Origin of the sequence: Halodesulfovibrio marinisediminis DSM 17456 (assembly GCF_900129975.1) — a bacterium.
Taxonomy (GTDB): domain Bacteria; phylum Desulfobacterota; class Desulfovibrionia; order Desulfovibrionales; family Desulfovibrionaceae; genus Halodesulfovibrio; species Halodesulfovibrio marinisediminis.
On sequence record NZ_FSRG01000003.1, the window covers coordinates 1 to 230686 of the forward strand.

Below are 230686 nucleotides of genomic sequence, written 5' to 3' on the forward strand. Positions count from 1 at the left end.
ACCAGGTTGATAGGCTGGGTGTGTAAGGGCAGCGATGCCTTCAGCTAACCAGTACTAATAGTCCGTGAGCCTTATTTTTCTACATCAAATCATTCTTTTCCTCCCTTAAGATTATATTTCAGGGTTAGCCCTTTGATGTGGCAGCAAGGTAAATATTGCTCGCCTTTCCAAAGAACTGACTGACCCGACATATTTTTCTTGGTGGCCATGGAGGTTGGGGTACACCCGATCCCATTCCGAACTCGGAAGTTAAGCCGACCATCGCCGATGATACTGCAGGGGAGCCTGTGGGAAAGTAGGTCGCTGCCAAGATTTATTTCTAAGACCGCGTTTCAAACGAAACGCGGTCTTTTTTTTGGTTGGTCGATAGTACGCAGTAAAGTGTGAGCGCCCGTTAGCTTTGAAGCTAGTGGGCGTTTTTTGTTTCTTAGATCCTGTTGGATTTCTCCTACGCGATAAGGGTTGTGATAAAGTTTAAAAGCGTCTTATGGCGACGCTTTGATCCAAGGCTGTGCAAACCTTTTTTATGAAATGAACTAGTACTGTTACTGGTTGGGCTGGGGAATTGAATCAGAATAAGGATAACTCTCCTTCGACATAGATAGCTTTTCGTCTGGAAATTGTTCTCCTAAGAAATTCACGAAGATATTCGTTGGAACGGGATGCAGACAAGCCTTTGACGCTAGAATAATGTCGTACTCTACTCAGATATACAATTTGCAGATGTATCATTATACTCCTTTCGGTGGTATTGCAGTTTAGTCTTCAGGTCTTTACGCTCTTTTTAGTTTGAAATATATCGTAGTACCTTGCGGACAGTGTATTGATATGGTTAGGTGAGCAGAGGGAGTGTACCTTATATGAATACTAACGTTGTATTATCTCATGCTATTGAGGAAGCAAGTGAGTCTTTAACATTGCCGAACGGTGAAGCTATTTCTGTTTTAACTGTTAGAGCAATAGAGGCATTTTCAAAAGCTGAAGGGACTCCGCTTATTGAAATTGAAAAAGCGGCGTTAAAACAAAATATCCTGCCAGAAAGGTATGTTCGAAACTTTTCATTAATCTCTATGGAAGATCAATATAACCTACTCAGCTCCAAAGTTTTTGTAGTAGGGCTTGGTGGGCTGGGAGGTTATGTTGTTGAACAACTGGCTCGACTTGGCGTGGGAACGATTGTCGGAGCTGATGGCGATTTTTTTGAGCCAACAAATTTGAATCGACAGCTGAATGCTACTTTTGACTCTCTTGGTGAAAAGAAAGCTAAAACAGCCAGGCGTCGTTTGCAGCGTGTGAATCCCACAATTAATTTTATCGGAGTTGATCATTTTCTCCGTGGTGATGCATTAATAGACTATGCTAAGCATGTTGATGTGGTAGTGGATTGTCTTGGTGGACTTGATACCCGACTTGATTTGCAGCAGGCTGCCGCTGTTTGCAATGTACCGATGGTAACAGCTGCAGTTGCTGGTTTGAGTGGGTATGTAGGGACAATCTTGCCAGGCCAGACTGGTCCTGCTGAATTGTTTGGTTCTGGCGGCGCTGCGGAAGATGTTCTTGGGACTCCAGCATCAACAGTTGCAATGGCGGCGTCGTTGCAGGTGAATGAGGTGCTGAAAACGTTATGTTGGAATGAACCGTCTGATTCTCTTCTTTTTTATGATTTGATGGATATGAGTTTCCAAAATGTAACCCTATAATGGACCATGAGCTTACGGGATAATGTATGCCAGATGAGATTAGGCGGATACAACAGATTGCTGCTGTTTCAAAAGTTACGTGGGTTGGGCTTGTTATTAATGTCCTGCTTGCGTTGATAAAGATTGTTGCAGGTATTTTGGGTAACAGTCGTGCTGTTACCGCGGATGGTATTCACAGTCTTTCTGACTTGCTGACAGATGTTTCTTTGTTGATTGGTGTGCGGATATGGACAGCTCCTCCAGATGATGCACACCCATATGGACATCAGCGATATGAAACATTGCTTACTGCCGGAATTGGTATTTTGCTCGCCGTAGTTGCCATTGGTATTGTTGTCGATGCCTCTGTTGCGTATTCAGAGCAACGTTTACACCATGCTAAATATGTAGCTTTGTGGGCAGCATTATTATCAATTGTGGTAAAAGAAGTACTTTATAGATGGACTGCGTATTATGGACGCCTGCATAAAGCTCCCTCCGTTATTGCCAACGCATGGCATCATCGCAGTGATGCGTTGAGTTCTATCCCTGCGGCTGCCTCCGTACTTGTTGCACTTGCTTTTCCTAATCTTTATTGGGTTGACCTTGTCGGTTCGATTATTGTTGCTTTCTTTATTATTCATGCAGCTTGGGAAGTTGCTATGCCAGCTGTAAATGAGCTTGTAGATAAAGGTGTATCGACAGAGACCGTTGAGGACTTGAAAAAGCTGGCAGAATCAGTCGATGGTGTGCTGGATGTGCACAAAGTGCGAACCCGGTATCAGGGAGTGGCAGTATTTGTAGATTTGCATGTAGCTGTCGATGGTTCGATTTCTGTAGAGGAAGGTCATGCTATTGCAGATAGGGTAGAGACCTTGCTGATGAATAGTGAATATGATGTTGCCGATGCGTTAGTTCATGTTGATCCATATATACCGGAACGGCGAGTAAGACAGCAGCGAAGAATGCGTAAGCGTGGAACAGTTTGATATTATTTTGATAAAAAAAGCCGAGGTAATTACCTCGGCTTTTTTTAGTATTAATTGCCTGAGCCGCTTGGGCAGCTTCCGCATCCTCCGGATGGGCAGTTCGGCTTTGATTTTGGAATTGGTTTTTTAGGCATTGGTACTTTTTCAAATTTAGCTCCACCACCACGCACGAGTGTGCTTGGTAAGCGGTTTGTACCACTGCCCGGAATAGGACTTGGAGCACTAACCATACGGATGGTGTCTGTGCTTCCGCACGCAGGGCAGGTTTCACCTGAAGTACAGTCTGAAGAAGCAATTTCTTCGAACACTTCTTTGCACTTTTGACATTCAAAATCATAAAGAGGCATGTGCTCTCTCCTAACTGGATAAGTATTTATATCACTACAAGGTGTAGTGTGGATTTGAACAGTTTCGGTCTGCTTAAGTAGTATGAGTATAACCGGTGAGACGACCTGATAAAGAACTATCAAGGCATGCAGGCAAAATCAAGTGGCTAACGGTCAGCCTTTGCACGGATACCGAGTACATTGGGTAGAATCCATTGTTTGCCTTCGGTATTCCAAAAATCTCCGATGTAACGACCAGCCCAACTGCGTGAAAGAGCAGGAGTCTTTAAATACATACTCGCTTCAGGACCGCCCTCAACATACATGGCGGATTCTAGTTGTAGTTCAGACTCAAGTAGGCGTTTGGTAAATTTACGAACTGTCATAGGGGTGCGGCAATGAATGAATACTATGTTTCCTGCTGAGTCCTTTGCGACAGCTGCAATGGATGTCTCTCTTGCTTTTTTCGGCCAGAGGGGGGTGCGGGATTCTGAAAAAAGTCGGTAGTTCTGAATGACCGTTGAGTAGCAGGGAAGCAGTTTGCCATGTTCATGTTGGTGTCGGTCTATGATGTCTACGGTAGGTAGGCCTTTTTGAATAGGGTTTGCGACAAAGAACGAACCAAAGCTGTTATGGATGAAGCCATTATTGGTGTGTTTTTTGTCGCGCATGTATCCAGTACTCTTAGAGTTATCGGGAAGATACATGGAGGCATTTATGAGCGCTGTAAGATTGAAGCGTGCTGCCCATTGCTCAGGAGTAAAGGCATCGCCTTCTCTGGAACGCATGAGCAGCAAAAATTCATAGTCTCTAGGACAAATGCGAAGTGCTGTGATTGCGGCAGATCTTAGTCCACTGTTTTTCAGAGGAATTTCAGCCAAAGCCAGCCCTTTGGCAACTGGAGTCCAGTTGACATCTGCCTTAAGTGGAAGAATTGAGCTGCAGACTAAAATTAAACCAGCTACAGCTGAAAGGGCTAAGCGACGGCAATCAATCATCTAGGAATATGCTTTGCACGGCTTTATGATTTGGTCATCGATTCTTTTGCAGTTGCGTTTGTGCTTCGTTTTAAGAACGTAATAAAACAGAAAGCGGCAAGAGCAAAAAACGGCAGCGCAGGAAGAAAACCCTGCTGAAAAATTGCAACAAAAGCAATGGTGATGGAGGTGTATGGTGCAAGCCAGTTAAGCATAAATGTCATAATTTTTCCGGTCGCTCCTTCAGGAGAACGGAGAAGTACATAACCAGCAAGAGCTGCAACTGCTACCAAATAAAAAATTTGCCAAGGATACATAGGAAATTCAACTCCTTTATGTAAATTCTATTTGTTTCTTATCAGGTTAATACGCCTCGGTCACCTGTCTGTCCACTTCAAACTAAATGACTATATTTAAATATTGACATATCAAGTTCTATTGATATATAAGTAGGCATCACATGAACAAAAAGTGATACTGGGTTGTTTAAATAGAAATGTTGAGGGTAGTTTTGTGAAAATTATTGATGCCATTCAGAGTCAAAGTAAGCCTTTTTATTCACTGGAATTTTTTCCTCCAAGGGAAAGAAAACAGTGGGATTCCTTTTTTTCTACAGTGGATCGTCTAAAGGCGCTTAATCCATTATTTGCATCTGTTACCTATGGTGCAGGTGGTTCCACACAAGATAATACCCTCGAAATTACATCACGTATGAAGCATGATGCCGGTATTGAGCCCATGGCTCACCTTACCTGCGTAGGCGCTTCAAAAGAAAAAATTAACGGGTTTATTAATAAACTGCGTGAAGCAGATGTACATAACGTGCTGGCACTGCGCGGTGACTCTCCAGCGGATGAGAAATTTAGCTGGGATGATCAGGAGTTCAGATATGCTTCTGACCTTGTGAATCTTGTAAGTACTGAGCATCCAGACTTTGGTATCTCAGTGGCTGGGTATCCTGCAGCGCATCCTGAGTCTCCAACTTTTGCTGATGACCTGCACTACACTCGTGTTAAAATTGATGCAGGCAGTGACTTTGTTGTGTCACAGCTGTTTTTCGATGTGCGTGAATACTTTGATTTTGTATCTCGCCTGCGGAGTAATGGAATCAATAAGCCGGTTATTCCGGGGATCTTGCCGATTCAGTCTCTTGGCTCTATTCGTCGTATTTTAAGCCTGTGTGGCGCGAACATTCCTGGGCAGTTATACCTTTCTTTGGAAGAAGCGAACGAAAGAGGTGGCGATGAGGCTGTAAAAGAAGCTGGGTTAAAGTTTGCTGTTAACCAGATTCGTCAGCTTATTGATGGTGGTGCACCAGGTATCCATCTTTATACGCTCAATAAAGCAGATATGTGTCTGGAATTAGCAGACCGAGTAAAATTGTAAGATTGTTTCTGCGGTGGGCATGTATAATGCCCACCGCAGTGAATTTTTATGCAAATGACAGAACGATGTCGTCATAGGACTTACGTTGTTTTATCGGAAGGACTTCTGCGTTCTTAGCGTGGTAGCCCACAGACATGAGCAGTGGAACCCAATAATTTTCCGGAATATTAAATTCTTTCTTTACCCCGTCATGGTCAAAGCCATCCATGGGATGTGTCTGCAGGCCTCTTGCTGTTGCGGCATACATAAGAGACATTGCAAAGAAGGCAGTGTTTTTTACCGCAAACGCCAATTCTGAATCACGTGACTTTCCATATAGTTTTTCGCAGACACCGTGAAACCAGTCGCGTTGCTCTTCTTTCAGTTCCCCGTCTTGCAATTTATGATTAAGCACGAGTTGTAGCGAGTCGTTGTCTTTATGCCATGCTTTTGTATCTGCAAGCATAATGAGTGTGACAGGGGCTTCGCTTACCTTTGGCTGATTCATTGCCAGCTTTTGCAAGCGCATTTTTTCGTCCTTATCCCGAAGTACTATAATATTCCAAGGCTGCAAGTTGAAGCTTGAAGGAGTGTGGGCTGCATCAGCAACAAGCTCTCGGAGCAATCCTTCCGGAACCTTGCGTTCAGGGTCAAAAAAGTTGATTGCCCGTCTGTTTTGCAGAATCTGTTTGAATGTTTTCTCCATATAAATACTCCTGTGCTTGGCTGTAACTTTTATTATTAGTTGTACTATGGTTTGGTTAAGCTTACTGGAATAGTATAACACCATAGTTATCATGCAAAGAAGATTAGCGGGGAGATACACTTCCTTAAATAAGGGGTCGTTTCCGATGTATTGCTGAAGGAGATGTACAGTGAAAGAACTGCGAATTCTTGTGGCATATGATGCCAGTCAAAGTGCCCGTGAAGCTCTTACTTATTGCCGAGAACTGATGGAGCTGATTTCGGGCAGGTGTGAAGGCAAGTATACGATTATGGTGCTGACAGTAGAGCAGCTTCCCGCTTGTTCACTTTATGCAACTACCAGTCTATGGAAGGATGAATGCACGAAGGAGCATGAAAAGCAGTTGAAGTTGCACAATAAGATAGTGAAAGAGTTGGAGCAGTCTGAACTTGATCCTGCGTGTGTTAAGAATAAGTTTGTGACGCTTGATGAACGTGATGAGCCTTTGGAAGATACTGAGCGTAAGCGTCTGATAGCAAAAAATATTTTGAAGGAACAAAGACAGGGACATTACAATACACTTGTTATTGGCAGGCGAGGGATGACTCGTAGTGATGCTTATTTGTTTGGCAGTGTTTCGCAGTACATCCTTCAGGAGGCGCGAAATTGTGTTATCTGGCTGTTATGTCGATAAAAAAAGCCCACTTGTAAGTGGGCTTTTTTATCGCTCTATTTGGGCATGGCGATGACTCGCCATGGCAGGTGCTTCTGAGATTTTTCATTTTCTGCGTCTGTAATGTATCGAACATTGTCGATGGTTACGATTACAGGCTTAAACATCGGCTCCTTATCAGGAGTAAGGATCCGGTATGAAGGATTATCCGACGTAATAATCTGCACAATGGAATTGCCGACTTGGTATTTATTCCATTGCAGCCATGTAAGCATGGCAAGAAGAATCGCTGTTGTGATTACGCCGGTGAAACCCAGAAAACCGCCTACGCGCAGAGCGCGACGTATAAACATAAAGAGTAAGATGAAAGCAAGACCAAATAGCATCCAGTCTTGTCCCACCACGTGAAACAGTTCATTCCATAACATTGCGCTCATCCTTTTTGAAGAATCATGTAGTAAAAAACAGTACGTGCGAATGTCGTAGTTTGCAAGTCGGCGTTGTTAGATCCTGTAGAGAAGTTTGTCTGTGTCCAGGTAGGAAGAAACAGCTTTTTCAAACTTATCCAGCAGGCGTGTGCGGTACTTCACTTTGTGGGTAACAGAGTAGAAGTAACGGCTGATTGGCGGCCCCTTGATTTCAATTGGGAACACTTCACCGCTGTCCAGTTCACGTTGAATTGCAAACGGGGACATGCAAGAGATTGTGTGAGGATTGTGAAGGATTCGCTTGATGGACTCTGTATGGTCCAGCTCAAGAACTACATTCAGTTTGTTCATCAATGGTCCCATGTAGTCTTCAAGTGCGTCACGGACACCAGCCCCTGATTCACGAATAATCCATTTTTTATCGAGGAGGTCTTCGATGTCGTACGGGCCGTTTTGGGCTAGTTTTTCATCCGTGGAAACAATAATGAGATCGTCTTCACAAAGACGGGTATAGATAAGCATCTTGTTAGGAATTTCTTTTTCCACCAGTCCAAGATCAACGTCACCGTTTTCTACTTTTTCAATAATAGCCTGCGGGTTTGAGAATACGGTTTCAATAGTAACCTGTTTATACGAATCGGAAACTTCGAACAGAATCTGCGGTAGGATATAGTCGGCAATAGTTGATGAGGCTCCAACTTTCAATATGCCAGTGAGCAAGTCACCTTCAAATGAATGAAGTACATTATGGAAGTCCTGCATAACCGGTTCAAGATTCTGCAGCAGCATTCTTCCATTAGAGTTCAGACTAAGTCTGCGATTGAGGCGGTCAAAAAGCTGAACGCCAAGCTCCTGTTCCAGCCCTTTGATGGCAACTGAAACAGCAGATTGGGTGAGAAAATGCTCTTTAGCCACAACAGAAATATTAGGCGTCTTAGCAAGGGAAAGAAAAAGTTCTAGCTGTCGAAAGTTCATGAGTCCTCCATACCTAATCCAACAGTACGAGGATTTGGTATGATAGTCAAAATAGTCTGCAAATCATTCCATAACAATGAGTGTGTACTCACGGTAGAGTGCGTTACTGTATGGAAAAGGCAACTGTCCTAGTGGTGTACTGACAGTAACTTGCGAAAAAGAATTAATAATCCCTCTGCAGTAAGCAGTACTGCAGAGGGATTACACATAAATTTTACTACCTGCCGTGTTGTTTTTGCGTTCATAAAAAAGGTATGAGCAGAGGAGCGAGGCGAACGAGAGTCTCATTTTTGAGATAACACTGGCGGCAAAGCCATTCTACGCCGATTTTTTCATAGTGCAATCAAAAAAAAACTTATGAAGTTAATAAAGCTGACTGATATGGAATATAACAGTCGCGCGTTTAATATTTCTTATACTCAACCTACTCTTGTTTATGCTGTTGTTGTAATCGATACTGAATAGTAGAGTAGGAACGTATAGAAATAATTGTAAAAATAACTTATGCAAATATGAAGAAAAACCACAGCCTACGCGAGTATACGTCTTGACTGACCAGGCAGTTGGGATTAGCTATGCAGTACGAGTGTATGCTGAAATTACTAGCTCCGCGTTGCATGTGTGGCGTGCTGCGGAGAAATATCTTTTACTATATATTATAAGGTCATAGAAAAACATGCATGATGACGTGTTACAACTGCGTGATGAATTAGTAGAAACCGCATTAGAAGCATTGATGGACTCCGGATACAAAGATATTCGCACCTACGGGTTCGAGGGTTTTGATGAACCGGAAGAAGTGAATGGTTTTATGCCGGAGCTGCAGGCGACTAACAGAAAAAACGTTAAATTTATCTTTGACGTTGTTACAAAAGACTTTTTTGCTCTGCCGGAAACCTCTCAGCGTTTTAAAGCATTTGCAGATTATGCAGATGGTCACGATATTCAGTTTGTTGTCATCGTACCGGAAGGTGAAGAAGGCTTTGCAACTGCTTTCATTGAAGACTTAGAAATTTCAGATGAAAGTATTGAAATTTGGGAAGCCTAGACTTTTCGGTTGCCGGATGGCTCCCATTTGTCCGGCATGTTGTGTTTTTCAGCTGGGGGAGAGATGTCTGTAACTATTGGGATTAATGGATTCGGCCGTATTGGCCGGTACCTTACCCGCTTACTCTCCGGACATGAGAACTTGCGCCTTGTAACGGTTAATGATCTCATGTCCGCTGAAGATGCGACGCATCTATTACGATACGATTCAGCTCATGGTCGCTTTATGGACGCTAAAAGCGTTGAAGGCGGCTTTATGCTGAAGGACTCTTTTGTGTCCGTTACCCAGAAAGCTTGCCACAAGTGGGACTGGAGTGAGTGCGATATTGTCATAGAAGCGGCAGGCTGTTTTTCAGCCCGCGAACATTGTCAGCAACACATGGCTTGCGGCGCTAAAAAGGTGATTGTTGCCTGTCCTGCGCCAGAGGCGGATGTTACGATTGTTATGGGGGTGAACGAGCAGGATCTGCACGCTGATCATCATATTATTTCTAACGCATCCTGCACTACAAACTGTCTTGCACTTCCGTTGTATCATCTCCATAATCACTTTGGTGTAAAAAGGGGATATATGACAACTATCCATCCGGTTACGCAACGTCAGATGCTGCTGGATGATGATTATCCTGATCTTCGTCGCGCCCGTGCGTGTCATATGAATATACTTCCAACCCCCGTGGGAACTACTGAAACAGTGGCTGAAGTTATTCCTGACATGAAAGGAAGATTACAGGGCATTGCTTATCGTGTGCCGACAGTGAGCGTGGCAATGATTGACTGCGTTTTGGAACTTGAAACATCAACTACGGTAGAAGAGGTGAACAGGGTGCTGCGCGAAGCTGCAAACGATCACCTTGGATATACCGAAGCGCCTCTTGTCTCGTCTGATTTTAATGGTTCCACGTTCGGTTCTATTGTGGATGGACAGCTTACTGCAGTTCAGGATGGAACAATGCTTAAGCTGGTAGCGTGGTACGATAATGAAGCCAGTTTCTCTAATCAGCTTCTGCGGTTAACCGAAAAGGTTGCCAGAATGATTGAGGAGGAAAAACAGCTGAAAGGCGGGATGCCTTCCGCTGTCTAACTACGTGTGCAACAACATAGTTGAGAAAAAATCTGTCCGTAAGGGCAGATTTTTTTTTATGTTTAGTTTTCAGAAGCGTCTTGCTTCATGTTGTAGGAAGTGATTAGTATGGGGACTATGAATATAGTGTATCCTCCATCTCGATATGCCGGACTTGAGATATTATCTTGTGCCGGAGGTCATCAGTTTCGTGCGCACTTACATGATGCGTATGTGTTGTGGCTGAATTCGGAAACTGGCGAGCATTATACTGTAAACGGCGGAAGTGATGTGTTGCAGACAGGTGCCGTCAGCTTGATTGAACCTGAGGTTCCACATGCTAACCGTTCCTGTGATGAAATTAGCAGTCACCTGCGCAGTTTTTACTGTTCGGAGGAATTTTTCCAGCAGCAGTATGCACGTATATATGAAAAAGCATACATGGCTCCGTTAGGAAACAGGGTGATAGAACATGTAGGCTTGTGGCAAAATCTGACAGTCTTGCATGAGTATCTACTTGGGATGCGGGATACGCTACGGGCAGATGAACTGGTTTTGGAAACCTTCTCTAGGTTGTTCGAGGCGTGTGGTGGGCATAAGATTAAGCCTGCGCGTGACGTAGGTGATAAGCGTGTTGCTAAGGCCATCGAATATTTTCATGTGCATCTAGATGTTCCTATTTTGCTTGAAGAGCTGGCAGCTATGCTTGGTTGTACAAGCTATCATCTCATCCGCCTGTTTAGATTACAAAAGGGAATGACTCCTTATGCATATTTAACACAACTCCGTTTGGAAAAAGCCCGCAATCTTATAGACAGTGGTGTGTCCTTTTCTGATGTTGCAACGCAGGTCGGGCTTTCAGATCAAAGCCACCTTACTCGACAATTTAAGAAGCGATACGGATTGACTCCTGGACAATATAAGAAACAAAGGATGCCTGCATAACAGGGATAGCATGTCAGTTTTGTTCAAGACGCTTATAACGCTATCTGCTATTCTTCCAATAGGTTCCCAGACCAAGTTAAAATGTTCCTGTAACATCTAGAGGATGAAAAAAGAGTATGGAAACTATTGCATGGAATGATTTTGAAAAAGTGGAATTGCGCGTGGGAAAGATTCTTTCAGCAGAAGTTTTTAAAGAGGCACGCAAGCCTGCTTACATAATGCATATAGATTTTGGTGAAGAGATCGGACAGCGTAAGTCTAGTGCGCAGATAACAAAACATTATGTTCCGGAAGAGTTGGTGGGCCGACTGGTTGTGGCTGTTGTGAATTTTCCTAACAAGCAGATTGGTCCCATTATGTCGGAATGTCTTGTGACTGGTTTTGCCGATGGCAATGGCGACATTGTGTTATGCGGAGTTGATAAGGACGTGCCGCTTGGTGCTAAGCTTTGCTAACGACTGAATTGAATTGTCAGTAAGTGCTTAAGACGTTTTCCGGGGGAGTACTATGCGTGCATATTCTAGAGCAGAACGTAGGGAATAAAAAGTGAAAGAGGGGAATGCGGAATGCATTCCCCTCTTTTTGTGATTGAAAATTATAGCGGAGCTTCGGTTCCGTCCTTTTCCAAGTGCACAACCAATACCGGTTTTGTACTTTTAGAAATAACGCCTTGGGCTACACTGCCTGCGAAGATACTGCCGAGTTTGGAATGCCCATAGGTACCCATAACAATTAAATCAGCCTGATTGGCAAATTGCAGGATGGTTTTTACAGGGTGCCCAGTCTGTACATGGACACTCGTGGCAATACCTGCTGCTTCCAATTCTTGCTTGTAATTTTTGTAGGTAGATTCAATGCGTTCTTTTGCGTGTTTCATGCTAACTCGAAGAACGTCGTCTTTGATTTTGAGCCATGCGTCTTCGTTATAAATTGTTGCAAAGTCGAGGCCGGAGGAAAGTGATATATTGCGTGCCCAGTCCGGGATAACGTGTAACAGCATGAGGTCTGCCTGATATTGTTTGGCAATGGAAAGTGCATAACTAAGAGCGTGCTTAGCCGGATCGGAAAGATCAGTTGCATATAGAATTTTGTGAATTTGAGGCAGCATGACAATCTCCGATGACTGAATGTTATGAGCGGACAATGAGTACCGGTGTAGGACTCTTGGCAATAACACCTTGTGCAACACTACCTACAAGAATACCACCAATTTTACTGTGCCCTTTTGTTCCCATGACAATCAGATCGCATTCTTTTGCATGTTCTAGAATTTTTTTTACTGCGTTGCCGGTTGCGATGATTGGATTCATCGTGATGGCTGCACATTTTTCGCTGCCTTCTGCAATTTCTTCACATTGTTGGCGCATCATGTCTGCAACGGTTTCTTTGGCTTTTTCTGCACCGGCTTCAAGCAATACCTTCAATGTCTTGTCATCGTAAATTGCAGCAAAATCGAAACCAGAGCTTAAATAAAGCTGATCCCGCATCTCTGGGAGTACATGAAGAAGGATGAGCTCGGCATCATATTTTTCTGACAGACTAATGGCATAGCGCAGAGCGACTGCGGCATCTTCTGAAAGGTCAGTGGCAAGAAGAATTTTATTAATTTCTGGGAGCATAACGGTCTCCTTGTTAAGTTATTCTTGCAAAAATTGTATGACAAATATCCGCATACGGCCGTAATGCTGTTTTTTGGACGGATATGAAATAAGTGTACATCAATTGAAAAAAACTCCAATGATACGGTCGGACCTGTGTGGGAAAATGGGCAAAGCTTGCAAAAATACCGTTTTTACGGTTGAATCGCTCTCTTGAAATCATTCGGAGAGGAGAGCGTATGAAACTACATACACTGCTACTAAGCATGGCACTTGTGCTTGGTATGACTTCTGTTGCTGTCGCAGAAGAAATTGGTTCCGTGAGCACCGTGTTTAAGATTCTCGGAGCTAATGACAAAATTCTTATTGAAGCGTTTGACGATCCGGATATTGACGGTGTTACCTGCTATCTGAGTCGCGCTAAGAAAGGCGGCGTAAGCGGATCTTTGGGGCTGGCAGAAGATACTTCTGATGCTTCTGTTGATTGCGTACAGATTGGACCGATCAGTATTCCTAAACGTGTTCGTGATGGTAAAGAGGATGGCGAAGCTGTGTTTAAGAAGCGTACTTCTTTGCTTTTTAAAACAATGCAGGTTGTACGTTTTTACGATCCTAAGCGTAATGTGCTTGTGTACCTCTCCTATAGTGACCGTGTGGTAGAAGGTTCGCCTAAAAACTCAATCTCCACGGTTCCAGTACTTCCTTGGGGCAAATAATATGTCTGGATATAAAGGAACATTCGCCGCGATCGACTTTGAAACCGCCGATGCCAAACGGGATAGCGCTTGCGCTGTAGCGGTGGTGCGTGTTGAGAACGGAGAGATTGTTGATAGTCTGTACCGTCTGGTGCAGCCACCGCGAAGCAATTTTAGTCCGTTTTGTGTGCGGGTTCATAACATTCGTTGGAAAGATGTTGAAAACGAGCCTGTGTTCGCAGATGTATGGCCGCAGTTTTCCCCGTTGTTTGAAGGTGTAGATTTTGTTGCAGCGCACAACGCATCATTTGATCGTTCTGTCCTTTCTGCCTGTCTTGCATCTGCAGGAATGCCGTCAGTAACTGAGCGTTTTTTATGCACTGTTAAACTTGCACGGCAGGTATGGCCGGATTTAGAGAATCACAAACTAAATACGGTATCCGGTCATCTTGGTATTACTCTTCAGCATCACCATGCCGGTTCTGATGCGGAAGCCTGTGCCCGTATCGCCATTGAAGGGTTGCGATTACAGCCTCAGTTTGCTGCTCCGAACATGCTGTAGCGTTAAACTTGCAGAAATCTCACTTTACCTTTACATCCATTGCGGACTATCCGTCGCGTTGAAGAGTTTCTTCGATGTGATTACGCGTAACAACCCTGACGTGCTGTTTTGATGACCTCATGGTATCATGGCAGCACGGTACTATGCTGCGGCTTTTGCCTTTTAGTCGCTTGGCGTTGGTTGCGCTTTACTGTACAAATGCACAGGTTTTATTATGAAAAAATATCGTGATCATTACTTCCTGCGGGCGAAGAAAGATAACTATCCCGCACGATCAGTATATAAGCTTAAAGAAATTGATAAGCGTTTTGGTATCTTCTCCAAAGGGATGAAGGTTCTCGACCTTGGTGCTGCTCCTGGGTCATGGTCGCTTGGTGCTGCTGAAAAAGTGGGACCGGACGGACTTGTTATCGGTGCTGACATTCAGACCACTGAAACAGAATTCCCACCAAACGTACGCTTTATGCAGGAAGACGTTTTTGAGCGTTCTCAGGAGTTTGAAGACGTACTTGCCGAGATTATGCCGTTTGATGTGGTGATCAGCGATATGGCACCTAAAACAACAGGCCATAAATTTACAGATCAGGCTCGTTCTGCCGAGCTCTGTTATGAAGCGCTTAATGTGGCTTGCTACTGCTTGAAGCCTAATGGCAGCTTTATTGTAAAAATCTTTATGGGGCCTGATGTGCAGGCATACGCAACTTCTATGCGTAAGTATTTCAAAAGCGTGAAGTCTTTTAAACCAAAAAGCTCTCGTGATGAAAGTAAGGAAATTTTCTACATCGGTCTTGGATTTAACGGAAAGAAATTCGAATACGAATACTAACCGTTATCCTAAATCGATTTCCTTTTGATTTTTAGCACCCGAAATGGTTGCGGGTGTAATTATTTTTAGTGTCCTAGTTGTAGTGCGTTCGCTGCAACGGCGTAAGGAGGAATCATGGCTGGACATAGTAAATGGGCTAACATTAAGCACCGTAAGGGGCGTCAGGACGCAGTTCGTTCTAAGCAGTTCACCCGCGCAGCAAAAGAGATCATCATTGCTGCTAAAGTTAGTGGCGACGTTGCAAACAACCCGCGTCTTCGTTCTGCTATTGCTGCTGCTAAAGCAGTAAACCTGCCTAAAGATAAAATTGAAAACGCAATCAAAAAAGGTACCGGCGAACTTGCTGGTGGCGATATCCACGAGATTACCTATGAAGGTTACGGTCCAGGTGGTGTAGCTATCCTTATCGAGGTTGCTTCTGATAACAAGAACCGTATCGTTGCTGAAGTGCGCCACACCTTGAACAAAGGTAACGGTAACATGGGTGAAGCTGGTTCTGTTGCTTGGATGTTCGACAATAAAGGTCAGATCATCATCAAGAAGGATGCCGTTAGCGAAGAACAGGTAATGGATCTTGGTCTTGAAGCTGGTGCTGAAGACATCATCGAAGAAGCAGAAGAATGGGATATCCGTTGTGAACCAAGCGATTTGGAAGCAGTTCGTACTGCTTTTGAAGAAGCTGGCATCGCAATCGAATCCGCAGAGCGTGCTAAGGTCCCTCAGAACACCATTGAACTCGATGCTGAAGGCGCTAAAAAAATGCTCCGTCTGATCGATCTCCTTGAAGAAAATGATGACGTACAGAACGTGTTCACAAACATGGACGTTTCTGACGAAGTAATGGCTGAACTTAACGCTGAATAAGTTTTGATTGTTTAGGTGATTGTTTCCTTCGGCTGATGGGCTTTGTCCTGTAGCCGCGAGAAGGACATCTTCTCGGCCACGTTAACGTTTTGGCGAAGACAATTGCCGCAAACAAGATACAGCTGTTCTTAATTAGCTAGAAAAAGGAGGGAGTGTTAACTCTCTCCTTTTTTGTTGATGTGTTCTAATTTGTCGTTGTACTTTTCAGTTGTGGACGAAAGAGTACAGAGGCTTCATAGTGAGTATTTAGAGTATATCATTATATGAACGGTGGAGTAAGTTTTGACTGTTAATCGAGTGCTTGGCATTGACCCTGGTTCCCGTGTGATGGGGTGGGGCGTAATTGAAGAGATTTCCGGTGTGGCAAAATTAGTAGACTGTGGAGCAATTCGAGCTACAGATAAAGATTTTGCACGGCGTATGGGGGTGATCTTTAAAGAGCTCAATGCCATTGTGCAATTGCATAAACCAACCGTTGCGGCGGTGGAAAACGTCTTTACTGCGCAAAACCCGGCATCAGCGTTAAAGCTTGGTCAGGCTCGAGGGGTTGCTCTCGCAGCATGTGCTGCAAACGATATTGAAGTTTTCAGCTATGAGCCAACAAAAATTAAGCAGACCATCGTGGGTGGTGGACGCGCAGCTAAAGAGCAGGTTGCTTTTATGGTTGCGCAGATTCTGGGTGTGAAAAAGCCAAGCTGGGCATTAGATACATCCGATGCACTTGCCGCCGCTGTCTGTCATCTCAATACAAGTCGTTATTCAAGATATCTTTAAGATACGCTTTTTCAATTCTAATCACGTGCGTTCATTACCTATTTATGGTATTAGGGATTGAGGTATAATGCGACTAATATGGCGCATAATCCGCTGGAGGCATGCCTTAGGATAAGCCTCATCCAGCAATTCTGTTGATGCCAACGGTAAAACGCCCTTTATTTATTGAGGCGTCTTGGGTAAGAGACTCTTGATAGCCGGAGGCAGGTACGCATTTTGCGTGCGATGTTCTTCTTTCCGGTTCAATTCATTATAAAAACTCCTCAAAGCACATATTATGATCGCATATATCGAAGGTAAAATTGCAGAGACAACGGAGCAGAGTGTCATCATCGTTACAGAAGGCGGTGTTGGGTACGAAGTCCGTTTGCCAGCTCATACTATGAACCGAGTGCCTGCTAAGGGCGGTGACATCGCAGTCTTTGTCTACACCGTTGTACGTGAAGACGCATTGGAACTGTATGGCTTCGAATCATGGGATGAGCGCCAGATGTACACCACGCTGATTTCTATTTCCAAGGTTGGTGGTAAAACAGCGCTGGGAATTTTGTCTGTATTCCGTCCGGATGATTTGCGCCGTATTGTTTTTGAAGAAGATATTAATGCGCTAACACAAGTTTCCGGTATCGGGAAAAAGGGCGCACAGCATATTTTTCTTGAGTTAAAGTACAAGCTTAAAGTGGATGAAATGCCTGTTGTTTCCGGCAAGGACGATGCTCCAGTCACAAGCGTGTACCGTGATGCTTTGGATGGCCTTGCTAACCTTGGCTACGCCGAAGATGAGGCGGCTCCTTTACTCAAAACTATTTTGAAAAATGAGCCGGATCTTGATGTGGGCAGCGCTCTACGTAGTGCGCTTAAAGCTCTTGCAAAGGGATAAGAATGGAGACTGATCAGAATATCTGCATGGACGAATCCGTCCGTCCTTCGTCTCTTGATGACTTTATCGGTCAGGAAGAGCTGCGTCAGAATTTGAAAGTATACATTCAGGCTGCAAAGACGCGTGGTCAGGCGATGGACCATACCATGTTCTATGGTAACCCTGGGCTTGGTAAGACAACGTTGTCGCAGATTATGGCAGAAGAGCTTGGGGTTAATATTGTTTCAACTTCAGGGCCTGTGCTGGAACGCAGTGGTGACTTGGCTGCTATTTTAACGAACTTGGGACGTAACGACATTTTGTTCGTGGATGAAATCCACCGCATGCCAATAAGTGTTGAAGAAGTGCTGTACCCTGCGATGGAAGATTTTAAGCTCGATCTTGTTATCGGTCAGGGGCCGGGAGCTCGTACTGTAAAGATTGACTTGGAGCCCTTCACTCTGGTAGGAGCCACAACCCGCATCGGATTATTATCTTCACCGCTGCGCGATCGTTTCGGCGTAATTTGCCGACTGGAGTTTTACACTCCGCAAGAGCTTGCAACTATTGTAACCCGTACAGCACGCATTTTAGGCGTTGATATCGCACCGGACGGCGCTTTGGAAATAGGTCGTCGTTCTCGTGGTACGCCTCGTATTGCCAACAGACTGCTGCGCCGTGTTCGCGACTTTGCAACCGTTAAGGGTGGAGTGGTAGTTGATGCTGAACTGGCAAACAGCGCTTTGAAGATGATGGACGTTGACGAAAGCGGTCTTGATCAGATGGACAGAAAGTTACTGAGTGTTCTTATTGAGCATTACGGTGGCGGGCCTGTCGGTGCAAAAACACTGGCTGTTGCTTGTTCTGAAGACGTTAAGACGATTGAAGATATTTACGAGCCGTATCTTATTCAATGCGGTTTTATTAAGCGTACTCATCGTGGCCGAATTGCTACAGCCAAGGCGTATCGTCATCTAAATTTTTTGGCATAGGTCGTGCCGACAACTTATAACCAGGGAGGGAATATGCCTCAGAAAACATGCAGGGTAGAACTTGTTGCCTCAACTCCAGACCCAATGGCAGTTATTTATGCAGCGTTCAGGCAGTGCTACCATGCAGGCTTTGTGGGCGACATGCACACCAAGCTTGTAGATGGAGAGATTCCCGCAGAAAAACAGGCTGCTTTTATCCGTAAGGTTATGGAGTCCGGTCATGCCAGCCCAATAGAGCATGTTTCTTTTACCTTCGCTATAGAAGGTGTTTCCCGTGCCTTAACACATCAACTTGTCCGCCATCGCATCGCATCTTATTCCCAGCAGAGCCAGCGCTATGTTGACGGTAGTAATTTCGACTACATTCTGCCGCCTGCTTTTGCAAAGATTTCTGAAGCAAAAGCACGTTTTGAGAAATTTTTAGATGAAGTCGGTGATGCCTATCAGGAATTAAAAAAGATTCTTGAAGATAACGGACGAGGCGAAAAGGCAAAAGAAGATGCCCGCTTTGTGTTACCGCAAGCTACAGAATCCAAAATTGTAGTAACAATGAACTGTCGAAGCCTTATCAATTTCTTTGAGCACCGCTGTTGTACCCGTGCACAGTGGGAGATTAGAGAGATGGCGAATCAGATGCTGGAAATTTGTCGCAAAGAGTTGCCGTGTGTCTTCGAAGATGCGGGTGCCCGCTGTGAGAAGTTGAAGTATTGCCCTGAAGGGGAGAAGTTCACCTGCGGGCGTTATCCACTTCCATAACTAATCGGGTCTCACCACGTGTAACCGCCTTATATTGGTAGATTGTATATTTGGTATTTACAATGTGCGTATCCGAATAGATGACGTTAAATTAAGCGATATTTTTATAACATATTGTAAAGAAAAGTTGTTTCGATTTGCATAGAGAGTGAGAGCTACATAGATATGTGGCTCTCACATACTTTTTTACAAAAAAGCTTGAATAAAAAGTGCGTCAGATGATTGCCTTTTTCGAATATTAGCTTTAAAAGGCGAATTCTTCAGTTTTCGGCAATACTAATTGTGGAAAACTTTTCCACAGAATTGTGGAAACTATAAAGTCGACCGCGCCAACACTTGTTGTCCGTTAGTCGAATAATTCTCCCGAAAATGGCATTTTGCTAAAAAAGGTAGATAAATCGAGATATTGTTAAACTTAGCCGGATGATAGTACCTGTGTACAGACTAACAGGTATCACTGGTTTAACTCGAATTGCGGAATAGCATGAAAGAACGTAGGAACATCCCCATGATTGATATTTGGGGTCAAATCCGAGAAATTCTACAAGAAAGCCTTAACCCTGGCATTTTCAAAGTATGGATTTCACCGTTACAAGCAGAAGTCGATGGCAATGCCATCCGGCTGACAGCTTCTAATGATTTCGTAGCATCATGGGTGCGTGAGCGCCTGGTGAACGATATCGCTGAAGCTGCGACTACTGTTATGGGTGAACGTCCTACTATTACAGTTGTTGCGGGTGCGGCTAAAGCAGTTGTAACGCCGAAAGCGCAAGCCAAAAGTGCTGCGCCGAAATCTGCACCTGTACCTGAACCGCAGATAGCTTCTGCACCGGTACTTTTTGGTGCTGATAACAGACGTGCCGTACAGCAGCAGCTTCCTGTAGAACAGACGCTGGTTTCTAAAGCCCTCGACTGGAGATTTGATTTCGACAGCTTTGTAGTTGGTCCAAGCAACGACCTTGCATTCGCTGCATCACAGGGGATTACACGCGATTCTCTTTCTTGTAATACGCTTTTTTTGAGTTCAGCTCCGGGACTTGGTAAAACACACCTCATGCAGGCTGTGGGCGGCCAGCTTTGTAAACATAGTAACCGTGTTAACCCAAGAGTTGAATATCTCACTGCTGAAGAATTTGCGACCGGCCTCGTAACTTCTCTGAAGCATCGTGATACTGAACGGTTTAAAGCTCGTTACCGTGATATTGATCTTCTTTTGCTTGAAGATGTCCACTTCCTTCAGGGCAAAGAACGCATGCAGGATGAAGTTCTTGCAACAATTAAATCTCTCCAGTCCCGCGGTTCCCGCGTGGTGCTGTCCAGTTCTTTTGCTCCACGTGATCTGAAAGATGTTGATAATCAGCTTGTTTCCCGTTTCTGCTCAGGGTTCCTTGCTGTTATTGATAAGCCGGACTTTGAAACACGTCGCGATATTCTCTGCAAAAAAGCACGTCTGTATCAGGTAGATTTGCCAGAAAACGTGACTGATTTACTTGCAGAAAACATTCATTCAGATGTACGTCAGATTGAGAGCTGCTTGCACAACCTTATTCTGAAAGCTCGCATTCTGAACGAACGAATTTCTATGGACATGGCATGGGACGTTATTGGGCATTATGCATCCCGTGAAGTCGTAATGAACATGGATTCCATTATACGTTGTGTATGTAGCTGTTTTGATCTTTCATTTGATCAGCTTAACTCACGCAGCCGTAAGCGTGAGCTGGTAACAGCGCGCAACACCATCTTCTATCTTGCTCGTAAGCACACTGATCTTTCTTTGAAGCAGATCGGTTTGCAGTTCAACCGTCGCCATTCAACCGTGTTGAAAGGCATTACAAACCTTGAACGTGAAATGAGTCGTAGCACACCGACTGGTCGTCAGGTGTCTAATACTGTGAAGATGATTGAGAAGAATGGACGAATTTCCGCCCCCTGAGAATAATCGGGGGTCGTAAGTCTTGTTAGTGATGAGGCGCGTACCGCTCGATGCGGCACGCGCCTTTTTTGTTCTTCAGATGCATGTAAGTAAAAGCGCCTAGCTTTACATCCCCATTGGCAACTGCAGGCATTTGAGAGCAACATTAATGGGTTGGTAGAGGAAAAGAAAAGCTTTGCTTTTTTACAAAAATGTAATAACGCTGCTGTGAACAATGTTGTTACATTGTCAGTCAGGAGGAAATATGCACGAGAATAAAGCATATAGAGAAATTGCTCCCCGCTTGGTAGGGCTTCGTGAAGCTGTAGATATGACAGTCGAACAGCTCGCCGAGAAAATCGGAGTTAAGCCGGAAGTCGTAGCACTGTACGAAGAAGGTGAAACCGAGATTCCTGTTAGCTACTTAAAAGATATTGCAACTGTCTGTGGTGTTGACCTTACTTCTCTGATCACTGGTCAGGAAGGTCACCTGCATGATTATACTCTTGTGCGCAAAGGTGAAGGACTCAGCGTTGAGCGCCGTAAAGATTATGATTATTTCAACCTTGCTGCACGTTTTACTAATAAAAAGATGGAACCGTTTCTTGTAACTGTTCCTGCTAAAGATTTAAACGAGCTTACTTGGAACGAGCACAGCGGGCAGGAATTCATTTATCTGCTCGAAGGCAAGTTAGAAGTATGGCTTGATCAGACACGCCATAAACTCGAAGCCGGTGATTCCATTTACTTTGATTCACGTATTCCTCATGCATTACGTGGGCTTGATGGGGAATCAGCGACTTTTCTCGACGTGATTAGCTAGTCCCTTTCCGGTGCAGTGAGCGAGCTGCTGCGACCCCGCAAGTGCAAGTGCACGCCGGTGAGGGACATGACACAGGGGATGTTGTCAAAAAAGTTATTACGTTAAATACCACCTGAGGTGGTGAATGGTATCCCTTACATGGGATAAGGATAGAGTGATGAAAAAGTTTTCCAGTTCCAGCTATGAAGAGTTTGTACACGAGTTTAACCTAGATGTTCCTGAAAATTTCAACTTCGCATATGATGTGTTGGATTCCATAGCGGATGAAGATCCAGAGCGTCTTGCTATGGTGCATGTTGATGATTCAGGTACTCGCAATGACTACTCTTTTGCATGGTTTCAGGAACAATCTGCAAAACTTGCTGGCGCGTTAGAAGCTCAGGGTCTCAAAAAAGGCGACAGAGTTATGCTTATTCTGTACCGCCGAGTTGAGTTCTGGGTGTCCATGCTTGCTTGCCATAGGCTTGGACTTGTGCCGGTTCCGTCTCCCTCACAGTTGACTGTAAAAGATATTGATTTCCGCGTCCGTCGCGCTGCTATCCGCGGTATGATCGTTGAAGATTCTGTGGCGGAACGTGTTGAAGCTGCACGTGCAACCTGTCCTTCTCTTAGCTGCCTCGTTCAGGCTGGCGGCGATTCTGTCGCAGATGGATGGCATGCATATGATGAACTTGTGGCATCCGGACCGTCAGAGTTCCCTCGTCCACAGGAGCCGGAGCGTAATTCAGGTGGAAATGATCCACTGCTCATTTTCTTCTCATCCGGTACTACCGGTATGCCGAAGATGGTTGAACACATTCACACTTACCCGTTGGGACATTACGTTACCGGTGCTTACTGGCACGATCTGGAACCGGGTGATCTTCACCTGACACTGGCTGATACCGGTTGGGGTAAGGCCGTTTGGGGTAAATTCTATGGACAGTGGATGGCTGGTGCCGCCGTGTTCGTATGGGATTTCCGCGGTAAATTTGAGCCTGCTGAATTGCTTGAGCAGTTAGCAGAGCATAAAGTTACCACCTTCTGTGCGCCTCCAACTGTATATCGTTTCCTCATTCGACAGGATCTCGCTAAGTATGACTTATCAGCACTTCGCCATTGCACAACAGCAGGCGAATTGCTGAACGACAGTGTGTTCCACGAATGGAAGAAGATCACCGGATTGCCAATTTATGAAGGGTATGGACAAACAGAGACTACTCTCCAAATCCTTACTCTCCCTTGCATGGAAGCAAAACCAGGTTCTATCGGAAGACCTGCACCGTGTTGGGATGTTGTACTTATGGATTCTGAAGGCAACATCTGTGAACCGGGTCAGGAAGGTGAAATCTGTGTAAAAACTTCTGACGGCGCCCCCGTAGGGCTGTTTGCTGGTTACCTTGAAGATCCGGAAAAAACCGCTTCTGTAATGTTCGATGGCTATTACCACACTGGTGATAAGGCATGGATGGATGAAGATGGATACTTCTGGTTCTTAGGTCGTGTTGATGACCTTATTAAATCTTCAGGCTACCGTATCGGACCTTTCGAAGTAGAATCTGCGCTTGTTGCGCATCCAGCTGTTATTGAAGCAGCGGTAACTGGTGTACCGGATGAACTGCGCGGTCAGCTGGTTAAAGCAACTGTAGTGCTGGCTCCAAACTACACTGAGTCCGAAGAACTGACCAAAGAGCTGCAGAACCATGTTAAGAAGGTTACTGCGCCGTATAAATACCCGCGTATCATCAACTACGTGAAGGAACTGCCGAAGACTATCTCCGGTAAAATCCGTCGTGTTGAGATTCGCCAGCAGGATGCTAATGCTGATTAAGCAGTAGCTTACCGAGATGAAATAAAATGCTCCCTGATTCATGTCAGGGAGCATTTTTTTATGTTTTCAGAAGGCTGTCTTTTAAAAGTTTATTATGCGACCTAGGTTGTTTTTTAGCCTTTTCATAGCGCCAAGTTACTGACTTGAAAAATAAACAGGCTGTCCTATCAAGGAGAACAGCCTGTTGTGATTACAAGCAAGGTAGTGGTGCATAAGCCGCGAGGCTATTAATAAATCGTGCTGGTCTCGCGGCTAAAATTTTTTGGAGAGTCCAGAGGACCTTGTTTTAACAAGGTTCTTTGGCCACCGGAGGCAGTTGTAATAGATGGTTGTTAGACATCCTTCATGCTGAGCGAAATACGCTTTCTGGGCGCATCTACTTCAATCACTTTAACGGTAACTTTTTGCTGTACTCGAACAACTTCTGCAGGATCACTTACATAACGGTCTGCAAGTTGCGAGATGTGCACGAGACCATCCTGATGCACTCCTACGTCTACGAACGCACCGAATTTTGTTACGTTGGTTACGATTCCGGGTAGTACCATGCCTTCAAACAGGTCAGAAATTTTGTGAACGTCTGCAAATTTAAACTCAGTAAACTGCTCGCGCGGGTCGCGTCCAGGGCGTGCAAGTTCGTTCATAATGTCGTTCAGCGTCGGTAATCCTATGACGTCTGTGACATAGTCTTGTAGCTGAATTTTGGATTTAAGCTCTTTTTTTCCGATTAGATCGGGAAGCTTCATAGCTAAATCTTTCGCAATTTGCTCAACTACCTTGTATGATTCTGGATGCACTGCTGATGCATCTAGCGGGTTTTTTGCATTATGAATTCGCAAGAAACCGGCACATTGCTGGTACGCTTTTGGACCAAGTCGTGGAACTTTATGAAGCTCTTTTCGTGACTTGAACGCACCGTTTTCAGCACGAAAGTTTACAATATTTTGCGCCAAAACTGGACCGAGGCCGGACACATGTGTGAGCAATTCTTTGCTGGCAGTATTTAATTCTACACCAACACTGTTAACGCAAGAGGCGACAACATCGTCCAGTGCTTTTTTCAGTTCAGTCTGGTTTACATCATGCTGGTACTGCCCAACACCAATGGATTTTGGATCTATTTTTACCAGTTCTGCCAAAGGGTCCATGAGGCGCCGACCAATCGATACTGCACCACGTACTGTAATATCTTCATTCGGAAATTCTTCGCGGGCAACTGCGGAAGCAGAATATACGGATGCACCTGATTCATTAACCATATTAATGGTTATGTCCGGAATATTGAGGCTTCGGACAAAAGTTTCGGTCTCGCGTGAGGCAGTGCCGTTACCAATGGCAATTGTTTCAATATTGAATTTGGCAACGAGGTTTCGGATGCGTTCTGCCGCTTGTGCTTCTTTTGCTGCGCCGGACGTAGGGTAGATTGTTTCGTTGTGCAGTAGGTCCCCGTGTTCGGAAAGACAAACCAGCTTTGCGCCAGTACGGAATCCGGGGTCGAGAGCGAGAACGCGTTTTTGCCCCAATGGTGCTCCGAGAAGCAGTTCGCGAAGGTTGGATGCAAAAACAGAGATGGCTTCGATGTCTGCACGGTTTTTTAACTCTGCACGGATGTCGTTTTCAAGAGAAGGAGCAAGCAGGCGCTTGTAAGCATCCTCACAGGCTAATCTGACTTGTTTACCGCACTCATTGCGTGATGTGGCAAAGTGGTTGGTGAGTGCGTTCAGCGCTAGCCCTTCATCTGGGCGGATGGAGAGACTAAGCACTCCTTCCTGTTCCCCGCGAAACATAGCAAGCAAGCGGTGGCTTGGAGCTTTGGCGACAGGTTCTTCCCAGTTGAGGTAATCTTTATAGGTTGCTGCCTCTTCTTCTTTTTTACCACGTGCAAGTTTTGATGAGCACACACCTTTAACGGCAAATATTTTACGAAAGACCGTACGGGTTGGAGTGTCTTCACTGATGCGTTCAGCAATAATATCCCGTGCACCTTTAAGCGCTGCTTCTGCATCAGGAACGTCTTTCTCGTCTGAAATATAGGTGGCAACAAGTGATTCCAGCTTGCAATTATCTTGTTCGAAAATGAGGTTTGCAAGTGGTTCTAAGCCTCGCTCGCGAGCAGTTTGAGCACGAGTGCGACGTTTAGGCTTGTATGGAAGGTAGATATCTTCAAGCTCAGAAAGAGAAGTGGCATTATGCAGTGCCTTTGATAGATCTGCTGTAAGCTGGTCACGTTCTGTAAGAGCTGATATAATGGCGTCTCTACGCTTGTTGAGAGCTGTTAGCACCTCGTACCTGTCGCGAATGTCGGTAATGGCTACTTCGTCCAGAGAACCGGTTGCTTCTTTTCTGTAGCGGGCAATAAAAGGAACCGTAGCCCCCTCCGCTAGTAGGTTTAGTACTGAAGCTACTTTTTTTTCTGAAAGCCCAAGTTCGTGTGCTATAATTTTTTGTGAGTTTGTCATTATAAGTAATGCTCTCTTTCTTGCGTATGGTATGTTAGTAGTTACTTGCAAAGTATTCGAAACCGCATTGCCCATGTGGGAAAGGAGGAAGTTATGACGTTTACGTACAAAGATCTGCCAGTAGTTCTTCGTGAAACAGAGTTACTGACCCTTAAAGATGGTACGCAGTTGCGTTTTGAGTCAAATGGTGGTGCGCAGGAAGTCTTTGTAAATGATGAGTGGACTTCACGGGCATCCCTGTTTCAAGGTATGGATCATCTTCTTACAGTTAGTGACGAGCAAATCCATATTATCTCCGAAGCGGACGGTCTGCGAGTAGAACTGAAGTAGCTTGATAAGACAAGAACGAAATTATGTGTCGTTGTAGAGGTACACTGCATCAAAATAAAAGACCAAATCCCTTCGCAGAATTTGGTCTTTTTTGTTTGCCTGCTGACAAGATGCGTTATGCATTCTTGCCCAAAAAAAAGTATGTCGTGTTGTGCTGTGTGACTTTATTGCAGCTGTTCTTCTCCTCGCGCGCCCAACGCGTTTCGAAGATAATCTCCCAAAAAGTTTCCGACTTCATCGGTTGCACTTTCTTTAACGCCGAACTCTGCTAAATCTTCAGCAATTTGTTGTTCCATTCGCTCGGATTCCATGAACATAAGATATACAAGCGCGATTGTTGCATTGCTTTCATCTGTGTTGTCACACATGTCTGCAAGCTGGGTGGTTTTTACTGTCTGCAGCATGCGGTCTGCAAACATTTCAGCCCATTTTTTGTAAATTGTACCTGGTAAGGTAGGTACGTGCTGAGCAATTTCAGCGGAAGCATCTTTTTCAATGTTAGGAAGTGTTACGTCCATAAATTCCCTAAGCGCCTCTGATCGGCTGCCGATGGAATCGTCAATACGGGTCATAACGGTTGCAATGAGGTGTTCACGTATTGCAAGAATATCCATTTTAAATCCCTTTGTTTCTGGCGAAAATACATAAAGGCATTTTTCTAAAAATGCAGGTGCAGAGTACAGAATTGTGACTGTTGGGGCAATAGGAAGCCGAAAAAAAAGATGCAACCTTTCCATGTGATTAGAAAGAATATCGGTGGGGTGTGATCGGTGTAGTTAGCATAGGAAATAATATTTTGCTCAATTGAATGAAAGTAATGGCAGGGAATGAAAAAAGGGGCCCCTGTCCAGAGATTTTAAACAGGGGCCTTGGGTTCTAAAGAGGAGATATGTAACTATAACGCTGCTTGTGCAGCTTGAATTGCGGCTTCGTAATCTGGTTCGTCAGTTACTTCCGGTACAATCTGGGAGTAAACAATCTTCTGGTTACGATCGATGACGAATACGGAACGTGCCAGGAGCCGGAGTTCTTTAATTGCAACTCCGTATGCATGGCCAAGGGAGAGCTCTTTGTGGTCAGAAAGTACTTCAACAGCATTAATTCCTGCAGCACCGCACCAGCGCGCTTGTGCAAACGGAAGGTCAGTAGAAACTGTTAATACCTTAATATCGCCATGAAGGTTTGCTGCCTCCTGGTTGAAGCGACGTGCTTCAACGTCGCAGACCGGAGTATCAAGAGAAGGAACAGTTACTAGGAGAATAACTTTGCCTTTGTAATCTTCAAGGCTCTTGGGTGCTAATTCAGTAGTGAGAACGGAGAAGTCTGGAGCAGCATCACCAACTTCTAGTGGTGAACCTACGAGAGTCAGACCGTTGCCTTGAAAAGTGATGATGCCGGAACGTTCAATCATGAGAATTCTCCTGACAATAAAGTTCATATTGTAGCCCTGTTGGGCTGTGTTTTCGTTTGTTGAAATCCTTTTACACATAAAAGCACTTAATGGGAATAGTTATTATTACAAAAAGTATTTTTTCTAAACTCGGATACATAAATGCTATCCATCCATGTTTATACCGGAAAAGTCGCTGTTTTCATTTATTTTATTCTGTACGAAGGACTGGTTTTTAGAAGGTGGCTGTTTATAAGGACAAAGTTTATCTAGATCATTTATGAGTAATAGTAGGATGAGATGACTGCCATGGCTATGGTATAGACCAATGCTGTACCAAAGGAGAATTGGTCATGACTAAAGTGGAAAAGCCGGATGTTTTCATAATTGGCTCAGGCCCCGCAGGCGGGGCTGTTGCTCGAACTTGTGTAGCTGAGGGGAAGAAGGTTGTTGTGGCTGACTACCAGCCTTTTGGAGGCACATGTCCATTGCGAGGATGTGAACCGAAGAAGTTTCTTTTTGATGTTACGAATGTTGCATTACGTCGTAAGCACATGACGGAAAGGGGGTTGCGGGGCTGTCTTGCTATAAATTGGAAGATGATGATGACAGCAATGGCTGAAATGCGTGACCCTATTCCATCTTTAGTAGAAAATTTTTATGAGAAACACGGAATCATAGCAGTGCATGGCAAGGCTCAGTTTGCTTCTCCTGATACAATTCTGGTTAACAAGAAAAAATATCAACCTGATAGAATAGTCATTGCCGCTGGTGCAACACCGCGTCCTCTGGATTTTTCAGGCAATGAGTTGCTCATGAACACAGATCAATTTTTTGAAATAAGGGAGTTACCTTCACGGATTGTGTTCATAGGTGGTGGGTTTATCGCGTTCGAGTTGTCTCACATTGCAGCAATCGCAGGTGCTCAAGTGGATGTTATCTTACGAAGTGAACGTTTTTTACGTCGCTTTGATCCTTCTCTTGTAGAGTGCATGATTGAAGCAAGTCGTGACATGGGGGTTCGGTTTCATACTATGATGCCGCCAAGTTCGCTTAAAAAAGATCGGGATGAATTGGTGCTTTGTGCTGGAGAAGATAATATCGAGTTCAGAGCAGATTGTATTGTCCATGCGGCAGGACGTATTGCACATGTGGCTGCGTTAAATCCCCAAAAAGGGCAACTTGAATTGAATCAGAAGGGTGGCATAAATGTGAATGAATTTATGCAAAGCACTTCAAACCCCCGAGTCTATGCTGCCGGTGATGTCGTTGGAAATACCATGGAGTTGACTCCTGTCGCATCAATGGAAGGCATGGTTGTTTCGCATAATATTTTGCACGGCAATGGAGAAAGACCAGATTATTCAGTCGTTCCGTATACCCTTTTTACGCATCCACCGTTGAGTACTGTCGGGCTTCAAGAAGAAGAGGCACAGGCACAGAAAATACCGTATAAAGTTTACGAAGGGAGTGCTGCAGGATGGTCTGAATATCGAAGGATAGGCGAGCGGTACCCGTCCTATAAGGTTCTTGTTTCAAAGAAAGACGATACCATTCTTGGTGCAACAATGAATGGACATAATTCAGAAGAGATCATCAACATTTTCGCTTTTGCTATGCGGACCAAAACAACTGTGGCAGAGTTAAACAAGTGGCTTTGGGCGTATCCATCGTTCGGCTATACAATTAGGTATATGCTTAAGTAATCGAAAAACTTATTGCACGAGATTCTAAAGGGGTGGCAAGCTCCGTTGGAGAAATAAAAAAAGCCGGATGAACCGGCTTTTTTTATTTTAGAGGATCTGCTCAAGAAATTGCTTGAGTCGAGGATGCTTAGGATTTGTGAAGAATTCTTCAGGTGTCCCTTGTTCGATGATTTCACCGTGATCCATGAAGACGAGACGGTCAGCCACCTCACGGGCGAAGCCCATTTCGTGGGTTACGCAAACCATGGTCATGCCTTCTTTGGCGAGGCTAGTCATAACATCAAGTACTTCCCCGATCATTTCAGGGTCGAGTGCAGATGTAGGTTCATCGAAAAGCATGATTTTCGGGTTCATAGCGAGCGCACGTGCAATAGCTACACGCTGCTGCTGACCACCGGACAGCTTGGCTGGGTATACATGCGCTTTATCTGAAATGCCTACCTTTTTGAGAAGATCGAGTGCGATGGACTCTGCTTCATCTTTAGGCATCTTTTTAAGACGCATCGGAGCCATAGTCAGGTTGCCCAGCACAGTTTTATGTGGGAACAGGTTAAAGCTCTGGAACACCATGCCCAGCTCCTGGCGCACATTGTTAATGTTGCATTCCGGTGCAGTAATATCCTGACCGTCTACAATGATGTGCCCTTTGTCTATTTTTTCAAGACGGTTGATGGAGCGTAATAATGTTGACTTACCAGAACCAGATGGCCCGAGGATAACGACTTTTTCACCTGAGTTAATGTTCAGGCTTACATCATTAAGCGCTGTGAGCTGTCCAAAAAACTTGTAGACGTTTTCTACTTGGATGATTGGATTAGTCGTCATAGTAATTCAGTTTGTTTTCCATGATGCTTACCCCCTTAGAAAGAAGCAGGGTAATCACAAGGTAGATGAGAGCTACCAGAAGGTAACATTCAAAATAGTTAAATGTAACAGACGCGTATTCTCTGCCTCGACGCAGTAATTCGGATACTGCGAGAATGGAGACGAGAGAGGAGTCTTTCAGCAGCGCGATGAATTCGTTACCGACAGGTGGAAGAATAGTTCTCCAGGCCTGTGGAAGAATTACCATGAACATGGTTTCAGTTTTGTTAAAACCAAGGGAACGGGCTGCTTCGGTCTGACCGGAGTCAACTGCGTCAATGCCTGCGCGGAATACTTCGCCCATGTATGCGCCGTAACAGACTGACATGGCGATGATAGCCGCGGTAAGGTCAGGTAATTGAATGAATTCACCGATTGCATAGTAGATGAAAAATAGTTGAACCAGAAGTGGAATACCACGGATAATTTCTACATAGGTTGAAGCAATAAGGTTGATGATCTTATTTTCAGACAATCGTCCCATACCGGTGGCAAGTCCGATAGGAATCGTGAGTAGAATTGCGCTGATTGTAACTTCAAATGTAACCAGAATTCCGTCTGGCAAAAATTTCAGAATATCAAGGTACGGGTCCGGATTTTTAACGCAAAGGTAAATGATGGAGCAGATTGCAAAAGCAAGTGAGATGCTCCATGCAGTAACTACACTTTTGTCCTTTCCGGATGGGATAAGCATACCGTCAGTAACGGCAATGCGTACTTCTTTTTTTTCTACGCTCATAGTTAGTATCGCTGTTGTTTGCAGTAAAAAGAAAGGACTGGCGCTCTATAAGTACCAGTCCCTTATTGGATATATAGAGGCTTCTTATTGACCGATCCACTTCTTGCGAAGTTCGGCTTCAATACCTTTAGCTTTTACTGCCTTGATACCTTTGTTGAGGAGATCGAGAAGTTCTTTGTTACCTTTTTTTACTACGAAACCGTAGTATTCAGGCTTATCAGACTTAACGATGAATGCGAGCTTGAATTTGCCTGCGTATTTAGGGTTACGCAGAACGTAGTCAGCTGCGATTGCGTCGTCACAAATTACACCGTCGATACGGTTAGTGTTAAGAGCTTCAATAGCAAAGCCGATTTCGTCGTATTCTTTGGTGTTAATGCCTTCAGCACGTTTAGCCATAAATACGCCGGTAGTACCGATCTGGCCGCCAAGGGTTTTGCCCTTGAGGTCTGCAAGAGAAGCACTGGTTGCGTCTTTTGGAAGAATTACAGCCTGAGTTACTTCAAAGTATGGATCAGAGAAGTCAAACTTCTTCTGGCGCTCAGGTGTGATGGATACGGATGAAGAAATCATGTCGTATTTTCTGCCAACTAAGCCAGCGAAAATGCCATCCCATGCAACACTTTTATGCTCGACTGTAAGGCCGAGTTCTTTAGCAATAGCATCACAGTAGTCAACAGAGTAACCAACAATGTTTTTATTAGCGTCAACAAATTCCATTGGAGGCCAAGTTGCGTCGTGTGCAATCACGATTGTTTTCTGTGCGAATGCGAAGGAAGCGGTCATTGCAACAACTACCAGCGCAAGAACTAATTTTTTCAGCATTGGATTCTCCTGCTTTGCAAAAAATGTGTTTGATAAACGTCCCGCTTATAAACTGGCGTTGAGAGCCCCAAATGTCAACTGATAATCGCTTGAATTATGTGAAAAAATACAAAAAAGTAACTTTGTGTAGTACTTTCAAGTACTACGTCATGATAAACGTTACAATAAATGGAACAAGTACTGTTAAAACCATACCGCTAAAGACTGCTACGATGCCATAGCGTTCACTTGTAAACTTTACGATTATTGGAAGGGTGGTATCCATAGCGGTTGCACCACCGGATGCAACGGGGGCAAGTTTACCAAAAAAACGAACAAGAATAGGCGTACATAAAAGTGTGATGATTTCGCGTATAATGTTCGAGAGCAATGCAACGGAACCGAGAATAGGATCCCCTAAGTTGGTGATAATAACAGTGGAAAGTGAATAGTAGCCAAACCCTGCACCAACAGCGAGTACATCACGCATCGGCATATCTGTAATCAGGCACCAAGCGGCAATAGAGCCTACTGCTGTTCCAAGCATAACAGCAATAGGTACCAGCAGCACTTTAAGATGCATTTGACGCAGGATCTGCCAGCAATGGGAATCAAACCCAATGGACATCCCTACAAGGAAGAGTAAGGCATAAAGTGTGTAGGTTGAAAGGGAATCGTTAAGCAGCCATTCCGGAACAGAATCCCAGTGTCCTACAAAACAACCGGCAATAAAGAAGGACAGGATAATAAGACTACCTTTCATCGAATTGTCCTTTCAGGATAAATTTATCAAGCAGAAAAACTGCACTGGCACTGCCCAGAACGCAAAGGGTACTGATGCATGCAGCCTGAACACCGATGGTGCCTAACTGGGTGACGATCGTTTCATTTGAGCCTGTGGTGACGCCCAGCATGAAGAGAAGTGCGTAGATTGACCACATAGTGAGGCGGTTAACGTTATCCACAACATGTTTGTTGTTACGGAACAGGAATCCCAGCGGAATGCCGACGAGTATGCAAAGAACGGTGATAAGCACAACGCCTCCTAAAAATAGAAATGAAATGAGAATAGTTGTATCTAAAGAATTTGCGGGTATACTTCCTATGACTTCTTGTCAAATAGCAAAAATAGAATACTGCTGACAAAATATGAGCGCTGTATGTGTGATTGGGGTCACGCTTGTAGCGTGACTTTCATCACATACTTATACTGTCAATTCGTTAGGGTGGAGCCATACACTGAACAAAAGGAGCCTTCCCATGCGTAAAAATAGAATTCCTGAAAGTCGTAGTTTTACTCCAGATAGGATGCATGTGCAGTTAGTGCATGAATCTGAAAACGTAAAAGTGATGAACTTTAACCTTAAGGCCGGACAGGAAATGCCTGTGCATTCGCATAATATTGATGGGGAACTTGTCATGGTCGTGCTTAGCGGTGAGGGAGAGCTTTTAGGCGAGTCTGGCGTACTGGATTCGATTGCCGCGGGTGATGTTTTAATTTGTGAAATTAAAGTGCCTCACGGGGTTCGAGCCTCAAAAGACATGAGTCTTGTTGTAACTATTGCACCTCCAATTTAAACAAAAATACTACCTGAATAGGAGGGACAACTAGTACACTGTAAAGTGGAAAGGAGGCTCCTATGCATAAAAGTAGTATTTTGAAAAATGCGGTGTTTAATCCGGACAGGGTGCATGAACGACTTATACATGAATCGGAAAATGCCAAGATTAAGAGCCTGCACATAAAAGCAGGTCAGGAAATTCCAGTCCAAGAGCGAAAAGAACTGGGAGAAACTATGATAGTTGTCTTGAGTGGTGAAGGTCAGTTGCTGGGAAAACATGGCGTGCTCGATACACTTGTCCGTGGCGATGTGGTAGTTGCTGACTTACGTGTACCTCATGGGTTGCGGGCAAAGAGGGATATGACCATTCTGGCCAGCTATACTCCTGCACAAGAAAATCAAGAAGAGTTGTAAATCTGAAATATTGTGTAGCATTGAATAATGCTGTGTAATTATTACGGATGATATTTTTATTCAGTGTTATGCATTGGATCAAAGTATACTTGGTTAGTAATGAACAAAAAAAGGCACTGCTTGAAATACAAGCAGTGCCTTTTTATTAAGGACTATTTTTAGTTTTCAATTTGTGCTTTTCGTAATTGAGAATATGCATTGCGTAATCCGATGTACGGTTCGACGGCAGTTCCGACGATGTTTTCGTACACAACAATGCGCTTATCTAATACGTTAAACTGTGCGGCTGCAAGTACACCATAGTTTAAGTAAACTGGGTCTAGAGAAGGTGGCAGGAAAGCTTCACCGATTAGTCCTGCGGTATCTCGGAAGTTAGATGCACCAAAGAATGGCAGTACAAGGTATGGTCCTGCTGGAACGCCCCATACGCCAAGGGTTTGTCCAAAATCTTCCTTTTCACCTGTGTACGGAATAACTGGCTTAAGATTTTTCGCAATGTCGATCATACCGCCGAAGCCAAATGCAGTGTTCACAACGAAACGTGAGAACTCAATGCCTGCTAAAGCAAATTTAGCCTGTAGGAGTGCGTTGACAAATCGGCGCGGCATACCAAACCAGTTAACGATAGCGTTATCGAAAGTTTCTCGGACAGGTTCTGGAACAACTACACGGTATGCTCTATGGGCAGGCTTAGCTACGTCGATGTATATCCAGTCGTTGATATCGAACCAAACTCTGTTCCAGCCTTCAAAAGGATCACTTACCGCAGTGGCAGAGTCTTCGATTTCGTACTCTGAATCGTCAAAGTAGTCAGAAGCGTCGTCAAAAAACTCATCTTCGTCATTGGCTGGGACTTCATTTTCTGCAATTAACGTAGCAGAAGAGTAAAGTAACGGAGTGACGGGAGTAGTTACAGAGGTATCTTTAGTCATTGCTAAAGGAATTTCACCATCTGCGTATACTGGCTGTGAGCTTAGAATGAGGAGAGCAAGAATAAGCCAAAAACCGTTTCGCATTAATTACCTCAATTACTTTTTACCGGCTGTAGCCTGCTGCTTACGTACTTGTACGGCTTTTTCCTGAAGCTTAGCAATTAGCTCGTCAGGTGTGCCTTTACGTAAGATTTCTGAGAACTGTGTACGGTAGTTTTTTACAAGGCTGACGCCTTCAACCAGTACATCGTAAACCATCCATTTACCGTCTTCACGCAGCATACGGTAATTAACAGGTACGTCTTCGTTCTTGTATTTTACTGAAGTGCGAACTTCGACTTTGTTTCCGGATTTGTTTGTTCGGGACCCCAGGATGTCGAGGCGTTGTCCGTTATATTTACTTACGTGTTTAAAGTACGTCGCTTTAAGCAGTTCAATAAACGCATCTTTAAATTTCGTTTTTTGTTCCGGCGTGAATGTGTTCCATTTGCGACCGATTGTGCGCATGGAGAACTGTTCCATGCTGAAAATTTTCAGAATTTCCGCTTCAAGCTGAGATACAACTACACTATTTTCTGTGACATTGTCTAAGTTTGCATTGTTAAGAGTAGTTGTGATTTCATTTACAGCATTTTGCAACGCTTCTTCTGCGTCTTGCTTAGCATCAGCAAATGCTGTGCTGGCAAAAAGCAGGGTTACAATGAAAACGCTAATAATAGGCGACAAAAGTCTTTTGTAGGTTTTAGACATAAAACCTTCCCCCTATGTGAGATATATAAGGACGATGTTTAAAAAGTGTTTTATATTAGATAGATAGTTCGTAAGTGTATCAGGTATGGCGTAAAAGTACATACGAATTTTCTATTAAATTAAACTCCGCCAAATACGTACTTGCTAATGAGTTCTTCGATGTCAACAGCAGATTCAGTATCAGTGATTTCACTGCCGTTTTCTAACAGGTCAGGAGAACCTCCAGGCGTAAGCTTGATGTATTTATCACCAATAAGACCGCTTGTCTTGATAGATGCGATTACGTCGTCACCTAGCTGGACGTCGTTTTCAATCGCAAGGGCAACTTCTGCAAGATAGTTTTCCTGGTCAAGTGTTACCGCGGCAACTTTACCTACAGGTACACCGGCTATTTCCACCCCTGCTCCGGCGCGTAGCCCTGCTGCTGATTCAAATTTCGCGTAAACCGTATATGTGTTGGAAGCCCCAAGCTGCATTTTACCAAGCTTAATGGTCAAATATCCGACGCAAAGTAGGCAGATTAAAACAAAAATGCCCACAGCGGTTTCTTTTGAGTATGATTTCATAGCGCTTGCTCTTATATTAATTTTTGAGAGTATTCTACTACTTTTCAAGCCATTTAGATAGTTCTGCCTGAACATCCGCTCCAAGGTCGATTGTAGGCTGCTTTACGCTGTTCGGCTGGCGTCCGAGAAGCTGTTTTAAGTAGGTCTCTTCACTGCTCTTTAAGCCTTCAAGGTTACCGCAGTATGCAGCCTGTCCTTGATTAATGACGAGAACATTGTCGGCAATGTTGTACAGACTTTCTAAGTCGTGGCTTACTACTACAATAGACATGGCAGGGAAGTGTTCTTTCATGCTCAGCAGTAGTTGATCCATTTCAGCTGCGTTAATCGGGTCGAGACCGGAAGTTGGTTCGTCGCACAACAGAATTTGTGGATCCATTACAATTGCCCGTGCAAGTCCTGCACGTTTACGCATGCCTCCGGAAAGCTCATTAGGATAGTAGTCTATGTAATCCGCAAGACCGACAAGTCCGAGTTTGTGCAGTACAATTTTACGGATGGTCTCCTGCGGAAGTTTGGTGTGCTCTGCCAGTGGTAACCCTACATTTTCACCGAGAGTCAGGGAACCGAGTAGGGCACCGTCCTGAAAAAGTACTCCCATACGACGGCGGATTTTTCTGAATTGCTTTGAGTCCACTGCAAAAAAGTCGTGTCCACCAATGTGGATGCTTCCTTCCATTGGACGGTTCAACCCGAGAATATGCCGAAGCAGGGTGGACTTACCGCAACCGGAGCCGCCAAGAATGACGGAGATTTTTCCTGCCGGAAGCGACCCATTGATCCCTTTAAGGATTTTAGTATTGTTGTACCCGCCCCAAAGGTCTTTTAGCTCAATGTCCCAAGTAGTTGTTGGCATAAATTCATCCATCCCGTGTTATAACAAGAAGGAAGTGATTACATAGTCACTTACCAGAATGAGTACACAGGAAAGTACAACAGCAGCGGTTGTGGAGTTTGAAACACTCTCAGGACCGACGCTGTCTTTTCGTTTGTGGGTGTTATATCCTTGGTAGCAGCTAATTGTCGCAACAATAATTCCGAAGACTAACGCTTTTAAGAAGCCTTCATTAATATCGGACATTTCAACGCTGGTATTAATTCTGTGGAAATAGACTCCAGAGTTGATACCGAGCATGGCGACACCGGTCAAATAACCACCTATAATTCCAATTACATCGAAAAGTGCCGTGAGTAGCGGGAAGCAAAGAATACTGGCTGCAATGCGTGGTGAAACCAGATATGCTATTGGGTTGATGTCCATAACATCAAGTGCATCGATCTGGTCAGAGATACGCATCACCCCGATTTCAGCAGCCATGGAAGAGCCGGCGCGGCCGGTAATCATGATTGCTGTCAGTACAGGTCCTAGTTCTCGAATAAGGGTGAGAGAAACGGCTGCTCCGAGTAAACCTTCAGATCCAAACTTAACGAGTGTATAATATCCCTGAAGTCCTAACACCATACCGGTAAAGATTCCGATAAGAGAAATGACAAAAAGGGATTTTGACCCGATAAAGTACATCTGACGGATGATTTTTGTCAGCTGTTTCGGTGAGGAGAAGATGAGGCGTACACCTTCTAGCAGAAAAAGAAAGATTTCCCCCAGACTAGATATGAAGTCGATAGTTGAGCGTCCCAGCGTAGCTATCGGGTTAGCCTGGATGCCTGTTTGCTTTTGCATATGTGCAGGCTCCTTGTGGTCGAAAATTGAGTCGAACGATGATAGTGAAGTTCTTATCAGTCCGTCAAGAGAAGCCTGCAAAACTTACTGTAGTAAGTTGTTAACGTTGTTTTTTCTTTCTCAGCAAAGGCTTGTTGTACCCTGCGCCTGCAAGCCGACTTTTGAAGGTTGAAAGATCTTCAGGAGTCCCGATAAAATGGACGTTTACGCGATACCATTTAGTAGTTTTAATTACCGCAGTTGCCAGTGAAGTTGTGAACCCTTTGGCAGATATGGTGTTGCGTAATTTTGTAGCAGCCTCTTTGTTGGTGGAAGCGGCAACCTGATAGATGTACTCAAAAGTGGCAGTGTTTTTTTCAAGCGCTGCTTCTTTTTTTTGTGCAGGCTGGTTGGCTGTTGCTACCTTTTTAGGCATTGGTACAACCTGTTCGGCAACAACAGGAGTAGGCGCAGGACGCTTTGCAGCAACATGTGCTGTTTTAGGTTTTGGTGCAGTGGCAGGACTATTTGACGCTTCTTTGGCTTTTAACTGTTCAAAGAAGTTTAGCTGCTCAGGTTCAATTACGCTTCCTTTTTTTTCAGCAACTGAGGTTGGCTGTTGAGTGCTTTGAGGAAGCGCTGCGGATGTTTTTTTGCTGGACTGTGTAGAGTTTTTTGCACCTATGTTCTGTTCAACAGGCACAGGGGGAGCTTTTGCAACTTGTTGTGAAGGCATAATATGCTTCAGTTCAGGAACAGCTTCTTCCGGCTGGTACCCGCGACCTACAAGAAGGCCGAAGATAAAGACCCAGACAAAGCCGACAAGAATGATAACATTCAGGCCAATCAGTTCAGGAAGACGCAGGGAAAAAGTGAAAATCTTTTTCCCTGTGTCTTTATCTTTTGATGTAGTCGGTGCAAAGCCCATTCAGGCAAACATCCTAGTGTTAAATTACATAGATTCAGGTGCTTCAACACCCACGAGGTTAAGACCGTTGCGGATAACCTTGGAAACGCTCTGGAGCAGGCAAAGGCGTGCTGCAATCACGTTTTCATCCTTAGCGTTAAGGATTGGGTTGTTAGCGTAGAAGCTGTGCAATGCGCTAGCGAGTTCCTGCACGTAGAAACTAATCTGGTGAGGAGCAAGCTGGCGTGCTGCTGAATCAACAACATCTTCAAATTGATCGAGAAGTTTGATCAAGTCAAGTTCGCTGTCTTCTTTTATTGCAGAAAGAATTTCAGGAGTTGCTTTTTCAGGTACAGCAATGCCGCGTTCTGCGGCTTTTCGCAGGACAGAACAGATACGGGCATTTGCATACTGTACGTAGTACACAGGGTTGTCCATGGACTTCTGTTTCACCAGCTCAAGGTCAAAGTCGAGGTGACTGTCACTTTTACGGGAGAGGAACATGAAGCGTGCTGCATCGCAGCCAACGTCTTTAACAACTTCTTCAAGAGTGTCGAACTGGCCTGCGCGGGTGGACATAGCAATCTGTTCACCGTTGCGGAGCAGGTTAACAAGCTGGATAAGGATTACGTCAAAGCTGTCTTTCGGCTTACCAAGTGCTTCAACAGCTGCGCGCATACGAGGAACGTAACCGTGGTGGTCAGCACCCCAGATGTCTACGTTCAGTTCGAAACCACGGTCGTATTTGTTGTCGTGGTACGCAATATCAGAAGCAAAGTAAGTAAGGGAACCGTCGGACTTACGGAGTACGCGGTCTTTGTCGTCACCGAATTCAGTGGTGCGGAACCAGAGAGCACCGTCCTGCTCAAATGCAAGACCAGCTTCTTTAAGGCGGTTGAAGGTTTTTTCAACTGCACCAGCGGTAACGAGAGAGCGCTCGGAGAACCAGTTCTGGTGTTCTACACGGAATTCAGCAAGGTCTTTCTTGATTCCGTCGAGAATCTGGTTGAGAGCGTATTCGCGGCAGATTTCAAGAGCATCGTCTTTTTCAAGCAGGTCTGGATGCTGTTCCAGAACTTCTTTTGCGATGTCTTTAATGTAGTCGCCACGGTAAAAATCTTCTGGATCAGGAAGGTCTTCACCTGCAATTTGACGTGCACGGAAAAGAACAGACTGACCAAGGATAAGCATCTGACGGCCTGCGTCGTTGATGTAGTATTCAGTGTGTACATCGTATCCGGCAAAGCGCAGGAGGCGCGCAAGGCTGTCGCCAACTGCTGCACCACGACCGTGACCAATGTGCAGTGGACCAGTCGGGTTTGCAGAAACGTATTCAACCTGAACTTTTTTGCCTTTGCCCTGGTCTATAGAGCCGTAGCCTTCGCCACGTTCATCGATGATAGCAACGGTGCTTCTCCAGAAATCAATGGAGAAGGTGATGTTCAAGAAGCCCGGGCCTGCAATCTCAACGTTGTCGATCATTGGATCTTCAATGAGTTTTTCAGCGATGAGGGAAGCAAGTTCGCGCGGGTTACGTTTTGCAGGTTTAGCCAGAACCATGGCGATGTTAGCTGCCATGTCGCCGAACTTTTTCTCTTTTGGAGGTTCAATGGTTGTTCTGGCAGGCCATTCAAGATCAAGGTCAGCCACAATTGCTTGCAGGGCTGTGTATAAATGATTCTTAGCGCGCATGTCTTTCCATTCACGTATAAAGTTAAGTATATCAAGTAAGCTAAAGCAACGTGTGTACATGCTTTAGCGGGTCTAGCGTATGATCTTCGGATAGTTTCCGAAAGACGGGATATTGTCCCGAAAAAGTCCCTCAGGCCGACGTGCAGCCGTATCTGATAGCGCTAAATATTCTTGCAAGATGTGTAAAAATTAAAAAGCGACCAGAAAGGAACTAATCTTTTTAGCAAACTTTTCGACGACTGAAAAGACGTGCTTTAGGAGTAAATTCGGCCGCGGAGCAAATTTGCTCCGCGGCCGATTATAAGCTTATTTTGCTGCGTTGAAAGCTTCAACAGCTTCAAGGCTGCCCAGATTCAGGCTTTCCCATTCGGAAGAGTCTGCAACTGGTTTAAGGATCTGTCCGAGCATTTTGGAAAGAACACCTTTAGGACCAACTTCAACAAATTGACGAACGCCAGCGTTGAACTGGTTGGTGATGGTATCAATCCAGAATACGGAAGATGTCATCTGCTGCGGCATAATCTCTGCGAGATCAGCAGAAGTGGTGGCAGGTTTGCCAGTCACGTTGCAGTAGATAGGGTACTTAGGGTTATTCCAGGAAAGTTTTGCAAAGTAGCTGGAAAGTTCTTTTGCTGCGTCAGCCATAAGCGGGCTGTGGAATGCGCCGGATACTTTCAGCGGAATCGCACGGCCTTTCTGTTCTTTAATTTTAGCACCAGCTTCTGCAATCGCAGTTTTGGTGCCGGAGAGAACAAACTGGCCTGGAGTGTTGTAGTTAGCGATGCGAATCATTTCCCCTGTAGATTCTGCAACGTCTGTAACAACAGCTTCAACAGCTTCAAGCTTCATTTTCATTGCTGCTGCCATAGCACCAGTGCCACTTGGATCGGCGTCTGCCATAAGGCGGCCACGAAGAGATACTGCCTCAATAACTGCATCAACGGAAAGAGCTTCGGATGCTGCAAGTGCGCTGAATTCACCAAGAGAGTGACCAGCCATGCAGGATGGACGTAAAGAGCCGGAAGCTTCAATCCAGAGGCCAAGGTTTACCAGAGTAAGTGCAGGCTGCAAGTTGCGGGTGTCTGCCATTGCAGCTTCGTCACCGTCCCAGTAAATGCCACGAAGGTCAATGCCGCTGATTTTTTCAGCTTTTTTCCACAAAGACATGATGTCTGCATTTGCTTCTGCTACATCACGTCCCATATTTGGCTCTTGAGAGCCCTGTCCTGGAAAAAGAACAGCTATATCGGTGTTCATTGTCATGTTATGCTCACATTTTGGTTTGATTCAATTTTACGTAAGTCGCTTGGTACAGCCTAATAGGCTATCTCAGTTTCACTTGCAAGAGGCCACAAGGTACAGTACCAAGCCGATTAAGCTTTTACTGAAGAACTTCTAGTGTCAGTAACATAGTTACAAAGGCACTTTTATATAAGTAAGGATAGATACCGTGAAGAAAAATGATTCTCCAACCGTTGCAGATGTTGCCAGCCTTCTGAAGCGAGAAGGTTTTACCCCTTCAGAGACAGAACTCGAAGCGCTCACAGGGTACCTCACCCTTGTCATGAAGTGGAATAAGGTCATGAACCTCGTAGGTCCCTATTCATGGCAGGATGTCCTTACCATTCTCATTATCGACAGCTTACATCTTAACGAGTTTTTGCGTTCCTTACCACTTCCTGTAACACCGACGACGTGGGATTTTGGTGCTGGTGCCGGACTCCCCGGCATTCCACTTCGAGCACTCTGGCAGGAAGGACAATACTACCTTGTTGACGTGCGGGAAAAACGCGCCATGTTTATGGAGCAGACTGTTAAGCGTCTGCGCATACGTAACACCGATGTGTATAAGGGACGTGTAGAGGATTTCATGGATGAACATGAGCCAGCAGACCTAATGCTGAGTCGGGCATTCATGCCATGGAAAAAGCTTCTTGAGCTCGTCGGTCCAAATATTAAGCCGCAAGGTCGAATCGTCATTCTTGCGCTTGAGACTGTGCCAGCAGACCTTACAGAAGGTTGGAGTGTCGAAAAAGAAATTTTTTACAAAGTAGGTAAGGACACCAGATACTTCTGGTCGTTGGTGAAAGCATAAGCTGTTACGGCATGTGACGTTGGCGAATGACTCCGGCGTCGGTTACCAGCTTTTTTGCCTCCGGCGGCTTAAGAACTTCTTGCAAGAGGTTCTTAAGAATCTCCAGAAACTTTTAGGGGCGAAGAATGCCCGGTTCTTAAGTTGTTGGTAGCCGCAAGGGAATTAACTTTCTGTTGTTGGCCTTGTTGTAAAAAAGAAAAAGGGCTGCCCTGCATAGTCAGGACGGCCCTTTTGTTACGTGAAAGGTAATAGGTGCATAAGCCGCGAGGCTATGTGGAAAACGCGCTAAAAGTCTTTGGAGAGTCCAGAAGCCTTTCTACAGAAAGGTTCTCTGGCTGCTGGAGGCATAACGCGTATCACAGATGTTACTTAGTACCAGTCAGGGCACCAAGCTGAGAGTTTTTAAAGATAAGCTTGGTTGCTGTTTCATCTGCAACTTCGGCTACATCCATGAGAGTTTCGAGGAATTCGAGGATTTCGAGACGGCGTTCCTCTGGGGAACATTCAAAGTCTTCCTGCATACGGCCGGAGGTCATGTATTCTTCGAGTTCCTGAAGGTATTTCATTTGTAAGGCAGCCATGGTGTTCTCCTTGCTTTGGTCTGGCTTCCTGCATGAAGCAGGAGGGGCAGCGGTAAAAAAATATATGTTTTTTATTTATCTGATTTCAACGTGATGATACGGGCTACCGCGAAGGATAGCGTCGGCACGGTAGAGCTGTTCGTATAGAATTACGCGCGCCATTTCGTGTGTGAAGGTCATGGGTGACAGGCTGATTTTGTACTGGCATTTTTGCAGTACTTCTTGTGAAAGACCGAACGCGCCACCAATTATGAGGGTCGGAGTACGGTTGTTATCCATGCCGATTCTGTCGAGCATTTGAGAAAATTTTACTGAGGTGTATGTTTTTCCGTGCTCATCCATGCAGATAGGTATATCTGTTGGAGAAAGGGCAGCGAGAATTCGTTTTCCTTCATCGTTATTTCGTTCAAGCGGCTTCATCTTAGCATTGCCGTCTTTAACGATGACTTCTTGAAATTTATAACTACGCTTCAGGCGGGTAATGTAGTGATCGGCTGCATCTGTCCAGAAGCGTTCTTTAATTTTGCCAACGGCAATAATTTTGAGCTGAATCATGTAGAAACTCCATCATTGGAGATATAATCGGGTTATTGAATCCGTATTGGCTGCCTGTGTACCGTTTAATGGGCAGTTTCTCAATGAAAAGGATAGAGGTAGGTTTATGATTGTCTCAACACTTAGCATTTCCGAAGCTGTAACTGCCCTCAAACAGGGAGAAGTTATTTGTTATCCCACTGAAACTTTTTATGCAGTGGGCTGCAACGCGCTTGATCCGCTTGCAGTAGAGGCTGTTTACAAGGCAAAAAAACGTTCTGGCTCCATGCCTTTACCGGTACTTATCGGAAGCATTGATCAATTGCGACTTGTAACAGATGTTTCTTCAGATATCGTGCATGCGTTGGCTAATCGTTTCTGGCCAGGTTCCCTGTCTATTTTAGTGACTGCATCTGACCGTATTTCTCCAGTTCTTACAGGTGAAACCGGTAGGGTTGCCGTGCGTGTAACCCCGCATCCAGTTGCTCAAAAGTTGTGCATTGAAGCAGGCGTTCCATTGGTTTCAACCAGTGCTAATATGAGCGGACGTCCTGCAGTGACCGCAGCGTCTGCACTTGATCCGGAACTGACAGAAAATGTGGCAGGTGTGGTCGATCTTGAACCTGCACCGGCAGGTGGTTTGGCATCAACATTGGTTGAGATTGTTGGTCCCCGTGCAGTACGGATTGTGCGTAATGGTGCTGTTTCTGAGATTGAACTGCGCACCTCTGGATTAGCAGTTGTGCCGCGAGTCGCAGGCGCATAATTTTCTAGAGATATACTTGAAAATGGTAACAGTCGTAGAGCTGATTGAAAGTAAAAAGTTTTTTGTACAACTGTTGGCATTTTTTTAGGTTGGTTCAAATCTTTTTACAGAAGCTGGGATGTGATTTTTTTGCATGTTTTTCGGGATGCTATAGATACCGGAGCTTGCGAAGATTCTAATAAGCTTTGGAGCGTTATGGCACCCTTTGTGCAGATATCCCTTCATATCCTTCTTTTTTTAAAAAGCACCTCTCTAGTGGTCAGGGAGGTGCTTTTTTGTTGTACTATTTTTACGCGTTATACTTAAGCTACACCTACTCACGCTATGTAATAAAGGAGAGAGACTCATGAGTATAACTTATGATATACCGTGCCCTAATTGTTCTGCGCCTGTTACCATGTACCGAAATCCGGCGCCTACAGTTGATATCGTTATTTATGACCCCAATCAGGGCGTCGTGTTGATAGAGCGTGCTAATGAACCGCATGGGTGGGCATTGCCTGGGGGCTTTATTGACTATGGGGAAACCTGTGAGGCGGCTGCAATCCGTGAAGCAAAGGAAGAGACGAATCTTGATGTCACTCTAACCGAACTCATTGGTGTGTACTCTGACCCTACAAGAGATCCAAGACACCACACAATGAGCGTCGCATATAGCGCTGTGGCAAATGATGTTTCTATTTTAACGGCTGGTGATGATGCACAAAATGCTCGCTTTTTCCCGCTGGAGTCCTTGCCGCACATAGTGTTTGACCATAATTTAATAGTTGAGGATTTTGCAAAGCGTCTCAAACGATTGAATAAGTAACGCGTCAAAATCGATAAATCATGTCCTGAAAAATACTGCTACGCTATTGTTGTTGCAGGTCGACATTTTTATAAATGTCGACCTTTCAATACGCAAACTAACGAGGAGCATAGTGTGGGGGCAGACGTAGTATTTATCGCATCTGAGATTTTTCCGTTTTCAAAAACGGGTGGTCTTGGAGATGTTTTGGGTGCGTTACCTTTGGCTTTACACAATAAAGGGATTAAAACAGCGGTAATTACGCCTTTTTATGGAAGAATAGGTACTGCTGAATACGATATTCGTCTCGCATGGTCAGATGTTCCGGTGGGGTATCCTTGGGCCCCGATTACTGCGGACGTGTATCAAGCTGATTATAAAGGAATGCCTGTCTATTTTATTCATCGTAGTGAATATTTCGACAGGCGTTTTTATTATTGTAATCATCGCGGTGATTTTTTTGATAATGCTGAGCGTTTTATATTTTTTAACAGAGCAGCACAAAGCTTGATGGAGCGGTTTGAAACTGCCCCGCAGATTATCCATGCGCATGACTGGCAGGCTGCGCTTTCACCTGCGTATCTTTACTATAATCGTATGAAGAACCCGTTCTGGGAAGACACTCGTTCCGTATTTACTATCCATAATCTTGCATTTCAGGGACGTTTTGCATCGCGTCTTTTTGAAAATTGTGGCCTTCCACCTTCCGCATGGTCAATGCATGGCGTTGAGTTTTATGGTGATTTTAACTTCATGAAAGCTGGCATTTCGTACGCAGATAAAATCACCACCGTATCACCAAACTACTCCAAAGAAATTTTAACACAGCAATTCGGTTGTGATCTGCATAATGTTTTGATGGCACGTAAAGATCGCCTGCATGGAATTTTGAATGGTGCAGATTATGACGTTTGGAATCCTGAAAATAATAAGTACCTGGCTAAGGCATATACAAGAAATAATGTTCGGGGAAAACGAACCTGCAAATGTAGTTTAATTGAAGAGCTTGGGCTTGATCCGGAGCTTAAGAAACGTCCTCTGCTTGGCTTCATTGGACGCCTGCGAAAGCAGAAGGGCGTGAATATGCTGGTGGATGTTATTCCTGAGCTTATGGAGAAAAATGTAGGGCTTGTAGTGCTTGGTGAAGGTAATCTGGAACGTGAAGCTACTCTCCTCAATTACATGGAAACATATCCGAAAAAAATGTGCACAATTGTGGATTACACAGAAGAGCTTGCCCATAAGATTCAGGCAGCTTCGGATATATTCTTAATGCCTTCAACATATGAACCATGTGGCCTCACCCAGTTGTATGCATTGAAGTTTGGTACCATTCCGGTAGCCAGTGCTGTAGGCGGATTGCATGATACAATAATGTCTTGGCCGCACCCTCATGCCACTGGGTTTACATTCGAAAACATTAACAGTGGTGCTTTTATTGATTCGATTAGTGACGCTATAGATGTATGGGAAAATAACCCTCGCGAGTTCCGGAGGATAATCGGACGAGCCATGGCGAAGGATTTCTCTTGGGACAAGGCTGCTAACGAGTATGTGGCGTTATACAAAGAGCTTGGCCTGCGCACGTAACAGTATAGAATTTGGAGCATATAATGAGGGGTAAATTAAAGAGCGTTCCGGCTTTTTTTGAACCGTTTGATTTATATTTATTCGGCAAAGGAACGCACTGGGATTTATATCGTTTCCTTGGAGCGCATTCGGTTGAGGTAGATGGCGTGAAGGGATACCGCTTTGCAGTGTGGGCACCGAATGCTCAGGAGGTACACGTTGCTGGTGATTTTAACGAATGGCATTTCAGAGAACTTCCTTTGTACCCAGTGGGAGAATCTGGCATATGGGCAGCATTTGTTGCCGGAGTACAGAAAGGTCAGTTATATAAGTTCAGCGTCCTAGGAGAAGATGGGCGGGATGTATACAAAGTTGACCCCTTTGCTTTTTATTGTGAGCTTCGTCCCGGTGTTGCTTCTCGTACATGGGAGCTGGACAACTATACATGGGCAGATGATGAGTGGATGCAGGAGCGGCGTAAGCAAGGTCCTCCCTTGGATCAGCCAATATCTATTTATGAAGTTCATCTTGGATCATGGTGCCGTGATCATGATTCCGAAAGCGACGGGTTCTTGCCATACGGGCAAATTGCCGAATTGCTCATTAACTATGTGAAGGACATGGGCTTTACCCATGTAGAATTACTTCCGGTAGCAGAACATCCACTTGATGAATCATGGGGTTACCAAACCAGTAACTACTATGCGCCAACATCTCGATTTGGTACGCCGGAAGAATTTAAAGGTTTTGTCGATGCGTTGCATAACGCAGGTATTGGTATCTTTCTTGATTGGGTTCCAGCACATTTTCCTAAAGATGACTGGTGCCTTGGACGGTTCGACGGAAGTGCGCTTTACGAGCACCTTGATCCTCAACTTGGTGAGCACCCTGATTGGGGAACGTACATATTTAATTATGGGCGGCATGAAGTTCGTAACTTTTTGTTTTCAAATGCTCTGTACTGGTTGCGTGAGTTTCATATAGACGGGCTTCGCATAGATGCCGTCGCTTCCATGCTGTATCTCGATTATTCCCGATGTGAAGGGGAGTGGTGTCCGAATAAATACGGCGGACGTGAAAATCTTGAAGCAATAGATTTTTTACGGGAGCTTAACCGCGTGGCGCATGAGCAGTTTCCAGGTGTGGCCATGATCGCCGAAGAGTCCACCTCGTGGCCGGGAGTTTCTCGCCCTCTTTATACAGGGGGGCTCGGGTTTACGTTCAAGTGGAATATGGGCTGGATGCACGACAGTCTTACTTATTTCTCTACTGATCCAATCTATCGAAGTTACGCCCACAATAGTCTTACTTTCAGTATGCTCTATGCCTTTAGTGAGAACTTTATTCTTCCGCTATCCCATGATGAAGTTGTGCACGGAAAGGGAACAATTTTGAGCAAAATGAGTGGCGATGTTTGGCAACAACAAGCCAACCTTCGGCTCCTGTTCTCATACATGTGGGCGCACCCTGGTAAGAAGATGATCTTTATGGGGAGTGAGTTCGGGCAGTGGAATGAATGGAACCCAAGGGAGGAAATAGATTGGTGTCTTCTTCAATTTCCTGCACATGATGGTATTCGTACTCTCGTGCGGGACCTTAACCGCATGCTGGTAACTGAAGAAGCTATGCACAAAGACGATGTTAGCTGGGAGGGCTTCAGGTGGGTTGATTTTTCTGATTATGGGGCGTCTGTAATAAGCTTCGTCCGTATGGGGGGCGATGGTGCTCCTCTGTTCTGGATATTTAACTTCACTCCTGTGGTGCGACATCATTATCGTGTTGCTAGTCCCAAATGCGGTGTGTGGGAAGAAATTCTCAATAGCGACAGTATGTATTACGGGGGCTCCAATGTCGGAAACATTGGGGCAATAGAGACATGTTCGGACGACTTTGGTGGCGAAGGATTCATAGAACTTACACTTCCTCCACTGGGTGCCATATGTTTGAAGTATCAAGGTGGGCGATAGGGAGAAGAATGTGCCTGCAGTGCTTGAGTTGTGTTGTCTTCGATGTGCAAAGGTGCCAGTGCGTTGTATCTTCGCGAGAGGAGTGCCCGTTTGACTACGATTAGGCGAGTGAGGACGTTTTTGGGATATTGAGTTGTGGTTTTAAGGCGCTGTGAACAGAAGTTCTTGCGCCATTTTTTTTGTACGAGTACTGCTTGATAGTTATGTAAGGCGATAAATATTACTTGTTAGGGTCAAGGGGGGTGACTTTCCTTGCGGGTTATAGGGCAACGCCCTGCCCGCCGGAGGCATCGCCGATAAAAAAGGTGAGATATAATGGAACCGAAAATTATTGTTCACGGTGGTGCATGGACAATTCCTGACGATCGCAAGCAGGCTCACCTTGATGGGTGCCGTAACGCTGTTGAGGCAGCATACCCGTTGTTGTTGCAGGGTGCGAGTGCTCTTGATGCTGTTCAGGCTGCGATTAATGTTCTTGAAAAGGATGATACATTTGATGCAGGCCGTGGAGCAGTGTTGAATGCTGATGGTCAGATTGAGCTTGATGCATCCATTATGGACGGTAAAGATTTAAATTTTGGCGCGGTTGCTGGTGTTCGTCGATTTATGACTCCGGTAGACATTGCGCGCAAGGTTTTAGAAACAGAATTTTGTTTCCTTATAGGCGAAGGTGCTGAGCGATTTGCTCGTGAACAAGGACTCACAGAGTGTGATCCTCGTGATCTGTTTGTAGAGCGAGAGCTGCAGTTGTATGAAAAACTTCGCAGTAAGGACGGGTATTCAACCCATGATGCTTTTGCTCCAATGCCGAAAGGCACAGTAGGCGCAGTTGCCCTTGATAAAGATGGTAATATTGCAGCATCAACGTCTACAGGCGGTACCCCATACAAATTACCGGGTCGTGTGGGGGATTCCCCTATCTGTGGTGCTGGAGTGTATGCCGATAACGAACTGGGCGGAGCCTCTTGCACAGGATTCGGTGAAGGAGTTATCCGTACGCTTATGTGCGCCAAGGCGTGTGAGTACCTGAGTCAACATGATGCATCATTAGCAGCAAAAGAGGCTATTGAAATGCTGTATCGCCGAGTGCAAGGACATGCAGGGGTTATCTTGCTGGATAAGGACGGTAACTACGGAATTTATCATAATACAGATCACATGGCCCATGCGTATGTTTTGCCGGATGGTACGATACATACTACGGTTCATAAGGATTCGTAAAAAAGAAAAGCCGCTCAAATAGAGCGGCTTTTTTTATTGTAAATGTGGCTTGGGAGCTTATACGCCCATTGCTTCACGGATTGCTTCGATACCGTGTTCTTCTACGTAGCGAGCTACGCGCTGCTTTTTCTTAGCAGTTTCGTTGTAGTGGGTGAGGAAGCGGTTGAGAAGATCGAGAGCTTCTTCTTCGGTAAGATTGTCCGCGAGAGTATCTGCGATACGTGGACGGGAGCCGGAGTTACCACCGATAACCATAGTCCAACCTTTTTTACCGCCAATGAAGCCGATGTCACGGATGTGGCTTTCGGAACAGCCGATAGGACAGCCACAAACGCCAACTTTGATTTTAGCAGCAGTTTTGAGGGTGCCGATTTTTTCGGTAAGGGTTTTGCCGAGACCTAAGGAATCGCACTGACCCATTTTACACCAGTCGGTACCAGGGCAAGCCTGAATGTAGTGACCACCAATGCGGAATGGTACTTCTTCAGCTGCGTTTGCCATGTCTTCTTCATTAAGACCGATGAGCGCGATACGCTGACCGGAAGTAATTTTGAGAAGAGGTACATCGTACTTGTCTGCTACGTCTGCGAGCTGACGAAGTTCGTCTGCGGTTACAACACCGGAAGGTGGGGTGAGACGAATCTGATATGTTTCTTTGTCGCGCTGAATAAGTGCGCTTGCAGGTAATGTTGCCATGTGTGACTCCAATATATGATGGTACATACGAAAAATTACGTTTCGTTTGAAGCAAAGGATTCAGATAGCAAAACAGTTTTACCTTGTGCAAGGGAGAATTAGATAATGAATTTTGTCACGATCTAATGTTTGTAAAAACAGTGTGTTGTAAAATGTATGGTGGGTGGTCTTTTTGCGATAATGAATAAAATTGAATGAATGTTGCAATACAGAAACAAAAGTTACGCTTGGAATGGGATAACATTCAAGAGTGTGATCCTTGAATTGCTAGTTGAGATAACGTTTCATTTCGCTGGAGATCTGCCAGAAGCAAGAAAAACGGCGTAATATCAGAGGAAGAATACTACTTGGCGTTTGTTGAGAACAGGGGAAGACTTACCTCGTTAACCTCCTCACCTAACTTGTGTTCTAAATCGGGGCGGCATGTGGGTACCGCCCCTCATATGAGAATGTTTATTTAGATTTTTTGAAGATGATGAGCGGACAGTTTTTACATACATCCTGACCAGGGAAGCCGTCGCCAGGTTTAGTAATGGAAGAACTACCGAGATTTTCAATGCGTTCGAGCAGACGTTCGTAGGTCGCGATCATCTTTTCTCCAGGGATCATAACGTTGATTTCACCGCGTTCTGTTTTACCTGCGTTGTAGCTGCCGGAGCATGACGGAACCATGTTGAACTCGTTCGTAATATAAGAGAATACAGTGCCGCCACAGGCAGAGGAGTTCATGGTGATTGCAGGACGGAGAGGGTGGGTGTCCGTAGCCGCCATGTAGTCAACAGCAAGGTGATATGCCTGCATGTTATCTACATAGAAGTGAACAACGTCCGGAGTCTTAGTTGCGCTTGCGAGCGGCATAACAGCTATGCCGATCAACCCTTCAGGCATCTGGGATTTAGTTTCAATAAAACGCTTCGCTTGTTCAGGGTTGCGTGTGTATTTTGCGTGGCTTTTTACTTCTGCTTCATCAAGACCTTTCCAGCCGAAGCTGTAATGAGCGTTGGAGCAATAGAGCATTTCTTTTGTGCCGTATACGTTTTGACCTTTCATGCGTGCAGCAATTTCCCACTGGCAGTAAGTCATTGGCTTTACTGGTACGTGTACTTCGTTCTCTTCGAGGTACTTATCAGCTTCTGCCTGATCATAGAAAAATTTGATTGCAATCGGGTAGTGATAGAGGCGCATTTCGCGCATCAGGGTTGCTTGCATTTCTTTAAAGTCTACGGACATGATTCTTCTCCCGTTTGTTTCTTGTGAAGATTCAGTCATTCCACCAAGGTAGGTGGTTGATCTCGTTGTTTTGTGAAAGTGGAATTTCCAATGCGGCATGTAGCCAGCAAAGAAAGCTGAAAAAAGAAGTAAGTCACATTAATTCACAAGCAAAGTCTATTTTTTCTTAGTCTAGGTGTTGAATTTTGTGATTTTATTCACATGTCGTGGTTTAAGATTGTTGAATAACAGTTTGTTATTCTTTTTTTATAAATAGATAAGTGCTGTGCATAGAATAAAGAAAGGCGAATTCCAGCTCAACCCCTCTCCGTTTTTTGCTTGTAACCGGTAGAGTTGCTTTCAGACTCTGTACGAAATTTGCCGCTCTATAGTATGATGGAACATCGTATGTCGGTGTGACAGTGTGTGCAGGTAGATAAATGAGTATGGGGTAAGAGAAAAGGAATATTGAAATGCATGAAACAAGAGTCGGTAGCTATGAAACTCCATCACGTTTTCATAAAGTGTTTCGTCCTTGGGGAACGTATCAAGTCATGGGGGAAGGTCCTCGATATCAGGTAAGGCGGCTCACGGTATATCCCGGACAGGCTCTGTCCTTACGGAAACATTATCATCGGGCAGAACATTGGATTGTGGTGCGTGGTACAGCGTTGCTTACTTGTGGTGATGAAAAAAAGTTACTGACAGTAAGTGAGTCAAAGTACGTCCCTGTTGGTATGGTTTACCGCTTGGAAAATCCTGGTAAGTTGAATCTCGAAGTCATTGAGGTGCAAAGTGGTGAATATGTAGGTGAGGACGATATTGTGCGGTTATGATCGTGCGCATATGCGCATCTCGCAGTTGTAGAGTGCTTAGGTAAGGACACGAAAGGTTCTTGAAGAGGACAGGAGAGTATTTTCCCCTGTCCTTTGGTACAATGTTTTTTTTGATGCTTGGTCGTAGGTTATTTTTTCGGTTTATTCTTTAATGGGTTTGAAGGACCGGATAATGGTTTTTCGCTTTGTGATCCTTTTGGAGGGTATTCAAGTTTATCCAGCAACTCTTCTCGGCGTTCTTCAGAAAAATCAGGGAAGGGGAGCTGCCCTTTTGAGCGCCATTTTTGAACTTCAGATTCAATATGTTGGCATTGTTCCAGGTTCACTTCATTGTCTCGACTGGTATAGATTGTTTGTGAAGGGAAGGCTGTGCTGCTTCCTGATTCACTTATAATATCTTCGATTCGTAGAAAAATATCTTCCTGAATAGCAAGAAACGTATTTTGATCTTGGCAATTCAGGTATGCGAAGATTTCAATGTCCTTGGAAAAATCGCCGTATCCTATAAAACGGACTCGAGCAGGATTTGGTGTAACCTTTGGGTGACCTAGAAGTAGCTCGCGTAATTTTATCAGTATCCACCGCATTTGCTCAGGCGTTGTCTCGTCACGAAGTTGAATAACCGTATTGAAAAGTCGTTTGTCGCGTAATTGCAAGTTTTCCAGAGCCATCTGTGCCAAGTCAGCATTTGGTACGGTGATTATGGTCCTTTCACTTGATCGGATTCGTGTGGAAATTAATCCGATGTGTTCCACAGTGCATTGTTTGCCATTGTAACGACATAAATCTCCTACTTTAATTGGCTTGTTAAAAAGCAAGGTTAGGCAACCAATAATATTCGCAAAGGTATGTTTAGCTGCCAGTGCGACAGCTAAGCCACCAACACCGAAACCTGCCAATAACGGGAGCATATCGAGACCGAGTCTTTGGCCTCCTTTGACTATAATTACACCAGCAGCAACGGCTCCGAGGACACGTGAAGTTAATTTTAAGATAGTGGCATTGAAACCTTCTTTAGCCATGAGCGGAGAAGTTGTGATGGTTTCTGCTGCTGCGTTGCAAAACGAGAATGCAGCCCACGCAGAAACGAGAATTAAAAGGACCTTGCCTCCGGTTACAACAGTAACCAGAAGATCACCTGTAAGGTTGGCTTCTTTAGTTAGAAAATAAACACCTATGTATGTTGCTGAGATGATTACGAGAGGGAGTAATAATCTCAGCCAGTCTCGGAGTGGTCTTTTTTGTGATTTTGCTGGAACCCATATAAAACGGAAGGCCATGTAGGTTGTTAAGAGTATGAAAGCAATGCTGAACGCTAAGGCAAGCCATTGCCAAAGAGGATGTTTCCCGTATGCTTTTTTTAATGAGTCAGGAAAGTTGTTAATTAACGTGCTTAAGAGATGGGCCTGAGGAACGAGAACTCCAGGGGTTGAGATGTAATGGTTGTAAAACCCTTCCGTTTTTTCGGGAGGGATATATTCTTCTGGAGATGCTGCTGTTAGGTAGTCTGGGCGGTATGGATGGTCTTTGATCTGTTGATAGAAATGACGAAGGCGCCTCACAGTCTCTGCGCTAAAAAGAAATTGCCCTTGTCTTTCTCCTTCTTTTATCTCTACGATTTCAATTTCTGTGTTTGGAAAGCGCCAGTGGTATTGATATGATTTTCCATGAATCTCTTTTTGAGAGGCCAATTGTGCTGTCACCATGGCGGCATCTGGGACAAAGTCAATCTGAGGAAGAGGAAGGCGGTCTATAATTTCTTTTAGTAGCAGTACGGACTCAATGCCGACATCCTCACGATGAGCTACAGGAACGTCGTGTAGGTCTAGCGTATCAATAGCCCGTTCAAAAAGATCATCTGCAGCCTGTTGTGCTTCCAGGATTTTAGCTTTTGTCATTGTGGAGTGTGATTGATTGACTTTAGTGATGATCGCGAAGGCACGGTTAACACTGTCAAGAAACCCTTCCAACGTACTGCGGGGACTTGAGGTGTCAACTGGTCTTAGCCGAAAGCGAGCCTGCCTTTCAAAGCTGTAAGCAGTATGTTTACCATTTATGATTTCGTTATAAATACCCGCTGTGGAATTTGTTTTGTATGGTTCCTGTTTAATTCGTTTGTAATACTGCTTAAGGTTTTGAACAGTTTCAGGTGAAAAGAGGAATTCGCCACGTCGTGGTCCATTGGCAATTCGAACTATCTTGATTTTAGTGTCGGGGATTGTCCACGTTGTAAGGTAGGTTGCTCTGACTTCAGCGGCATCCGGTATTTTATCGTCAGGTGGTAGAGAGATGCGATCCAGAATTTCTTTGAGCATTATAATTCGCTCAATTTGAACCACCGTCGTGGAGTCTTTTGGGGTAGTCGAAAAATCCAGAGTATCTACGGCACGTCGGAAGGCTTGATATGTTCTTGGGCTGTTTGATTTTTTTCTCCAGCCGTCAATAGCGATAGTTACGTTGGCTAAGAAGCTGTTTAGAGTTGCTCTAGGGCTTGAAGTGTCGGGCGGGCATAGTGGGTTAGGAGCCGGACATGACTTGGTTTCCAGAGCCATACTTGGCGTCTGTTGTATAGCAATGAAACTGCTTATGAGAAAAATGAATAAAATTTTCTTTAGGGTGCTGAGGTTGGCTAAGCTTGTTATTGGCATCATTTCCTCCGCTTATATGTAGGAAGCAAATCTGCGTTGATGGTTACCTTGTAAGCATAGCACAATGTGTTGAGTAGTACATTGCTTTACGTGAGGATCTTGTAACCCTCATTGTTAATGGCGCCCTTTAATTAAGATTAAAAACAAATTGGTGGATTGGTAGGGAGGCTGAGGGAGTGTAAGTTACCAAACTGTAAGCCCCCTCTTTGTTTGTAGTTAGGCTTAAATTGAGAGAGCCTCTCTTAACTATTGAAGATGGCTACGCAGCATTGGGATGTTGAGCTGTCCAGTAATGGATCTTAGTTCCTGTTTCGTTTGGACCTGTTTTGATTGGTATATAATTTCTGAGGGGGGCTCGAAAATGTGGTTTGCTTTTAGGACTGCACCAATGATCTGTTCTGAGGTGGCTGATTGTTTTTCGGAAGCTGTTGCGATGATGCTAATCAGGCTTAATCCTATCATTGGATAAGTTGACGATGTTTGAGAGAGTTTGCCCTAAAGTGTCCGCTAGACCCTTGGCATTTTAAGTCTTTCACTGATTCGTTGACGTTTTCAATGTTAACATTGATAGTCGATTTTACTTCATTTGTTGCAGTTATGTTTTTTCGGCAAGATTACGGGCCTCGTAAGTAACAATGGCAAATCCATGTCCTGCATCTTCAGGATGAGCTGCCTTAATGGCGGCATTCAGGGTCAGAAGGGAGGGCGGTGTTATCGGAACCTGCTGTCATGACTTCGCCGATGTATCAGGCCCGTTTTGCCAGTTCTTTCATGTTGTTTTGTTGTGTATACAACACAAACTGCTTCACAAAAATGTGGCAGGATCATCCGCGCGCTGTTCAGGAAGATTAGCCCTGTTTGTTCTCTTCTCTAGGTGCTCTACCGGAAAGGAACGGTATCACTATCTCAAAAGTGCTCCCCTTATGTTCAGTACTACTTACAGATATTTCCCAGCCATGTTCGTCGACGATTTTTCTGACCGTACAAAGTCCCATGCCCACCCCATCAGGAAGAGAAGAAAAAAATGGATCAAAAATATAACTTACAGTCTCTGGACTCATTCCTACGCCATTGTCCTTGATTTTAAGTATACAACCCTCTCCAAGTGGCTCAGCAGTAATTGTTATGTGGCAATCTTCATTTCTGAACACTACAGCATTCATCAACAACTCTTGCAACATGCGGACAATGAGGTCCCTATCTGCCTCAATCCTCAGATCGTTAACATTAACACTCAGTGTTGCAACGTCTGCAAAACTGATTTCTTTGGACGCAAGCTTTTTTTCCGTTGCAGCATATGCTTCGTCTATAACCGGCTTCAGCAATAGATCCTCTTTCGCTCCACGCGAGAGTGAGGCAAAGTCGGAAACAGAAGCTACCATCGCTTCCAGTCGAGAGGCCTCTGTTCGAATGGTATCTAGATGCGAAACAACATCTTCTCCAGCCATAAGTTCCCTGACGGCAATATTGGCAAATCCTGCAATACTCATGGTCCTGTTACGAATCTGATGAGCAACAGACATTGCCAGCTGTAATAGACGGTTACGATTTGTCTCTATTGTCTTTAAATCTCGGAAGGAACGTAATGCAGTGGTCATAGTGACAAATAGCTTTTGCGCTGTCAGTTCTGTTTTTTGCTTATAGTCATTAATATCCAGTTCAGAAATAACTTTATTCTCAGGAGCCTGCCCAGGCTGTCCTGTGCGTAAGATAATTCGGGTAAATGGATTGTTTAAATCCTCACGGATGCGTCTTGCGACCTCCAAACCGGCATGATTATCTTCCATCACGACATCTAAAAGCACTACGGCTATATCTTCAGTATCCCGTAACAGCTCTAAAGACTCCTTGCCGCTATAGGCACTAATTAAATCAAGTTTGCGTCCCTCGAAGGTAAAATCATTAAGAACGAGGCGGGTAACGGTATGAACCTCTTCTTCATCATCCACAATAAGTATTCGCCACCGCTGCGGTTCTCGAACGGCTGGCTCAAACTCTTCCTCATCAGCAAACAATAGATCTTCATCAACTACCACAGGCCACACCCCCTTTTAGGCTTAACTCTCTGTTTCCGGCTTAGGCGATATTGGAAACGTAATAATAAATCTGGCACCTTGACCGGGTTCACTTTGACATTCAATAACTCCATTGAGCTTATGTTTTATAAGATTCCACACAATATGCATACCGAGCCCAGAACCGCCACTGCCCATTTTTGTCGTAAAGAATGGTTCAAAAACTCGCTGTCTTTGCTCCGGTGTCATGCCTTTTCCATTATCTCGGTAATCAATGCAGATGTTCCCATTAGTACGCTTCAAGACAATTTCCACAACACCATTTTCCATTTCTTCAAAACCATGCACCAACGAGTTGCTTATCAAATTCGACATGATTTGCATAATTACACCGGGATACGTCTTAACAATAGTTCTCTCGGTATCTCCTTCGGCACGCAACTCAACGGAATGCGATGAACGTTTCCAACGTGGACGTAAGCTTGTAAGCACTTCGCCTAGATAACTGTACAATTCGAACTCGCGTAGCACTTCAGAAGTCTGGTCTACTGCGACCTGCTTAAAGCTTTGCACCAAGCTGGCAGCCCGACGCAAATTAGTGACGGCAGCAACCAAGCCCTCATCGGCAACCTGAATAAACTGCTCAAGTGTTGAACGTTTGAAGCTTCCTGCCTTGTACTCCTCTTCAAGCTTTGCAAGGCGTTCTTGCAGGTAGGTAGTACTCGTCAAACCGATGCCTAACGGCGTGTTAATTTCATGAGCAACTCCGGCAACCAAGCCACCAAGTGATGCTAGTTTTTCAGCTTCAACCAACTGCTGTTGTGCGTTTCGCAAATTCGTTAAAGACATTTCCAGCTCGGCAGTGCGTTGTTGTACGCGCTCCTCCAGTTCCTGGTTTAGCGCGGCCAGCTCGGCCTGTGTGTTTTTGAGATCTGTAATATCGGTTATGAATCCCTCCAGCACTGCCTCTTCTTCTGCTTCCTCTTCTACTTCTTCCACATACCGTCCCCGTTCTAATACGTGGCGCACTTCGCCTGTTGAAGACCGCAGACGATATTCAACAGTAAAACTATCACTGTGCTCAAGTTGTTTATTAATAGTCTTTCTGGCTTTCTCTCTGTCGTCACTAACAATAAGTGACGAGAAAGAAACACCTCCATCCTCCAGCAACTCTTCAGGAGAATATTCTACAAGTTCCTTACTCCCATCACTTACGAAGCGCATAAGCCAATTGGAACCGAACACGCTTCTGTATGCCATCCCGGGCATATTTTTTAACAGAACAGAGAATTGCCTGCGACTTTTACGCAATGCCTTTTCAACAACTCTTCGCCGTGCAATATCTATCATCTGAAGAAGGACAATAATAAAAAGGACAAAAATTAAGACTCCAACTATAATAATATATTTTCGATACAGCTCAAAAAATGTAACGGGGCGGTCCAAGATGATACTTCCCTCAGGCAAAGAGTCTTCAGCAATATTCCAACGCTGCAGTTCAGGATAGCGGAACATGAACTTATTTGCGCCAGTACGAGCAATGGGGATACTGTTAACGTTTGTTCCCGCCAAAATACGCTTTGCCATTTTTGCAGCCGCCTCTCCCTGATAGTATCCGCTGATTACATCTCCTCCGATAACGCCTTTGCGTAAGTTGAACGCCAAAAGACAGTACACCGGAACCGGCGTATCTGCCGTAAGCAGTTCACCGACTTTTTCAAATGTAAAAAACTGCTGCTTTTCGCTATCCCTGAAGTAGACCCCGAGTAGAACAGCGGTGTCTTTCTCCAGCGAGAGCAGTTTCTGGCGCAAACGGCCAATAGGCTCTTCAACGTTATGTTCAATGTCCACCCGGCCTTCAAGCCCCATGAGCTCTTTTATAATATATCGTCTCCAGCTTTCACCTGTCTTCAAGTAATCATTAATCACGAATATTTTTTTGATATTAGGATGGTTGCGGAGCATTAGCTCTACGGTGGTACGGGGGGAAGGCCTTTCTTCAATTCCAGTAAAAAATGAAACATCCTCCAGCATGTACGGCTTGAAATCCGCTACACCACAAAAGACGACGGGAATATTTGGCCATAAATCGTCACGATGGAAGCGCAAGAAATCAAAAGCATAATTGTCTGAAGAAATAATGATGCTAAAAGAAATGCCCTTATAACGCTCCGCAAGCAGTTTTTTGTAAGTGAGAAAATATTCCCTTGAGAACACCATCTTGGTGTCCATATTTTCAATATGGATTACCAAATTGTTCTTTTCAGGCTCCAACACATCAATCACTGCGCGGGTGATATTTTCCACCCATTTCATACGTTGGTGATATGAGTTCAGCAGCAGAATATGTCGTGGTTCATTCTGGGCATATAACGATGAAGGCAGCATGACCGAAGCAGTCCAGATCACTCCCAACAAAAATAAATAAACAGAGAGTTGGCATCGTTTCATTCCATCACCCCTCACAGTCTATGATTCAGGCTCTAACCAGTGTACGTTATACACACAGTCATCCCATGATTATTGCATTCAAAGCATTTTCCATTCTTCGTAAAATTGAATCTAAAAAACGGTCCTACCAGATAGGTAGGACCGTTTTGTGATTAACTTTATATGGAGTGAGATTATTGGCGATGTCGTGAACTCGAATAGGGTGAAGTTGTACTTTTCCCAAGTGCTTTCATTGAACCGATCGTAATGACTTTTTTGGCAATAATTATCGAGACAGTCTTCTTGGTATTACCTTTTTAGGGAACAAGTGATGGCATGTGAGTTGGTGTGTTTTTAGGGAGGCAGGCATGGTTAGGCTATAGGTAGTTGTTCTGCCGCTGACCGATCACGATGAGTGTGTTTAGAACTCTCCTTAGACTGTCTTTAAAATCGCTGGAGAGATTTGTTTTGTTCTGCAAACATGCTAAGTTACTGTTACGAATTTCTGTGATAAAGATTCTAGCTTCCGCAGCTAGTTTTTTGGCGTAACGTTTTGCATGACGCTTGTTGTTCGTTCGGAGGTTAAGTTTGGCAGTTTTTGTCTGGAAGAGGTCGTGAAGATCTGAAGTGTAGTGTAGCGAGAAAAGTAGGTTGTTCTTTGTACGATAAGGTAATTGCTCATCACTTTTCCTTTTGGGATAAACTGGGTACAACAAACATCGAATGTGTACTCAGTTCGGTGATGAACGCAGGCGATTTGATCTATAGAAATAAAAAAAGCCCTGCAAAGCAGGGCGGTAAGTTCGATGGCGGAAGCGTATAGGAGTCGAACCTACCTAGGACATCACTGCCCTACACCGGTTTTGAAGACCGGACGCCACACCGGTGACGAAACGCTTCCTTTTGTAGATAGTCTTTAACCTTGGGCGTTCTAGCAGGAAACAGTCTTAGGCGCAAGATGAAGATGAAATTAGTACAATGTTCAATGTAAATTTTGAAAAAGAGCGTTTCTACCATTGTCAAATCGCGTTCGAGTAATTAGAAATATAAATTCGAGTAAGAAAATATATTTGAGCAAGTAAATTAAATCCGATTCTAACTTCGGAGGGTAAAATACCTTGAACCAGTTTTCCCGGAACTTGATTCTCTGGGCTGTCATCTCCCTACTCATGGTTGTATTGTTTAACATGTTCAGCCAGCCTCAAAACTCGCAGACGAAAGTCAGCTACACAAAGTTTTTGGAGCTGGTGGATAAGGGCGATATTGCTGAAGTTTCTATTCAAGGACAAAAGCTTGTTGCTAAAGAACATGGTGGTAGCGTTGTAAATACTTATGCTCCAGAAGATCCTAAACTTGTGGATCGACTTGTTGGTAAGGGTATTGTTGTTAACGCTGAACCTAGCGAAGATTCTCCGTGGTACATGACCTTGCTTGTATCATGGTTCCCAATGTTACTCCTTATTGGTGTGTGGATTTTCTTTATGCGCCAGATGCAAGGTGGCGGTGGAAAGGCCATGTCCTTTGGTCGTTCTCGTGCAAGGCTTATTACACAGGAACAGACAAAAGTTACTTTTGCTGATGTTGCCGGTGTAGATGAAGCTAAAGAAGAACTTAGTGAAGTTGTAGATTTTCTGTCTAACCCGAAACGTTTTACCCGCCTTGGCGGACGTATTCCTAAAGGTGTTCTGCTTGTAGGCCCTCCGGGTACCGGTAAAACATTGCTTGCGCGTGCTGTTGCAGGTGAGGCGGGAGTTCCGTTTTTCTCTATTTCCGGTTCTGACTTTGTTGAAATGTTTGTTGGTGTTGGTGCATCACGTGTTCGTGACCTTTTTGTACAGGGTAAAAAGAACGCACCATGCCTTATTTTTATCGATGAAATTGACGCAGTAGGTCGACAGCGTGGTGCTGGACTTGGTGGCGGTCATGATGAACGCGAACAGACTCTTAACCAGTTGCTCGTAGAGATGGATGGTTTTGAATCTAATGAAGGCGTAATTCTTATTGCAGCAACAAACCGTCCAGACGTTCTTGACCCTGCATTGCTTCGTCCGGGTCGTTTTGACCGTCAGGTAACTGTTCCTGTACCGGACGTAAAAGGTCGTAAGCGTATTCTGGAAGTGCATGCACGTCGTTCTCCGCTTGCTGCCGACGTCAATTTGGAAACCATTGCGAAAGGCACTCCAGGCTTCTCCGGTGCTGATCTGGAAAACCTTGTAAACGAAGCTGCTCTTCAGGCTGCTAAGGAAAACAAGGATCAGATTAATATGTTCGATTTCGAACAGGCCAAAGACAAGCTCATTATGGGTAAGGAACGTCGCAGCATGGTTATGAGTGAAGAAGAAAAGAAAATCACTGCGTACCACGAAGGTGGTCATGCTCTGTGTGCTAAGCTTCTTCCTAAAGCTGATCCGGTTCATAAAGTATCCATTATTCCACGTGGACGAGCACTTGGTGTTACCATGCAGCTGCCGGGTGAAGACCGCTACGGCTATTCTCGCTCCTTCCTTGAAACCAACCTTGTGGTACTCCTTGGTGGTCGAGTAGCTGAAGAGATTATCTTTGATGACATTACCACCGGTGCAGGTAACGACATTGAGCGTGCTACGAAAATGGCTCGTAAGATGGTTTGCGAATGGGGTATGTCCGAAGCTATTGGTCCTCTTAATATTGGTGAACAGGGTGAAGAAGTATTCATCGGTCGTGAGTGGACTCAGTCCCGTAACTTCAGTGATGAAACTGCACGCCTTGTAGATGCAGAGGTAAAACGTATTGTGGATACTGCACGTACCACTGCGCGTCAGCTTATTGAGGATAATATTGATATTCTCCATAAGATTGCAGAGTCTCTGCTTGAGAGAGAAACAATTAGTGGTGCTGATATTGAGCTGCTTATCGATGGCAAGGAACTTCCACCTCAGGAAGATACAAATGGTACTGTTGCTGCTGAAGTAGAGAAGCCGGAAGATACTCCGGACGCGTTTGCTAAAGCTGCAGCTGCATACAGAGACCAGCAGCCGGAGCAAGCTGAAGATTCCGGAGATTTTATTCTCGGAACTGAGGAGCAGGCAGAAACTGCGCCAACAGCTTCTGAACCGGAAGAAAAGAAAGCATCTGAAACTGAATCTCCAGAAGAGAAAAAGTAATAATGAAGACCCCGTTTTCTTGGGAAGTACGAGGGGGCAGGTCCTTAGGCCCTGCCCCTTTTTGTATTTTTGGAATTGTGAATGTGACTCCGGATTCATTTTATGACGGCGGTGAGTACAACTCTGTTGCGGCGGGTATTGCTCACGCTCGCAAGCAGGCGGCAGCCGGAGCACATGTTTTGGATATAGGCGGTGAATCTTCACGGCCGTTTGCTGACTACGTTTCTCTCGAGGAGGAGATTGATCGAGTTCTTCCTATTGTTGAGGGCGTAGTGGGTGATTGCTCTGACGATGAACTTCCGTGGGCTGTTTCTGTGGATACTTATAAAGCGGGTACGGCAGCAGCTGTTTTGGAAGCAGGCGCGCATATAATTAACGATATTTCTGCATTTGAATTTGAGCCGGAATTAAGGGACGTAGTTGCGCAGTTTAAGCCGGGGTATGTTCTCATGCACAGTCAGGGAAAACCTGATAAGATGCAGGTGGCACCAGCATATGATAACGTGGTTGACGATATTCTGGCTTTCTTTGAGCGTAAGTTGAAGGAGTTGACCGATGCAGGGATGCCGGAGACCCGTATTATGATCGATCCAGGTGTCGGTTTCGGGAAAACGGTAGAGCATAACGTAACAATATTGCAAAATATTGATCGCTTCCAAAGTCTAGGTTTTCCTGTCCTAGCTGGAATTTCAAACAAATCTATGTTCGAGAAGTTGTGCGGTGCGCCGAGTGGTAAGCGTGAAAACTGTACGCAGGCAGCAACAGCTATTCTCGCTTACAGGGGAGTTGAAGCACATCGGGTTCATGATGTGGCTAAGACTCGTGAAACTCTTTTGCTTGCAGAAGCACTACGAAGTTAGAGGTAGGACACAGCGTGTTTTCAATGGATACATTGGGATATATAAGTATAACATGGCGTGATGCTATTGATATAGCCCTTGTTACTCTGTTGATCTATCAGGTTATGATAGTGATCAGGGGGACACGGGCTGTTTCGGCTATCTATGGCCTGTTGTTGCTTATCGCTGTGTTTGCTTTTTCGGAGTACTTCGGCTTTTACACACTGCATTGGATCTTGCAGCAGTTTCTCAGTTCCTTCTTTCTTGTTGTTATCATTCTTTTTCAGGACGACATCAGGCGTGGCTTGTCCAATATGGGGGCGCGTAGTTTCTTCAAAAAAACAGAGATTGAAGACTCTTTTCTTGATGAAATAATTGGTGCTGCCATGAACATGGCGAAACGCCGTATCGGCGCACTTATTGTGTTGGAGCACCATGTGCCGTTGGGTGATCTAGCTCAGCGTGGTGTCTTGATTGATTCTGAAGTGTCAAAGGAACTATTAGTAACCATTTTTCAGGTCAAAGCACCACTTCACGATGGTGCAGTGATAGTTAGGAATGGTCGCGTGGCAGCTGCAGGATGTATTTTGCCTCTTGCTGTGGGAGAACAAGATAGACCTGAGTATGGTACACGTCATAGAGCAGGGCTTGGGGTCACAGAAGAAACCGACGCTATTGCCGTTGTTGTTTCAGAGGAGCGCGGGGATGTTACTGTGGCTGTTAACGGAAGATTAACCAGTAATCTTGATAAAACACGCTTGAAGCGCGTGTTGCGCAATCTTTTGGAGCGGTAATTCATGGGAGTGAGTTGGCGTCACTTACTTTTAGCTTTTATTATGGCATCCTGCTTATGGGTTGTCATCTCAGGCCGTGAGCAAGTTGAAATTTGGGAAAAGGCATCTGTTGAACTTAAGGGGATGCCGGAGAACCTGACGCTGTTGAGTGGATTACCTCCAGAAGTTGAAATCAGAGTGCGTGGTCCTAAGGGATTGATTCGAACGATTACTGATAGAAAGCTGACGTATGTTCTTGATCTTTCTAAGGTCAGCCCAGGGCTTAATGTTCTACCAATTCAAGCCAACGGTATCCGGTTAGGAAAAGCGTTTGATGTGGTAGAGCTTCGTCCGTCTCGACTAACTTTGGAAGTGGACAAGCTGGTTCAAAGAAAATTGCCAATTGTTCCGCGCTGGTCAGGAGAATTGCCGACAGATTTATTTGTGGAATCCGCGTCTGTTAAGCCACAATTTGTTATAGTGCGCGGTCCTGATTCAGAGCTTGCAGCGTTAAGCGAAGTGGAGGCTGTTACTCCTGCTCCAAACAAAAAAAATCCGGGAACTGTCACTCTTGATGGGACTGTTGCCTTGTCGCTTCGAGCCAAGGCCACTCCTGCTGTTGTAGAAGTAACGTATATTCTTGGATTGCGTTCAGAGGAAAAGACAATAACACGAAATGTTGTTGTTATCCCAAAGGCCGGATTTGATATTAAGTTGAGTCAATCTGCCGTTAAGTTAACGATTGAAGTGCCTGAGTCATTAAAAGCTAACAGTACGTTAATAGAGGCAGTCCGTGTTATTTTGGAGTTACCGGAAGGTATTGCCCCTGGAGAGTATCAACTCCCATACCGACTGGAGCTACCAGACAGGATTCAAGTTGTGGGCTCAGATCCTGAGACCTTAACCGTGACTGTCTCTGCAAAATAATGTAGGCAGGTAGCGCTCTTTCAAGATTCCCCTTTCGTTGATAATAATGCTGTTCTGCGTTACATAAATGTATTCAAGCTGTTGCAGGTTTAGTACGTTGTATTCATTAGATTCCCGTCATCATGGTTTTACGTACATATACTGCTCGTAGATATCTTCAATAAAATAAAAAAACAGGAGCTTCCATGGGAAGACGCTTGTTTGGAACGGATGGAATGCGCGGTACTGTGAATCAGTATCCGATGGTTCCCGAAGTCGCCATGCGTTTGGGACTTGCAGCAGGAACAACCTTCCGAACCGAAACTGGACGAAATAGAGTTGTAATCGGTAAAGATACCCGTCTTTCCGGATATGTTTTTGAAAATGCCCTGACCGCTGGTTTTTGTGCGGCAGGTATGGATGTATACCTTGTTGGACCGATGGCGACACCAGCTATTGCTTTTCTGACGAGGAACATGCGTGCATCTATGGGCGTGGTTATTTCTGCTTCACATAACCCGTACCATGATAACGGTATTAAGTTTTTTGATTCATGCGGTTACAAGCTTGCAGATTCTGTTGAGGAAACTATCACAGAAATGGTGCTTAATCCGGAACATGAGTGGGATTACCCAGCACCGGATAAAGTAGGCCGTGCGAAACGCATTGATGATGCGGTAGGTCGCTATATTGTTTATTTAAAAAATAGTTTTCCGACTAATCTGACCTTGGAAGGAATGCGCATCGTTCTTGATTGCTCTAATGGCGCAAACTACAAAGTCGCCCCCTTGGTTCTTGAAGAATTAGGAGCAGAGGTGATTCCTATTGGGGTGAGCCCAAATGGAGTGAACATCAATAAAGGTTGTGGCTCCCTGTATCCTGAGGTCATGGCAGAAAAGGTTCGTGAAGGGCATGCAGATATTGGTCTTGCTCTTGATGGTGACGCTGATAGGCTGATTGTTTGCGATGAGCATGGCACAGTGCTTGACGGTGATCAGATTATGGCCATTTGTGCCAAGGATATGATGGATTCAGGCACATTGGTAGATAACACCCTTGTTGCAACCGTCATGAGTAATATGGCGTTAGAAGTGTTCATGCGTGAACAGGGGGGCAAATTGCTGCGCACCCCTGTAGGCGACCGCCATGTTGTGGAAGCTATGCGGAATACACAGGCAACCATGGGTGGTGAGCAGTCTGGTCATATGGTATTTATGAATCATGGTACAACAGGTGATGGTCTGCTTGCAGGGCTTCAACTTCTTCGTATTATGCGTCAACAGGATAAACCGCTTTCTAGTCTTGCTGGCCTGCTTGAGTTGTACCCTCAGGAACTCATTAACGTTCGTGTTGAGCGAAAGGTGCCTTTTGAGGAATGCCCTGCTTTGCTTGAAGATGTAAAGAAAGCAGAGAATGAACTTGGTGATAACGGACGAGTTCTTTTACGGTATTCCGGTACAGAATCTCTTTGCCGTGTTATGGTAGAAGGTGAAGATGATGAGCAGGTAAAACGTCTTGCCTCATATCTTGCAGAGTCTGCCCAAAAGAACTTAGTATAGCATTGGACGTGTTATGAATATTCGTAAAGTAGTTGTTCCAGTTGCCGGTTGGGGAACCCGATCTCTCCCTGCTACTAAGAATATCCCGAAGGAAATGCTCCCTGTCTACAATAAACCTGTTGTTCAGTACATTGTAGAAGAAGCTATTCGCTCTGGTCTTGATGATGTTGTTTTCGTTACCAACCGCGAAAAAAAAGTTATTGAAGACCATTTTGATAAGAACCTTCAACTAGAAGGTTTATTGAAGCGCGCTGGAAAAGAAGAGTTGCTTCGCACTGTGCAGGACGTTGCCCAGATGGCGAATATTATTTCCATTCGTCAGAAAGAGCAGTTGGGATTAGGCCATGCTGTTCTTTGTGCTAAGGACCTCATTAATGAGGATGCCTTTGGCGTAATGCTGGGTGATGACCTCATATTTGGCATGGAGCCTGGGTTGAAGCAGCTTATTCAGGTTGCAGCAGCTGAGCGTCTTCCAGTTGTTGGTGTGATGGAAGTTGAAGCGGATAAGGTCGACCGTTATGGTATTGTTGCAGGTGAAGAGATTGCTCCGGGAACCTATCGTGTTACTGATCTTGTTGAAAAGCCGGCAATTCAGGATGCTCCATCTCGTTTGGCAATTGTAGGCCGATATGTGCTTACACCAGATATTTTCCCTGCACTTGAAAAGACCAAGGCTGGAGCAGGTGGAGAAATTCAGCTGACTGATGCTCTTCGTACTGTTGCTAAAGAACGTGGTCTTTTGGCTGTTAAAATGCGCGGTATGCGTTTTGATGCAGGTAACTGGGCTGAATATCTTACTGCAAACATTTATTTTGCCTTGCAGGATGATTCAATTCGTGATGATCTAATCAAACACTTAAAACCGCTTTTGCCATAGCTGAGTAGTTGAAGTATGAATTTAAAAAAGGTGGTCTTTATGATCGCCTTTTTTCTTTTAGGAACACCATTCAATGTTAGCAATTTCTCTTTTGAGTCCACCTTATGCCACTTTAAGCTATGCTACTCCTGCATGGCTTGATATTTCTGTATGGAAGTGCGGGCAGCGTGTCATTGTACCGCTAGGAAAAGGGGGAATGCTTCGGGCTGGGATTATTGTTTCAATAGATGATAGTTCGGTAAAAGACGGTGTGGTGTTGAAGGAATGTCTGTGGCCTGCAGAACGTGAGCCTTTGTTGCAGCCTGAATATCTTGCAATGGTCAAGCAACTTGCATTGCGTCATGTGGTCACTGAAGGTGAAGTACTTGGCGGCTTACTGCCGGCTGGACTCCGTACTACAAAAATTAGATTACGCGTGCTAGATGGTGGAAAACCCCGTACCATGGCTATGCGTGATGTTGCCAACATGTCTGATATCGAGCGTTGTTCTCTCGGTGTATTGTGGGCGAGTAATGCTGTGGAAGTGTTGGACAGCACGTTTGATGCAGAAGAACAGGAATTATGCAGCCTGCTCGAAGACCCTCCGTGGTCAGTGCGGCCTTCTGCAAAGCGCCAAATAGAGGTACTTGATTTCCTCTATGATAAAGGCATGTTGTCACGGAAACGTTTGTTGCAGGAACTTGGTTCTGGAGTTTCTGCAGCATTGAATACTTTAGCAGAGCGTGGTTTGATTCGTATTGGTCCTCGCGAAGAAGGAACATGCGAAGCTTGTCAAGATGATGATCCAGAGTGCTTTTTTGAGGCTGATGAAGGGTTCGTTCTATATCCTGAACAGCAGACTGTTTTTGATGAATTTAGCGCCTTGATGCATGCTGACGGGGCAAGGTCTGCGTTGCTGTACGGAATTACAGGGAGCGGTAAGACCGTCGTTTATCTGGAGTTGGCTGCAGAAGCCTTGGCTAACGGGCGCTCTGTAATGCTTCTTGCGCCGGAAGTTGCATTGGCTTGTAAGCTTGAACATGCTGTGCACAGCCGTTTCCCTTCTCAAGATTGTTTTTTTTATAATGGGTACCAATCTCCTACTGAAAGAGAGAAGACATTCAGAACATTGGCGGAGCGAACCGCCCCTTGCATCATAGTAGGAACTCGTTCGGCACTTTTTTTACCTTCACCGACTTTGGGATTGATTGTTCTGGATGAAGAACATGATACCTCATTTAAACAGGATGAAGGACTAGTTTATCAGGCAAAAGAAGTTGCTTACTATCGTGCACAACAAAGTAATGGGCTACTCTTGCTTGGTTCGGCAACCCCTGATGTAAAAACTTTCCATGCCGTGCAGCAAAAGGCCGTATCTATGGGCGTGATGAGAGAACGAGCAGGAGAGGGGGAGTTGCCGGAAGTCTCATTGCTGAATATTAAGAATATGAAGCGGGCTGATGGTATTCTTGCTGCGGAAACCAAAAGACAGATCAGAGAAACTGTGGAGCGTGGCGAACAGGTTGTTATTTTGTTGAACCGTCGTGGCTACTCTCCGTTAATGTATTGCCTCGACTGTGGACAGGTTGCCCGTTGTCCGCATTGTGAGGTCGGACTTACCTACCATAAAGAACGTGAACGTTTGATTTGTCATTATTGTGGATATTCTGTTACTTATCCTGTTGTATGTTCAAAATGTAAGGGGCTTCACTATCTTCCAATGGGGGAAGGAACTGAAAAATTAGAAGAATATCTTGCCGAAATCCTTCCGCCTGATACAAAAATTTTACGTCTGGATAGAGATTCAACCCGCCGCCCCGGTAAAATGCAGCGTATTCTTGATGCGTTTGCAAATCAGGAGGCACAGGTACTTGTCGGAACACAAATGTTGTCCAAAGGACATCATTTCCCGAACGTGACTCTTGCTGTTGTTGCTGATGGCGATCTTGGGTTAAACCTTCCTGATTATCGCGCTGCAGAACGGACGTTTCAGTTGCTTGTTCAAGCTTCAGGACGTGCCGGACGTGGTGAGAAAGCAGGTCGCGTTCTTATCCAGACACGTGACCCTGAGCACTACTGTTGGCAGTTCGTTGGTAGTGCAGATTACGATGGGTTTTATGCAGAGGAAATCGAGCGAAGACGGAAACGAAAGTATCCTCCATTCGTTAAATTAGCGCTTGTCCGTGTCAGTTATCCACTGGACTGGAGAAAAGGAATGGAGTGGGTCGAATCGTTAACCGAAATTGCAAGAGCGCTGGGTAAAGAGCATAACGTGCGTGTGCTGGGGCATACGCCATCGCCATTACCTGTTCTGCGTGGTAGAAAGCGCTTCCAGTGGACATTAAAGTCTGATGGTTGGGTCAGTATACGAACATTGTATTATGCTATGCGTAAGGCAGTGCCGCGTGGTTCGAAGCTGAGACTTTCTCTGGATATTGATCCTGTGAATATGTTGTGAGGAGCTAACTATGATTTTTGTTGTGTCTGCCTGTGCAGCTTGCCCGTTTTATCTTTCTGATAATGGTGGTAACTGTAGTGGGCGTTTCCCGGAATTAAAAGTGGTTGATGTTGATCCAGAATCAGCTAAGCCGGAATGGTGTCCGATAAACGGCTCAGCATTACGCGTAACTGAGTCTGCATCAAATAACACTGGCTTACCGGCGATCGCAGTTGATGAGTGTGATGAATGTCCTTTCTTTTTTAAGAATGAAAAGCGTCGTTGTAATATAGCTAACCCGAAAGGGCGTCCGATTTTAACAGATGGAGAGCGCCCAGTCTGGTGTGTGTTGCGCAAGGAAGTAGTTGTGATTCGAGGCAGTTAATAGTAATAAGCGTGTAACTGTTTTTTTATCAGAAAGTACGAAGGCAGGGAGGATACTCCTTGCCTTTTTTAATTCCGTTAACAATTGTGAAGAGTGTGATACTAGATGCTGAGTTCGTGGGTGGCGTAGGTGTTTGATGTAGTTAGGTAAGTAGCTTGATAAAATTAGTTATTTCAGTATAAAAATGTAAAAAATGTTGCCAAGTGTAAGTGTTACTACTATAGCTCCTGTAATTTATTTTTTGAGTGAGTAGCAAATATGGCAGAGGGGCCTTGCTGCTTGCTCTTTTGCATGTCTTAAGGGGAAACACTGTTCAGTTTTTGTATCTGCTTGAAAATACTGAACAGGGTGCTGAACAGGCACTTAAAGACATGCTAACTACGAATTCGAGGGGAAAATAATGAAGCGACATTTCCTGTCTATTGTTGCGTCTTGTGTTCTGCTGTTAGCTGTTTCTACTTCTGCTTCAGCAGCTGGCTTTGCTCTGTATGAATGGAGTGCCCGTGGTAACGCTCTTGGTGGTACGCTTGTCGGCCGTGCTGATGATCCTTCTGCCGTTGCGTATAACCCTGCTGGTCTTACCCAGTTAGAAGGTACCCATCTTGCTGTCGGCTCATCATTTGCTTCTCCTATTGCAGAGGTGGAAACAACTGATGGTTCTGGTGCCACTACTACGGCAAAAAGTAACGATGCACTGTTTCCAATTCCGCATTTTTATGTAACTCACAAAATCAACGACAAATGGGCGGTTGGTTTTGGTGAATATTCCCGTTTCGGCCTTGGCTTCGGCTTCGATGACGACTGGGCTGGTCGCTATAACGTATATGATGCGAAAATTATCAGTCTCTCTCTGAACCCTAACATTGCATACAAAATCACAGACCGCCTCTCTGCAGCCGTTGGTATTGAGTATGTCTATGTTGATGTTGCTATTAAGAAAGCATATCCAACAGGTGGAAGATCCAAACTTACTGGTAGCGGTGATGGCGTTGCGGTGACAGCTGGCCTTCATTATAAGTTAGATAAATGGCGTTTTGGTGTTGGTTACCATAGCCAGGCTAAAGTTGATGCTACTGGAGATACTGATATTTCTGGATCGACTCCAACTATGGGGTACTTACCAGACGGAGAGTACGATACTGATGCTTCTATCGTGCTTCCTGATATGATCAGCTTTGGTATTACTTACTACCCGATTGAAGAGCTTAGCATTGAACTTGCTGCTGTAAATACCCGTTGGTCTACTTACAGAAACTTTGACCTGACTCTCGATACTCCATATGGTGACAAACCAGTTTTCCAAGAGAAAGATTGGAACGATGTATGGCGCTTCAGCCTTGGTGCAGAATACGACATCAATGAAAACTGGACAGTTCGCGGCAGCTACACCTATGATGAAGCACCTGAAAATAGCCGTTATGTTGACTACATGATTCCAGCAGCTGACCGCCATCTTATTGGTGCTGGTGTTGGTTACAAAATCGACAACTGGACTATTGACCTTGCGTACACCTACATCATCGCTGAGAGCGTTAACTACGATCATTCAGAAGCTCCAGGTACTTCTGACGGTAAATCCAAAAACGGCGTAACTCACATTGGTGCAGTTACCGTTGGTTACGCATTCTAAGTTGCGGTAGTCAGATAGGTTCTGTTCCCTATCTATAGTTGCAATGGTGACCGGCTCGGGGTAATTCCAGAGCCGGTTTTTTTGTTTTTATAATGAGGAAAAAAATATGCATGTTGTACTGTTTGAGCCGGAAATTCCGCCAAATACCGGCAATATCGCTAGGTTATGTGCGGCAACCACAACTGATTTGCATTTGATTGAACCACTTGGCTTTAGCCTTGATGATAAATACTTGAAGCGGGCAGGCTTGGACTACTGGCCGCATGTCTCGGTTTCTGTCTGGCCAGACTGGGATGCGTACATTGAAGCTGTCGGCCATAAGCATAGACACCTTATGGCAAGTTCTAAGCGGGGTGTGGCTGTGCATGAAGTTGCGTATGATGAGAACGATGCTTTAGTATTCGGACCGGAAACCCGAGGGCTGCCAGACCACTTGATGGACAGATATCCAGACCATGTTCGAATTCCTATGTGGGGTGAGGTTCGTAGTCTTAACCTTTCAACAGCTGTTGGTATTGTTCTGTATCAGGCTTTTGCCTCAACTGGAGTACTAAACGGAAAGTAGGTGTGTATGGAGCTTTTCTGGATTCCGTTGGCTGCGTTAGTTATTGATGCAATCTTTGGTGACCCGAGATCATTTCCACATCCTGTTCAGCTGATCGGGAGTATGTTGAATAGGCTCGAAAAAACAACACGTAAGAATTTCCCTAATAGACTTGGCGGCGTCCTTTCTTTGTTGATTTTGTTGCTACTGGTCTTTATTGCTGTGAGCTTCTTCATTGACCTTCCGTATGTTGGCTGGGTGTTCGCATTATATTTTGCGTGGTCTGGCCTTGCCCTAGGCAGTTTGCTTAACGAGGGGACTAAGGCTGTTCAGGCCGTATCTTCCGGCTCTATTGAAGAGGGACGTAAAGCTGTTTCGATGCTTGTGAGCAGAGATGTATCTGAATCCTCTGAAGAAGAGTTGTATAAAACCCTTGCGGAAACCCTTTCTGAAAATTTCAACGATGGTATTATTGCTCCATTTTTCTGGCTTATCCTATCTGGTCCCGTTGGTCTGTGGTTGTATAAAGCAACTTCCACAATGGATTCCATGTGGGGATATAAAAATGAGAAATGGATTGATCTTGGCTGGGCAGGTGCAAAGTTTGATGACCTCTTAGCGTATGTGCCTGCGCGTTTTTCCGCTATGTTTCTACAGAGTACTGCAAATTTAGCAGGGCTAGGTTCGGGACGAGGTGCTTGGGATAGTGTTGCCCGCGATGCTGCTAAAATGGAAAGCCCGAATGCTGGATGGCCTATGGCGATGGCAGCTCATCTTTATGGCAGACCTATGGGCGGTAGGGCTGTATATTTTGGCAAGATAAAAGAAAAGCCTGTACTTGGTGCTGGTGATGAAGCGTGGGACCATCATTCCCTTATTCAACTAATTAAGCATATTCGTCTTGCCGCGATTTTTGGATGCGGCTTGATGTGGCTCATTGTTACGCTTCTGCGGCTGGTATTTTAAAGGGATTAAGAAGAATGATTGCATGTTTTTTTAGCAGGATACTATATTGCTCCCTAACCTAGCGATCCATTTAGCCTATCTAAGGTACCAAATCGTAATGTAGAAAAAAGGGCGGTCCCAATATACGGACTGCCCTTTTTTGTTGCTTAAATACAAAGTTGGAGGGAGAGGGAAATCTAGGCGACTTCCCCTGCAGCGTTTCCTGATGCCCATGCCCAGTGGAGGTTAAATCCACCAAGGTCGCCGAGTACATCCAGTACTTCGCCTGTGAAGTACAGCCCCTTACAGAGCTTGCTCTCCATTGTTTTTGACGAAACGTCATCAGTATCAACGCCACCGCCTGTCGCTTCAGCTTTTTTCATCCCTTCTGTACCTGTTGGTACAATTGTAAAGGCGTGAATACAGGAGTGTAGTAACTGCAGGTCCTTCTTACTGAGTTGAGCGATTTGTTTTTCACCAATTTCTTTTGGAATGAGTGCAGATACCAGCCGTTCTGGGAAATTTCGGTTTAGAACAGTTTTCAGCAATGGTTTTGATCCTGCTTCTTCCAGAATGTCGTTGAGGTTTGCATAAGGAAGAAAATCAATTTCAATAGCGTCCCCTTTTTTCCAGTGAGCAGATATTTGAAGGACGACAGGGCCGCTGATGCCTTTGTGGGTGAACAGCATATTTTCAGTGTATTTCTTGCTGTTACAGCAAATAGATACAGGCAAGGCAATGCCTGACAGGTTCTTAAGTTTCCAGTTGGACGGCATCATCAACGGAACTAACGCCGGAAATGTTGGGATGATTTTATGACCGAATTGACGTGCAATTTTGTATCCCGCATCGGTTGCCCCGACTTGCGGCCAAGCGCTGCCTCCCAGGGCGACAATAAGTGAGTGTGCCCGGTGCAGCGAATTTGTTAACTTGACCTCAAAAAGGTCATTATTCTTTTGCACGTTTGTAATTTGATCGGAAAAAATAAAGCGTACATCTTGTTCAAGACAGTCATTGTAGAGTGCGTCTGTAATATCCGCAGCGCTTCGAGTACAGAAAAGCTGGCTGTGTTCACGCTCCTCCCACGGGATGTTATGGAGGGAAAGGTATTCAACCATATGCCAGGGAGTAAAGCGTGCAAGAGCTGATTTACTAAAGTGTTTGTTTTTACAATGGTAGTTCGCTGGACTTATGTCTATATTAGTAAAGTTACATTTGCCACCGCCAGCAATCAGAATTTTACGTCCGGCTTTACGAGCATGGTCAACGACCAGAACCTTGCGGCCTCTTTTCGCAGCTGTGAGTGCGGCCCAGAGGCCGGAAGCGCCTGCTCCTAAGATAATTACGTCATGTTGATTCATGCGTGCTCCTGAAAATATGTGTTGGTTCTGCTTACATGAAGCCACAGGGACGTATACTGTTATGTTGCAATTGTCACGTTATCCTCTGAGGTGAGCACTATGCCGATTTATGAGAACACATTGTATCCTGCTCCGTTTTTTTTACCTGGTGGACATGCACAAACGTTATATCCTGCGTTGTTTAGGACGTTGGATTTGCCCGCCTGTACTGTTCAACGAATAACGACACCTGATAATGATTTTTTGGATATCGATTTTCACTATACAATTTTTGGCAGTCCTAAAAGACGGTTAGCTATTGTTTCGCATGGATTGGAAGGTAATTCAAAACGTTCTTATGTGAAAGGAATGGTCAGAGCGTTGGTTCGGGCTGGATGGGATGCAGCTGCATGGAATTTCAGAGGGTGCAGCGGGGCTCCGAACAGACAGCTCTACATGTATCACAGTGGCGCGACAGAAGATTTGCAGTCTGTCGTGAATTATTGCGTTAAAAAGGGGTATGAAGAGATAGTCCTTATTGGCTTCAGCATGGGCGGAAATCAAATTTTGAACTACCTTGGCAACCCTGACCATGTTGTTCATTCCAGTGTACAGGCTGCAGTTGTCTTTTCTGTTCCGTGTGATCTGGTCGGGGCTGCTAAGGCTATGGATAAGCCAGCTAATGCCATCTATCTGAAAAATTTTATGCGCACGTTGAAAGAGAAGCTTGTTCAGAAACACGAGGCGTATCCGGAAATGGTGGATATACGTAACCTCAATGATGTCAAAACGTTTAAAGATTTTGATGAGGCATATACTGCTCCCTGGTATGGCTTCAGAGATGCCCTTGAATACTGGGAAAAAAGTTCAAGCGTGAAATTTCTGGACAGGGTGCGTATTCCTACTTTGCTAATTAGCGCTCGGAACGACCCTTTCCTTTGGCCGACCTGTTATCCAACCGGTCATGCTCATCGCAGTAAGTATTTTTATCTTGAAACTCCGGCGGATGGAGGACATATCGGTTTTGTCCGTATTGCAGATGACGACTACTACTGGTCTGAAATTCGTGCTGTAGAGTTTATAGGGCAGGTGATGGGGAGCGTTTAGCGTACTAAGCGCAAAGAAAGGGAAACACTACAGTTTTCCGATTATATTTTGCTTTTTAATAAAAAGGCCGCGAAGTAATGTACTTCGCGGCCTTTATTGTATTCAACAAGAAGAGTGTACTTCTTTATTGCAGCAAAACTATTTGCCTTCTGCTGCTTTCTTTTTACGTCCTGCAAGGCGGTGACGATCCTGTCCAGAGAGGATGTTCTTACGCAAGCGGATGGACTCAGGGGTAACTTCTACGCACTCATCTTCAGTGATGAAGTGAATAGCACGCTCAAGAGTCATAGGACGTACCGGAGTAAGAACAACAGCGTCGTCTTTACCGGAAGCACGAACGTTGGTGAGTTTTTTACCCTTACATGGGTTTACGTCGAGGTCGTTGTCACGGTTGTGTTCACCGATGATCATGCCTTCGTATACAGGCAGGCCAGCATCAATGAAGATTTCGCCTCGTGGCTCAAGGTTGAAGAGTGCATATGCAACGGACTGACCAGAACGGTCACACACGAGAGAGCCTGTGTGACGGGTCGGGAATTCGCCGCGGTATCCTTCGTAACCGTCGAAAAGGGAGTTCATGATGCCGGTACCTTTGGTGTCGGTAAGGAACTCGTCACGGTAACCGATGAGGCCACGGGATGGAATGGAGAATTCCATACGTACACGACCAGTGCCGTTGTTCACGAGGTTGGTCATGCGACCTTTACGTGCAGAGAGTTTCTCGGTCACAACGCCCATGAACACGTCGTCACAGTCGATGAACAGTTTTTCCATTGGTTCGGAAAGAACGCCGTCGACCTCTTTGAAGATAACTTCTGGACGACCGATTGTGAGTTCGAAGCCTTCACGACGCATCTGTTCAACGAGGATAGCCATCTGGAATTCACCACGGCCTTTTACGATGAAGCTGTCACGCTCTTCACTGTCTTCAACACGGATTGCTACGTTGAGCATGGTCTCACGGTTGAGACGCTCACGGATTTTACTGGACTGAACGTGTTTGCCTTCAGTGCCTGCAAGCGGAGAAGAGTTGATGCTGAAACGCATGGAAACGGTTGGTTCGTCAACGTTAATGCGTGTCAGTGCTTTTGGGTCTTCTTTAGTACAAATGGTATCGCCGATTTTAACGTCTTCGATACCGGAAATTACTACGATGTCACCCGGGTTGGCAGTGCTTGATTCAGCAAGCTTTAAGCCTTCATAGGTCTGGATTTTGGATACGCGTAGGCTACGCGGGGTGTTGTCAGCACCGATGCATGCAAGCTGATCGTTACTTTTGATGGAACCGTGGAATACACGGCCTACAGCAAGACGACCGAGGTAGTCGGAGTAGGAAAGGTCAGCAACGAGCATCTGGAATGGCTGTTCAGGGTCATGCTTAGGACCTGGAACTTCAGAAAGAATAGTCTCAAAGAGTGGGGTGAGGTCTTTCTGTTCTTCTTCTGGAGAAGTCATTGCAACGCCGTCACGGCCGATTGCATACAGAACAGGGAACTCAAGCTGTTCGTCGGTTGCTTCGAGGTCGATGAACAAGTCATACACTTCATCAAGTACTTCGCTGATACGTGCGTCTGGACGGTCAATCTTGTTGATAACAACAATAACTTTAAGTCCGGCTTCAAGAGTTTTCTTGAGTACGAAACGAGTCTGCGGAAGTGGGCCTTCGGATGCGTCAACGAGCAGGATTGCGCCGTCAGCCATTGTAAGAGAACGTTCAACCTCACCACCAAAGTCGGCGTGACCCGGGGTGTCAATGATGTTAATTTTTGTGTTTTTCCAAGAAACAGCACAGTTTTTTGCTGCAATGGTAATACCACGTTCGCGTTCAAGGTCCATGCTGTCCATTACACGGTCATCAACTTCCTGATTAGCGCGGAAGATGCCGCCCTGTTTGAACATTGCGTCAACAAGGGTGGTTTTGCCGTGGTCAACGTGCGCGATAATCGCAACGTTACGAATTGCATCGTTATGAGTAGTCTGAGTCACAGATAATTCCTTATATAAATGCAAAAGTTCTATCGTTGCTGCTGGTTTTGGCGGCATGGCGAAACTTTCGCGGTTATGCGTTGTGTCGGTGGCATATACCTAAGCGAGGGAAAGGGCAAGCACTCAGGCATGTGTTTTGCTGATAATGTAGCATGCGGAGAGCGTGAAAGCACGAAAAATAGGGCACAGTGAGCTTTCTGTCAGAGAAAGCTCACTGTGCCCATATCATTCTAATGAAATGCAATAAACTTCCGATAAGTGCTTTGAGGAATCAGATGTTCCCGTGCACGAGGCTGTTGGAAGTATATTAGGTGGGGATGCCCGTGTTAGCGTTGCTTGGCGACAACTGCCTGCAGCAGGGCAGAGAGGTTTGCACCGGCTTTGTTTGCTGTACGGATAATTTCATCAAGCGGAACATCTTCCATGCAGTCGGGAAGGTTTTTGTTTGTCAGGCAGGACACACCAAGAACCCGTAGCCCGAGATGACGGGCGGCAATGACCTCCATAACGGTAGACATGCCGACAGCATCAGCGCCAAGGCGTTTGTACATGCGGGTTTCAGCCGGAGTTTCCATTTGCGGACCATGTACTCCTGCATAGATTCCTCGTTCCAGTCGAATACCGAGCTTGGCAGCTTCTTCCATTGCACAGGTTATGAGCTGCGGGTCGTATGCCTGACTCATGTCAGGGAAACGCGGTCCCCAGTTGTCAACATTGCTACCGGAAAGAGGTGTACGTCCAGTAAAGTTGATGTGGTCGGTGATTGCCATGAGGGTTCCGGCATCCCATTGTGGAACAAGGCAGCCTGCGGCATTGGTGGCAATATAGGTATCAATACCTAATGAGGCCATCACGCGGACCCCCATGCTTACTTCAGCAGGGGAATACCCTTCGTATAAGTGGTTTCTTCCCTGTTGAATTACTACAGGAACATCGGCGAGTGTGCCGAAAACAAACTGTCCTGCATGCGATTCCACTGTGGAATGCGGAAAATCAATGATGTCGTTGTAAGAGATGGTCTCGGTTATAGTAACCGCGTTTACAAAATCACCAAGGCCGGTGCCAAGTGCAATGCCGATTTTTGGAGAAAGATCGTTTTTTGCAAGCTCTTTGATTGACTGTACGGCGTTATGTACTTTATTCAAACTTTGCATAACCTGCTATACCTATTGATAGATTGTAGGGAAACATGTTCCGTAATGGGTTTGACGGAACATGATGCAGTCACATGTTGTGATAAATTATACGAACCCGCCTGTTACATAGGTTTAATATATGGATATTGCAACTCTTCTCGGGGTCGTTGTTGGTTTTGCTCTTGTTGCTGGCGCAATTTTTATGGGGGGGAGTGTTGGCGATTTTATTAACATACCGGGCGCTATGATTGTATTTGGTGGTTCCGGTGCTGCTATTTTTGTAACATTTCCTTTAGAAGAAGTGGCGTTTGCTATTGCAAGCGTTGTAAAAGTTTTCGCTTCCCGCCGTACTAAGATTCCGGAAGTGGTTAACACCATGGTTCGTATTGCAGAGATCAGCCGCCGTGAAGGTCTGGTTGCTCTGGAAAATATTAAGACTGAAAGCCCACTGCTCAAAAAAGCATGTCAGCTTATTGCTGATAACGCTGATCCAGATATTATTCATGACACATTAAAAATTGAAATTCTGTCAATGAAACGAAGACAGAATATTGCAATTGCTGTATTTAACAGGCTCGGTGCTGTAGCTCCTGCTTTCGGGATGATTGGTACGCTGATTGGTCTGGTTCAGATGCTTGCACATCTGGATGATCCTTCAACTATCGGTCCCGCAATGGCTATTGCTCTTCTCACAACATTTTATGGTGCGTTGCTCGCTAACCTCCTTTTCCTGCCTATGGCTGGTAAGCTGAAGGCAAGAACCCTTCAGGAAGAGGTTCAGCTTAATATTATCTTTGAAGGCGCCAAGTGTATTCTGGAAAACAATAACCCGCGCTTAGTATACGAAAAATTAAGCTCATTTATTTCTCCAGAGGACAGAAAAGATGTTCGAAGATAGAGATGACTACGCATTAGGAAACGATAGCGGAGAAGACACTCAAGAGGGCACATGGCTTACAACGTTTGCAGATATGGTAACTTTGTTACTGGCCTTCTTTGTATTACTTTTTTCTATGTCAGTTATCGATCAAAAGCAGTTTACGGACTCTTTTTTAACAGTTCGTCAGGTTTTTGGTGGCGATGATCAGAATTTACTTACTTCACCTGTACGGCAGGACGATACCGCAATTCTGGAGTCCGTCCGTTTGCAGAAGCAGCTGATTGAAGCACAGCGACAAGTGTATTCAGATATTCGGACCTATCTTAACCAGAAAGGGCTGGAAGGGCAGATCGGAGCTGTTTTTGATGAAGGTGTAGTAACCTTGCGGCTTCCATCCGCCGCTATGTTTGAAAATGGCAAGGTAACATTAAGCCGGAACGGCTATGTATTGTTAGAGGAAATGCGCCAGTTGTTTTTGAAGAATAAAGCTCAGAGTATCAATATCAAAGGGTATACTGATGATCTGCAGCCAAGTCCTTCAAGCCGCTATAAAGATAACTGGGAAATATCAGCATTGCGTGCAGTCAATGTTCTGCGTTACTATATTGAAAGAGGTATCGAGTCCCAACGACTTACCGCGACTGGACTTGGCGATCTTGACCCGATCATGCCCAATATCAATGAAGCAAACAGAGCGCAGAATAGACGAGTTGAATTTGTTTTAGAAAGACGGGTGGGCAAGTAGCTATGGGTAATCTCGATTTTACTATGCCAACGGGGAATGAGCGTCGTAGGGCTTTTCGTGCAAAGGCGTACGGAATTGCCGTTACCTTTGAAGAGCAAAATCTGACTTGCGATATTCTGGACGTCAGTGTAACAGGGTTCGCGATAAAAAATGAGTCAGTATTATTAAAAGAGGGCGCTGAGTACTCTGTTTCTATTCTTGTTGCGGGAAAGACATACCTTTCCGATCTTACATGCAGAGTCGTCAGAATACTTGATAATGGCATAATTGGCTGCGACTTCCGCACTCTTGATCGCAGACAGGAAGCACGGCTCGACAGGCTTGTGCTTGAATTGCAAAAGCGAATGATCGCTAAGAAAAGAGAAAAATCTGCAGCTGATTAGGCTGCAAAAATCGAGGGTAATACGTGCAGAATACAAACCACAAGGTGCTGGTGGCAAACAGAGGGGAAATTGCCATCCGTATCATGCAGGCTTGTCAAAAGCTTGGTTTAGGTTTTGTCTGTGTTTACACTGCAGAAGATAAAGCTTCCGGCCATGTTCGCATGGCTAAAGAGCATGGAGGCGAAAAAAGCCTTTACCGTATTTCTTCTTATCAGGATGCAAACGAACTGCTAGCTGTGGCTGATGAATCAGGTGCGACTGCTATTCATCCAGGCTATGGCTTCTTTGCAGAAGACTATCGTTTTGCACGACGTGTAACACAGCGTGAAAATAAGCTTATTTTTATCGGTCCGTCATGGAGAATTATCCGTGAGCTGGGCGATAAAATTAACACCAAACGCCTTGCGCGTAGCTTAGAAGTACCAACCGTACCGGGGTCTGACCGCCCAGTGTACGACGAACTTGAAGCAGAAAAGATTGCTCGTCAGCTTTTCGAATTTCAGGAAGAGCAGGGCATTGAACGCCCAATGGTACTGGTAAAAGCTTCCGCAGGTGGTGGCGGTATGGGTATTGAAGAGGTGTACGATATTGACCTCTTTAAATCTGTATACCGTCGTATCCGCAGCTATTCTCTTCGTCAGTTCAGTGACGAAGGTGTGCTTATCGAACAGCGCATCAAAGACTTCAACCACTTGGAAGTACAGATCGTGTCCGACCGTACCGGTAAAAATCCAGTACACTTCGGTACACGTAACTGCTCTATCCAGTCTACCGGTCTTCAAAAACGCCTTGAAATCGCGCCGGGTTTTGACCCAAGCTCTATCAACTACACATTCGACGCTCAGAAAGTTCTGGACGATATTACCGAATACTCCCTCGCTATGGCGCGCAAGGTTGGCTACGATAACGTAGGTACCTGGGAATGGATTGTAACCCGCGACGGTCGCCCGTTCCTCATGGAAGTTAACACCCGTATTCAGGTAGAAAACGGTGTTTCTGCTATGATTTCCCGCGTTAACGGTAAAGCCGGTGTTGACCTTATCGCAGAGCAGATTCGAGTAGGTTTAGGGGAACCTCTTGGGTACTCTCAGGATAACATCACCTTTGAAGGTGTTGGTATTGAGTACCGCCTCATTGCAGAAAACCCGGAGATCAAATTTACTCCGTGGGTTGGTCTCATTGAGGATTTTGGTTGGGATAAACACGATTGGCTTGAAATGCATACTCATGTTCCTACGGACGTTGCGTATGACATTCCAACCGAGTTTGACCCTAACCTTGCCCTTGCGATTATTTGGGGTAAAGACCTGTCTGAGGTAAAAAAACACGGCAAGGAATTCTTGGATGAACTGCGTCTTACCGGCCAGAATCAGGGTGGTGAGTCTCTTAAGTCCAATGTTAACTTCCTGCGCACTAAAACTGACGAAATTCTTAAGTTCTAGTGCTGGAGCCGTAACGCTCAGTAATGCATTATCAACCCCGCCTAGCGGCGCGGGGGAGACTATATGGATACCGAAAAGAGAACACAGCATTTAACCGAACGTCTTACGTACATCAAAGACATCTTCGGTGATAAGCAGCAGGAAAATATCCGTCTGCTTGAAACAAAGCTTGAAGAGTTCGTTCAGCGTGAGAACGCCTTGTCTACTGAAGACAAGTTTGCTGCTCTCACAACGCTTGAAGACCTCTTTGGTTTTGTTGAACGTAATCTTGAAAATGAACTTACCGCGATGGACAAGGTACGCATTGTGCGTCATTCACAGCGTATCTGTCTTCGTGATATCTTAGAAAACGTATACGATAACTACACCGAAATCGGTGGTAAAGACGAAAACAGCATTGACCCATCTATGCTGATTGCTCGTGCGTACATTACTCGTCGCAGCGGCAAGCGCGTTTACCACCAGCCGGTTATGGTTATCGGTCAGGAAAAAGGGCACGGCGAAGAGTTCCGTAACGGTGGCTCTGTAAAACCTTGGGGTAACGCAAAAGCGTTGCATTACATGCGTGTTGCAGAAACCGAGAACATTCCTGTGCATACCTTTGTATTCACTCCGGGATCCTTCCCGGTTGAAGATGCACCTGGCGCGGCACAGCAGATTGCTAAGAACTTGTATGAAATGGCAGCGCTCAGCGTGCCGGTTGTATCTATCTTCTCTGAAGGTGGTTCCGGTGGTGCTGAAGCTATCGGCTTAGCTGACAGCCGTCTGATGCTTTCACACGGGTACTACTCTGTTATTTCACCAGAAGGTGCGGCAGCTATTGAAGGCCGTGTTCGTGGTGGAGAGCGTGCAGGTTCTGAACTTGTTGAAAAGTGTGCACATCAGCTCAAAATTACTGCTGATGACAACGTGCGCATGGGTTATATTGACCACAAGATTCAGGAGCCGCCTCTCGGTGCTCGTCCTTACCATTACGAATTCTTCCGCTGTTTGCGTCAGGAAGTTATCCGCGCAACTGATGAAGTTGTTCTGAACGTAAAAGGATTCTCTCCTTTCCGTGCTATGGCACTGCGCCGTCGTAAAGGTAAGTCAATCGAAGATCTTGATCTTGAAAACATCCATGTTCGCTGGAGCTTGAGCAAGAAGGCTCGTACTCGTCTTATCGCCAAGCGTCATGCGAAGTTTAATAAACTATCCAAATCCGCTTACATCGACCGCCGTCCGGTTCATCGTCGTGTGGCAGCATGGTTCGTAGAAAAAGGATGGGATACTTACTCCTACTTTAAGTACGACCTGTGGCGTTCACATCAGAAAAAACTGATGTACGCAGTAGAAGAAGTGGATGCGGAAGCTCGTGTTCTGATGGACAAGGTGAAAGGTCCTTGGAAAAAGCTTACTAAAGCTATTCCTGCCAGCACCTCCAAAGCCGACAAAGAGAAAGAGCTTACTATGCTTTCTCAGTGGGACGAAGAGGATCAGGGTAAAGGCCAGTGGAGCTACATTTCTCCACGTGCGAAAGAAGATCGTGCGATTACCTGTCCGAATGCGGAAACTCACGGTTGTCAGGACCTTTGGGCTCCTGACCTCTTTGGCGAGTATGCCGGTGTATGTAATAGCTGTGGACACCATTTCCCAATGGAATACCAGTGGTACATGCATAACATCTTTGATCCGGGTTCCATCTTTGAGTTTAACACTGAAGTTGAATCTGCTAACCCGCTTGGTTTTGAAGGTTTCGACCTTAAACTTGAGCAGGCGAAAAATAAGACTGGACTTAAGTCTTCCTGCACCACCTTTGAGGCACGCATTAACAACGTGAAAGTTGTTGTTGCTACCCTTATCGCACCGTTCCGCGGTGGTACTGTTGGTGCTGCAGAAGGTGAAAAGTTCATTCAGGCAGCAGAGCGTGCGAAGAAAAAACGCTTCCCGTTCATCAGCTATGTTCACGGCACTGCAGGTATCCGTATTCAGGAAGGTGTTAACGGCGTAATTCAGATGCCTCGTTGTACAATGGCTGTTCGCCGTTACATCGACGCTGGTGGTCTGTACCTCGTACTGTACGACACCAACTCCTATGCAGGTCCGCTTGCAAGCTTCCTTGGTTGTTCTCCTTACCAGTTCGCAATCCGTTCTTCTAACATCGGTTTTGCTGGTCCTGGCGTTATTAAGGAAACAACCGGTATGGATATCCCACCAGATTACCATCGTGCCCAGAAGGCTCTCAGCCGTGGTCACATTCAGGGTATCTGGGATCGTCGTGATGCACGACATAACTTATCTCAGGCGCTTATGACTATGGGCGGCCGTAACCTTTACTACAGATAGTGGAGGCTTTAGATGCTCGACATTACAAAACTTCTTGAAGAGATTAAAGCTTCTCCGTACGAAGAGTTGGTTATTACCGCTCCTCATACCGGTGTAGTATCTTTTGGTTCCATCAAAGAAGGTGACCGCGTTATCGGCGCAACTGGTACATGGCATGAAATTCCAGGTACCCCGATTGCAACCTTGCAGCGTGAACGCAACGATAAGATTATCCGTGCACCTCAGAAGGGTGTTGTTGAAAAAATCTACACTGAGCTTGAAGGCACTTTCGTAGAAGCAGGCACTGAACTTGTGCGCCTGCGTCACTTCCTTTCTAAAGAGGAAGTTCTCAGCATTATTCTTAAAAAAGCATTATACTTGTTCGAAGCTCCGGAGCGTGCGAAGTACTACTTTGTTCCGGAAGTGGACAGCAAGATTAAGAGTTCCGGCTCCCAGAGTGTTACTGTACACGATGGTATGGAATTGTTCATTATGTCCCGTATGAAACGTGAAGCACCGCTCAACTATTCTGGACCGGACGGCGTAATTTACTCCGTTTACTTCCAGCATAATGAGAACATTGATTCTGGGGCGCCACTCATCGGTGTATGTCCGCCGGATCAGCTTCCTCTTATTGAAGACGTAGTTGTTCGCGTACAGACCGAGTGGACTGAACAGGAGTAAGTATGGGTAAAGTTCTGCAGGTTCGAGTTTGGGCGTCTACTTATTCAGAGGACGAAGTGAAGGAAGCTTGGCCTCGTTTATACGAGCTTGCTTTTCCTAAAGAACAGCAACGCTATGTGGCTAAAGCCGGTGTGATTGAGATGATTGAAACACTGGTGGACGCGTGCCGCTTTGCTGACTGGTCTGATGAATTAAAGGCGTATGCCAAAGAGCCGCTTGATGCTATTTTTGCGCTCCGTCAGGAGCTTGAAGAAGCATTAAGCGAGTGGAATCCGCAGAAAGCTAACCAGCTTACGGATAAAATCGAAGATGCATTATCAGACCTTGAAAAAGATTTACCGAACGAGTAAGAATCGTAGATAAAGTCAATTTTAAGGAGCCCAATAATGCTGAATAAAGTGATGATCATCGGTCGTCTTGGTGCAGACCCGGAGTTACGTTACGCGGGTAATGGTACGCCTATCGCTAACTTTAACGTAGCGACAGACGAATCCTTCACAGACCGTGACGGTAACAAACAGGAACGTACTGAGTGGCACCGTGTGGTTGTCTTCCAGCGTGTGGCTGAAAACTGCGCTAACTACCTTGGTAAAGGAAGCCTTGTGTATGTTGAAGGCAGTCTTCAGACCCGCCAGTGGCAGGATCAGCAGGGTCAGACCCGTTATACTACGGAAATTAAAGCACAGCGTGTGCAGTTCCTCGATCGCAAGGGTGATGCTATGCAGCAGGGCGGCGAACGTCGTTCCTTCCAGCAGAACAATGCTCCGCGTCCGCAGCAGAACAACAATTTCCAGCCTCAGCAGCAGTATAATTCTGGTAATGAAGACCTTGGTCCCGCATTCCCATCTGAAGCTAGTGGAATGGATGACGTGCCCTTCTAGGTCGTCGTTGTTCCATCTATATATTTACCCGAAGGCGTTTTTCGCCTTCGGGTTTTTTTGTAGAGTATGTGGATATGAAGAGGATACACATGTTTGATAGAGCATTATTGTTTGACTGGGGTGGAACTCTTATGGAGACCATGCCGGTCTATCAGGGAGAAGAGCGGGGGTGGTCCACGGTTCCTCCTGTTGAAGGGGCAGTAGAAGCAGTTAAGGCTGCAAGTAAAAGCTGGCGGGTTGCGTTGGCTACAAATGCTTCAGAATCTGGTGACGAAGCAATCTTCGCTGCTTTTGAACCGTTGAGTATCCGTGAATGCTTTTCTGCTGTCTACAGCTTTGGTAAGGCAGGCAGGCCGAAGCCTTGGGTGGAGTTTTGGCGTTATGCTTTGAATGATCTTCAATTGCCTGCAGAGCGTGTTGTGATGATCGGTGACAGCTACATGGATGATATTTGGGGTGCCACAGAGGTTGGCATGAACGGTATCTGGTTCAACCGACGTTCATCTGAGCGCAAAGAAAAGAAACGGGTGCGTACTATTCATTCATATGCAGAGCTGAACGATGCTCTGGCTTCTCTGGGGTTTTAGTAGAGAAGCACTACAGTGCCCCATAAGATGAAAAGAAAAAAGCCAAAGGAAATATTCCTTTGGCTTTTTTCTTGGGTGCTTACACGATTTGCCCAAGAGAATGAATTAGGTTTTTGCGTAGCGCTCTATGACGCCATATTTCTTGCTCGTCACCTGTGACGAGATCGTTACGGAGTTTTGCGCGCAGTTCTTCTTTTTGTTTCTGCGTCAAGTGAAGCATCTGTATGTCGCCTAGGAGTTCCAATGGATCGGTGTATTGCGCAGGAGCAGGCTGCACCTTGGAATCATGGTACAAAAACACGATATCTGCTTTTGGGGCTTTAGCAAATTGTGTTAAGAAGGCTAACATGGACAATCTCCTTTTCTCCGGAATATCCGGAAAGCTCTTAGCTGTATTGTTTTATCGGGCGCGCAATCGCTAAAAATCCGCCCGAAGGAATAAAAAAAGCCTCTCAATTGAGAGGCTGGATGTGCGTAAACAGCCTCATGGTTTCCGCGTAAAGCGGCTGGCTTAGCACCTTGAACTACTGTGGTAGTACAGGTTGCCGGACAGTCATCGGGCCAGGTCCCTTGTGTCCTCTGCATGAGTTCTATGTCTAGTATGTTTTAATAACGGTTAAAGTCAAGCAGTAAATTTGCAAAAAGTGATATTGTTATTATTAAGGCTGGTTATATGTTAGATTTGTGTTGTATAACAAGAAAAACAGATTGCCAGCTTGTGTGTCGTTAACATATTTGTACTTTTCGATAAAATCACGAGTAAACCATCAGTAGTATTTCAAACCTTGATGAGGTACGTAACGTAGATTGTTGTATGAGCAGATAGTCGTCGTCCAATGCGATACTATTTCAGGGTTTTTATGTAAGGAGCTAACGCACAAATGGCGTTCTTAACAGGCAGACAGCACATGGGACTTGCGGCAGTTATTATGGCTGTGAGCATTTTCCTGTCGCGATTTATGGGGCTTATCCGTGATAAGGTTATTTCCTTTTATTACGGTGCATCCATAGAGTCTGATATCTATTTTGCTTCGTTTGTTATTCCGGATTTTCTTAATTACCTGCTTGCTGGCGGGTATTTTTCCATAACCCTTATCCCGTTACTTGCTGAATATTTTGGTAAGGACGAGAACGAAGGCTGGACGTTTTTTTCTTCCGTGCTGTTCTGGGTATGTATGTTTATCACAGCGGGAACTTGTGCTGCATGGATAGGGGCTCCCTATTTAGCAAAGATCGCGGCACCGGGGTTTGATGCAGCTTCGATTGCGCGTCTTACCTATTTCTTACGCATTATTTTGCCTGCGCAGATTTTCTTCCTGTTAGGTTCATGTTTTTCCGGCGTGTTGTACATGCGCAAACAGTTCATGGTTCCGGCGCTTGTTCCTCTTGTTTATAATGCAAGCATCATTATCGGCGGTCTGTTTATGATCGATAGAGGAATGGAAGGATTTTGCTGGGGCGTACTTTTTGGTGCTGCAACAGGAAGTTTTATGCTGCCGTATCTTGCCGTGCGTAGCGGTGGGTTCCAATGGCGTTTTGCTTTGCGCCATCAAGGTTTAAAACGTTTTGTTTTGTTGGCGTTGCCTCTTATGATAGGGCAATCCATTGTTGTACTTGATGAGCAGTTTGTACGTATCTTTGGTTCTCTTACTGGTGACGGTTCAGTAAGTCTTTTGAACTACTCCCGTCGTATTATGTTGGTTCCTGTGGGAGTTGTTGCTCAGGCTGCAGGGGTGGCTTCATATCCGTTCCTTGCAGCGTTGGTAGCAAAAGGGGATACAGCAGAGTTCAACTCTACACTTAGCAAGGCATTGCGGAATACGATGCTTTTTATCGTCCCTCTTTCCTTCTGGATGATCAGTGCAGCAGAACCGACACTTCGTCTTATCTTTCAACAGGGTAGCTTTGGTTTAGAGGAAACTCTTGGTGCAACACCGCTTCTGCAGATTATGTTGGCTTCAGTTGCGTTCTGGGGCGTACAGCAGATGATTGGACGAGCCTTCTATGCATATAAAGATACCATTACCCCTGCTGTTGTGGGCAGTGTGGTTTCTATCATGGCCATACCTCTATACTGGTTTTTGAGTAAAACTATAGGCGTGATGGGCGTGGCGTTGGCTGGAACTATGTCAGTTGTTCTTTATACGCTGGTTCTGTCAGCTGTCTGGATGCGTAGACATGGTAGTGATGCCTTTACAGGCGTCCTACGTATGTTCCTGCTTTCAGCAGTACTGTGTATTCCTGCAATGGTGGGGTCTGTCTATGTTGTGCAGCAGGTTCCTCTATTGTTTGAAGGACGTCCGCTCACAGGTGCTTTTATTTCGTTGGCAGTAAGTGGAACTCTTTTCTGTGGGTTGTACTTGTGCACGTCATGGTTGATTGCCCCTAAGGCAATTGAACCTATTGTTGCATTTGTTCGCGGACGAGTGCTACGCCGTGTTTAGGATGTATTCATATGAGCTTTTGGGGCTCTAATAACATTGTTCGTTTTCTGAATGTGAAAAAGGAGGTAGCTATGCAACCTCCTTTTTTAATCTATTTACTATAGAGTTCTGGGCAAATGACGTTTACTGCTCTAGCCCGCCTTCCGGATCACCAAAAAACACATCAGTGATATCTGTTTCTTCAGTTTCAATTGCTGTCAGCTTTTCATCAAGCCACTGACGTAATGCCTGTGCGCTATGATAGTTCATCACAATGCGTGAATGAACATCTCGAACCAGTACTTTTTCTTCGGTCTGAGCAATGAGCTCTGGCCCAAGAGTTCCATCCGGATTAATGACACGTTCGGAAAAGTCAGGAAGCTTGTCAGATTCAGTATAGAAATTCATTTCGATTTCACCCTGCGAGTTCACACCACCCCATACGCCGTGGGTGTATTGTTGTTTGACTCCCTCGCGGATGTCGTATTCGAAGCGGATTTTTGATGGAAGCTTAAAGCTGCGGGGCATGGTTGTCTCCTGCTCGTCGTTGTTTTTTTATTGCGATCGATGCGGGCAGCCGCATGTGTAGTAGCATGGTAAGATGAATGGCAATATACACGCGTGTATTATTGTTGGCAAAGGCTTCTCTTGTTTGTGGGACTTGACTGAATTGCGGTTATACAGCACAGTCACAACTCACGAAATCAACCATCCCGGGAGAGGATTATGGCTGACTATACAAGCGAAAATCTCGAAGCTAAACCATATTTTGATATTGAATTGCTGCTGCAGCTGAGTCAGGAGACTCGTATTGACGGCGCTTTGATGGATAAGATGTCTTCCTTATGGGAAAAGTGGCTCAACCACCTTACCGTAAAGAAAATCAAAGTTGGTAAAATTCAATACCTTGCTGTTTGGCTTGATGAGGAAGCGGAAAAAGATACAGACGCTGCATGGGATGACTCCCCGTCTGATGCATACATGATTACCAACCTTGCACAGGCGTTCATCATGAGCAGCATTTACTCTGTTCTTCCTGATGTTGAAACTGCAGGCTGTGCTCCGGCACCAAGACCTACTGACGGACTTGTAGATGCTATGGAAGACCTCGGTTGTCCGTACAACGACAACGCGTCTGCACTTTCTCGTCGTTTTGCTGTTCTCACTTTTTACCCGTTCAAGGGTGCATGTGACATTTGTTACCTGCAGCCAGATTGTCCTAAAGGTAATGGACAGGATCAGGGCAGTGGTAGTTTTACCATTCCTGGATTTGAGGCTGATACTCAGTAACAGTCTGAAGCATTATGAATGTGAATTAACCCGTAGTTGCACTTGTGACTGCGGGTTTTTTCGTATCCACTGAAGCAGCTCTGCAACAGATATAGAGGTACCATCTAATGATGCGGTAGAAATTGACTCTGGTACTTCTTCAACCGCAGCTTCAAGCTTCGAGGCAGGAATTGAAATACCTTTCTTCAGGATATTGAGTCCTTTGTCTTCCATGATGGAGTTGAAAAGCAGTAGGGTTACAGTACCTTCTGTGATCTCCTGAGCTGGTTCTGTATTGTGGTATGTAATGCCACTACGCATGCTGGAAATAGGGCTATTGCGGCGCATAGTTATTCCTGCAACGCCCGGAGCGACTGCGCCAAGCGCAATGCGGGCGTTTGCAGGAATGATTGCTGTGTTCAGGTCGTCAACAGGTTTGCCGTCAATGAAGATGGTCTTGATTTCTGAGTCAATGTATTCTTCATCAAATTCAACACGGTTAGTCAAAAAGTTCATCATGGTATCGCCGATGTCCGCAGTTACTTTTGAGGGAGACTGCAAAAGGTATTTCCACGTTGCGTGTGATCTTTTTGTATTTCTAATACGAAGAGTTAGTTGAGTCATTGAGGCACCTGTTACTTTGTAGAATCAGTCTTAATGACGGGAATTTTCTGACAGAACGTGATGGTATTCTTCTCCGTAAATCTTGAGCATTACCATAACAAAGCTCAAGATAAGTGGGCCGTACAGAATGCCGAGCATACCGAATGCCTTTAATCCGCCAAGGATGGAAAGGAAAATAAAAAATACGGAAACGCCTGAGCTTTCACGCATGAAGTACGGGCGCAAGAAGCTGTCGACTGCTGCAACAGGGATAGCGCCCCACAGCACCATAAATAATGCTGGTTGCCATCCGGATGTGACAAGCAGGTAAAGACTTGCCGGAATCCAGACTATGCCGGTACCTGCAATCGGGATAAGTGAGCAAAAACTCATTACCGTTCCCCAGAACAGCGGAGTAATGCCTACAAATGCAAGGCCGATACCGCCCACGAGACCTTGGATGATCGCTACAAGCAGACCACCTACCAGAACAGCTCGGGAGGTGGAACGTAGGGAATGCAGCAATGCATCTTCCTGAGATTCACGCATTGGCCATAGGTACTTAAGGCCTGCAATCATTTTGTTGCCGTCTTTGAGTAAGAAAAAGACAATAAGCAACATAAGCAGGAACTTGGCTACAAAGTTTAAGGTGTCTCCCAGTGCAGAGGTACCGAAAGTAACAACTTGTTGGCCGACAGTTTTTGAGATTGTTGCAAGGTATGATTTTATAGCGGCTTCGTTTATGTCAAAAAATGGAAGCTTTTCATGGAGCCATTGTAAGGTCGGGTTGTGCTGAATATCAGCAAGGAATGACTCGGACTGTGATTGTTGAAGCCATGTTGTCACGGCGTGCACACTGTCAACTGCTTGCGGGATAAGACTTGTAATAAAGAAAGTCAGCGGTACTGCAATGCAGAGAACAAGAAGCAATATACTAATGGTGGCAGCCCATATTTCGCGACCATGTACTATGGCTAAGATGCGTTTGTATACAGGGTAACAACATGCGGCGACAACAATGGATAGGATTATTGTGTGCAAAAACGGCGCAGCAATGAGGTATGCAAGGTACAATGAGAATGTGAGTAGGATAATGGTAAAATAGCGGAACAAATTGTTACGTGGGAACTTAAGGGTAGGCCCTATGTGGTCGGACTTGCACTGTAATGTTGAATTCTTTGTTTCTTCAGTCATAAGCGGGGTATTTATCCATATATAGGTTCATACGCGGAGGTAGGATTTCAGCGTATCGTTAAAAGCTTGTTGAGCTGCATTGTAGCCGTAATAGAATTTATCCGCCAATGAAAAATGTTGGATCATACTTTGGTATAGGATGGTTACAGGATGGTGCCCGCGAAGTTTTTAGATGTCTTCAAAAGCAGGAAGCAGCATGAGATGCTGACGGTAATCAACATAGTCGCCCCATGACCTGTCTTCCAGTTCCTCAATGGCTCCAACATTTTTCTGGAAAAGGGCAATAGCTATCCGGTCAATAATGCGGATTTGCATGCGCGCTTCCTCTACATTGATGGCAGGTGGCAGGTCACCGGACATCATGAGAGTTTCCATGTTGAAGCGCTGAAGTTTTCGTGTGAACTCGTTAGCATCAAATATGGCTTTATATAGGCGACGCCTGCGTTTTTCGAGATGTTGTTCGAGTGTGGCAGCGTTTTTTTCGCAATTGGAAGGGAGCGAAGTTAATACATCGACCCATGTGGAAAGCATAACGTTAACCAGCGGATCATGCGGCAGCGTTGTCATGAAAAATTGTACAAGCGCGTTGCGTAAAAATGGAACGTCTGGGATATTCGCAGTGCGTAGATAACTTTGTGTTTTTAGAGGGATAGTTTCTGGAGTCTTTGATAGTGACTGGACGAGGAATGTAACCGTTGTGTCATCAAGGTGCAGCCTTGCAATAAAGTCATCCCACATCCATTCAGGGATTGGAACAGAACATGTCTTTGTTGCCTCATGCAGGGTGATGCATGGTGTTTTTGTAGCAAGGCGGGAAGTGAGCTCCGCGATGTCGTCACTGGAAAGCGGCACTGTAAGGATTGGTTCCAGAGTGTGAAGTAACGTCTCATCTGGAAAAATAATATATTCAAAAAAAGGTTCGAGATCCGGATTGTCGCTGTCTGCGACAAGTGATTCAAGTTCAGAAAGAGTGCAGACGCCAAGGACTGTCTCAGCGTACTCCTTGACGTCTGCTGTGAATTTCTGTCCATTTTTCAGCCATTTGCTGAGTATGGAATAGATTGCTTCAAGATTGGTGTGCATAGAATGCAATTGAATTTTTTGTAGAATTAGCCGTTCTGCTTTTTCACATCATTCCAGAGCGCATCTTTTTCCTCAAAAGAAAGGTCAGAAAAAGTAAGACCGCGTTCATGCGCGAGAGCTTCCATTTTTTCGAATCGATCAAGGAATTTTAAGTTGGTTTTATCAAGCGCTGCGTTTGCTTTGATGCCCTTACGTCTGCCAAATTCAACCAATGTAAAGAGTACATCACCAAATTCAGCTTCAATGGCTTCATTGTCACCGGATTCAATAGCCTCAGCAAGCTCTTTCCATTCTGCTTCGTATTGTTTTTCTACATCTGCATCGTTGTTCCATGTGAAGCCGACACGAGCTGCTTTTGAGTTGAGACGGTATGCTTTGAGCAGGGAAGGAAGTCCGCTAGGGAGGCTGTCGAAGGTGCCTTTCGGTTTATCTTCGTCTTTTCCTTTCTTTTCTGCACGCTTAATTTTTTCCCAGTTAGCCCAGATTTCTTCAACGTTTTGTACGTCCATTTCGCCGAATACGTGCGGGTGACGTCGAATCATTTTTGCAGCGTTTTCCTGCATGGAGTCTGCAAGTGTAAAACCATCTTTTTCATACAGACTGCCGATGAAGAGCATGAGGAACATTACGTCGCCCAGTTCTTCACGTACATCAACTTTGTTACCACTACGAATGGCGTCTACCAGTTCGTAGGTTTCTTCAAGCAGGTAGTCGCACAGGGTTTGTGGAGTCTGTTCTTTGTCCCAGGGGCATCCATTTTCTCCGAGGAGCTCGTCAATTACGTTCCGCAGGGCAATCAGGGCTTCAGTAGTACTTTTATTCATTGTTTTGCTCTTCGTTTTTTTAGTTACGGTATGGAATTATATTGGGCACACACAAAAAAGCCCTTGTCGATGCAAGGGCAGTTAATCGTAAGGTACGGTTTATAATGTATCGGGAATAAACTGCCGCAGCATATCTGTGACGATGCGTAAATGGGGTACGAAGATAGAGGTCTTCACATGTTCTGCATTAGGGAAGAAATGTAAGACAAATGCAAGGATGATGCAGCAAAGAAGTACGCCTTTTGCGCCACCAAGTACTCCACCAAGGGTGTAGTCGAGCAGTGCCGCCCCGGTAGCACCGATGAGCTTACGAAGCAGTGCCGAAATAAGGGCAGCAACAACCAGTACGCCTATGAAGATAAGTGCGTATGATGCAACATTGGCCCATTTAGGGTCGATTAAAGATTCAAGATGGATTGCGAGCTGTTCATAATAGTTGTTGGCTAAAATAAAGCCACCAACTACACCGGCAATGGATGTAACTTCCAGAATGAGACCTCGGAAAAAGCCTCGGATGCAGAAAAATCCAGCAATGACAATAAATAGGAGATCAAGATAGTTCATGTACAGCCTACAAAAAAAGTAAATCGGTTTTGAATCTTTGCGAGTAGTAGCACAAAAAAATACGTTGGAAAAGACAGCGTTTTGCACAATTGCATTTGCGTTTGTTGGTAACTGTTAGTACTTTTTGTCAAAATGATTATGCGATTTTATTGCTTGTGCGTTTTTATTAGGGGAAATTAAAAGACCATGACGACTTCTAGCCTTGAAATAGGACAGACTTTTTCTGGTGATGTTCATGTTACTAATGGGAGAAAGCTGTTTTCAGCTGGACATGTCATTACGGAACAGACGTTACGTGTGCTCAAGATATGGGGAGTGAGGGACGTCCCTTTGCATGAGGTCGCAGATAGCGATTTCAAAGCGGCGCAGAAAGATAAAATTAATGACGTAGTTGCGGAACGTTTTACCCCAGCAATGCAGATGTTGTTTCGTGACAATGACATCGGAACATTCCCGATATCGTGCTTGTTGAGGGAATGTGTTGCCCTTGCAGATAAAGCAGAAGATTCTAGTGATGGATTTTTTTCTTATCTGCATACTTCTTCTATGCCTAATTTACAGTCATTTAATAGTATCGATTTAGTACCTAGTATTGATCTAGATGAGATCCTTTCAGGATATGATGGTTTTCCCGAAGATCTTTTTGCGCTAACGAATATGTTGAATGATGTCTATGTGACATCTGAGGCTGTTGTAGCTGCAGTAGATAAAAATAAAAGAGTAAAAGATAAATTGCTTAAGATATGTGAATCTTTAATTCATGTATCAAATTGTAAAATTACATCTGTCTATAGTTGTACTTCTTTTTTAGGAAACAGGACTGTATTGTATTTGGCGATTATGTTAGTGTATATTCATCATGTACAAGATTCATATAATTCTGCTATGATGATGCACTATTGTAGATATGCTATAACAACAGGTGTTGCTGCTCGATATATTGCGTCATCTATTGGTGTTTATAGAAGAGAATGTTTCTTTTCCAGTGGATTGTTGCGCGATGTTGGATGCGTTTTTTATAGTCGTAATTTTACTGATGAATACGAAAAAGTACGTCAAAAAGTGCTATGTGATGGATTATGTTTGTGTGCAGCAGAAGAAAAGTACATGAAGATGAACCATGCAGAACTTGGTGGACGTATTTTGAAATGGCTCGGATTTCCTGCTTCAATGGAAAAAAGTGTACAAGAACACCATACCGCATCCACTGATATAACCACAAAAGAACATGCTGTAATGCATATTGCAGAAATAGTAGCAAAAGCACTTACATTTGATCCTGTCTATGATGTTCCGGCCCCAGTAGTAAATGCTGCTGCTTGGGAGATGTTAAATATTACGGAAGCTACTTTTACCGATTTTGTGAAGATGATTTATATTAAGTCTAAAGAAATTATACGGTTGGCATATGCAGAATAAGACAGAACCTGTCGGTGTAGAGTACCTTAAAGACAGGGTCGTAAGGTTGGAGGATCAGGCACGATTTACTCTTGATGCTTTGGAACTTGCGGCGTCTCTCGGTGATTTTCAAGTGAGCATCAGCTCGCTGCACGAACCGACACTGTTGTTGCATGAGGCAGTTTCTCGAGCGGCTACAATTACACCTTTTACTGCAGCCGCTGTATATCTTGTGGATGAGGGCACATCCGATTTTTATCTGGCGTATTCAGACCAACATGACTGGAATGATAGAATAGAAGCTGCAATTAATTTGTTTATTGATAGCGGAATGTTTTCGTTTGCCCTTAGGGAAGGACGTCCTGTGGTTGTACATGCGGATGATCTGCAGCGCAGGGTTCTGCTTCATGTTCTGGAAACTTCTTCTCGTGTGCGTGGGATGTTTATCGGGGTTTTTCCTGAAGATACTAAAAACCTCACTGCTATCGAGATGGCACTGCTTTCTATTGTATGTAAGAATTGTGCATCTTCTGTGGAAGTTTTTGAGCTATATAAGTGTTTCCGAAGTGGCGGCGAGGATGTTGTAGCTTTTTCTGACTCGCTTCCGACCGGAGTGTTGGATATAGATGAAAGCGGGCGCATTCTTTTTGCAAATAAGATTGCCGGAAAATTGTTAGGCAGTGTCGCTGCGCCGCAAAAAAAGCATTTTATTGATTTTTTGGTGCCTGAAGAGCGGGATCGAGTTGAGTCTCTTTTAATAAGCTGTTTTGCATTAGGTGTACCTGTACGTGAATACCAAACAGAAACACTTGCAAGACCTCAAAGTACAATGCGAACGCAAACCGTGCTCGAGACAGTGGAAGGAAGAAAGGTCGTAACTCTTCATGTTACTTCGTTAAAGCGAAATGGTGCTATTGTTATGCGAGGAGTGTTGGCTCCGGCAGATGAAATGGTAACAGGAGTTGCACAGACAAAAGCTATTTAGTTCAGCAACTTCAATATTGTATTTTACTTTCTTTTTTTTTATTGTTTGCGTTGGATGTGTAAACAAAGGGACATACTATGCAGATTGAAATTAAATGTTTTGCCACACTTTCTGATTTTACGCCGGAAGGAAATCTGCTCTCTGTTGATGATGGAACCACCATCAAACAGGTCATAGATCTCCTTGGTATTAAAGTTGAAGATGTGAAAATTATGTTCATTAACGGAAAGCACGAAGCGTTGGAAAGCGTGCTGAAAGAAGGAGACCGGCTTGGCCTTTTTCCTGCCGTTGGTGGCGGCTAACTGGATTGATGACAAAACCGCACTCTGCAGCATTACTTCGGAAATGTCTGACTCTCATGTAGGTCAGGCTATGCTTCGTTCTTGACATTTCCTCGTACCTTGCATTGCATGAATTTGTCTCAATCTGTGGAAAGAATATTTTGTAACCAATCTTACTTAATAGTTTTTTACTATAAAAAAAGCCCTTAACTATGTTAGTTGAGGGCTTTTTCTTTACCATTCTTCGGAACCGGAGTTTTGTAGGTCAACGGCAATACAACGGAGTAGGCCGTAGTCGTATTTACCGTGCAGGGCGGCGTGAGCTCCCTTTATACCTGTTCCTGTGCCAATAGCAGCAGCCACTTCGGCGCGGACAGATTCAATTTCATCTGCGGTTAACTGTGCCGTTACAGCGGCAAGTTCAATTTCTCCCAGTTCTACAGCTCGTGCAATATGTCCATAGATGGTGCCTGGAACAAGGCTGCGTTCTTCTGCTACACGTAGAATATTTCCATATTCTTTGAACAGGTCAATTGACTTCTGCACAGTGCCGGTAATTGCTTTTCCGGCTTCTTTTTTCTTTTGTTTGGCAGCAGCACGTTGCGGCATTGATGGAAGTGAGTTTGGTCTGCCGTGTTCTGCTTCAAAGTTAGTTAATATTGTTAGTATGAGGTCGCCGTACATGGCGAGTTTGGTTTGGCCAATGCCGTGAATATTGCATAGTTCATCCTTTTGCGTTGGACGGTATGCAACCAGTTCCAGCAGTGTCTTATCCGGCAATACCGAGTAGGGAGGAATATTTTGCTCGCGTGAAACTCGGGTGCGTTCCATTTTGAGAAGATCCAGTAACAGGTTTGCATCTGGAAGACGTAACGCATCCTGCATGGCTGCGTCTGTTTCTTTTTTGCTCACATGCTTTACAGCAGTTGCAGATAGAGATTCTCGTCGTAAAGATACAGTTTTTTCACTTCGGAGAATTTGCCAGCTGATATCATTCAGTTTAAGACTGCCGTTTTCGGGATCTGAGTCGAGCATTTGGAGAGCTACAAGCTGCCTGAACACACCTTTCCATGTCTCTTTGCCAAGGTCCTTACCGCAGGCAAATGTCTTAATGTGGTTGTGTTCGTGCTCTGTGACGCGTTTGGTAAGGTTTCCGATTAAAATATCTGCAAGATGTGTTGCACCAAATCGCTGGCCGGTTCTGTACACACAGGAGAGCGCTTTTTGTGCGGCAATGGTACCGTCCCATGTTTCAATTGGATACAGGCACGTGTCACAGTTGCCGCATTTTTCTTTTCTGTGTTCTCCGAAATACGAAAGGATAACGTTGCGGCGGCACTCTGTGGTTTCGACAAAGCCGAGGAGCGCATTAAATTTGTGTTGTTCGATGATGGCTCGGTTGGTCGAGGAACGTGTAATCATACGCCGTGCAAGGACGATATCCTGCAAGTTATATAGCAGGAGCGCATCTGCAGGAAGACCGTCACGACCGGCGCGGCCTGTTTCCTGATGATAAGCCTCAAGGCTTTTAGGCAACCCCAAGTGCACGACAAATCGTACGTTCGGCTTGTTTACTCCCATGCCGAATGCAATGGTGGCAACCATGATGACATTTTCTTCCATCATGAATCGGGACTGGTTGTGGTTGCGCTGGATGGCGCTCATTCCTGCATGGTACGGCAGGGCATTGAATCCTGCATCAGTAAGCTTTGCTGCGACGTCTTCTACTTTTTTACGTGACTGGCAATAAACAATGCCGGATTCATTCTTGTAGTTATTGCGAATAAAGCTGAAAAGCTGATCAAGCCCTCGCTCCCTGTTCTGGATTGAATAGGTGATGTTTGGACGGTCAAAACCTGTTGCAAAGACAGGAGCCTGCTGAAGGTGCAGCTGTTCAGCAATATCTTTTCGGGTAGGGCTGTCTGCTGTCGCCGTGAGGGCGATAACAGGTACTTGCGGGAAGTGTTCACGAAGGATGGAAAGACGTGTGTATTCCGGCCTGAAATCGTGTCCCCATTGGGATACACAGTGGGCTTCATCAATCGTGAAAAGTGCTGGTTGAATTGTGTCCAGAAGGGCGAGGAAAACCGGCGTAACGAGGCGCTCTGGAGCAACATACAGCATGTCCAGTTCGCCGTTACGGAGCTGTTGTTCCACCATGCTTTGTTCTTGCGGGCTTTGGCTCGAGTTGAGGAAGGCAGCACGAACTCCCATTTGTACCAGCTCATTGACTTGATCTTGCATAAGCGCAATCAGCGGGGACACAATGATGCCTGTTCCCTTACGAATGATGGATGGTAACTGGTAGCACAGCGACTTACCGCTGCCTGTTGGCATAATAACAAGCGCATCACCACCACCAATCATGTGGTTGATAATATCTTCTTGTTTGCCTCTGAAATCTCTAAAGCCGTACGTAGTCCGAAGAATGTCTAATGGAGTCTGGTTCATTGTTCCCTCTTGTGAGCGGGAAGATAGCGTATGAACGTATGGTTAGCAAAGCTTTTGAAGAATGCTTACGACACCGTTTGCATGGTATGGTATTACGTGGTGACTAATCTTTATTAAGTGTTTTTGCCCATGGGTAGTTAAGGAACCATCCGCTGGAGCACATGAAAGAATGTTTTGGACAGTCTTCTGGAGTAAGGAAGTCTGGCGATTCCGGAAGTTCTGATTCTGTGATGATTTCCCCACGGCATCGGCAGCCAAGGGAGTAAGGCGGCAGCATGGCGATAAGATCAGGATGGGATGCTGGAATAATTTTTCCGCAAAGGCTTTCGCATGTTGTACAGGCTTCTTGGTCTTCAGGGATATCTTCAATGCGGTCTACAGTAATTTGCATGTAGAGTTTTTTATCTTCAATTAAGTTTCGCATTGTTTGCAGATGATTGGATCTCCACGCCATGACATTGTCCATGAAAGCGTTAAGGTCTTCTGGTGAAGCCTCGTTTTCTTCCATAAGTAGCCAGATAACCTGACCTGAAAGACGGGTGAAGAGAGGGTGGAGATTAGAAAGCGTTGTGTCGTCAGTCTGCATACAAAATATCCTTTAACAAAATAGGGGCGGTGAATTTTTATTCACCGCCCCGAATGGTCGAAGTCAGTGGACGTCTTCGGCTATCAAAAGTAGCGCGGAGAGTCCAGTATCATGGCATGTTGCTGTATACTATTCAGTAAATGCCAGTGGGATGATATCCTTGATATGTGAGGCTGTATGCACTTCAATTTTCTTAAGTAAGTCAGCTGGAACATCTTCAAGGTCTTTTTCATTCTGTTTTGGAATGCAAACGTGCTGTAATCCACGTGCAACACCAGCAAGAATTTTTTCTTTGATGCCGCCGACAGGTAGAACACGTCCACGCAGGGTTATTTCACCAGTCATGCACAGCTCTTGATTTACAGACTGACCTTTGAGCGCAGAAATAAGTGCAATAAGCAAGGTTACGCCGGCAGATGGACCATCTTTGGGGGTTGCACCTGCTGGAACGTGAATGTGGATGTCATGTTTATCAAGGAAGTCAGCGTCAATATCCAACTCTTCAGCGTTTGCACGTGCATAGCTGAGTGCTGCCTGAGCGGATTCCTTCATAACATCGCCAAGCTGACCTGTAAGGGTCAGTTTGCCTTTACCCTTCATAGGGGTAACTTCCACATTGAGCATAACACCACCGTATGGAGTCCAAGCCAGTCCCTGAGCTACACCTGGAATTAAGTCAGCATCTTTTTCTTCATCAATAAAGCGTGGGATGCCGAGCAGCTTCTGCAGTGTTTTGGCTGTTACTTTGTATGGACCAGCAGTGCCTTCTGCTTTTTGGCGTGCGAGCTTACGGCATACAGAGCCGATTTCGCGTTCAAGGTTGCGCAAGCCTGCTTCACGTGTGTATTCCTGAATGATTTTGGAAAGTACACTGTCTGCAATAGAGACTTCGTCTTTTTTTAAGCCGTTTTCTTCTGCTTGACGAGGCAGTAAGTAGCGGCGTGCAATACGTGTTTTTTCCTGCATGGTGTATCCAGGAATCTGGATAACTTCCATACGGTCAAGTAATGGGCCTGGAATGGTGTCCAGCTGGTTCGCGGTGCAGATGAACATAACTTTAGACAGATCGAACGGTACGTTTAAGTAGTGATCTGAGAAGTTGCTGTTCTGTTCCGGATCAAGCACTTCAAGCAATGCAGATGAAGGGTCGCCTCTGAAGTCGGAACCGAGTTTGTCGATTTCATCCAGCATGATAACAGGATTACGGGTTCCCATAAGTTTCATGGTCTGGATAATACGACCCGGCATAGCGCCAACGTAGGTGCGGCGATGACCACGAATCTCTGCTTCGTCCCGCATACCACCAAGGGAGATACGCTGGAATTTGCGACCAAGGGAGCGTGCGATAGAACGTCCAAGGGATGTTTTACCAACACCCGGAGGGCCTGCGAAACAAAGGATAGGTCCTTTAGATTTCGGATTAAGTTTGCGTACGGAAAGGTATTCAAGGATGCGATCCTTGACCTTTTCCAGACCGTAGTGATCCTCGTTCAGGATCTCCTGAGCCTTGAGAATATCAAGACGGTCACGGGAAAGCTTTTTCCATGGTAATTCAGAGAGCCATTCAAGATAGCTTCGTACAACGCTTGCTTCGGAAGATTCTGGATGCATGCTGGTAAGACGACGCAACTGTTTGGTTGCTTCCTTCTTAACATCATTAGGAAGCCCTGCTTTGTTCAGTGCCTCTGCAAGTTCCTCAGCTTCTTCCTCAGCGCCTTCTCCTTCACCAAGTTCGCTACGGATAGCCTTGAGCTGTTCGCGCAGGTAGTAGTCGCGCTGAGCTTTATCCATACCTTCACGAGCCATGGACTGGATGCGTGCCTGAACATTGGCAACTTCGGATTCTTTCTGAAGTTGTTTGTTCACGAGCTGAAGACGCTCAATCGGATCGTTGCACTCAAGAATTGACTGTGCATCCGGCACCTTCATACGCAGGTTGGCTGCAATCAGGTCTGCAAGGCGGCCTGGGTCGTGCACTGTGTTGAGAACAGACATTATTTCAGATGTGGCAACACCGCGCAGGGAGAGTATTTCTTCGCTTTGTTCGCGGACTGCTCGCATCATAGCTTCTGTTTCTACGGAAACTTCTTCAACTTCAAGCTCTTCAAGCGCATTTACTTCGGCCATCAGGTATGGCTCAGTGCTGGTAAAGCGTTCAACTTTTGCTCGGCTTACACCCTGTACGAGTACTTTCAGGCGTCCGTCAGGCATTTTCAGCATACGCATGATCATTACAACGGTACCAGTGTTGTGCAAATCTTCTGGAGAAGGATCTTCTGTCGCTTCATCTTTTTGCGTTGTAATCATCATGTAACGGCTGCCGTTAAGTGCAGCATCTACAGCCTGAACAGATTTTTCCCGCCCTACAAAGAGCGGAAGAATCATATAGTTAAAGACTACTATATCTCGAACTGGAAGTACTGGCAGTTCCGCAGGAAATTCCGGAAGTGTGCCTTCAGCATCGTGTTCCAACGCACCGGAAAGAACTTCTTCTTCGGTTATGATTGGTGTGCTGTTCATTGAATCATCGGTCATTGATGCCCTCCAAGCTGGGCAGAAACTGTGTTATATGTAGTTGCCATAGCTGTGGCAGTAAGTTCCAATTATCGTATGGAAAATTCGGAGAGAGGTTCATCTAAATCTGTCTCACACGGATTAACGTTCGTTATTTCTCCGCTGACAGGACCTCGCCAAAGTTCTTCTTCAAATTGTCTCAGGGTCGCAATGTCACCTTCCGCAACCACTTCCACACTGCCGTCTGGAAGGTTGCGTACCCAGCCAAGCAGCCCGTACGAAGTTGCTATATGGTGTGTCCAGTATCGGAACCCAATTTTTTGCACTTTCCCCGTTACAATATATCGCTGTCTGGCCATGATACGTCTCCTTTGGAGGTTGGATTATATATGTCCCTCGTCCTTCAGGCTGTAATATGTATCAGCAGTTATAATAAGATGATCGAGCAGTCTGATGCCTAATATGCGTCCAGCCTGAACAATATGCCTTGTTATTTCAATATCCGGTGAGGAAGGGGTAAGGTTTCCTCCTGGATGGTTGTGAACAATTACCAATGAACTGGCTTTGCGCTGCAAAGCTTGCTCCATGAGCTCCCTTGGGTAGATCATGGTTGTGTTAACTGTACCTGTTGAAATTCGTTCCCAAGAAAGGAGTCTGTTCTGGTTGTCTAAAAAGGCAGCCCAGAATTCCTCTTTCTCTTTTCGTCCCAGTCTAATGCGAGCCATTTCCGCCACTTCAGCGGGGCTGGAAAGCTGTTTTTTTTTGGGTAGGCCGGATTCCACATATCGGGAGAAAAGTTCCCGTAACAATTTCCAATGGCTAACAAGAGAGTTTCCAAAGCCTTTGAGCTTGAGCAGGTCTTCATCTTGCGCATCAAGTACGCCACGCAGTGTGCCAAAGCGGTTCAACAGTTCTTTTGCAAGTGGTTTTGTATCAGAACGTAAGATTACCGTACCAAGTACAAGTTCCAAAATTTCATAGTCTGCAAGAGACTGCTCGTCGTTGTTTAATTTTTCGCGCAGGCGCTTTCTGTGTCCATGATAGTGAGCTTTTTCTGTCATAATAAACAGGAATTGCGATGTGGCAAGCGGTAACAGGTGAATTTTAATTATATTTCATCAAAAAATGGGCATCAAGTAGAAAAAAAGAGGGTGATAAGCGGAAGAAATACGTAATAAAGCTATTTTTGCGGACTGAAAAGTGCAAGAAGACCGGCAACTAATATTTCCATAGCTTGTTCAGGTTTGCGCTCTCCGGTTTTGATTCCCATCTCCGCCTCAATGGCCAAATCCCATATTTTAGAAAGACGGATTGGCCCAAGGCTTGTTGCAAGACGCTTCTTTTGCTGGATAATCCCTGATGGCAGTCGTACAGTTTCACCTGCATATAGCTGCCATAAAATGCGAGCCTCACGCAGCAGCATGGCAAGGAAGGAGAAGATCATAGCTTCTCCTGCTGCCTGACTGGATATAACTTTTTTCCACACTTTATCGGGAGTTTTTCCAGACTGCAGTGCGTTGATGAACGCGAATATATCCATATCAGCATCGTGCGAAATATCTTTAATATGCTCTTCGGTAATGGTTCGGGATTCTCCTGCAGCCAGAGCAATCTTATCTAGTTCGTTTTTGGCAGCAGAGGCATCCTGAGGAAGAACTTGAGACAAAGAGTGCACGATTTTTGGATCAATGTGCATGTCGTTTTGTGCTGCCCACTGTTCAATGAAACCGCGCATAGCACGTTCAGTGAGACCGGCAGACTGCCATATCCAAGCTTTTTTTTCAGCGAGTTGCCAGCATGGAAGTTTTTTGACTGCAGCAGGTATTTTGGGTTTGCCCCGATCGTATGGTGCTTCAAGGCAGATGATAACCCATGCTAGAGGATTAAACTGGCCTAGGCTGGCACTCAACTTACGCCATGCATCAATAGGGAGGTTCTGTGCGTTGCGGATAAGAAGTACTTTAGGGGATGCAAATAGTCCTTGCAGCGTAAGATTCTCCCAGAAAACAGGTGGTAAGCCTTCGTCACTCCAGTAGACGTGTTTTTCCCACGTTCCTTCTGATGCAGCGTTTTTCTGCAACAGGGTGTCGATATAGTTTTTTGTCAGCTGGATGTCCGGGCAGACGCAAATGGAAAATCCGGGTCTTGGCATGTTTTTTCCTGTTTCCTCGAGTTCAAAAAGGCGTAGCAAGCACTAATAGTAGGCTTCGTGGTGTATAAAAATGATATTTACGGCCCCTGTTGCAAGTAAAAGAGGCTCGAAGTAATAACTCCGAGCCTCTTTATATACAATGGAATCGCGTTGGTCTACGGTCGGTACTGCAAAGCTAGAATGTGTTGCGCATCTGGTCGACCATTTTCTGAACCAGCAGGTTTGCAAGCTGGGTGCCGGCAATACGGGCATCCGAGACAGGGTATGATCGGGAAAGACTTGCGCTGCCAGACCATATCTCTTTGTTTTTGTCGTCGTACACTTTTGTATTGAATACCAGATTGACAGTGTACTCAAGGGTTTCTTCTTTACTGCCGAGTACGCGGCTGTCGATGGTGAATTTTTCAATGTCAATAACCATGCTGTAGTCAGAAGATTCCGACGCAGTCATGATGGCAATATTTCTATTGGTAATTTCGTCATACATACTGGAACGAACAACTTGGTTGATCCACGGGTAAATTGTAGAGTTTTTGACTTCTCTAATACGCATCGTGGAGGAACCATTGCCGAAAAGGCTTGGCTGGTTGTTTGTCAGGGAGTATCCGCACCCTGTAAGGGTAAGTGAAGCAAGTAAGCAAAGGGCAGCAACTATTCGGGATACAGAGGAAAAAGTAGGAAGCGTCATACCAAGGTTCCTGTAGTGTTGTTTGTGTCAAAAAAGAAAATACAGTTGGTTCGACCAAGTATAAGCAAAGTGATACCAACACGATAGTTGATAGCAGATGAAGTGTGATTACGTCTAGCTCCGTGTTTACTTACCGGATAAATAGAAACTTCAACAGGTACATATTTAAGTACATGCACGTACTTTTGATTCTGGAAACGTGCCGGAGAATATATGCAAATATGGGTAGATGCAGACGCCTGTCCTAAGGTGATAAAAGAAGTGCTTTTTAAAGTTGCGGTACGGAGGAAGGTTAAGACGACATTGATTGCTAATAGTCAGTTATCCGTGCCGTTATCTCCGTACATTGATTTTATCCGTGTGAAGAATGGATTTGATGAGGCGGATAATGAAATAGTAGCTCTTGCAAGTGCTGGTGATCTTGTTGTAACTGCTGATGTTCCTCTTGCGGATAAAATAGTTGAGAAGGGCGCAGTTGGGTTAAACCCCAGGGGACAGTTGTACACAGTGGACAACATTAAAGGACTGCTACGGATGCGTCACTTAATGGAGGAGCTCCGAAGCGGTGGGATGGTTTCCGGTGGACCTGCTCCACTTGGTGCACGGGATAAACAGGAATTTACCAATCAGCTAGATAAGTATGTAACCAGACGGGTGAAGGAAGAAGAGTTGTAGCTTTTTGCTCAATTGTACGCGAGGGAATAACTAGTTCTTTAGCTCAAAAACTCATTCAAAAAGAAAGCTCCCGAATTGTATCGGGAGCTTTGGTTTTATGAAGATGAGGACTCATCTTTTTTTGTTTTTTTCTTTGAAAATGGCTTTGTTAATATATTTTTAGTTTTTCCTGCCGCTGAAGAGATTTTCTTTCCAGAATGTTTCACACCGCGTTTAACAGCTGAGTTTGCCTTAGCAGCACCTTTTGCCGTTTTTTTGCTTACAGAATGTAGGCCGTTTGCTGTGGATGCTGCTGCATTGCTGACTCCCTTTGTTGCGGCACTGGTAGCAGAAGACGCTACAGAAGCTACGTTTGAAATATTTTCAGAAACAGAAGTTGCAGTGGCAGAAATTCCCTTACCCGCACAGCCTGCCGCTTTAGAGACACCTTTTGCCGCGTTAGTAGCAGCGGTTGAAACGCCCTTAGAAGCTGTAGAGGCGACATTTGTGACTCCGCTTGCCACACCACTGGCAGTTTTCTTTGAAGCCTGTGTCAGGTTTTTTCCTGTGTTAGAAACCCCTGAGGCAACTTTTTCAGCTGTACCAGAAACACATTCGCGAGCGGAGTTGAGGATATTTTTTCTTTCATTTGCAGATGTAGCAGTGTTTTCTAAGTATTCGTCCGTACCATCAGCAGGGCATGGTTTTGAAGATGGTGTGATGCCACGTACAGCGTCCCATGCTTTTGCCATACTACGTTTTACAGTCTTAGATGCTCCAGAAATAAGTAACTGTGCAACTGTTGCAATAGTGTCGCCTGATGTGCGCATGAACATACCTGCAGCTTCGCGGGTTGCAGATTTACGAAGCTCTTTCTTACTTAGCAGATCATCATCTGTATAAATACTCATATAATCTCGGGCGATAATACCGCAGCGCATGGTCAGTAGAGCGTTCATAGAGCCATCAAGAAGGGAAGCTGTAATGACAGAAGCGATTGCTTGTGCTCCGGGGACGCTTCCCATGACTGATGTTGCGACAAGTGGACCTACAATTTGTTGTGTGTATTCTTCCACAACAATATCTTCCATAGCGCCAGCAAAAAAGGCTGTAGCTACGACGTTTTTATAGAGAGTAATCAGGTCGCTTACATGAGGGCGTTGTGCATACAGCTTTGTGATCTTGTAAATAAGGTGCGTAATGAGCGCGAAAACGATCAGTGTATCCAGCCTGCCGTTTTGTGCCGTGGCAGTACCGATAAATACGCGCTTGGATGTTTCTTCGATAAGACGGTTTGCTTCTGTTTCAAGTGCGACAATGCCGTCTATAATTTCCTGTTCGCTTTTGCACGGTAACTGTTGGGTTTTAATGAACGGGTTACACTGCAAACGTGCAACATATGCTTTGCGGTACTCTTGAATTTGTTCTTCAGTAGGGTCTTGCGGAATAAGCAGTGGTTTCGGAAAGAAAAACAGAGTTAATCCTGCATACCCTAGAACTCCGCAGCCCAATACTGTCAGTGCCCAGAAAACGATAGGCACATATGTAGGGTCAATGTAGGCAAATACCTCAGCTATCGTACGGATGCCTGAAAGCAATAACGATCCAAGGGCGATGGAAATAACACCGCCAAGAGTAATGAGAATAACTTTGATTTTTGATTGCATTTGAATCCAGAAAAAAGTCCGTGCACTACAACACGGAGCTGAAGTTGCGCGTTTGATTTTTAATTCCTCGCGCATTGTCTTCAGAATGTGAAGTTATTTTTTTGTAAGGTTGAGAGTAAGCTTTAACGAGCCTTCCATGTTTTTGTGTGCGATGTGTTGCTTTCCGACGTCTTGACAATTTTATTATGCTGGTAGGTATGTTGGTCAATTATCACGCGGTGTAACCTTGCAGACTTGAATGATAAAAAAAGGCTGTCCTAATTACTAGGACAGCCTTTTTATTTTTATGCAAGATGGCGGAGCAAAAGCCGCGAGGCTATGAAAGCAACGAGCTTAGCTCGCATTTAAAAGTTTTTGTCTCCGCCGGAGGCATGCAAAAACTAATTTGCTACGATGTTAACAAGCTTGCCAGGAACAACGATCACTTTACGGATGGTCTTTCCTTCGATGTGCTTGAGAACGTTTGCGTCGTTTTTAGCAAGTTCTTCTACTTCATCTTTGCTTGCAGCAGCAGGTACTTCGAGGCGAGCACGAACTTTACCGTTTACCTGTACTACAACGGTGAGCACGTCTTTAACCATTGCTTCTTCGCTGTAGGTTGGCCACTGAGCGTGTACGAGGCGATCAGTGTGACCAAGCATTTCCCAGATTTCTTCACAAAGGTGTGGAGTGAACGGGGACATGAGGTTGATAACGGTGCTGATTGCGGAAGAAAGAACCTTGCGGCCTTTTTCGTCGCCTTTGAGTGCGTCTTTAGCGAGGTAGAGTTCGTTAACCAGCTCCATGACTGCTGCAATCGCGGTGTTGAATTGGAAGCGCTGCTCGATATCGTCGCCAGCCTTTTTAACGGTCTCGTGCTCTTTGAGACGAATATTCTTTGCTTCTTTGCAAGTGCAGTCGTCAGCAGTGGAAGAACAAGGAGCAGCTGTAAGGAGTTCGCCTTCGAGTTCTTCAATGAGACGCCAGATGCGGTTTACGAAGCGGAAGGAACCGTCAATGCCGGACTCAGACCATTCGAAATCACGCTCTGGTGGTGCTGCGAAGAGACAGAAGAGGCGAACGGTATCTGCACCGTAACGTGCAATCATATCAGTTGGGTCAACTACGTTGCCTTTAGATTTGGACATCTTGGAACCATCCATAAGTACCATGCCCTGAGTGAGCAGGTTGGAGAATGGTTCATCAAAGTCTAAGTAGTCGCAGTCACGCAGAGCTTTGGTAAAGAAGCGTGCGTAGAGCAGGTGAAGAATTGCGTGTTCAACACCGCCAATGTACTGATCAACTGGTGCCCAGTAGTTGAGAGCTTCCGGAGTAAACGGAGCTTCGTGGTTCTGAGCGTCTGTGTAGCGTGCGAAGTACCATGAAGATTCAACGAAGGTATCCATGGTGTCTGTTTCGCGGCGTGCAGGCTTACCACATTTAGGGCAGGTGCAGTTGATAAATTCAGGGGTATCTGGAAGCGGAGAACGACCGTCCTGATGAGTCTGAACGTTCAGTGGCAGTTCGATAGGAAGGTTTTCTTCTTTTTCTGGAACGATGCCACATTCATCACAGTAAACCACAGGGATTGGAGCACCCCAGTAGCGCTGGCGGGAAATGTTCCAGTCGCGAAGACGGTAGTTGATGGTCTTTTTACCGCAGGTATTTTCCTGCAACCATACTGCAACCTTGTCTTTGCCTTCTTCGTTGGTCAGGCCAGAGAAATCGCCGGAGTTTACCATAACGCCAGGAGCGGTATACGCTTCAGTCATGGTAGTAGGGTCAAGCTTTTCATCTTCAGGCTGAATAACTACATTGATTGGCAGGTCATATTTGCGAGCGAATTCGAAGTCACGCTGGTCGTGTGCAGGTACTGCCATAACAGCGCCTGTACCGTAATCAACGAGAACAAAGTTTGCTACGTAAACAGGAACCTTGGTACCGTTCAGAGGGTTGATGCAGTATGCGCCGGTGAAGATACCTTCTTTTTCGAGGTTGTCAGAAGTGCGCTCGATGCGGTCCATGTTTGTGATGCGTTTTACGAAAGCGCGTACATCATCAGCCTGTTCTTTACCTTCGATGAGTTTTTCCACCATTGGGTGTTCTGGTGCGAGGCTCATGAAAGATACGCCGAATGCAGTGTCAGGACGGGTGGTGAATACAGGAATAACTTCTTCGGAGTCTTCTACTTTGAACTCAATTTCTGCACCGACAGATTTGCCGATCCAGTTCTCCTGCATGGAGATAACACGATCAGGCCAGCCGCCTTTGAGTTTTTCAAGGTCAGCAAGAAGTTCTTCTGCGTAGTCAGTAATTTTAAGGAACCACTGTGCAAGGTCGCGCTGTTCTACAACAGTGTCGCAACGCCAGCAAAGACCGTCTTCTACCTGTTCGTTAGCAAGAACGGTGTTACAGGTTGGACACCAGTTCTGAGCCTGACGTTTACGATAGAGCAGACCTTTTTCAAGAAACTTGAGGAAGAACAACTGTTCCCAGCGGTAGTATTCTTTATCGCAGGTAGCGAGTTCACGACGCCAGTCGAAAGAGTAACCGAGGCGGGAAAGCTGGCTACGCATGTTGTCGATGTTGGAATGAGTCCACTTTGCTGGGTGAATGTTGTTTTTGATAGCTGCGTTTTCTGCAGGAAGACCGAAAGCATCCCAGCCCATAGGATGCATAACGTTTTTGCCTTTCATACGCATGAAACGTGCTACAACGTCACCTAGGGAGTAGTTGCGAACATGACCCATGTGAATGTTGCCGGAAGGGTACGGGAACATTTCCAGAACATAGTGTTTAGGTTTGTCCGATGTGTGATCGGTGTGGAAATCGCCGTTGGTAGCCCAAGTTTCCTGCCACTTAGTTTCTATGGCTTGTGGATCATATTTCATTGCCGACAGTTCCTTTAGTCTTTGGCTCATTAAAAAAGTCTGCTGCACAGGGTGCTATAGAAAGGCGTCTCTGTCAGGAAATGCTTGCCTTAAGCAGACATGGAGACGGACCTTCGATAACGATTACGAAATTTTCAAATACAATCTAGTCGTTGAAACTTTCTTTGGTGCTGCGTAACAAGTTTTTGATTCTTTATAAAAAATATAGGCAGTTACACTTTTCTATACTGTTTGCGTAGAGCGTATTGAAAAGTGTGGAGCTTCATACTTAATTTTACTGCTTTGCAATACAAAACTACCTGTTCTTCGGCAAGAGAAGTAAGGTGTGTTTTATGCAAAAATGTCATTTTTAACGGGATATGCCCGGACACCTTTTTAGGAGTCCGGGCACAAAAAAACGCTATATAAGAAGGCGGCTGAAATAACTATACATAAGTAATCCGTAGTAGAGGAGTTTGGAAAAGCTTCTCAAATACTTGCGGGTAACGGGCTTCCTCTTGCCATGGCAAGGCAGGCATGTTTACCGGGGGGATGCTTATGTATACATTAGTTTCTTAATACTTAACTTCCAGTTTGCCTTCTTCCAGAGCTTTTGCAGCAGCGTCTAGTAGACCGTTAACGAATGGACGGGAACGGTCGTCACCAAACTGCTTTGCAAGTTCGATAGCTTCGTTGATTGCAACTTTTGGTGGAATGTCATCACGGTAGAGCATTTCAAAAACTGCAAGACGGAGCAGGGTGATCTCAATTTTACCGATGCGATCCACTTTCCAGTGGCGGGAGAACTGAGCGATCACATCATCGAGAGCGCGGTAGTTACTCCACACGCCTTCGATAAGCTCCCAAGTGAAGCCTTCAGGCTGACACTGGGCTTCCGGCTTATCCGCATTGTCAGGAGAAGTCATGTATGCTTCCTGCAGTGCTTCAATGGTCATAGCCGGAGAAAAGTTTAAGCCGTACAGAAACTGGAATGCTTGTGCACGTGCCAACTTACGTGGTGTTTTTTTTGCTTTGGTAGCCATATATTACAATTGCTCCAGAACACGGTATGTTTCAAGCATGGCAGATGCGGCTTCAACGCCTTTGTTGCCACCTTTGGAGCCAGCGCGTTCAATTGCTTGTTCGAGGGAATCGCAGGTGAGCAGACCGAAACCAACCGGAATGCCGGAATCAAGGCTTACCTGAGCAAGACCCTTTGCACATTCATTACATACAAAATCAAAGTGAGGAGTAGCGCCGCGAATAACCGCGCCAAGTGCTACGATGCCATCGTACTTACCGCTCTCAGCCAGTTTTTTAGCAGCGATAGGCATTTCAAATGCACCCGGAAGTTTAACAATAGTCATGTCTTCGCGGTTACCGCCGTTACGAGCAAGGTAATCTACTGCGCCACCAACAAGACGATCAACAACGAAGTCGTTGAAACGGGTTGCGATGATAGCAATTTTAAGACCTTTAGCGTCGAACTGACCTTCGATAGTATTGATATGCAGCATAGTATAATCTCCTTCTTAAGGCCGGCTTTTGCTCCATCAGCAAAAGCGGGTCGGTAAGTATAGAACAAGCTCCCTAGCCCTGAAAAGAACTATTTTTAGGGTTAGGGAGCATATTTTCAACTCAATTAATGGTTACTGATTGGAATCATTAAGATGTTCCAACATGTGTCCCATTTTTTCTTTTTTGGTGCGCAGGTAATCTTCATTGAATTCGCAGGCGTTCATTTCAATAGGAACACGTTCTACAACTTCAATTCCGTACCCTTCGATACCAACAATTTTTTTAGGGTTGTTGGTCATCATGCGCATTTGGCGTACGCCAAGGTCAACCAGCATCTGTGCGCCGATGCCGTAGTCACGAAGGTCAGCTTTAAAGCCGAGCTTTTCGTTTGCTTCTACGGTGTCGTAGCCCTGATCCTGAAGGTTGTAGGCCTTGATTTTGTTAGCAAGGCCGATACCGCGCCCTTCTTGGCGCATGTACAGGATGATGCCCTGATCTTCTGCCTGAACTTTGCACATTGCGTTTGCGAGCTGGTCGCCGCAATCGCAGCGCATGGAGCCGAGTACATCACCGGTGAGGCATTCGCTGTGTACGCGAACGAGCACTGGCTTGCTGGAATCAATTGGACCCTTAACAAGAGCAATATGAGTTTCCGGCTCAAGTTCGTTTTCGTATGCGATGATTTTGAATTCACCATACTTGGTAGGCATCTCTGCTTCGGCAACGCGTGTAACGGAAAGTTCGTCAGGACGCATGCGGTAGCGGATAAGATCGCGGATAGTTGCGATTTTCATGTCATGCTTTTTAGCAAATTCGATGAGGTCAGGCATGCGCGCCATTTCACCGTCATCTTTCATGATTTCGCAGATTACTGCTGCACCTTTAAGGCCGCCAAGTTTAGCAAGGTCTACAGAACCTTCTGTCTGGCCTGCACGAACGAGTACGCCACCTTTCTGGGCACGCAGAGGGAAAATATGACCCGGAGTAACAATATCATCCGGTTTTACGTCGTCTGCAATAGCTGCAAGAATAGTAGTAGCACGGTCTTTAGCGGAGATGCCGGTAGTAACGCCAGCACGGGCTTCAATGGAAACCGTAAAGTTGGTACCGAATTTGGAACCGTTACGCTGGGTCATCATAGGCAACTCAAGCTTGTCCACCCACTCAGGAGCAAGCGCAAGACAAATAAGTCCGCGACCGTGTGTTGCCATAAAGTTAATAACTTCAGGTGTTACATGCTCAGCAGCAATTGTAAGGTCACCTTCGTTCTCGCGATCCTCGTCATCTACGAGAATTACCATTCGACCTTTTTTAATCTCTTCAATGGCCTCTTCGGCCGTACACATTGGCATTGTCGCACCTCGTTGTATGTTCTTAAACTGCATGTCCCACGAAGCAGATTAATGAATGCGAAAATTAGAATCCGTTTTTTCTGAGAAACTCTTCAGTAATAGAGCTAGGAGCAGATTTTTCCTGCGCTGCATTGGGCTGCCATGCACCAAGCATACGTTGAACGTATTTTCCAATAACGTCCGTCTCTATATTAACACTGTAACCCGGATTCCACTGGGCTATTGTTGTAATTTTTTGAGTTTCAGGGATTATGTTTACTTCCAGAAAATTGTTTCCACAAGCATTAACTGTGAGGCTGATTCCGTCCAGAGTCACAGAACCTTTTGGGATAACCTGTGCTGCGAACTCCTCTGGGAACGTAATTCTATAGATTTTTGAAAGTCCAGCCGGACGAACAGAATCTACAGTGCCGATACAGTCAACGTGTCCACTTACAATGTGACCACCAAGACGGTCACCCATTGCAAGAGCGCGTTCAAGGTTTACGCTGCTGCCCGTCTTGAGCTTACCAAGGTTGGTAAGTCCCATAGTCTCTGCAGATGCATAAACAGTGAACCAGTCTGCGCCGAAATCTTCAACGGTAAGACACACGCCGTTTGTTGCGATGGATTCACCGAGTACGTAGTCAGTGAGTTCGCAGCGTGGCTTAATTGTAAGGCGAGTTTCTTTGCCCATATTCTGAACAGAGCGGATTTCGCCCTGTCCAAGGATGATTCCTGTAAACATGCTACATTTCCTGTCGACGAAGTGTCAGTATAACATCTTCGCCGCTTAGTTCCGTTTTGATAATCCGTAAGCGGAGCGCTTCATCCATGGTTGCTATGGTTCTACCGGAAAAGATGTCAGGCGCGCTTTGATCTCCGACAATTTTTGGAGCCATATGCAACTGGAACTCGTTTACCAGATTGTTTTCAAGAAGCGATAATGCCAATTTTCCCCCGCCTTCGCAAAGGGTGTAGAGGCAGTTTTTTTCCTGACGCAGCCAGGTGAGCCCTGCTGCAATATCGAGCTTGCCGTCGTGTTCCGGCAGGCTGATAACTAAACAACCTAACGATTGAAGCTTGCTTGCAGTTTCAGATAAGGCTGATTTTTCATTTGTCCAGAAAATAACTTGCTCAGGACGATCGTTAACCAGCGTGAATTGTGCAGGATGTTCCGGCAGGCGCTTGGTCACGATTACAGCAAGTGGTTGGCGCTCAACGCCTTCAAGGCGACAGGTGAGCTGCGGATTGTCTGCATAGAAAGTTCCGCCGCCGACGATTACAGCATCAACTTTTTTTCTAAGCTCATGAACCCGCTTGCGGGATTCTTCACCGCTGATCCACTGGGAGTGTCCTGTTCTGGTGGCAATTTTCCCATCCAAGGTAGAAGCAAGTTTCAGTGTAGTAAACGGGTAGGGGGTTTGAATCCATGTGAGAAAGTCAGCTACTAGTTCTCGGCATTCTTCTTCAAGGAGGCCTGTTTCAACAGCTACGCCGTTTTCCCGTAAAAACTCTGCGCCGCCTTTTGCTTTTGGATTCGGGTCCTGTAAGCCAATGACAACATGCTTGATACCGGCCTCCAGAATGGCTCGTGAGCACGGAGGAGTTTTCCCGTAGTGGTTGCAAGGCTCAAGCGTTACATACATTGTGCAGTTTTCAGGAGAAATCCCTTTTCCGGCGGCATCTTTAAGGCATTCTATTTCAGCATGTGGCTGACCGCAGGCTGTGTGGTAGCCTTCTGCCACAATTTGCCCGTGCTGTACCAGCACTGCGCCAACAGTAGGATTTGGAGCTGCTGCACCGCGTCCTTTTTCTGCAAGTGCAATTGCATGGCGCATGAAGTGGGCATTAGGATGCTGCATTGATGCCTCGGATTACATGGTCAAGTTTAATAAATGGAACGCCTGCTTCCTGAACCATCTCAGTGGCAAGTTCATCGTTGTAGCCTTCAACGTAGTAGACGGCTTTAATGCCGCAGTTGAGAAGCATCTTAGTACAGATGAGGCAAGGCATGGTGGTGCAGTAAATTTCAGCACCGGCAAGTGATACGCCGTGTACTGCAGCCTGAATAATGACGTTCTGTTCGGCATGGAGTCCCCGGCACATTTCATGTCGTTGGCCGGAAGGGATACCAAGTTCTGCACGAAGACATCCGATATCGAGGCAATGGGATGTATCGGCAGGGGCACCGTTATAGCCTGTTGCAAGAATGCGCTTATCTTTAACTGCAATTGCGCCAACTTTGCGGCGGGTGCAGGTTGAGCGCTCGGCAACCATATAGGTAATGTCCATGAAATATTGAGGCCAAGGAAGTCTCTGTTGCATTGGTGTTAACTCCAACAGGGTGTGTTTCTAATAAAATGGTATTAAAAAAATTTTTAGGTACATGTACGATAGGTATGTCGTATGCCGCAGTCAAGGCACCATATATAATTTAGAAATACGCCCAAAGTATAAAAGCATAGAAGGCTGAAAGTTAGGCAAAAAAAAGGCCGGGGAGGTAAGCCCCGGCCTTGTGCTTTTACCAAGCAAAAAGCGGGAATTGACGTGCAAACGCCGTTACCTGCTTGTGGATGTCAGCAAGGTAAGCATCGTTGTCGATGTGTTTGAGTGCATCGATCATCCATGCTGCTACCTGCTGCATGTCTGCTTCTTTCATACCGCGGCTTGTAAGCGCCGGAGTACCGATACGGATACCGGAAGTTACGAATGGGCTGCGGGTTTCAAAAGGAACAGTGTTTTTGTTGGTGGTGATACCAGCTTTATCAAGAGCAAGCTGAGCATCTTTACCAGTAATGTCTTTGTTAGTGAGGTCAATGAGAAGGAGGTGGTTGTCTGTACCGCCGGAAACCAGATCAAAGCCTTCATCAAGAAGAGCCTGACCAAGAGTCTTAGCGTTAGCAAGCACCTGTTTCTGGTAGACCTTGTACTCAGGACGCAGTGCTTCGCCGAAAGCAACAGCTTTAGCAGCAATAACGTGCATGAGTGGACCACCCTGAATTCCAGGGAAGATCTGGCTGTTTAATTTCTTACCCAGATCTTCATTGGAAAGGATCATACCGCCGCGTGGACCACGCAGGGTTTTATGGGTGGTAGTGGTTGTCACGTGAGCATGTGGAACTGGGGAGTTATGCAAGCCAGCTGCAACTAAACCTGCAATGTGTGCCATATCCACAAAAAGTTTTGCACCTACTTCATCTGCAATCGCACGGAACTTCGCGAAGTCAATCTCTCTAGGGTATGCACTTGCACCTGCGATGATAACCGCCGGTTTGTGTTCTTTTGCAAGCTCGAGAACGTTATCGTAGTCAATACGACCGGTCTCACGGTTTACACCGTATGCTTTAACGTCAAAGAATCTACCGGAGAAGTTGACAGGACTGCCGTGGGTAAGGTGTCCCCCGTGGGAGAGATCCATACCGAGCACAGTATCGCCAGCATTGGCGATGGCATAGTAAGCTGCCATGTTAGCCTGGCTGCCGGAGTGCGGCTGCACGTTAACATATTCTGCACCGAAAATTTCTTTTGCACGTTCAATAGCGATGGTTTCGGTTACGTCTACGTATTCGCAGCCACCATAGTAACGCTTGCCAGGGTAACCTTCAGCGTACTTGTGAGTAAGTACGGAACCCTGAGTCTGACGTACTGCTGTAGAAACAAAGTTTTCAGATGCAATTAATTCAAGACCACCGGTCTGACGATCGATTTCCTGAAAAATGGAACGGCCTACTTCGGGATCTTGGATAAAGACTTCATCCATGAGTGATGCCCCTTACGATTTAAATGAGGAAGAAAAAGGGCGCACACAGCTACCAAGCTGCGTACGCCCACACATTACCCGTCGAAACGCTTGAACAGCACACTTGCGTTTGTGCCGCCAAAGCCGAAGTTGTTGCTGAGCACGTACTCAGCTTGATACTCCTCTGAACCATTCCCCATGTAGTTCAGATCGCATTCTGGGTCAGGATTTTCATGGTTTGCAGTACCAGGAACAATGCCTTTATCAAGTGTCATGCAGGAGAATACTCCCTCCATGCCACCAGCAGCACCTAAAAGGTGTCCCGTCTGAGACTTGTTCGCAGAGATACGCAGTTTGTACGCATGATCACCAAAGACTTTTTTCATCGCACCGGTTTCTGCCTTATCGTTAAGAGAGGTAGAAGTACCGTGTGCGTTGATGCAGTCCACAGCTTCAGGAGCAACGCCCGCTTCTTCAATAGCGTTGAGCATTGACTGAGCCATTCCTTCGGAGTCTTCACGCGGTGCAGTCATATGGAATGCATCACCAGTAGAACCGAAGCCCACAACTTCCGCGTAAATTTTAGCACCGCGAGCTTTTGCAGAGTCGTATGATTCAAGAAGGAGCAAGCCAGAGCCTTCACCGATGATAAAGCCAGAGCGTTCACCGTCAAATGGACGCGATGCTTTGGTTGGTTCATCGTTACGGTTGCTGCAAAGCGCTTTAAGCGCGGTAAAGCCGGATACACCCATCGGGGTGATAGTAGATTCTGTACCGCCTGTGATTACTGCATCACAACGTCCGGTTTTAATTTCTTCAAATGCATGGCCGATTGCGTGGGTACCGGATGCACAGGCACTGGTAAATACAAGGTTTGGACCTTTTGCACCAGTGAAAATAGATACCTGTCCCGGTGCCATGTTGGAAATCAGCATTGGAATCCAGAATGGGCTGATTTTGTTTGGACCGGCACTTGTAAGTTTTGAGTGGAAGGTTTCGATGGTGTTAAGACCACCAAGACCTACGCCGAGCATAACACCAACGCGTTTCGCGTTGTCGTCTGTGATTTCGTATTTGGAGTTGTCCATGAGCTGTTTAGCACATGCAACACCAAACTGAACAAAACGGTCCATGCGGCGAACCTGTTTTGCTGGAATATAGTCAGCTGCGTTAAAATCTTTAACTTCGCCTGCAATCTGTGAAGTGAACTCGCTTGCATCAAACTGGGTGATTGGACCGATACCGGATTCACCGGCAATCAGTTTTCCCCAGCTTGTGTCAACATCGTTCCCAAGTGGGTTAATGGTGGCAACGCCAGTTACTACTACTCTTTTTTCAGTCATATGCTTCATTCCTGGGAAAAAGTGCGCTGTATAAGAGATCTGTTCAACCCGCTTCTCTTCACATTGCGCTGATAACACTACCTCATTTATGTGCTATCAAAATAAGCGGGTAAGGCGTCTTATGCAGTAATGCACAAGACGCCTGTATATAAAACGCTGTAACAGTGCGGACTACTGCTGTTTTGCGATGTAGTCGTACGCATCCTGAACTTTCAGGATTTTCTGTGCGTCGTCGTCGTCGATTTCAACGCCGAACTCTTCTTCCATAGCCATGATGAGTTCGGTGAGGTCGAGGGAGTCAGCGCCGAGGTCTTCAACGAAGGAAGCTTCGTTTTTAACTTCTTCTTCAGATACGCCGAGCTGCTCAATGATAATCTGTTTTACTTTTGCTTCTGCAGACATGGATTCCTCCAATGGATTGTTTCTTTTTTGTTATTTTGCCTTCTCGTAGGAAAGCAGTAAAGTTTTTTTACGGACACAAGCCCGTTAGCAGTACATGCCGCCGTTAACGGCAATAACTTGCCCTGTAATGTAGCCGGCACCATCTGATGCAAGAAATGCTACTGTATTGGCAATGTCCTCTGCGTCGCCCATGCGTTTGAGAGGGATTGCTTTTTCGTAGTCGCTGCGCACGTTCTCTGGAAGAGCGTTAGTCATATCGGTTTTGATAAAACCAGGGGCAACAGCGTTAACGGTGATATTACGAGCACCGAGTTCTTTTGCCATAGATTTTGTCATACCGATAATACCAGCTTTTGCGGAGCAGTAGTTAGCCTGACCTGCGTTACCCATCTGACCTACTACAGAAGTAAGGTTGATGATACGGCCACAGCGCTGTTTACTCATGATTTTTGCTGCCTCTCTGCAAGCAACAAAAGACCCGCGCAGGTTTACGTTAATGACACGATCAAAGTCATCATTCTTCATGCGAAGAAGAAGACCGTCTTTAGTGATACCTGCGTTGTTCACAAGAACATCAAGTTTCACTTTGTCTTTAATTTCTTCTTTAAAAAATGCTGCAATCTCTTCAGGATTGCCAACATCTAATTTGAACGCTTTTGCTTTACCACCAGCAGCTTCAATGGAAGCTGCAACGTTCTGAGCCTCTTCTGGCTTGGAAACGTATGTGAGGTAAACCTGAAATCCGGCTTTACCCAGCTGCTCAGCGATAGCTTTGCCAATTCCGCGAGAGCCGCCGGTAACCAGTGCAGTTGAAAGTAATTCCATAATGATATTATCGCTTCTGGTTAGGTGTTAAAAGCAATGCCTTATACCTCAAAGAGAGTATAACTTCAATTCCCAAAACTGGCTGTGTAACATTCTAAGAATATGTATGTGTTAGGGAATAGTCGACATTAAGAAGATTTCTAGGTTCTCAGCAGTGCAGCACCCCAAGTGAAACCGCCGCCGAATGTTGTCAGCAGGATGTTTTTACCTGGTTCGAGGATGCCGGCTGCTTTGGCCTGTCCAAGTGCGATTGGAATGGACGCTGCGGAAGTGTTACCCACTTTGTTCACATTCACGTACACTCGTTCGCTGTCAATGGAGAGCTTTTTACCAACGGCTTCGATAATACGCATATTTGCCTGATGTGGAATGAGAATATCGATGTCGTCAGCAGAGAGGCCGTTGCGTTCCATAATAGTGTTACACACACCTACCATGCTGCGCACAGCATGCTTAAAGACTTCGCGTCCTTGCATCATAACGAAGTGTTCTTCAGGAACAGGCTGACCGACTTTATACGGGAGGGAAGAACCGCCACCGCGGATTGTCAGCAGTTCACACAAAGACCCATCGGAGGAAAGTTCGATATCTACGATAGTCGTAGAGTCTTCTGTAGGAGTGGCGGAAATGACTACCGCACCGGCACCATCACCGAAAAGAACGCAGGTGTTGCGGTCTTCCCAGTTGATACGGGATGACATGGACTCACCGCCACAGAGAAGAATGTTTGCGTTTTCTTCTGTCTGGGCAAGAGAGCTTGCAAGCTTAAGTCCATATACAAAGCCGGAACAGGCAGCGCTCAGGTCAAGAGCCATAAGGCCTTTTAATCCGAGTTTGTCTTCCGTGATGCATGCTGTATTAGGGCAGTATGCATCAGGTGTACAGGTCGCCACAAGAATATGGGATAACTCTTCCCGGTTCATTTTCGCATCGGTGATGGCAGCTTTGGCTGCTTGAGTAGTAAGGTCAGAAGTAGACTGACCTTCTGCCACGATGTGGCGTTGCTCGATACCCGTGCGAGTTCTGATCCATTCGTCGCTTGTGTCGACCATCTTTTCGAGGTCGAAGTTGGTTAGAACCTTTTCAGGAACAAATGCTCCGAAGCCCCGGATGTAACATTTATTTTTCATTACTGATTCCGGAAAGCCACAAAGCGGCACAGTAGTACTGCACCGCCTCAGCTTTAGTTCTTAATAGCTCTGCCAAAGCTCGTCAGTTCTTCATTGGCACTGATAGCTTCGACTAGGCGCTCATTTGTTTTTTTGCGTACGAAAGTAGATGCCATTTTTACGGCGTTGAAGATAGCTCTATCATTCGATGCGCCGTGACATACAATCGCGATCCCCTTAAGACCCAGAACTGGTGCGCCGCCATATTCGGCGTAGTCTACAACTTTTGCAAACTTTTTAAACGCTTTTTTAGCCAGTAATGCGCCTATTTTTGCAATTGTACTCGACATCAGCTGTCGTTTTAATAGCCTGCCCATTGAAGAGCTGAGCCCCTCACTGAGTTTCAAGGCTACGTTGCCTACAAAACCGTCGCAGACCACTACATCAACTTCACCTGTAAATAGATCACGTCCCTCAACGTTTCCAAGGAAGTTAATGTCGTTGGTCAATTTGAACAGGTCGTAGGCTTCTTTTACCTGTACGTTGCCCTTGCCTTCTTCTTCACCAATGGAAAGGAGGCCGATTCGAGGAGATTCATACTCCAGAAGATCTTTGGCAAAGGCGTTGGCCATAAGGCCGAACTGGAACAGGTGCTGAGGCTTACAATCTACGTTGGCTCCTACGTCAAGAAGAACAATAGGGTTCTTCTCTGTAGGCATTACGCTCGCAAGGGCAGGGCGTTCTACGCCGGCGATACGTCCAATGATAAACATGCCGCACGCAACAGTAGCACCAGAGTTACCGGCGCTTACTATGCCATCTGCTTTACCTTCTTTAACAAGGCGGCATGCGATCTGGATAGACGCATTCTTTTTACGGCGAAGGATGTCGGATGGCTTCTCGTCCATTCCTGCCACCTCGTCGGTGTGCACTACTTCATAGGCCACCCCTTTAAGGGGTAGCCTATCGAGTTCGGCATTGATCAGCTCTTCGTTACCGACAAGGATGACCTTTATACCGAAGGTGCGAGCAGCCTTAATAGCACCTGGGACGTTAACGGACGGGCCAATGTCACCGCCCATTGCGTCCACAGCTATAACAGGAATGCTATGCATCGTCCTTACTGATCTGACGACCGTTGTAAGAGCCACAAGCTGCACAAACGCGGTGTGGAAGCGCTGCTTCGCCGCATTCGCAGTATACTACGGAAGGTACAGCCACACGGTGGTGGGAGCGACGCATGCCCTTACGGGACTTAGATTTTCTTTTCTGTGCTACAGCCATGACAGACCTCTCTTTAATCTGCTTTCGAATGAATTCCGAAAGACGTAATCGTTATTTATTCACTTTAAGGTTCCGAAGAACCGCAAAGCGAGGATCGAGTGTTGAATCTTCACACTCGCATTTTCCAGTGTTTAAATCTTTGCCGCACTCAGCGCAAAGACCCTTACAGTCTTCCTTGCATAAGGGTTTGACCGGAAGGGCGATGACAAATTCTTCCCAAAGAACGCCTGCAACCTCAATTTCGATTCCAGTGCTTTCATTGACGATGCGAACGTTAGGTTCGGTATCATCCGAACTTAGCTCTTCGTCAAGCATGAATACTTCATCAAAATTTTGATTGATTGTAACTGTTGCGTCCTGAGTGCAACGGTTGCAAGGCAGATTAACAGTACCTGTCAGGCTGCCATGCAGAATGCATCCCTGCTCTTGAGGGATGAGGAATAAACGGGCTGCAAACTCTTCCTTAATAGTGTAAGGGAGAGCGAATTCATCAATAGGACCTTGCCATACGGACTGGTCGTTGATGATTATTTCCTTGCCTTCTGGAGGCAGATCCTTGATTGCTAGCCAAAGTTGTTTCATATTGATGTCCTCTTGCGGAAGGGGATTTCTACATGCGAGAGTGTTTGTTTGTCAAGAAAAGGGTTGCCTTTTTTGTACCGAGGGTATAATACACCCATCTCTTTGCTTGCGCATTTGTAGTAAAACTTTTAGAGCAGATCTGCTTGCGTGACAACAAAAGCAATAAAATTTTTTCTTTAATATACGGAGAATCGCCATGGCTAAAGAATGTGCTATTTGCGGTAAAGGCCCACAGGTGGGTAACAATGTTTCTCACTCACACATCAAAACTAAACGTCGTTTTTTACCTAACCTTCAGCGTGTACGTCACCAGTTCCCTAACGGTCAGGTAAAATCTATCAACGTTTGCACTCGTTGTCTGCGCTCTGGCGCTGTTGTGAAGCCTGTAGCAACTAAGACTGCTTAAGCTTTTTCGGCGATCCAGATTGGACAAGAAAAGAAAAAATCTCATCAGCAATGATGAGATTTTTTTTTGTCAAATTTTCTTCATAGCATAACCCTGCCTTTTGATAACTCTGCATTTTTATAGCCCTGCGCCGTTTTTTCTCATTACTTTCTTTACTAATTTGTGCAGATAGTGAAATCTATCTTTCAACGATTCTATCCAATTTATGACTTATTGCAGTGACTGCTGCGTATGATGGAGCAGTAGTATTCTCATCTAAATGCTTTTTTTATGTATAGGTTTCAGCAGGTGGTGGTGACTTGTTGGGTAATTCCTGTATATTGGAAAGGATAGCGCTGTTACGGCGGGGGAATTTGCCCTGAAAGGGGCTTGTCATTTTGATAAAGATGACTATTTAAATTTGGTACGGATAGATTGCTTAGAATTTTGAAGGGCACAACAATATGTTTGGAAGATTATTTTTACTGTTTACTCTCATTCCGATTCTTGAATTATATATGCTTGTTTCTGTGGGCTCTGTAATTGGTGGCCTGCCTACTATCGGAATAGTGATTTTAACCGGTATCGCCGGTGCATGGCTTGCTCGTATGGAAGGGTTTAATACCATGCAGAAGGTACGGCAGTCATTGGATGCGGGCGAAATGCCGGCCGATGAGATGATGGAAGGATTGTTAATTCTCATTGCAGGCCTGTTGTTACTTACCCCGGGTTTTGTAACAGACTTTGCCGGTCTAGCCATGTTGTTACCAGTAACACGCAAGCCTCTAGCTCGTTGGTTACGTAAACAGTTCAATGCAGCAGCGGTACGTGGTGGATCCCAGAATCATGCAGGATTCACGTATTACACTTGGCACTCCTCAGGAGGCCAGCAAAAAGATGAACAAACCATCTACAGTGAAATTAAAAATGATGCTCAACAGCAGACTCCTAGGCAAGCAATAGTGATCGATTGCGAGCCGGTCGACGAAAAGAAGTAGACCTGAGCCTAATAAAAAACGCTCTTCACAATGTGAAGAGCGTTTTTTTGTTTTTTGTGAAGCAGGACTACTGATTAGCCGGTGCTGTAAGTTCTGGTGTGATTGGTAAAGTCAGTGCTGTTTCCTGCTGTACTGCTTCGGAAGTGGCTGTTGTGCTGTTGTCGTTCAGCGGTTCACCAAGGGGAGCAGGCTCCTCTTCGTTGTCAGTTTGTGGGGCATCCAGCGCTGGTTCATCTTTGGCAGGTGGAGTTGGTTCAGGTTCTTCCACGGCTGGTTCCTGTGACTTAGGAGGCGTTGTTTCATCCTGTGGTTCTTTAACTTCAGGAGTGCCATAGCGGCTTGCTCTTTTTTCTTGAACAGCAAGGATGAAGCCTTTTCCTAGGTGCGGGATGGCGGCACCTTGTGTGCCGACAAGCTTAAGGGATTCAGGTTTAGTTAACCAGTTGTCCCAGTCTGTTGCACTCATGATGAGAACAACATTTTTATTGGTATTAAGGACAGTACTCAGTGAATGTGGATCAAATACGTGGGTAACAGGTTTGTTTACGAAGTATGCAAATGGTGCCGGGTCAGTATTGTAGACCACAGGGACAAAGTCTTTTTCAGCGTATTCTTCCATTGTCATGGATATGTCTTTAATGGAAATGAAGCTGTTAATTGCAGGGGCTGACATGATGAGCAGTGGCTGCAAAAGGATAGTCATAACCAGAGCAAGACCGACAATACCGAGCCTGCTGTTAAGCGGTGAGCGAAGCCAAAAAAGACCTGCGGTCGCCAGCAGAATTGCAGAGAGGTACATCCAGCCATGAATTTCAAACGGAATAAGCTGGGTAAAGTTTACAAGCCCGATGAGACCTGCGCCTGCCGCTAGGAAGATGAGGGCATGCAATCTGTAGAAGATCTTACTGCGGAGCGGTGAGAAGTTTTTAATAGCTCGTGCAGCGAGGATAGCAATCTGTGGCAGAAGCACAAGAAGCCAGACAGGTGTCATGTAATCCAGTACGCTGTAAAGTGCGCAACTTAATACTGCGGAAAGCCACAGGTAAGCTACCCCTATATTTTCAGGGTTTCTTGTTGCCAGAATATTCTTATAGAAAACGATGCTGAAGAGCTTGGTCCAGGGAAGAACAAGAACAACAATGAGCCATGGGAGCAGCATAAACGGCAGCATGGCAAGCATGTGCCACCAGTATGGCAGATGCGCCAGCGCACCTTTAAACGGTGCTGACAGAATGTTTGGCACAAGGTTGAGGAGGTATTCCGGTTGGACTGCAAAATTTACATAGGTAAACCAGCTGAGTACAATAATTAGGAATATTCCGAAGCCGCAAGCTACATCCCATTCACCGAAGCGGGTAGGACGTTTGCGCCAGAGGCTGATAAACAGAATGCTGAATAGAGGCAGGATAAGCCCTGGAAAGCCGCCTGTAAGCGTTGCAGCAGCTACGCAGATGAAACCAAGTGGAAGCCAGAGTAACGAGCGTTCGCGTTTCCAGCCCATAACAAAAGCAGCATGAGATAGGGTTACAAAAGCTGCAAACAAAGTCTCAAGCCCGTTAAGCTGCATTGAAATTGCCGGAATAAAAGCTGCAATGGTCAGTAATCCTGCTGCAAGGCTTGTTTTTTTGCTGACACCAACGGCGCGGGCAAAGATATAGGTGGAAAGTACAAACAGCATGCTGCTGAGCACCGTGCTGGCTTTTACTAAGAAATTTAGGGCGATATCTGGAATCAGAGCAACAGCACTGGAGAACCAGAAGTAAAGCGGCATGGCTCCGCTGTACGGTTTACCGTCCAGCATCGGAGTTAGCCAGTTAGAAGCAGCTAGAGTATCTTTTACAACTGCTGCAGTCTGGGCTTCCTGTATTGGCCAGAGATCACGGAAGAAGAGGGCGATGCCGCCTTGCAGTGCTGCAAAAATAAGAAGTGTAAGCCACGGAAGAAGGGAAAGACTGTTAAGAATCTTGCTTTCTGGAGCGACATCCGGAAGTGGTTCTTTCGGTTTTTTTTCTTTCTTTTTCTTTTGTCGTGATTGAGGAGGCACCTCAGCTGAAATGGTGTCCTGTTGTGGCGTAGTTTCTTCAGCCGTTACAGACTCAGATTCAGGACGGATGTTTTCTGTTTGTTTTCTGACGAACCTGCCGCTTACTTTGGATGCGGTTGCTGCAACAATAAGCTCATCATCAGTGTCGGCGGTCTCAGCGTCTGGTGTATCATCAGCCGCTTTTGCGTCCGTAGTTGTTTCAAAGTCCTCTCGCTGCTCGGAAGCAGGCGTTTCTTCTGATTCAGAAAGGGAATTATCTTCAGAGCCTTGATAGTTATCTGTCTCAGAAGCGGAGGATTGTTCAGATAGTGGAGTCTCGTCTGTTTCAGAATCAGTTTCGGGTGTCTTTGTTTTTTCAGTGCCTTCTGGCTGCTCGATATATTCTGATGAAGAGGTTCGAACATCAGTTACTTCTTCAGAGGAATCATTTAAAGATGGTTCTTCTGTAAGAGGTTCCTGCGGAATAGCTTCTTCTACAGTTTCTTCCTGCTCAACGTGGGCTGGCGTTGTCTCATGCTGTGCAGTTTCTGTAGATTCCTCTTCATTGCGTTTTATTTTTTCTTGTGACTTTGTAGGATCAGAAAAGTCGCTCATTTTGTATCCTGTATGGTTGTGTAGCTTCAAAAAATCTAGGTTGTGTATTCAAAGGTAGCATAAAATAAGCTTGATTGGATGAGAAACTCAAGAAAATACTAGGGTTAAAATGCATCTGGGAAAAAGAGGGATGCGTATTGGTCGTGTAGTCATAGCTAACAGCCTGTGGTGAAAGGATAAAGTTTTTGATGCATCTTTTTCTTGTAAAATAAAAATTGGTTGCGTAGAACGTCTCTTCTTATTTCAATAAAAATTGATTTTGTTATTTCAATTTTTATTGATTCAGTTAGTTGAGTTAAAATTGATACAAGGAATGTGATGTTCCAGCTTGTCCTAAAGTGCAGACTTAAAAAATGGAGCTTGTGCTTTTGGGGTGAGCTAAGTATTCGTTCCGCAACAAATAATTATACGTCCTGTTTTCATATAGCCCTATTGGATGGCATATGGTTTCAGGGGATTACCTCAGGAGTTTGAAATGTTATCTCGGTTAAAAAGACGCTGGAAAGAACCCTTCGGGTATCGTGATGTCCTCAATGTGGGGCTTCCTCTTGTTGTCAGCCTTGGCTCAACAACAGCCATGGAATTCACTGACAGGATTTTCCTTAGTAACTATTCACTGATATCTATCGCTGCTGCGTTGCCGGCAGCTATGGTGAATCTGGTGTTTTTGCTATTTGCAATGGGGATTTCTGCCTACAGTTCTGTATTTATTGCACAATATTATGGGGCATGTAAGTATGAGAAGATTGGTTCTGTTGTTTGGCAGGCAATTTATTTCTGTTGCATTGCATGGGTGCTGTTGGCTTCGTTAGCTTTAGTAGCAGAGCCGTTCTTTGCCTTTGTCGGTCATGCACCGGAAGTACAGCGGGAAGAAGTTGTTTACTTCTCGATTCTTACAGTTGGGTCAGGCTGTGCACTTGTTGCCAATGCCATTGGCTGCTTCTTTACTGGGTTAGGAAAAACTCGTCCGAATATGGTAGTGAACGTCATTGCGGTTATTATCAATATCCCTCTCGACTATATGCTCATTAACGGTGTGTGGTTTTTTCCGGAGATGGGCATAGCCGGTGCCGGGCTGGCAACAGTGTCATCATGGGCAATGCAGATAGTGATGTACGCTATGCTGGTGTTTACTCGTAAAAACGACACCGTCTATAATGTTATTAGGGCTTGGCGTTTTAATAAGAATCTCTTTTTGCGCATGATGCGCTATGGCATACCTAGCGGGCTGAACAACTTCTTTGATGTTTTTGCTTTTACCATGTTTATTATGGTTATTGGTAGACTCGGTGAAGTTGAACTTGCAGCCTCTAACATAGTGTTATCCATCAATTCATTGGCTTTTTTGCCTGTTGTAGGGCTTAATATTGCAGCTTCTATTCTTGTAGGGCAGGCAATGGGGCGTAAGGATGTGGGACAGGCTACTGTTGCTGCCCATAGCGTGTTGCATGTGGCCTTGCTTTGGATGGGAACCTTTGGTGCCATTTTTATCTTGTTCCCGTATGAATTGACATCATTGTTTAAGCCTGCAGATATTTCGGCTGAACAGTTTGCTAATATTCAGTCCATGTGCCAGATATTGCTGGCGTATGTCGCTTTGTTCTGCATTCAGGATGCAATTGCATTGGTCTTTTTTGGATCATTGAAAGGGGCTGGCGATACTATGTATGTTATGTGGGCGATTGCGATATGCGCAACGTTGGGACTGGGTGTACCAATGTTTATTGGGCGATTTGTATTTGACGCCGGGTTGCATGTTCTGTGGGGGATGTTGATCGCGTATGTTTGTACTCTTGCTCTTGCTGCATATCTAAGATTCCGTGGCGGTAAGTGGCAGCATATTCAGATGATAGAACAAGAGCCAAGCTCTTGCTAATGTGTCCCGAACGGTTGAGTATCCTCAGCCGTTCGGGCTTTTTTTTATTTATACAAATTATATCAGCTTGGCAGCCACAGAGGCTGGTTTTCCTTTCAGGCCGTTTGTTCTGCCTTTTCGGGAGTCTATGTTAAGAGTGAGGTAGATTCTGTCACAGTCCTGCTCCAGTTCTTTGTAGCATGCAGAGACTGTCTGCATCACTTCATCCCATTCTCCTTCGATTGCTGTTCCCATCGGCCCCAACTCGTACGCGAGTCCGCTTTCTTTGATGACGGTGAGGGCCCGCGCAACATAAGGGCTCAAACTGACGCCTTTATCCATCGGGAAGATAGATAGTGCTGCTATCACAGACATGGCAAATCCTTTTAAGTAGAGTTAACGTGCAGATGTAATCATACACTTGCATGAGTTGTTCTTCAATATTCACCACAAATGAATTGAAGCAAACTCTAGACAAGCGATGCAACTAATCTTACATGAGCCCTTTGTTTACGAGTGCGTCTAGAACCACTTTAACAGGCACAATAACCTTATTATTAGGTAACTACATGCTTTTATATATTGCATCCCTTTTGGCTGGTGGCCTCCTTTTGTGGAAAGGAGCAGACTGGGTTGTGGACTCAGCATCCGCTATCGCCCGTCGTTTCGGCATTTCTGAGCTAATCATTGGATTAACCATTGTGGCTATGGGAACCAGCCTTCCGGAATTTCTGGTAACATTAACGGCAACGCTTAAAGGAATTCCATCCATTTCATTTGCAAACATTGTTGGTTCAAACATCTTCAACTTGGGCATCATCTTGGGTGCTGTTGCGATGATTAACAGTGTGTCCGGCAGTAAATCTTTAATCACTAGAGATATTCCAATCTTATTGGGTGTAGAGCTTTTTATTCGTGTGGTTGCGTCTACTGGTCAGCTGGGACGATGGAGCGGGATTCTGTTAACCGCTGCTTTTGCCGGGTACCTTTTGTGGATGTACCGCCAGTGTAAAAAGCCGACCTCCACAGATGCTACTGCATTTTGTGATGCTACAAGTGAAAGTGAAGCAGCTTCGTTTAAGGATTACCTTCTGCTGCCAGTGGGACTTATTGCTGTAAGTTTCGGCAGTCAGTTTGTGGTTGACGGTGCTTCCGGTGTTGCCCGCATTTTTGGATTGAGCGAGTGGCTTATCGGTGTCACTATTGTTGCAGCTGGTACTTCTCTTCCGGAACTGGTGACCTGTCTTTCCGCTTCTGTAAAAGGAAAGAATGAAATGATCTTGGGTAACCTTGTGGGTAGTGACTTCTTCAATTTTGCAGGTGTCCTTGGACTCACTTCTATTATTCATCCGATAGCGGTAAAGCAGGGTGAGTTGTTGAACATGAGTATGGCAGTTGGTGTGGTGATTTTATTATGGGTGCTTATCCGCACACATGGCAAAATTACTCGTAATGAGGGCATGCTGCTCTTTGCTGTGGGTATTGGTCGCTGGGGTATGGAAATATGGCGGGCCGCCATGTAAATATATAGAGAAAGCGGGTGAATCTGATAGATTCACCCGCTTTTATTTTTATGAAGTGCAGTATGATAGTTTAGAGTAGGCCGAGTGGCTCTAAAACGTTTTCGACTAGATCTTCAGGTTCTTTCCATCCGTGAAGAATGAAATGAAGTGATGCAAGCATCTGCGGTTCAAGCTCAATAAAGTCAGAGCCGATCTGTTCTCGTCCTTGTTCTGCATCCAGCCCGAGGTTGTGGGCAAGGTGCAGGAGTTCTGTCATAAGGTAGAAGACTTTTCCGTGTTCACGAAGAGCGTTTCGAACTTCGTCTATGCGGATTGCAGCCTGTGGAACAACAACAATGCTGCCGCTGTGCTCACAAATCTTTTGTAATTCCGCCACAGATGAAATGGCTTCAGGGGCTTGAATAGACATTTCCAACTTAGCTGCAAGAATGTCCGCCAGTTGATGGCGCTTGCTTCCGGTAAAGCCAATCAGGAAAATGATCCCGTTTTTGGTGGAAAATCTATCAAGCTCAGTTTTTTTGCCGAATGTCATGGTTGCGCTTGCATCCACAACTTCAACTTTTTCCTGAATGAAGTGGTCTGTGCCGTTAATAACTGCCATGGTGATTTCTCCAGTTCTGTGTGTATGTCAGCGCATTCAAATTCAACGGGGCCACTATGACAGCAGCATCGGCTACAGCCAGTTCACGGAAAGTTTTTTGCGCATTGGAATCCGTGGATAGGAGAACTTAGCGTAACCGAGCATGTGTCCACCACAGCAAATATGGTTTTCTTGCAGCCCAAGTCGTTCTCTTAGCGGCATATAAGCATTGGCACAATAGGTAAAGAATCCGGCAAAACAGGCACCTACGCCTCTGGAGTGTGCGGCAAGCTCTAAATAGGAAAGAGCAATGGCGCTGTCTGTGTTGTTCCATGTATTGCCTTTTTCCGTGTATGAAATGGCAAGATGCGGAGCCCCGCGCAGAATTAAGTCCTGTCCTTTTTTCCATCCGGCAATCAGGCCTGCAACGCTGTATTTTTTTGCCAGCTCACGGTTGTTCTTGCGCAGGTCTGTCATCCATTCGATGGTCATTTCAGCCAGCTCACGTACCAGTTCTGGTGATTCCACCATAATCCACTGCACAGGTTGTTTATGGCTTGCTGAAGGAGCATAGTTTGTAAGAGCTACAATCTCCTGCAACGTTTCATGGTCTACCGGTTTTGATTTAAAGGCCCGAATTGAACGGCGGGTGCGGAGGAACTGATCAGCTTGTTCTGTAGAGATTGCCAGCGGCTTATTAATAGGAGTGAAGTTTTCACTTGGCATTGGTTCTAGTTTCACACAGTCCACGGGACAGACGGCAACACAGTGCCCGCACTGAAGACATGATGCTTCACCGCCGATACGTATTTTAGGAATGCCTGTTTCTTTATCTTTAAGGATAAGTTTGTTCGGGCAGACTTCTGCACAGATAAGGCATTTTTTACACTTGGTTTGATCTACAGAATAAAAAGACACGGGTAATCCTTGTTTGCTTTAAGTATACAGCTTCGTTTTGCTGGCGCATAGAAAAGCAGTGTAGTCGGTTACAGGCCGAGTACACGAGAGCTGTGGAGCCAGAGAGTAAGTGATACTGATGAATATTCAGAGTGCTGATTGAGCACGGTGGATAGCGGAAGAATAGTATTGTCACGAAGCAGATTGGTTGATTGACCAAAAATTGTGTTCTGTAAAGTGAAAAATAAAGTATCGCTCTTTTTCTCTGGTCTTATTACTTTGATATGTGGAGAAAATCTATAATGATATTAGGGTATTTGAAATTTTAGAGAGCATTCTTGTTGGAAACAGTTTCTAAAGCACTTGCGTGTTTGCAATTTTCCAAGCAGTGTATGCGACGTTTTATAGAGTGTATCGCCTATTGCGTTGCGCCCTATATATAATGATGTGTTTTTTCACCGTCCGAAGCTTTGAACGCTTAAGAGTTACTTGTTGTTATTTTTTTACACGCGAGTTTATTATTCCAAGTTTTACAGGTGATTATCTTAGGTTGTCGTGACAAGGTTACATTAGTTGAAGTAAAAGCATTTGGTTACAGATGTGACCATTCTGCGGAGATTTCTGTGAAAAAGAAAAAATATATTTTGTTACTAGTTGGGCTCCTAATGATTCTGTCCGGTTGCAGCGCTCCTAAAGTTGGTAGTTCTAATGCGTCTTCAGGTTTATCTATGGAGACGGAAATAATGGGCAGAGCAAATCCGGGATATGTTCAGTGGCTTGAAAAACAGGCTATGCTGAATGCTTCCGAAAAATTATCGACTGTGGTTTCCGGTACCAACCTGTTTTGGTTGGGACCATATGAAAAACCGCGTGTTGATATGATGTTGAAGATTGCACCCGTATGGGTAACGTTTGATGCTGCTAGAACAATTTCTGCCAGTTCTGTTCTTCTTGCATTACAGAGCGATAGCTATTTACGGACAATGCAGGAACTTGGAATTCGTGGCATTCATATTACATCTATGCGTGAAAATGGAGTCATCTGGGGTAGTCCGACAGAGCAGCGCCAACTTGGTGATGACACGGTCAGCTACAATTTCTCTAAGGGCTTTGGTAATGAAAAAGGGTTTAATACGTTCCTGCGTAAAGCGAATAAGCAGGGAATTATTGTAGGCGATACTGTAATTCCATTTGCGACAGGGCGTGGTGCTGACTACTTTTTAACTGTTCGTGGTGTTGAATCATACAAGGGATTATATTGTATGGTAGAAGTGCCGCGTGAACTGTGGAAGCATTTGCCTGAGATAACCACACGAGCACGTGCTGTTTCTGTTGATGAGAATTCCCTTAAGGCGTTACGTCGGGCGCGTGTTTTACCGCCACCTCTTGTCCGTGAGTCTTTGGATATTTCTTTGACACCGCTTAATTGGTACGCAACAGACGTTGTAAAAGGATTGGACGGGAATAGTCGTCGCTTTGTCTATCTTGGCTATGGTTCAGAAGCACGTCCAGTTTTGAACTGGAGTGATCCTTCCAAAGCAGCGCAACGACTTATTTCCGGTTCGCTGATTCAGGAGATTGGATTGCTGCATGTGGCAATGACAAGTGTTCGAGTGTCACCTTTATACGGCTTGGAGCCGTCTTACCCGAATGCTGATATGTCCGGCTTCGGCGTAGGAGATACTGCTGTTCAAGCTGCCAGAGATATTGCTCAGGAAGCTCGTCGTTATGGTGGTTGGACATTCCTTGAGGACAATCTTCCGCTTCCGGATATAAAAGCAGCGACTGAGGGCGGTGTTGATTTTGCGCTAAACCATGCACTCTCAACATCTGCACAGTATGCGTATGCTACTGGTGATGCGTCATTACTTAGACAAAGTCTTTATACAATTCTCCAGATGGGAATTGATCCGAAACGGTTTATTAACCGTATTCAGCCGGAATCATACATTGATTTTTCATTCCCGTTTATGTTCAACCCAGAGCAGAAACGTAATTCAGCTATTAGCAAACAATACTTGGACACTGTACGCGAAAAGATTGCCGTTAATGGTGGAGATGTCTTTTTTGCAGGCAAAAAACTGTATCTGACTCCGGCAGCGTTTGTGGCAACAGTTCAAGGCATTCGCAATTTCCGTAATCTGACCGAAGAACAGCGTCATTTAATAAGTAGCGGGCTTACGTTACTTGGACACACACAGGCAATGCAGCCGGGGATCTTTATGCTTTCCGCCGATGAATTACTTGGAGTTCTACCGCTTCCAGCGGGGCTACTTGATTATACTGATGAAGAAGATGCCCTGCGCCAGAACATTGCAGGCGGGTACGATTTCACTTCCCGTGGCGGTAGCAATATTCTTACAGAAATAGGATTGCCAAAGGCTCCAACCGCATTTGATGATTTAGGTACTGAAGTGCGTATGGTAGAGTCCTTTGCGGGAAATATGCGTCGCATTATCAAACTACGAAACGCTCTTGGAATACAGGATGCCCGTGTTGTTCAACTTCCAAAAGCAAAAAACAAAGGTGTGCTGGTTCAGGTATTCCAGCTACCAAAGGATAATAGTATGAAGGCAACTATCGCAGTTAATGTTATTAACTTTGGTGAACACACGGCAACAGAAGAGTTTTCTTTGTTGAAGACATTAACCAGTGGTGAAGCAAGCCTTGAAGAACTGCTGACTGGTGAGACAGTGAGTGGTGGAAAGGACGGATTTATTGTTACCGTTCCAGCGCGTACTGCCCAGACGTATGTAGTTCGTAGTGCAGAGTAGATAGTCTCTGCCACAGTTTGACTATACAGGACGAAATGATGCCCCTTAACAGGCGTTATCTCCATGTCTGTTGGAGATAAAAATAAAGAATAAAAAAAGCGTGCTCTTGAGAAAAGAGACACGCTTTTTTTATTTTTATTACTACAGGCAGCAGTCGTCGAGCGTTTCTTTTTGCTCTTCGAGCCAGGCTGTAAAGGTTTCGCGAGCGCGTTGTGCATAGAGCGCCTTGCGTTCTTTTTTACGTGCCTTGCGATTCAGTGCTGGAGTGAGACCAAACTGAACGTTTGCCGGCTGGAAGTTTTTCTGCTCAGTGCGCAGGTGGGCAAGCAGACCGCCGAGGCAAGTTTCTGCAGGAGGTTCTGAAAGTTGAAGTTTTTTAGCTTTTGCAGCAAGCAATGTTCCGACCCACAGACCGCATGCTGCAGATTCAACATAGCCCTCAACACCAGTGATCTGACCTGCAAGGTAGATGTTTGGACGGTTCTTGAGTGCAAGCTCGGTGGTCAGAGTCTCAGGTGCATTCACGTAAGTGTTGCGGTGGACACTGCCGTAGCGGACAAATTCTGCATTTTCCAGTCCTGGAATCATGCGGAAGATGCGATCCTGCTCTTTGTATTTAAGCTTGGTCTGGCAACCTACGAGGTTGAACATGGTCTTGTTCAAGTTCTCAGTACGCAGCTGAACCAGTGCAAAAGGGCGTTCTCCAGTGCGTGGATCTGTGAAACCAACTGGCTTGAATGATCCGAATGCAAGGGTCATTTCACCGCGTTCTGCAAGTGCTTCAATCGGCATACAGCCTTCAAAGTGAATTTCTTTTTCGAAATCTTTTGTTGGCGCTTTTTCACCGGCAATAAGTGCTTCACGAAGAGCATGGTATTCTTCTTCGTTCAGTGCGCAGTTAAGGTAGTCGGTGTCTTCCGGATTGTAGCGGGAACCCCAGAAGGCGATATCCATGTTGATGGAATCAGCAGTAACAATTGGTGCAATGGCATCGTAGAAATACAGATGTGTTGCATCAATGGCCTGTGCAAGGGATTCGCTTAGCGCGTCACTTGCAAGCGGACCAGCAGCGAGTACAACGGCATCAAACTCTGCAAGCTCTTCTGCGTCCAGAGATGTAATTTCTTTGTGTACGAGGGTGATGTTTTCATCCTCAGTAATTGCTTTCGTGATGTAGTTACTGAACAGTTCACGGTTAACAGCGAGTGCTTTACCTGCAGGAACACGAGTGGCCTCTGCTGCTTCAAGCACAAGGCTGTCCATTTCGCGCATTTCCTGTTTCAGAATGCCTACAGCAGCATCTGGCTGATCGGAACGGAAGGAGTTGGAGCAAACAAGTTCAGCAAGTCCTTCATAACTGTGTGCCGGAGAGTATTTCTCCGGTTTCATTTCAAATATAGTAACGGCGACTCCGGCATGGGAGAGTTTGCGGGCACATTCACAGCCAGCAAGGCCACCGCCGATAATAGCAATCTTGGATAGTTCTGACACAGAAGCCTCCTATGGGAATGTGCGTCAAATAGACCATTGGCTTCACTTTAGCAACTGTTTTAGAAAGGGCGAAGATACTATGCACGTATCTTCGCCCCTATATATAATGTTATGGTAGCCTGTGTCGGCTGCGTTGAGTCACCCGTAACCTTACGATGATTCCTGTGGCACTGCCCAACGGATCAGTCCGAGTGAGCGTGGGTCTATGAGGAGCGGGTTCGTCGGAATAAGACGGATGGTATACCCGAATCGGCCTGCTTTTGATGGTTTCACAACGCCTTCAAAATGTTGCCAGCCTTCTGGGTCTGGATCTCCGACTGTTTTCAGTTTTTTGATATTACGGGAAACGAATTCTCCATCCTGCTGTACCTGTCCGAAATAAGCTTCGGCAGAGATACAGTCGCATGGAATTTCATTGAGTTTTACATCAACACTGATGCGTATTGATTCTCCCACATAAGTTTCATCCATAACTTCAATGTGAGCATTGCGTATGTTAATGCCGCTCCATTTTGTCATGATATCGTTACGCCACTCAGCAAGTTCACGTGCCGGTTGGAAGTCGTAACGGGACAGGTTGTGGAAGTTGTCATATGCAGGTTTGTATGCCTTGTGGACATAGTCCATAACCATCCGGTGTGAGTTGAATTCCGGTCCAAGCGTTGTAAGTGCTTTTTTCATACGGCGAATCCACTGGCGAGGAAGGCCGCCTCGTCCGCGATCATAGAATTCAGGAATTATATCAACTTCGAGTACGTTGAAAAGTGTTCGCAGTTCAACATAATCCTGATAATCTGGATCAGAATATTCTTCACCTTTACCGATTGCCCAGCCAATACTGTTGTCAGGAAGATAAGCTTCGTCCCACCAGCCGTCGAGAGTACTGAATGTCAGTGCACCGTTAAAGATTGCTTTCATTCCGCTGGTTCCACATGCTTCGAAAGGACGCCTAGGTGTGTTCAGCCAGACGTCGCAACCTGCCAGCATGTGTTTCGCAATTTCCATGTCATAGTCTTCAAGGAAGACCATATGGAAGCGGTAGTCCAGACTGCGGCAGGTCGATACAACTTCTTTAATGTATTTCTTGCCTTCATTGTCCGCTGGGTGTGCTTTACCAGCAAAGATGAATTGGATAGGGCGTTCTTCATCTTTGAACAAACGAAGCAACCTGTCTTTTTCGCGCATGATAAGATTTGCGCGTTTGTACGTTGCAAATCGTCTGGCAAAGCCAATTGTCAGAGCCTGCGGGTTTAAGATTTCTTCCGCATTCTGGATTTCCTGTTTTCGTGCGCCGTGCGCTTCAAGCTGCCTGCGGAGACGGGTTCGTGCAAAATCTACAAGACGGGCACGAAGGCGTTCATGCGTACGCCAAAGCTCTGCATCGGAGATGTTGGCGGCTCGGCTCCATAGTGTTTCACAGTCTGGATCTTCCCGCCAATTGGTACCAAGGTATCTGTCGTAGACTTCTTGCATGTCATCGGCAGTCCATGATGGAGCGTGAATACCGTTTGTGAGTGATGAAATAGGAATGTCATCCATTGGATATGCCGGCCAGAGTTCTTTCCACATGTTTCTGGATACATGTTTATGCAGCTTAGAAACGCCGTTGTTGAAACGGGAAAGCTTGAGCGCAAGCACTGTCATACAGAATTCCTCTTTATCATCGAACGGATTTTCACGCCCGAATGAGAGGAATACCTTAAATGCTAAGCCAAGGTCTCGTGCGTAATCAGAAAAATATTTTTCTATCAGCTCAGGGCTGAATCTATCGTTACCTGCTGGGACAGGAGTGTGCGTCGTGAATACAGAGCTTGAGGCAACAATCTCAGAAGCGGACTCAAACGTAAGACCTTTCCGCATGAAGGAACGGATGCGTTCAACGCCTGCAAAGGCTGAGTGTCCCTCATTCATATGAATGACCTGAGGATTATAACCGCAGACTTCAAGCACCTTCATACCACCGATTCCAAGAAGAATTTCCTGCCATAGGCGCATCTCAATATCTCCTCCATACAGGCTTGCAGTTATAGCCCTAAATTCTGGAGGGTTATCGGTAATTTCTGTATCCATAAGTAATAAAGTAATGCGGCCTACCTGAGCTTTCCAAATTTGTGCATGAAGTTCACTTTTTCCCAGAGGTATAGTGATACGCATATGGTTTCCATGTTCATCCTCTAATGGAAGAACTGGAATTTGGTTGAAATCAAGATCTGGGTAGGATTCCTGCTGCCAGCCATCCGGTGTGAGATATTGATGGTAGTAGCCGTGCTTATAGAGCAGCCCGATTCCTACAAGTGGAATGTTTAAATCTGATGCCGACTTAAGATGGTCACCGGCCAGTATACCCAACCCACCAGAATAGATCGGCATACAGCTTGCGATACCGAATTCAAAACTGAAATATGCCACTGCAGGATTATCCGGCGAGGCATCTTCGATGACTGGAGAAGGACGTTCTTCAAAATATTCTTTAAGGGTCTCTGTTGTGAGCTTGAGTTGCGATTGGAAGAATGGGTCCTTGGCTACGTTTTCCAAACGTTTTGGATCAACAAGCTGTAAAAAGAGTAGCGGGTTATGGCTTGTAGTAGACCATAGTTGTTGATCAATTTGTTTAAATACGTTTTCAGTGTGTCCACACCAAGTAAAGCGGAAGTTGTAAGCAAGTTTCCACAAGTCTTCCAGACCTTCTGGCAGCTTTGGAATAACATTGAATATTTTTAACGGCTGCATGCTGTTTCTCCTGCGTGCTAGTAGAGCATTCAAGTCTTGTTATGCCACAGAGTCACTTTTTTTCGCAGTGTTTTTGATGATTAATCAACGCGTAGAAAATGCATTTTTTAATATAACTTTTTGAAGTTTAAAGGGTTATTGTAAATATCGACTGTGCATACCGCGTGAACAATGGAAATGTGTTTTTTCAGTTTGATAGTAAATGTGCGCGTTGCGGCATGCTCTCTTTGGTGATTGGACATGACTTGTTGAAGACTTTCTGAATGTGATTTGTAGCAATCTGTCAGAAAGGGAGATCTTCGGTAGAACTAAAAACGTAGTTTCGTTTCTTTACTCTCTGGCGTGTCTGGAATATTGATTATGTTTGTTTGACCAATTATCTGAAAAAAATTCTGGAGTTATCCGTGGGCGATCAGGAATCGTTACAGAATATAATGACATTACAACTGAATGTGCGCTTTCTGCGTGGGTCAGCAGCTGAATTATATGGTGCTGGTGCTGGTGCAGGGGCTGATGGTGCCTGCGGCCTTGCATATGCAACGCCGTGCTCTGCTGGGTTGGATTTGCGAGCCTGTTTTGAGCAAGACAATATTATGATCCCTGCCGGAGGCCGTTATGCGATTCCTGCCGGTATCGCCATTGACCCTCAGTGTAATACTGTGGCGGGATTTATCTATTCCCGTAGCGGGCTTGGTACCAAAAAGGGATTAACCGTCAGTCAGGGCGTCGGGGTTGTTGATCCTGATTATCGCGGTGAAATATTTATTTCATTATTGAATACTTCCGGCGAAGACCGTGTCATCACACGTGGTGAACGTGTGGCACAACTGGTCTTTCAGCCGTTTTTCCGTGCTCAGATTTCCGTAGTAGATTCACTTGAAGAAACTGAGCGTGGCGAAGGTGGTTTCGGACATACCGGGACTATGTAACGTAAACTTATAACCCGCAGTGAGCGGTAAAAAAGCGGATAATAGAATGAGTACTAGTTTTGATGCATTGAAACATCGTGAAGAAAAGCTTTTATGCCGCACCTACGGGCGTTACCCACTCGCGATCAAGCGAGGCGAGGGCGCTCGTTTATATGACTTTGATGGCAAAGAGTACATTGACCTGTTAGCTGGTATTGCTGTGACTAATGTTGGTCATTGCCGACCGGAGCTTGCAGACGTAGTGGCGGAACAGGCTCGAAAGCTCGTGCATGTTAGCAACCTGTTTTATCAGGAAGAGCAGCTTGATCTTGCAGAAAAAATTCTCGCAACTTGTCGTTTTGACAAAGCGTTTTTCTGTAACTCTGGTGCGGAAGCAAATGAAGCAGCCATTAAAATTTGCCGACGATACACTCAGCGGGTTAAAGGGCGTGATGCAGGTGAAATTATTACCTTTACAGGTGCATTCCACGGCAGGACTCTGGCAACCGTTGCCGCAACAGGACAGGCCAAGTTTGCAGATGGGTTTGCCCCAATTCCACAAGGCTTTAAGCAGGTTGAGTGGGGTAATCTTGACGTGTTGGAAGAGGCAATTACCGATTCCACAGCCGGTGTGCTTGTAGAGGTTATTCAGGGTGAGGGCGGAATCCGTCCAATGACTGCTGAGTTTGCAAAAGGTGTTGAACGCATTTGCCGTGAAAAGGGTATTCTCTTTATGGTGGATGAGATTCAGACAGGTCTTTGTCGTACCGGTAAGTTTTGGGCACACCAGTTATTTGACCTCCAGCCGGATGTCATGAGTTGTGCTAAGGCTCTTGCCAACGGTCTTCCAATGGGGGCAATGCTGTGTACTGATGAAGTTGCACAGGGCTTTGAACCGGGAAGCCATGCGACCACCTTCGGTGCAGGGGCAGCTCTTTCTGCTGTTGCAGCCAAAGTTATCGATATCATGGTTGATGAAAAGCTTGCAGAACGTGCACATGATCTTGGTGAATACGCCATGAATGCTTTCCGTGAGATTGGTAAGCGTTGTCCAGGTACTATTGAAGAAGTACGTGGCCATGGTCTTATGATTGGTGTTGTTCTTGCGAATGAAGGAAAGGCTGTGTGGGAAGCGCTTATTGAAAAGGGCTTTATTTTGAACCTTACTCAGGAGCGAGTGCTGCGTTTGGTGCCACCGTTAGTGATTACGAAAGAAGATATTGATGCTTTTGCCAATGCGTTAGAGGAGTTGCTCTCTCAAAAATAGCATCGTTACTTTTATTGCCATTACTGCAAATTCCCTGTCTCAGAAGAGACGGGGAATTTTTTTTGAATTTTACAATTTTTTCTAAAGAAAATTTTGTAACGGCATAAATTGTAATAATAAGTCAGGTTGTCATCGTGATTGTCGACAATTTTGTTGCTGATAAACCGCTGAGATAGCACGTCTGTTTTGAATGTCAAAATATTTGTTACAAAAATGTAAAACTAGCAAACAGTGCGATTTTGACGTTAAAAGTGGGTGAGCTGAGGGGGCGGATGAGCGGGTAAAAAAGTGAATAAGGTTGATGGGCGCTATTAAGCTTTTTTGTGTTATAAGTATCTATAATATATAATTAAAAGTTATAATGATTGTGTAAGCAATTAAATCAAATTTTATGTTTTTTTATGAGAATCTCAGTTGAGTTGACAAAAAATAAAATACTCATGTAATAAGATTGGGAGGTTAGCGGAGTTGCGTTCGAGGGGGTGTATGGGGTTTTTCTTTTTGAAATTTTTTCAAAATGCCTCATTTTTTGTCCGCACTGTAAAAAATTCTTTCCTTTTTGAACGTCATCTTCTTCTTTTTCTAAATAACAAAAATGGAAACAGGATGCCCCGTGCGGTGTCCGATATAGGATGTATTCATCATGGCGATGATTGAAATCAAAGATATCAACAAATGGTATGGCGACTTCCACGTTCTTAAAAACGTGAGTGAAAAGGTTGAACAGGGTGAAGTGCTTGTTATCTGTGGCCCTTCAGGCTCTGGTAAGTCAACTTTTATTCGTTGTATCAACCGCCTTGAAGAAATCCAGAAAGGCGAAATTCTGCTTGAAGGTCATTCCATTCATGCAGATGACGTTAATGTAAACGACTTGCGCACAGAAGTGGGCATGGTGTTTCAGCAGTTTAACCTGTACCCGCACCTCACCGTTCTCGATAACGTAACGCTTGCACCGATTAAGGTGCGCAATATGCCTAAAGGACAGGCTGAAGAGCTTGCAATGAAATTGCTTGAACGTGTTGGCATTCATGATCAGGCAAGTAAGTACCCTATCGAGTTATCCGGTGGTCAGCAGCAGCGTGTGGCAATTGCCCGTGCTCTTGCAATGAGGCCAAAGGTTATGTTGTTTGACGAACCTACCTCTGCTCTCGACCCTGAAATGATTAACGAAGTTCTCAACGCTATGAAGGATCTTGCACGCGAAGGCATGACAATGCTGTGCGTAACGCACGAAATGGGCTTTGCCCGTGAAGTTGCTGACCGTGTGATCTTTATGGATGGCGGTGAGATTGTGGAAGAGGGTACACCGGAGCATTTCTTCACCAATCCGCAACATGAGCGAACAAAGGCTTTCCTGAAGGAAATCCTCTAGAATAATATGGGTTTGTTATCTTTCGCAAACTCGACCAGCTTAATAGGAGTAAGTATATGAAACGTTTTGTGCTGATGGCATTGACTTTATGTCTCGTACTGGCCTGCACCACTGCTTTTGCGGGCAAAATTGACGACATTAAAGCACGCGGTGCATTAGTTTGTGGCGTTAAAGATTCTGTAGTTCCTTTTGGTTTTGTTGATCAGGATTCCAGCCAGCTTGTTGGTTTTGATGTGGATATCTGTCGCGCAATTGCAAAAGAACTTGGTGTTGAACTGCAGCTTAAGACAGTTACTTCCTCCACCCGTATCCCGATGGTTGTTAACGGACAAGTTGATATTGCCGCAGCTACTATGACTCACAAACATGCTCGCGATGAAGTTATTGACTTCTCCATCACATACTTCATGGACGGTCAGAAACTGCTCGTGGCTAAAGATTCCGGTATCAAGTCTGCAGCTGATCTTGCAGGCAAAAAAGTAGCAACCGTAAAAGGTTCTACTTCTGAGAAAAACATTAAAACTGCTCAGCCTAAAACTCGCGTACTTTCTTTTGACGAGTACCCACAGGCATTCCTTGCTCTCAAGCAGGGTAAAGCAGTTGCTGTTACTACCGACTCCACCATCCTTCTTGGCCTTAAAAACTCTGCTCCAGACCCATCCAAATGGGCAATCGTTGGTGATTACATTGCTGCTGAGCCTTACGGTCTTGGTATTGCAGAAAACGATTCCGATTTCCGTGATCTCATCAACAAAGTTCTGAACGACCTTTGGCGTTCTGGCGAATACCAGAAAATTTACAACAAATGGTTCGGCAAAGACACTAACTACTATCTGCCTCTTACCTGGCAGATGGAATTGTGGCCATAAGCTCTAACTAACTGATAAAGAGCGCAATGGCTGCATTGCGCTCTTTATTTTACTGTTTCGAGGCTGTTTTGAATTATACGTTCGATTGGAATAAAGTCCTCTCCGGTGAGTATCTGGATTGGATCATTAGTGGTGTTGGCGTTACTCTGCAGATCTCTGCGGTCTCGCTTGCCATTGCTTTACTGCTCGGTACTGTTATCGCTGTAATGCGCATGACGAAGGTTAAGCCGCTTATCTGGTTTAGTGCTTCGTTTACTGAATTTTTCCGTAATACCCCGCTTCTTGTACAAATATTTTTCTGGTATTTCGGTGCAGATAGTTTTCTTCCGCGATTTCTTCTTGAGTGGCTCTATGAGCAGGACTTTGAGTTCTGTGCTGGTGTTATCGCTTTATCTGTTTACACCGCAGCATTTATTGCTGAAGAAATTCGTGCTGGTGTAAACTCTATTCCTAAAAACCAGCTTGAAGCATCCCGCGCTTGTGGTCTCACTTTTGTGCAGGCTATGCGGTATGTAATTTTGCCTCAGGCATTCAGAATTATTGTGCCTCCTATGATCTCACAGGCACTTAACCTTGTTAAAAACTCTTCCCTTTGTATGACTATCGGTGTTGCAGAGTTGACCTATATGGCTCGACAGATTGAATCGTATACGTTCCGCGGGTTTGAAGCATTTACTATCAGTACGCTTATCTACCTGTGTATCTCACTGTTAGTTTCTTTCTCCATTAACTTCTACAACAAGCGCTTCCTGCGTGCTGTTAGCTACTAGGAGAACGACGTATGCAATGGGATATTGTAATAGATAACTTTCCGTACCTTCTCTGGGGTGCGTATCCTGAAGGCCCTTTGGGCGGTCTTGCACTGAGCGTTCTGCTTTCTATCGGTGGTATTTTTGGTGCATTTTGGATCGGTCTTGCTGCCGGTTTGATGCGTCTTTCAAAACGCTGGTACATAAAAATTCCGTCTGTAATTTACATTGAAATTATTCGCGGCGTGCCGTTGCTCATGCTTATTTTCTGGTTTTACTTCCTTGCGCCGATTTTGCTTGGAAAAACTTTGCCGGAAGCTGAGTCTGCATTGGTTGCATTTATTGTATTTACAGGTGCATATATCGGTGAAATCGTACGTGCAGGTGTTATAGCGCTGCCAAAAGGGCAGATGGAAGCATCCCGTGCGAGTGGGCTTAGCCATCTTCAGGCCATGCGTTATGTCATCTTGCCTCAAGCACTGCGCAATATGATTCCTTCTTTTGTTAACCAGTTTGTTTCATTGACAAAAGACACATCGCTAGCATATGTTATCGGGGTTGTCGAACTCACTCGTGCCGCAGTACAGGTAAACAACCGTACGCTTTCTGCTCCGATGGAGATCTACCTTACGATCCTTGTCATGTACTTCGTGATTTGTTACGTCCTTACTGCCTTGAGTCGAAAACTTGAAAAGAAAATGGCTCGATATCAGGCAAGAGGGTAATTAATTTATGGCAGACCTTGTCAGACTGGAAATACGTGTTCCAGAGCATATGCAGGATATGGCAACAATTGCCATGGTTCAGCAGCTCAATTATGGCTGGGAAGAAGAGAATCTTCCGACCGGCGACGTTCTTTACCGTGTTCACATTGAGAATCCGGCATTCTGTGAAGAGTTTTTGACTGCGCTTTACAGTGCGGTTCCGGAAGCAGATGTGACTCGTACTGATGTGCCTAATCAGGACTGGATGAAGGCATGGCGTGACTTCTTTACTCCGGTGAAAATCGGTGAGCACTTTAAGGTTATTGCACCTTGGATGTGTGAGAAAGAGCCGCTTGAAGGCCGCACTCCTATCGTGATTGAACCGAAGACTGCATTCGGTACAGGTCATCACCCAACTACAGCTTTGTGCCTTGCTTCTGTTTCAAAGCTTGCGTCTGAAGGACGCATTCACGAAGGCCAGACCTTCCTTGATCTTGGAACAGGCTCCGGTATTCTCGGCATTGGCTGTGTTAAGCTTGGACTTTCTGGTGTGGGCGTAGATATTGATATGCTCGCCATTGAAAACACAGAAGAAAACAAAGAGCTCAACAATGTTTCTTCTGAAACTTTCGAAGTTTATCAGGGCTCTGCAGATGCAGTCTGTGGTGACTTCGATGTGGTTCTTGCTAACATTCTGGCTCGTCCTTTGATGGAAATGGCAGTAGAAATCTTTAAGCTTGTTAAGCCGGGTGGTTGCCTTGTTCTTTCTGGCCTGCTCGCAACTCAGGCTGATCAGGTTGAAGCTGTGTACAGAGAGTTAGGACTTCCTGAAGCACGTCGCATCATCGAAGGTGAGTGGGCTGCACTTATCTGGGAATAAATTCTGATCGTTTATAGTCGACAATTGGTCGAACTGTCGCATTAGATACGTATTTATATTTTGGCCAAAAAAGCCCCGCTGCAATGCAGCGGGGCTTTTTTGCGTCTATGAACTTAATTTTTATTCACTGAATGCTTTCTTCAAAGCCTCTTCCATTTGGCTGGTTGTGAATATATCGCGTAAGACTATTGGTGATGTTGCGTTTTTTCCTTTCGGGAATATGGCAACGACAGGAATAGAGCTGGAACCAAGAGACTCAAGGAATTTTTGCTGTTCAACATTCTCGTTGGTCATGTCTACTTGAACAAATGTCACATTGAATTCTTTTTTCCAACGAGCCCTGTTTTCGGGAGTGAGCACTGTCTGCTCCAGCACCTTGCAGTTAGGGCACCAATCCGCCGTGAAATCTACAACTAAGCGTTTGTGGTGTAGTTCCGAAAAGAAAGTATCTGGAGTGAACTCTTTCCATTCCTCTGCTTTGGGTGTTTCCTTGAAAACTGTAAAAATAGTAATAGCAACGAGTAGGATACAGAGAAGTCGAATAAGGATATTGCGGAGCCTAGAGTAAGCCAGTCCAGAGAATCGCCCCCATGCCCATGCGGCTATTGTGGTTACCCACAGGATAATAAGCATGTCCGGTAGAATTTCTGTCGGGAGTATGAGCAGCAGGTACACAACTGTTCCCATAAGGAAAAAACCGACAAGTTGTGAGAGTGTGTGCGTCCATGCGCCGGGATGAGGAAAGCGGGTGACCAGTGTAGGAAACATTGCCATTGCAAAATAGGGCAGCGCCATGCCTACACCGATAGACAAGAAGATTAATATAAGTACGCTGATAGGTTGTAATAACGCCCAGCCTAATACCCCGCCAAGAAAGGGTCCACTGCATGGTGTAGCCAGTAGTGTAGCTAGGAGTCCTGTTGAGAATGCACTCCATCTGTCATTTCCGTTCTTAGGTCCGTGACCTGTAATGCTGAACATTGGTAATGGAAAAATATCAAAAATCGAAAGTGCAAGAGCAAAGATCACAATAACCAATGCGATCAACAGGCCCTGATTCTGGAAAAGCTGTCCCCAGGCCAGTTCAAATGTGCTAAGAACAATAGTCAATAATGAGAACCAGGTGAGAATTCCAAGTGCGAAAAAGAGGTTATGTTCACGGAATATGCGCGTACGCTCGGCCTTGTCTGTGATCCTTGTGGCAACCAACAAAGAAGTTAGTTTCAGGCTGATTACAGGCAGTACGCATGGCATGAGGTTTAGAATGAATCCAGCGAGTAAACCCAAAAGAATGGCCTTGCCTAGCGTGCCAACTTCTAATGCTTTCAAAAAGTAGCGTGGTGTAAACGTGTACTCATGTTTTTTTACGTCCTGTTTAGGCGTGAAGTCCATAACAGCTTTCGATTGTTTGGATAAGCTGCTGGATGACGTTTTGCTTTTAAACTTGGATGTAAGAGGCGTGCCTGTTGAATCAGCTTGTGATGGGAGTTGAACTCCGAGTTCTTGAGCCAGCTTGGCAGTCTCGTTGGTTGAAGAGGCGTTTCTATGAGTAGCAGTATCGGGAGCAATTGCTTTAATCGATAGGTAATTGTTCCACCATTGCTGTGATTCAGCCTCCGCAAGGGTGGTGTTCTTCCAGCTGACAGGAATAACCTTATGGACAGGAGTGCATCGGACATCAGAGCAGAGTAGCAGCGAGGCAATAATGTTTATATCGGTTACAGCAGGAGCGGGGATTGTGATGAAGATATTTTCTGCACCTTCATACAGGTACGTTGTCTTATTTGTTAAGATAGGGTCTGGAGCTTTGATGCCCGCAGGATAGCGCACTGTTGTTCCAGCGATAGACGGGGAAACAGAAATAGATGTAGGTTTTCCCGTTTCGCCTTTTTCACGGGAATAGAAGTGGTATTCAGAATCCGGTGTAATGCGTAGCTTGATGACGGTAGCGTCATTCTGGGTTGCTGAGAAGAATGGCTCTGCAGAAAAGCTAGCCGGAATGGTAGAAGCAAGTCCGAGCCCCAGTGATATGATGAGGCAAAGGGTAGCTATACAGAATATAAAAAGAAGTTTTGTCTGTTTCATACTATATTTATGGTTGATTTTATTATGGTTGGCAAAAGTTATTGGTAGTTGTCGAAAGAAATAAAGATATGATCCGCGCTGTGAAAAGTGCCTTGAAGTCAGTATGGTCGATGACGTTAAAAAGAATATGAAGTTTCATTAGGCAGCTAGGCTGGTTATATCTATCAAGCAGATGGTGAGCGCAATTTGACTCATTATTTTTCACATGCTAGCTGCGCAATGATATGAAAACATTACAGAATATCCACAGAAGATAGCAACTGATATTTTTTTGATAGCGTATTGCTATCGTTGTTAGTCACTGTGAAATAATGATTGTGAGTAAATTATATGAATTTATTCGATGCACTGAGTACGATAACTCATCGCCCAGATGTATGGTCAAAATATACCGCAGGTCAACTGTGGGCTGACCCGTATGTTGCGACACAGATGTTGAATTTTCACCTTAATCAGGATGTTGATTTAGCCTCGCGTAGTGAGCGTTTTATCGATGAATCCGTAGCATGGCTGAATACAAAATTTGGTTTGAATGAAGATACAAAGGTGATTGATTTTGGTTGTGGACCTGGCCTTTATACGTCACGTTTTGCTCAATGTGGTGCTGAGGTGACAGGAGTGGATTTTTCCGCAAACTCAATTGACTACGCAAAGCAATATGCAGAGGAACATGGTCTCAGTATTACTTATGTGGAGCAAAATTACTTAGAATTTGAAACCGAGGCTGAATTTGATCTTGTTACGATGATAATGTGCGACTTTTGTGCGCTGTCACCGCAACAACGAGGTCTGCTTCTTAAAAAATGGAAACGTATGTTAGCTGCTGATGGTTCAATTGTTTTTGATGTTTATACGGATAAGGCATTTGCTCATCGGAAAGAGTCTGAAACGTATGAGCGTAATTTGATGAACCATTTTTGGGCACCGGATGACTATTTTGGCTTTATTAATGTATTTAAGTACATTGAAGAGAAAGTGAAATTGGATAAGTACACAATTGTTTTACCGGATGAAACACGTGTTATCTACAACTGGCTTCAGTTTTTTACACTTGAAGCACTTTCTGAAGAAGTAGAAGCGCATGGACTGCGTATCGATTCTGTATATAATGATGTGCGGGGTGAGGAATATACCGGTTCGGATGAAATGGCTGTTGTGCTGCGGAGTGCATAGCCTTAGGTTTGGCTTTGCGAGAAGAAAGAATAAAGGCGACTGTTTTTGTAGTCGCCTTTTCTTGTTTTTTTATATGAGGTTATGGCGCTTGCGATTATTCAATACAAATCATGTCATACGCATCGCCTGTCAGGCATACGCTAGCTCCGTCGGTAACTTCAAAGGTATTTTCAACGCCAACCATGCCAATGCCCGGGATGCCGATCTTTGGCTCCAATGCAATGACATTGCCTTTTTCAAGTGGTTCATCAAAACTTTTTGCAATGACAGGATGTTCGTCGACACCAAGGCCGATACCGTGACCAAGGAATTTAACTTTGTTGGCACCCAGTGCCATAAAACCGTCTTCAAAGCCGGCACGTTCTGCCATTTTGAGAGACTTTTGATAGAGCTCTGATGGAATGCTTCCAGGGCGTAGCTCTTCGGCGATAGTGTTTTGGATTTCTATACAGATTTCGTGGGCGTTACGGACGACATCCGGAACGTTTTTCTTTGCCCCAGCCCAGTAAACCTGAGTTTTGTCGGTGTGGTATCCCTCAAGTGCAAAGCCAATATCAACAGCTAATGGGGAGTTGTTGCGCCACACTTTGCCTGCATATCCCATAAATGGGGTTGCAGGGTGTTCACCTATTAAGCCGAGAGGGCCGTTAAAGTGGCTCGGGTAGTTGCCGGATTCTCCAGCGGCAATGTGCCCGAGAAAAACATCTTCGCCAAAGGTATTCATACGCAGCATGCCGCAGTGTCCTTTTGCAAAGAATATTTCCCATGATACATGGGCAATTTCGCGCTCTGTCATGCCGATGTGAAGACGTTTCGGAAGGTCGTGGTATACCGCTTTATGGTGACGGGCCCCAGCCAGGCGGAGTTTCTTTAACTCCCATTCTGTCTTAACAGCACGTCCGGCAGTTAAGATTTTGTCGCATGGGATGAATGATATATGCGGTAGTTTTTTACGGAGAAGGTCTCCCACCTGCCATGTGACACCGGAAAAATCGACCCCAATATCAGCAGCTTCGGCAGGAAGAAGCGGGGAGCCGACACCGCTTAGAATTTGTTCAATATCGCTGAATGAGCGGAACGCATGAATTTCTTTAATAGAACTTTCAAGACGACATCGCTCAACACCGTGGCGAGCCATAAGTACAGGTGTTCCCTCTTTAGGGAGCCAGAATACTCCGTTCGCAAGGGTTCCTGTGAGGTGATATAGCTGGATGCGGGAAAATACGAGCATGCCGGATACGTCCGGCATAAAACGATCTAAGAGTTCACGGCAGCGTGTATGGCGAATCGCAAGCTCTTCTGCCGGGATTTTTTCAATAACTGGTAATATCTTAGACATAATTGCTCCTTGGGTGTGCCAGTCGGTTATAAGCCAATCTGCACCAGTGGGCAATGGGGATATGAACTACTGGTGTTCCCAGCAAATACAGTATACAGAAACCACAGGCTGCGGTAGTTATGTTTGAAAGTATTGTGGCACTCATATTTAATTATAATGCCCTAGCGATACGTTATTAACTTCGTGCCAGAGGTGAGTTTTGTTCGCCTCGCAACATTTTCTGAGAGGAAATTATGATTTTTGATGAATCAATGCGCGAGGCACTTGTCGAGGCAAAGGTAATCGCGATCATCGGCGCAAAAGATAAAGCTGGTCAGCCTGTTAACATGGTCGGTACTTATCTTATAGATCAGGGATACACTGTTATTCCAGTGCATCCAATTCGGCAGAACGTGTGGGGACTGACAACATATAAGTCCATTGCAGATATTCCAGTACATGTTGATATCGTGAACGTATTCCGTGCATCACAGTATTGTTCTGCCCATGCTGATGAGGTTCTTGCGCTTAAGCACAAGCCGAAAATGTTCTGGATGCAGTCCGGCATCAGAAGTCAGGAAGCCGGAGAAAAACTTGCTGCCAATGGGATTGCTGTAGTTGAAAATAAATGCATTATGGTTGAACACAGCAGGCTCGGCTTGGAGAATAAATAGATGAAAGAAGCGTTTGATTGTCAGATGTGCGGACACTGTTGTGAAGGTGAGGGCGGTATTATTGTCAGTCCTACAGATCTTGCCCGTATTACAGAACATTTGAAAATGTCTGCTGAAGAATTCACCGAAAAGTATGGTGAAACCAAAGACGGCAAGCTGCGCATTCGCGTAGGTGAAGATAAGTACTGTATTTTCTTTGTGCAGGGTAAAGGCTGCGGTGTGCATATTGCCAAGCCTGATATTTGCCGTGCATGGCCTTACTTCCGTGGTAACGTAATTGATTCTGAGTCTTGGGAAATGGCTAAAGACTTTTGCCCGGGCATCCGAAGAGATGTAACCCATGGTGAATTTGCAAAGCAGGGAAAAGCGTATTTGCGTGAACATAACCTGCTTGCCAGTGATAAAAGTTGTGAGGCTCGCGCTCTTATTCTTGATGATGAGTAGGTCACCGCTTTACAATATACTGTGATTTTAAAAAGGCTGGATATTCATAGGGGAAGTGCTCTTATGAAGCCGGCCTTTTTTATATATAATGTTAGCGTATGGTAAAATTCGTACAATAACATGATGTTATTGCATGTTTTTTTAGATGCAGAGACAAGTCATTTTGACTGTTGCGCACCGGAAGCTGTGAATGCGTGAGTGTCGTCCGATGGGCATGGCTGTTTGGCAGCTTTGCTGCGGTTTGGTTGTCATGATCTGCATATGTTTCAGCAGGTGAATTACCTGTGCTGCCCAGTTTGTCTTTTATGGAGGAGTCGTGACGTTACGCGAATGCTATAAGTTACTGAATGTACCCAACGGGGCTTCTGAAGATGTTGTCAAGCAAGCGTACCGTAAGCGCGCTTTTGAACTGCATCCGGATTTGCATCCGGATGATCCTAATGCGTCACGTAATTTTCAGCAGCTGAATGAGGCATATGTTATTATTACATCTGCTTCAAAAAGTACTGAGTCTTCAAGTTCTTCTTCATATTCCGGTAAAGCGCGCTCTGCAGCTAGTGGTTACCGCTCCGAACGTGAATCTCGCGACAGTACTGTGCGTGATCGCGCTCGTGCAGCATACCGCAAAGCAAAGTCAAATTTTGATGCTCAGAAAAGCAGGCATGCAAGCAGCGGCGATACGTATAACAAGCAGCGTCCAGAGTTCGATGATTCTTTTTGGAACCAGGAACAGCGCAGTTATTCAAAAGAATCTGTTTTAAATGAGATCCTGAACGATCCGTTCGCAAAGCGTGTTTTTGAAGATATTTATCGCGAGATTAAGCGTGATGGCGGTAAGACGATTACCATGCCTAAAAAGCGTAAACTCTCAATGCAGTGGGGCGAACGCGATATTTCTGTAGATATGACAGGCGGTGTGAAAGGGTGGTTGCAAAGACAGCTTGATGACAATCAGGAAATGCATTTGCCGATGCATAATCTTCGCCCCGGGGCTAAGGTGCTGCTGACTCTTTCACAGGGACTTAGTGGTGGTACCCGTAAGCTGGAAATTACATTGCCCCAAGATTTTAGAGTAGGACACCCAATCCGTCTGCGTAGGTTAGGGCGAAAGATTGGGGGCTGGGTTGGTGACTTATATCTGACGATTTATGGTCGCATGTAGTTTGTTGAAAAAGTAATGAAAAAATCCTGTCGAATTTTATTCGACAGGATTTTTTGTTTTTCAAAGGTGAATTAAAACTCTCTATCAAGCAGCAGGTGTGAAAAATACCCGACTACAGCTGCAAGATAGAATGGTAGTGTTACTATCCATGTCTCTCGAAAGAAAATCCATGGCAGTGCAATCAAAGGCGCTGGAACGAGAAGCATAGCCCACCATGTGTGTGTCCAGCCTCTGTGTTTTCCTAACGCCGGAAGCATTGCAAAAAGCCCTAATATCGCGGCCCATTGGTAATAATGGTTAACAATGAGTAATACGTCTGTGATGGCCATGAGGGAGTAGAAAAAGTTCTGCCCTTTGGACTCGGTGTCGGTGTCTGGAAAAAGTGAAGCCATGACTGCAATGGCAAATAATGATGCAAGAAGCCAGATGTCTTGAGGAAGGTATGAAAAATAAACCGCAGCTGCGATGGCACTGCCACCTAATACTGCGCCACCTGTAAGGTGAGCTTTATATCCGGGCATAGTGTTTCCTTGTTCAAACAGAAATTTTGTTAGTAATATAATAAAATTATGTGATCCGGTAAAGACTCGTGCTGTGGTGAAAGAGTAGTTGTGTACAGTTGTTATTGATTATCTATCTGTTATAAAAATATTTTTGTATTTCGATATCATGGAGGATCTACAACTTATGGGCATAATACAACAGTGTAGAGCAGGACGGGCACGCTGCCTGTTTGCACATAAAGCGCCGAGGGGACGCCCTCGGCCAATGGAAACACTCCGGACCTTCGGGTCGGTAGCGGGGAAAAAAAGTGAAATGTAATTTTACTTTTTTTCCCCGCTTTTACTTTCCTGAAAGATCAAATAGTTACTTTTGCATATTTGAGCGATCAATCAAATATTTTTCATAAAAGTGATTGAATACTCAAATCAGCACGTTTTTTCAATGATTCCGAGTTTTCAAGTAAAATGTGGCATTTATTGTGATGATAAAATCACAAAAAGCTGTTTTTTCTGAGTTTTTTTGCAATAAATAAATTCAAAAAAAAACACTATTCTGGTTGCCAATGTTTGTTAGCGGCGTTAGGTTAAGGTTGTAAATAGAGTGATACACTTTCGAGGCTATTATTGTGATTGGTACCCACAATGTGTACGGCCCAGAGTGAGAATAGTTGATATGTGAGACAGCACACAATCTGACTACCAAAAAAATACGGGTTTTTGTTACCTATGGGTTAAGGTGACAAAGATAATCTCGTTTTTTTATGAGTAATATCTTGAAATTGCTATAAATGTAGTCTTCGCCTGTCTTACCTTTGTTGCATCGCAGTTGGGGTCTGTATTGCTTCAAAGTTCTTCTGTTTTTTGTGTCGCTCTCCGCTGAACTGGTGTTTTAGGCATGTTTCTTATGCCAATTTGCTGCCTTTTTCAGTCAACACTCGGAGGAGCCATGGAAACCATCCCTCTTAACTCACCGGATAAAGAATTCATCCGTGAAGTTCAGGAGAGAAGTGGACAGAATGTGCTTACTTGCTACCAATGTGGCAACTGCACCGCTGGCTGTCCTTATAACTTTGCGTATGACCTCTCTGTAAGTCGTATAATGCGTCTCGTGCAGCTTGGTCAGCGTGAAACCGTCCTTAAAAGCCATTCTATTTGGCTGTGTGCAACCTGTCAGTCCTGTACAACTCGCTGTCCTAACAGCATTGATGTCGCCAAAATTATGGATGTTCTGCGTCACATGGCACGTGAAGCAGGTTACGCTACTGAGCGTAATGTAAAAGCATTCGGCGATGCTTTCCTTGAGTCGGTCGAAAAGCACGGTCGTGTGTATGAACTTGGCGTTACAGCTTCATACGTATGCAAAACAGGTAGATTCTGGACAGATGTAGATCTTGCTCCGGCAATGCTTCCTAAAAACAAGCTTTCGATTAAGCCGCACGAAATTCGCGGTAAAGAACACGTTGCTGAAATTTTTAAACGTTTCAGAGAACGCGACACCGCCAAGGAGAACAGCTAATGTCAATTTCTGTAGGATACTATCCGGGCTGTTCCGGTAGTGGTACGTCTATTGAATATGACAAATCCACCCGTGCAGTCTGTAAAAAGCTCGGCATTGAGCTTAACGAAATCGACGATTGGAGCTGTTGTGGCTCCACTCCGGCTCATACAGTAAACCATACTCTTTCTGCTGCTCTTTCTGCTCGTAACCTTGTTCTTGCAGCTAAACAGGGACAGGAAGAGGTGGTGACACCTTGTCCAAGTTGCCTTGCCAACCTGCGCGTTGCTTCTCATAAAATTGAAGACGAGAAATTTCGCCCAGACGTTGAAGCCCTTCTTGATGAATCCTGTGAAAAAGCAGCTACTGTAGCTTCTACTTTGCAGCTTATCGTAGAAAAAGTCGGCATTGACGCTATTAAAAAAGCTGTTGTTAAACCGCTCAAAGATCTTAACGTAGCTTGTTACTACGGCTGCATTATGAACCGTCCACCGGAACTTATGCAGTTTGATGATCATGAAAATCCAATGGCGATGGACAAGATCATGGAAGCGTGTGGTGCAACAGTGCTGCCTTTCCCGCTTAAAGTTGAGTGCTGCGGTGCCGCAGCCGGTATGCCAAAGAAAAATCTCGTAACTGAACTCTCAGGACGTCTGCTTGACGTTGCAGACTCACTGAATACTGAGATTATCGTAACAGCCTGTCCTCTCTGTCAGATGAACCTTGATCTTCGTCAGGGTCAGGTTAACCGTGCAAACGGTACCCGTTACGATATTCCGGTTATGTACTTCACACAGTTACTCGGTTTGGCTCTTGGTCTTTCTGCTGAAGAGGTTGGCTTGTCCAAGCTCGTAGTAGACCCAACACCTCGTCTGCGTTTTGCTGGCGTTTTATAGCAAGGAGAGAGTATGCGTATAGGCGTATTTATCTGTCACTGTGGCAGTAACATCGCGGCTACTGTTGACTGTCCGGCTGTAGCGGAGCAAGCAAAGACATTGCAGGACGTAGTGTTTACTACAGACACTATGTATACCTGTTCCGAGCCGGGACAGAACGAAATTATTGAAGCCATTAAAGAACATGGTCTTGATGGCGTAGTGGTTGCTTCTTGTTCACCTCGTATGCACGAGGCAACATTCCGTCGTGCTCTTGAGCGTGCAGGTCTTAACCGCTACATGCTTGAAATGGCAAACATTCGTGAACACGTTTCCTGGATTGGTAAAAACAAGGAACGTAACACGGTTAAAGCTTTTGAGCTTGTATCTATTGCTGTTGCAAAGCTGCGTAACAACAGCCCGCTTTACGCGAACAAGTTTGACGTTAATAAGCGTGTTCTTGTTATTGGCGGCGGCGTTGCTGGTATTCAGGCTGCACTGGACTGTGCAGATGCCGGATATCAGGTCGTGATGGTAGAGCGTGAGCAATCCATCGGCGGCAAAATGGCAAAAATCGATAAAACATTCCCGACCGTTGACTGTTCCTCATGTATTTTGGGACCGAAAATGGTAGACGTTTCTCAGCATGAAAATATTACGCTGTATGCAATGTCTGAAGTGGAAAAAATCGATGGTTACGTTGGTAACTTCGAAGTGCAAGTGCGCAAAAAAGCTACCTACGTAAACTGGGACGAGTGTACTGGTTGTGGCGCATGTATGGAAAAATGTCCAAGTAAGAAGAACATTGATAAGTTCAACGAAGGCATTTCCAAATGTACCGCAATTAATATTCCATTCCCGCAGGCGATTCCTAAGAAAGCCGCAATCGATCCTGAAGGCTGTATGATGCTTAAGAAGGGCAAATGTGGTGTATGTGCCAAAATTTGTCCTACCAAGTGCATCGACTTTGAGCAGCAGGATGAAATTATTACCGAAAAAGTCGGCGCTGTAATCGCCGCTACCGGTTACGACATGTTCGACCATTCTGTGTACAAACAGTATGGCGCAGGTCAGTACCCGGACGTGATCACCTCCCTGCAGTATGAGCGTCTTATGAACGCATCCGGCCCTACCGGTGGTCACATCAAACGTCCATCTGATGGTAAAGAGCCGAAAAAGGTTGTGTTCGTACAGTGCGTAGGCTCCCGTGACCCTGCGGTTGGTCGCCCATACTGCTCCGGTTTCTGCTGTATGTATACTGCTAAGCAGGCAATTCTGACTAAAGACCATATCCCTGATTCTGACTCTTACGTATTCTACATGGATATTCGTTCTCCTGGTAAAGGCTACGACGAATTTACCCGTAGAGCACAGGAACAGTACGGTGTTCAGTACCTTCGCGGCCGCGTATCTATGATCTACCCTAAGGGTGATCGTTACGTTGTTCGTGGTTCTGATACTCTTGCCGGTACTCAGGTAGAAGTGGAAGCAGATCTTGTAGTTCTGGCTGTTGGTGCGGAAAGTGCTAAAAATGCACCTGCACTTGCTGAAAAAATGCGTATTTCCTACGACTCCTACGGATTCTTTATGGAAGCTCACCCTAAATTGAAGCCTGTTGAAACAAACACCGCTGGTGTTTACCTCGCAGGTTCCTGCTTGGGGCCAAGAGATATTCCAACTTCCGTTGGTCAGGGTAGTGCGGCAGCAGCTAAAGTAATGAGCCTGTTCTCAAAAGATAAGCTTGAAAGTGACCCTCAGGTTTCCAAAGTAGATGTATCTCGCTGCGTTGGCTGCCTGAAGTGTGCTACCACTTGTCCGTTCGGTGCTATTAAAGAAGTGACCGACCGTGCAGGCAATGTAAAAGCTGAAGTTATTGAAACAGTATGTCAGGGCTGCGGTATTTGTACCGTTACCTGTCCTCAGGGTGCTATCCAGCTCCAGCACTTTACAGACAACCAGATTCTCGCGGAGGTTAACGCCTTATGTCAGGCTCAACTGGACTTTTAGCAGAAGATCGCGATCTTCGTATCGTTGGCTTTCTGTGTAACTGGTGCTCCTACGGTGGTGCAGATACCGCAGGTGTTGCACGTTTTGAACAGCCTACTGATTTACGCGTAATCCGCGTTCCTTGTTCTGGTCGTATTGATCCGCTGTTTATTGCACGTGCACTCCTTAGTGGTGCAGATGGCGTACTTGTATCCGGCTGTCACCCACGTGACTGTCACTACGCAGAAGGTAACTTCTACGCTCGCCGCCGCTTCGAAATGCTTAAGCAGTTCCTGTCCGTTACCGGTATTGATCCGGAGCGCTTCCATTACACATGGGTTTCTGCATCCGAAGGCCAGCGTTGGCAGGATGTTGTTACCTCCTTTACAGAACGTATTCACAAACTCGGGCCGGCACCAAAATTGTCCGGTGGCACCGGTTATGATGAAGAGTGTCTGAAAGAAATCGCGGCTGCTGTTGCTCTTGGCGAAGCGTGTCCGTGTCATAAGGAGAAAGCGTAATGCAGGCTCTTGCAGAACTTAAAGAACAAATCCGTCAGGCATTGCCTGAGCTGGATGTCGTTATCGGTTGGCAGCAGGGTTTTGATGCATTGCATACCAGCCCTCTCTTTATTCGCTCTGAAGAAGATATCGATAAGCTTGTTGTTAACGAATACTGCGTGACAAACCCGTCTTCCTACCTGCGCGAACTGCGTGGTGGCAAGAAGGTTGGTCTCGTATTGAAAGGGTGTGATTCCCGTTCCGTTATCCAGCTTCTTCAGGAAGAGCTTCTTAACAAAGAAGATCTCACCATATTCGGTTTCGGTTGTAACGGTGTGATGAGCCTCACTAAGCTTCAAACTCGTTTTGGCGATATTGGTTACATCAAGTCTGTTGAAAACGACGGTACTTCTGTAACTGTTGAAGCTGGTGAAAAGAAAGAGACCGTTCCATTTACTGAATTGTGTGCTGATAAGTGCTTAACATGCTCTTACCCGAACACCTTGCAGTGCACCCACTTTGCAGGCGAAGAATCCGCTAAGAAACCAGAATCTGAAACCAATAAGGCTCTCGAAGAATTCGAAAAGCTTTCTTTGGAAGAACGTTTCGCGTTCTGGCAGGACCAGATGCGCCGCTGCATCCGTTGTTATGCATGCCGTAACGCATGTCCAATGTGCGTATGTAAAGATCACTGCCTTGCTAACTCTCGCGATCCTAAATGGCTGAGCGAAGAGACTGATGTGCAGAATAACTTTATGTTCCAGCTCATTCACGTAATGCACCTTACAGGGCGTTGCGTAGAATGCGGTGAATGTGAGCGCGCTTGTCCAATGGACATTCCAATCATGTTGTTACGACGCAAAATGGCTGGCGTTGTGCGTGATGTATTCGCATACAACGCAGGAACCAACCCTGAGGATACTCCTCCGCTTATGTGTTTCAAAGTGGAAGAACCAACTATCGAGGAGCGGCACTAGTCATGGCTTGCAAATTTATCACACACGAAAACATCAATTCGTGGCTTGAAGCACTGGCGAAAGACCACGTAGTGTTTGTTCCGGTGGATGACAACGGAACCGTGACCTATCGTCCGTATGGAGAAGACCGCAAGCCGGTTCTTGACCGTATCCCTGTGCGTTCTCCTAAAGAAGCAGTTTTTCCTCAGAACGAAACTCTGCTGACCTATAAATATGATAAAAATCCGGAAGACCTTGAGCGTACCTCTGTTCGCATCAAAGAAACTTTGCCGAAAGAGCGTGCAGTAGTTTTCGGTGCGCGTCCATGTGGTGCTCGCGGTATGACCGTTTTTGATAGCGTGTTTGTTAACGATCGCATTCGTGATCCGTACTACGCAACACGCCGTGAAAATACATTGGTCGTTACTATTGCTTGTAATGCGGTTGAGTCTACTTGCTTCTGTCACGAAGTAGGTAGCGATCCTGCAGACAAAGCTGGTTCCGACATACTTTTGACTCCTGTAGAGGGGGGCTTCGCTGCTGAAGCTGTGACCGAACGTGGTGGAAAGATGCTTGAAGAAAGCTTCTTTGCAGATGGCGGTGACAAATGTGCTGAAGCAGAAGCGGTACAGAAAGCAACTCGCGAGATGCTTGGTGAAGCACATGATTTCTCCAATGCTCCAGAGGCGCTTCTTGCTGTGTTTGATGATGACGAGTTTTGGGAAGAGCAGGCTGCCGGTTGTCTCAGCTGTGGCGCATGTACTTACCTTTGTCCTACCTGTTACTGCTTTAATATTACTGATGAGCCAACAGGTACCACCGGTAAGCGTCTTCGTACATGGGATACCTGCATGAGCTTCCAGTACACTTTGGAAGGTAGCGGTCATAACCCGCGTACTACCAAAGCGAAACGTCTCAAAAACCGTGTGAACCACAAGTTTGCATACTACCCTAATACATACGATAAGCGTTTTGGCTGTTGTGGTTGTGGTCGTTGCATCAAGAGTTGTCCTGCTTCTATTGATATTCGTTCTATTGTTAAAGCAGCACAAGCTCGCAGCGCCAAGAAGGAGTCTAAGTAATGAAAGCTAATCCAGTTCTGCCGGAGATGGCTACCGTCATGGAAGTAGTGGAAGAAACTTCCAACATTAAAACCTTCCGTGTTCGTTTTGATGATGAAGAGGTTATGAAAAAGTTCACTTTTGAACCGGGACAGGTAGGTCAGCTGTCTGTTTTCGGTGCAGGTGAATCAACATTCGTAATCAACTCTTCCCCGACCCGTATGGATTACCTCCAGTTCTCCGTAATGCGTGTAGGTGAAGTTACTTCCCGTATCCACCAGCTTAAAGCCGGTGACTCTGTTGGTGTTCGTGCTCCTCTTGGTAACGCGTTCCCGACTGAAGAGATGAAAGGACAGGACGTAACCTTTATCGGTGGTGGTATCGGTATGGCTCCGCTGCGTACACTTCTTGTGTACATGCTGGATAACCGTGATGATTACGGTAAGATCACTCTTCTTTATGGTGCTCGTACTCCTCAGGACCTGAGCTATCAAGAAGACCTTGCGGAGTGGATTGAGCGTGACGATATTGATGTAGTGCTGACCGTAGATAATCCAGACGAAGAGTGGGGCAAAAAGCCTTACCAGAAAACTGGTCTTATCCCGAACGTACTCAAAGAGATTAATCCTGATAACAGCGGCTACGCGGTTACTTGTGGCCCTCCAATCATGATTAAGTTCACCCTCATGGCTCTTAACGAACTTGGCTTTAAAGATGACAAAATCATCACTACTCTCGAAAAACGTATGAAATGCGGTGTTGGCCTCTGTGGTCGTTGTAACATCGGCGATAAATACGTTTGTGTAGATGGTCCTGTGTTCAAGTATTCTGAACTTCAGGAACTGCCTAACGAACTGTAGTTTGATTGCTATAGAATGACGAAGCCCCCGATGCCCATAGTGCATTGGGGGCTTTTTTGATGCCTCTTCCTCATCCTCTTGAAAAAGATTAGGAAATTACTAGGTAGGGTGGGGTAAATGTTGCTTCGGTGATCCTTCGGCAAGATATTATTTCAGGACGGGACATAACAAAAAAAGCCCGCTGCTGATGCAACGGGCTTATTTAATTTCAAACTCATATGAGTCTACAGGGAAGCGCCAACCATTCTGAGGAGGCGAGCGAGCTGGTTGGTAAAGCCGGCTTCGTTGTCGTACCAAACGAGAACTTTAACCATGTTACCATCCATTACGCTTGTGCTGAGACCGTCTACTACGCCGCCGTGTGTATCGCCGATGTAGTCAACGGAAACGAGAGGTTCGTCAGAGTAGCCGAGATTGGCTTTCAAAGAACCTTCAGCTGCTGCTTTCAAAGCTGCGTTAACTTCTTCTGCAGTGGTGTTTTTTTCCACGGTGCAGGTAAGGTCAATCAGAGAACCATCAGGAACTGGAACACGAATAGCCATACCGTCAAGTTTGCCCTGAAGTTCAGGAAGAACAAGACCTACAGCTTTTGCTGCGCCAGTGGTTGTTGGAATCATGGATACGCCAGCAGCACGTGCGCGGCGAAGATCCTTGTGAGAACCGTCGAGGATTCTCTGACCCATAGTGTAACCATGGATGGTTGTCATAAGACCATGTTTAATACCAAAGGTTTCATGGAGAACCTTTGCTGCCGGAGCAAGACAGTTTGTGGAGCAGGAAGCGTTAGAAAGAACGTGATGTTTTTCAGCATCATAAATGTCTTCGTTTACGCCCATAACAATGGTTGCGTCCACGTCTTTGCCTGGTGCAGAAATGATAGATTTCTTAGCGCCACAAGCAATGTGCTCGGCAAGACCGTCACGGTCTTTAATGGTACCGGTGGTTTCAACAGCGATGTTAACCCCGAGTTCGCCCCATTTCCATTCGCCGCGTGCGCAACGTGTAACGATAATCTGCTTACCGTTTACTTTAAAGCCCTCTTCGTTAGCTTCAACTTCTCCAGTAAAGGTTCCGTGAACGGAGTCGTACTTGAAAAGGTGAGCAAGAGCTTCGTTGTCAGCGCGTGCGTTAATAACTGCAACTTCAAGTTCTGGGTCGTTAACGAGAAGACGAACGAGATAGCGGCCAATGCGACCAAAACCGTTGATACCAAGCTTCACAGCCATGAGAAAGCTCCCTAAGCGGTAGTGTGTTAAATCTTGTTAGAGCAGCCCAGCACGTTCTTAATTTTGTGCTGAACCATTTCTTTTACAGCCTGACGGGCTGGCTTGAGGTACTGGCGTGGATCGAAATGAGATGGGTTTTCTGCAAAGTGTTTGCGGATAACTGCTGTCATTGCAAGACGGATGTCGGTGTCAATGTTGATCTTGCAAACGCCGTAAGTGGCAGCCTTACGGAGCAACTCTTCCGGAACACCTTTAGCAGAGCCGATGTCTCCGCCGTACTTGTTTGCCATTTCAACAAACTCCTGAGGCACGGAAGAAGAACCGTGGAGTACAATTGGGAACTCAGGGAGCATGTTGGTGATTTTTTCAAGACGCTCAAAGTCAAGGCGTGCTTCGCCGGTGAATTTGTATGCGCCGTGACTGGTTCCGATAGCAATAGCAAGAGAGTCACAACCGGTGCGCTCTACAAATTCTACTGCCTGATCAGGATCGGTGTAAATGGACTCTTCAGAGTGAACGTCATCTTCAACACCTGCAAGACGACCAAGTTCAGCTTCAACAACAACGCCACGTTCATGAGCGTATTCTACTACCTGTTTGGTAATAGCGATGTTTTCTTCAAAGTCGAGGTGGGAACCATCAAACATTACTGAAGAGAAGCCGCCGTCAATGCACTGTTTACAAATTTCAAAGTCCTGACCATGGTCAAGGTGCAGAGCAAGTGGATGATCAGTTTCTTCAAGAGCAGCTTCGATGAGCTTTTTAATGTAAGTCTGACCTGCGTAACGGCGAGCGCCTGCGGAAACCTGCAGGATAAGAGGAGCTTTTTCTTCCTGAGCTGCCTCCATGATACCCTGAATAATTTCCATGTTGTTTACGTTAAACGCACCAACTGCGTAGCCTTCCTTGTATGCGCGGGCAAACATCTCTTTAGTACCGGTAAGTGGCATAAATAACCTCCTCAAAAAAAATTATGGTAGTCATGATATTACGTATAAGAACCATAATTCCATGATTACTAATAGAAAAACATAAGCTTAACCGTGCCACTTTGCTACTAAAAGATGGGTTCGACCATGGGCGCGTATGGGGCGGACCAAGAAGTTAACCGTTTACACTACTGGTGCAATAAAACACCGCACAGAACGGCTCAAAGGGCAAAAATGGATAAGCACTAGTTAGTATCTACGAGTCAGTCGTGTAGACGAAAAAACACACTGACGACAAACATGTGTACTTTACACGTGGTGCTCATAAAAGCAAAGTAAACAAACTGCAATAGCTAGTTGCATATTTCTTTAAAATAATTTTGTGAACAATCGTTAAATGTACCATTCATCACTGGGAGTACTGTTCAATTTTTCTTAAAGATTGTGCCGTGCTGCGTTAGAAAGTAGCGGCACGGCACAAAAGGTACTCTTTTTTAATAATCACGTACTGTTAAATATTGCAGTGCTGTATTGGCTATTGATCCATGTTCAAGACAGAGAGGGCAGACATGGTTTGTTCATCTGTAAAATCAAATTTCAATGGTGTCAGCGTTACGTATCCCTCTGACAGCAGGTCTCGGTCTGTACCCATTGCAACATCTTCTGGTGGAATTTTACCGTCCAGCCACCAATAGCTTCCACCACGCGGGTCAGTTTTATGTACATACCAATCTTTCCATGTCGCACTTGTCTGTGGGCAGACTCGTAGCCCTTTAACTTTGTCCATCGGCAGGTTAGGGAAGTTCAGGTTTACAACACAGCGTTTGGGTAGGGCATCCCACGGAAGGTTTTCTGCAATTTCAACAGCAAATTTTGCCTGTTCTGACAAGTCATCAGGTCTGAAATTATCAAAGGAAACAGCCATGGAAGGGTAGCCTGTGCTGGCGCCTTCAGTAGCAGCAGAAACAGTTCCGGAATACAGAATATCCGGTCCTACGTTTGCGCCTGCGTTAATTCCAGAGATAATGAGATCAATTTTATCTTCAATAAGGCTGCGTAACCCAAGCTTGACGCAGTCAACAGGAGTTCCATAAACACCAGTGCCGCGGAAACCGTTTTCGTGGAATTCTTTGACGCGAAGCGGCATGGAAAGGGTTACTGCGTGACCTACTGCAGACTGTTCTGAAACAGGTGCCACACAGTGGACCGTGTGGCCTGCATTAATCAGCGCGTTGTACATGGCACGCAATCCCGGTGCTTGAATTCCGTCATCGTTTGTAAGTGCAATAATCATAACAACCTCTGGTAATTGCTTGTATTTACAACCGTCAAATCGTTTGACAACTTCTTTAAAAAACAGGAAGCATATCTTTAGTTAATGATAGAAGTATACCTGTATTTTATGTTTGTGACAGGAAGAGTTTGTTCTTCCGTATTACGTCAGGTACAAGTCTAGTTGTTTCCACCACAGGTTAGCTTTATGAAAGTGAGCTTGTGATGCATCGCATATTTCGATCTCATGACCGTTTTTGGGCTGCATGTGTAACCACGGTCAGCTTTAAATATCGAATTTTCATTTCTTCAGGGTATAAAATGGACCTTAAAAAAATACAATTTGTTCGAGATATTTCCAATAATGACGAAGTGCTTTCCATCTTTTCTATTACGCAGGCTACCCTCGCGCAGGCGCGTAATGGTCCTTATTGGAGACTCGAGCTGTCTGACATGACAGGTTCAATCGGAGCAAAAATCTGGAGCCCGCTTGCTCAGCAGTTTCCGGAAATAGCTGCAGGCCAGATGTTAGCAGTTAAAGGTCGTGCCAGCACATACCGTGATATTTTAGATGTGAATATTGAACATATGAAAATACTCACACCTGAAGATACTGCTGAACTTGATATGGGTGATTTTGTTGCCGCTTCAGAGCGCCATCCAGATGATATGTATGCAGACCTTATTACCCTGTGTTCTTCAGTTCTTACACATGCTCCGTGGCTTACATTTGTTCAGTCTGCTCTTGCTGATGAAGAAATTGCCACCCGCTTTAAAAATGCAATTGGAGCAAAGAATGTCCATCACGCTTATCTAGGTGGTTTGCTTGAACACACCTTGTCTGTTGCTGAGCTGTGCATGAAGTTGTGTGATCAGTATGATGAACTCGATCGTCAGGTATTGCTTGCCGGAGCTATCTTCCATGATATCGGTAAAGCATGGGAGCTGAGTGCCGGTCTTGTGAAAGATTATACTGACGAAGGACGTCTTATCGGGCATATCAACATTGGTTTGGAGAAAGTAGAACCGTATCTTGCGGCATCTGGTTTATCTGTTGAATTACAGATGCACTTTAAGCACTTAATTCTTGGGCATCATGGTCAGAGAGAGTGGGGGTCTCCTGTTCTTCCTGCTACAGCTGAAGCACTTGTACTTCATTACGCTGATAATATTGATGCAAAGCTTGCACAGCTTCGTGGATTGTTCAGCGAGTTTGAAGACGGTGAAACAGGCTGGACACCATACCAGAATACGCTGGGACGTTTTATATTTAAACCTCATTCGACTCCAGATCCTACTAAAATTTTTAGAGACTCTCCTGTTACGAATCTTTCCGAAGGTGCTTTTAAGGTTCCAGTTTCTTCTGATGGTGAGTTTTAGCAGGCAGTCTGTGAGTCAGGCTCGTAAAAGAAATTAGCAATTAAATGTTATTCGCGATTAAGGGGAGACGGGGGCAGGGCGCTCTCTGCCTGTCGGAAATCTAGTCGTCCTTGAGGAATGAGAGATTACGGATAAAGAAAATGAACCGACTCGTCGAATGCATAATTAAGGATACAGTATGTTTATTACCTTAGAAGGAATGGAAGGTTCCGGTAAAAGTACCGTCTTGAAGAAGCTGCATGCATGGCTCGAATCTGAAGGCTATGAAGTTGTGTTGACCCGTGAACCGGGCGGTAGCGAACTTGGTAAGACTCTTCGTGCATTGTTGTTGGATGCTGAAAATACCGACATTACCAGCGAAGCAGAATTGTTCTTGTACCTTGCTGATAGAGCACAGCACGTCTCTCAGGTTATTAAACCTGCTCTTGAAGCTGGAAAGGTTGTTTTGTGCGATCGCTACGCAGACTCTACAGTTGTGTATCAGGGCTATGGTCGTGGACTTGATCCGAATTTGCTGCATTCTTTCAACGAAGTTGCGACAACAGGCTTGTGGCCGGATATTAGCCTGTTACTTGATGTAGAGCCTGAAATTGGATTACGTCGTGCTCTTTCCCGTAATATTGAGCAGGGACTTTCCCGTGCTGAAGGACGCTTTGAGGCTGAAGCAATAGACTTTCATTCCCGCGTGCGTGAAGGATATTTAACATGGGCAGCCTTGAACAATAAGCGATTTAAGGTTGTTGATGCTTCTGTAACTCCTGATGAAGTGTTTGCACAAGTCGTAGATTGTATGCGTACCGCTATTGCGATGATGAAAACAGAGAGTGTTGACTAGACAATTATTGCCGCATCATTAATGCGTAACAGAAAAAAATAAGCGGAAGAGAGCTAATGCTGCGAGCAAAAAATTCTTTAGGGGTTATCTTTTTCCCCGCATATGACTGGGCGATTAGTGCGACTCATCCAGAAAGGGAAGAGCGCCTTTTGTACACGCAGGATCAACTGCGTGAAGAAGGGCTTTTCGATATAGAAGGCATTTCTGAATACAAGCCGCTGGTGGCTTCGTTGGAAGATGTGGAGCGCACACATTTTTGTTTTCCCAATGTGGAAAGTGTGTGCACTAAATCACACTTGATCTCTGCCGGTGGTGCTATTCGTGCTGCGCAGTTGGTGATGGAAGGGGAAAAGGACAAAGCTTTTGCGCTGGTTCGTCCTCCGGGGCATCACGCTATGAAGTCTGTTCATGGTTCACGCGGGTTTTGCAATATTAATATTGAAGCCGTGATGATTGAGTATATTCGTGAAAAATACGGTCCGCTTAAAATTGCCGTTGTAGATACGGACTGTCATCATGGTGATGGCACGCAGGATGTCTACTGGAACGATAAGGATGTGCTCTTTATCTCCATGCATCAGGATGGCAGAACGTTGTATCCGGGCAGTGGTTTTCCTGCTGAGCGTGGCGGCGTTAATGCCTATGGTAAAACATTGAACATCCCGCTTCCGCCTAATACATCAGATGAAGGTTTTTTGTACGCGATTAAAAATGTCGTGTTGCCTGTGCTGGATGATTTTAAGCCGGATCTTATTATCAATTCAGCAGGTCAGGATAACCATTACTCAGACCCTATCACAAACATGAATTTTTCAGCACGCGGTTATGCGAAGCTGAACGAAATGTTGAATCCGGATATTGCCGTGCTCGAAGGTGGTTACTCTATTCAGGGTGCGTTGCCGTATGTGAACCTTGGTATTTGCCTTGCGATGGCAGGGATTGATTACGAGCATGTTGCAGAGCCTGATTTTGATCCTCAGCGCTATGCACAGACACCGCAAGTAACAGAATATATCAAGAATCTTTCCAGAGAATTACTTGAAGGATATTTTGCATCCACCACGCCGGACATTGAGGCGTTGGTGAAAAAAACAGGATATGAGCGCGATGGAGATTTCATCGTTCGTTCCAAGGATATCTATTACGATACGGACGGGATCAGTGAGAGCCAAATTGAATCCGTGGTCTTGTGTCCTGATTGCTCAGGAACATTACGTCTTGAAACGTGGTCGTCTGTTAATCCTCTGAGTCTCGGTGTAGAGGTTCCAGTAGGGGCTTGTGATCGATGCCGTGAAATTGGGCGACAAGTGCTGAAACAGGCGCGCGCCAATGAAAAATACCGATTTATTCAAAGTATAAACCGCAGGGACAAGGAGTACATGCGGTATGGATTTTAAAAGAATATATAACGGCGCGGGAGCTCTGCTCCTCGCCGTTTGTTTTTGTTTAGGCATAAATTCTCCTGTGTCGGCAAACGGGTTTGTGACACCGCAAGTGCAGCAGCAACTTGATAAAAATGACGCTCTTTATAGTTCCTTGCAGGATGCTTACACGCAGCGTAAATGGCGTCAGGTTTCAATAACCTTTGATGAGTATACCAAAGCGTTTGTTACGTTGGATTTGAAAGCTAAACAGTATTCCTCTCTTATTGTAGATGTTGAAGAGAAGCGTCGAAAAAAACGTGAGCTTGATCGTTACAACTCTCTTCGTAAACAAAAGCAGAAAGAGTATGTAACAGCTCATGGACTTGGTGCTATTGCATATGCGCACAGGAAGAAGTTTGTTGCTGCGAATGATGTGCTGAGAGAGGTGCAAGAGTACGGTGATGAGCAGGCGATTATTCCTGCGGCTCGTGGTGTCATAGCATACTTGATGAAAGACTATAATGCAGCTGAACCATTGTTGAAAACGGCTCATACTCTTGACTCAAATTTATTTGAGCCTGTGTATTACTTGTACAAGATTGCTTTTAACAAAGGTGAATACGGAACCGCGTTTTTCTGGATGGAAAAGACAGCTGCGTTGAAGCCGGAGCGACTTGATTTGATCATGGCGCAGGCTCAGCTTTTACAAAAGTTGGGACAGTCTTCTGCAGCCGAACTTATGTACACTCAGCTGATTAAACTGGATTCCAGCAATGCCGTCGCCTATAATAATCGAGGCTATTGCAGAATTGCTTTAGGAAAACTGGATGCTGCTTTCAGTGATTTCAATAGCGCATTGGCCATTAATGATGCCTATTCTGAAGCGTTGTTGAACCGTGCCGCATTGTGGCGCGCTACAGGAAACCTTGCTGCTGCATTGAAGGATTTGAATTCAGGACTCAAATCTACGCCTAGTGATACTCGGTTACTTGTTTCCAGAATGCAGACACAACAAGATATGGGAAACTATGTATTAGCTAAAGAAGATATGGAGCAAATCCTACTTTTGTCGAATTCTATTTCAGCAGTGAATGAGGCAGGATGGTTTTTGGCTACTTGTCCTTCTGATACAGTCCGCGACGGAAAACGTGCTGTAGAACTACTGCTACCTATAGTTAAACGAAGCAAGAGACATCCTCGAGTCTTAGATTCATTGGCTGCCGCATATGCAGCTTCCAATGAATTTGATAAGGCTGTAGCTACCCAGCAGGAAGCGTTAACACGTGGAATTGAATATCGATTACCAAACTACCAGCTTACTAATTACGAGAAGCGACTTGCTTTGTATGCTGAGAGTCGGTCATTTAAAACCAGTATGGATTAATACTATGACAAACCCGATTGATACTTATTGGACGTTACGTCTCGCTGAACTGAAAGAGACTCTTGAGAAGAATAACTTTGATGTATTCATGGCAGACTCAGTTACTGATGCAAAAAAAGTTTTTGATGAGCAGATAATGCCTTCTCTTGAAGGTGTTAAGACAGTGTCGTTCGGTGGTTCCGCTACGTTGATGAAAACTGGCATTGTTGAAGCAGTGCGTGCTGACGAGTCTTTAGATGTTCTCGACACGTATGATAAGTCACTGCCGAATGATGAGAAGTATGAGCTTCGCCGTCAGGCATTGCTGGCAGATCTTTTCCTTACAGGCACTAACGCTGTGACTGAATGCGGTAAGCTTGTAAACCTTGATATGATAGGTAACCGTGTCGCAGCATTAAACTTTGGTCCTAAGCATGTTGTGCTGTTTATCAGCCGTAACAAGTTGGTGGAAACTGTAGATGATGCAATGTACCGTGTTAAAGACTATGCAGCACCGGTTAACACTATGCGACTGGATATGAAGACCCCTTGTAAGAAGACAGGGCACTGTATGGATTGTTCCAGCCCGCAGCGCATTTGTAATATTTGGACTATCACTGAAAAGTCTTTCCCTGCAAAGCGCATTAAGATTGTGTTAATCAACGAAGATGCCGGCTTCTAGCCTGAAGGCAAATTTCCGGTAGAAACGTAACTGATTCCAGACGATGACAGCAGTGCGGCTGCCGATGCTGGCAACGCACTGCTGATTTCCGATATCCTGTCATGCTGTTTTGTTTCAGTATGACTCCGGTTGTACGGCAACGAGCTGTACATGCATTGAGTGCCGTATGGACTGTCCCTGCGGACATACGTCCACGTGCTGTATTTCTTTTTGGATTAATTCAGTACGTGCCAATTGAGGATGCTGGATGTGAGCGCTGTTAGGCTATTATGAAACGTTGGTCGGACTACGTCCCAGCAATGCGGAGGGAGGAGCATTACTGGAAAAGGGCGTAAGGGGCACATGCTGATTGCTGTTGATTTGGCTACATAGGAGTGGTCGAAGCTGCATTTAGTAAAGGAAGATTACTTCTTATCGCCGACCTGTATGGGAAACCGTACACGAACATTCTTGTCCAGCAAATGGTTCCAAGACTTGATGACTGATAATTTGCATCTTACGGACGGAGCACCATGTTTCTGAACGAGCATTTGAGCAAGAAGTTGTTTGGCGTGGCTGGAATTATTACCCCTGAGGGAACTCTTTTAACACCTGACTCTGTAACTGTTCCCAAAAACATGAGTCCACCTTGGTACCTGAAAGCACAGGTGCTGACAGGCGGACGCGGAAAAGCTGGTGGCATTTTGCGGGCTGACAATCCGGAAGAGTTTCACCAAAAAGTTGATAAGATTTTCAACATGCACATTAAAGGCAATTCAGTTCCTTTTATCCGTGTGGAGCAGGCAACTGATATTGCAAAAGAGTGCTACCTTTCTTTTGTGCTCTCCCGTGAGCGCAAAGACCTTCTCTTCACAGTAAGTTCTGCCGGTGGAATTGAAGTTGAAAATTCCACTAAGGCTGCAAAACCGTTGATTCAGCGGGTACACCTTCTTTCTGGTTTAAAAGATCATCACTTGCGTGCTGCTTTTTTTGAACTCGGCGTAACTAAAGAGCATTATGCCGGTTTCCGTGATCTCGTGAAAAAACTATATGGCCTCGTAACGAAATTCGGCTTGCTTATGGCAGAAATCAACCCTCTTGTTATTACAAAGCAAGGGGAATGGATGGCGCTTGATGGTAAGGTTGAACTCGATGACAACATGGTCGACCTTTATCCGGATAAATTGGAGGAATACTATACTCCTGAGCATCATTCCTATGAAGAAAATATCGCTCGTGAAGCTGGGCTCAGTTATGTGGAGCTAAAAGGCTGGGTAGGTATTCTGGTGAATGGTGCAGGACTTGCCATGGCAACAATGGACTTGTTGAATTTCAATGGATTAACAGCTGCAAACTTTATGGACTTGGGAGGCGCTGCAGACAGGGAACGTATTAAACGTGCCCTTGATCTTCTTTTTGGAAACGATGATGTGAAGGCTGTGTTTATCAACCTCTTCGGTGGAATTGTTTCCTGTAAGGAAGTTGGTAAAGCGTTGTTAGCAGTTCTAGGTGGAAAGCCTGCGCCAAAACCTATTGTTATCCGCATGGCTGGTTTTGAGTCTGAGGAAGGACGTGCCTTAATGCAGGAAGCATCCGTTGAAAATGTCTTTATTGCGGAAGAGATGAACGAGGCGCTTGAGACATTGCATTCCCTCAAACCTGTAGGTGCTCCAACGGTTGACTTTGTTTTGGATAAAGAAGCGTTACCTTCTACTATGCCTTCGTTTACTCGCACAGGCATCGCTAATGTTCTGGGGATTAATAAAGATACTCAGGTACTTGTTCAGGGTATCACTGGCAAGGTTGCACAGCGGCATGTCGCTTTGATGCAGGAGTACGGAACAAATATTGTTGCTGGCGTGACACCGTTCAAAGGCGGGCAGGAAGTAATGGGAATTCCCGTATATAACTCTGTCCATGAGGCAAAGAAACATCATCGTATCGATGCTTCAATTGTCTTTGTCCCTGCCGGATTCGCTGCTGATGCGGTTGCTGAATCCGCTGCGGAGGATGTTCCGTGGGTTATTTGCATTACTGAAGGAATTGCTCAGGCCAGCATGTTGTCTGCGTTGAAGGAAATTGCAGGTTCCAAGACTCGGATAATTGGCCCAAATACGCCGGGAATTATTGTCCCGGGGCAGTGCAAGATAGGCATTATGCCTGCCAAGGTTTTTACTCAGGGCAACGTAGCAATTTTCTCACGATCCGGAACATTAACTTATGAAGCAGCGGATAGACTTTCACGAGCTGGAATTGGACAATCATTCTGTGTCGGAATCGGCGGTGATTCATTTATAGGGACAAGTTTTACTGACTTGTTTGAGCTAGTCCGTAATGATGATAATACGCACGCCGTACTGATTCTTGGTGAAGTTGGCGGGGCTGCAGAAGAAGAACTTGCCCGCTATGTAAAAGTGACAGGTTTTGAAAAGCCGGTAGTATCCTTTATTGCTGCCCGTACGGCTCCTCCGGGAAAAAGACTTGGACATGCTGGTGCAATTCTTGATGAAAAAACAGGCGGGATTGAGGGCAAACTTCAAGCTATGCGGGATGCAGGTTTTGTTATCAGTCCGGATTTGGCTCAGCTCCCAGAGCTTGTTGGTAGTGTCTTGGAAGGAGTTGAGGCGAAGTCTGCTGTGTAGTTTGTGTCTGGTAGAGTTTTACACATTATTTGTGGATAAAAAAAGGGGAACCAACAGGTTCCCCTTTTTTTATCGCTTGTTTTTGCCGAACTAGATTTCGAACAGCATTTCAAGATCGTCTCTGGTGAGAGATTTCCATGCTTCCTTACCTGGAATGATGGAGTCTGCAACACCTTTTTTCATGTCCTGAAGTTTGAGGATCTTTTCTTCAACAGTATTCTGACAAATCATTTTGTATGAGAATACTTGAGACTTCTGGCCGATTCGGTGAGCACGGTCAGTTGCCTGATCTTCAACAGCAGGGTTCCACCAAGGGTCGTAGTGGATAACGTAGTCAGCACTTGTAAGGTTAAGACCAGTACCACCTGCTTTCAGGGAAATAAGGAAGATAGGAATATCCGGAGATTCGTTAAACCTGTCTACCTGATCGAAACGGTCTTTGGATGTACCGTCGAGGTACGCATACGGGATGTCTGCAATTTGCAGCCAAGAGCGGATGATATGCAGCATGGATACAAACTGTGAGAACACCAGTACTTTATGGCCTTCTGAAACAATGTCAGTAATCATGTCCTTGAATGCATCAAACTTACCGGAAGGCAGGTTTGTAGTGAATCCAGGCATGTTGAGATTGAGAAGGCGCGGGTGACAACAAATCTGACGAAGCTTGAGAAGTGCATCCAGAATAGACATTTGGCTTTTTGCCATGCCTTTTTCGTCCACGTCAGACATAACCTGTTCTTTGAGCTTGGCAGCAAGAGCGCCGTAAAGCTCTGCCTGCTCTTCGGCAAGCGCACAGTACTGAACGTTTTCAATTTTAGGCGGCAGGTCTTTTGCCACTTCTGACTTTGTACGACGCAAGATAAATGGTCTTACTCGGGTACGAAGCTGTTCAATTGTTTCTACGTCACCATCTTTAATTGGCTTCACAATACCACGCTGGAAAGCGTGTTGTGAGCCAAGGAAGCCCGGCATCAGGAATTCGAACAGAGACCACAGCTCGAAGAGGTTGTTCTCAATCGGGGTACCGGAGAGACAGAGTCTCTGCTTGGCGTTGATCTTACGAACAGAGCGGGCTGTGATGGTGTTCGGGTTCTTAATGTTCTGTGCTTCGTCAAGAATGATAGAGTTGAACTCGTAGTTTTGTAACTCTTCAAGGTCACGGCGAAGCAGGGCGTATGTTGTTACAACCAGATCGGAGTCATTGATCTGTTTGAACATGTTCTCACGACGGGTACCGTAAATAATAAGACGCTTAAGTTCAGGTACGAACTTAGATGCCTCACGATCCCAGTTAGGAAGAACAGAGGTCGGTACAACAATAAGGTTAGGGCCGGTATCACCACGCTCGACCATGTGCTGAATGAAGGACAGAGTCTGGATAGTTTTACCAAGACCCATTTCATCAGCAAGGATGCCGCCAAAACCGTATTCACGCAGGAAGTTAAGGTAACTGAGACCTTGCTGCTGGTACCCTCGGAGTGTTGCCTGCAAACCGTCTGGCTGCTTAACCATGGCAATCTCTTTGAAGGTATGAATTTTCTCGCGCAGAGTATCCCAGAAACCGTCTGTTTCAACTTCAGGAAGATCATCAAGCAGGTTGTCCAGTACAGGCGCTTCGTACTGCTCAAATCGCTGCTGTGGTGGTTTTTCCGGATCAAGGCCCATAGCACGCAGTTTGTGTGCAACTTTTTCAAGCCATGATTCTGGCAGGCTGGTGTCTGAACCGTCTTTCAACTGAACATAACGTTTGCCCTGAGACCACGCCTTCCAAATAAGGTCGATTGGAACTTTCTGACCGTCGTAATCAACTTCGATATCGAGGGAGAACCATTTTTCTTCTTCGTTGGATTCCACCGTGGCGTTAATAACCGGAGTGGCGAGGCGAACCTTGTACTTGGAGAGCGCTTTTTCACCGTATACACGGTACTGCTCAATAAGTTTAGGGTACGCATCCAAAAGGAAGGTAATAGCTTCTTCCGGCTCGAGGAACCAGATACGGTTGTTACGTGGCTGGAAGTTCATATCAAGCAGTTCTTCTGCGAGCTTTGCCTCTTCGTCCTGCATGCGGCGAATAAGGTATGTTGTGCCCTCGAAAGAGTAACTGCCTGTCATAAATTCAGGGTTAGGTCCCGGAAGCAGGAATTCACCATGAATAGTTTCGTAAAAGTTCTGAATTTCCAGTGTAAGCAGTGAGCCTTCTTCATCAAGGAAAAGTTTCGGGTTGTATGTACCTGGAACGAAGATTGGTTCCATGTGCTCCAGAAACTTCTCTGGCTCGTGCAAGTCGGAAGTCGGGAATTGTGTCCAGACTCGGTCAAGAAACTCCGGAATATCGTCACGGCTTACGTGTGGCGGATGCTGCACAAGGTCCTGAACAAGTACGGAGTCCAGAGTTGTGTGAACAGGGTGGAAACCCTTTTTCCAGCAAACCCATAATGGCATCTGACCATGGAAGCTGACATCTTCTTCTGTAATAGATAACGGCTGCTTGCCGCTTCCTTCAATCATTACAGCAAAGGAGAGACCGGTTTCTTCAAGATCTGGCTTGAGCTTAAGCTGCATTGTAGTGGTTTCAATACGGCATGGCTTATCTGTGTCCTGCCAGAACAAGTAGTACTCGTTCTTAACAGTCCAGAGGAACCATGTGAGCAGCCCGTCAGGAATCTCTACACGATGTCCGAAGTAGTCGTTGTATTTACCGACTTGTTCCAGCAATTCGGCAAGACCCGGAGTTTGTTCGTGCCAGTCCGGATGGTCAAGGATCTGCTGGATTGTAATTTCGTTATGTACGGTGGACAGTCCGGATTTGTTCTGTCTCGCACGAAAGAACGAAACCTGCAGTCTGCCCGGTTCTGGGTGAAAACGGTAAAGAAGGTAATGTCTACCGGCTTCTGGCTCAAGCTCGGTTGCAAAGTAAGACCTGAAATTCTGTCTCCAGTCAGAGCGTGGCTTTGCAGGCGCAGTTTCAGCAGCACCACCTTCTTCAAGAGAAGGGATGAACTTAAGTGCAGCAGCGCCGACGTGACGGCACGCACCGGAAAATGCCTCAGGACAGTTGCAGATGAAGTTTGTGGAATTCTCATGGAAATCCAGTGAGATTTTCGGAGAATAAATCTGAAAATCTTCACCCTGCACTGTACCGGAGATGTCCCAGTATCCGTCCCCCTTTTTGACACTAATCTTCTGAACTCCGCCGGAGTCTAAAAGATATTGGGAACCTTCGATAATATATTCTGGAATGGTACTTGATACCAATTCGTGAAGCAGTTTTTTTGCGGAAGCCTCATCCATCTAAAAAAGCTCCTTGTGGAGTATGTAACGCCGTTACAGCGTCCTGCTATGTTACCCTATAGCAAGAGGGGCATATGGTTATTCAAAATTCAATCAGTTTTCAATAGGGTAGAAGTTTGTTAGCGTTACTTCTACCGTCTGAAATATCTAGTTCCGTATCAACTCAAGATACTCTATCTGATGATTTTGGCAATAGTGAGGATGCCATGCATTGCAGTTTGCAAAACAGAGTGCTTCTAGCAGCACTGTTGTGTGTTTTACTTTTGACAGGTTGCAGCTCTCCTGCTGAAAAAAAGCAACCAGCATCCAGCTCTTCGGCTTCTGTAGAGAAGCAATCCGAAAGAGCCGATGGTGACAATACAACAAATATTCAGAAACCGGAATACGGTGGGCGCATTATTTTAGGCTCAATAGGCGATATTACAAACCTGATCCCAATGTTGAGCTCAGATGCTGTGTCGCATCAGGTTGCATCAGATATTTACGTATCCCCTTTAAAATACGATAAAGATTTAAATATTATTCCGTATGCCGCAGAATCATTTGAGGTTTTGGATGAGGGTAAAAAAATACGTATAACAATGCGTAAAGATGTGAAATGGGAGGATGGAACACCGCTTACTGCGGAAGATGTAGAGTTTACGTACAAATTATACATCGATCCAAATACACCTACAGCGTATGCACAAGATTATCTTTTAGTAAAAAAGTTTACGCTGATAGATAAATACACCTTTGAAGCTACATACGAAAAGCCTCTTGCCCGCATCTTGCTTAGCTGGATGATGGATATTTTACCTAAGCATTTGCTTGAAGGTAAAGATATTACCAAGTCTCCTTTAGCACAAAAGCCGGTTGGTGCAGGACCTTTTAAGTTCAAACAATGGGATCGAGGACAAAAAATAGTTCTTGAAGCGAGTGATACATACTTTCTTGGTAGACCATATCTGGATGAAATGGTGTATCGGGTTATTCCGGATATTACTACAATGTTTCTGGAGTTAAAAGCTGGTCATCTGGATATGATGAACCTTACACCACAGCAGTTTCTCTATCAGACTGACAGTACCTATTTCAAAAATAACTTTATGAAGTACAGATATCTGTCCTTCGGGTATTCATTTTTAGGTTTTAACTTCAGGAACAAGTTGTTTCACGATACCCGCGTTCGACAGGCCATTTCATATGCCATCGATAAAGAAGGCTTAGTTAAAGGGGTTCTTTTTGGACAGGGTAAAGCGACGATTGGACCATATAAGCCTGGAACGTGGGTCTATAATACTGAGATAGAAGACTACGGATATAATCCCCGGAAGGCTTTGGAGCTGTTGAACCGCTCAGGGTGGAAGAAGAATAAAAATGGTGTCCTTGAAAAGGATGGAATAGTATTTAAATTTACGATTCTGACCAACCAGGGGAACGAAGAGCGAATAAAAACAGCTACAATCATTCAAAGTCAGTTGAAAGATATTGGTATTCAGGTCACTATTAGAACTGTTGAATGGGCAGCATTCATCAAAGAATTTTTGAATAAGGGACGCTTTGACGCACTTATTTTGGGGTGGAATATCCTTCAGGATCCGGATATCTCAACAGTATGGCACTCTTCACGGGCTGTAGAAGGGGGCTTAAACTTTATTAAATATATTAATCCGGAACTGGATAAATGGCTTGAGATGGGTCGAAACACACTCGATATGGACGTTCGAAAAGAAGCATATGATCATGTGCAGGAGATTTTGCACATGGATCAGCCGTATTGTTTCTTGTTTGTTCCGTATGCACTACCGATCGTACACAAGCGATTTAAAGGAATTGAGCCTGCGTTGTCAGGCATTACGCATAATTTAGACCGATGGTGGGTTCCTAAAAGCCAGAGGCGTTATGAGGTTGCAAACTAATCCATGATCAGGATTCAGGAAATTTTAGATAAAGTAACAGAGTTGCGTCCCGATGCGGATGTCGCTCTGATTCAGAAAGCGTACGTGTTTTCTGCTGCTGCGCATGCTGGTCAGACTCGCCTTTCCGGTGAGCCGTATCTGTCACATCCGCTTTCTGTCGCCTACGAGCTTGCCTGCATGCGTATGGATGATGTTTCCATTGCTGCGGGATTACTGCACGATACGGTAGAGGATACCTCCGCTACCATTGAAGGTATTGATGCGCAGTTTGGTGAGGAAGTGGCTGATGTTGTTGATGGGGTAACAAAAATCAGCCTGATGACATTTGAAAGCAAGGAAGCTGCTCAGGCGGAGAACATCCGTAAAATGATCCTTGCGATGGCGGAAGATATCCGTGTTCTTATTGTAAAGCTCGCGGACAGAGTCCATAACATGCGTACACTGGACTTTCAGAAGCCACATAAACAGAAACTTATTTCGCAAGAGACGATGGATATTTATGTTCCTCTTGCGAACCGCCTTGGTCTGCACCGTATCAAGCTGGAACTTGAAGACCTGAGTTTTCGCTATCTGCGTCCAGAAAAGTTTAACTCCATCACCGAGTGGTTAGAGGATAACAAAGTATCTGGTCAGGAATACATCCAGAGTGTTATCCAGCTGCTCAATTCAATGATGCGGGATAACAAGATCAATGCCGAGGTTAAGGGACGCATTAAATATCGCTACTCCATTTACCGCAAGATGGAGCAACAGAACCTTACGCTTGATCAGGTTCATGATATTATTGCTTTCCGCGTGATCGTAAAAGATGTGCGCGACTGTTATGCGGTGCTTGGTCTTGTTCATGCAATGTGGAAGCCGGTGCACGGGAGATTCAAAGACTATATCTCCATGCCTAAGGCAAACATGTATCAGAGTCTTCATACCACCGTTATGGGACCGGAAGGTGAGCGCATTGAGATTCAGATCCGAACTGACGAAATGGATCAGATGGCTGAATTCGGTGTAGCTTCTCATTGGCTGTACAAAGAGGGTGGCGGCGGACGCATGAAGGCCCGTGATGTACAGCAGTTTACTTGGCTTCGCGAGTTGCTTGACTGGCAGAAAATGGAAACTGACTCCAAAGAGTTCATGCGCTCTTTGAAGTTCGATCTGTTTAAAGATGAAGTGTATGTATTTACCCCTAATGGTGATGTGAAAGAGTTGCCAGAAGAAGCCAGTCCTATTGACTTTGCATACATGATTCATACTCAGGTCGGTGATAAGTGTTCCGGTGCTAAGGTAAACGGTAAGCTCGTGCCGTTGTCCACTCCATTGAAAAATGGTGACACCGTTGAAATTATTACTGACCCGCACAGGCATCCTAGCCGTGACTGGCTGCGTTTTGTAAAGACTGCAAAAGCGCGTACCCGTATTAACCACTTTATCCGTACCGAAGAGCGTGCTCGCTCCATCAGTCTCGGTAAGGAAATGTTGGAGAAACTGGGCCGTCGCATGGATATTAACGTCCAGAAGGCGTTGAAAGAAGGTGCGTTTGAAGCGGTTGCGGAAGAATTTAACCTGAAGGAAGTAGACGAGCTGCTTTCACAGGTGGGATATGCTCGTCTTACACCGCGTAAGGTTTTACAGCGTCTGTTGCCTAAAGAAGTTCAGGAGCCGGAAGATAAAGAAGTCGAACAACAGCCGGAAGAAACACGTGTTGAGCACACACATGCAAATAGTGTTGGAATTAAGGGTGTTGACGATGTTCTGGTTCGGTTTGCGCGCTGTTGTACCCCTGTTCCGGGCGAAGCTATTGTAGGTTTTATCAGCCGTGGCCGTGGGGTGACCGTACATACATCTGACTGTCCTAACGTGCAGAACCTTGAGGCTGAACGTCTTATCTCGGTATATTGGGATGGTACGGAAGATAAACCGTATCCTGCACGTATCAAAATGGTTTCCAGGAACGTTATGGGCATGATGGCTAAGGTTAGTGATCTGCTTATGCAGGAAAAAGTTAACCTTGATTCAGGTATGTTCCATTCAATGATCGATGGAAAGTCTGAAATGGAGTTTACTGTAGAGGTGCGTGACATTGCACATCTGTATAGAACTATTGATAAATTGCGTGCACTAGAGGGAATGGTAGAAGTATCTAGACTTTCTTCTTCAGATTAATCTGTTTCTGCCGATAAGAACTGTAGCCGCGGTTATATGTGACTACAGTTTTAACTCTGCAGTACAGGTTGTTTTGCATAAAATACAAAAGCCGCGATGCCAGAAAAAGGTTTTGCGGCTTTTTTTATTCTTGTTTTCACCATTGCTGTTGTTGTTGGCGATAGAATGTTTTTTTTGAGAGTCTGCACCTAGCGTTTTGCAAGCTGTACTCGCAGTGTGAGTGTTGTTGCTATATAGGAATGCAAAAGAGAATAGTTTTTCTTTAAAATAGCTGACAGTTGCCTATTGTAAAATAACGATAATTCTCTATGGTGTTCTAAACAGACTTTAAGCGGCGAGTAGTATGTTACAGATGGAAGAATATACATACTGTACTGGTCCGTTGAAAAATGTGAACAGGAGATTCTGTTGATTAGGGTTGTAGTAGTAGATGATTCTGCATTTATGCGGAAAGCGCTGACAACGATGCTGGAGAAGGATCCAGATATTAAGGTTGTTGCGACAGCACGTAACGGTGCTGAGGGACTTACTGTCATCAGGCAGTATAATCCTGATGTTGTAACTCTTGATATTGAAATGCCTAAGATGGACGGCCTTACTGCGCTTCGTCATATTATGATGGAGATGCCGCGTCCTGTTTTGATGATCAGCTCCCTTACTACGGAAGGTGCGGAATCAACGCTTAAAGCTATGGAGCTTGGGGCAGTTGATTTTATTCCAAAGCAGCTTTCTAAGGTTTCACTTGAGATCGTTAAAATTGAAAAGGACCTTCAACAAAAAGTAAAATCCGTTTCCCGTCGTAAAATTCGTGCTCCGCGTACAAGCAGACCTTCTCTTGCAGCTAAGGCTGCGCCTCGTGTTGCAGCTCCAGTAATGCGCGGGAGACCGAAGCGTGATGTTGTAGCGATTGGTGTTTCTACCGGTGGTCCTCCTGCTGTGCAGAAAGTGTTATCCAAACTTCCTGCAAACTTCCCTGCTGCCATTTTAATTGCACAACATATGCCGGCAGCCTTTACCGGTCCATTTGCAAAGCGTCTTGATAATGTTTGTAAAATTAAGGTGAAGGAAGCTTCCGGTGCAGAGCCTATTGCGCCGGGAACAGCATATATTGCGCCGGGCGGAAAACATATTGTATTGCAGCAGAGTGGCTCCAGAATGGAAGTTGTGGTGAAAGAAGAGCCTGCCGACGCGTTATATAAGCCATCTGCTAACGTGTTGATTGAGTCTGTTGCAAAAGCACAGGGACGTCGTGCTGTGGGGGCAATTTTCACTGGTATGGGGAATGATGGCTTGCTTGGAATTCGTGAACTTAAGAGCAGGGGCGGATATATCTTAGCACAAAACGATGCCTCTTGTGTTGTTTATGGAATGCCTAAAGCAATTGTGGACGCAAAGCTGACTGATGAGATCCTTGATATCGACGATATGGCGGAAGCTCTGATGGCAAGCATTTATAAATAATGTATGCGGAATTTCCGCCAACTTAGAAGGTGTATGTATGTCTGAATGTGACAAAATTTTAAATCAGTTACGCTCTGATGATTCCGAGTCCGTTCGTGATGCTGCCTTTGTTGCAGGAACTGAAAGAATTGAATGTGCAATTCCGGAATTGATCCGGCATATTCAGGAAGGCAACTTAGGGGTGCAGGAAGCTGCTGACCGTGCTCTTCGTGTCATCCGTGGGGAAAAAGCTGTTCAGGCGGTTATTCCGCTTCTCGCCTCAGAAGAAGCTCCGGTGCGAAATGCTGCAATGGATATCTTGCGTGAGATTGCAGAAGATGATCTCGAAAGTGTGATGAGCCAGTTAAATAGCTCTGATCCGGATCTTAGAATTTTTGTTTCTGATATTTTAGGTTCTTCAAACAGTCTTTTTGCTGTTGCTCCGCTGTGTGACGCATTACTCAAAGATGAAGAGGTTAATGTTCGTTATCAGGCTGCGGTAAGTCTTGGTGAACTTGGTTTTTCTGACGCTGCAGATAGTCTTATTAATGCGTTGGAAGATGAAGAGTGGGTTCAATTTTCAGTTATTGAAGCCCTTACCAAAATTGGTGCAGCTCAGACTTCCGGTGCATTAGTGAGAGCACTTGACGGAGCAAGTCCGCTAGTTGCTTCTATGATTGTTGAAGCGCTAGGTGAAATGGGGGATCTGAAAATTGTTCCGCTTCTTATTGAGCAGATGGAAACTGCCCCTGCTCCGTTACAGAATAAAATTTGCCGTGCTGTAGTTCAGCTTCTTGGTGACAAGACCCTTGAACTGCTTCCTGCAGATAAGCGTGAACAGTTTAATAAAGCATTACTTAATGCTCTCGAAGATGAAGATGAGCAAATTCAGCTTGCAGCTTTACGAGGGCTTTCAACCGCTAAAGGTGATGATGCTACTCAGAAGGTTATGAGTACTGTCGCTACTTTTAATGTAGACCGTGATACTGACAAGCTCATTGCTGCTGTTGAGTGCCTTGCAAATATCGGCTGCAACAATGCTCTGCTGGATGTTTTTCTTGATGACAGTGAACTTGCTTTGCGTGTTGCGGCGGAAGCTGTCTCCCGTATGTCTGAATCAGAAATGAAAAAGGCTATTCCGACTATCATTTCAGTGTTTAATAATAAGGGACTGTCCGTTCAGAGTGATCTAATCACTGTCCTTGCAAAAGCTGCTGACTCTTCTGAGGAGACGTTCTTCCAGAATGTTTTGAAAGAACAAACTGATGGATTGCTTCTTAAGAAAGCACTATTTTTTCTCGGTGAAAATTCAAACTCTCCTGAGAGTGCTGAAATGGTATTCGAAATGCTATCCCATGAGTCTTTTGACGTGAAGGATGCAGCGTTAGAAGCTGCAATTTCCATGGATAACGAAATCCTTTGGAGTCGTTTTGTTTCCAGCGTGGAGAGTGAAGATTCAACAGAGCGTATGATGGCTGTGTACGCGTTGGGTAAATCCATGAATGATGTGCATGTCGGATTACTTAAGGAAGCACTTTCCGATCCGGTAGTTGATGTCCGACTTGTAGCATTGGAAGGGGTGATTGCTTTGACCTCCGAACCTGAAGACTTAATGGAACAGGTGCAGGAGTTACTGCATGACAGCAATAAAGATGTTCGACTTGCTGTTGTTGATATGATCGGTAAAGCACAATCTGAAGTTTACCAACATTATCTCATTGAAGCTTTAACTGATGAAGACGACTGGGTTACGGTACGTGCAATTGAGCACTTGGGTGCTCTGCATAATAATGAAGTTGTTGAGCCGTTATTGGGTGTTTTTGCAACAAGAAGCATTCTTGTTCAGCATAAGGTCATCAAAATGCTTGGTAAGATAGGCACAGAGCGGTGTTTTGGTGCACTGTTAACCATGATGAGTCACGATGATCCGGAGATTTGTGAAGCTGCTGAACGAGCGGCTGAGCAGATAAGAAGCAGATAGCAGGGGGACCATGTGTCATCACTTTTTTCAAGATCGACAAGTTTTCAACGGGAACTTCATGCTAGTGATGAAGAATTTCGACAGATTAGAGACCACATTTATGAGTTGTGCGGCATTCACATTGCTGACAATAGAAAGTACCTCATAGAAAACAGATTAGCGGCACGTCTTAAGGACTTGAACCTTAAAACTTTTGGCGAGTATTACTACTACTTGCGCTACGATAAAAATCGTCGGGAAGAGTTGAATCGTCTTTACGAAGTGATTACAACCAACGAGACGAGTTTTTATCGTAATCCGCCACAGCTTAAAGTCTTTCAGGATGTCGTACTTAAAGAACTGCTTGATACCCTTAGGGCTAAACGTAGCCGCAGGCTGCGTATATGGTCTGCCGGTTGTTCTTCCGGCGAAGAACCGTACACTTTGGGCATAATTTTGCATGAGGTTCTTAAATCTGAAATTGCTTCCTGGGATATCAAGATTACAGCAAGTGATATTTCCACAGCGGTTCTTGCTGCGGCAAAAACAGGAGTTTATTCCGACTATGCCTTGCGTACGACCCCTCCGGAAATTACCCGTAAGTATTTCAAACAGGAAGGACGGGAATACCATCTTGCGGATTCTGTGAAAAAGCTTGTTCGGTTTGACCAGTTGAATTTGAATGACAAGTTGCAGATGAAACGGGTAGAGCGGTCCCAGATTATCTTTTGTCGTAACGTAATCATCTATTTTGATGATGAAATGAAGACTCGGGTTATGAGCTCATTTTATGACAATCTTCTGCCTGGAGGAGCGTTGTTAATTGGGCATTCTGAGTCATTGCATAATATATCCAGGGCATTTAGACCTGAACATCATAAGGGTGCAATCGTCTATCGCAAGGATTCATAATCTGAAGCATGGGGCACCCTGTGGAGGAGTATAGTTTGAACGCCAAAGTTCTGGCTATTGCCAACCAAAAAGGCGGCGTGGGAAAAACTACCACAACTGTCACCCTCGGTGCAGCGTTGGCACGCATGAAGAAAAAAGTTCTTGTTATTGATCTTGACCCTCATGCGTGTGCCTCTGTCCATTTACGTTTTTTTCCGGATTCGGTGCAGCGAACAACATATGACTTGTTCACAGCGCCGCGGAAGGTTTGGCCGCTGTTATGGAAGCAGTTGATTGGCAGGAATGAGGGTCAGTATTTTGACACCGCTCCTGCTTCTATCAGGCTTTCAGAGCTTGAGGTTGATCTTAAGGAAAAACACGGAAAAGGTAGTTTGCTCAAAGCTGCATTGGAAGAAATTCGTGATCAGTATGACTATATTCTTTTGGACTGCCCACCTCAGCTTGGCATGCTTCAGGTAAATGCGATTGTTGCGTGTGATCTGTTGATTATTCCTATTCAGACAGATTTTTTAGCGTTGCATGGGTTGAAACTGCTTTTTGATACCCTACGTACCCTCAACAAGGTGCTGCCAAAGCCGGTTGCGTATCGAGCCTTAGCTACCATGTATGATAAACGTGCGGGTGCATGTCGAAGAGTGCTTGACTTGCTCGGTAGAAAGATGGGGGACCTAATGTTCTCCACGGTGATAGGGGTTGATACTCGCTTTAGGGACGCCAGTGCGCTTGGCAAGAGCGTGTATGAAATTGATGCATCCAGTCGTGGAGCACGTGGGTATGAGCTTTTGGCAAAAGAGGTAGAAAGCTTATGGTAAAGACTCCTGAAGAATATTTTGAAGATCATTTATTTGATGTAGTGCAAGCTGAACCCGCAAATAGTTTTACTGCGGCTGAAGCAGCATTTATGTCAAAGTACCTTGGTGTAAATGAGGCAGAAGCATTAGAGCGGCTTGGCTTACACAAAGCTGTTGAGCCTGAATGCGTTCTCAGCGCAGTTGGCTCTGACTGTGATATTGCTGCAAAGGTAACATCGCTCCCGACTGTTGCGGTGGGAGCTTCTGATAACGATTCTAGTCAAAAGGTGAATACGCCTTCAGCTTTTGACATGGATAAAGCAGAAGAGCCGTCTGCTGAAAAAGTAACTACGGTTCCTGAAATTGCAGTTGCCGAACCTGTGCAGGATGAAATTGCAAATACTGCAAACGAATCTTTACTAGATGACAGTTTTGGCGCTGACACAGTTACTCCGGTAGAAGAAGAGGACAACTGGTTTGGTGTAAATCTTGAGAGAGAGCCTGATTTACTTGAACAACTTCGCAATGAAAGTGAACTCCAGATGGTGAGTTTCTTTCTTGGAAAACAAGAGTTCACTGTCCCGATCAGTGCAGTTCAAGAAGTTATCAGGCACCTCCCCCCAACTAAACTGCCAGTAGCGCCTCCATTTGTTAGCGGAGTAATTAATTTAAGGGGGACAGTGACGCCGATTATTCAGTTGAGGGAATTACTCGGCATTGCTGGTTTAGAAGAACAAGGTCGGTCAGATAAGTTCATTGTGGTTTGCAAGCGACATGGACTGCAGTTCGGTCTTGTTATTGATACTGTGCACACCATGTACAGAGTGCCACAAGGTTCCATTGACTGGGCTGTTGAATCTCACCTTGGAGTAGCAGTTCAGTATATTTTTGGGTTGATGAAATCTGACGACATGCTCATCGGTATTATCTCTGTGGATAATATCGTTGAAGCCATCCTTGAAGGATAGAGAGCGCTAAGTATGAGTAAACATATTCTAATTGTAGACGATTCCAAGACAGTTCGAAATCTCGTAGCGTTTATTATGAAGAATGAAGGTTTTAAGGTTACTGCTGCTGAAGATGGCCTCGATGGTCTGGAGAAGCTGTACTCTTGTGGAGCAGTTGACCTGATTATTACAGATATTAACATGCCGCACATGGATGGTTTTACGTTCATTGAAAATGTGCGCAAGCAGGATGCGTATCGGGATTTGCCTATTGTAGTCCTTTCAACAGAAGGGCAGGAGCAAGATATTAAAATGGGCATGAGCCTAGGGGCAAACCTGTATATGGTAAAACCTGCTCAACCGGAGAAAATGGTTCGAAACGTTCGCATGTTGCTTGGTTAGCCAACGTTTATGAGCATTTATGCTACTGCAAGTGTTTGCTTGCAGTAGCTTTTTCTGTGACTTTAATGTCATCTGGTTGTTTTTTCTTTATGTTTTCTAATTTTCTGTAACATTCAACCGATACTATTTAATACAGAGAGCGGGCGGTTGTTGGGTTTGCCTGCTATGCGTTTTTCACTACATCCATTTGGGGACAAAGTATGAGCCAGGAGTTTTTAGATCCGGAAATTTTTGCTGATTTTATTATCGAAGCAAAAGAACACCTGGAGACTATCGAGCCAAACTTGCTGGAACTTGAAAAAGATCCAGAAGATATCTCGCTGCTGAATGAAATTTTTAGGCCGATGCACTCATTGAAAGGTGCATCTGGTTTTCTTGGTCTCAATAAAATGAATACACTTGCGCACCGTGCAGAGAATATTATGGATGAGTTGCGCAAGGGGACTATGGAAGCCACTCCTGCCATAATGGATGTGATTCTTGAGGCTACCGATGCATTACGCCGAATTATCGATAACCTTGAGAATGAAGGTGAGGAGGGCGACGTAGCAACTGAGCCAATTATCCAGACTCTGGATGCGTTGCTTGCTGGAGAAGAACCGACACAGGCCGCAGAACCTATTTCTTTCGAACAACCTGCCGCAGTTGAGGAAACGCCTCTTGAAGCTGTGCAGGAAGCTAGTGCTATTGATTATGAAGACGCAGAATTCGAGCCTAGTAGCCGCAATGTCGTGAACCTTCCGGAAGGAGAGCTTTATGCCCTTACTTCTTTTGGTGAAGGGCACTTACGTGATTTTATTGAAGAAGCCTTTGAAAATACCGCTGACTTGAGTAACGGTCTGCTTGAGCTTGAACAGAATCCAGAAGAGAACGATGCTCTTGTAAATGACTTGTTCCGCTTTTTTCATAATCTTAAAGGCAACAGCGGAATCATCGGTTTCAACGAGCTGAATAGTATTACGCACGAAGCGGAAACTTTGCTTAATAGAACACGCAAAGGTGAGTTGCCTGTAACTCAGGGACTTATTGATCTTTTGTTACGTTGTGTTGATATTATTGATACGCTTGTTAGTAAGATTGATGTTGATTCCGGTCAGGTTCCGCAGTTTGATCTTTCAGAAATTTTATCTGTATTGCGCCATGCCGTAGAACACGGTGAATTCCCCGAAGCAACCAAAGAAGAACCTGCTCCAGTTATGGAAGAAGAGTCTGTAGATGTGGCAGAAGACGTTCCAGAGTACGATAAAGAGGATATGGACGTCTTTCTTATTACCATTACGCAGCAGCGTGTGGGAATTGATCTTGCCATAAAAGCATTGGAAGAAGATTCTTCGCAGGAAGAATTTATTAATAGCCTGTACAGAAGTCTTATCACAACACAGAATTCTTGTAGTTACATGCAGTACGATAAGCCGCGAGTTCAGGCTGAACGTACTGCCGGGCTTGTAGATTCCGGCCGCAATGCTGATATGGACTTCTCTCTGATGCTTGACCTGTTGGTTCAGGAAATTGAAATCCTGAACGATATGGTTGATGCAGAGCTGGCGGTTTTTAATCTTTCAATTAATACAGAAGAGGAATTAAAAGGTGTAGGTGAACCTTCTCCTGAGCCACAGGAAGAATTGGATATGAATCTTGAGTTGCCGGATTCCGGCAGCACAGAGGCTCCAGTATCCTTTGTTGCGAATGCGCTTGTTGAAGAACCGGAAGCTATTCAGGAGCCAGTAACAACTCAACCTGAACCACAGCCAGTGCCACCTGTTGAAGCTCCTAAGGTGTCACCTAAGCCTGAACCAAAGGTAGCACCGAAGTCGGAAGCAAAAGCTGCTCCTAAAGCGGCACCTGCTCCAGCCAAAGAAAAAGCGCCTGCTAAACAGCAGAAGCCAAAATCTTCCAGCACCATTCGTGTAGATCATGAAAAGCTCGATCATCTGATGAACCTCATCGGTGAGCTTATCATTAACCGAAACCGCTACACCATGTTGGCCCGTAATTTGGAAGATGGACAGAATGTCGATGTGCAGGAAGTAGCTCAGTCTTTGACTGAAACTACCTATGCTATGGCGCGTATATCGGATGATCTTCAGGATACAATTATGAAGGTTCGCATGGTTCCTGTATCTTCTGTGTTCTCCCGCTTCCCTCGCCTTGTACGTGACCTTTCTCGTAAGAGTGGCAAGCAGGTTGATCTTATCATGGAAGGTGAAGAAACCGAACTGGATAAAAGCGTTGTGGAAGTTATCGGTGATCCGCTTGTTCACCTTATTCGTAACGCAATGGACCACGGTGTCGAGTCCGAAGAAGAACGCCTCAAAGCTGGTAAGCAAGCTAAAGGTACAGTTCATTTGCGTGCGTACTACCGTGGTAACTCTGTAGCCATTGAGATCGAAGACGATGGTAAGGGGATTGATCCTGAAAAAATGAGAGAAGTTGCGGTTCGCAAAGGTATTATCAGTGCAGAAGAAGCTAAAGCGCTTGATGACCGTGAAGCAATGGAACTCATTTTTGCTCCGGGCTTCTCTTCTGCTGAAACCATTACAGATATTTCAGGTCGAGGTGTTGGTATGGACGTTGTTCGTACTAACATTAAAAATCTTAAGGGTAGCGTCGCTATTAACTCCGAACTTGGAAAGGGCACTCGCTTTACTCTTACCTTGCCTCTTACTCTGGCGATTATTGATGCACTCATGGTTAATGTTGCTGGTGAAGAGTTTGCAATTCCTCTTGATGCGGTTTCTGAAACTACAAAGATTGAAGCAAAACGTCTTACTGATGTGAATGGACGTAAGGCGGTTACTCTGCGCGGTGAAGTGCTTGGTCTTGTTTACATGTCAGACCTGCTCGACTTACCTCGTTCAGAAGAGACAGAAGTGCTTTCCGTAGTTGTTATTCATGATAATGATAGACGACTTGGTATTGTTGTAGACAAGCTTCATGAACGTCAGGAAATCGTAATTAAACCGCTCGGCGAATATCTTGGAGATCTTAAAGGTATTTCCGGCGCAACCATTATGGGTGATGGTTCAGTAATTCTTATTCTTGATCCGCATGAAATTTATTTGATGGCAACTTCAAAGGCCATATAGCAATTGAAAACTAAAAGTGATGTCAAAAAGAGAGCCTCAGCAGAGGCTCTCTTTTTTATTGCGGGAAAAAGAATTGCAAGGAACCCTTCTGAGGGGTATTTGCATTGGCATGTCAGATAGGTACCTTATTCCAGATACAACACATTATCGTGTTGAAGAGATAATTAAGAAGAGTCAGTTCATAGTAACGCTGGCGCATACTCCTTCCGTTGAAGAGGCAAAAGCGTTTATTGCAGCCATAAAGGAAGAGTTCCCCGATGCAACACATAATTGCTGGGCATATCAGGCGGGACCTCCCGGTTCCACAGCTATGGTTGGCATGAGCGATGATGGCGAGCCGCATGGTACTGCGGGCAAGCCTATGCTTAATATGTTGTTGCATTCAGATGTGGGGGAAATTTCGGCTGTTGTTACACGGTACTTTGGTGGGACAAAACTTGGTACCGGCGGGTTGGTTCGTGCTTATTCCGGCATGGTGAAACTTGGTCTGGAAACGCTACCTACTCGTGAGAAGATTACGCCGGTACGACTTGAAGTAATTATAGATTACAGTTCAGTGACGTTGTTCAAGCGGATGCTGCCTGATTATGAAATTAAAGTTCTGGAAGAAAATTTTGGAGCCGATGCCACATTTATTGTGGAGATGCCGAAGGAGCATGCAGAAAAATTTTCTGCTGCTGTTGTTGAACTGACAAACGGTAATGCGTTGATAGACGATATTACTGATGATGAATAGAAAGAAGCCCTTGTTCTTATGAGCAAGGGCTTTTTGTATGTTTATGTTATCCGTTGTAGGCGTCCTGATCTACAATCCAGTACAACTTACCATCATGCGGTTGTACCCGCTGGGCTGGCAATGTCCTGTCGCTTAACAGGTTGAGAGCTTTTGCAAGTAGTTCGTGTTTTTCCTTTCCTTGAATAAGGAAAACGCAAGCACGGGCATTGTTTAATACAGGCAAGGTCAGGGTAATACGCCATGACTCCATTTCACGGATGTATTGATCTGTTACCAGTCGGTTTTTTATTTCGATACCGTCATATCCCGGGAAGAGGGATGCGGTGTGTCCGTCTGACCCCATTCCAAGTAGCATAAAGTCAAACCGTGGCACCTCACCGGCACCAAGCTGGAAATGGCGGCGCAGCAGGCTTTCATATTCGTCCGCAGCTGTCTGCGAGTTAATTTCACCTTTCATTCTGTAGAAGTGTGTTGCAGCGACTTTGTGCAATAGCTCTTCTTTTGCAAGCCGGTAGTTGGAGTGCTCATCATCCGGCCCTACACATCGTTCATCTACCCAGTAGAAGTTTACTTTTTCCCACGGAATGTCAGCAGCAAGTTTTGATGATGCCAGCGTCTCAAAAAAGAGTTTCGGTGTGCGACCACCTGAAAGTGCTACGTTGTATTCTCCGCGCTTTTCAATTGCATCGTGGCAGCAATCAACGAAAAGTTTTGCAGCATGACGGGCAAGAGCTTGGGGTGATTCAGTTACAGAGAGAGTCAGGTCAATAGTCTTAGTCATAGTGCCTCCGTATTGCTCAACAACGGCGCAGCTAAGATGGGCACTGCAACCGCTGTATATAGGTTACACAGCATGGTTGCATACTTTGTACACGATTAAAACGGTTTTATTGTGACAAAGTTTTTTTACGGGGCAGAAATGTTGTTCGCAGGAAATGTATTGTGAAAAAGTTCATTGGATTCTGGATTATTGCGTCTGGAATGATGTGATACCATCGGTATCCAAGTTCCTTGAAATAGGAGGCTGCAAGGTGGCGGTGGCCAGTTTCCTTCGCAGCAAGAAGTGCAGCATCGCGTTGACAGCGTGATGTAGAAACAGGTTTGAGAATGCGCGGGTTGAAACCTCTACGCGAAAAGATAGCTTTGATTCTTTTGAACTCTCTAAAGCGAGAAAATGCGTCTGCCTGGCATAAAATAACGCCCCAGCCAAAAAGGGCGGAAAGTGTAAAGAGGACAATAGCATAGAGTGGGACTCCGCCATTCAGGAGAAAACGCGCTTCAAGGTAAAGTGTTGTAGCTACAAACAACAATGTTAGCGCAGTTGCATGTGGAAATGGCGCAACTTTAATGTATCGGATGATAGTTCTGTATAATGGGGTTCGCACTGTTGTAGTACCTATGTCATGCTTACGTGTAATTTACTAATAGTAAGGTTTAGACAAGATGCATTGCAATATACGATATCTGGTGGATAAATAGTAGTTGATGACTAAGTGAGTTACATAGAGCAAAGAGATCTATGTGATAGAATGCATTTTTTTAGAGCCTTCTTTGTGTTGCATTATGCTGATGCCAACGTCCTATTATTGTAGAATAAGGAGCAGCACATGAAACAAGCTAATACAAGATTAGACATTATTGAAAAAATAAAAATGGAATATAACGCAACCGGTGCCATACATATTGATTCTGAGGATATTAAACTCAACAAAAACGGAAAAGATGCATTATTCAAGAGTGCTGAAACATTAGCTGAAAAATTGGGTTTGCATAGGCACACTCTGCAAGAGCATCTTTATGATAATATATACTACATTGAGCCTGCCGGACCGCTTGTTGTGGCAATATCTTTACCTGAGCAACAGATCGAAATGTTTGCACAGATGCCTGAGTCAATGTGGTCATTTAAGTTGAACAACAGGTTTGTAAACTGAGGAAATCGCCGTAGCCCATGTTGTATAGTAATTGGGTATAATATGTATTGGTAGGCTGTTCAAGCGCGGAGATGGTATGCAATTAACTATGAGACAATATTACTTGGCAAAAAAACTGCAAACAGAGCGGTTTGGGGAAATCGCCGTTCCTGTTGATCCAGAGCAGATTCTTTTGCACCATGAGGCGACAACCGTTGTGCGTTCAGCGGCAGATCAGGTTGCCAGTGAATCAAAAGTGACACGAGAGGAAATTATATCCCGCTTGTTTGACAATGTTTTTAGGCTGGAACCTTCTGATACGTTAATGCTACTTATTGAATTACCTCGGCATGACATCGAATTTTATGTAGAGCTTCCGAGTTCACTGTGGAACTTCCGATAAAAGCTTTTTCCGCGCGGGTAAGATAGTTTGACCATGCAGGGACTTTACGAATGTTACTCCCTGCGGTAGAAGCAGACCTCTTGGAGGTCTAAGATGGTTACAGATCATGAACAGGAATTGGAAGTAGAAGAAAGTGAAGAGTATGTAAGCCGGTCTGAGAAGAAGCGCCGCAGCACAGCTATCCAGAAAGTTGGAGAAGATTTGGCTGCGTTTCCTATCACCGCGATTCGTTCTTTTAATCTTCCGCATGACTTATTGCAGGCATATGAAGAACTGCAAAATATTACTAAACATGAAGCGAAGCGCCGACAGATGCAGTATATCGGTAAAATTCTTCGCGAGATAGATATAGAGCCTATTAGAGCACGTATTGAAGAAGTGCAGGAAGGCAAAGCTGCTCAGGCTGCTGATTTTCATCACTTGGAGCGTTTGCGTGAGCGTTTGATTCAGGACGATAAGGAAGCACTGAATTTTGTTGTGGAGTCATACCCCGACGTAGACATTCAAAAGCTGCGTCAACTTATTCGCAATACAAAAAAAGAGATCGAAAAGCAGAAGCCGTTAAAATCGTACAAGTTGCTTTTCCGCTATTTGCGTGATCTTGAGCAGGGATAATGCGCTGCTTTTGAGATTTGATATGTAAGGAAGCCCCGAAAGATGTTCTTTCGGGGCTTCTTGCTTTCTAACTATTGGTAGAAACAGGCTATGAACTGAATGTTGTCATATCTAACACTGTTAAGGGTGCTGAAGTGCCTGATATGTTTGGTAGCTATACTTAGCGACAGAGACGACTTCAGATAATGCGGGATAGCTGTCCAGCCATTTTACCTTTTTCGGTCTCGAGGGATGCCGCCGGGCTGGAGCACCTACGATTCTCTTATATAAAAGCTTTGCTTTTTCTTCGTGCCCCTGCTCGTAAATTTTCTTACATATATTTTTAGCAGCATGTTGTGGAGCTCTAGTAAACATACAGGCTCGGGAAATTTGTTGATGCAGATGTACACCGGGGCTTAATTTCTCCCCGTGTAAATAAGCAGATGCGGCATTTTCAAAATCGCCTTCTTGAAGAAGAGACTTTGCGGTGGTGTACAAAGGATTTTCTTTTTCAAACGAATCATAGAGCGGCTTGAGCGCATTGGAAGCACCTTCATAGTCATGCTGCGCCATGAAAATATCACCAGCTGTATTAAGTTCCTGCACGTACTGTTCAGTATCTCGTTTACCTTTCCATGCCTTAGCGCGTCCAACATAGGCGGCACCATGTCGTGGATTCAGAGCAATAGCCTGCGAGAAAGTCTCAAGAGCACTATCCCAATGATGGTTCTTCAGCAGTTTTTTGCCGCGTTCGCAAAGAGTTTCCGCTGTGTCCGGTTCCGGCTCAAGAGGATTTTGTGCTGCTTTTGCGTCGCCACTCGGTTGTGAAGCCGCAGGGATTGCTGCACCGTAAGTGTTACGCACTGCATGGATTACCTGTTGTACAAGTCCGTCCATCGTGTACGGGCGGGCTAAAAAGGATGAGTACCCCAGAGTCAAGGTGCGCATCACAAAATCTTTTGTCGGGGAAGTTGCAACTGCGAGAACAGGAATAGCTATTTGAGCTCTGATACTTTTGAGCTTATCTATTAAGTACTGAGCATCGCCATCTTTCATCTGAGCACCGCAGATTATCAGGTCGAATGATTCAATTTCACCTGATTGTGCCTTGGATAACGAACGGAACGTTCCAGAGACAGAATCTACAATCAGTGCACTGCGGATTCCAATGCGGAAGAGCATTTTTCTATCTAATGCTGCCTCAGCACTGTTTCCGTTGATGATGAGTGCATGTTCAGGTTTTTTGGGTGTGCTCATGTAACGCCTCTATGGTGTACATACCTAAGTAGTTTTCAATGTTCTATGCTGGGGAAAAGAACTGAAGAAATTAGTCGTGTATCGCCTGTTTTTCAGTCGTGGAATCGTCGATGTTGCCGGAAATGACGTGGGCATGTAGGGGAATTACCTTGCCCATTTTTCTTTCGTTAGGCTGTACTTGGTGAATTTGCTGTGGATTGTATTGCTTGCCGCAACGCCAGCATATTTTTTTTGTATTGCCATGCGGCAGTCTCACGAGCATTCCTTCTTCTTTGCAACACTCTGGGCAGAACGGACCGTGTCGAACACTGCCAGCCTTCAGCCAATAGTAGTTACCGTCAAAAATCAGGTTTTCAGAAAAATGAAGGATATCGTCATATTCTTTTACCTGAATCTTGAGCGAGGATACCTGATCGCAAAGCGAAATATACTTAGACTGAAGTTCCTTCAGAAGATTTTTGGCTTCGCGGTTTTTTCCTTTCAAATAAAGTTCATGAACTTCTTTGAATTTCGAGTAGTCGAGCATTAACTGCCTCTTATGCAAGTTGAAAGTTGTCTTACTACAGCTATCGGTATGCAAAGAGAAATCTTTAAAAAACGGGAGTGGTTATGTGTTATACTCGTATTAGATTTTTCTTTTTGTACAATTAGAAATGGCTCAAAGTCAACGAAGATGCTTGAAATGCAAAGAAAAAATTATTTTACGATGATGGGAAGAAAATAAAAAAAGGCCGTATAAATTGATACGGCCTTTTATGAATAGTGTGAGGAGGTTATTGAGAGCTGAATTTGCGTTCAAACTCGACAAATTCAGTTTCAAGATCCCATTGCATACGAGCTTTTGGACTTTCAGTAAGTAGTTTTTGGCAGATTCCCGTTTCCTTGTTCGTCAGGGAATCGCTACACTCGTCCCCCATTATGTAAGGGGTTGTATTTTTCCAGAGGCTTTTCCCTGGAAGCAGACTGTATTCAAGGCTGTTACGGATCAGTGTCTTAAGGTCGGTGTAGGAAAGGTTGTAGTCATGAGCTGCACGAGTGTATTCGTTAGTAATATCAATACGTGTTAATCCACCACTTTCGGTCACAACTACTACAGGAACATTGTATTGGTTTAGAACAGGGAACGGATTATCAGTTGCTGATATTGAGCGCACTGTTTCTTCACTTGTGAGAGCAATTTCAACAGGGATTTTTTGTTCAGAGAGTGTCTTCAATAATTCAAACGGGTTGTTTTCATACATAATAGCAGAACCGTGGCTGATGCGTGTTGCATTACCTTTGGTTACAGCCATGCGGATTCGGTTTTTAAACTGTGTTGGTTGAACCCTACCAAAATCAAGGTAGCCTGCTGTGATGATAGTCTCAACGTTTGAAAATTCTTTCATGTTCTTCAGGAAGTTCAGCATTTCAATTTGCAGTGCGTAGTCACGCAGAGCAATAGGGTGATCCTCGTCTCCAGTAAGTGCAACGCCGACGAAATGAGGATCTGCCACGACAGTTTTAAATGCATAAATGAGCTGAGTAAAAACTACAGACGGAGGCTGTGTACGGTCTACGCTGGCAATCATGCGAACTAAGACTGATTTATCTTGTTGTGTCGGCAGGTAGTTTTGGGTTCCTGCCATGAGTGAATTAAAGCGGGCTTTTTCTTTTTCTATAGATTCCATAGCTGCAATTGGAGAAAGTGCCGCATACATTTGTTTTGTTGTGCCTTTCCAGTCTGTATTGGCTGCTCTTTTTTTAAGCTTGGGCGGGAACCAAGGCATCAGTACTTCAAGATAATCAAGGTGCTGGTAGACTGCATTTTCAACAACAGCACCAAGCAGAAAACCAAACTGATCAGGGGTGATATTATCGAGGGAAAAAAAATTTTGTTTTGAATTAAATGAAGCAGTAGAGAGTCTGTTAATGGCAGTCAGGTAATTTTCTTCAGACTCAAAAAACTTTTTCGCAGAAGCGGTTCCCGGAGGGCAGACCCCCCTTAATGGTGGTACCGCGTAATAGGTTGGAAGAGTGATACAGTAGTTTTCTTTTTGAGCAAGCTGCAAATAGTCTTCTGGGTAGATAGATTCTCTTAATCGAACACGTAAGTCACCGCCTTTGGGCATGCCGGAAACAAAGCCTCGAAGGGTAAGTGGGTTAGAACGGATAGTCTCATAAAAAGCTTGTGTCTTTTTTTCGTTTGCTGATCGTGATTGTCCCGCAAAGACAGGAGTGGCCGAAAGTGCAAGTAGAAATATCAAGGTAGAGATAAGAAATGTTTGAGCAGAATTCATAAAAACTCCTGAAATCAAAAGGTGCTGGCCTGTAGTTACCGCATCATCATTTTTGAAACGATCATGCGTGAATTGTTTTCTGTCTGTTGATATTGATCTTTAGACATCCCCGCACCAAGAGCAATGGCGCGCCGTCTGTCTTTATTGATAAAGTCATATCCCTTGTATCCACCGTTATTAAGAATTAGCGGAGCTCCTGTAAGCTTTGCTAATTGGGCAACGTGACCGTTTGTCAGTGCATGTTCTGCTCGTGCTGTGATTTCAAGATACACGTTCTTTTCTGCAGCGAGCGTAGCTTCCTGTTCTGTAATAAGACCAGGGTGGGCAAGATAGTCTGCACCGCCTTCAATTGCAGCAAGGTTTGTCCCTTCATCCACAATATCGGCTATAGTTTGTCCGTGTACACATACGATCTGTGCTCCTATATCTCGAGCTTCTGCAATCGAATCTGGAATAAGTTGCGGAGGGATATGTGTAAGTTCCACCCCGGCGTAGAGATCAATGCCGGAATAGAGAGAATAGTTGCGGATCATTGGAAGAAGGCTTTCCAGCACCCATTGCATATTGGTGGCATCCACATGTTCTGTGAAAGCAATGGCACGATAACCTGCTGCTTTAGCAAATCGCATAGCAGCTGCAGGTGTCTGCATTCCAGTGCTAAGAGAAGTATGAACGTGAAGGTCAATCATTATATAATATCCTGTAGGTTGAATGCGGTTGCGAAAAGAGTACTGTATGCAGCAAGCGCAACACATTATTGTATACTGGTTGGTTAGGTGCTTTGTCCATAACGAGCAGGGCAGATATTATGCAGCGCTGTGATGCAGCTAAAGACAATATTTTAGATATAAAGTTTGGTTTCTCAAGTATTTATAATTTTAGTAAAATTATCTTGCACTTAGGTGTTGTATGAGTATAGTAAATTCAAAACATTAATAATAATTATTCTTAATTATAAAAGGAGTTCGTGGATGAGCAAGCTTAAGGGAACAAAAACAGAGAAGAACATCTTAACAGCGTTTGCTGGTGAGTCTCAGGCTCGTAACCGTTACGACTACTTTGCAGGGGTTGCAAATAAAGAAGGCTATGTTCAGGTCTCTAAAATTTTTGAAGAAACAGCTATGCAGGAAAAAGCTCATGCTAAGCGTTTGTTCAAATTCTTAGAAGGTGGCGAAGCTCAAATTACAGCAGCATTTCCGGCAGGGATTATTGGTGACACCATTACCAACCTGAAAGAGTCCGCTGCTGGTGAACGTCATGAGTATATGGAAATGTATCCTGAGTTTGCAGAAATTGCTGAACAGGAATGTTTTCCGGTGGTTGCCGCTGCAATGCGCTCCATCGCAACAGCAGAGAAGCATCATGAACATCGTTATCTTGAGCTGATGAATACCATTGAAAATGGTGACGTATTTAAAAAAGCAAAGCCTGTTGTTTGGCGTTGCATTAACTGTGGTTTTGTTCACGAAGGCTTAACAGCTCCGGAAGTTTGCCCTGCCTGTGATCATCCGCAGAAGTACTTCGAAGTTCGTCTCGAAAAGTGGTTTATGCCATAGGAATGAGATAAGAATTTTGGGGATGGCTGAAGAGGTCGTGCTCATTTGATACTAAAGTAAGAAAAAGGTGAGTGGCATTTGCCACTCACCTTTTTTATTTTTGTCTAGAACCACCAGCGGCTATTTTTTCTTTAATAGCGGTGAGCAGGGTTTCTTTTAGATCGGGACGTTGAAGAACTGTCAGGTATGATTCAAGAAAAATTTCAGATTCTTCTAAATTAGCATCGTAGTGTGTACAGAAAAGGCTGTGCAGCACTGCGTGCTTAGCGCGTTTTAGGTTTACAAAACGCCATGGGTAGAAGTTGTCGAAGTCATAAAAGTGTAGATCATATGTATCGCCATTAGGGCGCACAGAAATGTTTTTGTCTGTGTCTTCTGTGTAGATTCCGAGGTTATGAAGCTCTGCCATTTTTTTCCCAAAGAGGATGAAGAAGGCATTACGCTTTTCCTGAGTGAAATCGTGCAGCATGTCACGGAAGTCGTAGAAGTAGATATCCGTGTCCCTGAGCTTACGAGTAAACAAAACGGTTTCTGTTCCTGGATGGAGTCTGTCACCGGAAAGCAGGGCGAGTGGCTCTGTTGTCGGCATATTGTTCTGCATCAGGTAGCACATTGTGCTGAAATTACGTCGTGCTTCAGAAAAGAAGAAACTATGCAGCAGGGTGTGCTTGTAGTCGTTACGGGTGTAAATTTTGGGAAAAATCTCAATGTCGTCGACTGTAAATGAAATATCGTTAAGCGCTTCACGCTTTTTGTTTTTTGAATGGAATTCATCAGGAAGTGCATTTGTGCGAACTTCCGCCCATGCTGCTTTGAGCTTTTCAATGAATGCATCTGAAATATGTGGCGCTATACGCCAGACGCGGGCGCCGTCTGACATCGATCTGCCGTTGAAAAGCGCAGCCATGTTTTTAAGAGTGGTGATTGCTGGGGAATCTGGTCTACTCATGTGTGTCACCTGTTATATCTATAATCAAAATGTCTGTGGCGTCATACCATAAACAGTAGCGAAAGGGTATATAAGCTTTTTTCAATTAAAAACAATGTCTTGCTACTTTGTTTGTCGATGCGTTTTTTAGTGCACTGGTGGTGTGGTGACGTTAATAAGTATGATTCCGAGAATCATAAGCAGGATCGGTGGAATTATGCGTGGACTGAGATGCACATGAAAAATGACTCGATCAACAATAAAGCTACCCGCAATGCCACCTACTCCCCATAGTGCGTATGCAACAGAAAGATGGAAATACGACAACGCTGGCTTAAGCATTAAAAATGCACCGATTACAAGCAGAATGGAAAGTATGCCCCAGCGTTTTATGGAAAAGCCTTTGGAGCGTTTAATAGCCCAGTTGGCGGCAATGTCTAATCCTATGGAGCTGAGAATCCAGAGTAAGGCATTAATCATTGGAGTACCTTATAGCGTGATGCAACCAAATAAGTCCTGCCATTACGCAGGCGATACCGATAATCTTTAGTGGTGGCATAGGCTCGTTGAACAGGAAAAAGCTTGTCATGGCAACAAGAGCCAAGCCTACGCCTTCCCAGCAAGTATAGGCAATGCCAAGAGGAATTCGTATTACGGCCTTTGACAGCAGGTAGTAGGACAGTGCGATAAATAAACTGGTGGCAACCATACCTATCCGTCCGGAGTGGATGTCATCAAAGGCTTTAAGCGATGTTGTCCCTGCAATTTCACTTATTATTGCGGCTAACAGGAACAACCAATAGCGGAGCATAATTCCTCCTGATGATTGAATGTGCGTAGATGTCGAGAGTCTTTTGGGATGATAGTTCATTGCAAGTATCCAGAGCTATGAGAAGTATGATGCACAGGTGGCAAAGGAGGCAACGAGGCATAGAAAAGTGGTAAAAGGGAAGTATCATCCTATGGTTAGAAAAGGTAAATAGAAATTATGCATAAAAAAAACGCTCTACTGTGTAGAGCGCTTTTTCTTACATTTTGTATTTTGTATCCGGCTGCATTTTTTTGAGCAGGTCGGCTAGAGAGTCATCATCTCTTTTTTGTTCTGCCGCCTGTGCAATGCGTCTTGAGTCGTTTTGTGACTGCCGGTCGTTCTGGGCAGAGCGCATCATCTGCGCTGCACCATCTGTTGCAAGATCATTCGGTTGTGGAGAATTATCTGGTCCAGTGCCAACCGCATCCAGAACAGACTGCGATACCAGAATTGGGATACCGGCGCGTAAAGCTAGTGCAACACCGTCGGATGGTCTGCAGTCTATACGGCTGCGTTTGCCATCCATGTCGACATCCAGTTCCGCAAAATAAGTTCCATTTTCAACGCGAATAATATCTACTCCCAATAATTGGGCACCTAGTTCTTCTATGCTCTTGAGCATTAGGTCATGCGTCAGGGGGCGTGGAACATCTACCTGGTTCAGGAAGATGGAAATAGCCATGGCCTCCATTGCACCGATCCAGATATTCAGCATTTTTTCGCCTGCTGGATCTTTCAGCATGAGTATGGGAGCTCGAGTTTTCTTATCCAGCGAAAGTCCGGCGACTTCCATTCTTACCATGTGTCTCCTGCCTTTTCAGCAATGAGAGTGTGTCTTGTGGCTTTGGTAACAGTTACTGGAAGAATTTTTCCTGTAACATCCTCACCTGCTGGCAGTGTAACGATCACCAACTGACCATATACATCCCGACCTTGCCATGACACGCCCTCGGTTCCGGGACGCCTGCTGACTCCTTCGAAAAGAATGTCCAGTTTTTTACCTACCATAGATTGCAGGATGCGTTCAGTATTATCAGTCTGCCATGCTTGATAGCGTGCAAGACGGTCCTGCATGACCTTCTTGTCTACTTTATTTGGAAGCATTTCTGCTTTTGTACCTGGACGGTCGGAGTAGTTGAAAGAGAAGCTCTGGGCGTAGTCTGCAATTTTAGCAACACGCATGGTTTCAAGGAAGTCTTCTTCAGTCTCACCAGGGAAGCCGATGATCATATCAGTGGTTAACTGGATGTCAGGACGGACAGCTTTCAGCTTATCAACAATAGTGAGGTACTTTTTCACATCGTACTTGCGCCCCATTTTTTTCAAAATGGCATCGGAGCCGGACTGAAGCGGCAGGTGAAGGCGTGGACAGAGAACATCGAGTTCACCGAATGCCTTGATAACTTCATCGGCAATATCTTTAGGATGTGATGTGACAAAGCGTAGACGCTTGAGACCGTCCAGCTCTGCAATTTTGTACAGCAGTTCAGTGAAAGAAGTACCGTCTCCATGGCTGTCTTGTCCAAAGGAGTTCACGTTCTGGCCGAGCAGGGTGATTTCTTTGGTGCCGCGGGCGAGCAACGTTTTACACTCATCAATGATAGCCTGTGTCGGACGGGATTTCTGGCGCCCACGAGTGTACGGAACAATGCAGTACGCACAGAAGTTGTCGCAGCCGGTCATGATGTTAACGAAGCTGGAAACTGGGGCTGTCTCAGAATCTTCCCAGTTTCCGTCGCGATCTGGATACTCTTCAGAGAAATCAAGCAGGCTCATGCGCAGGGACGGGTCTTCTACAAGACGGTCAAGAGCCTGTGGAGCAGAAGAAAGTCCATCAGTACCAAAAACAAGGCGTACCTGTTTGAACCGTTTAAAGAATCCACGGCCTACTTGTTGCGCAACACAACCGCCAACTGCGACGATAATGTCTTCGCGACCTTTGGTCATAACATTGATACGCCCAAGAAGGCTGTATACTTTCTGCTCAGGCTTTTCTCGAACAGAGCATGTGTTTACGATGAAGACAGAAGCATCTTCCGGATTTTCGCATTCCGTAAAGCCTCTGGATTCAAGGGTACGTTTCAGCCAGTCAGAGTCATTGACGTTCATTTGACAGCCAAACGTCATTATATGAAATTTACGTTCAATCATAAAAATATCTCATTATCGCCTGCAGGTGCAGGCGGGGAGTGTTCTACTGAGGAGAGTCTGTATTGTTATCTTTGCGGAACATTTCCGGTACCGGTTCGCCAGGTGCACGCATTCCGCCAATGGCAAAAAGCGCCATAGGAATTATTAGGCACAAAATTCCCCAGAAAAAAGGGTTGCGTCCTTTTTTGTGAGCAAGGGCTGCGCCGATGATTCCTGCAATAGACCAGATAATAAACATGTAAATATATCCGGTATTGGAAAAATCAAGTGCCAGCATATCGTTCATGACAGCTCTCCGTAAAAAGTATCGTTACCGCGTGAATGCGGTGAGTATCAATACGGTATAACAGTAGTGGGTGCAAGTGAAGTAAGTGGTATTTCCTATTGGCATAGTAGGAAATAGGCGATACGTTGAACGTGTATATTTCTTTATTTTCAGTAGGGTATCTGCACTAAAACTGGTGATTCTAGAGCAACACAGGGTGCTACCTGCTAATGACTATTTGTTTCACCAATCACATTACGCAAGTTGGAGGAGAACATTATGGCAACATTAAAAGTATCCGGAATGAAGGGACCTGATTGTGCTGCTACTATTTCTGAAGTTGTAAAAACTGTTGATGGAATTGAAGTAGTGAACGTGAACTATGCTACAGGTGAAGTAACCTATGGCCCAACAGAGTGTGTTGACCCTGACCTCATTGAAGAGATGATTAAAGAAGCTGGCTATGAGCCAGAGGATAGCTAGTTTCGAATATTAGTTTTTGATTTAATGGAAAAGGCTTAGAAGGAAAAGCTTCTAAGCCTTTTTTTGCGGGTCCCAAAGAATGTAGTTTGTTCCGTCAGCCTGCGGGCGGGAACAGTTTTATTATCTTTCGATGTTAGAAAGAAAAGTCGTAATCACGGGGGCGGCTATAGCTTTGTGTACATGTTTTGTAATCTGATTAGATGGAGCCTTTCTTCTTGAATGCATTCCCGAACAGCTTCTTTTTCAGAGTCCGGCACAAAGGATTCCATTTCAACGAAAAATAGGATGCTGTCCTTTTCAAAGCTCATTGCCATTCTTATGGCCTCTTTTTCGTCTTCCATGGCAGCCATACGTCTTTCAACTGCTTGGTCGGAGAAAAGAGCGTGGGATTCTATCAGTCCTTGAATGTAAGAACCGTACTCTTCGTTAGTAGCCCATGCAGGAAGTTCAATTTCCCCAAGTCTGTCTTGAAGGGATTGGAAAATTTTTTGGTGCTTCGTTTCCTCAACTGCTAAGTAATGGAAAAGTTCGCAAGTCTCAGGAGTCTGGGCGGCCTTTTCCAAACGTAGATAAAATTCTCGGCCTTTCTTTTCTATTTCCACTGCAAACTTGGCTATTTCATTAGCTCGGAAAAAACTCGCCATGGTATCTCCTTATGTTGGATGTTGTGTGATATGAGTAGTTTAGCGCTAAGTTTAAATTATAATTCACTGGGTAACTAACATTATTTGCACAGGAAAAGTTTGTATCGTCAATGTATATGTATTTCCTGTCATTGTTGCACTGTTCTGCGAATTATTCTTTTGCTGAATAGTTAGGTGGTTTCGCCGTGACGTGTTGGCTGGTTGGAGTCAGCCGTGGAAACAAGCCTTATAGTATAACATTTGATCGTTTAACCTAGCTCCATAACTGGTGCTTACTTCGCTGTAAAAAAAAGAGGATGCGACTTGGTTAGTCGCATCCTCTTAAAAAAATGAGAAAGCAAACGGTTATGAGTGTGCTTTTTCAAAAAATTATCTGAGCCGTCCGAAATATGAGAAATCGGCGACTACATTATATGAGCTTAAGCGCCGAATGCCTCAGCATAGCGAGCGTCAAATTCTTCCTGTGTGAAGGTGTGTTCACGGGTTCCGTAGTGTTCTACACAGAAACTTGCACTCACAGCACCGAGTTTTGCAGCTTCTTCTACGGACTTACCGTTGATGATACCTTTGAGGAGACCTGCTCGGAATGCATCGCCACAACCGGTTGGGTCTACTACTTTAGTAGGTTTTGCAATACCAACTTCTACTGGGCTGCCGTTGTCGATACGGGAGCCGTTTTCAGCAAGAGTGGTGATGATGTAGTCACATTTCTTGAGAAGTTTTTCTTTTGAGAGACCGGTAGCGTTTTTGATGAGCTCAAGTTCGTAGTCATTAGATACGAGCATGTATGCTCCTTCGATGCACTCAAGCATTTCCTCACCGGAGAAGATGGTGATCTGCTGGCCCGGATCAAAAATGTAGCGAATGCCTTTTTCTCGGAAGTACTTAGGCAGATTCATCATGTCATCTTTGTTGCCCGGTGCAATGATCGCAATGTCATTTTCCTTAGAAAGGGTCGGGAACTCGTAGTTACATGGGTGAATCATTGCACCGGGATGGAAACCGGTGATTTGGTTATCGCTCTGGTCTGTTGTAATATGAGCACTTGCAGTAAAGAGGTCGTCCACAACGCGGATGCCGTCGAGTGGCAGATTCTGTTCTTCCATCACTTTTTTGTAACGGTCAAAATCCTTACCAACGGTGGAAAGAACGGTTGGTTTTTCGCCGAGCATTGCGAGAGAATGGGCAATGTTTCCTGCGGTACCGCCAAGTTTTTCTTCCAGACGTTCGATGAAGAAGCACACGTTGAGCATGTGAATTTTGTCAGGGAGAATGTGGTCAGCAAATTTGCCGTCGAAGTTCATAATGCGGTCATAGGCGATAGAGCCGAATACATAAGTTGCCATTGGATTAATGCTCCTAGCGGGTTTCGTGTTCAATCCAGGACAAAAAATCAGGATTTCCGCCCGTGATTGGTACAGACAATATACATGGGACGTCGTAGCTATGGAGTTCTCGTACTCGTTTGGTGAGCGCGGTTACCTTATCTTCCGAGGTCTTTGCAATCAAAACTACTTCATGTGCTGATTGCACTTCGTTTTCCCAAGTGTAGATTGACTCCACGTTGGGAAAAATGTTGATACATGCGGCGAGGTTTTGTGAGACAAGTTCCTTGCCGATAGACCGTGCTTCTTCAGGAGTGGGAGCCGTCATATACACGAGAAAAGACATGATATCTCCGTTTTTGTTGAAGTGCGTTGAGCAACAGCGCGACAGTACAAAAAGTCATGGATGAGGGCAATTGTTCAGCGTGCTGTAACTGGAAAAAATGCTGGCAAGTATTGTGAACCTTCGACTTGCAGAGATCACAACTTGCCAAAGCAGCTTTCTGCTGCAAAACTGTCAAAAAGTATAACGAGAATTGCATAAGCTGTTGAGTGGTTATTTTACGCCGTTATGTTGAAAAGATAATGATAGCCGATGGCTTTTGCGGAGATGAAATGCGTAAAAAAGAAAGAGCGCTTGAAATGCTGGCGCGATTACATAAGCGATATCCAACTAAAACTACCCACCTACACTTCACAACAGTTTGGGAACTCTTTGTAGCTACGGTTTTGTCAGCCCAATGTACTGATGAGCGGGTGAATAAAGTTACACCGATGTTGTTTGAGCGTTGGCCAACCCCTTATGAACTGGCGGAAGCAGAGGTTCAGGACGTAGAAGAGGTTGTACGTTCCACTGGCTTTTACCGCAATAAGGCAAAGAATATTGTTGCTGCTGCAAAGAGAGTTGTGGAGGTGTATAACGGAGAAATTCCAAAAACTTCTAAAGAGCTCACCACGCTTGCAGGGGCTGCAAGAAAAACTGCAAACGTTGTTTTGTGGAATGGGTATGGCATCAACGAAGGGATTGCGATTGATACCCATGTAAAGCGTATAGTTTTTCGTCTTGGGTTAACAAAAGAAACTAATCCGACCATTGTAGAAAAAGACTTGCTTCCGTTATTTCCAAGGGAAGAGTGGGGCTTTGTAAATCATATGCTGGTTTCTTTCGGGCGTGATGTATGTATTGCCCGAAGCCCACAATGTGATGTTTGCGAAATGGAAGAGTTTTGCCCTAAAAAAGGTTTACGCAGTCGTACGGATAAATCTTAATCTGGCAATGGAATGTTGAAAATTTGTTCCCACTGCTTGTGGTACTTGCGAAAACGTGGCGGACAGATGGCGTCACTGTTTACAGGTAAGTCGGCGAGTAGCTCTTTGTACTTGTTTGGATTATTGCCGTAGATAAGGCAATTAATTTCTTGAACGCGACGGATGTCATTTTTTGTATTGAGGGTGGATTCAGACTCAGTTGCAAGTAGTTGAAATGCCTTGGCTGCACTTGCTGCTATGTCTGCGCCATTTTCGTATGCGCTGATAAGAAGGATAGCCGAGAGATTGTCTACGGCTCTTTCTTCCATTTTTTCTGCAATTCCTGTTGATTGAGAATATATTACGGCATGTCCTAATTCATGGTATATGGCGTGATGTAGTGTGTTTAATGCAGATGTAATGGGATCTTTTTGGTCAATATATTTTTTGGAAGTAAAAAGGTCTCTTGTGTTGCTGAAAAATTCATAGGGAATTTGAATTTCCAGTTTTCCGTTGTGCAGTACGGTAAAGTGCGGGCCGATTTGCGTGCCGAAGCGTAAGACTACGTCTTGCGAAAGTAGATTCCACTCTTCCACAATCTGGGCAACTTCTTCGGCAACTTCAGATTGGTGAATCATACGTGCCGCAGCGACATCTTCCGGTTCAGGAAGTTCGTACACGATGCGTAATTTTCCTTTGGCAGTCGCAGCTGTTGGGAAAATAATCGCACAACTAGCTAGAAGTACAAAAAAAGCTGCTACGGTACGGAACATATAGCCATGATATTTACGCATATCGGTACTGTAGCGTGAGTCCTTGTGGATATCAATTTCTATTGCCTTCATTGAGGGTGTGTTAAAATAAAAAAAGGGTGGAGCTTTTGGCTCCACCCTTTTTTTATTTTAATATAGCTAGCACTAGATTTTCGCAGCAGTGCGAAGTGCTTCAACCGCGTCGGTTGCTTCCCAAGCGAATTCAGGAAGTTCACGACCAAAGTGGCCGTAGCATGCTGACTTTTTGTAGATAGGACGTTTGAGGTCAAGAGTCTTGGAGATGCCGTAAGGGCGAAGGTCAAATACTTCCTTAACAGCTTTAGTGAGGATTTCATCTGGAATTTCAGAAGTACCGAAAGAAGTAGCCAGAACGGATACAGGTTCAGCAACGCCGATAACGTATGCAATCTGAACTTCACAAGTTGGTGCGAGGCCAGCAGCAACAACGTTTTTAGCGATGTAACGACCCATGTAAGCAGCAGAACGGTCCACTTTGGAAGGGTCTTTACCGGAGAATGCGCCACCGCCGTGGTGACCCATGCCGCCGTAGGTATCCTGAATGATTTTACGACCGGTAAGACCGCAGTCACCCATAGGGCCGCCGATTACGAAACGACCAGTGGTGTTGATGAAGATACGAGTAGCGCTGTCGATGAGCTCTTCAGGAAGAGTCTTTTTGATAACTTCTTCGCGGATACCATCAACGATATCGGACTGAGATACGCCGTCGTTGTGCTGGGCGGAAATAACAACAGTGTCGATACGGGTTGGTTTGCCGTCGATGTATTCAAAAGAAACTTCAGTCTTGCCGTCAGGGCGGAGGAAGTCGAGGTCGTTGTTTTTACGGGCAGCGGTGAGACGCTCGGAAAGTTTATGGGACCAGTAGATAGGAGCTGGCATAAGGGTAGGAGTTTCGTTACATGCGTAACCAAACATCATGCCCTGGTCACCTGCGCCCTGCTCTTCTGGAGTTGTCTGGTCAACACCCTGTGCGATGTCTGGAGACTGTTTATCAATAGAGGAGAGAACTGCACAGGTATCAGCGTCAAAGCCCATGTCAGAGCTTGTGTAGCCGATTTCGCGGATAGTGTCGCGAACGATGGAAGGGAAGTCTGCGTAGCCAGTGGTGCTGATTTCGCCAGCAATTACAGCCATACCGGTGGTAACGAGAGTTTCACAAGCAACACGACATTCAGGGTCCTGAGCCATGATAGCGTCAAGAATAGCATCAGAAATTGCGTCAGCAACTTTATCAGGGTGGCCTTCAGTCACAGACTCAGAGGTAAAGAGGTATTTACCTTTGTTGTTGATCATCATTATGGAAGCTCCTCTATTCAGATGATGTGTTTGTGATTAAATTTTTGTTATCTTTCAACTCTGGCGATTCAGGATTAAGTATGCCGCCTGAGATGAGAATTTTAAAAGCGTCTTCGACGGAGAGATCAAGTTTGATAGTGTCCTCTACAGGAACCATTAGATAAAAACCGGAAGTAGGGTTTGGTGTTGTGGGAACAAAGATGTTCAGCACATTTTCCTTTGTCTTCCGTTGAATCTCACCGACAGCGACACCGGTAACAAACGCTAGGGCATACAAGCCCGGGCGTGGGTATTCAATAAGAACAACTTGCTTAAACTCTTTTGCAGGACTTTTAAAGACGCTAATGAAAAGTTGATTTGTAGCAGCATAAAACCGGTTTATTCCCGGTAACTTAAGGATCGCCTTTTCAATAGCTCGTGCGATAGCTTTACCCACATAGTTGCGGACCAGTAAGCCGGTAGTCAGCAAAATGATAAACACAAGTATGATGCCGGTTCCGGTTTCGGGAATTCCTATATGTTCAGGAAGTCTCATGGGGTCCGGAACCCATTTCCATGCGTTATCTGCCCATCGTAGCAGGGTTCGCAGGATGAAGACTGTTACGACTATAGGCGCAAGAAAAAGAAAACCGGCAATAAGGTTACCACGTAAAAAGTGTTTTATTTTCTGCCAAGGTGTTCGTTTTTCCGGCGTTGCAGTCATGCGTTCTCCATTTACAGGTAGAATGGCCAGTTGTCTAACAGTCTTGCTTTTCCAACATACACGGCTACGGCACACCGTGCTTTATCGGTAATTGTTGTGACCGGTTCAATCGAATCCGGATCAATAAATTCTAAATAATCTTCTTTTCCTAGTGGCAGGTGCTCTTTCCAGTAGCTACGGATGACAGCCTTAAGCTTTTCAACATCACGTTCACCTTGTTTAAAAGCCTCAGCGCCGGCTTGGATACCAGCATTAAGATGCTTGGCTTGTGCCCGTTCCTCCTGTGTGAGGTATGCGTTTCGGGAGCTCATGGCAAGGCCGTCTTCTTCACGAATGAGCGGACCATTAATAATGGTGGTCGGAAGGTTCAAGTCGCGTGTGAGACGGCGGATAATTGCAAGCTGTTGCCAATCTTTTTCGCCGAACACAGCATATTCCGGCAGGGTGAGTATCAGCAGTTTTGTAACTACGGTTGATACGCCCCTGAAGTGTGTAGGACGGGTAACAGAACACAGTCCCTTGGCAAGCTGTGGAACCTCTACCCAGGTTGCATGATCTTCAGCATACATGCTTCCCTTTTTAGGGATAAAAAGAATATCTGCACCCAATGCACGGGCGTCGTTTGCATCGCCTTCGTGATCGCTCGGGTAAGCATCAAGGTCTTCGTTAGCTCCGAACTGTGTAGGGTTTACAAAGAGACTGACAATTAGCTTGTCAGACTTCTCACGGGCAATTTTCATAAGGTTTTTATGGCCTTCGTGGAAGTAGCCCATGGTTGGAACAAGACCAACCTTGACGCCTTCACAGCGCCATTGGAGACAAATTTTTTGTAGTTCAGCAGGTGATGTGATTATTTGCATATCAATTTATCCAGATATATTTGAGAAGGTAATATACGCATCGTAATAACTTGTCTAGCTAAAAAAGGAAGAAAGGATATTATAGTTCGCTGTGGTTAGGGCTCTTGCTAGTGTAAATCGTTTGTGTCACACCTGACCCTGTAAATGCTTTTTAGAGAGAGGACATACTGCCCGATGGAAGCTTTGTTTCAAGGAAAACTCGATAATTTTTGTGCATTTTACGCAGTGCTCAATGCAATGCAGCGAACTCATGGCCTAAACCACTGGGAAGCTCGCAAATTGTTTCATGCTGGCCTGATAAGCTTTTCACAGGATATAGAGCACTGGGAAGAAATTGTCTGCAACCGCACCGACTACATTGAGGAAGTTCAGACTTTTCTCAACGTGATAAAAAAGGAAGGTACGCCAGTACATTATACACGACCTTTTCCTGATGGGAAGGCTAGTATTGCAGAGGTTCTTAACGTTATTCGTGAGTGGAGCCCGATCAATAAGGACAAGGGGGTAACTCTGTACGATCAGTCTGAAGGTAAGGCTGTTGTTTTGCAATTTAAACGTTTTTTGCCGTTCCGAGGTGCGCCGCTTATAAGTCATTGGACTGCCGTAAAAGAATATGCGGGGGCTGAGGTTCAGTTCTTAGATTCAAGCTTGGAGAAATCAGCGACATATGCACTACCGGAAAACGGGTTTTGCACCTGTGAAAAAGAAGTAAAGCAAGGCCGACTTTTTTTAATTAACCCCGCAACAATTTATCTGTTGGATTCTAATCCATAGACGAAAAAGGCAAAGGTTTGCAATGTCCTGAAAAGACAGTCTATTTGTTTTTTGTGCTGTATTTTTCAGTTATATTTTCATTTGGGTCGTTAGTAAGTAAAATATTTTATTTTCAAATGTTTGGTAGTTGTGCTACGAGTATTACTCTTGGGATGACGCAAGCAATGAGTTGTCACCTCGATTTTTAGACAGATGTCAAGCGTAGTTACGTTGGTAGCATTACGCTAAGCATAGGTAGAGTACAGGTTTCTGTATTTTGTACCATTGGTTTGGAGAAGGTTGAATCTGTGTGGGATTCAAACCTCTTGTAGGTGCGTACGCGCATTCCTGTTTTATTTTTGGAGTTTTTTCGTGTCTAAGAACATTTATGTTGGCAACCTTGCCTGGTCTGTTGGTAATGATGATTTGCGTGATCTTTTTGAAGAGTACGGTGAAGTTTTATCTGCTCGCGTGATTGAAGATCGCGAAACTGGACGCTCACGTGGCTTCGGTTTTGTAGAAATGGAAGATAATGGTGCTCTTGAAGCTATTGATGCTCTCAATGGCAGCGTACATGGAGGACGTAACCTCAAAGTTAATGAAGCACGTCCTCGTGAACGTCGTCCTCGTTACTAACGAACAGTAAAAATGAAAGCCCACCTTATAGGTGGGCTTTTTTTATGTGCTACTGAGTGGGATTATAATAGTATCTTGCTTTGTCATAAATAGTTTTTGTTTCATCTGTATATGTAAATTGATCCATTGCTTTTTGAAAGTTATCGATAAAACTTTGGGGCACAGCGTCATTAAATAAAAAACCGTTCGGTACCGTTTTTATTACGGAAACAATGTGTAAATCTGAAGTGTTGCCACCAATTTGACGATAATTATGTACGACGCTTGGGATACTTCCTACAAGAAGAGGGGCCCGCTCTTTATGGAATTTTATAACTGTGTTGGCAAAGCTTGTTCCGTATTCAAAATTATCGTCAGAATAGCCACCTTCGCGGAGTAAGTGCAAGATGCTTGAAGTTTTTGTTACACAGATTCGTGCATTTTTTAGTTGGAATGATGATGTGAACTGATTTGCGTTCTTTTTCAGTGTGAAAAGTACAATCTTAAAAGAAAATGGTGTAGCAACAGAGCGGTAGGTTGCTCTTCTTTGTTTTGTTAAAACTACAGGGAAAAGACAGGTTGGTGTTTTTGTGTTGAAGTATTTAATAGACCGTGCCCAAGGTTGAACCTTTACTTTGTGTTCTGGAATATGCATTTGTTTCCAGATGTATCTTACAAGATCTATATTGTACCCTGTCAATATTCCGTTGTGAGTATAAGCAATCGGAGGAACTTCTTCTGTAATAAATTGCACTTGGTTACTATAGGCTGGCAACGGGCGAAGTGAAAGGTGAGTAATGTATATTGCGATTACTGCGAGAAAAACACGAAATCGTAGCTGCATGTGTGCCCCGTATATATGCTGAACAATGTTTTTTTTATGTTAAAAGTAACTTTTTTTTACTATAGGCTCCTGATACCTTTTGCAATATGTTATCACGATGTACTAGTTGGAGGAATACATGCGTCGAATTTTTACTGCACAACATTTTCCATTCATCCTTGCTGCCGTGTTTATTGTTTTCTTTGGGCTGATGGGAATCTCGCCAGTTTCCCGAGAGGTCTGGATTGCTGAGGTTATTCCTGTTGTCGCTATTTTTCTTTTGCTCTGCATTACATTTCCATTTTTTAGGTTCTCTAATGTATCCTATGGCCTGATGGCTGTTTGGTTATTTTGGCATACAATAGGCGGGCATTATACCTTTGCAGGAGTGCCATTTGAATGGGTATCAGATCTTTTTGGATTCGAACGGAACCATTTTGACAGGATTGGACATTTTTCTGTCGGATTTTATGCATACCCAATTGCAGAGTTGTTTGTTCGTAGGAAGCTTGCCGGACCAATTGTTACAACACTTTTCGCATTGTTTAGTATAATGTCAGTCGCGGCGGCATACGAGATTATTGAGTGGCAATATGCTGTTATTGAAGGTGGTAAAGCTGGTATTGAGTTCCTTGGCAGTCAGGGGGATGTATGGGATGCTCAGAAAGATATGTTTGCGGACACGCTTGGTGCGCTTGTGATATTGGTTTTATTCTGGGTGTTCGGTAAACGTTGGGGCAGCCGTGGATAGTCGGAAATGACATTACTGGATTAAGTGAGTCTGGCTTGATGCGTTGAAGTGGCAGGCATAGGCAGCTTAACTATATAGTACTAAAAAAGCGGCATGGAACAAACCATGCCGCTTTTTCATTTTTAGAGGGGTTGTGAGCCGGTTAAATGACAACGTTAAACAGGAAGCCAACAAGTAGAATGCCGGATGCTACGATAGAGACATAAATGGTGATGAGTTTAGTGCTGAGCACTTTTCTGAGAATAACCATTTCAGGAAGGCTGAGTGCTACAACAGACATCATGAAAGCCAGTGCTGTGCCGAGAGCTGCACCTTTGCCGAGTAAAGCAGATACGATAGGGATAATACCTGCTGCACTTGCATACATCGGCACGCCGATAACTACAGCAGCAGGAACACTCCACCAGGCCTCTTTACCCATGATTGACGCCATAGCTCCTTCTGGAACATAGCCGTGGATACCGGCACCTACAGCGATACCGATGACAATGTACATCCATGTCTTGCCCAAAATATCTACTACAGAATCCCACGCATAGTCTAAGCGGTGCGCAAAAGTTGGGTAGACTGGGGCCTTGTTGTTGCCGTCATCACGAATTTGACGAACCCATGGTTCCAGCATGTGCTCCAGCTTCATCTTACCGAGAATCCAGCCTGCAATAACCGCAACGGTTACGCCAGTTACAAGATACAGCGCAGCAACTTTGAATCCAAACAGGCCGTAAAGTAAAACAAGCGCAATTTCGTTTACCATTGGTGCTGCAATAAGGAACGAGAACGTAACGCCGAGCGGAACGCCTGCAGCCACAAAACCAAGAAAGAGCGGTACGGCAGAACAGGAGCAGAATGGGGTAACAATACCCACACATGCTGCAATGACGTTGCCGATAGATTCTTTTCCGCTAAGGTGTTTGCGGCTACGCTCCGGGGTAATCCAAGTGCGCAATACGCCTACAGCAAATACAACCAGACTCAGTAACAGCAGGATCTTTGGAGTGTCATATAAGAAGAATTTTATTGATTCATAAAGATGACTTCCTGCTTCAATACCTGGGATCATTCCCGTGAGGGTTTCAGCAATGTATGTCAGCTGTGAGTAAAGAATTCCCCAGCCGATTAGCGTGATTGTTCCGACAATGGCATAGAACGAAAGTGAAAAACGAGCTTCTTTGTTTTGCACCGATGCAGAACCGCATGCACACGGAGATTCAAAGGGGTTTTCTGGTGCAGCAGTGCCTGTCTTTGGAGCGCCAAAAGCCTGGGCAGCGAACTCGCCGCCTATATTTGGGCTTCAGCAGGGGGCTTTTTTTTCTTTGTTCTGGAGTGGTGTGATTTCAAGTGGTTTCATGATCATACCCTTGTTAAAGAATGTTTTTTGTCTTTTTCAAGGCAAGTAAGTTTGTTTGTAATATAGCAAATTCGCCGTCTGTTCTTACAGCCTGCAGTAGCAGTTCTAAAAACGTTATAATATGTTTGTCAGTGCTGTCAGTTGCGAGGCGGTAATGCGTCCAACCGCCTGCCTTGCGTCCGATTGTGAGGCCGGCATCTGTACACTGTTTTAAATGACGGGAAATTGTAGGCTGCGCGAGCCCCATAATTTCCACTATGTTGCACACACAGAGTTCTCCACCTTGTAGTAAGCCAAGGATGCGGACTCGTGTGGGGTCAGATAGTGTTTTGGTAATTTTGATGAAGTTGTTCATAAATTCTCCCGAATGCACATTTAGCAATATGGCTATATGTGCATGTTGTCAATATGCTGCAATGAGAAAAGTGCGGCTGTACAGCATAGCGCAAAGAGCGTATGTGTTGCGGCGAGTACTTTTATTGCGAATGTATTGATGATAAAGGTAAAGAATTTAGAGCTAAGAGAGTTTAATCCTTGATTAGCACAGGAGATAGATGATGACAGCCTGCGATCCTCAGGTAAATTTACAAGGACGCGAGAAGCTTACCCGTCTCGCAGACTTTTTGTTTGAAGCAGGTATGCTGCGCAAAACTCCGCGCAGTGGATACCAGTTTTTGGGTTCCGGCAGCGAGAATGTTGCAGAGCATTCTTTTAGAACAGCGATCGTGGGTTTTGTGCTTGCCAACGAAGCAGGGGCAGATCCTGTACATACCGCAATGATGTGCCTTTTTCATGACTTCCATGAGGCTCGAGTTGGTGATTTTAACTATGTAAACCGCATTTACAACACCTGTGACCCGAAAGCTGCTTTTACTCATGCGTTGGAAGGTACTGGTCTTGAACCCTTAGTTATGCCGTATTGGGATGAGCTTGAAGAAGCAGAATCTCTGGAGGCAAAACTTGCTCAGGATGCAGATCAAATCGACCTTATTTTAAATCTTAAAGAGGAGTCTGATCTGGGAAACAAGTATGCCGGAAAATGGTTGGAGGGGGCATTGCCACGTCTGCGTACAGAGGTAGGCAAGGCTCTTGCTGAACGTATCTGTGAAACAGACCACACTGACTGGTGGTATAAAGGTCCGGAAAAAAGCTGGTGGATGCGTAAAAACGGTAAGAAGAAAGCTAAGTAACAGAATGTATTCTTAGTATATTGAAAAAGTAAAAAGGAGCGGTAGATTTCTACCGCTCCTTTTTTATTTATTTGTGTTTTTATTTCCCTTTTGGGAGATAGGTTACGGTGGAGCGTGCACCCAGTTCTGCATCGGCAGTTATTTCGACGTCACTCCAGTAGATTGCACCGGAGTTGATGTCATTCTGTTCGATAAAGGTTGCCAGAGTGCTGGCGGATTCCACATTGGCAAGCAGCATCGGGGAGAATACGAACATAAACAGCCAGATTATGAAGACTCCGGATGCGAATGATAGATAGCGTTTTACGCTGCTTTTTTGCATAGGAATTGTCCTTTTATATTTATGTGCTAGATGTTTGCAGTGATTTCCGGGAATACCACGTAGAACATCAGGTATGCCATAGTCAGTGTTAGGATGAGGTTGAAGGACTGACCGCATACATAAAGAATAAGCGGCTTGCCGCCTTTGAAGTAGTGACCGAGTTCGCGGAAGTTAGTTGCAAGGCCGATGGAAACAAAGGCAAGGCAGAAGAACCAACCGCGGAAAGCTTTGGAGAAACCACGGATTACACCATGGTCAATCATTGCAAAGCCTACATCTGCTCCCATTGAGCCGTAAATCCATGAGAACAGGACAGAAGCGGCGAGGAAGCCGAGTACGAATTTAGGGAAACGGTACCAGATTTCCCATGCGTTTACAGTGCGGCCGGGAGTGCAATCAACTCGGGTGCACCAGTAAATAGCAACACCGAATGCTGTAACACCGATGAGCACGTTCTGGATCATTTTAATGGTTGCTGCAACATACAATGCTTTTTGTGAAAGGAAGGCACCTGCAGCGGCTACCGCACCTGTAGCGTCAATTGTTCCTCCCATCCATGCGCCGCCGAGAATGTATGGCATTTCTACAGCCTTAATGAACGCAGGCATAACGATCATCATGATGGATGTGAAAACAAGAGAAAGACCTACAGACAGGGTGAGTTCTTCTTTTTTAGCGCGACATGCTGCTGCGGTGGCGATAGCTGCGGAAACACCACAAACTGACATGTCCGCAGAAATCACAATGTTCAGCGTCTTGGATGGCATTTTTACTATTTTCTGACCGAAGATGAAGGTTGAGATGAGTACAACAGGAGTAACTACCCATGCTACAAAAATGCCCGGAATACCAATCGCAACGATCTTACTGAAAAGAACTTCTGCACCCAGGAGTACCAGACCTGTTTTGATGAAATATTCAGTCTGGACGGCAGGCATGACCCATTTAGGGGTACCGATGGTGTTTGAAATGAGAAGGCCGAATAGAATAGCCCATGCTGCGTAGCCGATACCAAGTCCTTTCATAGTGCTTTGCTGCGCTGCGACATAAGCAAGAGTTGCAATAGCGAAAACAAAGATGAAACCTATGAAGAACTTAGCAGGGCTATACCCCATTGCGGCACGCCCTATGGCAAAGAAAGCACCAACTGCAATGCATAACATAATTAGCCATGTCAGTTGGTTGTATGCTTTAACTTTAGTTTTTTTCTTGGCTTTACTGGCTGCAAATTTTTTATTGCGCCAGTCGCTGATAGCGTCTGAAGCTTTTTGGTTCAGTTCAGCATTGCTGTAGTTGGCTTCGCCAGCAGCAGTCTGTGCAATTGTTGCAGCGGCTAGTGATTCATCTGCTGCTTTTTTTGCTTTTTCATACTTGGCAGTAGCTTTTACTTTTTTAGCATTAGCTCGTGCGTTGTCCATAAAAAATGCATCAAGCACGTTCGTGGACCAGCCATGCGGTTTGCTTTGGAATTTTTTAATAGTCTTTGCAAAAGGTGAGGAGGTTGCCTTTATGCCCTTAGCATCAGCAGCCTTGTAGTACTCAATTGTTTTAAACGGAGCGATGTTCGACTCTGCTTGCATGATTGCGTTAGACGCAGCAATGGTTGCTCGTAGGTTCTTAGGCTCATTAGGAAGATAAATAATGAGACCGATAATTAGAATTGCAAAACCGAGCCATATTGCCCAATAGTCTTCAAGTTTAATCAAGTCAGACCAACTGGCTTGTCCTTTATCAACAACAACGTCTTGTTGCACGTTTTGCTCTGCCATTACCATTCCTCCTTAGTAAAAGTAGCAAGGTCATGTAGGCCACAATAAAAATAGGCATGGGGGAGTTACCCGATCATCAAGATGGAACTGATAACCATACCCGTTATTACACGCCGGATACCTCAAAGCATGTAGGCAGGTGAGCAGAGGGAGAGGTTGTTCTGTGGAAAGCAGAGGAGGTGCTGATGGTAGAAATAAGCGAGCTGGAGTAAGTCAGAACAGGCGATGCGTATACTCAGTATAGTGAGGCTCATACTGCTAACTTGCTCAGTAGTATAAGAGGTAAAAGGCGTAAAATGTCAACAATTACCTGTAAATAAAACATAAAATATCTATAAAGAATAATGCGTGGAAAAGAGCTTTAGCCAAAGGGTAGGTGAGCTGCACTCACGATGAAGGCAACAACAACGCCGGTGAAGTCTACAATGGGCTGTACATTCACATTATTGGCTAGCCACTTTTACGGTTGCACAGGTGCTTTATAGGTTGTGTCAATTACAGGCAATAGTGCTCTATCTATATTATGCAAAGGTAAAAAACGGTGTATTCTTATGCAAAATGAAAAACAACGGGCACTGCCCAGAATAATTTGGAGAATACATTATGTCTAAGCCACTTATAGTCATTACCGGAGCAAGTTCAGGGTTCGGTGAAGCAACTGCTCGTACTTTAAGCGAAAAGGGTTTTCCACTTCTCCTTATAGCTCGTCGTCTTGATCGACTTAAAGCATTACATTTACCAAATACCATTTGTGCAAAGGTAGATGTGACAGACCGTAAAGCAATGGTAAGAGCTATAGCTGATGCAGAAGCTACCTTTGGTCCTGTTGATTGTATGATAAACAATGCTGGTGTGATGTTGCTTGGGCAAGCATGTGAGCAAGATCCGGCAGAATGGCAGAAAATGATTGATGTAAATGTGGTTGGTCTTCTTAACGGTATTCACGCTGTTCTCCCAAGTATGCGTGAACGTAAGCAGGGAACTATCATTAATGTTAGTTCTGTTGCAGGACGTAAAACTTTCCCGAATCATGCTGTCTACTGCGGAACCAAGTTTGCGGTGCATGCTATGAGTGAAAATATTCGTGAAGAAGTTGCAGCCGATAATGTTCGTGTGATCGTAATTGCTCCGGGTGCCGCTGAAACAGAACTTCTTAGTCATACCACTTCTGATGAAATTAAAGCTAACTACAACCAGTGGAAGGAACAGATGGGGGGTGTGATGAGTGCGCAGGATGTCGCCAATTCAATTGTGTTTGCTTACGAGCAACCCCAATCTGTCTGTGTCCGTGAAATTGTTCTCGCTCCTACGCTTCAGGAACCGTAAGCTGTTATAGCGCTTGTGGGACTTTTTTTGCCTCCGGCGGCTTAAGAACCCTGTTTACACTGTCGCTGTCTGTAATCTCTCGTACCTCAAGAACAGCTACCGCTTTGGAAAAGGGCTTCTTAAGAATCTCCTAAAGCTTTTACTTGCGAGGTCAGCACGTTTCTTATGTAGCCTCGTGGCTTATGCCCCACTGACTTAACTAATATAAAAAGGCTATTCCAAACATGTTGGAACAGCCTTTTTTATTTCACGAAAGGTAGTGAGGTATAAACCGCGAAGTTGAGTAAAAAACAGGAAAGCCTCGCAGATAAAAGTCTTTGGAGAGTCCAGAGAAGCCTTTCTACAGAGCCTTAGCCGTTCTCGAAGAATGAGAGATTACGGATAAGGGCAGTGAAACAAGGCTCTTTTTGGCCGCCGGAGGCAGAAAACCCACCGTCGAAGACGTCATGCTGGCAAGCGCCACCGAAAGCATTGCCAGATCAGGTCTGGCTAGTCTTCCATACGCAGGTAGTTAGTAAATAACCTGCGGCTAACGCGGGTAAACGAGTCGAAGTCGGCTGTAAGTTCCATGTTTGGAATAAGCGCTTTGACTACAGGGAACTGTAAGTCCTTGCGTGCAAGCTCAACATAGACTGGTCGTCTGTTGTTGGCGATGAGCATTTTTTCCAGCATCTGCACGTTGCGGATAGGATCTTCCATGGAAACGTTAGGAAGATCTTCCTGCTTACGTGTTTCTAGTCCACGAAGCGCTGGTGCAGATGGAGGGCTTTGTGGATAAGGGTATGGTGTTTCTGTTAATGCAGATACGATGGCTCTTCTGCCATCCAGACCGGCACCAGTTCCGCGGTAAACTTCACCGCGTTTGCCCATGACGAATGCGTAGTAGCATGGGATGCCGAATTCCGTAGTGATGTCCTGAAACATCACATGCACGCCTCGTGCTGCGTAGTCGTTGAGCAGCATGTTGAGTTTAGGATCTTCTGTAGTAAGCGTGAAGCATTCTTTTTTATCGAAAGGCTTCGTTGCTTCAGCATCGCGTTCAAAAATTTCCATGAGTGCTGCAACCTTTGCCTCTTCGAGAATGTTGCCGGAAGCAAGGCCTGTTGAGCCTGGTGAAGAGAAGAGAGAGACTTCGTCTAAGTTGCAGAACATGTACACCATCTGAACAGGAACAAGGATTGACTCGTAACCTTCGCCTTCCAGTTTCGGGGTGTGTCCTTCCATCCAGTAAAGCTTTTCATCTTCGTACGGAACTTCAAGCGAGAGTAAATTTGGATCGAACGCCGCAATGCCTTGTTCTACCAGTTCAGAGTAGCGAGCGTGTGTCAGCGGATGATCTTTGAGAGTGTTAAGTACGCCTGCTTCGTCAAAGGAGACGAAGGATGATGAACGCTCAACTATTTCCATAGTCAGACCAACTCGTGCGTCTGCTAATGCGAGTCCGCGTCCATAAGAGGTAGCGAGTCCTTGCAGCGTATAGTCTAGAGAACCGTTTTTTATGGATAGATCAATGTTCCAACGGCGTAACAGAGCGATAGGGGACAGAGAGGCAATATGTCGCATCTCAACATCAGCAAACAAAGGTGTTTCATTAAGTCTGCTGAGTGCAAGGTCTGTTGTTTCCTGTGCTGGTGGACGTGACCACGGATTGCCGTATGAAGTTTGTAGAAGTTCTTCACGAATTGTTGCAGCGGTTACGAACTCTTCTGTGCTAGGCCCGTAGAGCATTGGCAGGTCAAAATCTTCTGCAACCTCTGGCAGAGGCAGCATGCGGTGTTCGTGAATGTTTTCTTTGAACTTGGTAATCCATGCAAGATGATTATACCTATCTTCGCGCTTGAACCAGCGGATGTAGATAAGGGGAGTATGTTCCTGCAATTGCTCGGTAGCATCATCAGGAAACAGAGGAAGCATTTTGGAAAACTTACCGTACAGGAGGCATGTTTCATACAGCAGCGCTGCAAGAACAGGTTTGATAATGGTGTAGTCTTGCACGGCAGTTTTGAGCAGCGCTTTGAATTTCTTTTGATCAAAGTTCTGAATGCTGGTCAGCAGGTATTTATGCATAAAATCGTCGAGCGGATGCTCTTCAAGGTATGCGAGGGCTTCTTCAAATGTAATATCTGCTGGCGGTTCGCAGGAAACATATCCAACGGTGCCAACTGTATCAGAAAGATTGAATTTATATTTCATTGATGACGACATCATATACTCCCATATTCTATGAATGAGGCGTTATAGCGTATGTTTTTACGGTGGACAATGGATGCCGTGAACAATAAATGAATACTAACACGCTGTGCCGGTTCGGTTGAATGAGCTGTTATTGGACTGAGTGATATTCTGAACGAGTATTTCAGCATGCATATGCTGATGTTATAAGAGGGAAAGATATGCGATATTTTGGTGCCCATATGTCCATTGCGGGTGGATTGGATAAAGCTATTGAACGCATTATGCGTGTAAATGGAACCGCCTTGCAGATATTTTCGAAGAATCAGCGCCAGTGGAAATCTAAGCCGTTGGAGCAAAAACAGATTGATGCGTTTATCGGAGCTTGTAAGGATTGGGGTGATTACCCCATTGCCGCACATGATTCGTATTTGATCAACCTTGGCTCGCCAAAAGAAGAGGGCGTAGAAAAATCTGTTGCGGCATTTTCGCATGAGCTTGAACGTGCAGAACAGTTGAATATTCCTTACGTGGTGATGCATCCGGGGGCGCATCTGGGGAGCAATGTCGATGAGGCCTTGGAGCGCGTAGCTAAGAATCTGGACAGGGCGTTTTATGACTCTCGCACAGAGCGAGTGATGGTTTTGTTGGAAAATACAGCAGGACAGGGAACAACGCTTGGGCGATCTTTTGATGAGCTTGCAGTCGTTATTCAGCACTCTAGGAATGCTGACAGACTTGGGGTGTGTGTTGATACATGTCATGCTTATGCTGCCGGTTATGATCTTACTACTGATGAAGGATATGCTGCGACGTTTGCTGAGTTTGAGTCAACAGTTGGGCTGAGTCGTCTTAAATTTATGCATGTTAATGATTCAAAAGGAGCATTGGGAAGCCATCTTGATAGGCATGACCATATTGGGCATGGTTTGTTGGGAGAAGAAACCTTTGCCCGTATAGTTAACGATCCAAGATTTATTGATTTACCTATGGTGCTTGAAACACCAAAAGGTGAAGACCTTGCTGAAGATGTAGAAAACCTGAACAAGCTATATGGTTTGATTATTGCGCAGGTTTAACGTAGCTTTAAATAGATGCGTCAAGAGGGAATGAAGTAGAGGTTAGTCGTTTTGCAAGGTTGTTATATTGCAAAAATCTATACTTTTTACGAAATAATGTTTTTTTTACTTGTCTTGGCGATATTCTCATTTTAGTAACTAATTGCTGACATTATTTCGTGATGTTGAAGCATTAAGTATTCTGGTTTGTAGGGATGCATGCAGAAGGCATTTTTCGGGGGCTACTCGTATGTCACTGTAGACACCAGTTGTACTTTGAAGAGAGCACAGGTTGTTGGGTTCTGTCTCTCTTTAGCTTTCAATGCGATATAGTGTCAGCTTTTTTTATTGCTTTAAAATAAAACTTATAGTGTTTCTTTGTATCTAATATTGAATTTATGAAAGATAGATAAAAATTGTTTTGTACTGTATTGGTGATTACTATCTAGTATATTAGATGTAATTTTATCTTCAATTGTAGGCTAAATTTTTTAGACTATGTATTTTACTATTTACTCATAATTTTTTTGTTCAAGGTTTAACATGTCTGTATTTGCAATATCACAAATGCTTGTAGGTGTAGCACTGATTTTTGATATTCTTTCTTTCCAGTTTAAGAATAGAAAATATATTTTACTTTCAATTGCTGCTGCATGCTTTTTTATGGCAGTGCATTTTTTGCTGCTGGAACAATGGACAGCAACAGTTCTTATGGCAGTATCTGCTGTGCGATATGCAGTTAGTGGGTATACAACAGAGCGCAGATGGATGTATTTTTTCTGTGCCATAGCTGTGCTGGGTACAATTTGGACATATACAGGCTTGGTTAGTATCTTGAGCTTTGGGGCAACCTTTGTACTCACAATAGCAGCCTTTTCTAAGACAGATAAGCGGTTGCGTGAGATTACATTTTTTGGTGTCGCACTGTGGATTGTGCATAATATAGTTGTCTGGTCGCCGTCTGCTATTGGGCTTGAGAGCTTCTTCTTTATGAGTAATGTTGTTGGTTACTACAGATATTATATGCGTCCTGCCAAGACTGAGTTGGTCTTGGAGCAGGAATAACAGGTTCTAGTTTGTTGAAAGATACGCCCCGCATTTGTGCGGGGCTTTTTTTTGTCCTGTGACCTCCGAGATAAAAAAGTAATGGTGCGCATCTGACCATGTTCAGGGAGGTTGCGGCTGCGCGTATGTTTTTTGGGGGAAATTACTAAAGATATAATGCGGATACGTTCTTTACGTGGTAGTATTGATCAATTGTTTTGGGATCACCCTTTAATTATTGGCAAAGGGGAGGTTTATGCCTCAGAGCAGCGATAGGAAATATAGAAAAAAACTATTGTTGGTAGGGGGTGTATCCGGTGTTGTATTAAGTGTTCTTCTCGTCTTGGCCTCAGGTCATATGATTACGCTGACGAACACTGATACCTTTTGCATAACATGCCATTCTATGAAGCCATTCAGGAAGGCATGGCTTGCCTCGGCACATGGGGGGAATAACCCTCAAGGGGTTGTTGCTCAATGCGTGGATTGTCATCTGCCACATGGCACTCTCGTAGAGTACGTTTCAGCAAAAGCGTATACCGGTGCACGCGATATTATCATGAATATGATCATCGACCCCTATACGTATGACTGGTCTGAGCGGCGAAAGTTCCGTGAGGAGTACACGTACGAATCTTCTTGTAAGAAATGTCATGCCAATTTGTTGTCCCCTAAAATGGGCTTAAAAGCCATTTTAGCGCATCGAGAATATTTACGTGAAGAAAATAAATTGAAGTGCGTTAAGTGCCACGAACATGTGGGACATAAGGACATGATGTTTTACGTGAACCAGTATTTCAACAGGGATTCATAATCGTAACAACGGATGAAAACCTGAAAGTGTGTGGAGGAAATGGAATGAACATACGGAGGACTTTGGTAATCCTACTTGGAATGGTGATCTGTTGCATGCTGGGCGCGGGATCTGTCGCGGCTGAGGAGAAGGTGCAGCAAAAAACACCAAAAGCCACATCGCAAGGGGATGCAACCCTTGGAGGATTGCATAAGCAGATTCTCGTTGAGCGTGGTTTTTCTGAAGCAGCTAAAAAATGTATCGAATGTCACTCAAAAGAAACTCCCGGGATTGTAGATAACTGGAGAAACGGGCGCATGGCGCATGCGCAGGTCTCTTGTTATGACTGTCACGTAGTGGAAAAAACATCACCTATGGCTAGCCAGTGTGAAGGTGTGCGTGGAACAAACATTTATACCAGTCCAATGGTATCTTCAAAGACCTGTTCTCGTTGCCACCCTGTGGAAGTTTCACAGTTCTTAGAAAGCTCCCATTCTACACCGGCATCCGAGCCTGTTATGAATAACCCTACCTTCGATAAGTTGATGTACTACTACGAAGGCCTCGAATTTACTGGTGTCGATCGTAATACCCCTGAAGGTAGAGCTCCGCGTGCATCCGGTTGTCAGATGTGTCACGGCACCATCATTGAGCTAGGTGCAGACAATAAGCCAATCAATATGACATGGCCTGCGGGGCCAGGTCAGCGTTATCCAGACGGCTCAGTTGGTAACTGTTCTGTTTGTCATACCCGTCATATGTTCTCCATTGCGGAAGCTCGTAAGCCTGAATCATGTGGTACATGCCACCTTGGGCCTGACCATCCGAATATTGAAATTTACGAACAGTCTAAACATGGTCAAGTTTATGGTGCCCACGGTGAAAAATGGAACTTTAATGCAGCTCCGGATACATGGGAACCGGGTGATTATGATGCTCCAACCTGTGCAGTATGTCACTTGAGCGGGATAGGAGAATTGAGCACTACCCATAACCCAGAGACTCGCTTGAAGTGGAAGCTCTATAGTAAACGTTCTGAAATTCGTAAAGGCGATCGCGGTAACGGTGAAGAAGGTGGAAAACGCATGCGTAAGGTATGTAAAAACTGTCACTCCACCTTGCATACTAATGCAACAATGGAAACGCTTGATGCTTCTGTGAAACTCTACAATATCTACTGGGATAAAGCGGTAGCTATGAAGAAAGAACTCGCAGACAAAAAACTCCTCGGCGATGATCCTTGGAGAGATGGCTTCCAGCGTATGATGTACTACCTGTGGCATCATGAAGGCCGCCGTGCCCGTCAGGGTGCAGCTATGAATGGTCCTGACTATGCACACTGGCATGGTTTCTTCCAGATGTTCCAGATGTTCATGGACATGCAGGCCATTCGTGACTGGCGTATTAAAAATGGTAAAATCGAAGACCTGAGCAACGTAGCTTGCCCTGGTCCTGATTAGTAGGTCATGGTCGTAATCTAATAAAAGAAAGCCCGCTGGTTCCAGCGGGCTTTCTTCTTGTTGTCTGTATGATTCGACGAACCGTTCCGTGAACTTGCTACGGAGTTTGGCATGTCAAACTAGGGGGAGGCTATTCGGAAGGAACGCCTTTGAAAGAAGGCAGCAGTGCTTTTTTCGCAAGTTTAGCGTCAACTGTGAGAAGAGGGCCTTGCTCAGTTTCGTGCACTTTATAGTCAGTAATAACGCGCAGGTCGTTTGGATACATTACTTCTTTCTGACGAACCATTTCTTCTACAATATCAACAAGAGTAGTTTTTGTTTCGTCTGTGAGATCAAACTGTTCTAGAGAGCGGTGCAGGCCGTCTTCCCAGCGGTCGCGTGGAAGGAATGATGCGTTCCATGCAAAGACGCCAAGACCGATGGCATTGTCATCACCGCTTAAGCTTTCAGATTCTGCCAGAAGCGGCTTACAAAACTTCATTACGGTGTCGGAAAAGTCGTCAGCAGTAGATGCTTTTCGGCGTTTGATAGCTGCAATGCGTTTTTTCAGCTTCTGTTGCTCTTTTTTGGATTTAGCCATGCGAGGCTCCTTTTTCATAAGATGTCTGCCGCGTCATAGTGTTTTTATGAAAGAAGAGCAATACACCACAGTACAGCAGAGAGTAGTCAGTTTGCAAAGCTGTTTTAGCGGTTGAGACAACCTCGTGTAGTGCTAGACCCGAGAAAAAGTTTTGGAAGAAGTCCCGGTAAGTCCATGTTAGAAATAGACTCGTTCCAAGTAACACAAGCCAACAGTAGGTGTTTTTTTGATCTGTATGGAAACAAGTACCCGAGGCGTGCGCTGCAGAGCTCGGGTTTGTCATTAAGTTGAGTTACGCTTTCTTACGATAATGCATGAATGCTGCCAGTCCGAGGAGACCTAGAATGTAGCCGATGCCGCCGAAAATATCCTTAATGGTTGTTTTCGGTTGAAGGATCTGTGCATTTAGTTTGGAAACTTGTGCTTTCAGTGGAGCAATTTCTTGTCGCACAGCATCACGAATAAGTTTGTCCAGTTCTGTCTTAGTCAGTGTAACGGTTGTGCTGGAGGAAGCGTTTGTTTGTGTAGACAGCTGCACGGGCGTTTGAGGCTGTACTGACGTTTCTGGCTTTGAAGAAGTAGGAGTAGTTTTGGTCGAAGTTGCAGGCAGGGGGGGCGCATCAGCAAAATCTTCTGTTTCCAGCGTCCATGAACCTGCGTGGCCTTGACCAGCGTCAAGTGCAATAACAATAGGATCTTTACTTTGTATTGCATCAGCAGGGAGTGTGAAAGACCATTCCCCGTTATTGTTGGTGGTGCCTTTTGCGATTACTTTTCCTGTCTTTTTATCCGTAGCAGTTATAGCACTCTTTTGTGCCCTGTTTCCACTTGAAAAGAACGATTCAGAATGTACCATATTTCCTTCTACCCAGGCAAAAACATTTACCCTGTGGGCAAGGGCAGAGGTAGTAAGAATGCAGGTGAGGATAAAGACAAAAAGGATAGTTGATAAGCGCATGGCTGACTCCTCTGTGCTGTTTGTTTTTTGAGACCAAGGCAGGTTGAAGGTGTGCGTCCGTATTCGAACAATTTGCTCGTGTGACGATATAGAAAAAAGTAACACGCATCAAGTGGTGTGTTTTCTATAGGATACAGGTGAAGGATCTAACAAACTTAGTGATTTCTTTTATAAAAATAAAATTGGTTAAATAAACAGCTTTACAGGATTGTTAATTCTGACTATACATGTTGAAACAGCTAGGGGAGCCTTGAGAGGCTGAGAGTGAGCGTAAGAGTTCTGACCCTTGAACCTGATGTGGTTTGTACCACCGTAGGGAAGCACTAAGCTAAAAGAACAATAAGCTTATCCTACGGGGTAAGCTTTTTTTTATGCCTGTAGCATAAAACGCACAATGTTTTATGAGATACAGGGTGTGTCTACATACAGCTGGGGGAGCCTTCGGGCTGAGAGTGAACATAGCGTTCAGACCCTTTGAACCTGACGCGGTTTATACCGCCGGAGGAAGGCTGAGTTCTTAACTCGTATTCTAAGCTTGCCTTCGTGCAAGCTTTTTTTATGCGATTAAAGCAGCAAAGGAACCCTACAATGCAGCTAACTGTAAATGGTCAGATGCAAGAATGCAATGACGACACAACCCTGCTTGAATATCTGCAGGGCAACGGCGTGGATGTAAAAGCGGTTGTCGTGGAACTGAATCGAACCGTTGTGATGGCTGATGATTTTGGAACTACCGTACTTAATGACGGGGATGTATTGGAAATCCTGCAATTCGTAGGAGGGGGCTAATGGAAGCGAACAACAACGACGCATTGGTTATCGGCGGAGTCAGCCTGACCAGCAGACTTTTTACCGGAACCGGTAAATATGGCTCAGATACTATCATTCCCGATGTATGTGCATCGTCCGGGTCTCAGGTTATCACTGTTGCGTTACGACGAGTCGACACAAACGCTGCTACTGGTAATGTAATGCAGCACATTCCCAAGCACATGCAGTTGTTGCCAAATACGTCCGGTGCGCGCAATGCCGACGAAGCAGTGCGAATTGCTCGTTTGGCGCGCGCGGCCGGATGTGGTGACTGGATTAAAATCGAAGTCATTTCTGACAACAAGTACTTGTTGCCGGACGGTTATGAAACCGCAAAGGCTACAGAGATTCTTGCAAAAGAAGGGTTTGTTGTTCTGCCGTATGTGAATGCGGATTTGTATGTAGCGCGCGATCTGGTGAATGCCGGAGCGGCGGCGGTGATGCCGCTTGGTGCTCCTATCGGCAGTAACCGCGGGCTTAAGACAAAAGAAATGGTTCGTATTCTGATTGATGAAATTTCTTTACCGATTATTGTTGATGCAGGAATCGGCGCTCCGTCACAGGCGTGTGAAGCTATGGAAATGGGTGCAGCAGCGTGTCTGGTGAACACAGCCATTGCAGCTTCCGGTGATCCTGTGGCAATGGGACGGGCGTTTGGTGAAGCTGTCCGTGCTGGTCGAGCTGCGTACTTGGCGCAGACCGCAGTAGTATCAACCGGCGTAGCCGATGCCTCATCTCCATTGACCGGCTTTTTAGGCGGTATGTAATATGGGATTTTCTGATCTTCTTTCACAGTACGATTCGCTGGATATGGCAGCGTATCTCGCAGCAGTTACACCTGCTGATGTGGAGCGGGTGCTGGCGAAGCACTCTATAACTCCGCTAGACTATCTGGCTCTCCTCTCGCCGGCAGCAGAGGAAATGCTTGAAGCAATGGCGCAGAAAGCGCATGGAATTACCATGCGTCATTTCGGAAAGACGATTCAGCTTTTTACCCCATTGTACCTTGCGAACTACTGTACTAACCAGTGTGTGTACTGTGGTTTTAATACTGCGAACCGCATTTCTCGTACGCAGCTTACCGAAGAGGAATTACGCAGGGAAGCCGAAGCCATTGCGGCAACAGGATTAAAGCACCTTCTTATTCTTACTGGTGATGCTCCAGCCAAATCTACTGTTGAGTATATTGGTAACTGTTCGAAGATATTGAGTGAATACTTCTCCTCTGTCAGCATTGAAGTATATGCAATGACACAGGAAGAGTATGCTTACCTTATTGAACGGGGCGTAGACGGCCTGACTATTTATCAGGAAACATATAATGAACCGTTGTACATGGATTTGCATCCAAGAGGTCCTAAACGCGATTATCATTTTAGACTGGATGCCCCTGAGCGTGGTTGTAAGGCTGGAATGCGCACTGTGAACGTAGGGGCACTGCTCGGGCTTGAGTCCGTATGGCAGCGCGATGCCTTCTTTACCGGATTGCATGCAGATTATTTGCAGCGCAAATATCCTGCAACGAACATTGCTATTTCGCCGCCACGGATGCGTCCGCATGTGGGGGCATATGAGCCGGCATCTATCGTGACAGATAAAAACTTGGTTCAGCTTGTTCTCGCTCAGCGTATTTTCTTACATAACGTAGGGATCACGGTGTCTACTCGAGAGTCTGCTGAACTGCGTGATAATATGATTCCGCTGGGTGTAACTAAGATGTCTGCCGGAGTGACCACCGCTGTGGGTGGACATACTGCAGAAGATGACAGTACTGCGCAGTTTGATATTTCAGACCCTCGTAGTGTTGAGGAAATGTGCAAGGCAATTGAAGCAAAAGGATTCCAGCCGGTATTTAAAGACTGGGAACCTTTTTAATCCATGCAGGATACCGTTATGACCACTTTTTCATCGCTACAGGAAGGTTTGTCCCGCTATCTTACTCCAGATCAGTTGGAGAAGCTTGCGTCTGTCACTGTAGGCATTGCCGGTTGCGGCGGACTTGGGTCTAACTGTGCATTTATGCTGGCTCGGAGTGGTGTCCGTAACTTTGTTATTGTGGATTATGATGTTGTGGACACTTCTAACTTGAACCGGCAGTTCTTTTTTGCAGATCAGGTCGGCATGACAAAGGTAGAGGTGGGCAGAACGAACCTGCTTCGCATAGACAGCACCTTGAACATTACGGTACACAACTGTCAGATAACACCAACCACTGCGCCGCAATACTTTGCAGGCTGCGATATAATTGTCGAAGCATTAGACAGCATTGACGGTAAGAAGATGATGGCTGCATTGTACTTGTCCGATCCACGCTTGTTTGTTTCCGCTTCCGGAATGGCAGGGTGGGGTGAACCGTACATGCAGAAACGAAAAATCCGTGACGATGCCGTTCTGGTTGGTGATTTTACAACTGATATTGCCGATCATCCGCCTATGGCACCTAAAGTGCTTATGGCTGCCGCTATGCAGGCAGATGTGGTGCTAACGCATATTCTGGGGAAGTAGTATGAACTTTCAAGAAATCTTAGATACCGATATCTACGCGCTCACAGACGAAGGTCTGTCGAAAGGCCGTTCTAATGTTGAAGTAGTTGACGCCATGCTTAAGGCAGGTATTAAAGTGCTTCAGTATAGAGAAAAAGATAAAAAGTCCGGTGAAATGCTGGAAGAATGTTTGCAGATTCGCGCTATGACAAAACAGGCTGGCTGTAAATTCATTGTGAACGATCACGTGGACATTGCCATGCTTTGTGATGCAGATGGCGTGCATGTAGGGCAGCAGGATATTCCTGTACCGCAGGTGCGTCAGCTTGTCGGTGCTGATAA

Annotated in this window: 221 protein-coding genes, 1 tRNA gene, 2 rRNA genes and 3 riboswitches (1 of these 227 cut by a window edge); of the genes, 118 read left to right on the forward strand and 106 right to left on the reverse strand. The window is 45.1% G+C overall.

Features of this window, described 5'->3' with window-relative positions; all coding sequences use genetic code 11:
* From BUR09_RS00015 to BUR09_RS00030, 4 genes are all read left to right on the forward strand, one after another.
* Window positions 1-79 (forward strand): 23S ribosomal RNA (locus BUR09_RS00015); the annotation flags it as partial.
* A 118-nt stretch (window positions 80-197) separates the two neighbouring features.
* Window positions 198-312 (forward strand): 5S ribosomal RNA (gene rrf, locus BUR09_RS00020).
* A 548-nt stretch (window positions 313-860) separates the two neighbouring features.
* Window positions 861-1700, forward strand: a complete 840-nt coding sequence (locus tag BUR09_RS00025; RefSeq protein ID WP_074214927.1) for a ThiF family adenylyltransferase — start codon at window positions 861-863, stop codon at window positions 1698-1700.
* 26 nt (window positions 1701-1726) lie between these two features.
* The gene (locus BUR09_RS00030) at window positions 1727-2668 is read left to right on the forward strand and encodes a cation diffusion facilitator family transporter (protein ID WP_074214928.1); all 942 of its coding nucleotides are present in this window, start codon (window positions 1727-1729) and stop codon (window positions 2666-2668) included.
* Window positions 2669-2718: 50 nt separating this feature from the next.
* Here BUR09_RS00030 and BUR09_RS00035 read toward each other — a convergent pair whose 3' ends face one another.
* The 3 genes from BUR09_RS00035 to BUR09_RS00045 all read right to left on the reverse strand — a co-directional run bounded on the left by BUR09_RS00035 (window position 2719) and on the right by BUR09_RS00045 (window position 4288).
* The gene (locus tag BUR09_RS00035; protein ID WP_074214929.1) at window positions 2719-3015 is read right to left on the reverse strand and encodes an FmdB family zinc ribbon protein; all 297 of its coding nucleotides are present in this window, start codon (window positions 3013-3015) and stop codon (window positions 2719-2721) included.
* A 146-nt stretch (window positions 3016-3161) separates the two neighbouring features.
* Window positions 3162-3992 carry a phosphodiester glycosidase family protein gene (locus BUR09_RS00040; protein WP_074214930.1) on the reverse strand — a complete coding sequence of 277 codons (831 nt, stop codon included), beginning with the start codon at window positions 3990-3992 and terminating at the stop codon, window positions 3162-3164.
* Between the two features lie 23 nt (window positions 3993-4015).
* A complete protein-coding gene (locus BUR09_RS00045; RefSeq protein WP_074214931.1) occupies window positions 4016-4288 on the reverse strand; it encodes a hypothetical protein in 273 nt (90 codons plus the stop codon).
* A 196-nt stretch (window positions 4289-4484) separates the two neighbouring features.
* Between BUR09_RS00045 and metF the strand changes: the two genes are divergently transcribed.
* Window positions 4485-5357 carry a methylenetetrahydrofolate reductase [NAD(P)H] gene (gene metF / locus BUR09_RS00050; RefSeq protein WP_074214932.1) on the forward strand — a complete coding sequence of 291 codons (873 nt, stop codon included), beginning with the start codon at window positions 4485-4487 and terminating at the stop codon, window positions 5355-5357.
* A gap of 46 nt (window positions 5358-5403) precedes the next feature.
* On the opposite strand, the gene BUR09_RS00055 is transcribed toward metF, so the two are convergent.
* Window positions 5404-6042 carry a nitroreductase family protein gene (locus tag BUR09_RS00055; RefSeq protein WP_074214933.1) on the reverse strand — a complete coding sequence of 213 codons (639 nt, stop codon included), beginning with the start codon at window positions 6040-6042 and terminating at the stop codon, window positions 5404-5406.
* A gap of 169 nt (window positions 6043-6211) precedes the next feature.
* Between BUR09_RS00055 and BUR09_RS00060 the strand changes: the two genes are divergently transcribed.
* Entirely contained in the window at window positions 6212-6715 is a 504-nt protein-coding gene (locus BUR09_RS00060) for a universal stress protein (RefSeq protein ID WP_074214934.1), read from the forward strand.
* A 35-nt stretch (window positions 6716-6750) separates the two neighbouring features.
* Here the strand turns inward: BUR09_RS00060 and BUR09_RS00065 are convergent, their stop codons facing one another.
* Together BUR09_RS00065 and BUR09_RS00070 are read right to left on the reverse strand one after the other, a co-directional pair.
* Window positions 6751-7122 carry a hypothetical protein gene (locus BUR09_RS00065; RefSeq protein ID WP_074214935.1) on the reverse strand — a complete coding sequence of 124 codons (372 nt, stop codon included), beginning with the start codon at window positions 7120-7122 and terminating at the stop codon, window positions 6751-6753.
* Window positions 7123-7197: 75 nt separating this feature from the next.
* Window positions 7198-8097: a LysR family transcriptional regulator gene (locus tag BUR09_RS00070; RefSeq protein WP_074214936.1), complete on the reverse strand. Its 900-nt coding sequence runs from the start codon at window positions 8095-8097 to the stop codon at window positions 7198-7200.
* A gap of 676 nt (window positions 8098-8773) precedes the next feature.
* On the opposite strand from BUR09_RS00070, the gene BUR09_RS00075 reads away from it, so the two are divergent.
* From BUR09_RS00075 to BUR09_RS00090, 4 genes are all read left to right on the forward strand, one after another.
* Complete coding sequence (locus BUR09_RS00075; protein ID WP_074214937.1) at window positions 8774-9145, forward strand: hypothetical protein; 372 nt, start codon at window positions 8774-8776, stop codon at window positions 9143-9145.
* A 63-nt stretch (window positions 9146-9208) separates the two neighbouring features.
* Window positions 9209-10228 carry a type I glyceraldehyde-3-phosphate dehydrogenase gene (locus tag BUR09_RS00080; RefSeq protein ID WP_074214938.1) on the forward strand — a complete coding sequence of 340 codons (1020 nt, stop codon included), beginning with the start codon at window positions 9209-9211 and terminating at the stop codon, window positions 10226-10228.
* Window positions 10229-10336: 108 nt separating this feature from the next.
* Entirely contained in the window at window positions 10337-11152 is an 816-nt protein-coding gene (locus BUR09_RS00085; protein ID WP_074214939.1) for a helix-turn-helix domain-containing protein, read from the forward strand.
* Window positions 11153-11268: 116 nt separating this feature from the next.
* Window positions 11269-11607, forward strand: coding sequence for a tRNA-binding protein (locus BUR09_RS00090; protein WP_074214940.1), 339 nt, complete (start codon window positions 11269-11271; stop codon window positions 11605-11607).
* A 140-nt stretch (window positions 11608-11747) separates the two neighbouring features.
* Here BUR09_RS00090 and BUR09_RS00095 read toward each other — a convergent pair whose 3' ends face one another.
* Both BUR09_RS00095 and BUR09_RS00100 read right to left on the reverse strand, forming a co-directional pair.
* Window positions 11748-12260, reverse strand: coding sequence for a universal stress protein (locus BUR09_RS00095; RefSeq protein WP_074214941.1), 513 nt, complete (start codon window positions 12258-12260; stop codon window positions 11748-11750).
* Window positions 12261-12282: 22 nt separating this feature from the next.
* Window positions 12283-12771, reverse strand: a complete 489-nt coding sequence (locus BUR09_RS00100) for a universal stress protein (RefSeq protein ID WP_074214942.1) — start codon at window positions 12769-12771, stop codon at window positions 12283-12285.
* 218 nt (window positions 12772-12989) lie between these two features.
* Between BUR09_RS00100 and creA the strand changes: the two genes are divergently transcribed.
* From creA to BUR09_RS00155, 11 genes are all read left to right on the forward strand, one after another.
* On the forward strand, window positions 12990-13466 hold the full coding sequence (gene creA, locus BUR09_RS00105; protein ID WP_074214943.1) for a protein CreA: 477 nt from the start codon (window positions 12990-12992) through the stop codon (window positions 13464-13466).
* A 1-nt stretch (window position 13467) separates the two neighbouring features.
* Window positions 13468-14007 (forward strand): 3'-5' exonuclease, encoded by a 540-nt coding sequence (locus tag BUR09_RS00110; protein WP_074214944.1) that lies wholly within the window; start codon window positions 13468-13470, stop codon window positions 14005-14007.
* A 214-nt stretch (window positions 14008-14221) separates the two neighbouring features.
* The gene (locus BUR09_RS00115; RefSeq protein WP_074214945.1) at window positions 14222-14833 is read left to right on the forward strand and encodes an RlmE family RNA methyltransferase; all 612 of its coding nucleotides are present in this window, start codon (window positions 14222-14224) and stop codon (window positions 14831-14833) included.
* Window positions 14834-14947: 114 nt separating this feature from the next.
* Window positions 14948-15697, forward strand: a complete 750-nt coding sequence (locus BUR09_RS00120; RefSeq protein ID WP_074214946.1) for a YebC/PmpR family DNA-binding transcriptional regulator — start codon at window positions 14948-14950, stop codon at window positions 15695-15697.
* 282 nt (window positions 15698-15979) lie between these two features.
* Window positions 15980-16471, forward strand: a complete 492-nt coding sequence (gene ruvC / locus BUR09_RS00125; protein ID WP_074214947.1) for a crossover junction endodeoxyribonuclease RuvC — start codon at window positions 15980-15982, stop codon at window positions 16469-16471.
* 277 nt (window positions 16472-16748) lie between these two features.
* Window positions 16749-17351 carry a Holliday junction branch migration protein RuvA gene (gene ruvA / locus BUR09_RS00130; RefSeq protein ID WP_074214948.1) on the forward strand — a complete coding sequence of 201 codons (603 nt, stop codon included), beginning with the start codon at window positions 16749-16751 and terminating at the stop codon, window positions 17349-17351.
* Between the two features lie 2 nt (window positions 17352-17353).
* The gene (ruvB, locus tag BUR09_RS00135; RefSeq protein WP_074214949.1) at window positions 17354-18322 is read left to right on the forward strand and encodes a Holliday junction branch migration DNA helicase RuvB; all 969 of its coding nucleotides are present in this window, start codon (window positions 17354-17356) and stop codon (window positions 18320-18322) included.
* Window positions 18323-18355: 33 nt separating this feature from the next.
* Complete coding sequence (gene thyX / locus BUR09_RS00140) at window positions 18356-19078, forward strand: FAD-dependent thymidylate synthase (protein ID WP_074214950.1); 723 nt, start codon at window positions 18356-18358, stop codon at window positions 19076-19078.
* Window positions 19079-19586: 508 nt separating this feature from the next.
* Window positions 19587-21014 (forward strand): chromosomal replication initiator protein DnaA, encoded by a 1428-nt coding sequence (gene dnaA, locus BUR09_RS00145; RefSeq protein WP_074214951.1) that lies wholly within the window; start codon window positions 19587-19589, stop codon window positions 21012-21014.
* Between the two features lie 244 nt (window positions 21015-21258).
* Entirely contained in the window at window positions 21259-21816 is a 558-nt protein-coding gene (locus BUR09_RS00150) for a helix-turn-helix domain-containing protein (RefSeq protein ID WP_074214952.1), read from the forward strand.
* A 157-nt stretch (window positions 21817-21973) separates the two neighbouring features.
* Window positions 21974-23626, forward strand: a complete 1653-nt coding sequence (locus BUR09_RS00155; RefSeq protein ID WP_074214953.1) for an AMP-binding protein — start codon at window positions 21974-21976, stop codon at window positions 23624-23626.
* Window positions 23627-23958: 332 nt separating this feature from the next.
* On the opposite strand, the gene BUR09_RS00160 is transcribed toward BUR09_RS00155, so the two are convergent.
* A complete protein-coding gene (locus BUR09_RS00160) occupies window positions 23959-26085 on the reverse strand; it encodes a Tex family protein (RefSeq protein ID WP_074214954.1) in 2127 nt (708 codons plus the stop codon).
* A 93-nt stretch (window positions 26086-26178) separates the two neighbouring features.
* Here BUR09_RS00160 and BUR09_RS00165 point away from each other — a divergent pair, with 93 nt between their 5' ends.
* The gene (locus BUR09_RS00165; protein WP_074214955.1) at window positions 26179-26415 is read left to right on the forward strand and encodes a hypothetical protein; all 237 of its coding nucleotides are present in this window, start codon (window positions 26179-26181) and stop codon (window positions 26413-26415) included.
* A 164-nt stretch (window positions 26416-26579) separates the two neighbouring features.
* On the opposite strand, the gene BUR09_RS00170 is transcribed toward BUR09_RS00165, so the two are convergent.
* On the reverse strand, window positions 26580-27029 hold the full coding sequence (locus BUR09_RS00170; RefSeq protein WP_074215747.1) for a hypothetical protein: 450 nt from the start codon (window positions 27027-27029) through the stop codon (window positions 26580-26582).
* Window positions 27030-27310: 281 nt separating this feature from the next.
* Window positions 27311-27826, reverse strand: a complete 516-nt coding sequence (gene tpx / locus BUR09_RS00175; RefSeq protein WP_074214956.1) for a thiol peroxidase — start codon at window positions 27824-27826, stop codon at window positions 27311-27313.
* 332 nt (window positions 27827-28158) lie between these two features.
* Between tpx and BUR09_RS00180 the strand changes: the two genes are divergently transcribed.
* The gene (locus BUR09_RS00180; RefSeq protein WP_084539264.1) at window positions 28159-29511 is read left to right on the forward strand and encodes a dihydrolipoyl dehydrogenase family protein; all 1353 of its coding nucleotides are present in this window, start codon (window positions 28159-28161) and stop codon (window positions 29509-29511) included.
* Between the two features lie 87 nt (window positions 29512-29598).
* On the opposite strand, the gene BUR09_RS00185 is transcribed toward BUR09_RS00180, so the two are convergent.
* From BUR09_RS00185 to BUR09_RS00205, 5 genes are all read right to left on the reverse strand, one after another.
* Window positions 29599-30336, reverse strand: coding sequence for an amino acid ABC transporter ATP-binding protein (locus BUR09_RS00185; protein WP_074214957.1), 738 nt, complete (start codon window positions 30334-30336; stop codon window positions 29599-29601).
* Window positions 30326-31114 (reverse strand): amino acid ABC transporter permease, encoded by a 789-nt coding sequence (locus BUR09_RS00190; protein ID WP_074214958.1) that lies wholly within the window; start codon window positions 31112-31114, stop codon window positions 30326-30328. Before BUR09_RS00190 ends, BUR09_RS00185 begins: the two co-directional genes overlap by 11 nt.
* Window positions 31115-31198: 84 nt before the next feature.
* On the reverse strand, window positions 31199-31939 hold the full coding sequence (locus BUR09_RS00195) for a basic amino acid ABC transporter substrate-binding protein (RefSeq protein ID WP_074214959.1): 741 nt from the start codon (window positions 31937-31939) through the stop codon (window positions 31199-31201).
* Window positions 31940-32081: 142 nt separating this feature from the next.
* Entirely contained in the window at window positions 32082-32681 is a 600-nt protein-coding gene (locus tag BUR09_RS00200) for a lysine exporter LysO family protein (RefSeq protein WP_074214960.1), read from the reverse strand.
* A complete protein-coding gene (locus BUR09_RS00205; RefSeq protein WP_074214961.1) occupies window positions 32671-32955 on the reverse strand; it encodes a LysO family transporter in 285 nt (94 codons plus the stop codon). The genes BUR09_RS00200 and BUR09_RS00205 overlap by 11 nt, the downstream gene beginning before the upstream one ends.
* A 223-nt stretch (window positions 32956-33178) precedes the next feature.
* Here BUR09_RS00205 and BUR09_RS00210 point away from each other — a divergent pair, with 223 nt between their 5' ends.
* Window positions 33179-33496: a cupin domain-containing protein gene (locus tag BUR09_RS00210; protein WP_074214962.1), complete on the forward strand. Its 318-nt coding sequence runs from the start codon at window positions 33179-33181 to the stop codon at window positions 33494-33496.
* Between the two features lie 62 nt (window positions 33497-33558).
* A complete protein-coding gene (locus tag BUR09_RS00215; protein WP_074214963.1) occupies window positions 33559-33894 on the forward strand; it encodes a cupin domain-containing protein in 336 nt (111 codons plus the stop codon).
* A 158-nt stretch (window positions 33895-34052) separates the two neighbouring features.
* Here the strand turns inward: BUR09_RS00215 and BUR09_RS00220 are convergent, their stop codons facing one another.
* From BUR09_RS00220 to BUR09_RS00255, 8 genes are all read right to left on the reverse strand, one after another.
* Complete coding sequence (locus BUR09_RS00220; RefSeq protein ID WP_084539266.1) at window positions 34053-34910, reverse strand: MlaA family lipoprotein; 858 nt, start codon at window positions 34908-34910, stop codon at window positions 34053-34055.
* Between the two features lie 12 nt (window positions 34911-34922).
* Window positions 34923-35576, reverse strand: coding sequence for an MlaC/ttg2D family ABC transporter substrate-binding protein (locus BUR09_RS00225; protein ID WP_074214964.1), 654 nt, complete (start codon window positions 35574-35576; stop codon window positions 34923-34925).
* 119 nt (window positions 35577-35695) lie between these two features.
* A complete protein-coding gene (mlaD, locus tag BUR09_RS00230) occupies window positions 35696-36142 on the reverse strand; it encodes an outer membrane lipid asymmetry maintenance protein MlaD (protein WP_074214965.1) in 447 nt (148 codons plus the stop codon).
* Between the two features lie 37 nt (window positions 36143-36179).
* A complete protein-coding gene (locus BUR09_RS00235; RefSeq protein WP_139296710.1) occupies window positions 36180-36998 on the reverse strand; it encodes an ABC transporter ATP-binding protein in 819 nt (272 codons plus the stop codon).
* An 18-nt stretch (window positions 36999-37016) separates the two neighbouring features.
* Window positions 37017-37823, reverse strand: a complete 807-nt coding sequence (locus BUR09_RS00240; RefSeq protein ID WP_074214967.1) for an MlaE family ABC transporter permease — start codon at window positions 37821-37823, stop codon at window positions 37017-37019.
* A 100-nt stretch (window positions 37824-37923) separates the two neighbouring features.
* Window positions 37924-38730, reverse strand: a complete 807-nt coding sequence (locus tag BUR09_RS00245; RefSeq protein WP_074214968.1) for an SPOR domain-containing protein — start codon at window positions 38728-38730, stop codon at window positions 37924-37926.
* A 24-nt stretch (window positions 38731-38754) separates the two neighbouring features.
* Complete coding sequence (argS, locus tag BUR09_RS00250) at window positions 38755-40401, reverse strand: arginine--tRNA ligase (RefSeq protein WP_074214969.1); 1647 nt, start codon at window positions 40399-40401, stop codon at window positions 38755-38757.
* A 306-nt stretch (window positions 40402-40707) separates the two neighbouring features.
* The gene (locus tag BUR09_RS00255; protein WP_139296711.1) at window positions 40708-41664 is read right to left on the reverse strand and encodes an ACP S-malonyltransferase; all 957 of its coding nucleotides are present in this window, start codon (window positions 41662-41664) and stop codon (window positions 40708-40710) included.
* 187 nt (window positions 41665-41851) lie between these two features.
* Between BUR09_RS00255 and rsmG the strand changes: the two genes are divergently transcribed.
* Window positions 41852-42496: a 16S rRNA (guanine(527)-N(7))-methyltransferase RsmG gene (gene rsmG, locus BUR09_RS00260; RefSeq protein WP_074214970.1), complete on the forward strand. Its 645-nt coding sequence runs from the start codon at window positions 41852-41854 to the stop codon at window positions 42494-42496.
* A gap of 365 nt (window positions 42497-42861) precedes the next feature.
* Here rsmG and BUR09_RS00265 read toward each other — a convergent pair whose 3' ends face one another.
* Together BUR09_RS00265 and BUR09_RS00270 are read right to left on the reverse strand one after the other, a co-directional pair.
* The gene (locus tag BUR09_RS00265) at window positions 42862-43077 is read right to left on the reverse strand and encodes a hypothetical protein (RefSeq protein ID WP_074214971.1); all 216 of its coding nucleotides are present in this window, start codon (window positions 43075-43077) and stop codon (window positions 42862-42864) included.
* 75 nt (window positions 43078-43152) lie between these two features.
* Window positions 43153-43632 carry a 23S rRNA (pseudouridine(1915)-N(3))-methyltransferase RlmH gene (locus tag BUR09_RS00270; RefSeq protein ID WP_074214972.1) on the reverse strand — a complete coding sequence of 160 codons (480 nt, stop codon included), beginning with the start codon at window positions 43630-43632 and terminating at the stop codon, window positions 43153-43155.
* 106 nt (window positions 43633-43738) lie between these two features.
* Between BUR09_RS00270 and BUR09_RS00275 the strand changes: the two genes are divergently transcribed.
* The 5 genes from BUR09_RS00275 (at window position 43739) to BUR09_RS00295 (ending at window position 49921) form a co-directional block, all read left to right on the forward strand.
* The gene (locus BUR09_RS00275) at window positions 43739-44377 is read left to right on the forward strand and encodes an L-threonylcarbamoyladenylate synthase (RefSeq protein ID WP_074214973.1); all 639 of its coding nucleotides are present in this window, start codon (window positions 43739-43741) and stop codon (window positions 44375-44377) included.
* A 346-nt stretch (window positions 44378-44723) separates the two neighbouring features.
* On the forward strand, window positions 44724-45185 hold the full coding sequence (locus BUR09_RS00280) for an NUDIX domain-containing protein (protein ID WP_175565962.1): 462 nt from the start codon (window positions 44724-44726) through the stop codon (window positions 45183-45185).
* A gap of 114 nt (window positions 45186-45299) precedes the next feature.
* Window positions 45300-46754, forward strand: coding sequence for a glycogen synthase GlgA (glgA, locus tag BUR09_RS00285; RefSeq protein ID WP_074214974.1), 1455 nt, complete (start codon window positions 45300-45302; stop codon window positions 46752-46754).
* A 23-nt stretch (window positions 46755-46777) separates the two neighbouring features.
* On the forward strand, window positions 46778-48700 hold the full coding sequence (gene glgB / locus BUR09_RS00290; RefSeq protein WP_074214975.1) for a 1,4-alpha-glucan branching protein GlgB: 1923 nt from the start codon (window positions 46778-46780) through the stop codon (window positions 48698-48700).
* Window positions 48701-49015: 315 nt separating this feature from the next.
* Complete coding sequence (locus tag BUR09_RS00295; protein ID WP_074214976.1) at window positions 49016-49921, forward strand: isoaspartyl peptidase/L-asparaginase family protein; 906 nt, start codon at window positions 49016-49018, stop codon at window positions 49919-49921.
* A 57-nt stretch (window positions 49922-49978) separates the two neighbouring features.
* Here BUR09_RS00295 and BUR09_RS00300 read toward each other — a convergent pair whose 3' ends face one another.
* Together BUR09_RS00300 and BUR09_RS00305 are read right to left on the reverse strand one after the other, a co-directional pair.
* The gene (locus tag BUR09_RS00300) at window positions 49979-50617 is read right to left on the reverse strand and encodes a nitrite/sulfite reductase domain-containing protein (RefSeq protein ID WP_074214977.1); all 639 of its coding nucleotides are present in this window, start codon (window positions 50615-50617) and stop codon (window positions 49979-49981) included.
* Window positions 50618-51070: 453 nt separating this feature from the next.
* A complete protein-coding gene (locus BUR09_RS00305) occupies window positions 51071-51847 on the reverse strand; it encodes a DUF169 domain-containing protein (protein WP_074214978.1) in 777 nt (258 codons plus the stop codon).
* A gap of 452 nt (window positions 51848-52299) precedes the next feature.
* Here BUR09_RS00305 and BUR09_RS00310 point away from each other — a divergent pair, with 452 nt between their 5' ends.
* On the forward strand, window positions 52300-52662 hold the full coding sequence (locus BUR09_RS00310) for a cupin domain-containing protein (protein ID WP_074214979.1): 363 nt from the start codon (window positions 52300-52302) through the stop codon (window positions 52660-52662).
* A 128-nt stretch (window positions 52663-52790) separates the two neighbouring features.
* On the opposite strand, the gene BUR09_RS00315 is transcribed toward BUR09_RS00310, so the two are convergent.
* The 5 genes from BUR09_RS00315 to BUR09_RS00335 form a co-directional block, all read right to left on the reverse strand.
* Window positions 52791-55214 carry a mechanosensitive ion channel family protein gene (locus BUR09_RS00315; RefSeq protein ID WP_175565963.1) on the reverse strand — a complete coding sequence of 808 codons (2424 nt, stop codon included), beginning with the start codon at window positions 55212-55214 and terminating at the stop codon, window positions 52791-52793.
* A 691-nt stretch (window positions 55215-55905) separates the two neighbouring features.
* Entirely contained in the window at window positions 55906-56025 is a 120-nt protein-coding gene (locus BUR09_RS16620; RefSeq protein ID WP_139296734.1) for a methyl-accepting chemotaxis protein, read from the reverse strand.
* A 133-nt stretch (window positions 56026-56158) separates the two neighbouring features.
* Complete coding sequence (locus BUR09_RS00325; protein WP_139296712.1) at window positions 56159-57346, reverse strand: ATP-binding response regulator; 1188 nt, start codon at window positions 57344-57346, stop codon at window positions 56159-56161.
* Between the two features lie 21 nt (window positions 57347-57367).
* Window positions 57368-59776, reverse strand: a complete 2409-nt coding sequence (locus BUR09_RS00330; RefSeq protein ID WP_084539268.1) for a sensor histidine kinase — start codon at window positions 59774-59776, stop codon at window positions 57368-57370.
* A gap of 786 nt (window positions 59777-60562) precedes the next feature.
* Window positions 60563-60656 (reverse strand) — tRNA-Sec (locus tag BUR09_RS00335).
* A gap of 217 nt (window positions 60657-60873) precedes the next feature.
* Between BUR09_RS00335 and ftsH the strand changes: the two genes are divergently transcribed.
* From ftsH to cbiB, 11 genes are all read left to right on the forward strand, one after another.
* Complete coding sequence (ftsH, locus tag BUR09_RS00340) at window positions 60874-62898, forward strand: ATP-dependent zinc metalloprotease FtsH (RefSeq protein WP_074214983.1); 2025 nt, start codon at window positions 60874-60876, stop codon at window positions 62896-62898.
* Between the two features lie 2 nt (window positions 62899-62900).
* Window positions 62901-63758 (forward strand): dihydropteroate synthase, encoded by an 858-nt coding sequence (gene folP / locus BUR09_RS00345; protein WP_074214984.1) that lies wholly within the window; start codon window positions 62901-62903, stop codon window positions 63756-63758.
* Window positions 63759-63781: 23 nt separating this feature from the next.
* Window positions 63782-64531, forward strand: a complete 750-nt coding sequence (gene cdaA / locus BUR09_RS00350) for a diadenylate cyclase CdaA (protein WP_074215753.1) — start codon at window positions 63782-63784, stop codon at window positions 64529-64531.
* Window positions 64532-64534: 3 nt separating this feature from the next.
* Window positions 64535-65437, forward strand: coding sequence for a CdaR family protein (locus tag BUR09_RS00355; protein WP_074214985.1), 903 nt, complete (start codon window positions 64535-64537; stop codon window positions 65435-65437).
* 185 nt (window positions 65438-65622) lie between these two features.
* On the forward strand, window positions 65623-66975 hold the full coding sequence (gene glmM / locus BUR09_RS00360; protein WP_074214986.1) for a phosphoglucosamine mutase: 1353 nt from the start codon (window positions 65623-65625) through the stop codon (window positions 66973-66975).
* A 13-nt stretch (window positions 66976-66988) separates the two neighbouring features.
* A complete protein-coding gene (gene galU / locus BUR09_RS00365) occupies window positions 66989-67852 on the forward strand; it encodes a UTP--glucose-1-phosphate uridylyltransferase GalU (RefSeq protein WP_074214987.1) in 864 nt (287 codons plus the stop codon).
* A 73-nt stretch (window positions 67853-67925) separates the two neighbouring features.
* The gene (gene priA, locus BUR09_RS00370; protein ID WP_074214988.1) at window positions 67926-70289 is read left to right on the forward strand and encodes a replication restart helicase PriA; all 2364 of its coding nucleotides are present in this window, start codon (window positions 67926-67928) and stop codon (window positions 70287-70289) included.
* 10 nt (window positions 70290-70299) lie between these two features.
* Complete coding sequence (locus tag BUR09_RS00375) at window positions 70300-70653, forward strand: hypothetical protein (RefSeq protein ID WP_074214989.1); 354 nt, start codon at window positions 70300-70302, stop codon at window positions 70651-70653.
* A gap of 400 nt (window positions 70654-71053) precedes the next feature.
* Window positions 71054-72283, forward strand: a complete 1230-nt coding sequence (locus BUR09_RS00380) for an OmpP1/FadL family transporter (RefSeq protein ID WP_074214990.1) — start codon at window positions 71054-71056, stop codon at window positions 72281-72283.
* A 106-nt stretch (window positions 72284-72389) separates the two neighbouring features.
* Complete coding sequence (locus tag BUR09_RS00385; RefSeq protein WP_074214991.1) at window positions 72390-72848, forward strand: tRNA (cytidine(34)-2'-O)-methyltransferase; 459 nt, start codon at window positions 72390-72392, stop codon at window positions 72846-72848.
* Between the two features lie 6 nt (window positions 72849-72854).
* On the forward strand, window positions 72855-73793 hold the full coding sequence (gene cbiB, locus BUR09_RS00390) for an adenosylcobinamide-phosphate synthase CbiB (protein WP_074215754.1): 939 nt from the start codon (window positions 72855-72857) through the stop codon (window positions 73791-73793).
* A 176-nt stretch (window positions 73794-73969) separates the two neighbouring features.
* Here cbiB and BUR09_RS00395 read toward each other — a convergent pair whose 3' ends face one another.
* Window positions 73970-75133, reverse strand: a complete 1164-nt coding sequence (locus BUR09_RS00395) for a BaiN/RdsA family NAD(P)/FAD-dependent oxidoreductase (RefSeq protein WP_074214992.1) — start codon at window positions 75131-75133, stop codon at window positions 73970-73972.
* A 99-nt stretch (window positions 75134-75232) separates the two neighbouring features.
* On the opposite strand from BUR09_RS00395, the gene BUR09_RS00400 reads away from it, so the two are divergent.
* Window positions 75233-76219, forward strand: a complete 987-nt coding sequence (locus tag BUR09_RS00400) for a YheT family hydrolase (RefSeq protein WP_074214993.1) — start codon at window positions 75233-75235, stop codon at window positions 76217-76219.
* 138 nt (window positions 76220-76357) lie between these two features.
* Here BUR09_RS00400 and typA read toward each other — a convergent pair whose 3' ends face one another.
* Both typA and BUR09_RS00410 read right to left on the reverse strand, forming a co-directional pair.
* Entirely contained in the window at window positions 76358-78205 is a 1848-nt protein-coding gene (gene typA, locus BUR09_RS00405; protein ID WP_074214994.1) for a translational GTPase TypA, read from the reverse strand.
* A gap of 326 nt (window positions 78206-78531) precedes the next feature.
* Window positions 78532-79359 carry a purine-nucleoside phosphorylase gene (locus BUR09_RS00410; protein WP_074214995.1) on the reverse strand — a complete coding sequence of 276 codons (828 nt, stop codon included), beginning with the start codon at window positions 79357-79359 and terminating at the stop codon, window positions 78532-78534.
* Between the two features lie 121 nt (window positions 79360-79480).
* Here BUR09_RS00410 and BUR09_RS00415 point away from each other — a divergent pair, with 121 nt between their 5' ends.
* The 9 genes from BUR09_RS00415 (at window position 79481) to BUR09_RS00455 (ending at window position 87247) form a co-directional block, all read left to right on the forward strand.
* Window positions 79481-80239 carry a motility protein A gene (locus BUR09_RS00415; RefSeq protein WP_074214996.1) on the forward strand — a complete coding sequence of 253 codons (759 nt, stop codon included), beginning with the start codon at window positions 79481-79483 and terminating at the stop codon, window positions 80237-80239.
* Complete coding sequence (locus BUR09_RS00420) at window positions 80226-80966, forward strand: OmpA/MotB family protein (protein WP_074214997.1); 741 nt, start codon at window positions 80226-80228, stop codon at window positions 80964-80966. Before BUR09_RS00415 ends, BUR09_RS00420 begins: the two co-directional genes overlap by 14 nt.
* A gap of 2 nt (window positions 80967-80968) precedes the next feature.
* Window positions 80969-81349, forward strand: coding sequence for a PilZ domain-containing protein (locus tag BUR09_RS00425; protein ID WP_074214998.1), 381 nt, complete (start codon window positions 80969-80971; stop codon window positions 81347-81349).
* Between the two features lie 23 nt (window positions 81350-81372).
* Complete coding sequence (locus BUR09_RS00430; protein WP_074214999.1) at window positions 81373-82791, forward strand: biotin carboxylase N-terminal domain-containing protein; 1419 nt, start codon at window positions 81373-81375, stop codon at window positions 82789-82791.
* Between the two features lie 63 nt (window positions 82792-82854).
* Window positions 82855-85116: a carboxyl transferase domain-containing protein gene (locus BUR09_RS00435; RefSeq protein ID WP_074215000.1), complete on the forward strand. Its 2262-nt coding sequence runs from the start codon at window positions 82855-82857 to the stop codon at window positions 85114-85116.
* Window positions 85117-85128: 12 nt separating this feature from the next.
* Entirely contained in the window at window positions 85129-85779 is a 651-nt protein-coding gene (locus tag BUR09_RS00440; protein ID WP_074215001.1) for a biotin attachment protein, read from the forward strand.
* 2 nt (window positions 85780-85781) lie between these two features.
* Complete coding sequence (locus BUR09_RS00445) at window positions 85782-86129, forward strand: hypothetical protein (protein WP_074215002.1); 348 nt, start codon at window positions 85782-85784, stop codon at window positions 86127-86129.
* A gap of 36 nt (window positions 86130-86165) precedes the next feature.
* Window positions 86166-86660 carry a single-stranded DNA-binding protein gene (locus tag BUR09_RS00450; protein WP_074215003.1) on the forward strand — a complete coding sequence of 165 codons (495 nt, stop codon included), beginning with the start codon at window positions 86166-86168 and terminating at the stop codon, window positions 86658-86660.
* A gap of 89 nt (window positions 86661-86749) precedes the next feature.
* Window positions 86750-87247 (forward strand): HAD family hydrolase, encoded by a 498-nt coding sequence (locus BUR09_RS00455; protein WP_175565964.1) that lies wholly within the window; start codon window positions 86750-86752, stop codon window positions 87245-87247.
* 79 nt (window positions 87248-87326) lie between these two features.
* On the opposite strand, the gene BUR09_RS00460 is transcribed toward BUR09_RS00455, so the two are convergent.
* Window positions 87327-87596 carry a hypothetical protein gene (locus BUR09_RS00460; RefSeq protein WP_074215005.1) on the reverse strand — a complete coding sequence of 90 codons (270 nt, stop codon included), beginning with the start codon at window positions 87594-87596 and terminating at the stop codon, window positions 87327-87329.
* A gap of 132 nt (window positions 87597-87728) precedes the next feature.
* Window positions 87729-87837, reverse strand: a riboswitch (SAM riboswitch).
* A 291-nt stretch (window positions 87838-88128) separates the two neighbouring features.
* Between BUR09_RS00460 and murJ the strand changes: the two genes are divergently transcribed.
* Complete coding sequence (gene murJ, locus BUR09_RS00465) at window positions 88129-89691, forward strand: murein biosynthesis integral membrane protein MurJ (protein WP_074215006.1); 1563 nt, start codon at window positions 88129-88131, stop codon at window positions 89689-89691.
* Window positions 89692-89814: 123 nt separating this feature from the next.
* Here the strand turns inward: murJ and BUR09_RS00470 are convergent, their stop codons facing one another.
* Window positions 89815-90198 carry a hypothetical protein gene (locus BUR09_RS00470; RefSeq protein WP_074215007.1) on the reverse strand — a complete coding sequence of 128 codons (384 nt, stop codon included), beginning with the start codon at window positions 90196-90198 and terminating at the stop codon, window positions 89815-89817.
* A gap of 198 nt (window positions 90199-90396) precedes the next feature.
* Here BUR09_RS00470 and BUR09_RS00475 point away from each other — a divergent pair, with 198 nt between their 5' ends.
* Window positions 90397-90960, forward strand: a complete 564-nt coding sequence (locus BUR09_RS00475) for a hypothetical protein (RefSeq protein ID WP_074215008.1) — start codon at window positions 90397-90399, stop codon at window positions 90958-90960.
* A gap of 12 nt (window positions 90961-90972) precedes the next feature.
* Here the strand turns inward: BUR09_RS00475 and BUR09_RS00480 are convergent, their stop codons facing one another.
* From BUR09_RS00480 to BUR09_RS00500, 5 genes are all read right to left on the reverse strand, one after another.
* Complete coding sequence (locus BUR09_RS00480; protein ID WP_074215009.1) at window positions 90973-91563, reverse strand: hypothetical protein; 591 nt, start codon at window positions 91561-91563, stop codon at window positions 90973-90975.
* Window positions 91564-91593: 30 nt separating this feature from the next.
* Window positions 91594-92736, reverse strand: coding sequence for an AI-2E family transporter (locus tag BUR09_RS00485; RefSeq protein ID WP_074215010.1), 1143 nt, complete (start codon window positions 92734-92736; stop codon window positions 91594-91596).
* 168 nt (window positions 92737-92904) lie between these two features.
* Complete coding sequence (locus tag BUR09_RS00490; protein WP_074215011.1) at window positions 92905-93819, reverse strand: hypothetical protein; 915 nt, start codon at window positions 93817-93819, stop codon at window positions 92905-92907.
* A gap of 26 nt (window positions 93820-93845) precedes the next feature.
* On the reverse strand, window positions 93846-94643 hold the full coding sequence (gene mazG / locus BUR09_RS00495) for a nucleoside triphosphate pyrophosphohydrolase (RefSeq protein WP_074215012.1): 798 nt from the start codon (window positions 94641-94643) through the stop codon (window positions 93846-93848).
* Window positions 94644-94742: 99 nt separating this feature from the next.
* Window positions 94743-95207, reverse strand: a complete 465-nt coding sequence (locus BUR09_RS00500) for a CvpA family protein (protein ID WP_074215013.1) — start codon at window positions 95205-95207, stop codon at window positions 94743-94745.
* Window positions 95208-95393: 186 nt separating this feature from the next.
* Here BUR09_RS00500 and BUR09_RS00505 point away from each other — a divergent pair, with 186 nt between their 5' ends.
* The 3 genes from BUR09_RS00505 to BUR09_RS00515 all read left to right on the forward strand — a co-directional run bounded on the left by BUR09_RS00505 (window position 95394) and on the right by BUR09_RS00515 (window position 97892).
* Window positions 95394-96626 carry an HDOD domain-containing protein gene (locus BUR09_RS00505; RefSeq protein WP_074215014.1) on the forward strand — a complete coding sequence of 411 codons (1233 nt, stop codon included), beginning with the start codon at window positions 95394-95396 and terminating at the stop codon, window positions 96624-96626.
* Window positions 96616-97590 (forward strand): GAF domain-containing protein, encoded by a 975-nt coding sequence (locus BUR09_RS00510; protein ID WP_074215015.1) that lies wholly within the window; start codon window positions 96616-96618, stop codon window positions 97588-97590. Before BUR09_RS00505 ends, BUR09_RS00510 begins: the two co-directional genes overlap by 11 nt.
* A gap of 77 nt (window positions 97591-97667) precedes the next feature.
* On the forward strand, window positions 97668-97892 hold the full coding sequence (locus BUR09_RS00515; protein ID WP_074215016.1) for a MoaD/ThiS family protein: 225 nt from the start codon (window positions 97668-97670) through the stop codon (window positions 97890-97892).
* Window positions 97893-98105: 213 nt separating this feature from the next.
* Here BUR09_RS00515 and recQ read toward each other — a convergent pair whose 3' ends face one another.
* The 7 genes from recQ to lptE form a co-directional block, all read right to left on the reverse strand.
* Window positions 98106-100322, reverse strand: coding sequence for a DNA helicase RecQ (recQ, locus tag BUR09_RS00520; RefSeq protein ID WP_074215017.1), 2217 nt, complete (start codon window positions 100320-100322; stop codon window positions 98106-98108).
* Between the two features lie 103 nt (window positions 100323-100425).
* Window positions 100426-100908 carry a hypothetical protein gene (locus BUR09_RS00525; RefSeq protein WP_074215018.1) on the reverse strand — a complete coding sequence of 161 codons (483 nt, stop codon included), beginning with the start codon at window positions 100906-100908 and terminating at the stop codon, window positions 100426-100428.
* Window positions 100909-101037: 129 nt separating this feature from the next.
* Window positions 101038-103443 (reverse strand): endopeptidase La, encoded by a 2406-nt coding sequence (gene lon / locus BUR09_RS00530; protein WP_074215019.1) that lies wholly within the window; start codon window positions 103441-103443, stop codon window positions 101038-101040.
* Between the two features lie 68 nt (window positions 103444-103511).
* Window positions 103512-103781, reverse strand: a complete 270-nt coding sequence (locus BUR09_RS00535; protein WP_074215020.1) for an acylphosphatase — start codon at window positions 103779-103781, stop codon at window positions 103512-103514.
* Between the two features lie 24 nt (window positions 103782-103805).
* Window positions 103806-104483, reverse strand: coding sequence for a RadC family protein (radC, locus tag BUR09_RS00540; RefSeq protein WP_074215021.1), 678 nt, complete (start codon window positions 104481-104483; stop codon window positions 103806-103808).
* 119 nt (window positions 104484-104602) lie between these two features.
* Complete coding sequence (gene holA, locus BUR09_RS00545; protein WP_074215022.1) at window positions 104603-105574, reverse strand: DNA polymerase III subunit delta; 972 nt, start codon at window positions 105572-105574, stop codon at window positions 104603-104605.
* A gap of 175 nt (window positions 105575-105749) precedes the next feature.
* Window positions 105750-106262 (reverse strand): LPS assembly lipoprotein LptE, encoded by a 513-nt coding sequence (gene lptE / locus BUR09_RS00550; protein WP_074215023.1) that lies wholly within the window; start codon window positions 106260-106262, stop codon window positions 105750-105752.
* A gap of 213 nt (window positions 106263-106475) precedes the next feature.
* Here lptE and BUR09_RS00555 point away from each other — a divergent pair, with 213 nt between their 5' ends.
* On the forward strand, window positions 106476-106937 hold the full coding sequence (locus BUR09_RS00555) for a YaiI/YqxD family protein (protein ID WP_074215024.1): 462 nt from the start codon (window positions 106476-106478) through the stop codon (window positions 106935-106937).
* Between the two features lie 95 nt (window positions 106938-107032).
* Here the strand turns inward: BUR09_RS00555 and BUR09_RS00560 are convergent, their stop codons facing one another.
* The 16 genes from BUR09_RS00560 to BUR09_RS00635 form a co-directional block, all read right to left on the reverse strand.
* On the reverse strand, window positions 107033-108583 hold the full coding sequence (locus BUR09_RS00560; RefSeq protein WP_074215025.1) for a DUF697 domain-containing protein: 1551 nt from the start codon (window positions 108581-108583) through the stop codon (window positions 107033-107035).
* Window positions 108584-108963: 380 nt separating this feature from the next.
* Window positions 108964-111453 (reverse strand): leucine--tRNA ligase, encoded by a 2490-nt coding sequence (gene leuS / locus BUR09_RS00565; RefSeq protein WP_084539270.1) that lies wholly within the window; start codon window positions 111451-111453, stop codon window positions 108964-108966.
* Between the two features lie 554 nt (window positions 111454-112007).
* Entirely contained in the window at window positions 112008-112475 is a 468-nt protein-coding gene (nusB, locus tag BUR09_RS00570; RefSeq protein ID WP_074215026.1) for a transcription antitermination factor NusB, read from the reverse strand.
* Window positions 112476-112478: 3 nt separating this feature from the next.
* On the reverse strand, window positions 112479-112949 hold the full coding sequence (ribH, locus tag BUR09_RS00575; protein WP_074215027.1) for a 6,7-dimethyl-8-ribityllumazine synthase: 471 nt from the start codon (window positions 112947-112949) through the stop codon (window positions 112479-112481).
* A gap of 132 nt (window positions 112950-113081) precedes the next feature.
* Window positions 113082-114302, reverse strand: coding sequence for a bifunctional 3,4-dihydroxy-2-butanone-4-phosphate synthase/GTP cyclohydrolase II (locus BUR09_RS00580; protein ID WP_074215028.1), 1221 nt, complete (start codon window positions 114300-114302; stop codon window positions 113082-113084).
* 64 nt (window positions 114303-114366) lie between these two features.
* The gene (locus tag BUR09_RS00585) at window positions 114367-115029 is read right to left on the reverse strand and encodes a riboflavin synthase (RefSeq protein ID WP_074215029.1); all 663 of its coding nucleotides are present in this window, start codon (window positions 115027-115029) and stop codon (window positions 114367-114369) included.
* Between the two features lies 1 nt (window position 115030).
* Window positions 115031-116146, reverse strand: coding sequence for a bifunctional diaminohydroxyphosphoribosylaminopyrimidine deaminase/5-amino-6-(5-phosphoribosylamino)uracil reductase RibD (ribD, locus tag BUR09_RS00590; protein WP_074215030.1), 1116 nt, complete (start codon window positions 116144-116146; stop codon window positions 115031-115033).
* A complete protein-coding gene (locus BUR09_RS00595) occupies window positions 116133-116609 on the reverse strand; it encodes a deoxycytidylate deaminase (RefSeq protein ID WP_074215031.1) in 477 nt (158 codons plus the stop codon). Before BUR09_RS00595 ends, ribD begins: the two co-directional genes overlap by 14 nt.
* A gap of 196 nt (window positions 116610-116805) precedes the next feature.
* Complete coding sequence (gene glyA / locus BUR09_RS00600) at window positions 116806-118044, reverse strand: serine hydroxymethyltransferase (protein ID WP_074215032.1); 1239 nt, start codon at window positions 118042-118044, stop codon at window positions 116806-116808.
* A 74-nt stretch (window positions 118045-118118) separates the two neighbouring features.
* Window positions 118119-119366, reverse strand: coding sequence for a beta-ketoacyl-ACP synthase II (gene fabF / locus BUR09_RS00605; RefSeq protein WP_074215033.1), 1248 nt, complete (start codon window positions 119364-119366; stop codon window positions 118119-118121).
* A 171-nt stretch (window positions 119367-119537) separates the two neighbouring features.
* On the reverse strand, window positions 119538-119768 hold the full coding sequence (gene acpP, locus BUR09_RS00610; RefSeq protein WP_074215034.1) for an acyl carrier protein: 231 nt from the start codon (window positions 119766-119768) through the stop codon (window positions 119538-119540).
* Window positions 119769-119852: 84 nt separating this feature from the next.
* Window positions 119853-120596, reverse strand: a complete 744-nt coding sequence (fabG, locus tag BUR09_RS00615) for a 3-oxoacyl-[acyl-carrier-protein] reductase (protein ID WP_074215035.1) — start codon at window positions 120594-120596, stop codon at window positions 119853-119855.
* Window positions 120597-120733: 137 nt separating this feature from the next.
* A complete protein-coding gene (locus BUR09_RS00620) occupies window positions 120734-121723 on the reverse strand; it encodes a beta-ketoacyl-ACP synthase III (protein WP_074215036.1) in 990 nt (329 codons plus the stop codon).
* 53 nt (window positions 121724-121776) lie between these two features.
* Entirely contained in the window at window positions 121777-122817 is a 1041-nt protein-coding gene (plsX, locus tag BUR09_RS00625) for a phosphate acyltransferase PlsX (RefSeq protein WP_074215037.1), read from the reverse strand.
* On the reverse strand, window positions 122810-122986 hold the full coding sequence (gene rpmF / locus BUR09_RS00630; RefSeq protein ID WP_074215038.1) for a 50S ribosomal protein L32: 177 nt from the start codon (window positions 122984-122986) through the stop codon (window positions 122810-122812). The genes plsX and rpmF overlap by 8 nt, the downstream gene beginning before the upstream one ends.
* Before the next feature lie 51 nt (window positions 122987-123037).
* Window positions 123038-123568: a YceD family protein gene (locus tag BUR09_RS00635; RefSeq protein ID WP_074215039.1), complete on the reverse strand. Its 531-nt coding sequence runs from the start codon at window positions 123566-123568 to the stop codon at window positions 123038-123040.
* Between the two features lie 196 nt (window positions 123569-123764).
* Between BUR09_RS00635 and rpmB the strand changes: the two genes are divergently transcribed.
* A complete protein-coding gene (gene rpmB / locus BUR09_RS00640) occupies window positions 123765-123974 on the forward strand; it encodes a 50S ribosomal protein L28 (RefSeq protein ID WP_074215040.1) in 210 nt (69 codons plus the stop codon).
* 443 nt (window positions 123975-124417) lie between these two features.
* Window positions 124418-124951, forward strand: a complete 534-nt coding sequence (locus tag BUR09_RS00645; RefSeq protein WP_074215041.1) for an FxsA family protein — start codon at window positions 124418-124420, stop codon at window positions 124949-124951.
* 67 nt (window positions 124952-125018) lie between these two features.
* Here BUR09_RS00645 and BUR09_RS00650 read toward each other — a convergent pair whose 3' ends face one another.
* A complete protein-coding gene (locus BUR09_RS00650; protein WP_074215042.1) occupies window positions 125019-127589 on the reverse strand; it encodes an ArnT family glycosyltransferase in 2571 nt (856 codons plus the stop codon).
* Between the two features lie 475 nt (window positions 127590-128064).
* Here BUR09_RS00650 and BUR09_RS00655 point away from each other — a divergent pair, with 475 nt between their 5' ends.
* Window positions 128065-129465, forward strand: coding sequence for an MATE family efflux transporter (locus tag BUR09_RS00655; protein WP_074215043.1), 1401 nt, complete (start codon window positions 128065-128067; stop codon window positions 129463-129465).
* 57 nt (window positions 129466-129522) lie between these two features.
* Here BUR09_RS00655 and BUR09_RS00660 read toward each other — a convergent pair whose 3' ends face one another.
* Complete coding sequence (locus BUR09_RS00660; RefSeq protein ID WP_074215044.1) at window positions 129523-129819, reverse strand: MTH1187 family thiamine-binding protein; 297 nt, start codon at window positions 129817-129819, stop codon at window positions 129523-129525.
* Between the two features lie 194 nt (window positions 129820-130013).
* Here BUR09_RS00660 and BUR09_RS00665 point away from each other — a divergent pair, with 194 nt between their 5' ends.
* Window positions 130014-130967 carry a calcium/sodium antiporter gene (locus BUR09_RS00665; protein WP_074215045.1) on the forward strand — a complete coding sequence of 318 codons (954 nt, stop codon included), beginning with the start codon at window positions 130014-130016 and terminating at the stop codon, window positions 130965-130967.
* 70 nt (window positions 130968-131037) lie between these two features.
* Here BUR09_RS00665 and BUR09_RS00670 read toward each other — a convergent pair whose 3' ends face one another.
* Together BUR09_RS00670 and BUR09_RS00675 are read right to left on the reverse strand one after the other, a co-directional pair.
* Complete coding sequence (locus tag BUR09_RS00670; RefSeq protein ID WP_074215046.1) at window positions 131038-131568, reverse strand: hypothetical protein; 531 nt, start codon at window positions 131566-131568, stop codon at window positions 131038-131040.
* 72 nt (window positions 131569-131640) lie between these two features.
* The gene (locus BUR09_RS00675) at window positions 131641-132465 is read right to left on the reverse strand and encodes a nitroreductase family protein (RefSeq protein WP_074215047.1); all 825 of its coding nucleotides are present in this window, start codon (window positions 132463-132465) and stop codon (window positions 131641-131643) included.
* A gap of 722 nt (window positions 132466-133187) precedes the next feature.
* Here BUR09_RS00675 and BUR09_RS00680 point away from each other — a divergent pair.
* Window positions 133188-135218, forward strand: a complete 2031-nt coding sequence (locus tag BUR09_RS00680) for a hypothetical protein (protein ID WP_074215048.1) — start codon at window positions 133188-133190, stop codon at window positions 135216-135218.
* A gap of 141 nt (window positions 135219-135359) precedes the next feature.
* Here the strand turns inward: BUR09_RS00680 and trmFO are convergent, their stop codons facing one another.
* Both trmFO and glgP read right to left on the reverse strand, forming a co-directional pair.
* On the reverse strand, window positions 135360-136709 hold the full coding sequence (gene trmFO / locus BUR09_RS00685; protein WP_074215049.1) for a methylenetetrahydrofolate--tRNA-(uracil(54)-C(5))-methyltransferase (FADH(2)-oxidizing) TrmFO: 1350 nt from the start codon (window positions 136707-136709) through the stop codon (window positions 135360-135362).
* Window positions 136710-136859: 150 nt separating this feature from the next.
* Window positions 136860-139439 carry an alpha-glucan family phosphorylase gene (gene glgP / locus BUR09_RS00690; protein ID WP_074215050.1) on the reverse strand — a complete coding sequence of 860 codons (2580 nt, stop codon included), beginning with the start codon at window positions 139437-139439 and terminating at the stop codon, window positions 136860-136862.
* Between the two features lie 404 nt (window positions 139440-139843).
* On the opposite strand from glgP, the gene dut reads away from it, so the two are divergent.
* The 7 genes from dut (at window position 139844) to BUR09_RS00725 (ending at window position 146188) form a co-directional block, all read left to right on the forward strand.
* The gene (gene dut, locus BUR09_RS00695; RefSeq protein WP_139296714.1) at window positions 139844-140368 is read left to right on the forward strand and encodes a dUTP diphosphatase; all 525 of its coding nucleotides are present in this window, start codon (window positions 139844-139846) and stop codon (window positions 140366-140368) included.
* 46 nt (window positions 140369-140414) lie between these two features.
* Window positions 140415-141614: an aspartate aminotransferase family protein gene (locus BUR09_RS00700; RefSeq protein ID WP_074215051.1), complete on the forward strand. Its 1200-nt coding sequence runs from the start codon at window positions 140415-140417 to the stop codon at window positions 141612-141614.
* A 643-nt stretch (window positions 141615-142257) separates the two neighbouring features.
* Window positions 142258-142986, forward strand: a complete 729-nt coding sequence (locus BUR09_RS00705) for an amino acid ABC transporter ATP-binding protein (RefSeq protein ID WP_074215052.1) — start codon at window positions 142258-142260, stop codon at window positions 142984-142986.
* A gap of 56 nt (window positions 142987-143042) precedes the next feature.
* Window positions 143043-143855 carry an ABC transporter substrate-binding protein gene (locus tag BUR09_RS00710; RefSeq protein ID WP_074215053.1) on the forward strand — a complete coding sequence of 271 codons (813 nt, stop codon included), beginning with the start codon at window positions 143043-143045 and terminating at the stop codon, window positions 143853-143855.
* A 68-nt stretch (window positions 143856-143923) separates the two neighbouring features.
* Window positions 143924-144625, forward strand: a complete 702-nt coding sequence (locus BUR09_RS00715) for an amino acid ABC transporter permease (protein WP_074215757.1) — start codon at window positions 143924-143926, stop codon at window positions 144623-144625.
* A gap of 11 nt (window positions 144626-144636) precedes the next feature.
* Window positions 144637-145329, forward strand: coding sequence for an amino acid ABC transporter permease (locus BUR09_RS00720; RefSeq protein WP_074215054.1), 693 nt, complete (start codon window positions 144637-144639; stop codon window positions 145327-145329).
* A gap of 7 nt (window positions 145330-145336) precedes the next feature.
* On the forward strand, window positions 145337-146188 hold the full coding sequence (locus BUR09_RS00725; protein WP_074215055.1) for a 50S ribosomal protein L11 methyltransferase: 852 nt from the start codon (window positions 145337-145339) through the stop codon (window positions 146186-146188).
* A 120-nt stretch (window positions 146189-146308) separates the two neighbouring features.
* Here the strand turns inward: BUR09_RS00725 and BUR09_RS00730 are convergent, their stop codons facing one another.
* Window positions 146309-148273, reverse strand: coding sequence for a protein-disulfide reductase DsbD family protein (locus tag BUR09_RS00730; protein ID WP_074215056.1), 1965 nt, complete (start codon window positions 148271-148273; stop codon window positions 146309-146311).
* A 330-nt stretch (window positions 148274-148603) separates the two neighbouring features.
* Between BUR09_RS00730 and BUR09_RS00735 the strand changes: the two genes are divergently transcribed.
* Window positions 148604-149446 carry a class I SAM-dependent methyltransferase gene (locus BUR09_RS00735; RefSeq protein WP_074215057.1) on the forward strand — a complete coding sequence of 281 codons (843 nt, stop codon included), beginning with the start codon at window positions 148604-148606 and terminating at the stop codon, window positions 149444-149446.
* A 94-nt stretch (window positions 149447-149540) separates the two neighbouring features.
* On the opposite strand, the gene BUR09_RS00740 is transcribed toward BUR09_RS00735, so the two are convergent.
* Window positions 149541-150785 carry a M24 family metallopeptidase gene (locus BUR09_RS00740; RefSeq protein WP_074215058.1) on the reverse strand — a complete coding sequence of 415 codons (1245 nt, stop codon included), beginning with the start codon at window positions 150783-150785 and terminating at the stop codon, window positions 149541-149543.
* A gap of 233 nt (window positions 150786-151018) precedes the next feature.
* Here BUR09_RS00740 and BUR09_RS00745 point away from each other — a divergent pair, with 233 nt between their 5' ends.
* The 3 genes from BUR09_RS00745 to BUR09_RS00755 all read left to right on the forward strand — a co-directional run bounded on the left by BUR09_RS00745 (window position 151019) and on the right by BUR09_RS00755 (window position 153044).
* Complete coding sequence (locus tag BUR09_RS00745; RefSeq protein ID WP_074215059.1) at window positions 151019-151438, forward strand: CoA-binding protein; 420 nt, start codon at window positions 151019-151021, stop codon at window positions 151436-151438.
* Entirely contained in the window at window positions 151439-151882 is a 444-nt protein-coding gene (locus tag BUR09_RS00750; protein ID WP_074215060.1) for a YkgJ family cysteine cluster protein, read from the forward strand.
* Between the two features lie 316 nt (window positions 151883-152198).
* Window positions 152199-153044 carry a J domain-containing protein gene (locus tag BUR09_RS00755; protein ID WP_074215061.1) on the forward strand — a complete coding sequence of 282 codons (846 nt, stop codon included), beginning with the start codon at window positions 152199-152201 and terminating at the stop codon, window positions 153042-153044.
* Between the two features lie 71 nt (window positions 153045-153115).
* Here the strand turns inward: BUR09_RS00755 and BUR09_RS00760 are convergent, their stop codons facing one another.
* The gene (locus BUR09_RS00760; RefSeq protein ID WP_074215062.1) at window positions 153116-153565 is read right to left on the reverse strand and encodes a metal-dependent hydrolase; all 450 of its coding nucleotides are present in this window, start codon (window positions 153563-153565) and stop codon (window positions 153116-153118) included.
* Between the two features lie 928 nt (window positions 153566-154493).
* On the opposite strand from BUR09_RS00760, the gene BUR09_RS00765 reads away from it, so the two are divergent.
* The 7 genes from BUR09_RS00765 to BUR09_RS00795 are packed head-to-tail and all read left to right on the forward strand — an operon-like array spanning window position 154494 to window position 161280.
* Window positions 154494-155063, forward strand: coding sequence for a 4Fe-4S dicluster domain-containing protein (locus BUR09_RS00765; protein ID WP_074215063.1), 570 nt, complete (start codon window positions 154494-154496; stop codon window positions 155061-155063).
* Window positions 155063-155938: a CoB--CoM heterodisulfide reductase iron-sulfur subunit B family protein gene (locus BUR09_RS00770; protein WP_074215064.1), complete on the forward strand. Its 876-nt coding sequence runs from the start codon at window positions 155063-155065 to the stop codon at window positions 155936-155938. The genes BUR09_RS00765 and BUR09_RS00770 overlap by 1 nt, the downstream gene beginning before the upstream one ends.
* Window positions 155939-155950: 12 nt before the next feature.
* Entirely contained in the window at window positions 155951-157924 is a 1974-nt protein-coding gene (locus tag BUR09_RS00775) for a CoB--CoM heterodisulfide reductase iron-sulfur subunit A family protein (RefSeq protein WP_074215065.1), read from the forward strand.
* On the forward strand, window positions 157900-158424 hold the full coding sequence (locus tag BUR09_RS00780) for a hydrogenase iron-sulfur subunit (protein WP_074215066.1): 525 nt from the start codon (window positions 157900-157902) through the stop codon (window positions 158422-158424). The genes BUR09_RS00775 and BUR09_RS00780 overlap by 25 nt, the downstream gene beginning before the upstream one ends.
* A complete protein-coding gene (locus BUR09_RS00785) occupies window positions 158424-159380 on the forward strand; it encodes a 4Fe-4S dicluster domain-containing protein (RefSeq protein ID WP_074215067.1) in 957 nt (318 codons plus the stop codon). Before BUR09_RS00780 ends, BUR09_RS00785 begins: the two co-directional genes overlap by 1 nt.
* Before the next feature lie 2 nt (window positions 159381-159382).
* Window positions 159383-160441 (forward strand): 4Fe-4S dicluster domain-containing protein, encoded by a 1059-nt coding sequence (locus BUR09_RS00790; protein ID WP_074215068.1) that lies wholly within the window; start codon window positions 159383-159385, stop codon window positions 160439-160441.
* A complete protein-coding gene (locus tag BUR09_RS00795) occupies window positions 160441-161280 on the forward strand; it encodes an FAD/NAD(P)-binding protein (protein ID WP_074215069.1) in 840 nt (279 codons plus the stop codon). Before BUR09_RS00790 ends, BUR09_RS00795 begins: the two co-directional genes overlap by 1 nt.
* A gap of 224 nt (window positions 161281-161504) precedes the next feature.
* Here the strand turns inward: BUR09_RS00795 and gap are convergent, their stop codons facing one another.
* The 3 genes from gap to surE all read right to left on the reverse strand — a co-directional run bounded on the left by gap (window position 161505) and on the right by surE (window position 164729).
* Window positions 161505-162506, reverse strand: coding sequence for a type I glyceraldehyde-3-phosphate dehydrogenase (gene gap / locus BUR09_RS00800; RefSeq protein ID WP_074215070.1), 1002 nt, complete (start codon window positions 162504-162506; stop codon window positions 161505-161507).
* Window positions 162507-162532: 26 nt separating this feature from the next.
* Window positions 162533-163456, reverse strand: coding sequence for a class II fructose-1,6-bisphosphate aldolase (fba, locus tag BUR09_RS00805; protein WP_074215071.1), 924 nt, complete (start codon window positions 163454-163456; stop codon window positions 162533-162535).
* Window positions 163457-163970: 514 nt separating this feature from the next.
* The gene (surE, locus tag BUR09_RS00810; RefSeq protein ID WP_074215072.1) at window positions 163971-164729 is read right to left on the reverse strand and encodes a 5'/3'-nucleotidase SurE; all 759 of its coding nucleotides are present in this window, start codon (window positions 164727-164729) and stop codon (window positions 163971-163973) included.
* 299 nt (window positions 164730-165028) lie between these two features.
* Here surE and BUR09_RS00815 point away from each other — a divergent pair, with 299 nt between their 5' ends.
* From BUR09_RS00815 to sucD, 6 genes are all read left to right on the forward strand, one after another.
* A complete protein-coding gene (locus BUR09_RS00815) occupies window positions 165029-166087 on the forward strand; it encodes a 3'-5' exoribonuclease YhaM family protein (RefSeq protein WP_074215073.1) in 1059 nt (352 codons plus the stop codon).
* A gap of 178 nt (window positions 166088-166265) precedes the next feature.
* The gene (gene tmk / locus BUR09_RS00820; RefSeq protein ID WP_074215074.1) at window positions 166266-166922 is read left to right on the forward strand and encodes a dTMP kinase; all 657 of its coding nucleotides are present in this window, start codon (window positions 166266-166268) and stop codon (window positions 166920-166922) included.
* Window positions 166923-166978: 56 nt separating this feature from the next.
* A complete protein-coding gene (locus BUR09_RS00825; protein WP_074215075.1) occupies window positions 166979-168319 on the forward strand; it encodes a histone deacetylase family protein in 1341 nt (446 codons plus the stop codon).
* Entirely contained in the window at window positions 168309-169670 is a 1362-nt protein-coding gene (locus BUR09_RS00830) for a tetratricopeptide repeat protein (RefSeq protein WP_074215076.1), read from the forward strand. Before BUR09_RS00825 ends, BUR09_RS00830 begins: the two co-directional genes overlap by 11 nt.
* A 4-nt stretch (window positions 169671-169674) precedes the next feature.
* On the forward strand, window positions 169675-170331 hold the full coding sequence (locus tag BUR09_RS00835; protein ID WP_074215077.1) for a lactate utilization protein: 657 nt from the start codon (window positions 169675-169677) through the stop codon (window positions 170329-170331).
* 512 nt (window positions 170332-170843) lie between these two features.
* A complete protein-coding gene (sucD, locus tag BUR09_RS00840) occupies window positions 170844-172952 on the forward strand; it encodes a succinate--CoA ligase subunit alpha (protein WP_074215078.1) in 2109 nt (702 codons plus the stop codon).
* A gap of 90 nt (window positions 172953-173042) precedes the next feature.
* On the opposite strand, the gene BUR09_RS00845 is transcribed toward sucD, so the two are convergent.
* Window positions 173043-176246 carry a DEAD/DEAH box helicase gene (locus tag BUR09_RS00845; RefSeq protein ID WP_074215079.1) on the reverse strand — a complete coding sequence of 1068 codons (3204 nt, stop codon included), beginning with the start codon at window positions 176244-176246 and terminating at the stop codon, window positions 173043-173045.
* Window positions 176247-176452: 206 nt separating this feature from the next.
* On the opposite strand from BUR09_RS00845, the gene BUR09_RS00850 reads away from it, so the two are divergent.
* From BUR09_RS00850 to BUR09_RS00895, 10 genes are all read left to right on the forward strand, one after another.
* A complete protein-coding gene (locus tag BUR09_RS00850; RefSeq protein ID WP_074215080.1) occupies window positions 176453-178147 on the forward strand; it encodes a peptide-binding protein in 1695 nt (564 codons plus the stop codon).
* Between the two features lie 3 nt (window positions 178148-178150).
* Window positions 178151-180307: a RelA/SpoT family protein gene (locus BUR09_RS00855; protein WP_074215081.1), complete on the forward strand. Its 2157-nt coding sequence runs from the start codon at window positions 178151-178153 to the stop codon at window positions 180305-180307.
* Between the two features lie 408 nt (window positions 180308-180715).
* Window positions 180716-181768 (forward strand): protein-glutamate methylesterase/protein-glutamine glutaminase, encoded by a 1053-nt coding sequence (locus BUR09_RS00860; protein ID WP_074215082.1) that lies wholly within the window; start codon window positions 180716-180718, stop codon window positions 181766-181768.
* Between the two features lie 37 nt (window positions 181769-181805).
* Entirely contained in the window at window positions 181806-183728 is a 1923-nt protein-coding gene (locus BUR09_RS00865; RefSeq protein WP_074215083.1) for a HEAT repeat domain-containing protein, read from the forward strand.
* Window positions 183729-183740: 12 nt separating this feature from the next.
* Window positions 183741-184619, forward strand: coding sequence for a CheR family methyltransferase (locus BUR09_RS00870; RefSeq protein WP_074215084.1), 879 nt, complete (start codon window positions 183741-183743; stop codon window positions 184617-184619).
* A gap of 35 nt (window positions 184620-184654) precedes the next feature.
* A complete protein-coding gene (locus BUR09_RS00875) occupies window positions 184655-185431 on the forward strand; it encodes a ParA family protein (protein WP_074215085.1) in 777 nt (258 codons plus the stop codon).
* Window positions 185425-186378, forward strand: coding sequence for a chemotaxis protein CheW (locus BUR09_RS00880; RefSeq protein ID WP_074215086.1), 954 nt, complete (start codon window positions 185425-185427; stop codon window positions 186376-186378). Before BUR09_RS00875 ends, BUR09_RS00880 begins: the two co-directional genes overlap by 7 nt.
* A 12-nt stretch (window positions 186379-186390) precedes the next feature.
* Window positions 186391-186759: a response regulator gene (locus tag BUR09_RS00885; protein ID WP_074215087.1), complete on the forward strand. Its 369-nt coding sequence runs from the start codon at window positions 186391-186393 to the stop codon at window positions 186757-186759.
* A gap of 200 nt (window positions 186760-186959) precedes the next feature.
* Window positions 186960-189845 (forward strand): chemotaxis protein CheA, encoded by a 2886-nt coding sequence (locus tag BUR09_RS00890; protein ID WP_074215088.1) that lies wholly within the window; start codon window positions 186960-186962, stop codon window positions 189843-189845.
* A 109-nt stretch (window positions 189846-189954) separates the two neighbouring features.
* Window positions 189955-190581 carry a YigZ family protein gene (locus tag BUR09_RS00895; RefSeq protein ID WP_074215089.1) on the forward strand — a complete coding sequence of 209 codons (627 nt, stop codon included), beginning with the start codon at window positions 189955-189957 and terminating at the stop codon, window positions 190579-190581.
* Between the two features lie 46 nt (window positions 190582-190627).
* Here BUR09_RS00895 and pgl read toward each other — a convergent pair whose 3' ends face one another.
* Window positions 190628-191362 carry a 6-phosphogluconolactonase gene (gene pgl, locus BUR09_RS00900; RefSeq protein WP_074215090.1) on the reverse strand — a complete coding sequence of 245 codons (735 nt, stop codon included), beginning with the start codon at window positions 191360-191362 and terminating at the stop codon, window positions 190628-190630.
* A 106-nt stretch (window positions 191363-191468) separates the two neighbouring features.
* Window positions 191469-191966 carry a hypothetical protein gene (locus BUR09_RS00905; protein ID WP_074215091.1) on the reverse strand — a complete coding sequence of 166 codons (498 nt, stop codon included), beginning with the start codon at window positions 191964-191966 and terminating at the stop codon, window positions 191469-191471.
* A gap of 222 nt (window positions 191967-192188) precedes the next feature.
* On the opposite strand from BUR09_RS00905, the gene BUR09_RS00910 reads away from it, so the two are divergent.
* From BUR09_RS00910 to yjgA, 3 genes are all read left to right on the forward strand, one after another.
* Entirely contained in the window at window positions 192189-192515 is a 327-nt protein-coding gene (locus BUR09_RS00910) for a hypothetical protein (protein WP_074215092.1), read from the forward strand.
* Window positions 192516-192591: 76 nt separating this feature from the next.
* Entirely contained in the window at window positions 192592-192897 is a 306-nt protein-coding gene (locus tag BUR09_RS00915; RefSeq protein ID WP_074215093.1) for a hypothetical protein, read from the forward strand.
* 93 nt (window positions 192898-192990) lie between these two features.
* Window positions 192991-193512: a ribosome biogenesis factor YjgA gene (gene yjgA, locus BUR09_RS00920; protein WP_074215094.1), complete on the forward strand. Its 522-nt coding sequence runs from the start codon at window positions 192991-192993 to the stop codon at window positions 193510-193512.
* A gap of 120 nt (window positions 193513-193632) precedes the next feature.
* Here the strand turns inward: yjgA and BUR09_RS00925 are convergent, their stop codons facing one another.
* From BUR09_RS00925 to BUR09_RS00940, 4 genes are all read right to left on the reverse strand, one after another.
* Window positions 193633-194748 carry a tetratricopeptide repeat protein gene (locus BUR09_RS00925; protein WP_074215095.1) on the reverse strand — a complete coding sequence of 372 codons (1116 nt, stop codon included), beginning with the start codon at window positions 194746-194748 and terminating at the stop codon, window positions 193633-193635.
* Window positions 194749-194818: 70 nt separating this feature from the next.
* Window positions 194819-195274 (reverse strand): hypothetical protein, encoded by a 456-nt coding sequence (locus BUR09_RS00930; RefSeq protein WP_074215096.1) that lies wholly within the window; start codon window positions 195272-195274, stop codon window positions 194819-194821.
* Window positions 195275-195521: 247 nt separating this feature from the next.
* Entirely contained in the window at window positions 195522-197024 is a 1503-nt protein-coding gene (locus BUR09_RS00935) for an amidohydrolase family protein (protein WP_074215097.1), read from the reverse strand.
* Window positions 197025-197059: 35 nt separating this feature from the next.
* The gene (locus tag BUR09_RS00940) at window positions 197060-197713 is read right to left on the reverse strand and encodes a histidinol phosphate phosphatase domain-containing protein (RefSeq protein ID WP_074215098.1); all 654 of its coding nucleotides are present in this window, start codon (window positions 197711-197713) and stop codon (window positions 197060-197062) included.
* A 282-nt stretch (window positions 197714-197995) separates the two neighbouring features.
* On the opposite strand from BUR09_RS00940, the gene rbr reads away from it, so the two are divergent.
* A complete protein-coding gene (gene rbr, locus BUR09_RS00945) occupies window positions 197996-198580 on the forward strand; it encodes a rubrerythrin (protein ID WP_074215099.1) in 585 nt (194 codons plus the stop codon).
* 94 nt (window positions 198581-198674) lie between these two features.
* Here rbr and BUR09_RS00950 read toward each other — a convergent pair whose 3' ends face one another.
* The 6 genes from BUR09_RS00950 to BUR09_RS00975 form a co-directional block, all read right to left on the reverse strand.
* Entirely contained in the window at window positions 198675-199529 is an 855-nt protein-coding gene (locus tag BUR09_RS00950; protein WP_074215100.1) for a hypothetical protein, read from the reverse strand.
* Between the two features lie 126 nt (window positions 199530-199655).
* Window positions 199656-199988 (reverse strand): SMR family transporter, encoded by a 333-nt coding sequence (locus BUR09_RS00955; RefSeq protein ID WP_074215101.1) that lies wholly within the window; start codon window positions 199986-199988, stop codon window positions 199656-199658.
* Window positions 199981-200319 (reverse strand): DMT family transporter, encoded by a 339-nt coding sequence (locus BUR09_RS00960; protein WP_074215102.1) that lies wholly within the window; start codon window positions 200317-200319, stop codon window positions 199981-199983. The genes BUR09_RS00955 and BUR09_RS00960 overlap by 8 nt, the downstream gene beginning before the upstream one ends.
* Before the next feature lie 217 nt (window positions 200320-200536).
* Window positions 200537-201121 (reverse strand): bifunctional nuclease family protein, encoded by a 585-nt coding sequence (locus BUR09_RS00965; RefSeq protein WP_074215103.1) that lies wholly within the window; start codon window positions 201119-201121, stop codon window positions 200537-200539.
* Window positions 201115-202470 (reverse strand): tRNA (N6-isopentenyl adenosine(37)-C2)-methylthiotransferase MiaB, encoded by a 1356-nt coding sequence (gene miaB / locus BUR09_RS00970; RefSeq protein WP_074215104.1) that lies wholly within the window; start codon window positions 202468-202470, stop codon window positions 201115-201117. Before miaB ends, BUR09_RS00965 begins: the two co-directional genes overlap by 7 nt.
* Before the next feature lie 43 nt (window positions 202471-202513).
* Window positions 202514-202756 (reverse strand): hypothetical protein, encoded by a 243-nt coding sequence (locus tag BUR09_RS00975; protein ID WP_074215105.1) that lies wholly within the window; start codon window positions 202754-202756, stop codon window positions 202514-202516.
* Window positions 202757-203014: 258 nt separating this feature from the next.
* Here BUR09_RS00975 and BUR09_RS00980 point away from each other — a divergent pair, with 258 nt between their 5' ends.
* Window positions 203015-203218, forward strand: a complete 204-nt coding sequence (locus BUR09_RS00980; RefSeq protein WP_074215106.1) for a heavy-metal-associated domain-containing protein — start codon at window positions 203015-203017, stop codon at window positions 203216-203218.
* Window positions 203219-203382: 164 nt separating this feature from the next.
* On the opposite strand, the gene BUR09_RS00985 is transcribed toward BUR09_RS00980, so the two are convergent.
* The 3 genes from BUR09_RS00985 to cutA form a co-directional block, all read right to left on the reverse strand.
* Window positions 203383-203862: a ferritin-like domain-containing protein gene (locus BUR09_RS00985; protein ID WP_074215107.1), complete on the reverse strand. Its 480-nt coding sequence runs from the start codon at window positions 203860-203862 to the stop codon at window positions 203383-203385.
* 419 nt (window positions 203863-204281) lie between these two features.
* On the reverse strand, window positions 204282-205208 hold the full coding sequence (locus BUR09_RS00990) for a carbohydrate kinase family protein (RefSeq protein WP_074215108.1): 927 nt from the start codon (window positions 205206-205208) through the stop codon (window positions 204282-204284).
* Window positions 205209-205221: 13 nt separating this feature from the next.
* On the reverse strand, window positions 205222-205533 hold the full coding sequence (gene cutA / locus BUR09_RS00995; RefSeq protein ID WP_074215109.1) for a divalent-cation tolerance protein CutA: 312 nt from the start codon (window positions 205531-205533) through the stop codon (window positions 205222-205224).
* A gap of 269 nt (window positions 205534-205802) precedes the next feature.
* On the opposite strand from cutA, the gene nth reads away from it, so the two are divergent.
* Window positions 205803-206456, forward strand: coding sequence for an endonuclease III (gene nth, locus BUR09_RS01000; protein WP_074215110.1), 654 nt, complete (start codon window positions 205803-205805; stop codon window positions 206454-206456).
* On the opposite strand, the gene BUR09_RS01005 is transcribed toward nth, so the two are convergent.
* The 4 genes from BUR09_RS01005 to panC all read right to left on the reverse strand — a co-directional run bounded on the left by BUR09_RS01005 (window position 206453) and on the right by panC (window position 210088).
* Window positions 206453-207229 carry a DUF4344 domain-containing metallopeptidase gene (locus BUR09_RS01005; protein ID WP_175565965.1) on the reverse strand — a complete coding sequence of 259 codons (777 nt, stop codon included), beginning with the start codon at window positions 207227-207229 and terminating at the stop codon, window positions 206453-206455. The two genes, nth and BUR09_RS01005, sit on opposite strands and share 4 nt — an antisense overlap.
* Before the next feature lie 123 nt (window positions 207230-207352).
* Window positions 207353-208522: a methionine adenosyltransferase gene (gene metK / locus BUR09_RS01010; RefSeq protein WP_074215758.1), complete on the reverse strand. Its 1170-nt coding sequence runs from the start codon at window positions 208520-208522 to the stop codon at window positions 207353-207355.
* A 16-nt stretch (window positions 208523-208538) separates the two neighbouring features.
* Window positions 208539-209228, reverse strand: a complete 690-nt coding sequence (locus tag BUR09_RS01015) for a DUF502 domain-containing protein (RefSeq protein ID WP_074215112.1) — start codon at window positions 209226-209228, stop codon at window positions 208539-208541.
* Between the two features lie 11 nt (window positions 209229-209239).
* Window positions 209240-210088: a pantoate--beta-alanine ligase gene (gene panC / locus BUR09_RS01020; protein WP_074215113.1), complete on the reverse strand. Its 849-nt coding sequence runs from the start codon at window positions 210086-210088 to the stop codon at window positions 209240-209242.
* A 174-nt stretch (window positions 210089-210262) separates the two neighbouring features.
* Here panC and BUR09_RS01025 point away from each other — a divergent pair, with 174 nt between their 5' ends.
* Window positions 210263-210862: a hypothetical protein gene (locus BUR09_RS01025; protein WP_074215114.1), complete on the forward strand. Its 600-nt coding sequence runs from the start codon at window positions 210263-210265 to the stop codon at window positions 210860-210862.
* Window positions 210863-211213: 351 nt separating this feature from the next.
* Entirely contained in the window at window positions 211214-211477 is a 264-nt protein-coding gene (locus tag BUR09_RS01030) for an RNA recognition motif domain-containing protein (protein WP_074215115.1), read from the forward strand.
* A 49-nt stretch (window positions 211478-211526) separates the two neighbouring features.
* Here the strand turns inward: BUR09_RS01030 and BUR09_RS01035 are convergent, their stop codons facing one another.
* Entirely contained in the window at window positions 211527-212300 is a 774-nt protein-coding gene (locus BUR09_RS01035; RefSeq protein ID WP_074215116.1) for a substrate-binding periplasmic protein, read from the reverse strand.
* A 118-nt stretch (window positions 212301-212418) separates the two neighbouring features.
* On the opposite strand from BUR09_RS01035, the gene BUR09_RS01040 reads away from it, so the two are divergent.
* Window positions 212419-213030 (forward strand): DUF2238 domain-containing protein, encoded by a 612-nt coding sequence (locus tag BUR09_RS01040; protein ID WP_074215117.1) that lies wholly within the window; start codon window positions 212419-212421, stop codon window positions 213028-213030.
* 142 nt (window positions 213031-213172) lie between these two features.
* On the opposite strand, the gene BUR09_RS01045 is transcribed toward BUR09_RS01040, so the two are convergent.
* Window positions 213173-214210 (reverse strand): permease, encoded by a 1038-nt coding sequence (locus BUR09_RS01045; RefSeq protein ID WP_074215118.1) that lies wholly within the window; start codon window positions 214208-214210, stop codon window positions 213173-213175.
* A gap of 181 nt (window positions 214211-214391) precedes the next feature.
* Entirely contained in the window at window positions 214392-214733 is a 342-nt protein-coding gene (locus tag BUR09_RS01050; protein WP_074215119.1) for an ArsR/SmtB family transcription factor, read from the reverse strand.
* A gap of 202 nt (window positions 214734-214935) precedes the next feature.
* Here BUR09_RS01050 and BUR09_RS01055 point away from each other — a divergent pair, with 202 nt between their 5' ends.
* Window positions 214936-215568: an HD domain-containing protein gene (locus tag BUR09_RS01055; protein WP_074215120.1), complete on the forward strand. Its 633-nt coding sequence runs from the start codon at window positions 214936-214938 to the stop codon at window positions 215566-215568.
* Window positions 215569-215647: 79 nt separating this feature from the next.
* Here the strand turns inward: BUR09_RS01055 and BUR09_RS01060 are convergent, their stop codons facing one another.
* On the reverse strand, window positions 215648-215890 hold the full coding sequence (locus BUR09_RS01060; protein ID WP_074215121.1) for a hypothetical protein: 243 nt from the start codon (window positions 215888-215890) through the stop codon (window positions 215648-215650).
* Window positions 215891-215916: 26 nt separating this feature from the next.
* On the reverse strand, window positions 215917-217659 hold the full coding sequence (locus BUR09_RS01065) for a YeiH family protein (RefSeq protein ID WP_074215122.1): 1743 nt from the start codon (window positions 217657-217659) through the stop codon (window positions 215917-215919).
* Between the two features lie 603 nt (window positions 217660-218262).
* On the opposite strand from BUR09_RS01065, the gene BUR09_RS01070 reads away from it, so the two are divergent.
* The gene (locus BUR09_RS01070; RefSeq protein ID WP_074215123.1) at window positions 218263-218985 is read left to right on the forward strand and encodes an SDR family oxidoreductase; all 723 of its coding nucleotides are present in this window, start codon (window positions 218263-218265) and stop codon (window positions 218983-218985) included.
* Between the two features lie 489 nt (window positions 218986-219474).
* On the opposite strand, the gene BUR09_RS01075 is transcribed toward BUR09_RS01070, so the two are convergent.
* Window positions 219475-221190 (reverse strand): YcaO-like family protein, encoded by a 1716-nt coding sequence (locus BUR09_RS01075; protein ID WP_084539273.1) that lies wholly within the window; start codon window positions 221188-221190, stop codon window positions 219475-219477.
* Between the two features lie 188 nt (window positions 221191-221378).
* On the opposite strand from BUR09_RS01075, the gene BUR09_RS01080 reads away from it, so the two are divergent.
* The 4 genes from BUR09_RS01080 to BUR09_RS01095 all read left to right on the forward strand — a co-directional run bounded on the left by BUR09_RS01080 (window position 221379) and on the right by BUR09_RS01095 (window position 225512).
* Window positions 221379-222236, forward strand: coding sequence for a deoxyribonuclease IV (locus BUR09_RS01080; protein ID WP_074215125.1), 858 nt, complete (start codon window positions 221379-221381; stop codon window positions 222234-222236).
* Between the two features lie 522 nt (window positions 222237-222758).
* Entirely contained in the window at window positions 222759-223280 is a 522-nt protein-coding gene (locus BUR09_RS01085) for a YgjV family protein (RefSeq protein ID WP_074215126.1), read from the forward strand.
* 235 nt (window positions 223281-223515) lie between these two features.
* Complete coding sequence (locus tag BUR09_RS01090) at window positions 223516-224073, forward strand: cytochrome c3 family protein (protein ID WP_074215127.1); 558 nt, start codon at window positions 223516-223518, stop codon at window positions 224071-224073.
* 44 nt (window positions 224074-224117) lie between these two features.
* On the forward strand, window positions 224118-225512 hold the full coding sequence (locus BUR09_RS01095) for a multiheme c-type cytochrome (RefSeq protein WP_074215128.1): 1395 nt from the start codon (window positions 224118-224120) through the stop codon (window positions 225510-225512).
* 130 nt (window positions 225513-225642) lie between these two features.
* Here the strand turns inward: BUR09_RS01095 and BUR09_RS01100 are convergent, their stop codons facing one another.
* Together BUR09_RS01100 and BUR09_RS01105 are read right to left on the reverse strand one after the other, a co-directional pair.
* Window positions 225643-226092 carry a hypothetical protein gene (locus BUR09_RS01100; RefSeq protein ID WP_074215129.1) on the reverse strand — a complete coding sequence of 150 codons (450 nt, stop codon included), beginning with the start codon at window positions 226090-226092 and terminating at the stop codon, window positions 225643-225645.
* A gap of 292 nt (window positions 226093-226384) precedes the next feature.
* On the reverse strand, window positions 226385-227050 hold the full coding sequence (locus BUR09_RS01105; protein ID WP_074215130.1) for a hypothetical protein: 666 nt from the start codon (window positions 227048-227050) through the stop codon (window positions 226385-226387).
* A 231-nt stretch (window positions 227051-227281) separates the two neighbouring features.
* A riboswitch (TPP riboswitch) is annotated at window positions 227282-227386 on the forward strand.
* A gap of 85 nt (window positions 227387-227471) precedes the next feature.
* Window positions 227472-227574: riboswitch (TPP riboswitch) on the forward strand.
* A 64-nt stretch (window positions 227575-227638) separates the two neighbouring features.
* On the opposite strand from BUR09_RS01105, the gene thiS reads away from it, so the two are divergent.
* The 5 genes in view from thiS to thiE are tightly spaced (at most 18 nt apart) and all read left to right on the forward strand, a layout consistent with a single transcriptional unit that may run on beyond the window.
* The gene (thiS, locus tag BUR09_RS01110; RefSeq protein WP_074215131.1) at window positions 227639-227839 is read left to right on the forward strand and encodes a sulfur carrier protein ThiS; all 201 of its coding nucleotides are present in this window, start codon (window positions 227639-227641) and stop codon (window positions 227837-227839) included.
* Window positions 227839-228627, forward strand: a complete 789-nt coding sequence (locus tag BUR09_RS01115) for a thiazole synthase (RefSeq protein ID WP_074215132.1) — start codon at window positions 227839-227841, stop codon at window positions 228625-228627. Before thiS ends, BUR09_RS01115 begins: the two co-directional genes overlap by 1 nt.
* 1 nt (window position 228628) lies before the next feature.
* Window positions 228629-229735, forward strand: coding sequence for a 2-iminoacetate synthase ThiH (gene thiH / locus BUR09_RS01120; protein WP_074215133.1), 1107 nt, complete (start codon window positions 228629-228631; stop codon window positions 229733-229735).
* An 18-nt stretch (window positions 229736-229753) separates the two neighbouring features.
* Window positions 229754-230365: a sulfur carrier protein ThiS adenylyltransferase ThiF gene (gene thiF / locus BUR09_RS01125; RefSeq protein ID WP_084539274.1), complete on the forward strand. Its 612-nt coding sequence runs from the start codon at window positions 229754-229756 to the stop codon at window positions 230363-230365.
* Between the two features lies 1 nt (window position 230366).
* Window positions 230367-230686, forward strand: partial view of a thiamine phosphate synthase gene (thiE, locus tag BUR09_RS01130; RefSeq protein ID WP_074215135.1) — the 5' portion only. Its footprint extends 316 nt past the window's final position; the window shows 320 of its 636 coding nt (coding positions 1-320); its start codon is at window positions 230367-230369; its stop codon lies off the right edge, out of view.

Bases quoted from the DNA above. Each gene is read 5' to 3' on its own strand.
- BUR09_RS00385 (WP_074214991.1), top strand. From the start codon at position 72,390: ATGCATGTTGTACTGTTTGAGCCGGAAATTCCGCCAAATACCGGCAAT.
- BUR09_RS00930 (WP_074215096.1), bottom strand. From the start codon at position 195,274: ATGCTCGACTACTCGAAATTCAAAGAAGTTCATGAACTTTATTTGAAA.
- glgP (WP_074215050.1), bottom strand. From the start codon at position 139,439: ATGCAGCCGTTAAAAATATTCAATGTTATTCCAAAGCTGCCAGAAGGT.
- BUR09_RS00275 (WP_074214973.1), top strand. From the start codon at position 43,739: ATGATTGTCTCAACACTTAGCATTTCCGAAGCTGTAACTGCCCTCAAA.
- BUR09_RS00505 (WP_074215014.1), top strand. From the start codon at position 95,394: ATGACGACTTCTAGCCTTGAAATAGGACAGACTTTTTCTGGTGATGTT.
- thiH (WP_074215133.1), top strand. From the start codon at position 228,629: ATGGGATTTTCTGATCTTCTTTCACAGTACGATTCGCTGGATATGGCA.
- BUR09_RS00395 (WP_074214992.1), bottom strand. From the start codon at position 75,133: ATGAATCAACATGACGTAATTATCTTAGGAGCAGGCGCTTCCGGCCTC.
- BUR09_RS00915 (WP_074215093.1), top strand. From the start codon at position 192,592: ATGCAATTAACTATGAGACAATATTACTTGGCAAAAAAACTGCAAACA.
- BUR09_RS00445 (WP_074215002.1), top strand. From the start codon at position 85,782: ATGGGTAAAGTTCTGCAGGTTCGAGTTTGGGCGTCTACTTATTCAGAG.
- BUR09_RS00855 (WP_074215081.1), top strand. From the start codon at position 178,151: ATGATCAGGATTCAGGAAATTTTAGATAAAGTAACAGAGTTGCGTCCC.
- BUR09_RS01100 (WP_074215129.1), bottom strand. From the start codon at position 226,092: ATGGCTAAATCCAAAAAAGAGCAACAGAAGCTGAAAAAACGCATTGCA.
- BUR09_RS00410 (WP_074214995.1), bottom strand. From the start codon at position 79,359: ATGCAAAGTTTGAATAAAGTACATAACGCCGTACAGTCAATCAAAGAG.
- BUR09_RS00635 (WP_074215039.1), bottom strand. From the start codon at position 123,568: ATGAAACAACTTTGGCTAGCAATCAAGGATCTGCCTCCAGAAGGCAAG.
- BUR09_RS00980 (WP_074215106.1), top strand. From the start codon at position 203,015: ATGGCAACATTAAAAGTATCCGGAATGAAGGGACCTGATTGTGCTGCT.
- BUR09_RS00955 (WP_074215101.1), bottom strand. From the start codon at position 199,988: ATGATTAATGCCTTACTCTGGATTCTCAGCTCCATAGGATTAGACATT.
- BUR09_RS00815 (WP_074215073.1), top strand. From the start codon at position 165,029: ATGGACCTTAAAAAAATACAATTTGTTCGAGATATTTCCAATAATGAC.
- BUR09_RS00700 (WP_074215051.1), top strand. From the start codon at position 140,415: ATGAGTACTAGTTTTGATGCATTGAAACATCGTGAAGAAAAGCTTTTA.
- ribD (WP_074215030.1), bottom strand. From the start codon at position 116,146: ATGCAGCATCCTAATGCCCACTTCATGCGCCATGCAATTGCACTTGCA.
- ruvA (WP_074214948.1), top strand. From the start codon at position 16,749: ATGATCGCATATATCGAAGGTAAAATTGCAGAGACAACGGAGCAGAGT.
- surE (WP_074215072.1), bottom strand. From the start codon at position 164,729: ATGATTATTGCACTTACAAACGATGACGGAATTCAAGCACCGGGATTG.
- BUR09_RS00165 (WP_074214955.1), top strand. From the start codon at position 26,179: ATGACGTTTACGTACAAAGATCTGCCAGTAGTTCTTCGTGAAACAGAG.
- BUR09_RS00735 (WP_074215057.1), top strand. From the start codon at position 148,604: ATGAATTTATTCGATGCACTGAGTACGATAACTCATCGCCCAGATGTA.
- BUR09_RS00890 (WP_074215088.1), top strand. From the start codon at position 186,960: ATGAGCCAGGAGTTTTTAGATCCGGAAATTTTTGCTGATTTTATTATC.
- BUR09_RS00645 (WP_074215041.1), top strand. From the start codon at position 124,418: ATGTTTGGAAGATTATTTTTACTGTTTACTCTCATTCCGATTCTTGAA.
- BUR09_RS01075 (WP_084539273.1), bottom strand. From the start codon at position 221,190: ATGTCGTCATCAATGAAATATAAATTCAATCTTTCTGATACAGTTGGC.
- BUR09_RS00180 (WP_084539264.1), top strand. From the start codon at position 28,159: ATGACTAAAGTGGAAAAGCCGGATGTTTTCATAATTGGCTCAGGCCCC.
- BUR09_RS00310 (WP_074214979.1), top strand. From the start codon at position 52,300: ATGCATGAAACAAGAGTCGGTAGCTATGAAACTCCATCACGTTTTCAT.
- BUR09_RS00760 (WP_074215062.1), bottom strand. From the start codon at position 153,565: ATGCCCGGATATAAAGCTCACCTTACAGGTGGCGCAGTATTAGGTGGC.
- BUR09_RS00120 (WP_074214946.1), top strand. From the start codon at position 14,948: ATGGCTGGACATAGTAAATGGGCTAACATTAAGCACCGTAAGGGGCGT.
- BUR09_RS00560 (WP_074215025.1), bottom strand. From the start codon at position 108,583: ATGCAATCAAAAATCAAAGTTATTCTCATTACTCTTGGCGGTGTTATT.
- BUR09_RS00460 (WP_074215005.1), bottom strand. From the start codon at position 87,596: ATGTTAGCCTTCTTAACACAATTTGCTAAAGCCCCAAAAGCAGATATC.
- BUR09_RS00825 (WP_074215075.1), top strand. From the start codon at position 166,979: ATGCTGCGAGCAAAAAATTCTTTAGGGGTTATCTTTTTCCCCGCATAT.
- BUR09_RS00580 (WP_074215028.1), bottom strand. From the start codon at position 114,302: ATGCCAATGTGTACGGCCGAAGAGGCCATTGAAGAGATTAAAAAAGGT.
- BUR09_RS00300 (WP_074214977.1), bottom strand. From the start codon at position 50,617: ATGGCAACATTACCTGCAAGCGCACTTATTCAGCGCGACAAAGAAACA.
- BUR09_RS00910 (WP_074215092.1), top strand. From the start codon at position 192,189: ATGAAACAAGCTAATACAAGATTAGACATTATTGAAAAAATAAAAATG.
- leuS (WP_084539270.1), bottom strand. From the start codon at position 111,453: ATGAAATATGATCCACAAGCCATAGAAACTAAGTGGCAGGAAACTTGG.
- rbr (WP_074215099.1), top strand. From the start codon at position 197,996: ATGAGCAAGCTTAAGGGAACAAAAACAGAGAAGAACATCTTAACAGCG.
- BUR09_RS00110 (WP_074214944.1), top strand. From the start codon at position 13,468: ATGTCTGGATATAAAGGAACATTCGCCGCGATCGACTTTGAAACCGCC.
- BUR09_RS00055 (WP_074214933.1), bottom strand. From the start codon at position 6,042: ATGGAGAAAACATTCAAACAGATTCTGCAAAACAGACGGGCAATCAAC.
- BUR09_RS00620 (WP_074215036.1), bottom strand. From the start codon at position 121,723: ATGAAAAATAAATGTTACATCCGGGGCTTCGGAGCATTTGTTCCTGAA.
- BUR09_RS00435 (WP_074215000.1), top strand. From the start codon at position 82,855: ATGGATACCGAAAAGAGAACACAGCATTTAACCGAACGTCTTACGTAC.
- rpmB (WP_074215040.1), top strand. From the start codon at position 123,765: ATGGCTAAAGAATGTGCTATTTGCGGTAAAGGCCCACAGGTGGGTAAC.
- BUR09_RS00555 (WP_074215024.1), top strand. From the start codon at position 106,476: ATGCAAATATGGGTAGATGCAGACGCCTGTCCTAAGGTGATAAAAGAA.
- BUR09_RS00080 (WP_074214938.1), top strand. From the start codon at position 9,209: ATGTCTGTAACTATTGGGATTAATGGATTCGGCCGTATTGGCCGGTAC.
- BUR09_RS00425 (WP_074214998.1), top strand. From the start codon at position 80,969: ATGGGTAATCTCGATTTTACTATGCCAACGGGGAATGAGCGTCGTAGG.
- lptE (WP_074215023.1), bottom strand. From the start codon at position 106,262: ATGACGCTTCCTACTTTTTCCTCTGTATCCCGAATAGTTGCTGCCCTT.
- BUR09_RS00730 (WP_074215056.1), bottom strand. From the start codon at position 148,273: ATGAAACAGACAAAACTTCTTTTTATATTCTGTATAGCTACCCTTTGC.
- BUR09_RS00965 (WP_074215103.1), bottom strand. From the start codon at position 201,121: ATGGTAAGAATGGAAGTCGCCGGACTTTCGCTGGATAAGAAAACTCGA.
- BUR09_RS00455 (WP_175565964.1), top strand. From the start codon at position 86,750: ATGTTTGATAGAGCATTATTGTTTGACTGGGGTGGAACTCTTATGGAG.
- BUR09_RS00885 (WP_074215087.1), top strand. From the start codon at position 186,391: ATGAGTAAACATATTCTAATTGTAGACGATTCCAAGACAGTTCGAAAT.
- BUR09_RS00470 (WP_074215007.1), bottom strand. From the start codon at position 90,198: ATGCCCCGCAGCTTTAAGCTTCCATCAAAAATCCGCTTCGAATACGAC.
- nth (WP_074215110.1), top strand. From the start codon at position 205,803: ATGCGTAAAAAAGAAAGAGCGCTTGAAATGCTGGCGCGATTACATAAG.
- gap (WP_074215070.1), bottom strand. From the start codon at position 162,506: ATGGCTGTGAAGCTTGGTATCAACGGTTTTGGTCGCATTGGCCGCTAT.
- BUR09_RS00705 (WP_074215052.1), top strand. From the start codon at position 142,258: ATGGCGATGATTGAAATCAAAGATATCAACAAATGGTATGGCGACTTC.
- BUR09_RS00305 (WP_074214978.1), bottom strand. From the start codon at position 51,847: ATGTCCGTAGACTTTAAAGAAATGCAAGCAACCCTGATGCGCGAAATG.
- BUR09_RS00225 (WP_074214964.1), bottom strand. From the start codon at position 35,576: ATGTCTAAAACCTACAAAAGACTTTTGTCGCCTATTATTAGCGTTTTC.
- BUR09_RS00835 (WP_074215077.1), top strand. From the start codon at position 169,675: ATGACAAACCCGATTGATACTTATTGGACGTTACGTCTCGCTGAACTG.
- BUR09_RS01035 (WP_074215116.1), bottom strand. From the start codon at position 212,300: ATGCAGCTACGATTTCGTGTTTTTCTCGCAGTAATCGCAATATACATT.
- BUR09_RS00265 (WP_074214971.1), bottom strand. From the start codon at position 43,077: ATGGCTGCCTTACAAATGAAATACCTTCAGGAACTCGAAGAATACATG.
- BUR09_RS00585 (WP_074215029.1), bottom strand. From the start codon at position 115,029: ATGTTTACAGGAATCATCCTTGGACAGGGCGAAATCCGCTCTGTTCAG.
- BUR09_RS01005 (WP_175565965.1), bottom strand. From the start codon at position 207,229: ATGCGTAAATATCATGGCTATATGTTCCGTACCGTAGCAGCTTTTTTT.
- BUR09_RS01065 (WP_074215122.1), bottom strand. From the start codon at position 217,659: ATGGCAGAGCAAAACGTGCAACAAGACGTTGTTGTTGATAAAGGACAA.
- BUR09_RS00750 (WP_074215060.1), top strand. From the start codon at position 151,439: ATGAAAGAAGCGTTTGATTGTCAGATGTGCGGACACTGTTGTGAAGGT.
- BUR09_RS01080 (WP_074215125.1), top strand. From the start codon at position 221,379: ATGCGATATTTTGGTGCCCATATGTCCATTGCGGGTGGATTGGATAAA.
- BUR09_RS01050 (WP_074215119.1), bottom strand. From the start codon at position 214,733: ATGAACAACTTCATCAAAATTACCAAAACACTATCTGACCCCACACGA.
- BUR09_RS00895 (WP_074215089.1), top strand. From the start codon at position 189,955: ATGTCAGATAGGTACCTTATTCCAGATACAACACATTATCGTGTTGAA.
- BUR09_RS00665 (WP_074215045.1), top strand. From the start codon at position 130,014: ATGCTTTTATATATTGCATCCCTTTTGGCTGGTGGCCTCCTTTTGTGG.
- BUR09_RS00655 (WP_074215043.1), top strand. From the start codon at position 128,065: ATGTTATCTCGGTTAAAAAGACGCTGGAAAGAACCCTTCGGGTATCGT.
- BUR09_RS01015 (WP_074215112.1), bottom strand. From the start codon at position 209,228: ATGACTGCAACGCCGGAAAAACGAACACCTTGGCAGAAAATAAAACAC.
- BUR09_RS00795 (WP_074215069.1), top strand. From the start codon at position 160,441: ATGAAAGCTAATCCAGTTCTGCCGGAGATGGCTACCGTCATGGAAGTA.
- creA (WP_074214943.1), top strand. From the start codon at position 12,990: ATGAAACTACATACACTGCTACTAAGCATGGCACTTGTGCTTGGTATG.
- argS (WP_074214969.1), bottom strand. From the start codon at position 40,401: ATGCGCGCTAAGAATCATTTATACACAGCCCTGCAAGCAATTGTGGCT.
- BUR09_RS00195 (WP_074214959.1), bottom strand. From the start codon at position 31,939: ATGCTGAAAAAATTAGTTCTTGCGCTGGTAGTTGTTGCAATGACCGCT.
- BUR09_RS00990 (WP_074215108.1), bottom strand. From the start codon at position 205,208: ATGGCAACTTATGTATTCGGCTCTATCGCCTATGACCGCATTATGAAC.
- BUR09_RS00880 (WP_074215086.1), top strand. From the start codon at position 185,425: ATGGTAAAGACTCCTGAAGAATATTTTGAAGATCATTTATTTGATGTA.
- BUR09_RS00595 (WP_074215031.1), bottom strand. From the start codon at position 116,609: ATGCAACAGAGACTTCCTTGGCCTCAATATTTCATGGACATTACCTAT.
- BUR09_RS00090 (WP_074214940.1), top strand. From the start codon at position 11,269: ATGGAAACTATTGCATGGAATGATTTTGAAAAAGTGGAATTGCGCGTG.
- rpmF (WP_074215038.1), bottom strand. From the start codon at position 122,986: ATGGCTGTAGCACAGAAAAGAAAATCTAAGTCCCGTAAGGGCATGCGT.
- BUR09_RS00420 (WP_074214997.1), top strand. From the start codon at position 80,226: ATGTTCGAAGATAGAGATGACTACGCATTAGGAAACGATAGCGGAGAA.
- BUR09_RS00790 (WP_074215068.1), top strand. From the start codon at position 159,383: ATGGCTTGCAAATTTATCACACACGAAAACATCAATTCGTGGCTTGAA.
- BUR09_RS00490 (WP_074215011.1), bottom strand. From the start codon at position 93,819: ATGCACACCAATCTTGAAGCAATCTATTCCATACTCAGCAAATGGCTG.
- BUR09_RS00765 (WP_074215063.1), top strand. From the start codon at position 154,494: ATGGAAACCATCCCTCTTAACTCACCGGATAAAGAATTCATCCGTGAA.
- BUR09_RS00045 (WP_074214931.1), bottom strand. From the start codon at position 4,288: ATGTATCCTTGGCAAATTTTTTATTTGGTAGCAGTTGCAGCTCTTGCT.
- folP (WP_074214984.1), top strand. From the start codon at position 62,901: ATGAAGACCCCGTTTTCTTGGGAAGTACGAGGGGGCAGGTCCTTAGGC.
- recQ (WP_074215017.1), bottom strand. From the start codon at position 100,322: ATGAACCAGACTCCATTAGACATTCTTCGGACTACGTACGGCTTTAGA.
- BUR09_RS00025 (WP_074214927.1), top strand. From the start codon at position 861: ATGAATACTAACGTTGTATTATCTCATGCTATTGAGGAAGCAAGTGAG.
- BUR09_RS00200 (WP_074214960.1), bottom strand. From the start codon at position 32,681: ATGAAAGGTAGTCTTATTATCCTGTCCTTCTTTATTGCCGGTTGTTTT.
- radC (WP_074215021.1), bottom strand. From the start codon at position 104,483: ATGACAGAAAAAGCTCACTATCATGGACACAGAAAGCGCCTGCGCGAA.
- plsX (WP_074215037.1), bottom strand. From the start codon at position 122,817: ATGCATAGCATTCCTGTTATAGCTGTGGACGCAATGGGCGGTGACATT.
- fba (WP_074215071.1), bottom strand. From the start codon at position 163,456: ATGCCACTTACCGGTACTAAAGAGATGTTTGCCCGCGCATACAAGGAA.
- BUR09_RS00030 (WP_074214928.1), top strand. From the start codon at position 1,727: ATGCCAGATGAGATTAGGCGGATACAACAGATTGCTGCTGTTTCAAAA.
- BUR09_RS00040 (WP_074214930.1), bottom strand. From the start codon at position 3,992: ATGATTGATTGCCGTCGCTTAGCCCTTTCAGCTGTAGCTGGTTTAATT.
- galU (WP_074214987.1), top strand. From the start codon at position 66,989: ATGAATATTCGTAAAGTAGTTGTTCCAGTTGCCGGTTGGGGAACCCGA.
- BUR09_RS00850 (WP_074215080.1), top strand. From the start codon at position 176,453: ATGCATTGCAGTTTGCAAAACAGAGTGCTTCTAGCAGCACTGTTGTGT.
- BUR09_RS01040 (WP_074215117.1), top strand. From the start codon at position 212,419: ATGCGTCGAATTTTTACTGCACAACATTTTCCATTCATCCTTGCTGCC.
- BUR09_RS00960 (WP_074215102.1), bottom strand. From the start codon at position 200,319: ATGCTCCGCTATTGGTTGTTCCTGTTAGCCGCAATAATAAGTGAAATT.
- cutA (WP_074215109.1), bottom strand. From the start codon at position 205,533: ATGTCTTTTCTCGTGTATATGACGGCTCCCACTCCTGAAGAAGCACGG.
- dnaA (WP_074214951.1), top strand. From the start codon at position 19,587: ATGATTGATATTTGGGGTCAAATCCGAGAAATTCTACAAGAAAGCCTT.
- BUR09_RS00190 (WP_074214958.1), bottom strand. From the start codon at position 31,114: ATGAGCGTAGAAAAAAAAGAAGTACGCATTGCCGTTACTGACGGTATG.
- BUR09_RS01105 (WP_074215130.1), bottom strand. From the start codon at position 227,050: ATGCGCTTATCAACTATCCTTTTTGTCTTTATCCTCACCTGCATTCTT.
- BUR09_RS00235 (WP_139296710.1), bottom strand. From the start codon at position 36,998: ATGCCAACAACTACTTGGGACATTGAGCTAAAAGACCTTTGGGGCGGG.
- cdaA (WP_074215753.1), top strand. From the start codon at position 63,782: ATGGATACATTGGGATATATAAGTATAACATGGCGTGATGCTATTGAT.
- nusB (WP_074215026.1), bottom strand. From the start codon at position 112,475: ATGGCTACCAAAGCAAAAAAAACACCACGTAAGTTGGCACGTGCACAA.
- BUR09_RS00185 (WP_074214957.1), bottom strand. From the start codon at position 30,336: ATGACGACTAATCCAATCATCCAAGTAGAAAACGTCTACAAGTTTTTT.
- thiF (WP_084539274.1), top strand. From the start codon at position 229,754: ATGACCACTTTTTCATCGCTACAGGAAGGTTTGTCCCGCTATCTTACT.
- BUR09_RS00650 (WP_074215042.1), bottom strand. From the start codon at position 127,589: ATGAGCGACTTTTCTGATCCTACAAAGTCACAAGAAAAAATAAAACGC.
- BUR09_RS01090 (WP_074215127.1), top strand. From the start codon at position 223,516: ATGCCTCAGAGCAGCGATAGGAAATATAGAAAAAAACTATTGTTGGTA.
- BUR09_RS00255 (WP_139296711.1), bottom strand. From the start codon at position 41,664: ATGACAATGAACACCGATATAGCTGTTCTTTTTCCAGGACAGGGCTCT.
- BUR09_RS00100 (WP_074214942.1), bottom strand. From the start codon at position 12,771: ATGCTCCCAGAAATTAATAAAATTCTTCTTGCCACTGACCTTTCAGAA.
- BUR09_RS00085 (WP_074214939.1), top strand. From the start codon at position 10,337: ATGGGGACTATGAATATAGTGTATCCTCCATCTCGATATGCCGGACTT.
- glgB (WP_074214975.1), top strand. From the start codon at position 46,778: ATGAGGGGTAAATTAAAGAGCGTTCCGGCTTTTTTTGAACCGTTTGAT.
- BUR09_RS00280 (WP_175565962.1), top strand. From the start codon at position 44,724: ATGAGTATAACTTATGATATACCGTGCCCTAATTGTTCTGCGCCTGTT.
- BUR09_RS01025 (WP_074215114.1), top strand. From the start codon at position 210,263: ATGGAAGCTTTGTTTCAAGGAAAACTCGATAATTTTTGTGCATTTTAC.
- tpx (WP_074214956.1), bottom strand. From the start codon at position 27,826: ATGATTGAACGTTCCGGCATCATCACTTTTCAAGGCAACGGTCTGACT.
- BUR09_RS00480 (WP_074215009.1), bottom strand. From the start codon at position 91,563: ATGACTCAACTAACTCTTCGTATTAGAAATACAAAAAGATCACACGCA.
- mlaD (WP_074214965.1), bottom strand. From the start codon at position 36,142: ATGAAATCATACTCAAAAGAAACCGCTGTGGGCATTTTTGTTTTAATC.
- fabF (WP_074215033.1), bottom strand. From the start codon at position 119,366: ATGACTGAAAAAAGAGTAGTAGTAACTGGCGTTGCCACCATTAACCCA.
- BUR09_RS00770 (WP_074215064.1), top strand. From the start codon at position 155,063: ATGTCAATTTCTGTAGGATACTATCCGGGCTGTTCCGGTAGTGGTACG.
- panC (WP_074215113.1), bottom strand. From the start codon at position 210,088: ATGCAAATAATCACATCACCTGCTGAACTACAAAAAATTTGTCTCCAA.
- BUR09_RS00160 (WP_074214954.1), bottom strand. From the start codon at position 26,085: ATGACAAACTCACAAAAAATTATAGCACACGAACTTGGGCTTTCAGAA.
- BUR09_RS00245 (WP_074214968.1), bottom strand. From the start codon at position 38,730: ATGGGCTTTGCACCGACTACATCAAAAGATAAAGACACAGGGAAAAAG.
- BUR09_RS00355 (WP_074214985.1), top strand. From the start codon at position 64,535: ATGGGAGTGAGTTGGCGTCACTTACTTTTAGCTTTTATTATGGCATCC.
- thyX (WP_074214950.1), top strand. From the start codon at position 18,356: ATGCCTCAGAAAACATGCAGGGTAGAACTTGTTGCCTCAACTCCAGAC.
- BUR09_RS00865 (WP_074215083.1), top strand. From the start codon at position 181,806: ATGTCTGAATGTGACAAAATTTTAAATCAGTTACGCTCTGATGATTCC.
- priA (WP_074214988.1), top strand. From the start codon at position 67,926: ATGTTAGCAATTTCTCTTTTGAGTCCACCTTATGCCACTTTAAGCTAT.
- BUR09_RS01060 (WP_074215121.1), bottom strand. From the start codon at position 215,890: ATGCAAAAAAGCAGCGTAAAACGCTATCTATCATTCGCATCCGGAGTC.
- BUR09_RS00510 (WP_074215015.1), top strand. From the start codon at position 96,616: ATGCAGAATAAGACAGAACCTGTCGGTGTAGAGTACCTTAAAGACAGG.
- thiS (WP_074215131.1), top strand. From the start codon at position 227,639: ATGCAGCTAACTGTAAATGGTCAGATGCAAGAATGCAATGACGACACA.
- BUR09_RS00270 (WP_074214972.1), bottom strand. From the start codon at position 43,632: ATGATTCAGCTCAAAATTATTGCCGTTGGCAAAATTAAAGAACGCTTC.
- BUR09_RS00935 (WP_074215097.1), bottom strand. From the start codon at position 197,024: ATGAATTCTGCTCAAACATTTCTTATCTCTACCTTGATATTTCTACTT.
- mazG (WP_074215012.1), bottom strand. From the start codon at position 94,643: ATGAATAAAAGTACTACTGAAGCCCTGATTGCCCTGCGGAACGTAATT.
- BUR09_RS00670 (WP_074215046.1), bottom strand. From the start codon at position 131,568: ATGGCAGTTATTAACGGCACAGACCACTTCATTCAGGAAAAAGTTGAA.
- yjgA (WP_074215094.1), top strand. From the start codon at position 192,991: ATGGTTACAGATCATGAACAGGAATTGGAAGTAGAAGAAAGTGAAGAG.
- BUR09_RS00985 (WP_074215107.1), bottom strand. From the start codon at position 203,862: ATGGCGAGTTTTTTCCGAGCTAATGAAATAGCCAAGTTTGCAGTGGAA.
- BUR09_RS00315 (WP_175565963.1), bottom strand. From the start codon at position 55,214: ATGGCTCTGGAAACCAAGTCATGTCCGGCTCCTAACCCACTATGCCCG.
- BUR09_RS00075 (WP_074214937.1), top strand. From the start codon at position 8,774: ATGCATGATGACGTGTTACAACTGCGTGATGAATTAGTAGAAACCGCA.
- BUR09_RS00400 (WP_074214993.1), top strand. From the start codon at position 75,233: ATGCCGATTTATGAGAACACATTGTATCCTGCTCCGTTTTTTTTACCT.
- BUR09_RS00215 (WP_074214963.1), top strand. From the start codon at position 33,559: ATGCATAAAAGTAGTATTTTGAAAAATGCGGTGTTTAATCCGGACAGG.
- miaB (WP_074215104.1), bottom strand. From the start codon at position 202,470: ATGATTGAACGTAAATTTCATATAATGACGTTTGGCTGTCAAATGAAC.
- BUR09_RS00095 (WP_074214941.1), bottom strand. From the start codon at position 12,260: ATGCTGCCTCAAATTCACAAAATTCTATATGCAACTGATCTTTCCGAT.
- BUR09_RS00940 (WP_074215098.1), bottom strand. From the start codon at position 197,713: ATGATTGACCTTCACGTTCATACTTCTCTTAGCACTGGAATGCAGACA.
- BUR09_RS00070 (WP_074214936.1), bottom strand. From the start codon at position 8,097: ATGAACTTTCGACAGCTAGAACTTTTTCTTTCCCTTGCTAAGACGCCT.
- BUR09_RS00065 (WP_074214935.1), bottom strand. From the start codon at position 7,122: ATGTTATGGAATGAACTGTTTCACGTGGTGGGACAAGACTGGATGCTA.
- BUR09_RS00775 (WP_074215065.1), top strand. From the start codon at position 155,951: ATGCGTATAGGCGTATTTATCTGTCACTGTGGCAGTAACATCGCGGCT.
- BUR09_RS00150 (WP_074214952.1), top strand. From the start codon at position 21,259: ATGCACGAGAATAAAGCATATAGAGAAATTGCTCCCCGCTTGGTAGGG.
- sucD (WP_074215078.1), top strand. From the start codon at position 170,844: ATGTTTCTGAACGAGCATTTGAGCAAGAAGTTGTTTGGCGTGGCTGGA.
- BUR09_RS00830 (WP_074215076.1), top strand. From the start codon at position 168,309: ATGGATTTTAAAAGAATATATAACGGCGCGGGAGCTCTGCTCCTCGCC.
- BUR09_RS00170 (WP_074215747.1), bottom strand. From the start codon at position 27,029: ATGGATATTCTTGCAATACGTGAACACCTCATTGCAACCGTTATGACC.
- BUR09_RS00780 (WP_074215066.1), top strand. From the start codon at position 157,900: ATGTCAGGCTCAACTGGACTTTTAGCAGAAGATCGCGATCTTCGTATC.
- BUR09_RS00525 (WP_074215018.1), bottom strand. From the start codon at position 100,908: ATGCAGACTGACGACACAACGCTTTCTAATCTCCACCCTCTCTTCACC.
- BUR09_RS01115 (WP_074215132.1), top strand. From the start codon at position 227,839: ATGGAAGCGAACAACAACGACGCATTGGTTATCGGCGGAGTCAGCCTG.
- lon (WP_074215019.1), bottom strand. From the start codon at position 103,443: ATGACCGATGATTCAATGAACAGCACACCAATCATAACCGAAGAAGAA.
- glyA (WP_074215032.1), bottom strand. From the start codon at position 118,044: ATGGATGAAGTCTTTATCCAAGATCCCGAAGTAGGCCGTTCCATTTTT.
- glmM (WP_074214986.1), top strand. From the start codon at position 65,623: ATGGGAAGACGCTTGTTTGGAACGGATGGAATGCGCGGTACTGTGAAT.
- ribH (WP_074215027.1), bottom strand. From the start codon at position 112,949: ATGCTGCATATCAATACTATCGAAGGTCAGTTCGACGCTAAAGGTCTT.
- BUR09_RS00515 (WP_074215016.1), top strand. From the start codon at position 97,668: ATGCAGATTGAAATTAAATGTTTTGCCACACTTTCTGATTTTACGCCG.
- BUR09_RS01085 (WP_074215126.1), top strand. From the start codon at position 222,759: ATGTCTGTATTTGCAATATCACAAATGCTTGTAGGTGTAGCACTGATT.
- cbiB (WP_074215754.1), top strand. From the start codon at position 72,855: ATGGAGCTTTTCTGGATTCCGTTGGCTGCGTTAGTTATTGATGCAATC.
- BUR09_RS00035 (WP_074214929.1), bottom strand. From the start codon at position 3,015: ATGCCTCTTTATGATTTTGAATGTCAAAAGTGCAAAGAAGTGTTCGAA.
- BUR09_RS00720 (WP_074215054.1), top strand. From the start codon at position 144,637: ATGCAATGGGATATTGTAATAGATAACTTTCCGTACCTTCTCTGGGGT.
- metK (WP_074215758.1), bottom strand. From the start codon at position 208,522: ATGATCAACAACAAAGGTAAATACCTCTTTACCTCTGAGTCTGTGACT.
- BUR09_RS00660 (WP_074215044.1), bottom strand. From the start codon at position 129,819: ATGTCTGTGATAGCAGCACTATCTATCTTCCCGATGGATAAAGGCGTC.
- BUR09_RS00500 (WP_074215013.1), bottom strand. From the start codon at position 95,207: ATGAACTATCTTGATCTCCTATTTATTGTCATTGCTGGATTTTTCTGC.
- BUR09_RS01055 (WP_074215120.1), top strand. From the start codon at position 214,936: ATGACAGCCTGCGATCCTCAGGTAAATTTACAAGGACGCGAGAAGCTT.
- BUR09_RS00680 (WP_074215048.1), top strand. From the start codon at position 133,188: ATGGGCAGAGCAAATCCGGGATATGTTCAGTGGCTTGAAAAACAGGCT.
- BUR09_RS00740 (WP_074215058.1), bottom strand. From the start codon at position 150,785: ATGTCTAAGATATTACCAGTTATTGAAAAAATCCCGGCAGAAGAGCTT.
- BUR09_RS00380 (WP_074214990.1), top strand. From the start codon at position 71,054: ATGAAGCGACATTTCCTGTCTATTGTTGCGTCTTGTGTTCTGCTGTTA.
- BUR09_RS00440 (WP_074215001.1), top strand. From the start codon at position 85,129: ATGCTCGACATTACAAAACTTCTTGAAGAGATTAAAGCTTCTCCGTAC.
- BUR09_RS00115 (WP_074214945.1), top strand. From the start codon at position 14,222: ATGAAAAAATATCGTGATCATTACTTCCTGCGGGCGAAGAAAGATAAC.
- ruvB (WP_074214949.1), top strand. From the start codon at position 17,354: ATGGAGACTGATCAGAATATCTGCATGGACGAATCCGTCCGTCCTTCG.
- BUR09_RS00950 (WP_074215100.1), bottom strand. From the start codon at position 199,529: ATGAGTAGACCAGATTCCCCAGCAATCACCACTCTTAAAAACATGGCT.
- BUR09_RS00330 (WP_084539268.1), bottom strand. From the start codon at position 59,776: ATGAAACGATGCCAACTCTCTGTTTATTTATTTTTGTTGGGAGTGATC.
- murJ (WP_074215006.1), top strand. From the start codon at position 88,129: ATGGCGTTCTTAACAGGCAGACAGCACATGGGACTTGCGGCAGTTATT.
- BUR09_RS01095 (WP_074215128.1), top strand. From the start codon at position 224,118: ATGAACATACGGAGGACTTTGGTAATCCTACTTGGAATGGTGATCTGT.
- holA (WP_074215022.1), bottom strand. From the start codon at position 105,574: ATGCCAAGACCCGGATTTTCCATTTGCGTCTGCCCGGACATCCAGCTG.
- acpP (WP_074215034.1), bottom strand. From the start codon at position 119,768: ATGTCTGCAGAAGCAAAAGTAAAACAGATTATCATTGAGCAGCTCGGC.
- BUR09_RS00485 (WP_074215010.1), bottom strand. From the start codon at position 92,736: ATGACTGAAGAAACAAAGAATTCAACATTACAGTGCAAGTCCGACCAC.
- BUR09_RS00975 (WP_074215105.1), bottom strand. From the start codon at position 202,756: ATGAACGATATGCTGGCACTTGATTTTTCCAATACCGGATATATTTAC.
- BUR09_RS00845 (WP_074215079.1), bottom strand. From the start codon at position 176,246: ATGGATGAGGCTTCCGCAAAAAAACTGCTTCACGAATTGGTATCAAGT.
- BUR09_RS00535 (WP_074215020.1), bottom strand. From the start codon at position 103,781: ATGGCCAGACAGCGATATATTGTAACGGGGAAAGTGCAAAAAATTGGG.
- BUR09_RS00295 (WP_074214976.1), top strand. From the start codon at position 49,016: ATGGAACCGAAAATTATTGTTCACGGTGGTGCATGGACAATTCCTGAC.
- BUR09_RS00745 (WP_074215059.1), top strand. From the start codon at position 151,019: ATGATTTTTGATGAATCAATGCGCGAGGCACTTGTCGAGGCAAAGGTA.
- BUR09_RS00785 (WP_074215067.1), top strand. From the start codon at position 158,424: ATGCAGGCTCTTGCAGAACTTAAAGAACAAATCCGTCAGGCATTGCCT.
- pgl (WP_074215090.1), bottom strand. From the start codon at position 191,362: ATGACTAAGACTATTGACCTGACTCTCTCTGTAACTGAATCACCCCAA.
- BUR09_RS00375 (WP_074214989.1), top strand. From the start codon at position 70,300: ATGATTTTTGTTGTGTCTGCCTGTGCAGCTTGCCCGTTTTATCTTTCT.
- BUR09_RS00210 (WP_074214962.1), top strand. From the start codon at position 33,179: ATGCGTAAAAATAGAATTCCTGAAAGTCGTAGTTTTACTCCAGATAGG.
- BUR09_RS00925 (WP_074215095.1), bottom strand. From the start codon at position 194,748: ATGAGCACACCCAAAAAACCTGAACATGCACTCATCATCAACGGAAAC.
- BUR09_RS00220 (WP_084539266.1), bottom strand. From the start codon at position 34,910: ATGCGAAACGGTTTTTGGCTTATTCTTGCTCTCCTCATTCTAAGCTCA.
- tmk (WP_074215074.1), top strand. From the start codon at position 166,266: ATGTTTATTACCTTAGAAGGAATGGAAGGTTCCGGTAAAAGTACCGTC.
- BUR09_RS00240 (WP_074214967.1), bottom strand. From the start codon at position 37,823: ATGCAAAAGCAAACAGGCATCCAGGCTAACCCGATAGCTACGCTGGGA.
- BUR09_RS00725 (WP_074215055.1), top strand. From the start codon at position 145,337: ATGGCAGACCTTGTCAGACTGGAAATACGTGTTCCAGAGCATATGCAG.
- BUR09_RS00415 (WP_074214996.1), top strand. From the start codon at position 79,481: ATGGATATTGCAACTCTTCTCGGGGTCGTTGTTGGTTTTGCTCTTGTT.
- BUR09_RS00450 (WP_074215003.1), top strand. From the start codon at position 86,166: ATGCTGAATAAAGTGATGATCATCGGTCGTCTTGGTGCAGACCCGGAG.
- BUR09_RS01070 (WP_074215123.1), top strand. From the start codon at position 218,263: ATGTCTAAGCCACTTATAGTCATTACCGGAGCAAGTTCAGGGTTCGGT.
- BUR09_RS00710 (WP_074215053.1), top strand. From the start codon at position 143,043: ATGAAACGTTTTGTGCTGATGGCATTGACTTTATGTCTCGTACTGGCC.
- BUR09_RS00155 (WP_074214953.1), top strand. From the start codon at position 21,974: ATGAAAAAGTTTTCCAGTTCCAGCTATGAAGAGTTTGTACACGAGTTT.
- BUR09_RS00475 (WP_074215008.1), top strand. From the start codon at position 90,397: ATGGCTGACTATACAAGCGAAAATCTCGAAGCTAAACCATATTTTGAT.